Annotated in this window: 188 protein-coding genes and 7 pseudogenes (2 of these 195 running past the window's edge); 72 read left to right on the top strand and 123 right to left on the bottom strand. The window is 71.4% G+C overall.

Annotated features, from left to right (window positions below; genetic code table 11):
- The 7 genes from pheT to infC all read right to left on the bottom strand — a co-directional run.
- Positions 1-2,255, bottom strand: partial view of a phenylalanine--tRNA ligase subunit beta gene (gene pheT, locus CGL27_RS38295; RefSeq protein WP_119992232.1) — the 5' portion only. The gene continues 271 nt to the left of window position 1, outside the view; only the first 2,255 of its 2,526 coding nucleotides appear in the window; its start codon is at positions 2,253-2,255; the stop codon falls past the left edge of the window.
- Positions 2,255-3,376: a phenylalanine--tRNA ligase subunit alpha gene (gene pheS / locus CGL27_RS38290; protein WP_119992231.1), complete on the bottom strand. Its 1,122-nt coding sequence runs from the start codon at positions 3,374-3,376 to the stop codon at positions 2,255-2,257. The genes pheT and pheS overlap by 1 nt, the downstream gene beginning before the upstream one ends.
- A gap of 221 nt (positions 3,377-3,597) precedes the next feature.
- Entirely contained in the window at positions 3,598-4,824 is a 1,227-nt protein-coding gene (locus CGL27_RS38285; RefSeq protein WP_119992230.1) for an ATP-binding protein, read from the bottom strand.
- 32 nt (positions 4,825-4,856) lie between these two features.
- Complete coding sequence (locus tag CGL27_RS38280; protein ID WP_119992229.1) at positions 4,857-5,690, bottom strand: RNA methyltransferase; 834 nt, start codon at positions 5,688-5,690, stop codon at positions 4,857-4,859.
- A 501-nt stretch (positions 5,691-6,191) separates the two neighbouring features.
- On the bottom strand, positions 6,192-6,575 hold the full coding sequence (gene rplT / locus CGL27_RS38275; protein WP_078639975.1) for a 50S ribosomal protein L20: 384 nt from the start codon (positions 6,573-6,575) through the stop codon (positions 6,192-6,194).
- Positions 6,576-6,671: 96 nt separating this feature from the next.
- Entirely contained in the window at positions 6,672-6,866 is a 195-nt protein-coding gene (gene rpmI / locus CGL27_RS38270; protein ID WP_020867203.1) for a 50S ribosomal protein L35, read from the bottom strand.
- 120 nt (positions 6,867-6,986) lie between these two features.
- A complete protein-coding gene (gene infC, locus CGL27_RS38265) occupies positions 6,987-7,628 on the bottom strand; it encodes a translation initiation factor IF-3 (RefSeq protein WP_119994760.1) in 642 nt (213 codons plus the stop codon).
- Positions 7,629-8,083: 455 nt separating this feature from the next.
- Here infC and CGL27_RS38260 point away from each other — a divergent pair, with 455 nt between their 5' ends.
- The gene (locus tag CGL27_RS38260) at positions 8,084-8,449 is read left to right on the top strand and encodes a DUF1844 domain-containing protein (protein WP_014056105.1); all 366 of its coding nucleotides are present in this window, start codon (positions 8,084-8,086) and stop codon (positions 8,447-8,449) included.
- An 82-nt stretch (positions 8,450-8,531) separates the two neighbouring features.
- On the opposite strand, the gene CGL27_RS38255 is transcribed toward CGL27_RS38260, so the two are convergent.
- Positions 8,532-9,332 carry an MIP family channel protein gene (locus tag CGL27_RS38255; protein WP_119992228.1) on the bottom strand — a complete coding sequence of 267 codons (801 nt, stop codon included), beginning with the start codon at positions 9,330-9,332 and terminating at the stop codon, positions 8,532-8,534.
- A gap of 176 nt (positions 9,333-9,508) precedes the next feature.
- Positions 9,509-10,243 carry an SseB family protein gene (locus CGL27_RS38250; protein ID WP_078639977.1) on the bottom strand — a complete coding sequence of 245 codons (735 nt, stop codon included), beginning with the start codon at positions 10,241-10,243 and terminating at the stop codon, positions 9,509-9,511.
- 77 nt (positions 10,244-10,320) lie between these two features.
- Here CGL27_RS38250 and CGL27_RS38245 point away from each other — a divergent pair, with 77 nt between their 5' ends.
- The gene (locus CGL27_RS38245) at positions 10,321-11,076 is read left to right on the top strand and encodes a serine hydrolase (RefSeq protein WP_119994759.1); all 756 of its coding nucleotides are present in this window, start codon (positions 10,321-10,323) and stop codon (positions 11,074-11,076) included.
- A gap of 490 nt (positions 11,077-11,566) precedes the next feature.
- Here the strand turns inward: CGL27_RS38245 and mycP are convergent, their stop codons facing one another.
- Together mycP and CGL27_RS38235 are read right to left on the bottom strand one after the other, a co-directional pair.
- Positions 11,567-12,784, bottom strand: coding sequence for a type VII secretion-associated serine protease mycosin (gene mycP, locus CGL27_RS38240; RefSeq protein WP_119992227.1), 1,218 nt, complete (start codon positions 12,782-12,784; stop codon positions 11,567-11,569).
- Entirely contained in the window at positions 12,781-13,374 is a 594-nt protein-coding gene (locus CGL27_RS38235; protein WP_346345757.1) for a hypothetical protein, read from the bottom strand. Before CGL27_RS38235 ends, mycP begins: the two co-directional genes overlap by 4 nt.
- Positions 13,375-14,031: 657 nt before the next feature.
- On the opposite strand from CGL27_RS38235, the gene CGL27_RS38230 reads away from it, so the two are divergent.
- Entirely contained in the window at positions 14,032-15,228 is a 1,197-nt protein-coding gene (locus tag CGL27_RS38230) for an alanine racemase (RefSeq protein ID WP_078639979.1), read from the top strand.
- Positions 15,229-15,357: 129 nt separating this feature from the next.
- On the opposite strand, the gene CGL27_RS38225 is transcribed toward CGL27_RS38230, so the two are convergent.
- The 4 genes from CGL27_RS38225 to CGL27_RS38210 form a co-directional block, all read right to left on the bottom strand.
- Entirely contained in the window at positions 15,358-16,323 is a 966-nt protein-coding gene (locus CGL27_RS38225; RefSeq protein ID WP_119994758.1) for a DUF2510 domain-containing protein, read from the bottom strand.
- 68 nt (positions 16,324-16,391) lie between these two features.
- Entirely contained in the window at positions 16,392-17,174 is a 783-nt protein-coding gene (locus CGL27_RS38220; protein ID WP_119992225.1) for a 3-oxoacyl-ACP reductase, read from the bottom strand.
- A gap of 1 nt (position 17,175) precedes the next feature.
- Positions 17,176-18,564, bottom strand: coding sequence for an aldehyde dehydrogenase family protein (locus tag CGL27_RS38215; protein WP_119992224.1), 1,389 nt, complete (start codon positions 18,562-18,564; stop codon positions 17,176-17,178).
- 11 nt (positions 18,565-18,575) lie between these two features.
- Entirely contained in the window at positions 18,576-19,943 is a 1,368-nt protein-coding gene (locus tag CGL27_RS38210; protein WP_078639983.1) for a glutamine synthetase family protein, read from the bottom strand.
- Between the two features lie 183 nt (positions 19,944-20,126).
- Between CGL27_RS38210 and CGL27_RS38205 the strand changes: the two genes are divergently transcribed.
- The 3 genes from CGL27_RS38205 to CGL27_RS38195 all read left to right on the top strand — a co-directional run bounded on the left by CGL27_RS38205 (position 20,127) and on the right by CGL27_RS38195 (position 23,274).
- Positions 20,127-20,882, top strand: coding sequence for an FCD domain-containing protein (locus CGL27_RS38205; protein WP_078639984.1), 756 nt, complete (start codon positions 20,127-20,129; stop codon positions 20,880-20,882).
- 160 nt (positions 20,883-21,042) lie between these two features.
- Positions 21,043-22,539 (top strand): ethanolamine permease, encoded by a 1,497-nt coding sequence (eat, locus tag CGL27_RS38200; protein WP_078639985.1) that lies wholly within the window; start codon positions 21,043-21,045, stop codon positions 22,537-22,539.
- Positions 22,540-22,581: 42 nt separating this feature from the next.
- Positions 22,582-23,274: a gamma-glutamyl-gamma-aminobutyrate hydrolase family protein gene (locus CGL27_RS38195; protein WP_119992223.1), complete on the top strand. Its 693-nt coding sequence runs from the start codon at positions 22,582-22,584 to the stop codon at positions 23,272-23,274.
- Positions 23,275-23,360: 86 nt separating this feature from the next.
- Here CGL27_RS38195 and CGL27_RS38185 read toward each other — a convergent pair whose 3' ends face one another.
- From CGL27_RS38185 to CGL27_RS50415, 8 genes and pseudogenes are all read right to left on the bottom strand, one after another.
- Complete coding sequence (locus CGL27_RS38185; RefSeq protein ID WP_119992222.1) at positions 23,361-24,086, bottom strand: alpha/beta hydrolase; 726 nt, start codon at positions 24,084-24,086, stop codon at positions 23,361-23,363.
- A 96-nt stretch (positions 24,087-24,182) separates the two neighbouring features.
- Positions 24,183-25,049 (bottom strand): chitosanase, encoded by an 867-nt coding sequence (locus CGL27_RS38180; protein WP_119992221.1) that lies wholly within the window; start codon positions 25,047-25,049, stop codon positions 24,183-24,185.
- 205 nt (positions 25,050-25,254) lie between these two features.
- Entirely contained in the window at positions 25,255-26,514 is a 1,260-nt protein-coding gene (locus tag CGL27_RS38175; RefSeq protein WP_119992220.1) for an MBL fold metallo-hydrolase, read from the bottom strand.
- A gap of 69 nt (positions 26,515-26,583) precedes the next feature.
- The gene (locus CGL27_RS38170) at positions 26,584-27,468 is read right to left on the bottom strand and encodes a GNAT family N-acetyltransferase (protein WP_119992219.1); all 885 of its coding nucleotides are present in this window, start codon (positions 27,466-27,468) and stop codon (positions 26,584-26,586) included.
- A 92-nt stretch (positions 27,469-27,560) separates the two neighbouring features.
- Entirely contained in the window at positions 27,561-28,466 is a 906-nt protein-coding gene (locus CGL27_RS38165; RefSeq protein ID WP_014056086.1) for a glycoside hydrolase family 19 protein, read from the bottom strand.
- 160 nt (positions 28,467-28,626) lie between these two features.
- Positions 28,627-28,743: a cytochrome P450 gene (locus CGL27_RS52515; RefSeq protein ID WP_240450785.1), complete on the bottom strand. Its 117-nt coding sequence runs from the start codon at positions 28,741-28,743 to the stop codon at positions 28,627-28,629.
- A 41-nt stretch (positions 28,744-28,784) separates the two neighbouring features.
- Positions 28,785-29,009: pseudogene (locus tag CGL27_RS38160) on the bottom strand (hypothetical protein); the annotation flags it as partial.
- Between the two features lie 366 nt (positions 29,010-29,375).
- Entirely contained in the window at positions 29,376-29,624 is a 249-nt protein-coding gene (locus tag CGL27_RS50415) for a hypothetical protein (protein WP_162953158.1), read from the bottom strand.
- Positions 29,625-30,169: 545 nt separating this feature from the next.
- On the opposite strand from CGL27_RS50415, the pseudogene CGL27_RS38150 reads away from it, so the two are divergent.
- A pseudogene (locus tag CGL27_RS38150) lies at positions 30,170-30,787 on the top strand (STM4011 family radical SAM protein); the annotation flags it as partial.
- On the opposite strand, the gene CGL27_RS38145 reads toward CGL27_RS38150, so the two are convergent.
- Positions 30,741-30,992 carry a DUF397 domain-containing protein gene (locus CGL27_RS38145; protein ID WP_078639994.1) on the bottom strand — a complete coding sequence of 84 codons (252 nt, stop codon included), beginning with the start codon at positions 30,990-30,992 and terminating at the stop codon, positions 30,741-30,743. The pseudogene CGL27_RS38150 and the gene CGL27_RS38145 sit on opposite strands and share 47 nt — an antisense overlap.
- Positions 30,993-30,995: 3 nt before the next feature.
- A complete protein-coding gene (locus CGL27_RS38140) occupies positions 30,996-31,862 on the bottom strand; it encodes a helix-turn-helix transcriptional regulator (protein ID WP_078639995.1) in 867 nt (288 codons plus the stop codon).
- A gap of 136 nt (positions 31,863-31,998) precedes the next feature.
- On the opposite strand from CGL27_RS38140, the gene CGL27_RS38135 reads away from it, so the two are divergent.
- Positions 31,999-32,442, top strand: coding sequence for an ATP-binding protein (locus CGL27_RS38135; RefSeq protein WP_240450784.1), 444 nt, complete (start codon positions 31,999-32,001; stop codon positions 32,440-32,442).
- A 273-nt stretch (positions 32,443-32,715) separates the two neighbouring features.
- Here the strand turns inward: CGL27_RS38135 and CGL27_RS38130 are convergent, their stop codons facing one another.
- Together CGL27_RS38130 and CGL27_RS38125 are read right to left on the bottom strand one after the other, a co-directional pair.
- Positions 32,716-33,513 carry an SGNH/GDSL hydrolase family protein gene (locus CGL27_RS38130; RefSeq protein ID WP_078639997.1) on the bottom strand — a complete coding sequence of 266 codons (798 nt, stop codon included), beginning with the start codon at positions 33,511-33,513 and terminating at the stop codon, positions 32,716-32,718.
- Between the two features lie 79 nt (positions 33,514-33,592).
- A complete protein-coding gene (locus tag CGL27_RS38125) occupies positions 33,593-35,704 on the bottom strand; it encodes an alpha-galactosidase (RefSeq protein WP_119992216.1) in 2,112 nt (703 codons plus the stop codon).
- A 194-nt stretch (positions 35,705-35,898) separates the two neighbouring features.
- On the opposite strand from CGL27_RS38125, the gene CGL27_RS38120 reads away from it, so the two are divergent.
- Entirely contained in the window at positions 35,899-36,723 is an 825-nt protein-coding gene (locus tag CGL27_RS38120; RefSeq protein ID WP_119992215.1) for a tyrosine-protein phosphatase, read from the top strand.
- A 114-nt stretch (positions 36,724-36,837) separates the two neighbouring features.
- Here CGL27_RS38120 and CGL27_RS38115 read toward each other — a convergent pair whose 3' ends face one another.
- From CGL27_RS38115 to CGL27_RS37975, 29 genes are all read right to left on the bottom strand, one after another.
- The gene (locus tag CGL27_RS38115) at positions 36,838-38,031 is read right to left on the bottom strand and encodes a serpin family protein (protein WP_119992214.1); all 1,194 of its coding nucleotides are present in this window, start codon (positions 38,029-38,031) and stop codon (positions 36,838-36,840) included.
- 17 nt (positions 38,032-38,048) lie between these two features.
- Positions 38,049-39,455: an aspartate aminotransferase family protein gene (locus CGL27_RS38110; protein ID WP_119992213.1), complete on the bottom strand. Its 1,407-nt coding sequence runs from the start codon at positions 39,453-39,455 to the stop codon at positions 38,049-38,051.
- Complete coding sequence (gene dxs, locus CGL27_RS38105) at positions 39,452-41,401, bottom strand: 1-deoxy-D-xylulose-5-phosphate synthase (RefSeq protein ID WP_119992212.1); 1,950 nt, start codon at positions 41,399-41,401, stop codon at positions 39,452-39,454. The genes CGL27_RS38110 and dxs overlap by 4 nt, the downstream gene beginning before the upstream one ends.
- Positions 41,402-41,424: 23 nt before the next feature.
- Positions 41,425-42,591: a flavodoxin-dependent (E)-4-hydroxy-3-methylbut-2-enyl-diphosphate synthase gene (ispG, locus tag CGL27_RS38100; RefSeq protein ID WP_119994757.1), complete on the bottom strand. Its 1,167-nt coding sequence runs from the start codon at positions 42,589-42,591 to the stop codon at positions 41,425-41,427.
- Positions 42,592-42,595: 4 nt separating this feature from the next.
- Complete coding sequence (gene hpnH / locus CGL27_RS38095) at positions 42,596-43,621, bottom strand: adenosyl-hopene transferase HpnH (RefSeq protein ID WP_119992211.1); 1,026 nt, start codon at positions 43,619-43,621, stop codon at positions 42,596-42,598.
- Positions 43,572-44,369, bottom strand: coding sequence for a 1-hydroxy-2-methyl-2-butenyl 4-diphosphate reductase (locus tag CGL27_RS38090; protein WP_119992210.1), 798 nt, complete (start codon positions 44,367-44,369; stop codon positions 43,572-43,574). The genes hpnH and CGL27_RS38090 overlap by 50 nt, the downstream gene beginning before the upstream one ends.
- Entirely contained in the window at positions 44,369-46,315 is a 1,947-nt protein-coding gene (gene shc / locus CGL27_RS38085) for a squalene--hopene cyclase (RefSeq protein ID WP_078640006.1), read from the bottom strand. The genes CGL27_RS38090 and shc overlap by 1 nt, the downstream gene beginning before the upstream one ends.
- Before the next feature lie 104 nt (positions 46,316-46,419).
- The gene (locus CGL27_RS38080) at positions 46,420-47,517 is read right to left on the bottom strand and encodes a polyprenyl synthetase family protein (RefSeq protein WP_119992209.1); all 1,098 of its coding nucleotides are present in this window, start codon (positions 47,515-47,517) and stop codon (positions 46,420-46,422) included.
- Complete coding sequence (hpnE, locus tag CGL27_RS38075; RefSeq protein WP_240450783.1) at positions 47,514-48,998, bottom strand: hydroxysqualene dehydroxylase HpnE; 1,485 nt, start codon at positions 48,996-48,998, stop codon at positions 47,514-47,516. Before hpnE ends, CGL27_RS38080 begins: the two co-directional genes overlap by 4 nt.
- Positions 48,995-49,945: a presqualene diphosphate synthase HpnD gene (hpnD, locus tag CGL27_RS38070; protein ID WP_078647236.1), complete on the bottom strand. Its 951-nt coding sequence runs from the start codon at positions 49,943-49,945 to the stop codon at positions 48,995-48,997. Before hpnD ends, hpnE begins: the two co-directional genes overlap by 4 nt.
- An 8-nt stretch (positions 49,946-49,953) precedes the next feature.
- Positions 49,954-50,817: a squalene synthase HpnC gene (hpnC, locus tag CGL27_RS38065; protein WP_119992208.1), complete on the bottom strand. Its 864-nt coding sequence runs from the start codon at positions 50,815-50,817 to the stop codon at positions 49,954-49,956.
- Between the two features lie 439 nt (positions 50,818-51,256).
- Positions 51,257-51,997, bottom strand: a complete 741-nt coding sequence (locus CGL27_RS38060) for a TetR/AcrR family transcriptional regulator (RefSeq protein ID WP_078640009.1) — start codon at positions 51,995-51,997, stop codon at positions 51,257-51,259.
- Positions 51,998-53,272: 1,275 nt separating this feature from the next.
- Entirely contained in the window at positions 53,273-54,706 is a 1,434-nt protein-coding gene (locus CGL27_RS38055; RefSeq protein ID WP_119992207.1) for a cytochrome P450, read from the bottom strand.
- Positions 54,703-55,629, bottom strand: a complete 927-nt coding sequence (locus CGL27_RS38050) for an SDR family NAD(P)-dependent oxidoreductase (protein ID WP_078640011.1) — start codon at positions 55,627-55,629, stop codon at positions 54,703-54,705. Before CGL27_RS38050 ends, CGL27_RS38055 begins: the two co-directional genes overlap by 4 nt.
- A complete protein-coding gene (locus CGL27_RS38045; protein WP_014056060.1) occupies positions 55,626-56,063 on the bottom strand; it encodes an ester cyclase in 438 nt (145 codons plus the stop codon). The genes CGL27_RS38050 and CGL27_RS38045 overlap by 4 nt, the downstream gene beginning before the upstream one ends.
- A 12-nt stretch (positions 56,064-56,075) precedes the next feature.
- Positions 56,076-58,457, bottom strand: coding sequence for an SDR family NAD(P)-dependent oxidoreductase (locus CGL27_RS38040; RefSeq protein ID WP_119992206.1), 2,382 nt, complete (start codon positions 58,455-58,457; stop codon positions 56,076-56,078).
- The gene (locus tag CGL27_RS38035; RefSeq protein ID WP_119992205.1) at positions 58,454-64,459 is read right to left on the bottom strand and encodes an SDR family oxidoreductase; all 6,006 of its coding nucleotides are present in this window, start codon (positions 64,457-64,459) and stop codon (positions 58,454-58,456) included. Before CGL27_RS38035 ends, CGL27_RS38040 begins: the two co-directional genes overlap by 4 nt.
- 39 nt (positions 64,460-64,498) lie before the next feature.
- Positions 64,499-66,022 (bottom strand): acyltransferase domain-containing protein, encoded by a 1,524-nt coding sequence (locus CGL27_RS38030; protein ID WP_119992204.1) that lies wholly within the window; start codon positions 66,020-66,022, stop codon positions 64,499-64,501.
- 331 nt (positions 66,023-66,353) lie between these two features.
- Positions 66,354-67,727: an NAD(P)/FAD-dependent oxidoreductase gene (locus CGL27_RS38025; protein WP_162953157.1), complete on the bottom strand. Its 1,374-nt coding sequence runs from the start codon at positions 67,725-67,727 to the stop codon at positions 66,354-66,356.
- A gap of 81 nt (positions 67,728-67,808) precedes the next feature.
- On the bottom strand, positions 67,809-69,272 hold the full coding sequence (locus tag CGL27_RS38020) for an MFS transporter (protein ID WP_119992202.1): 1,464 nt from the start codon (positions 69,270-69,272) through the stop codon (positions 67,809-67,811).
- A 92-nt stretch (positions 69,273-69,364) separates the two neighbouring features.
- Positions 69,365-69,667, bottom strand: coding sequence for a helix-turn-helix transcriptional regulator (locus tag CGL27_RS38015; protein ID WP_237298686.1), 303 nt, complete (start codon positions 69,665-69,667; stop codon positions 69,365-69,367).
- A gap of 189 nt (positions 69,668-69,856) precedes the next feature.
- The gene (locus CGL27_RS38010; RefSeq protein WP_237298688.1) at positions 69,857-70,666 is read right to left on the bottom strand and encodes an IclR family transcriptional regulator C-terminal domain-containing protein; all 810 of its coding nucleotides are present in this window, start codon (positions 70,664-70,666) and stop codon (positions 69,857-69,859) included.
- A 179-nt stretch (positions 70,667-70,845) separates the two neighbouring features.
- On the bottom strand, positions 70,846-71,679 hold the full coding sequence (locus CGL27_RS38005; protein WP_078640020.1) for an ABC transporter ATP-binding protein: 834 nt from the start codon (positions 71,677-71,679) through the stop codon (positions 70,846-70,848).
- Positions 71,672-72,607 carry an ABC transporter permease gene (locus CGL27_RS38000; RefSeq protein ID WP_119992201.1) on the bottom strand — a complete coding sequence of 312 codons (936 nt, stop codon included), beginning with the start codon at positions 72,605-72,607 and terminating at the stop codon, positions 71,672-71,674. The genes CGL27_RS38005 and CGL27_RS38000 overlap by 8 nt, the downstream gene beginning before the upstream one ends.
- A gap of 79 nt (positions 72,608-72,686) precedes the next feature.
- On the bottom strand, positions 72,687-73,559 hold the full coding sequence (locus CGL27_RS37995; RefSeq protein WP_078647237.1) for a glycosyltransferase: 873 nt from the start codon (positions 73,557-73,559) through the stop codon (positions 72,687-72,689).
- A gap of 11 nt (positions 73,560-73,570) precedes the next feature.
- Entirely contained in the window at positions 73,571-74,362 is a 792-nt protein-coding gene (locus CGL27_RS37990) for a CDP-alcohol phosphatidyltransferase family protein (RefSeq protein ID WP_119992200.1), read from the bottom strand.
- A complete protein-coding gene (locus tag CGL27_RS37985; protein WP_078640025.1) occupies positions 74,328-75,401 on the bottom strand; it encodes an iron-containing alcohol dehydrogenase family protein in 1,074 nt (357 codons plus the stop codon). The genes CGL27_RS37990 and CGL27_RS37985 overlap by 35 nt, the downstream gene beginning before the upstream one ends.
- Complete coding sequence (locus tag CGL27_RS37980; RefSeq protein WP_119992199.1) at positions 75,389-76,141, bottom strand: phosphocholine cytidylyltransferase family protein; 753 nt, start codon at positions 76,139-76,141, stop codon at positions 75,389-75,391. Before CGL27_RS37980 ends, CGL27_RS37985 begins: the two co-directional genes overlap by 13 nt.
- Positions 76,138-78,069: a DUF5941 domain-containing protein gene (locus CGL27_RS37975; protein WP_119992198.1), complete on the bottom strand. Its 1,932-nt coding sequence runs from the start codon at positions 78,067-78,069 to the stop codon at positions 76,138-76,140. Before CGL27_RS37975 ends, CGL27_RS37980 begins: the two co-directional genes overlap by 4 nt.
- A gap of 346 nt (positions 78,070-78,415) precedes the next feature.
- Between CGL27_RS37975 and galE the strand changes: the two genes are divergently transcribed.
- The 3 genes from galE to idi all read left to right on the top strand — a co-directional run bounded on the left by galE (position 78,416) and on the right by idi (position 81,212).
- The gene (gene galE / locus CGL27_RS37970) at positions 78,416-79,402 is read left to right on the top strand and encodes a UDP-glucose 4-epimerase GalE (RefSeq protein ID WP_119992197.1); all 987 of its coding nucleotides are present in this window, start codon (positions 78,416-78,418) and stop codon (positions 79,400-79,402) included.
- A 210-nt stretch (positions 79,403-79,612) separates the two neighbouring features.
- Positions 79,613-80,536, top strand: a complete 924-nt coding sequence (locus CGL27_RS37965; protein WP_119992196.1) for a cation diffusion facilitator family transporter — start codon at positions 79,613-79,615, stop codon at positions 80,534-80,536.
- Between the two features lie 64 nt (positions 80,537-80,600).
- Positions 80,601-81,212 carry an isopentenyl-diphosphate Delta-isomerase gene (gene idi / locus CGL27_RS37960; protein WP_078640034.1) on the top strand — a complete coding sequence of 204 codons (612 nt, stop codon included), beginning with the start codon at positions 80,601-80,603 and terminating at the stop codon, positions 81,210-81,212.
- Here idi and CGL27_RS37955 read toward each other — a convergent pair.
- On the bottom strand, positions 81,187-81,699 hold the full coding sequence (locus CGL27_RS37955) for an ATP-binding protein (protein WP_078640035.1): 513 nt from the start codon (positions 81,697-81,699) through the stop codon (positions 81,187-81,189). The genes idi and CGL27_RS37955 overlap by 26 nt on opposite strands.
- A 285-nt stretch (positions 81,700-81,984) precedes the next feature.
- Here CGL27_RS37955 and CGL27_RS37950 point away from each other — a divergent pair, with 285 nt between their 5' ends.
- From CGL27_RS37950 to CGL27_RS37940, 4 genes are all read left to right on the top strand, one after another.
- Positions 81,985-82,743 (top strand): enoyl-CoA hydratase/isomerase family protein, encoded by a 759-nt coding sequence (locus CGL27_RS37950; RefSeq protein WP_119992195.1) that lies wholly within the window; start codon positions 81,985-81,987, stop codon positions 82,741-82,743.
- Positions 82,744-82,890: 147 nt separating this feature from the next.
- Positions 82,891-83,754: a hypothetical protein gene (locus CGL27_RS37945; protein WP_119992194.1), complete on the top strand. Its 864-nt coding sequence runs from the start codon at positions 82,891-82,893 to the stop codon at positions 83,752-83,754.
- A 306-nt stretch (positions 83,755-84,060) separates the two neighbouring features.
- Positions 84,061-84,201, top strand: coding sequence for an LPFR motif small protein (locus CGL27_RS50410; protein ID WP_162953156.1), 141 nt, complete (start codon positions 84,061-84,063; stop codon positions 84,199-84,201).
- Positions 84,202-84,342: 141 nt separating this feature from the next.
- Positions 84,343-86,757 carry a Tex family protein gene (locus CGL27_RS37940; protein ID WP_119994755.1) on the top strand — a complete coding sequence of 805 codons (2,415 nt, stop codon included), beginning with the start codon at positions 84,343-84,345 and terminating at the stop codon, positions 86,755-86,757.
- Positions 86,758-87,364: 607 nt separating this feature from the next.
- On the opposite strand, the gene CGL27_RS37935 is transcribed toward CGL27_RS37940, so the two are convergent.
- From CGL27_RS37935 to CGL27_RS37920, 4 genes are all read right to left on the bottom strand, one after another.
- Positions 87,365-88,408 carry an oxidoreductase gene (locus CGL27_RS37935; RefSeq protein WP_119992193.1) on the bottom strand — a complete coding sequence of 348 codons (1,044 nt, stop codon included), beginning with the start codon at positions 88,406-88,408 and terminating at the stop codon, positions 87,365-87,367.
- Positions 88,409-88,607: 199 nt separating this feature from the next.
- Positions 88,608-90,344 carry a BCCT family transporter gene (locus tag CGL27_RS37930; RefSeq protein WP_240450781.1) on the bottom strand — a complete coding sequence of 579 codons (1,737 nt, stop codon included), beginning with the start codon at positions 90,342-90,344 and terminating at the stop codon, positions 88,608-88,610.
- Positions 90,345-90,512: 168 nt separating this feature from the next.
- Positions 90,513-91,790 (bottom strand): M14 family metallocarboxypeptidase, encoded by a 1,278-nt coding sequence (locus tag CGL27_RS37925; protein ID WP_240451043.1) that lies wholly within the window; start codon positions 91,788-91,790, stop codon positions 90,513-90,515.
- Between the two features lie 170 nt (positions 91,791-91,960).
- Positions 91,961-93,988 (bottom strand): Xaa-Pro dipeptidyl-peptidase, encoded by a 2,028-nt coding sequence (locus tag CGL27_RS37920; RefSeq protein ID WP_240450780.1) that lies wholly within the window; start codon positions 93,986-93,988, stop codon positions 91,961-91,963.
- 184 nt (positions 93,989-94,172) lie between these two features.
- On the opposite strand from CGL27_RS37920, the gene CGL27_RS37915 reads away from it, so the two are divergent.
- The gene (locus CGL27_RS37915; protein WP_119992189.1) at positions 94,173-95,663 is read left to right on the top strand and encodes a M1 family metallopeptidase; all 1,491 of its coding nucleotides are present in this window, start codon (positions 94,173-94,175) and stop codon (positions 95,661-95,663) included.
- An 82-nt stretch (positions 95,664-95,745) separates the two neighbouring features.
- On the opposite strand, the gene CGL27_RS37910 is transcribed toward CGL27_RS37915, so the two are convergent.
- Both CGL27_RS37910 and CGL27_RS37905 read right to left on the bottom strand, forming a co-directional pair.
- Positions 95,746-96,606: an oxygenase MpaB family protein gene (locus tag CGL27_RS37910; protein WP_119992188.1), complete on the bottom strand. Its 861-nt coding sequence runs from the start codon at positions 96,604-96,606 to the stop codon at positions 95,746-95,748.
- Between the two features lie 19 nt (positions 96,607-96,625).
- Positions 96,626-100,366: a glycoside hydrolase family 2 TIM barrel-domain containing protein gene (locus CGL27_RS37905; RefSeq protein WP_119994754.1), complete on the bottom strand. Its 3,741-nt coding sequence runs from the start codon at positions 100,364-100,366 to the stop codon at positions 96,626-96,628.
- A gap of 274 nt (positions 100,367-100,640) precedes the next feature.
- On the opposite strand from CGL27_RS37905, the gene CGL27_RS37900 reads away from it, so the two are divergent.
- Complete coding sequence (locus CGL27_RS37900) at positions 100,641-101,384, top strand: MerR family transcriptional regulator (protein ID WP_119992187.1); 744 nt, start codon at positions 100,641-100,643, stop codon at positions 101,382-101,384.
- 274 nt (positions 101,385-101,658) lie between these two features.
- Here CGL27_RS37900 and CGL27_RS37895 read toward each other — a convergent pair whose 3' ends face one another.
- Positions 101,659-102,567, bottom strand: a complete 909-nt coding sequence (locus CGL27_RS37895; RefSeq protein WP_119992186.1) for an alpha/beta hydrolase — start codon at positions 102,565-102,567, stop codon at positions 101,659-101,661.
- Positions 102,568-102,676: 109 nt separating this feature from the next.
- Here CGL27_RS37895 and CGL27_RS37890 point away from each other — a divergent pair, with 109 nt between their 5' ends.
- A complete protein-coding gene (locus CGL27_RS37890; protein ID WP_119992185.1) occupies positions 102,677-103,615 on the top strand; it encodes a LysR family transcriptional regulator in 939 nt (312 codons plus the stop codon).
- A gap of 387 nt (positions 103,616-104,002) precedes the next feature.
- On the opposite strand, the gene CGL27_RS37885 is transcribed toward CGL27_RS37890, so the two are convergent.
- The 5 genes from CGL27_RS37885 to CGL27_RS37865 all read right to left on the bottom strand — a co-directional run bounded on the left by CGL27_RS37885 (position 104,003) and on the right by CGL27_RS37865 (position 111,494).
- The gene (locus tag CGL27_RS37885; protein WP_119992184.1) at positions 104,003-106,237 is read right to left on the bottom strand and encodes a 3-hydroxyacyl-CoA dehydrogenase NAD-binding domain-containing protein; all 2,235 of its coding nucleotides are present in this window, start codon (positions 106,235-106,237) and stop codon (positions 104,003-104,005) included.
- Positions 106,238-106,472: 235 nt separating this feature from the next.
- A complete protein-coding gene (locus CGL27_RS37880) occupies positions 106,473-107,687 on the bottom strand; it encodes an acetyl-CoA C-acetyltransferase (RefSeq protein ID WP_078640054.1) in 1,215 nt (404 codons plus the stop codon).
- A gap of 78 nt (positions 107,688-107,765) precedes the next feature.
- Positions 107,766-108,926: a CaiB/BaiF CoA-transferase family protein gene (locus CGL27_RS37875; protein WP_119992183.1), complete on the bottom strand. Its 1,161-nt coding sequence runs from the start codon at positions 108,924-108,926 to the stop codon at positions 107,766-107,768.
- A gap of 175 nt (positions 108,927-109,101) precedes the next feature.
- On the bottom strand, positions 109,102-110,559 hold the full coding sequence (locus CGL27_RS37870; RefSeq protein WP_119992182.1) for a sialate:H+ symport family MFS transporter: 1,458 nt from the start codon (positions 110,557-110,559) through the stop codon (positions 109,102-109,104).
- The gene (locus tag CGL27_RS37865; protein WP_119992181.1) at positions 110,556-111,494 is read right to left on the bottom strand and encodes a dihydrodipicolinate synthase family protein; all 939 of its coding nucleotides are present in this window, start codon (positions 111,492-111,494) and stop codon (positions 110,556-110,558) included. Before CGL27_RS37865 ends, CGL27_RS37870 begins: the two co-directional genes overlap by 4 nt.
- Positions 111,495-111,657: 163 nt before the next feature.
- Between CGL27_RS37865 and CGL27_RS37860 the strand changes: the two genes are divergently transcribed.
- On the top strand, positions 111,658-112,149 hold the full coding sequence (locus CGL27_RS37860; protein ID WP_162953155.1) for a DUF1203 domain-containing protein: 492 nt from the start codon (positions 111,658-111,660) through the stop codon (positions 112,147-112,149).
- 153 nt (positions 112,150-112,302) lie between these two features.
- Here CGL27_RS37860 and CGL27_RS37855 read toward each other — a convergent pair whose 3' ends face one another.
- Positions 112,303-113,043, bottom strand: coding sequence for an endonuclease V (locus CGL27_RS37855; protein WP_119992179.1), 741 nt, complete (start codon positions 113,041-113,043; stop codon positions 112,303-112,305).
- A gap of 30 nt (positions 113,044-113,073) precedes the next feature.
- On the opposite strand from CGL27_RS37855, the gene CGL27_RS37850 reads away from it, so the two are divergent.
- Positions 113,074-113,370 (top strand): YciI family protein, encoded by a 297-nt coding sequence (locus CGL27_RS37850; RefSeq protein ID WP_078640061.1) that lies wholly within the window; start codon positions 113,074-113,076, stop codon positions 113,368-113,370.
- Between the two features lie 27 nt (positions 113,371-113,397).
- Here CGL27_RS37850 and CGL27_RS37845 read toward each other — a convergent pair whose 3' ends face one another.
- The 4 genes from CGL27_RS37845 to CGL27_RS37830 form a co-directional block, all read right to left on the bottom strand.
- Entirely contained in the window at positions 113,398-114,480 is a 1,083-nt protein-coding gene (locus CGL27_RS37845; protein WP_078647241.1) for an oxidoreductase, read from the bottom strand.
- 504 nt (positions 114,481-114,984) lie between these two features.
- Positions 114,985-116,172 carry an IS701 family transposase gene (locus CGL27_RS37840; RefSeq protein WP_119994361.1) on the bottom strand — a complete coding sequence of 396 codons (1,188 nt, stop codon included), beginning with the start codon at positions 116,170-116,172 and terminating at the stop codon, positions 114,985-114,987.
- 211 nt (positions 116,173-116,383) lie between these two features.
- Positions 116,384-117,460, bottom strand: coding sequence for an IS630 family transposase (locus tag CGL27_RS37835; protein WP_162953282.1), 1,077 nt, complete (start codon positions 117,458-117,460; stop codon positions 116,384-116,386).
- Positions 117,461-117,539: 79 nt separating this feature from the next.
- Positions 117,540-119,033 carry a hypothetical protein gene (locus tag CGL27_RS37830; protein WP_119992178.1) on the bottom strand — a complete coding sequence of 498 codons (1,494 nt, stop codon included), beginning with the start codon at positions 119,031-119,033 and terminating at the stop codon, positions 117,540-117,542.
- A gap of 228 nt (positions 119,034-119,261) precedes the next feature.
- On the opposite strand from CGL27_RS37830, the gene CGL27_RS37825 reads away from it, so the two are divergent.
- Positions 119,262-119,675 (top strand): SsgA family sporulation/cell division regulator, encoded by a 414-nt coding sequence (locus CGL27_RS37825; protein ID WP_059144298.1) that lies wholly within the window; start codon positions 119,262-119,264, stop codon positions 119,673-119,675.
- Positions 119,676-119,898: 223 nt separating this feature from the next.
- Here CGL27_RS37825 and CGL27_RS37820 read toward each other — a convergent pair whose 3' ends face one another.
- Entirely contained in the window at positions 119,899-120,579 is a 681-nt protein-coding gene (locus CGL27_RS37820) for a GPP34 family phosphoprotein (RefSeq protein WP_119992177.1), read from the bottom strand.
- A 782-nt stretch (positions 120,580-121,361) separates the two neighbouring features.
- Positions 121,362-122,024, bottom strand: a complete 663-nt coding sequence (locus tag CGL27_RS37815) for a hypothetical protein (RefSeq protein ID WP_119992176.1) — start codon at positions 122,022-122,024, stop codon at positions 121,362-121,364.
- Positions 122,025-122,269: 245 nt separating this feature from the next.
- On the opposite strand from CGL27_RS37815, the gene CGL27_RS52510 reads away from it, so the two are divergent.
- Positions 122,270-124,276: a helix-turn-helix transcriptional regulator gene (locus CGL27_RS52510; RefSeq protein WP_240450779.1), complete on the top strand. Its 2,007-nt coding sequence runs from the start codon at positions 122,270-122,272 to the stop codon at positions 124,274-124,276.
- 96 nt (positions 124,277-124,372) lie between these two features.
- On the opposite strand, the gene CGL27_RS37800 is transcribed toward CGL27_RS52510, so the two are convergent.
- Positions 124,373-127,852, bottom strand: coding sequence for a hypothetical protein (locus tag CGL27_RS37800; protein ID WP_240450778.1), 3,480 nt, complete (start codon positions 127,850-127,852; stop codon positions 124,373-124,375).
- Between the two features lie 524 nt (positions 127,853-128,376).
- On the opposite strand from CGL27_RS37800, the gene CGL27_RS37790 reads away from it, so the two are divergent.
- The 5 genes and pseudogenes from CGL27_RS37790 (at position 128,377) to CGL27_RS37770 (ending at position 137,961) form a co-directional block, all read left to right on the top strand.
- Positions 128,377-129,846, top strand: coding sequence for an aldehyde dehydrogenase family protein (locus CGL27_RS37790; protein ID WP_119992174.1), 1,470 nt, complete (start codon positions 128,377-128,379; stop codon positions 129,844-129,846).
- Positions 129,843-131,394: pseudogene (locus CGL27_RS37785) on the top strand (amino acid permease). Before CGL27_RS37790 ends, CGL27_RS37785 begins: the two are co-directional and overlap by 4 nt.
- A 10-nt stretch (positions 131,395-131,404) precedes the next feature.
- Positions 131,405-132,948 (top strand): annotated as a pseudogene (locus CGL27_RS37780) (GMC family oxidoreductase N-terminal domain-containing protein).
- A 214-nt stretch (positions 132,949-133,162) separates the two neighbouring features.
- Positions 133,163-136,855 (top strand): S8 family serine peptidase, encoded by a 3,693-nt coding sequence (locus tag CGL27_RS37775; protein WP_162953154.1) that lies wholly within the window; start codon positions 133,163-133,165, stop codon positions 136,853-136,855.
- A gap of 86 nt (positions 136,856-136,941) precedes the next feature.
- Positions 136,942-137,961, top strand: a complete 1,020-nt coding sequence (locus CGL27_RS37770) for a helix-turn-helix transcriptional regulator (protein ID WP_119992172.1) — start codon at positions 136,942-136,944, stop codon at positions 137,959-137,961.
- 105 nt (positions 137,962-138,066) lie between these two features.
- Here the strand turns inward: CGL27_RS37770 and CGL27_RS37765 are convergent, their stop codons facing one another.
- A complete protein-coding gene (locus CGL27_RS37765) occupies positions 138,067-138,861 on the bottom strand; it encodes an IclR family transcriptional regulator (protein WP_119992171.1) in 795 nt (264 codons plus the stop codon).
- 165 nt (positions 138,862-139,026) lie between these two features.
- Between CGL27_RS37765 and CGL27_RS37760 the strand changes: the two genes are divergently transcribed.
- The 3 genes from CGL27_RS37760 to CGL27_RS37750 all read left to right on the top strand — a co-directional run bounded on the left by CGL27_RS37760 (position 139,027) and on the right by CGL27_RS37750 (position 142,462).
- On the top strand, positions 139,027-140,952 hold the full coding sequence (locus CGL27_RS37760; protein ID WP_240450777.1) for a GDSL-type esterase/lipase family protein: 1,926 nt from the start codon (positions 139,027-139,029) through the stop codon (positions 140,950-140,952).
- Positions 140,949-141,401: a cytidine deaminase gene (locus tag CGL27_RS37755; protein ID WP_119992169.1), complete on the top strand. Its 453-nt coding sequence runs from the start codon at positions 140,949-140,951 to the stop codon at positions 141,399-141,401. Before CGL27_RS37760 ends, CGL27_RS37755 begins: the two co-directional genes overlap by 4 nt.
- Positions 141,402-141,496: 95 nt before the next feature.
- On the top strand, positions 141,497-142,462 hold the full coding sequence (locus tag CGL27_RS37750; protein WP_119992168.1) for an LLM class F420-dependent oxidoreductase: 966 nt from the start codon (positions 141,497-141,499) through the stop codon (positions 142,460-142,462).
- Here the strand turns inward: CGL27_RS37750 and CGL27_RS37745 are convergent.
- The gene (locus tag CGL27_RS37745) at positions 142,449-143,363 is read right to left on the bottom strand and encodes a LysR family transcriptional regulator (RefSeq protein WP_119994752.1); all 915 of its coding nucleotides are present in this window, start codon (positions 143,361-143,363) and stop codon (positions 142,449-142,451) included. The two genes, CGL27_RS37750 and CGL27_RS37745, sit on opposite strands and share 14 nt — an antisense overlap.
- 520 nt (positions 143,364-143,883) lie before the next feature.
- On the opposite strand from CGL27_RS37745, the gene sfnG reads away from it, so the two are divergent.
- The 4 genes from sfnG to CGL27_RS37725 all read left to right on the top strand — a co-directional run bounded on the left by sfnG (position 143,884) and on the right by CGL27_RS37725 (position 148,028).
- Positions 143,884-144,993, top strand: coding sequence for a dimethylsulfone monooxygenase SfnG (sfnG, locus tag CGL27_RS37740; protein ID WP_119992167.1), 1,110 nt, complete (start codon positions 143,884-143,886; stop codon positions 144,991-144,993).
- Positions 144,994-145,080: 87 nt separating this feature from the next.
- A complete protein-coding gene (gene ssuE / locus CGL27_RS37735) occupies positions 145,081-145,635 on the top strand; it encodes an NADPH-dependent FMN reductase (RefSeq protein ID WP_059144288.1) in 555 nt (184 codons plus the stop codon).
- 2 nt (positions 145,636-145,637) lie between these two features.
- Complete coding sequence (locus CGL27_RS37730; RefSeq protein ID WP_119992166.1) at positions 145,638-146,837, top strand: SfnB family sulfur acquisition oxidoreductase; 1,200 nt, start codon at positions 145,638-145,640, stop codon at positions 146,835-146,837.
- Positions 146,838-146,867: 30 nt separating this feature from the next.
- A complete protein-coding gene (locus CGL27_RS37725; protein WP_119992165.1) occupies positions 146,868-148,028 on the top strand; it encodes an LLM class flavin-dependent oxidoreductase in 1,161 nt (386 codons plus the stop codon).
- Between the two features lie 57 nt (positions 148,029-148,085).
- Here the strand turns inward: CGL27_RS37725 and CGL27_RS37720 are convergent, their stop codons facing one another.
- Together CGL27_RS37720 and CGL27_RS37715 are read right to left on the bottom strand one after the other, a co-directional pair.
- Entirely contained in the window at positions 148,086-148,271 is a 186-nt protein-coding gene (locus tag CGL27_RS37720; protein WP_078640088.1) for a DUF397 domain-containing protein, read from the bottom strand.
- Entirely contained in the window at positions 148,268-149,125 is an 858-nt protein-coding gene (locus CGL27_RS37715; protein ID WP_119992164.1) for a helix-turn-helix transcriptional regulator, read from the bottom strand. The genes CGL27_RS37720 and CGL27_RS37715 overlap by 4 nt, the downstream gene beginning before the upstream one ends.
- A gap of 160 nt (positions 149,126-149,285) precedes the next feature.
- On the opposite strand from CGL27_RS37715, the gene CGL27_RS37710 reads away from it, so the two are divergent.
- Complete coding sequence (locus CGL27_RS37710) at positions 149,286-149,726, top strand: ATP-binding protein (RefSeq protein ID WP_119992163.1); 441 nt, start codon at positions 149,286-149,288, stop codon at positions 149,724-149,726.
- Between the two features lie 72 nt (positions 149,727-149,798).
- Here the strand turns inward: CGL27_RS37710 and CGL27_RS37705 are convergent, their stop codons facing one another.
- The 7 genes from CGL27_RS37705 to CGL27_RS37675 all read right to left on the bottom strand — a co-directional run bounded on the left by CGL27_RS37705 (position 149,799) and on the right by CGL27_RS37675 (position 158,883).
- Positions 149,799-152,123 carry a glycoside hydrolase family 95-like protein gene (locus tag CGL27_RS37705; RefSeq protein WP_240450776.1) on the bottom strand — a complete coding sequence of 775 codons (2,325 nt, stop codon included), beginning with the start codon at positions 152,121-152,123 and terminating at the stop codon, positions 149,799-149,801.
- 183 nt (positions 152,124-152,306) lie between these two features.
- Positions 152,307-153,164 carry an ATP-binding cassette domain-containing protein gene (locus CGL27_RS37700; protein WP_119992161.1) on the bottom strand — a complete coding sequence of 286 codons (858 nt, stop codon included), beginning with the start codon at positions 153,162-153,164 and terminating at the stop codon, positions 152,307-152,309.
- Positions 153,161-154,192: an ABC transporter ATP-binding protein gene (locus CGL27_RS37695; protein ID WP_119992160.1), complete on the bottom strand. Its 1,032-nt coding sequence runs from the start codon at positions 154,190-154,192 to the stop codon at positions 153,161-153,163. The genes CGL27_RS37700 and CGL27_RS37695 overlap by 4 nt, the downstream gene beginning before the upstream one ends.
- A 6-nt stretch (positions 154,193-154,198) precedes the next feature.
- The gene (locus CGL27_RS37690) at positions 154,199-155,050 is read right to left on the bottom strand and encodes an ABC transporter permease (protein WP_107439008.1); all 852 of its coding nucleotides are present in this window, start codon (positions 155,048-155,050) and stop codon (positions 154,199-154,201) included.
- Complete coding sequence (locus CGL27_RS37685; protein WP_078640097.1) at positions 155,047-156,021, bottom strand: ABC transporter permease; 975 nt, start codon at positions 156,019-156,021, stop codon at positions 155,047-155,049. The genes CGL27_RS37690 and CGL27_RS37685 overlap by 4 nt, the downstream gene beginning before the upstream one ends.
- 4 nt (positions 156,022-156,025) lie before the next feature.
- Positions 156,026-157,675, bottom strand: a complete 1,650-nt coding sequence (locus CGL27_RS37680) for an ABC transporter substrate-binding protein (RefSeq protein ID WP_119992159.1) — start codon at positions 157,673-157,675, stop codon at positions 156,026-156,028.
- Positions 157,676-157,710: 35 nt separating this feature from the next.
- Complete coding sequence (locus CGL27_RS37675) at positions 157,711-158,883, bottom strand: C45 family peptidase (RefSeq protein WP_119992158.1); 1,173 nt, start codon at positions 158,881-158,883, stop codon at positions 157,711-157,713.
- Between the two features lie 121 nt (positions 158,884-159,004).
- On the opposite strand from CGL27_RS37675, the gene CGL27_RS37670 reads away from it, so the two are divergent.
- From CGL27_RS37670 to CGL27_RS37610, 12 genes are all read left to right on the top strand, one after another.
- Entirely contained in the window at positions 159,005-159,910 is a 906-nt protein-coding gene (locus tag CGL27_RS37670; RefSeq protein ID WP_078640100.1) for a MurR/RpiR family transcriptional regulator, read from the top strand.
- Between the two features lie 48 nt (positions 159,911-159,958).
- Complete coding sequence (locus tag CGL27_RS37665; protein WP_119992157.1) at positions 159,959-160,894, top strand: polysaccharide deacetylase; 936 nt, start codon at positions 159,959-159,961, stop codon at positions 160,892-160,894.
- 190 nt (positions 160,895-161,084) lie between these two features.
- On the top strand, positions 161,085-161,498 hold the full coding sequence (locus CGL27_RS37660; RefSeq protein ID WP_119992156.1) for an SAV_915 family protein: 414 nt from the start codon (positions 161,085-161,087) through the stop codon (positions 161,496-161,498).
- Positions 161,499-161,509: 11 nt separating this feature from the next.
- A complete protein-coding gene (gene lysA, locus CGL27_RS37655; protein ID WP_119992155.1) occupies positions 161,510-162,865 on the top strand; it encodes a diaminopimelate decarboxylase in 1,356 nt (451 codons plus the stop codon).
- A gap of 531 nt (positions 162,866-163,396) precedes the next feature.
- Entirely contained in the window at positions 163,397-163,543 is a 147-nt protein-coding gene (locus CGL27_RS51140) for a hypothetical protein (protein WP_205587816.1), read from the top strand.
- Entirely contained in the window at positions 163,540-163,629 is a 90-nt protein-coding gene (kdpF, locus tag CGL27_RS37645; protein ID WP_119992153.1) for a K(+)-transporting ATPase subunit F, read from the top strand. Before CGL27_RS51140 ends, kdpF begins: the two co-directional genes overlap by 4 nt.
- Complete coding sequence (gene kdpA, locus CGL27_RS37640; RefSeq protein WP_119992152.1) at positions 163,629-165,293, top strand: potassium-transporting ATPase subunit KdpA; 1,665 nt, start codon at positions 163,629-163,631, stop codon at positions 165,291-165,293. The genes kdpF and kdpA overlap by 1 nt, the downstream gene beginning before the upstream one ends.
- A complete protein-coding gene (kdpB, locus tag CGL27_RS37635; protein WP_119992151.1) occupies positions 165,293-167,362 on the top strand; it encodes a potassium-transporting ATPase subunit KdpB in 2,070 nt (689 codons plus the stop codon). The genes kdpA and kdpB overlap by 1 nt, the downstream gene beginning before the upstream one ends.
- A gap of 39 nt (positions 167,363-167,401) precedes the next feature.
- Positions 167,402-168,031, top strand: a complete 630-nt coding sequence (gene kdpC, locus CGL27_RS37630; protein ID WP_119992150.1) for a potassium-transporting ATPase subunit KdpC — start codon at positions 167,402-167,404, stop codon at positions 168,029-168,031.
- 114 nt (positions 168,032-168,145) lie between these two features.
- Positions 168,146-168,745: a TetR/AcrR family transcriptional regulator gene (locus CGL27_RS37625; protein WP_078640112.1), complete on the top strand. Its 600-nt coding sequence runs from the start codon at positions 168,146-168,148 to the stop codon at positions 168,743-168,745.
- Positions 168,746-168,966: 221 nt separating this feature from the next.
- Positions 168,967-169,731, top strand: a complete 765-nt coding sequence (locus CGL27_RS37620; protein ID WP_078640113.1) for an SDR family oxidoreductase — start codon at positions 168,967-168,969, stop codon at positions 169,729-169,731.
- Positions 169,732-169,908: 177 nt separating this feature from the next.
- Entirely contained in the window at positions 169,909-170,250 is a 342-nt protein-coding gene (locus tag CGL27_RS37610) for a hypothetical protein (RefSeq protein ID WP_205587815.1), read from the top strand.
- On the opposite strand, the gene CGL27_RS37605 is transcribed toward CGL27_RS37610, so the two are convergent.
- From CGL27_RS37605 to CGL27_RS37590, 4 genes and pseudogenes are all read right to left on the bottom strand, one after another.
- A complete protein-coding gene (locus CGL27_RS37605) occupies positions 170,184-170,984 on the bottom strand; it encodes an HD domain-containing protein (RefSeq protein WP_119992149.1) in 801 nt (266 codons plus the stop codon). The two genes, CGL27_RS37610 and CGL27_RS37605, sit on opposite strands and share 67 nt — an antisense overlap.
- A 174-nt stretch (positions 170,985-171,158) precedes the next feature.
- Complete coding sequence (locus CGL27_RS53275) at positions 171,159-171,326, bottom strand: SDR family oxidoreductase (protein WP_276147892.1); 168 nt, start codon at positions 171,324-171,326, stop codon at positions 171,159-171,161.
- Positions 171,327-171,369: 43 nt separating this feature from the next.
- A pseudogene (locus tag CGL27_RS53270) lies at positions 171,370-171,417 on the bottom strand (hypothetical protein); the annotation flags it as partial.
- A gap of 262 nt (positions 171,418-171,679) precedes the next feature.
- On the bottom strand, positions 171,680-172,015 hold the full coding sequence (locus CGL27_RS37590; protein ID WP_240450775.1) for a zinc-binding dehydrogenase: 336 nt from the start codon (positions 172,013-172,015) through the stop codon (positions 171,680-171,682).
- A gap of 71 nt (positions 172,016-172,086) precedes the next feature.
- On the opposite strand from CGL27_RS37590, the gene CGL27_RS37585 reads away from it, so the two are divergent.
- Positions 172,087-172,986 (top strand): LysR family transcriptional regulator, encoded by a 900-nt coding sequence (locus tag CGL27_RS37585; RefSeq protein ID WP_107439011.1) that lies wholly within the window; start codon positions 172,087-172,089, stop codon positions 172,984-172,986.
- Here CGL27_RS37585 and CGL27_RS37580 read toward each other — a convergent pair.
- From CGL27_RS37580 to tkt, 5 genes are all read right to left on the bottom strand, one after another.
- Entirely contained in the window at positions 172,983-173,462 is a 480-nt protein-coding gene (locus tag CGL27_RS37580) for an SDR family NAD(P)-dependent oxidoreductase (protein WP_240450774.1), read from the bottom strand. The genes CGL27_RS37585 and CGL27_RS37580 overlap by 4 nt on opposite strands.
- A 96-nt stretch (positions 173,463-173,558) precedes the next feature.
- Entirely contained in the window at positions 173,559-174,173 is a 615-nt protein-coding gene (locus CGL27_RS37575) for a DNA-3-methyladenine glycosylase I (RefSeq protein ID WP_119992148.1), read from the bottom strand.
- Complete coding sequence (gene zwf, locus CGL27_RS37570; RefSeq protein WP_078640118.1) at positions 174,170-175,624, bottom strand: glucose-6-phosphate dehydrogenase; 1,455 nt, start codon at positions 175,622-175,624, stop codon at positions 174,170-174,172. The genes CGL27_RS37575 and zwf overlap by 4 nt, the downstream gene beginning before the upstream one ends.
- Complete coding sequence (gene gnd / locus CGL27_RS37565; RefSeq protein WP_119992147.1) at positions 175,621-176,655, bottom strand: phosphogluconate dehydrogenase (NAD(+)-dependent, decarboxylating); 1,035 nt, start codon at positions 176,653-176,655, stop codon at positions 175,621-175,623. The genes zwf and gnd overlap by 4 nt, the downstream gene beginning before the upstream one ends.
- Before the next feature lie 27 nt (positions 176,656-176,682).
- Positions 176,683-178,731 carry a transketolase gene (tkt, locus tag CGL27_RS37560; RefSeq protein WP_119992146.1) on the bottom strand — a complete coding sequence of 683 codons (2,049 nt, stop codon included), beginning with the start codon at positions 178,729-178,731 and terminating at the stop codon, positions 176,683-176,685.
- A 311-nt stretch (positions 178,732-179,042) separates the two neighbouring features.
- On the opposite strand from tkt, the gene CGL27_RS37555 reads away from it, so the two are divergent.
- Entirely contained in the window at positions 179,043-179,717 is a 675-nt protein-coding gene (locus CGL27_RS37555; protein WP_119992145.1) for an HAD hydrolase-like protein, read from the top strand.
- Between the two features lie 29 nt (positions 179,718-179,746).
- Here CGL27_RS37555 and CGL27_RS37550 read toward each other — a convergent pair whose 3' ends face one another.
- Positions 179,747-180,151, bottom strand: a complete 405-nt coding sequence (locus CGL27_RS37550; RefSeq protein WP_119992144.1) for a helix-turn-helix domain-containing protein — start codon at positions 180,149-180,151, stop codon at positions 179,747-179,749.
- Positions 180,152-180,455: 304 nt separating this feature from the next.
- Between CGL27_RS37550 and CGL27_RS37545 the strand changes: the two genes are divergently transcribed.
- Positions 180,456-181,316, top strand: coding sequence for an SDR family oxidoreductase (locus CGL27_RS37545; protein WP_119992143.1), 861 nt, complete (start codon positions 180,456-180,458; stop codon positions 181,314-181,316).
- Between the two features lie 378 nt (positions 181,317-181,694).
- Positions 181,695-183,197 carry a HAMP domain-containing sensor histidine kinase gene (locus CGL27_RS37540; RefSeq protein ID WP_119992142.1) on the top strand — a complete coding sequence of 501 codons (1,503 nt, stop codon included), beginning with the start codon at positions 181,695-181,697 and terminating at the stop codon, positions 183,195-183,197.
- 55 nt (positions 183,198-183,252) lie between these two features.
- Here the strand turns inward: CGL27_RS37540 and CGL27_RS37535 are convergent, their stop codons facing one another.
- The 3 genes from CGL27_RS37535 to CGL27_RS37525 are packed head-to-tail and all read right to left on the bottom strand — an operon-like array spanning position 183,253 to position 185,908.
- Positions 183,253-184,041, bottom strand: coding sequence for an alpha/beta fold hydrolase (locus CGL27_RS37535; RefSeq protein ID WP_119992141.1), 789 nt, complete (start codon positions 184,039-184,041; stop codon positions 183,253-183,255).
- A 59-nt stretch (positions 184,042-184,100) separates the two neighbouring features.
- On the bottom strand, positions 184,101-185,000 hold the full coding sequence (locus CGL27_RS37530) for an aldo/keto reductase (protein WP_078640127.1): 900 nt from the start codon (positions 184,998-185,000) through the stop codon (positions 184,101-184,103).
- Positions 184,997-185,908 carry a helix-turn-helix transcriptional regulator gene (locus tag CGL27_RS37525; protein WP_119992140.1) on the bottom strand — a complete coding sequence of 304 codons (912 nt, stop codon included), beginning with the start codon at positions 185,906-185,908 and terminating at the stop codon, positions 184,997-184,999. Before CGL27_RS37525 ends, CGL27_RS37530 begins: the two co-directional genes overlap by 4 nt.
- A 119-nt stretch (positions 185,909-186,027) precedes the next feature.
- Here CGL27_RS37525 and CGL27_RS37520 point away from each other — a divergent pair, with 119 nt between their 5' ends.
- Positions 186,028-187,023, top strand: a complete 996-nt coding sequence (locus tag CGL27_RS37520; protein WP_240450773.1) for a LacI family DNA-binding transcriptional regulator — start codon at positions 186,028-186,030, stop codon at positions 187,021-187,023.
- A 233-nt stretch (positions 187,024-187,256) separates the two neighbouring features.
- Here the strand turns inward: CGL27_RS37520 and CGL27_RS37515 are convergent, their stop codons facing one another.
- The 6 genes and pseudogenes from CGL27_RS37515 to CGL27_RS37490 form a co-directional block, all read right to left on the bottom strand.
- A complete protein-coding gene (locus tag CGL27_RS37515) occupies positions 187,257-189,149 on the bottom strand; it encodes an amidohydrolase (protein ID WP_078640132.1) in 1,893 nt (630 codons plus the stop codon).
- Between the two features lie 191 nt (positions 189,150-189,340).
- A pseudogene (locus CGL27_RS52495) lies at positions 189,341-189,445 on the bottom strand (short-chain dehydrogenase); the annotation flags it as partial.
- Between the two features lie 58 nt (positions 189,446-189,503).
- Complete coding sequence (locus tag CGL27_RS37505) at positions 189,504-190,064, bottom strand: GNAT family N-acetyltransferase (RefSeq protein WP_119994751.1); 561 nt, start codon at positions 190,062-190,064, stop codon at positions 189,504-189,506.
- A 13-nt stretch (positions 190,065-190,077) separates the two neighbouring features.
- Positions 190,078-190,914: a MerR family transcriptional regulator gene (locus tag CGL27_RS37500; protein WP_078640134.1), complete on the bottom strand. Its 837-nt coding sequence runs from the start codon at positions 190,912-190,914 to the stop codon at positions 190,078-190,080.
- Positions 190,915-190,946: 32 nt separating this feature from the next.
- On the bottom strand, positions 190,947-191,753 hold the full coding sequence (locus CGL27_RS37495; RefSeq protein ID WP_240450772.1) for an alpha/beta fold hydrolase: 807 nt from the start codon (positions 191,751-191,753) through the stop codon (positions 190,947-190,949).
- A 73-nt stretch (positions 191,754-191,826) separates the two neighbouring features.
- Positions 191,827-194,109 (bottom strand): serine/threonine-protein kinase, encoded by a 2,283-nt coding sequence (locus CGL27_RS37490; protein WP_119992137.1) that lies wholly within the window; start codon positions 194,107-194,109, stop codon positions 191,827-191,829.
- 234 nt (positions 194,110-194,343) lie between these two features.
- On the opposite strand from CGL27_RS37490, the gene CGL27_RS37485 reads away from it, so the two are divergent.
- The 6 genes from CGL27_RS37485 (at position 194,344) to CGL27_RS37460 (ending at position 200,952) form a co-directional block, all read left to right on the top strand.
- On the top strand, positions 194,344-195,006 hold the full coding sequence (locus tag CGL27_RS37485) for a HemK2/MTQ2 family protein methyltransferase (protein WP_119992136.1): 663 nt from the start codon (positions 194,344-194,346) through the stop codon (positions 195,004-195,006).
- A 37-nt stretch (positions 195,007-195,043) separates the two neighbouring features.
- Positions 195,044-195,214, top strand: a complete 171-nt coding sequence (locus CGL27_RS37480) for a CDGSH iron-sulfur domain-containing protein (RefSeq protein WP_203348705.1) — start codon at positions 195,044-195,046, stop codon at positions 195,212-195,214.
- 162 nt (positions 195,215-195,376) lie between these two features.
- Positions 195,377-196,399, top strand: a complete 1,023-nt coding sequence (locus CGL27_RS37475; RefSeq protein ID WP_119992135.1) for a hypothetical protein — start codon at positions 195,377-195,379, stop codon at positions 196,397-196,399.
- A 227-nt stretch (positions 196,400-196,626) separates the two neighbouring features.
- Complete coding sequence (locus CGL27_RS37470) at positions 196,627-197,379, top strand: SDR family oxidoreductase (protein ID WP_119992134.1); 753 nt, start codon at positions 196,627-196,629, stop codon at positions 197,377-197,379.
- Between the two features lie 207 nt (positions 197,380-197,586).
- Positions 197,587-198,510, top strand: coding sequence for a DMT family transporter (locus CGL27_RS37465; RefSeq protein ID WP_119992133.1), 924 nt, complete (start codon positions 197,587-197,589; stop codon positions 198,508-198,510).
- A 96-nt stretch (positions 198,511-198,606) separates the two neighbouring features.
- Positions 198,607-200,952, top strand: coding sequence for a glycosyl hydrolase family 65 protein (locus CGL27_RS37460; protein WP_119992132.1), 2,346 nt, complete (start codon positions 198,607-198,609; stop codon positions 200,950-200,952).
- A gap of 87 nt (positions 200,953-201,039) precedes the next feature.
- On the opposite strand, the gene CGL27_RS37455 is transcribed toward CGL27_RS37460, so the two are convergent.
- From CGL27_RS37455 to CGL27_RS50405, 5 genes are all read right to left on the bottom strand, one after another.
- Positions 201,040-201,888 (bottom strand): protein kinase, encoded by an 849-nt coding sequence (locus tag CGL27_RS37455; protein ID WP_119992131.1) that lies wholly within the window; start codon positions 201,886-201,888, stop codon positions 201,040-201,042.
- A gap of 82 nt (positions 201,889-201,970) precedes the next feature.
- A complete protein-coding gene (locus tag CGL27_RS37450; protein WP_119992130.1) occupies positions 201,971-202,426 on the bottom strand; it encodes a hypothetical protein in 456 nt (151 codons plus the stop codon).
- Positions 202,427-202,576: 150 nt separating this feature from the next.
- The gene (locus CGL27_RS37445) at positions 202,577-202,828 is read right to left on the bottom strand and encodes a hypothetical protein (RefSeq protein WP_119992129.1); all 252 of its coding nucleotides are present in this window, start codon (positions 202,826-202,828) and stop codon (positions 202,577-202,579) included.
- Positions 202,821-202,985 carry a hypothetical protein gene (locus tag CGL27_RS51130; protein ID WP_205587813.1) on the bottom strand — a complete coding sequence of 55 codons (165 nt, stop codon included), beginning with the start codon at positions 202,983-202,985 and terminating at the stop codon, positions 202,821-202,823. The genes CGL27_RS37445 and CGL27_RS51130 overlap by 8 nt, the downstream gene beginning before the upstream one ends.
- Positions 202,982-203,128 (bottom strand): hypothetical protein, encoded by a 147-nt coding sequence (locus CGL27_RS50405; RefSeq protein ID WP_162953153.1) that lies wholly within the window; start codon positions 203,126-203,128, stop codon positions 202,982-202,984. The genes CGL27_RS51130 and CGL27_RS50405 overlap by 4 nt, the downstream gene beginning before the upstream one ends.
- Before the next feature lie 445 nt (positions 203,129-203,573).
- Here CGL27_RS50405 and CGL27_RS37440 point away from each other — a divergent pair, with 445 nt between their 5' ends.
- Complete coding sequence (locus CGL27_RS37440) at positions 203,574-204,914, top strand: tetratricopeptide repeat protein (protein WP_119992128.1); 1,341 nt, start codon at positions 203,574-203,576, stop codon at positions 204,912-204,914.
- Between the two features lie 151 nt (positions 204,915-205,065).
- Positions 205,066-207,108 (top strand): glycoside hydrolase family 97 protein, encoded by a 2,043-nt coding sequence (locus tag CGL27_RS37435; RefSeq protein ID WP_162953152.1) that lies wholly within the window; start codon positions 205,066-205,068, stop codon positions 207,106-207,108.
- A 96-nt stretch (positions 207,109-207,204) separates the two neighbouring features.
- On the opposite strand, the gene CGL27_RS37430 is transcribed toward CGL27_RS37435, so the two are convergent.
- Together CGL27_RS37430 and CGL27_RS37425 are read right to left on the bottom strand one after the other, a co-directional pair.
- A complete protein-coding gene (locus CGL27_RS37430) occupies positions 207,205-208,188 on the bottom strand; it encodes a nitronate monooxygenase (protein WP_119992126.1) in 984 nt (327 codons plus the stop codon).
- A gap of 159 nt (positions 208,189-208,347) precedes the next feature.
- A pseudogene (locus tag CGL27_RS37425) lies at positions 208,348-208,503 on the bottom strand (SDR family NAD(P)-dependent oxidoreductase); the annotation flags it as partial.
- 158 nt (positions 208,504-208,661) lie between these two features.
- Here CGL27_RS37425 and CGL27_RS37420 point away from each other — a divergent pair.
- Complete coding sequence (locus CGL27_RS37420; protein ID WP_119992125.1) at positions 208,662-209,261, top strand: TetR/AcrR family transcriptional regulator; 600 nt, start codon at positions 208,662-208,664, stop codon at positions 209,259-209,261.
- A 235-nt stretch (positions 209,262-209,496) separates the two neighbouring features.
- On the opposite strand, the gene CGL27_RS37415 is transcribed toward CGL27_RS37420, so the two are convergent.
- The 5 genes from CGL27_RS37415 to gcvPA all read right to left on the bottom strand — a co-directional run bounded on the left by CGL27_RS37415 (position 209,497) and on the right by gcvPA (position 215,205).
- Positions 209,497-210,138, bottom strand: coding sequence for a GntR family transcriptional regulator (locus tag CGL27_RS37415; RefSeq protein ID WP_119992124.1), 642 nt, complete (start codon positions 210,136-210,138; stop codon positions 209,497-209,499).
- A gap of 49 nt (positions 210,139-210,187) precedes the next feature.
- Complete coding sequence (locus tag CGL27_RS37410) at positions 210,188-210,934, bottom strand: SDR family oxidoreductase (protein ID WP_078640150.1); 747 nt, start codon at positions 210,932-210,934, stop codon at positions 210,188-210,190.
- A gap of 91 nt (positions 210,935-211,025) precedes the next feature.
- Positions 211,026-212,240, bottom strand: coding sequence for an NAD(+)/NADH kinase (locus tag CGL27_RS37405; protein WP_240450771.1), 1,215 nt, complete (start codon positions 212,238-212,240; stop codon positions 211,026-211,028).
- Entirely contained in the window at positions 212,237-213,829 is a 1,593-nt protein-coding gene (gene gcvPB, locus CGL27_RS37400; RefSeq protein ID WP_119992123.1) for an aminomethyl-transferring glycine dehydrogenase subunit GcvPB, read from the bottom strand. Before gcvPB ends, CGL27_RS37405 begins: the two co-directional genes overlap by 4 nt.
- Positions 213,826-215,205, bottom strand: coding sequence for an aminomethyl-transferring glycine dehydrogenase subunit GcvPA (gcvPA, locus tag CGL27_RS37395; protein WP_119992122.1), 1,380 nt, complete (start codon positions 215,203-215,205; stop codon positions 213,826-213,828). Before gcvPA ends, gcvPB begins: the two co-directional genes overlap by 4 nt.
- A gap of 145 nt (positions 215,206-215,350) precedes the next feature.
- On the opposite strand from gcvPA, the gene CGL27_RS37390 reads away from it, so the two are divergent.
- The 6 genes from CGL27_RS37390 to CGL27_RS37365 are packed head-to-tail and all read left to right on the top strand — an operon-like array spanning position 215,351 to position 223,031.
- Positions 215,351-216,691: a sugar ABC transporter substrate-binding protein gene (locus tag CGL27_RS37390; RefSeq protein WP_119992121.1), complete on the top strand. Its 1,341-nt coding sequence runs from the start codon at positions 215,351-215,353 to the stop codon at positions 216,689-216,691.
- A 4-nt stretch (positions 216,692-216,695) separates the two neighbouring features.
- A complete protein-coding gene (locus CGL27_RS37385) occupies positions 216,696-217,637 on the top strand; it encodes a sugar ABC transporter permease (protein ID WP_119992120.1) in 942 nt (313 codons plus the stop codon).
- On the top strand, positions 217,634-218,491 hold the full coding sequence (locus CGL27_RS37380) for a carbohydrate ABC transporter permease (RefSeq protein ID WP_240450770.1): 858 nt from the start codon (positions 217,634-217,636) through the stop codon (positions 218,489-218,491). Before CGL27_RS37385 ends, CGL27_RS37380 begins: the two co-directional genes overlap by 4 nt.
- A complete protein-coding gene (locus CGL27_RS37375) occupies positions 218,488-220,566 on the top strand; it encodes a beta-galactosidase (protein WP_119992119.1) in 2,079 nt (692 codons plus the stop codon). Before CGL27_RS37380 ends, CGL27_RS37375 begins: the two co-directional genes overlap by 4 nt.
- On the top strand, positions 220,563-222,761 hold the full coding sequence (locus tag CGL27_RS37370) for a trehalase family glycosidase (protein WP_240450769.1): 2,199 nt from the start codon (positions 220,563-220,565) through the stop codon (positions 222,759-222,761). Before CGL27_RS37375 ends, CGL27_RS37370 begins: the two co-directional genes overlap by 4 nt.
- A 33-nt stretch (positions 222,762-222,794) precedes the next feature.
- Positions 222,795-223,031 carry a hypothetical protein gene (locus tag CGL27_RS37365; RefSeq protein ID WP_162953151.1) on the top strand — a complete coding sequence of 79 codons (237 nt, stop codon included), beginning with the start codon at positions 222,795-222,797 and terminating at the stop codon, positions 223,029-223,031.
- A 96-nt stretch (positions 223,032-223,127) separates the two neighbouring features.
- On the opposite strand, the gene CGL27_RS37360 is transcribed toward CGL27_RS37365, so the two are convergent.
- Together CGL27_RS37360 and CGL27_RS37355 are read right to left on the bottom strand one after the other, a co-directional pair.
- Positions 223,128-223,790: a hypothetical protein gene (locus CGL27_RS37360; RefSeq protein ID WP_119992117.1), complete on the bottom strand. Its 663-nt coding sequence runs from the start codon at positions 223,788-223,790 to the stop codon at positions 223,128-223,130.
- Between the two features lie 145 nt (positions 223,791-223,935).
- Entirely contained in the window at positions 223,936-224,469 is a 534-nt protein-coding gene (locus CGL27_RS37355) for a hypothetical protein (RefSeq protein WP_119992116.1), read from the bottom strand.
- A gap of 335 nt (positions 224,470-224,804) precedes the next feature.
- Between CGL27_RS37355 and CGL27_RS37350 the strand changes: the two genes are divergently transcribed.
- From CGL27_RS37350 to CGL27_RS37340, 3 genes are all read left to right on the top strand, one after another.
- Positions 224,805-226,052, top strand: a complete 1,248-nt coding sequence (locus CGL27_RS37350) for a hypothetical protein (RefSeq protein WP_119992115.1) — start codon at positions 224,805-224,807, stop codon at positions 226,050-226,052.
- 79 nt (positions 226,053-226,131) lie between these two features.
- Complete coding sequence (locus CGL27_RS37345) at positions 226,132-227,640, top strand: histidine kinase (RefSeq protein ID WP_119992114.1); 1,509 nt, start codon at positions 226,132-226,134, stop codon at positions 227,638-227,640.
- Between the two features lie 4 nt (positions 227,641-227,644).
- Positions 227,645-228,298 (top strand): response regulator transcription factor, encoded by a 654-nt coding sequence (locus CGL27_RS37340; protein ID WP_119994747.1) that lies wholly within the window; start codon positions 227,645-227,647, stop codon positions 228,296-228,298.
- 805 nt (positions 228,299-229,103) lie between these two features.
- Here the strand turns inward: CGL27_RS37340 and CGL27_RS37335 are convergent.
- On the bottom strand, positions 229,104-230,147 hold the full coding sequence (locus CGL27_RS37335; protein ID WP_119992113.1) for an alpha/beta hydrolase: 1,044 nt from the start codon (positions 230,145-230,147) through the stop codon (positions 229,104-229,106).
- A gap of 92 nt (positions 230,148-230,239) precedes the next feature.
- Between CGL27_RS37335 and CGL27_RS50400 the strand changes: the two genes are divergently transcribed.
- Positions 230,240-230,578 (top strand): hypothetical protein, encoded by a 339-nt coding sequence (locus CGL27_RS50400; protein ID WP_162952804.1) that lies wholly within the window; start codon positions 230,240-230,242, stop codon positions 230,576-230,578.
- Positions 230,579-230,600: 22 nt separating this feature from the next.
- Here the strand turns inward: CGL27_RS50400 and CGL27_RS37330 are convergent, their stop codons facing one another.
- Positions 230,601-230,686 carry the 3' portion of an aldo/keto reductase family oxidoreductase gene (locus tag CGL27_RS37330; protein ID WP_119992112.1) on the bottom strand. Its footprint extends 787 nt past the window's final position, so only the last 86 of its 873 coding nucleotides appear in the window; its start codon lies off the right edge, out of view — the gene reads right to left on this strand; it ends in the stop codon at positions 230,601-230,603.

The following is a 230,686-nucleotide window of genomic DNA, read 5'->3' as shown; positions in this document are numbered from 1 at the left end:
GTGGCCACCGGGAAGGTGGAGACATGGGGGGCCTCCACACCGCCGGTGCCGGCCTGCTCCAGGCGGTCGAGCTCGATCTCCATCGCGCAGGTGCGCTCGGCCAGACCCAGGGCCTTGGTGACCCGCGGGTGGAGCTCTCCGGCGTTGCCGACGAGGATCTCCTCGCCGTCGACGACGGCCAGCAGCGCGGCGCAGCGGCCCGGGTGCCAGGGGTCCTGCTGGTCCTGGCGGACGATCAGCTCGGCCCCCGCCTCACGGGCCACGATCCGGCCCGCCTCGACGGCGTCGGCCCAGCTCACCGGGGTGCCCTTGCCCCACCAGCCGGCCTGCTCACGGTCGCCCGCGAGGACGACGGCGACGCGGCGCGGCTGGTGCGGCAGCGCGGCGTTGAGCCCGGCGATCTCCTCGTCGGTGGGACGGCGGTCGACGGGGAGGGTGGCCGCGGCCGGCTCGTGACCGGTGGCGCGGAAGACCAGGCCCGTCTCGAAGAGCGCGAGGTCGTGCTCGCCGCGCCCGGCGTTGCGGCGCAGCGCGCCGAGCAGCCCGGGCAGCAGCGTCGTACGGAGCGCGGGCTCGGCGTCGGAGAGCGGGTTGACCAGCCGGACCAGATCGCGCCGCGGGTCGTCCGCGGCCAGCCCGAACTGGTCGAGGGCCTCCTCGCCGATGAACGGGTAGTTCAGCGCCTCGACGTAGCCGGCTCCGGCCAGCGCCCGGCCGACCCGCCGGTGCAGCCGCTGACGCTCGGTCAGCCCGCGCCCGGCGGGCGGCCGGGGCAGCGTCGAGGGGAGGTTCTCGTACCCCTCGAGCCGGATGACCTCCTCGGCCAGGTCGTTGGGGTCGGTGAGGTCGGGCCGCCAGCTCGGGACGGTGACCGTGAGGTCGTCGGCGCCGTAGACATCGCAGCCGATCTGCTGCAGCCGGCGCACCACGGTCTCGCGGCCGTAGGACACCCCCGCGACCTTGTCCGGGTGGTCGGCGGGCAGCGTGATGGTGTGCGGTGCGCTGGGCGCGATGATCTCGGTGACGCCCACCTCGGCGGTGCCGCCCGCGAGCAGCACCAGCAGGTCGACGGTGCGCTGCGCCGCCGCCGAGGTGGCCTCGGGGTCGACACCGCGCTCGAACCGCCGGGACGCCTCGGAGGACAGCTTGTGGCGGCGGGCGGTGCGGGCGACCGAGACGGGGGCGAAGTGGGCCGCCTCGATGACGACCTCGGTGGTGCCCGCCACCTGGCCGGTCTCCGCGTCGGCGGTGGCGTCCGCGATCTCGGTGTTGGCGCCGCCCATGACACCGGCGAGGCCGATGGGCCCGCTCTCGTCGGTGATGACGAGGTCCTCGGCGTCCAGAACGCGCTGGGTGCCGTCGAGGGTGGTGAGCTTCTCGCCCGGCTGAGCGCGGCGCACGCCGATCGTCCCGTTGATCCGGGAGCGGTCGTAGGCGTGCAGCGGCTGGCCCAGTTCGAGCATCACGTAGTTGGTGATGTCGACCGCGAGCGAGACCGGGCGCATCCCGGCCTTCTGCAGTCGGCGCTCGAGCCAGATCGGGGAGTGCGCCTCGGGGTCGAGCCCGGTGACGGTGCGGGCGGTGAAGCGGTCGCAGCCGATCGGGTCGGTGACCTGGACGGGGTAGCCGTGGCTGCTCGGCGCGGGCACGTCGATCAGGGCCGGGTCGCGCAGCGGCAGCTCGTAGGCGGTCGCGGTCTCACGGGCGACACCGCGCATCGACAGGCAGTAGCCCCGGTCCGGGGTGACGGCGATGTCGAGGACCTCGTCGACCAGCTCCAGCAGCTCGATGGCGTCGGTGCCGACCTCGTACTCCGGCGGCAGGACGATGATGCCGTCGTGATCGTCGGACATGCCCAGCTCGCTGGCGGAGCAGATCATGCCCTCGGAGGTCTTGCCGTAGGTCTTGCGCGCGGAGATCGCGAAGCCGCCGGGCAGTTCGGCGCCGGGCAGTACGACCACGACCTTGTCGCCGACGGCGAAGTTCCGGGCTCCGCAGACGATGTTCTGCGGCTCACCGGTGCCGTTGGCCCGGCCGACGTCCACGGTGCAGAAGCGGATCGGCTTCTTGAAGCCCTCCAGCTCCTCGATGGTCAGCACCTGCCCGACGACCAGGGGGCCCTTGAGGCCGGCGCCGAGCTGCTCGACCGTCTCGACCTCGAGCCCGGCCGAGACGAGTTTGGCCTGTACGTCACGGCCGGTCTCACCGGCGGGCAGGTCGACGTACTCCCGCAGCCAAGAAAGCGGGACCCGCATCAGATCTCCATCCCGAAGGGCCGGGTGAAGCGCACATCACCCTCGACCATGTCTCGCATGTCTTCCACGTTGTGCCGGAACATCAGCATCCGCTCGATGCCGAAGCCGAAGGCGAAGCCGCTGTACTTGTCCGGGTCGACACCGCAGGCGATGAGCACCCGCGGGTTGACCATCCCGCAGCCGCCCAGCTCGATCCAGCCCTCGCTGGAGCAGGTGCGGCAGGGCCGGTCCGGGTTGCCCACGGACTCGCCCCGGCACACGTAGCAGAGCATGTCCATCTCGGCGGACGGCTCGGTGAACGGGAAGAAGTTCGGCCGCAGCCGAGTGGTCATGCCCTCCCCGAACAGCGCCCGCACCATGTGGTCGAGCGTGCCCTTGAGATCGGCCATGGTCAGGCCCTCGTCGATGGCGAGCAGCTCGACCTGGTTGAAGACGGGGGTGTGGGTGGCGTCCAGCTCATCGGTGCGGAAGGTGCGGCCCGGGCAGATCACATAGATGGGCGGCTCGCGGTCGATCATCGACCGGATCTGCACCGGCGAGGTGTGGGTGCGCAGCACCACTCCGGAGGACTCGCCGTCCTTCGCGCCGCGCACGAAGAAGGTGTCCTGCATCTCGCGGGCGGGGTGGTCGGGCGGGAAGTTGAGCGCGTCGAAGTTGAACCACTCGGCCTCCACCTCGGGGCCCTCGGCGACCTCGTAGCCCATCGCGACGAAGACGTCCTCGATGCGCTCGGAGAGCGTGGTGATCGGGTGGCGGGCGCCGGCCGGGGTGCGGTCGTACGGCAGGGTGACATCCACCGCCTCCTCGACCAGCACCCGGGCGTCACGCTCCGCCTCGAGCTCCTCCTGCCGGGCCTTCAGCGCCTGGTTGACCTGGCCGCGGGCCTGGCCGACGCGCTTGCCCGCGTCCGCCTTGGCGTGCGGTGGCAGGGCGCCGATCTCGCGGTTGGCGAGCGCGAGCGGTGAGCGGTCGCCGGTGTGGGCGACCTTCACCTCGCGCAGCGCCTCGAGGTCCCCGGCGGCGGCGATGGCGGCGAGCGCCTCGTCCCGCCTGCGGGCGATCTCTTCCGGTTTCAGTGCCTCGACCTCGACAGGGTCGTACGACTTATTGGGTGCCGACATCTCTTCCCGTACTTCCGAATTGTCCCCCAGCTACCGCTGGGAGGTGCCACCCGGCTGCGCGACTCCGGCTCGACTGGCTGCGACCGCTGCGCCCCGTGCAAGGGACGCCAAAGGTGCCAAAGCCCGAGTCTAAGGGGCGCGGGAGGGGTGTTGTTCCGGGGGACACCGCTCGGCGGCCGCCGCGCGGGGTCCGCCCCGTGCCGGAGAAGCCCGCGGGCGGCTCAGGCCAGATAGGCCGGGGTGCCCACGGGCAGGATAAATCGGAACTCCGCGCCGCCGCCGCGGGCCCGGTCGACGGTGATCGTCCCGCCGTGCGCCTCGACGATGCCCTTGACGATGTAGAGCCCGAGGCCGGTGCCGCCGCGCTTGCTGCCCCGCCAGAAGCGGGTGAAGACGCGGCTCATCGACTCCTCCGGGATACCGGGGCCTTCGTCGCTCACGGTGACGGCGGTCCTTTCGACAGGGGGGCCCTCCACGACCGGCTTGGCCGGTGTCGCGGGCGCTATATCAATAGTGACCGTTCCCTCGCCGTGGCGCACCGCGTTTTCCAGCAGGTTGCCCAGCACCTGATCGATCTTGTCCGGATCGGCCCACAGCCTGGGCAGCGGCCCCCTGGCCCTGATCAGGAACCGCTCGGCGGTGTGCCCGGCCGCGGTGAGCGCCTGCACATGGCGGCGGACGGCGGCGGCGAGGTCGACCGGCTGGCGGCGCACCTCCAGGCGGCCGGAGTCGATCCGGGAGATGTCCAGCAGCTCGGCGATCAGCCGGGTGACCCGGTTGGCGTCGGCGTCGACGGTCTCCAGCATCAGCCGCTTCTGGTCGTCGGTGAACCGCTCCCATTTGGCCAGCAGGGTGGCCGTGAACCCCTTCACGGACGTCAGCGGCGAGCGCAGCTCGTGGGCGACGGTCGCGATCAGCTCGGCATGGCTGCGCTCGGTACGGCGGCGGGCCTCGGTGCCGCGCAGGCAGACCACCACCCGGCGCACCGGTCCGGTCGGCCGCTCGCGCACATAGCGGGCCGAGACCAGCACCTCACGCCCGCCCGGCAGCAGCAGATTCCGCTCGGGCTGACCGGCCCGGATGGCCAGCCCTCCATACGGATCGGTCAGCGCCCACCAGCGCCGGCCGTCCAGGTCCTCTAACGGCAGGGCCACCTCGAGCCGGCGGCCGATCGCGTCCGCGGGGTCGGTGGCGGTGATCCGGGCCGCCGCCGCGTTGAAGCACGTGACCAGGCCGGTCTCATCGGCCACCACCAGGCCGTCGGGCAGATCGTCGGGATGCGGCGCGAATCCGTCCGGCGCGCCGCCGGGCAGGCCGGGGCCCGCCCCGGTGGACGAGAGGTCGCGCCCCCCGCCGGGCGGCCCTGCTCCGGGCGGCCCTGCTCCGGGCGGCCCTGCTCCGGGCGCATGGGCGTCGGCCGCCCTGGCGCCGGAGGTCCTGACGTCCATCCCCACACCCCCTCCCAGAGGGGGCAACCCTACTAGGTCGATGTGACGGAGCGGCACCCTGCGGGAGCGCGCTGCGCACGAGCGGAGGCATAGAGGCACACGGCGGCGGCCGTGGCGAGATTGAGGCTCTCGGCCCTGCCGTGAATCGGAACGCGCACCACCTCGTCCGCGAGTGCGCGGGTAGCCTCCGGCAGGCCCCATGCCTCATTGCCGAAGATCCAGGCGGTGGGGGCGCCCAGAAGCCCGTCGTCCAGCTCGGAGTCCAGGTCCCGCTCCCCCGCCCCGTCCGCGGCCAGCACCCGCGCCCCGGCCTCCCGCAGCCCGCTCACCGCGCGCTCTACGGGCACCCCGACGGCGACGGGGAGATGGAAGAGGGAGCCGACGGATGCGCGTACGGCCTTGGGGTTGTAGGGGTCCACGGAGGCGTCCGTCAGCACCACGGCGTCCGCCCCGGCGGCATCGGCGCACCGCAGCACGGTCCCGGCGTTGCCGGGGTCGCGGACGTTCGCGAGGACGGCGACGAGCCTCGGCCGGGCGCGCAGGATCTCCTCGAACGGCGAGTCGAGGAAGCGGCACAGCCCGACGACGCCCTGGGGGGTGACGGTGTCGGACATCTCCGCGATGACCTCGTCGGACGCGGTGAGGACGGGAAGGTTCGCGGCGCGGGCGGCGGCGAGGATGTCCGCGTGGCGCTCGGCGGCCTCGGGGGTTGCGTACACCTCCACGAGGTGCGTGATGGCCTCCCGTACGGCCTGCGGCCCCTCGACGATGAACCGCCGCTCCTTCCCGCGGAAGCTGCGCTTGGCAAGCCGCCGGGCGGCGGTGACACGCGGCGATCGCAGGGACGTCAACTCGGGGGTCGCCATGGGGTGCGATGCGCTTTCTCGTGCGGTGTGTGGTGGTGGCGCGGGGCGGATTTCCCCCACCCCGCCCCTCCCCGAAACCGGGGACAGGCCCCCGGGCCCCGGGGAACGGCGGCAGCCGGGGCCGCCTTGGCCGCGCCGCCCGGCCGGGCGGCGCCGGGCGCCCCCGCGGACCGGGTCCGGCCCGTCCGGGCGGCGGCCACGCGCCGAGCCGGGCCGGACAGGTCCCGCCGGGCGGCCGACGCGGAGCCAGGTTGTGGGCAATCGTTCCGCAGGACGGAGACAGCCCGGTTGCGGGCAATCGCCCTGCGGGGCGGGGCACGCCCGGTTGTGGGTGATCGTTCCGCCGGGGGCACCTCCCAGCGGTGGCTGGGGGAGGAACGGGTGGGCACAACCCGGCCACCGGCCCGCGTCCGGCAACGAACCCCCCAGGGGCACCGACATACGCGGACCCGCAGGTACGCGTTCACCTGCGGGTCCGTGGCGTACAGCTCAGCGCAGCGGTTACGCGGCCTTCGGCGCGTTGACGTCGCTCGGCAGCGCCTTCTGCGCCGCCTCGACCAGCGCGGCGAACGCACCGGCGTCGTTGACCGCGAGGTCGGCCAGGATCTTGCGGTCCACCTCGATGTTGGCGGCCTTCAGACCCTGGATGAAGCGGTTGTACGTCATGCCGTTGGCGCGGGCAGCGGCGTTGATGCGCTGGATCCACAGCTGCCGGAAGTCGCCCTTGCGCTTCTTGCGGTCGTTGTAGTTGTAGACCAGAGAGTGGGTGACCTGCTCCTTGGCCTTGCGGTACAGGCGGGAGCGCTGGCCCCGGTAGCCGCTGGCCTGCTCGAGGATCGCCCGGCGCTTCTTGTGGGCGTTGACTGCCCGCTTGACGCGTGCCACTTGTTAACTCCTTGTACGGGGCCGCGGGTGACTCACGCGGCCCGGAAACGAATAGGTCCCGGTCTGGCGCTCGCCCCGCCGAAGCGGGGCGGGGCGTCACTTGCCGAGAAGCTTCTTGATCTTCTTGGCGTCGGCGGGGGCCATCTCGACCTTTCCGGCCAGGCGGCGCGTCAGCGTGGACGGCTTGTGCTCGAGAAGGTGGCGGCGACCGGCGCGCTGGCGCACCACCTTGCCGGAGCCGGTGAGCTTGAAGCGCTTGCTGGCACCGCTGTGCGTCTTGTTCTTCGGCATGTCGCCGTACTCTCCTCGTCGGGACGCTTCCGCGGTTCTGCACGCGGAAGCGTCATGTGTTTCGGTTGGTGTCCGGAGCCGTTCGGCCCCGGGTGGGCGGTCGAGGCTCGCGCCTCTCAATCACGCCTCGGCGGGCTCCTCGGCAGGCTCCTCGACGGACGCGTCCGGGGACTGGTCCAGGTGAGGAATTCCCTGGCGCTCCGCCTTGCGGGCGGCCTGCGCCTCGCGGGCTTCGGCCATCGCCTCGGTCTTCTTCTTGTGCGGACCGAGAACCATGATCATGTTTCGGCCGTCCTGCTTCGGATTGGACTCCACGAAGCCCAGCTCCTGGACGTCCTCGGCGAGCCGCTGCAACAGCCGGTAGCCGAGCTCGGGCCGGGACTGCTCACGGCCACGGAACATGATCGTGATCTTGACCTTGTCGCCCTGCTTGAGGAACCGGACGACGTGACCCTTCTTGGTGTCATAGTCGTGCGGGTCGATCTTCGGCCGGAGCTTCATCTCCTTGATGACCGTGTGCGCCTGGTTCTTGCGCGCTTCACGGGCCTTCATGGCCGACTCGTATTTGAACTTTCCGTAGTCCATGAGCTTGCAGACCGGCGGGCGAGCGGTCGCCGCCACCTCGACGAGGTCGAGGTCGTACTCCTGCGCAAGCTCCAGGGCCTTGGCAAGCGGCACGATGCCGACCTGCTCGCCACTGGGACCGACGAGTCGCACCTCGGGGACGCGAATCCGGTCGTTGATGCGGGGCTCGGCGCTGATGGATCCTCCTCGGTTGCACCACGCGACCGTCTGGCGGACTGCCGCGTAACGTCTGTTTCGGTTTGACCACCGCGCCGTAACGCACAAAACGCCCCGACGGGTACACAGGCGGGGCTCCTCATTGACCGGGAGCACCGCCGCGATATCACCGCGGGGCGCAGCCTGACCGATGACCTGCCGGCCCGGGGGGTCGGAAGGTGGGAGCTGGGGAGCCTCCACTTGTGGGCCGGACACACACGTGACCGGCCGGTCGTTTATCTACGATACCAGGACCGGGCCGGGATGCTCACCCGGTGCGCCCTCGGCGTCCGCCCCGTCCCCTGTTCCCCTGCGTTCCCCCACGTTCCCCTGGCGTTCCTCGGCGTTTCTGTGAACTCACCCGCCCCGTGCGTACGGCGCCGGGCGGCCGCCTAGGCTGGGGCCCACCATCCCTCAGGAAGTGAGCCCCGACCACCATGAGCGACGCCAACGCCGGGCAGCCGCCGGCCCCCGACTTCGACCGGATGACCCGGGACATCGCGGATGTGCCCGCGGTCGAGGTGATCACCACGGTCGCGGTGCACCTGATGAGCGCCGCCGCGGTCAACCTGGGCCTGGCCGAGGAGGGCCCCCAGCACAAGGATCTGGACGAGGCACGGAAGCTGATCAACGCCCTGGCGGGGCTGGTCACGGCCAGCGCCACGGAGATCAGCTCCTTCCACGCCGCTCCGCTGCGGGACGGCCTGAAGTCCCTGCAGCTCGCCTTCCGCGAGGCGTCGGTGGTGCCGGACGAGCCGGGACAGGGGCCCGGCGAGAAGTTCACCGGCCCGGTCTTCGGCTGACCCCCGGAGGGCACGAGCCCCTTGAGCCCGTACGCCCTCGGGAGCCCCTACGCCCTCCGGGCCCGGGCCCCGCGTGCGCGACTCAGGCCGCCTCCGGGCCCTTGGTCTCCTGGCCGCCCGCCTCGGGGCGGTGGCCGCCGCGCAGCCGCCCCCACGGTCCGGTCGCCGGGGGCGGATGGGCCTCCTCCTGGTCGGCCTGCCCCGCCGGACGGAGATGGGTGAACCGGTGCACCACGGCGGCGAGCACCCCGCCGACCAGCGGTGCCACGATGAACAGCCAGAGCTGGCCCAGCGCATCGCCGCCCGCGAAGATCGCGGGGCCGAAGCTGCGCGCCGGATTGACCGAGGCCCAGGTCAGCGGGATGCCGATCAGATTGACCGCGGCGAGGGCGAGGCCCACCGGGATCGGTTCGCCGCCGACCAGCGCCACCGAGTGGGTCACCGCCAGGTAGACGAAGACCAGCAGGAAGGTCAGCAGCACCTCGGCGAGGAAGGCCCCGCCCGCGCCCATGCCCATCGGTGAGCGGCCGCCGTAGCCGTTGCTGCCGAAGGCGTCGGCCGTCTGGAGCCTGGGCACCTGGTTGGCGAGCAGGAAGAGCACCGCCGCGCCCACGATCGCGCCGACGAACTGCGCGACCCAGTACTGGACGGCCGTACGGATGTCGATGCGCTTGGCCAGCAGCACGCCGAGGGTCACCGCCGGGTTGATGTGGCAGCCCGAGATGCGTCCGAACGCGTAGGCGATCGCGATCAGCGTGAAGCCAAAGGCGAGCGAGATCCCGAGGGCGTTGATGTAGTCGCCCGCCAGGACCAGCGAACCGACTCCGAAGAGGACCAGCATCGCGGTCCCGATGAACTCCGCTACGACCGTTCTCGTCTCCATGGCGCTCTCCTCACGCAGATTCCGACCGCCAGTCGCCTAAGCATTGTGGGGGGAATTGAGGCGATTCGCCTGTTGGTCCGAATGGGGAGGGCCGGGGCCCGCCCCCGCAGCGGGCCGGGCTCTGCCTCTGCGGCGGGCCGGGCTCTGCCTCTGTGGCGGGCCGGGCCCCCGACCCCTCAGCGGCTGAAGAGCGGTTCGCCGGGAACCTTCGCGTCCGGCGGCAGCAGCGCCAGGGTCAGTCCGCGCACCAGCCGTGCCCGCAGCACCTCGTCGGCGGCCAGGGCGCCCGCCACCCGGTGCGCCGTCTCCCGCGCGGGCGCCTGAGGCACCAGGGCGAGCGCGAGCATCCCGTCGGCGTCCGCCGCCGGGGCCAGATGGGCCCGGAGCACCTCCGGCTCGGCGGCCAGTACTGCACGCACGGCCTCGGTCACGGCCGGGTCGGCGAGCGGATCGGTGCTGGTCCGCCCCTCGGCGAGGGCCAGCAGCGCGGGGCCGGTCAGCTGGTACGGCACCGGGCCCGCGAGGTCCAGGACCAGCGTGTCCGCCTTCTCATGGGCGGCGGCCTCCAGCGCCTGGCGCAGCGGTACGGCCACGGGCCGGGCGTCCGGGCGCCAGCGGGCCAGCGTCTCCAGCGAGGTGAAGGCGGGCAGGGCGCGCCGGCCGCCGGGGGCCTGCAGCGTGGGCACCGCCATGTCGCTGCTCTTTTCGCGGCGCAGCCGGTCGGGCCCCTCCTCGACCTCGCCGAGGATCGCCACCACTGGGACGAGGAGGCGGGCGTCGGTGAGCGCGGCGAGCACCTCGGGCTCGGCCGAGCGGTCATCGGCCCAGGCGGCGAGCGCCGCGGTCAGCCGGGGGTCGGCGGAGCCGTCGTCGCCGGAGAAGCCAGGGTCGGGAATGTTCTTGAGCGCCACGCCATGAGGGTATCGAGGGCGGGGAGGGCCCGACGCGGCGGGCGGCGGGCGGCGGAGAGGGAGGCGGCGTGGAGCGGATGGCGGACGACGTGACGGGGCAGGGGCTGAGCGCGGCGCTCGCCGACGCGCTCGGCCCCGCGGCCCAGGGCTCCGGCGCGCACTTCTCCGTCGCCGTCCTGGACACCCGGTCGGGGACGAGCGGGGTCCACGGCGACGGCTCGTACGCCACGGCGAGCATCGTCAAAGTGGGCATCCTCGCGGCGCTGCTGCTCAGGGCGGAGGACGAGGGGCGGTCGCTGACCGCCCAGGAGCGATCGCATGCGGCCGTGATGATCGAGCGGAGCGACAACGACGCGGCGACCGCGCTGTGGCAGACGATCGGCGGCGCGGACGGGCTCGACACGGCGCACCAGCGGCTCGGCCTGACCGCGACCCGTGCCGGGAGCGGCGGGAACTGGGGCGTGACCCTGACCACCGCCGCCGACCAGCTGGCCCTGCTGGGCGCGGTCTTCTCGGACGACTCGTCGCTGGACGGCGCCGCGCGGACGTATCTACGGGCGCTGATGGGGCGCGTCGTCGACCGCCAGAGCTGGGGCGTCTCGGCCGCCGCCGACGGTGGCGGCCCCGGGACACGGCTGAAGAACGGCTGGATGCCCCGCGATGCCACCGGGCTGTGGGTCGTCAACAGCATCGGCGAGGTGACGGCGGACGGGCGCGCCTGTCTGGTCGCGGTGCTGTCCGAGGGCAGCGCGGACCTGGACAGCGGGGTGGCGCTGGTCGAGGAGGTGGCGCGTACGGCCGTGGCGACGGCCCGCACCTACCGATCCCGGTAAGGGGCCGCCGGAACGGCCCCCAGCCGACAGCGGCCGTGGGGCCCGGCCCGGCGCCGTACGGAACCCGGTGAGCGGCCCGCACAGCGCGCCCGGCCCAACGCCGCCGCCATGCCGCAGCGCGCGGCACGCCCGAGCCGACGACGCGGCGCCCGGGGCCCGCTCAGCGCGCGGAACCCCGTCGGCAGCGCCCGCAATGGGCCCCAACTGGCCGCTCACCCCGACGCGGCTCGGGCCAACGCCTCGCTCAGCGCGAACGAAAGGTCGGGAGCAGCGCTCACGGCGGTTCTCGGCCGACCAGCGTGCCCCGACGCGGCTCAGCGCGGGCGGTACCTCGCAGCGGCGCCCTCGGAGCGAGTCCCGGCCGACCACGCGCATCGCCGACACGCCCCAGGCCAACGCCCGGCCTCAGCGCGCACGGATCGCCAGGAGCACCGCGCGCAAGCGCGGTGCGCGCCGCGTCCGAGCCGACGACACGGCGGGCGACGTGGCCTCAGCGCGCGCGGATGCCCGTGAGCAGCGAGCGCAGCCTGGGTGGCACCCGTAGGGGGCCCGAGCCGCGCCATAGGGCGACCGCGGCGACCACCAGGGCCGCTCCGGCGATTCCGGCGAGCAGCGCCATCTCGTTGGGGCCGGAGTCGCCGTGCGCGCCCTGGGCGTGGCCCGGACCGTTGCCGAAGTAGCGCTGGGGGGAGGAGGCCACGGCGGGGCGCTGGGCCTCCGGCTTCATCTTGCCGCCCGCGGCGATCGCCGCCGCCGGGTCCACCAGGCCCGCGCCGAGGGCGTCGCTGCGGCCGCCCTCCGGGACGTCCTGGGCGGTCCGGGTGAGGAGCTCCCGGACCTGGCGCGGGCTCAGCTCGGGGTGGGCGGCGCGGACGAGGGCGACGGAGCCGGAGACGAAGGCGGCGGCAGCGCTGGTCCCCCAGCCCTCGTAGTAGCGCTTGTCGGGGTCGGCGATGACCACGTCGACGCCGGGTGCGCAGACGGTGGCGTACCAGCGGCGGGTGGAGAAGGCGGCGCGGGAGCCGTAGCGGTCCACGGCGGTCACGGCGATCACCCCGGGGTAGGCGGCCGGATAGGAGACCCGGTCGCCCTTCTGGCCGCCGTTGCCCGCGGAGGCGACCACGGCCACGCCCTTGCGCAGCGCGTACTGCACGGCGGCGTCCTCGGCGGCCTCGGGGTGGGCGGAGGCGCTGTCGTCGCCGAGCGAGAGGTTGATGACGTCGGCGCCGTGGTCGGCGGCCCAGCGGATACCGGCGGCCAGCGCGCCGCCACGGGACGAACGGGCCTTCTTACGGGCGGCGTCGGAGTCCTCGAGGATCACCCGCACCGGCAGGATCCGCGCCTTCGGCGCGACGCCCAGGACGCCCTCGCCGCCGGCCGCGCCGTGGCCGTGCCCGGCGATGATCCCGGCCATGGCGGTGCCGTGGCGGGCCCAGGCGCGTTCGCCGCGCCGGGCGCCGAAGCCGATGAGGTCCTTACCGGGCAGCACTTGGCCTTCGAGGTCGGGGTGGCCGTCGTCGACGCCGGTGTCGAGGACGGCGACGGTGACCCCGGAGCCCTTGGTCGTCTGCCATGCCTCTTGGACGTGGAGGGTGTCCAGCGCCCACTCCTGGGCCTGTATGCCGTCGGCGTTCGCGGGCGCGGCGAGCACCAGGGTCAGCCCCGCGGTGGTGAGAGCCACTGCCAGGCGCCGCCCGATCCCGGTCATGACGTGGTCTCCGTGAGCGTGGAGAGGGCCCGGCGGAATATGGGCTCGATCGCGTCGGCGATGCCTCGGGCGTCGTTGCCGAGGCCCGACTGCGCGGGGGCCGAGGTGGCGCCCCGCTGGGTCGCCTCGCCCGCCGACTGCGGATCGGTGACCTTACGGCCGTCGGCGAAGCCGCTGACGCTGTAGATGACGACGGGGGCGTCGGTGAGGATCCGGATCCGCCAGCTGGCGCGCTGGTCGTCGCCGAAGCCGGCCGCCGCGGTGCCCTTGGCGGCGTACGCGCGGGGCATCAGATCGGTGCGCTCGTCCAGCTTCTCGGTCACGAAGCGCTGGTGCAGCGTCCGCATCCCGGTGGGGCCGGAGGTGGTGATCAGCACCCCGACGGTGGTGACGCTGGTGCTGGTGGCATCGGTGTACGTGGCGCGCACCAGGCGCTTGCAGCCCACCGGGGCCAGTGCCTTGGCGAGCAGGGGGTCGAATCCGCCGCCGCAGCTGCTGTCCGGGGCGACGGCTATTCGGCTCCAGACGCGATCGGCGCCGCCCGGGCCCTCGCCTTTGCCGCGCAGGGTGCGCGGGAAGAGGCCGTCCACGGGGACGCTGTGCCAGGCGGAGCGGGCGTGGGCGTAGGTGTCGGCCGTGGACGGCGCGGCGGCGGGGTCCTCGCCCAGCCAGCTCCCGGCCGCCGCGCCGCCGAGCAGCCCGAGGCCGAGGACGAGACTCGCGGCGGCGGCCGCCGTACGGCTGGGCGGACGGCGCCGGCCGCCCCGCCCGCCGTCGGCGAAGAACGCGCCGGTGCGCGGCGGTGCGGAGGGGCGTGGGGGCAGCCGGGTGCCGGACGCCCCGGCGGTGCCCCTGGGGAACGGGACCTTCGCCCGTACGCCGAGGATGGGGGTGTCCGGGTCCGGGGTGAACCCGGGCGGGGCGGTGGGGCGCGGCGGGGGCGGGGAAGGCTGCGCGGGCGCCGTGCGCGGGGATGTGCGGGACGTGGTGGGGGCGTGCCGTGGGGTGAGTGCGCCTGTTCCGCGTCGGTGCTCACCTGCACCACCTCGCAGCCGTCGACACCTGTTTCACCTGGCTCCGTCCGGTTCGCCGCACCACCCACCGCCTTTCGGGCAGGTGGGCCCGTATACGGACAACACGCCGCTGACCTGCCGGTCGTGGCGTGCGCGACACTCTACGGGGAGCCGGGGCCCTGCGCACCGGCTGCCCTCTACCCAGTGGTAATGGCGGTCTGGCAAGCTGCGTCCATGTCCGCTGCCGCCGCTGACCGGGCCCGGTACGACCGGGCCACCGCCCATCTCGAAGCGCCCGTGGCGATTGTCGACCTGGGAGCCTTCGACGACAATGCCCGGGATCTGGTCCACCGGGCGGGAGGCAAACCGATCCGCGTCGCCAGCAAATCGGTGCGCTGCCGGGCGCTGTTGGAGCGGGTGCTGGCACGGGACGGCTTCGCGGGGATCATGAGCTTCACGCTGCCGGAGTCGCTGTGGCTGGCTCGTGAGGGGTTCGACGACGTCCTGCTCGCCTATCCCTCCACCGACCGGGACGGCTTCGCCACCCTGACCAGCGACCCCAAGCTGGCCGAGGCCGTGACGGTCATGGTGGACGACCTCTCCCAGCTCGATCTGATCGACAGCGTTCGCGCCGGGACCGAAGAGGTCCGGGTCTGCCTGGAATTGGACACCTCGCTGCGGATGCTCGGCGGGCGGGTGCGGGTCGGGGCGCTGCGCTCACCGCTGCGCGAACCGGAGCAACTGGCCGAGCTGGCACGGGCGATCGACCGCCGCCCCGGCTTCCGGCTGGTCGGGCTGATGGCGTACGAGGGTCATGTGGCGGGCGTGGGCGACGCGGTGCCGGGCAGTCCGCTGCGCTCGCGCGCCGTACGGCTGATGCAGTCCGTGGCACGCCGGGAACTCGCGGCCCGCCGGGCCGCGGTCGTGCGGGCGGTGCGGGCGGTGGCGGACCTGGAGTTCGTCAACGGCGGCGGTACGGGCAGTGTGCAGCACACCGCCGCGGAGGACGCGGTGACCGAGATCGCCGCCGGATCCGGGCTCTACCAGCCGCGCCTCTTCGACAACTACACCTCCTTCCACGGCCGCCCGGCCGCCCTGTTCGCCCAGCCGGTGGTGCGCCGGCCCGGGGTGGGCGTGGTGACGGTGCTCGGCGGCGGCTATCCGGCGTCGGGCGCACCGGGCCGGGACCGGCTACCGGTGCCGTATCTGCCGGAGGGGCTGGTGTACGACTCGATGGAGGGGCCGGGCGAGGTGCAGACCCCGCTGCTGGGCACGGCCGCCGACGATCTGCTGATCGGCGACAAGGTGTGGTTCCGGCATGCCAAGGCCGGTGAGCTGTGCGAGCGGTTCGACACGCTGCGGCTGATCGAGGGGGACCGGGTGGTGGCCGACGCGCCGACGTACCGGGGCGAGGGCAGAACGTTCCTCTGACCGGCACCCTCCTTCGGCCCGGACGGACCGGCGACTTCGGCCCGGACCGACCGACGACTTCGGCCTGAATGGACCGGCGACTTCGGCCTGAATGGACCTACGACGCGCCTGGACGGACCGGCGACGCGCCTAGATGGACCGGCCGTCGCCCGCCAGCGCCTCGATGCCCTTGACGATCTTGTCCATGTCGCTGAGCGGCGGCGCCTTGTCGCTCTCGTCGAATCCGAAGCGCACCACGACCATCGTGTCCGGCACGGTGGGCGACGGGAAGGCCAGCGACTGGACGACGCCGTCGTCACCCTTCTTCGTCACCACCTTCCAGCGGACCAGATAGCCCTTCCCGCCCGCGACCTCGACCGCCGACTCCTTCAGCTCCTTGTGGGAGGTGATCCCGCCGTACGCCTTACGGTCGTTGTCCTCGTCGGTGCCGTAGGACTCCTCGGCGTTCTGCGCGATGTCCTCCTTGGCTATGCCCTTGGCGGAGGTGGCCTTGTAGCCCTGGGCGGTCCGCGAGAAGGCGCCGCCGCGCACACATTCGGTGGACGGGTCGCCCGGGCAGGGGTAGCGGGAGGTGGTGACGCCCGCGCCGCCGGAGCTGCTGCGCCCCGCCTGCCAGCCGGTGAGCACCGGCAGGCTGATGCCGTTGCCGGGGTCCGGGGCGGTGTCCGGGTCGTAGCTGGGCGGTGCGCTGGGGGTGTCGGTGGGCCCGTCCGAGGGGCTGTCCGGGGTGGGGAGCTCCGGGGCCGGGTCGCCGCCGTCCGGCGGGGCGGAGTCGCTGGGGGCGGCGGGTCCGGTCTGGGCGTTGCCACCACCGCCGTCGCCGCCGTCGCCCAGCAGCACGATGCCACCGACGATCGCGGCGACCACGACGCCGGCGGCGACCGAGACCGCCGCGATCCTCGGGCCGCGGCCCCGGCCGTGGCCGCCCTGCCGCCCGGGCAGGTAGGGCGGCGGCGGTGGGCCGAAGGCCGGGTCCGCGGCGCCCGAGGCGTCACGGGTGTACTCGCTCCAGGCGGAACCGTCCCACCACCGTTCCATGGCGGGGCCGTTACCTGCGTAGCCGGGATCGGGGTACCAGCCGGGGGGCGTGTTCATGGTCACACGGTCAGCCTATGGCCAGGGGTGCGGTCCGTACACCGCGGATGGCGGGACTGCGCACAGGACTACAACGGAGTGACGTACGCCCCGGCGATCCCGCCGTCCACGAGGAACTCGGCGGCGTTGACGAAGGAGGCGTCATCGCTGGCCAGGAAGGCCACGGCGGAGGCGATCTCCTCCGGTTCGGCGAACCGGCCCACCGGCACATGGACCAGCCGGCGCTGGGCCCGCTCCGGGTCCTTGGCGAACAGCTCCTTCAGCAGCGGGGTGTTGACCGGCCCCGGGCACAGCGCGTTGACCCGGATGCCCTCGCGGGCGAACTGCACGCCCAGTTCGCGGGACATGGCCAGCACCCCGCCCTTGGAGGCGGTGTAGCTGATCTGCGAGGTGGCGGCGCCCATCACGGCCACGAAGGAGGCGGTGTTGATGATGGAGCCCCTGCCCTGCTGCCGCATATAGGGCAGTGCGGCCTTGCAGCACAGGTAGACGGAGGTGAGGTTGACCTCCTGGACCCGCTTCCAGGCGTCGAGTCCGGTGGTGAGGATCGAGTCGTCGTCGGGCGGCGAGATACCGGCGTTGTTGAAGGCGATGTCCACCGAACCGTAGGTGTCGAAGGCGGTCTTGAAGAGCGCCTCGACGTCCTCGGGGTCGGTCACGTCCACCCGGACGAAGAGCCCGCCGACCTCGTCGGCCGCGGCCTTGCCCGCGCTCTCGTCGATATCGGCGCAGACGACCTGCGCGCCCTCGGAGGCCAGGCGGCGGGCGGTGGCCAGGCCGATGCCGCTGCCCGCTCCGGTGACGACGGCGGTACGGCCCACCAGACGGCGGCACACGGGGGTCTCGGTCACGTCACTGCTCCTCGGTGCTGATGAAGACGTTCTTGGTCTCGGTGAAGGCGGTAAGGGCGTCGGGGCCCAGCTCCCGGCCCAGGCCGGACTGCTTGTAGCCGCCGAAGGGGGTGGCGTACCGCACGCTGCTGTGCGAGTTGACGGACAGGTTCCCGGCGGCGACGGCGCGCGAGACCCGGACCGCGCGGCCCACGTCGCGGGTCCAGATCGAGCCGGACAGGCCGTAGTCGGTGGCGTTGGCCAGCCGTACGGCGTCGGCCTCGTCCTCGAAGGGCAGGACGACGGCGACGGGGCCGAAGATCTCCTCCACGGCGGCGCGGTCCCCGGGGCCGGTGGCCTCCAGCACGGTGGCCGGGTACCAGAACCCCTTGCCCTTCGGGGCCTCGCCACGGATCGCGGCGGGCGCGTCCTCGGGTACGAAGGACCGTACGCGCTCCCGCTGGGCGGCCGAGATCAGCGGGCCCATGGCGGTGGCGGGGTCGGCCGGATCGCCGACCGCGAAGGAGGTCACGGCGGGCGCCAGCAGTTCCATGAACCGGTCGTAGACGCTGCGCTGGACCAGGATGCGGCTGCGGGCGCAGCAGTCCTGGCCGGTGTTGTCCAGGAAGGAGCCGGGGGCGGCGGCCGCGGCGCGCTCGATGTCGGCGTCGGCGAAGACGATGTTCGGGCTCTTGCCGCCGAGTTCGAGGGTCACCCGCTTCACGCCGGCCGCGCATTTGGCCATGATCCCCTTGCCGACGGCCGTGGAGCCGGTGAAGACGACCTTGGCGACGCCGGGGTGCTCGACCAGCGCGGCGCCCGCGACCGGCCCGGCCCCGGGCAGCACCTGGAAGAGCCCCTCGGGAAGGCCCGCCTCCAGGGCGAGTTCGGCCAGCCGGAGCGCGGTGAGCGGGGTGGTTTCGGCCGGTTTGAGGACCACGGCGTTCCCGGCGGCCAGGGCGGGCGCGGTGCCCCAGGCGGCGATCGGCATGGGGAAGTTCCACGGCGCGATCACCGCGACCACGCCGAGCGGCTCATGGAAGGTGACGTTCAGCCCGCCCGCCACCGGGATCTGGGCGCCGTTCAGCCGCTCCGCTCCCCCAGCCGCGTAGTCCAGCAGATCGCGCACATTGCCCGCCTCCCAGCGGGCGTTGCCGATCGGATGGCCCGCCTCGCGGACCTCCAGCGCCGCGAGCTCCTCGATGTGCCCGTCCACCACGGCGGCGAAGCGGCGCAGCAGCCGGGCGCGGTCGGCGGGTGCCAACGCGGCCCAGCCGCGCTGCGCCTCGGTGGCGCGGGCGACGGCGGCTGCCACGTCTTCCGGGGTGGCGGCGGGGACGGTGGCGATGACCTCCTCGGTGGCCGGATTGAGGACCTGGTGCTCGTCGGGGTGCGGGTGCTCGTTGCTCACTCGGTGGTTCCTCACATGCGCTCGAAGGACCGGAAGCGCTCCCAGTCCGTGACGGCGGTGTCGTAGGCGTCCTGCTCCACGCGCGCCATGTTGAGGTAGTGCTCGACCACCTCGTCGCCGAAGGCGGCCCGCGCTATGGGGCTGTTCCGCCACAGCTCGGCGGCGTCGCGCAGCGAGGTCGGGACGTGCTCGGCGTCGCCGGTGTAGGCGTTGCCGGTACAGACCTCGGGGAGCTCCAGCTCCTGCTCGACGCCGTGCAGCCCGGCGGCCACCATCCCGGCCACGGCCAGGTACGGGTTGACATCGCCGCCCGGGAGCCGGTTCTCCAGCCGGTGGGAGGGGCCGTGGCCGATGACGCGCAGCGCGCAGGTGCGGTTGTCCGGGCCCCAGGCGACGGCGGTGGGCGCGAAGGAGCCGGGGCGGAACCGCTTGTAGGAGTTGATGTTCGGGGCGTAGAGCAGGGTGAAGTCGCGCATCGCCGCGATCTGTCCGGCGAGGAAGTGGCGCATGGTCTTCGACATGCCGTACGGGCCGTCGTCGTCGGCGAGCACGGGGTGCCCGGCCTCGTCGCGCAGCGAGAGGTGGATATGGCAGGAGTTGCCCTCGCGCTCGTCGTACTTGGCCATGAAGGTGAGCGCCATGCCCTCCTGGGCCGCGATCTCCTTGGCGCCGGTCTTGTAGACGGCGTGCTGGTCGCAGGTGGTCAGGGCGTCGTCGTAGCGGAAGGCGATCTCGTGCTGGCCAAGGTTGCACTCCCCCTTGGCCGACTCGACGGTCATCCCGGCGGCGCCCATCTCGTTGCGGATGCGGCGCAGCAGGGGCTCGACCCGGCCGGTGCCGAGGACGGAGTAGTCGACGTTGTACTGGTTGGCGGGGGTCAGCCCGCGGTAGCCGGTGTTCCACGCCTGCTCGTAGCTGTCCCGGAAGACCATGAACTCCAGCTCGGTGCCGGTGTACGCGGTCCAGCCGCGCTCGGCGAGCCGGTCGAGCTGACGGCGCAGGATCTGGCGCGGGGAGGCGACCACGGGGCTGCCGTCGTGCCAGGCGAGGTCGGCGGTGAGGAGGGCGGTGCCGGGGTTCCAGGGCGTGCGGCGCAGGGTGGCGGTGTCGCCGTGCATGGCGAAGTCGCCGTAGCCGCGCTCCCAGGAGGACATGGCGTAGCCGTCGACGGTGTTCATCTCGGTGTCGACGGCGAGGAGGTAGTTGCAGCCCTCGGTGCCGTGCGCCAGGACGTCGTCGAGGAAGAAGCGGGCGGCGAACCGCTTGCCCTGAAGCCTTCCCTGCATATCGGTGAAGGCCAGGACGACGGTGTCGATCTCCCCGGCGGCGACCAGTCTGGTCAGCTCGTCGACCGAGAGCGGGGGCGTGCGGTCTGCCACGGTGGGGCCTCCTGCGTCGAGTGCGGGGCGTCTGGGAATTCGGGGAGTTCGGCGAGCTCGGGAAGCCCGGAGAGTTCCGAGAGTTTTCGGGGAGTTCAGGGAATCGGAGAGGGTCTGGGGGCGCGGGGTGGCCTTAAGGTAATACCGCAGACCATTGATTGGGAAGTAGGTGCGGACGGTTCGATGAGCGAGAGCGGGAGTGAGCACGGGAGCGCGGCGGCGGCAGACGACCGGCTGGCGCCGGTGCTGCGCCCGGTGCGAGCGGGGAACGGCTTCGAGGAGGCGCTGGAGCAAATACTCCAGGTGCTGCGGCTGGGGCTGGTCCCCGACGGCGGCCGGCTCCCGGCCGAGCGGGAGCTGGCCGACCGGCTGCGGATCAGCCGGGTGACCCTGCGCGAGGTGCTGAAGGTGCTGCAGGACCAGGGGCTGGTGGAGAGCCGCCGCGGTCGCTACGGCGGCACCTTCGTCCGGGCCAGGCCCGAGCCCGCCGGGGGCGGCGAGGACGAGCTGCGGCGCCGGGTGGCGGCGGTCGACGTCGAGGACACCCTTCGGTTCCGCGAGGTCCTGGAGGTGGGCGCGGCGGGGCTGTGCGCCGCGCACGGGCTCGGGGACGGGCAGGTACGGCGGCTGCGGGCGGCCCTGGACGCGACGCGCGACGCCCCGCTGGCCGACTACCGCCGCCTGGACACCATGCTCCATCTCACGCTCGCGGAGCTGGCGGGCTCACCGTCGCTGGCCGCCCAGTACGCGGCCGTCCGAGCGACCGTCAACGACCTGCTGGACTGCATCCCGCTGCTGGTGAAGAACCTCGAGCACTCCCAGGCCCAGCACGGGGCGCTGGTCGAGGCGGTGCTGGACGGGGACGCGGACGGGGCGCGCGAGGTGATGCGGGAGCACTGCGAGGGCACGGCGGCGCTGCTGCGCGGCTTCCTGGTCTGACCCACCCGCGCCTGGCCCGTCCGCCCGAGCGCGTGGCCCGGAAAGCACCGGCGCTTAACCACGGTTTTACGCAGAGGTCTTGCGCATCGCCGACCGGCAGACAAAGGTATGGCCCCACACCTTTGCCATCGCCCCCTCGTGTGGAGCAGGAGTCCCCCCCATGGCCGACGGAACCGAGTCCGCCCGCACCGAATCCGCCCGCGCCTCCGTCGGCGGCGCCCCGCCGGGCGGTGCTCCGGCGCCGTCCCCCGAGGACGCGTATCTGGAGCGCCGCACCCTGCGGCGCGGCAGTGCGGGCCCGCTGCTGCTGACCGGCCTCGGTGTCGCCTATGTCGTCTCCGGCGACTTCTCGGGGTGGAACTTCGGCCTGTCGGAGGGCGGCTTCGGCGGGCTCGCCATCGCCGCCCTGCTGATGGGCCTGATGTACGCCTGCATGGTGTTCGCCCTGGCCGAGCTGGCCGCGATCCTGCCCACGGCGGGCGGCGGCTACGGCTTCGCGCGGCGCGCCCTCGGCCCCTGGGGCGGCTTTCTCACCGGTACGGCGATCCTCATCGAGTACGTCCTGGCCCCCGCCGCCATCTCCATCTTCATCGGCGACTACGTCGAGTCGCTCGGGCTCTTCGGCCTGGAGTCGGGCTGGCCGGTCTATCTGGCCTGTTTCATCCTCTTCATCGGCATCCATCTGTGGGGCGTGGGCGAGGCCCTGCGGTTCAGCCTGGTCGTGACCGCCATCGCCGTCGCCGCGCTGCTGGTCTTCGCCGTCGGCGCCCTCACCGACTTCGACGCGGGCTCGCTCAACGACATCCCGGTGGACCATTCGGCCGCCGGTGCCACTTCCTGGCTGCCGTTCGGGCTGCTCGGCATCTGGTCGGCGTTCCCCTTCGGGATGTGGTTCTTCCTGGGGGTGGAGGGGGTGCCGCTCGCGGCGGAGGAGACCCGGGACCCGGCCCGTACGCTGCCGAAGGCCATGGCCTGGTCCATGGGCATCCTGCTGATCCTCGCCCTGCTCACCTTCCTCGCGGCCACGGGGGCGCGCGGCTCGGGCGCCGTACAGGAGGCGGGCAACCCGCTGGTCGAGGCGCTGCAGCCGGACGGCAAGGCGACCGTGCTGTCCCGCGTCGTCAACTACGCGGGCCTCGCCGGGCTCGTCGCCTCCTTCTTCTCCCTGATCTTCGCGGGTTCGCGCCAGCTCTTCGCCCTCTCCCGGGCCGGCTATCTGCCCCGCTTCCTCTCCCTGACCAGCAGGCGCAAGGCCCCGTTCCTGGGTCTGCTGGTCCCGGGCGCCATCGGCTTCGCCCTCGCCGCGTGGACCGGCGACGGCGCCCGGATGCTCAACACCGCGGTCTTCGGCGCCACCATCTCGTACGCCCTGATGTCGCTCTCCCACATCGTCCTGCGCCGCCGCGAGCCGGGCCTGGACCGCCCTTACCGCACCCCGGGCGGCACGGTAACGTCGTCCATCGCCTTCGTCCTGGCCTGCTCCGCGCTGGTGGCCACCTTCCTGGTGGACAAGGACGCGGCCTTCATCGCGCTCGGCGTCTACGCGGTGGCGCTGGCCTACTTCGCCTTCTACAGCCGCCATCGCCTGGTCGCGGCCGCGCCGGAGGAGGAGTTCGCGGCGCTGGCGGAGGCCGAGGCGGAACTGTCCCGCGATTGAGCGCACAGTGAGTGCACAGATCTTCGAAGATCGGAGTCCCCGGTGGCCAAGCCCCTGATCGGCGTCAGCACCTATCTCGAATCCTCGGCGAGCTGGGGTGTCTGGAACCTCCCCGCCGCGCTGCTGCCCGCGGGCTACCACCGGCTCGTCCAGCGCGCGGGCGGCCTGGCGGCGATGCTGCCGCCGGACGAGGACCCGGCCGCCGCCGCGCGGATCGTCTCCCGCCTCGACGGGCTCGTCATCTCCGGCGGCCCGGACGTGGAGCCCGTGCGGTACGGGGCCGAGGTGGACCCGCGCACCGGGCCGCCCGCACGGGAGCGGGACGCCTGGGAGCTGGCCCTGATCGACGCGGCCCTGGCGTCGGGCACTCCCCTGCTGGGCATCTGCCGCGGCCACCAGCTTCTGAACGTCTTCCTCGGCGGCACCCTCGTCCAGCACCTGGACGGCCACGCGGGCCGGTCCGGCGTCTTCGACCAGCACGAGGTGAAGCCGGTCCCGGACACGCTCCTGGCCGAGATCCTCCCGGACCCGGTGTCCGTCCCCACCTTCCACCACCAGGCCGTGGCCCACCTGGGCGAGGGCCTGGTCCCCTCGGCCCACTCCGCGGACGACGGAACGGTGGAGGCGGTGGAACTGCCGGACGTGGAGGGGTTCGTGCTGGGCGTCCAGTGGCACCCGGAGGCGGGCGACGACGTACGGATCATGCGCGCCCTGGTGGAGGCGGCGGGGGGCTGAGACGAGACCGGTGCCGAGACCGGCGCCGGCCCCGGCCGTCGCGGCCGGGCCGGGGCCGGGGCCGGGGCCGGGGCCGGGCGAGCGGATCAGCCGAGCTTGAGCAGCAGTTCGGTGAGTTCACCCGGCATAGTGATCATGCAGTCATGACCGGTCTCCAACTCCCACACCTGCGCCGGGGAGCCGTTGGGCTGGATCGCGGGGACGGGCCGCCGGGTCATGCCGGGCGGCACATTGGCGACGCAGTGGATATGCGTCCGCGGGATCGCGTTCACGGCCGGGTTGTCCAGTCGGACCGGTTGCTGCAGGCAGCGCACCGACTGATCCGACAAGATCGAGCGCAGCCACGCCACATCCGCCGGATCGGTGACCCCGAACAGACCCCAGGACGGGTCCATCCCGACGAGGGGCGGAATCCGCCAGCCGCTCTCGGACGCCAGGCCCTGGTCGATCATGGCCTGGGTGAAGGGCATGACATCGGCCGCGGTCTCGCCGTGCTCCGGGACCATCGCGTCGAGATAGACGAGATGCGAGATCCGGTCCGGGACCTGGTTGGCCGTGGACGAGATGACCAGCCCGGCATAGCTGTGCCCGACGAGCACCACATCGGTGAGGTCTTCCTCGGTGATCAGCCCGACGATGTCGTCGACATGTGTATCGAGCCCCACCTCGGGGCCGAGCAGATGTGCCGTGTCGCCGTAGCCGGTCAGCGTCGGCGCGACCACCCGGTGTCCGGCCGCCGCCAGCAACGGAACCACCCGCTCCCAGCACTCTCCACTGTGCCAAGCGCCGTGCACTAGTACATATGTCGACATATTTCCGCTCCATCCGCATCAAAAATAAACGGGACGCCGTCCCGGTTAAAAATATGGGACAGCGTCCCGCTTAGCAAGCGGGGACCAGTGCGGCGGTCAGGAGTTGATCTCGAACGGGTCGCCGTAGACCTTCCACTTCAGCGGAGGCGTCAGGTCGAAGTTCTTCTCGTTGAGGAACTTCCGCTGCTCGGTGTCGACTCGGCTGGTGTCGCTGTGCGCCTCCTCGCTCTTCATGGCCTCCTTACGGGCGTCGAGGAAGGCGTTGAGGTACGTGGTCTCGTTGCCGCCCTGCGCCGGGGGCTTGGCCTTGGACAGGGCGGTCTTACGGATGCCGCCGAAGCTGTACTTACTGTCGCCGGGGCCGTGCATCACGATCGCGTCGTAGTAGATGAACTGGCCGAGCGCGCCCAGGCCGTCGCTCTTGCCCTGGTTGACGGCCGGGTTGAAGTAGACGCGGTCGCGCTCGTGCTCCTGGGCGCCCTGGAACGCCTTGTCGGCGGCGGCCTTCTTCCAGTCCTTGGTGAAGTTCGGGTCCAGACCGTCGTGGGAGTCGGTGCCGTCGACGTCGCGCAGCGCGGGGAGGTACTTGGCCAGGACGTTGCCGGGCTTCTGCTGGGTGTAGTACTCGACGAGTTCCAGCATGTCGCCGGTGCCGGAGCAGAATCCGATGATGCCCGCGGTGTAGCCGCGGCCGTCGTCTATGTCCTCGATGTACTGGAACTGGGCGCGCCAGTCGAGCGAGGAGTTCTCGGCACTGGAGACCAGCTTCATGGCGATTTCCTTCTTCGCCGGGTCGTCCAGATTGCTCGCCGCGGCGGCCTTGTGCGCCGAGTGGCGGTGCACGTCCGCCGACGACGGCAGGTGGTCGGACGCCTGCCCGACTCCGACGCCGGTGAAGACGAGCGCGGCCGGTACGGCGACGGCCACCGCCGCGAGGCCGATCCTCCGGGGCATGGGGGACATGGGAACTCCGTTCCTTGTCGACTGTGGGGGAAGTGCGCGCGGCCGCCCCAGGACACACCGGGGCAGCCCGGGTCCTGGGACGATCCGTTAGGAACCTTTCCTAACCATTCAAGCGAGCGCGTCGTGTCCACCACAAGGGTTTCGACACCATTCGACAAAGAAGCCCTGTGCCGGTCCGCCTCCGAGGGCGGCGCCAACTCTCTTGCTACGACTGGGGTATGGGCATCGCGGGGTCCGCGCCGCCAGCCGCCCCGGACGCCCCGGACCCGCCGGTGGCCCCGGACAAGCCCGTCGCGCCGGTGAGGCCCGTCGGCTCGGCCGCGCCCTCGGCCCCGGCCGGCGTCCTCGTCACCGGCCGTGCCGCGATCGCCCGCCACCACGGCTCCAGCGGCAGCCCCTGCCCCGGCTCGAACGGCTGCCCCGGACGCGGAACGGCCACGTTCGCCCCGGCCTCCTCCGCCGCCGACACCGTTCCCTCGGCGGGCTCCTCCCACGGGTGCGGGGCGAGATTGAAGGTGCCCCAGTGGATCGGCAGCATGATCCCCTTCGCCGGGTCCCCGCCCTGCAGATCGAGGTGGGCCCGCATGCCCTCCTCGGGGGTCATATGGATGTCCGGCCAGTAGTCGGAGTACGCGCCGATCTGCACCATGGTCGCGTCGAACGGCCCGTACGCCGCGCCGATCTCCGCGAAACCGGGGAAGTAGCCGGTGTCCCCGCTGTGGTAGACCCGGTGCTCGGGACCGGCCACCACCCAGGAGGCCCACAGGGTGTGCTGGGTGTTGCGCAGCCCGCGCCCACAGAAGTGGCGGGCCGGAGTGGCGGTGAGCGTGAGCCCGGCGACCTCGGTGGACTCATGCCAGTCCAGCTCGGTCATCCGGTCGGCCGGGACGCCCCAGCGCTCCAGATGGGCGCCGACCCCAAGCGGGACGACGAACATGGCGTGGCTCCGCACCAGCGCCCGGATCGTGGGCATGTCCAGGTGGTCGTAGTGGTCGTGGGAGATGACCACCGCGTCCACCGGCGCCAGTTCCCGCAGCGGCACCGGCACCGGATGCAGCCGCTTGGGCCCCACCATCGAGAAGGGCGAACAGCGCTGGCCCCATACGGGGTCGAACAGCACCCGCCGCCCGTCGATCTCCGCGAGGACGCTGGAGTGCCCCATCCAGGTCAGCCGCAGCCCGGAGGCGGGCGGAGTGGCCAGATCGGCGACGGTGGTGGGGTGCACCGGCACGGTCCCGGCCGGGGCCCTGCGGACACGCTCCTCCTTGCGGAAGTAGGTGGACGCGAACTTCAGCATCGAGCCGGACGGGCCGGTGCGGGCGCCCACCGGGTTGACGAACACACCGTCCGCGAAGTTCGGCGACCGCCGGATGCGCTCCATCCGCTCCCCAGTGGGATCCGCCCCGAAGGCGGCGGGGCGCAGGGCGGCGGCGAGCCGGGAACGTGTCGGATGGGAGCCGGTCACGGATCCTCCAGGGGGAGAGGGCGGGGGCACTCCAACGCGCGGTGCCGTTGGGCTGCAATCACACAACTCTCACGAGGGGTGACCTTGTTCCGGAACGGTGCGCTCGGCCGAGGTGAACGACAACACCAGATGGTCCTCCAGCGGGCGGTAGCCGAGACGCTGGTAGAGGGCGTTGCTGGTGGGGTTGTCGAGATCCGTGAAGAGCAGGACCTCCTGCACCCCGGCGGCCCGCGCGGCCCGGCTCACGGCGGCCGTGGCGGCGCCCGCGTAACCGCGTCCGCGCAGCTCAGGCGGGGTGTAGACGAGGGCGACCCGGGCCATGCCCGCGACCGTACGGCTGATCCCGGCGCAGGCCACCGGCCGGCCGTCGAGCTCCCACAGCGTGATCCCGTCGTGGCTGAGCTTGTCGTCCACCTGGGCGGCGACATCGTCCATCAGCGCCCGGGTCTCGCGGGCGAACCTCTCGTACCAGGTGAGCAGCAGATCGCGGTCGGCGGCGGTGGCGGTCCGGGGGCGCCCGGGCGGGGCGGGATCGGGCGGGGTGAGGGTGGAGAGCCGGTAGAGCCGGTGGCTCTGCTCGACGCCGCTCACCGCGCCGGTGAGGCCCGCCCAGGCGGTGGCGAAGGTCTCGGCGGTCTCGCGCCCGGCGTTCACCCCGGTGATCCGCCGCTCGCCGTCCCCCGCGAGGGTGCGGGCGAGGGCCCGGGCCGCCCCGCCGGGCAGCGGGGAGAGCAGCGGAGGGTAGGGCGGGGTGCACAGAAACGCGCCCTCCACCGAGCCCTCCTCGGCCCACCATCCGTAGACCGGCGGCTGCTCGCCGTATCTGCCGCTGCCGCCCGCCACCAGGGAGGAGACCACTGTGAGCAAGGTGGTGTGCCGGGCCGGGCGGGCGCCCAGAAAGTCGCCCGCCGCGGCCCGGAACTCATCGAGGTCGTACGTCACCGTCCACGCCATGTGCTCCAGGCTGGCGCGGAGCGGCGGAGCGGCGCACCTCAATTTCCTCGCTTCCGACCGGATGACCGCTCGGCGGCCCGGTCAGCCGCCGCTCAGCAGCTCAGGTTGGAGCCGGGGGTGGTGCCGAGTATCTGGACGAACCGCTGGTAGGCGTCGATCCGGCTCTGCACCTGGCCGGGGTTGCCGCCGTTGCACTCCAGGCTGCCGTTGATGGCGCGGATGGTCTCACCGAAGCCCCGCTGGTTGACCATGGCGTCGTGCGGGGTCATCGAGCCGGCCCCGGTCTGGGTGTTCCAGAACCACAGGGCGGTCTTCCAGGACACCGCGGCGTCCTGCTCCACCAGCCAGGGGTTGCCGAGCAGATCGATGCCGAGTGCGTCGCCCGCGGCCTTGTAGTTGAAGTTCCAGCTGAGCTGGATCGGTCCACGGCCGTAGTACGCCGCCTGGCCCGCGGGGCAGCCGTAGGGCTGGCTCGAGTCGCAGTAGTGCGGGTAGTTGGAGGTGTTCTGCTCCACGATGTGGACCAGGCCGCCGGTCTCGTGGTTGACGTTGGCCAGGAAGGCGGCCGCCTCCTGCTTCTTGACGGTGTCGCTGCCGGTGTTGGCGAAGCCGGGGTAGGCGCTCAGGGCGGCGGTCAGGCCCTGGTAGGTGTAGAACGAGTTCCGGTTCGGGAACATCTGGTTGAACTGCGCCTCGCTCACCACGAAGCCGCTCGGGTTCTGGCCCTCGCCGCCGCAGTTGAAGGGCTCCCAGTACCAGGTGCTGATCACCGGGTCATAGCCCGGGTTGTCGTGCTCCGCGCGGTAGTACTTGCCGTCGGTGTACCGGACGATGTCGCCGGTGACGTACGCCCTGCCCGCGGCCCAGTTCGGGTAGTCGCAGGCCGCCTGGGCGGTCGTTCCCGCCGCCGAGGCGGACGAGGCCATGGGCATGACAAGCACACTCGCACACACCGCCGCGGTCGCCGCGAGCGGCGCCAGAACACGTCGTCTCCACATGAGGCCGATCTCCTTCGCGTGGGGGGCCCTGCAATGCTGAGGGACACTCAAGCGGCTTGGTCTATACCAGTCAAGGTATAGACCAAACCTTTGTGCCGGAATGAGCAAACGGACGGTCGTCGGAGCAAGTCCGGTAGCAGCGCGGGGATCTGACCTGGGATCAGGTCTCGCGTTCGGGGCGGTAGGTGTCGGCGTCCACCCCGAAGGTCCAGGCGACGCCCTCGCGGGCGGTCCGGACCCGGGGCGACGCCATCGCACTTGCCGCCGCAGTCGTCATTGCCGTTGCCGTTGCCGTCGTCACCGTCCGCTCCCCCGCTCTCAGTCCGCCACGACGCGCACGGCGCCCAGCATGTACTCCCGCTGGCGCACCAAGCGGTACCAGCCCCTGGGCAGCGGTATCGCCGCGTGCTCCTCGTGCACCACCCGCCCGCCGTCGGGGAGATGGCGTTACGAGACGCCGAACGGGCCCGACTCGCGCACCAGCGCGCCCGGCCCGACCACCGCATGGGCGTGCCCGGTCACCTCGCTGAGCGGGAGCACGACGAGGACTCCAGTGCCACCGGCACCGGAGTTCCTGTTCGATCCCCCAGCCGGACCGCCCCGGAAGCCGACCAGGCAGACGGGTAGTCCGATATCGCTTCTCCGGATGTTGCGCGTGACTTCGCCCGAACCGACCTCAGTACTTCTGTCGGCCACCCGGGTAACGGACCGGCTGACGGCACTCCGGCGCATCCGCAGGCGCAGGTTCGTCGCTGAGCGCATAACACAAGGCGGCGGCCGCAGTCTCACGTGTCTCTGATCGAGAACAGAAAGCGGAGAGTCACCAGCGCGGATGTCATCACCCGCATCGCGGGAGGGCTTCAAGTGCCAGACGAATTGCGCGGACTGCCAGAGCGCCGAAAATCCGTTTCAGCTTCTTGGGGTCCTGACCCTGAATTGAGCGATCGCATCGTGCATGTTCATCGGACCGGACATATTGACGTCCGATCTGCCGATTGGATCGCTCGTGTACTCGCCGAGCACCGCCGAGCCGAAGATGAGGTTGGCGGGAAGGATCTCTGGCCAGTTGTTCGGTCTCAGCTCAATGCTGTTACCGCGCTCTTGCCGGGCGCCTCCGGTGCCGTCGCCGACAAGTTGCTTGTGCTTGCCGCTGAACATGCACACTGGCTCTCGTGGGTCGCTGCTGGCGAGGGGCAGCGAGGGCCCTCGCCAGCATGGCTAGACCTGGCCTACGGTTGGGCACTCGACGCGGGATCAGCCGATATGACCTCATGGGTCACACGCGTGCGGTCGTACTACACGCTGAACCATGGCGACCCGGTACGAGCCCTACGGACGGCCGAAATCGCACAGCAGGCCCCCGGTGGGCTCTGCCCTGCCACAGCTTCCATCGCCGCACATGCAACTGCTGTGGCGGCGGCTGCAGTCGGGGAGCGGGATCGAGCACCCCGACTCGCTGAACGGGCCTATGGCCTCGCACTGCAAATCTCGACGGCCGAGGAACGGCCAAGCTGGTTGTACTGGCTCAGCCCAGTTCGGGCAAAGCTTCTGCTGGGCGAGGCCGCATACGCGGCACGTGACTGGTCAACCGCCGTCAGCGCCTTCAAGGAGAGCTTGGTGGAGCTTGAAGGCTATCCACGTGATCACGCGTACTACCGCGCCCAACTGGAAGACGCCCGCAGACGAGCCTGACCAGGACCGTTACCCCGTACGACCGGTTTCTCGCCAAGTGCGGGGAGCTGGCCGCGCGCGGGGGGCGCCACAGCGTCGGCATCGTGGGGCTGCCCGACCATCTGGACCGGGCCCGCCAACTGCGCGCCGATCTCCCCGGCCAGGTGTACCTGTGGGTGAACGCGGCCGAGGGCCATACCTACACGGACGCCGAGGCGGCCGAGTGGACCGCGCTGGATCCGCTCTTCCGCTACAGCCGCCATCCGCACCGAAGCGCCGGTCTGCCATGCCGGACCGGCGCCTCGGTGATCTCGGTGGACGGCGACGGCACGGTGCGCCGCTGCCATTTCGTCCCCACGGAACTGGGCAATCTCTACGACGGGTCGTACCGCGCGGCGCTACGGCCCCGTCCCTGTCCGCTTTCCGTCTGCGACTGCCATATCGGCTATGTGCACCTGGAGTCGCTTCCCCTGTACGACGTGTTCGCGGGCGGAGTGCTGGAACGCGTCCCGGCGCCGCCCCCGCCGGTCGGTTCGTGGTCGGTCGGTCACACTGTTTCCCCCTCGATCCCCCTGGTCACGACGAGCGTCACAGAACCGGACGTCACAGAAACAGAAAGTCCGCTTCCCCGGCCTTCGCCCCCTGGATGAAGCGTTTCATCTCCACCGGGGTGTAGATCAGTGCCGGTCCGTCCGGATCGGTCGACTGGCGCAGCGCCACCCGCCCGTCCTTCAGCCTCATCGCCTCGACGCAGCTTCCCCCGTTGCCGCCACTCCAAGGCTTGTGCCAGCCCTCGCTACCGAGGTCCCTTGCCGGCATGCCGCTGTAGACGCGGCTCCCGCATATGCGATCCATCGTTCAGATCTCCTTGCGAATGCGACTCAGAATGGCCTGAGTCGTCTGTGCAGGCGCGGCCTGCGCGCACATCCGGTCCAGGGCCTCCAGGAATGCCGATACGTCATCGCGCTGGTCGAAGTAGGAGCCGCTGACCAGCGACTCCGTATACGCGATATCCGGCAGCTCCGGGATCGGGAACCGGAAGATATGGAAGGGGCCGTACATCGCCGGGTGCGGGCCGGCGTCGAACGGCATGATCTGCAGCCGGATATGAGGGGCCTCCGCCTCCTCGATCAACCGCGCGATCTGGGCCCGCATCGTCTCGGAACCGCCGATGGGGCGACGCACCACCGTTTCGTCCATGACCACCCACAGCATCGGCGGGTTGTCCCGGGTGATCAGGGCCTGACGTTCCATACGGAGGGCGACGTTGCGCTCGATCTCCGACTCGGGCGCATGCGGCATGCCCGCGCGGAGCACCGCGCGGGCATAGTCCTCGGTCTGCAGCAGCCCGGGAATGTAATGCGGCTCGTAGGCCCGGATCAGATTGGCCTCGACCTCCAGGCTCACGAAGGTGTTGAACCACTCCGGCAGGACGTCGCGGAACCGGTGCCACCAGCCGGCCTTGTTGGCCTCGCGCGCGAGGGAGAGGAACCCCTCGACCTCCTCGGGGTCGGCGACACCGTACGTCCGCAGCAGCTTCTCGACGTACGGGAGCTTCAGGCCGACCTCGGCCTTCTCCATCCGGCGGATCGTGGCATGCGTGACGTCCAGGGCGCGCCCGGCCTGCTCGAACGACATCCCGGCCTTCTCCCGAAGGTCCTGGAGCCGCTTGCCGAGCACGACTCGCAGGACGGTCGGGGCTCCGCCCGCCCGCGCATCCGCCACTACCGTTCCCCTCCAAGTACCTTCACGACACAGCAGTCTGGCATGGGCTCAGCATTCCGAACAGCCTGCGCTTGCGATTCTGTAATTTACAGATTGAACCTTGCCATACGCGAGCGTGACAGAGCATAGTGTCGGCGTGGCTCCTTCCTATGAGGCTCTCCGGTTAGGGCGCGGCGGCACCGTGGTCGCTCCGCCCCGCCACGACGTGTTTCGTCTGCCGGCGCTGAGCACGTCCGTCGCCGAGGCGAGAAGGCATGTCGTCCGGCGGCTGCGCTCATGGGGCATCGACCAGGACACCCGGGACAGCGCGGAGTTGATCATCTCCGAGCTGTTCACCAACGCGGTGCGCCACACCTCCAGCGAGGAGGTTCGCTGCTCACTGCAGCTCATAGGGACCCGGCTGCGGCTCGAGGTGGCCGACCAGGGATGCGCCCGTACGGTGCCGGAGGCCAGGTCGGTGACCGCGGACCAGGAGGGCGGCCGCGGGCTGATGCTGGTGGAAGCACTCTCGGAGGCCTGGGGGGTCAGGCCGAACCAAGGGGGCGCGGGCCGCGCCGTCTGGGCCTATCTGGCGACGTAGTGGCTCCGCGACGCCACGACCGTACGGACGGGCACGGACGAGTACGACTCACCCACGACGCACGCACGATCCAGGCACGACGCACCCACGACCTACGTACGAGCAGGCACGGCGCGACGCGACGTTCGGCGGCCAAAGCGGCGCGAGCACAGGTGCTCGGAACGAGCGGTGCCGAGGGAATAGGGGCAGCGACAGCGCACGAGGCGGTCAGCCTCGGGGCGCCAACGGGGGTCTGCCCCTATTCCTCCGGGACCGCTTCCGGTCACGGAACGTTCAGGGCCGCAGCGGCAGCAGATCGGGCCGCTTGGGCTCCACATGGTCACCCGACGACTCACCGCGCAGTCGTCGGCCGATCCAGGGCACCAGATATTCGCGCGCCCAGTGGATGTTGTCCCGGCGCACCTCGGCGGCGGTGCGCTGCCCCTCCGGGGGCCAGGGCTGATCGGGGTCGGCGGGGACGTCGAGCCCGAGCACCTGACCGGCCCTCAGCGCGACCCGGGTGTGCCCGTCCGGCGACAGATGCAGCCGGTCGGCGTCCCAGGCCCGGCGGTCCTGCACCGAGCGCAGCGACCACAGGTCGAGCACCGGGCAGTCGTAGCGGTCGGCGATCGCCCGCACATGCGCCGTATACGTGGCGATCTTGCCCCGCAGATGACGCAGCACCGGCACCCCTCTGGTGTCGAAGCCCGTGCACACCAGCACCGTGCCCACCCGCGCCTTGAGGTCGGCGACGGCCGCCTCGTAGCGCTCGGCGACATCGTCGGGGTCGCTGCCGGGGCGCAGGATGTCATTGCCCCCCGCACAGAAGGTGACCAGATCGGGGCCGAGCTCGATGGCGCGCGCCACCTGCTCCGCGACAATCTGGTCAAGGAGTCGACCGCGTACGGCCAAATTGGCGTAGCGGAAATCGTCGTGAGGTCGTTGGTCGGACAGCAGGACCGCGAGCCGGTCGGCCCAGCCGACGAACACTCCATCAGGATCGGGGTCGCCGACGCCCTCGGTGAAGCTGTCGCCGACCGCTGCGTACGACCCGATGGAACCGTTGCTGAATCTCTCCTTATCGTCTGCCACGTCGGGACATCTTTCACCCGACGGCGTGACTTACGCCACCGTAACCAGGGCTTGACGTGGGGTGATCTATCCCACCTGGTCAGTTTTGGCGAAGGTGGAATACGGCGGCGTCCAGGTCGCCGCCCAGCCCGGTGCGCAGGCCCCGGTGCGCGAGCACCGCTCCCCGGTGCACCGCCCCGGTCTCCAGATCCCGGTAGGTGGCCGCCGGGTCGAGCCCGCGCAGCCGCAGCGGGGGCGGTCCGTCGCCGTAGTGCTGCGCCTGGATCCAGGCCAGCACCACGGTCTCCTCGCCCCGTACGTACTGCACCGCGCTGAGCCCGTCGCCCTCCGGCGGCCGCAGCCGGTACAGCTCACCGTGCTGGACGACCGGGCGCACCCGCTTGTAGAGCGCCACCCAGTCGCGGGCCTCGGCGAGTTCCGCCTCGCTCCAGCGGGTCAGATCGCCGCCGACGCCCAGCACCCCGGCCATCGCGCTGACGAAGCGGAAGCGCAGCGAGCTGACGCGTGCGTTGCCCATGGCGTTGGGGCTGTCGGTGACCCAGGCGGCCATCACCCGGGCCGGGTGGAGCTGGCTGAAGCCGTGCTGGATGGCCAGCCGGTCCAGCGGGTCGGTGTTGTCCGAGGTCCACACCTGGTCGGTGCGGCCCAGGACGCCCAGGTCGATCCGGCCGCCACCGCCCGAGCAGGACTCGAAGGCGACCCCGGGGTGTGCCGCGCGCAGCCGCTCCAGCAGCTCGTACAGCCCGCGTACGTGGTCGATCCACAGCCGCCGCGGATAGGCGTCGCCGGGCCAGCCGGCGTCCGAGAAGGAGCGGTTGAAGTCCCATTTCACGTAGTCGATGGGCGCGCCGCTCAGCAGGGTGTCCAGCCGCTCCCAGAGATACGCGCGCACCTCGGGGCGGGCGAGGTTGAGCACGAGCTGGTTGCGGAATTCGGCGCGGGCCCGGCCGGGGTGGTGCTGCACCCAGTCGGGGTGGGCGCGGTAGAGGTCGCTGTCGGGGTTGACCATCTCGGGCTCGACCCAGATGCCGAACCGCATCCCCAGGGCGTGCACCTCGTCGGCCAGCGGCTTCAGCCCGTGCGGAAAGCGGTCCGGGTTGACCGTCCAGTCGCCGAGCCCGGCCCGGTCGCTGGTGCGCGCCCCGAACCACCCGTCGTCGACGACGAACAGCTCGACGCCCAGGGTGGCGGCCAACCGCGCGAGCGAGCGCTGCTGCTCCTCGCTCACCTCGAACTCGGTGGCCTCCCAGGAGTTGTAGAGCACCGGCCGGGACCGGTCGGCGCCGGGGACCACCCGGGCGAGCTGCCAGGCGTGCCAGGCGCGGCTGGCGGCCCCGAAGCCGCCGTCGGTCCACAGCCCCGCGAAGACGGGGGTGGTGAACGACTCACCGGGCGCGAGGAGTAGCTGTCCCGCGTCGTCGTGGCCGACCCCGCCGACCGCCTGGACGGCGCCGTCGGCCAGCCGCTGGACGGCGATCCGCCAGGCCCCGGACCAGGCGAGCGCGCAGCTGTGCACCTCGCCGCTCTCCTCGGTGGCCTCCCCGCCGTCCAGGGCGATCCAGGGCAGATGATGGTGGCTGGTGTGGCCCCGGCGGCTGCCGATCACCTTCTCACCGGGGGTGAGCTCGGTGCGGGCCAGCCGGCTCTCGGCGGCCCAGCGGCCGTGCAGATGGGACAGCCGCCAGCGGTCGCGCGCCGGGAGCGACCAGGCGGCGGAGTCGGCGCGCAGCAGCTCCACGGGCTCCTGACCGGCGTTGCCGGTGTGGGTGAGGGTGGCCCAGCGCTCGATGACATCGCCGTCGTCCCGCATCCGGTAGTGGAGGGTGATGTCGAGGTGGTGCAGCGGATCGTGGAAGCGCAGCCGCAGCTCCTGGCCGGTGCCGGGGTCGAGGACGGTGCCGCTGCTGAAGCGCCACTCGGTGCCGCGTACGCCCCCGGCGTGTACGGACAGGGCGGGGCGGGCGAAGCGCGGGCCGCCCTCCACGGGGTACTCCTCGCGCCCGTCCAGCGGTGATTCGAACGGCCGCTCCGGCGGCCCGGGCTCGGCGGCGAGGGCCTCGGCGTCCTCGACCGCGATCCTCGGCCCCCAGTGGAGATGAAGCAGTTCATCACGGTCGGTGACATGCAGGGCATAGCTGCTGTGCCGCCCCGAGAGCACCCAGAGCCGACCGCTTCCACCGGGTTCGATCATCGCGCTCCCCCAATTCTCCACAGGTGTCAACATGATCGGGGAGGGCGGGTCGGTGCGGCAATGCCCTCGCACCGGCAGCGGCAATGCCCCCGCACCGGCAGGAGACCGATTGCCCGCTGCACCCATGTCGTATGGTCGGCTTCAGCCCGCCTCGTCGACGAGCCGCGTCGGCGGCCGATGGTGAAGGAGAGCCCGTGACGCAGCAGTCGCAGTCGCCGCAGGTCCCCCAGGCCGAAACTCAGCTGGTGGGGGTACGCAACTTCCGTGATCTCGGCGGACTGCCGGCTGCCGACGGCCGCCGTGTGCGGCCCGGCGTACTGTTCCGCAGCGGCCATCTCGCCCATGCCACCGAGACGGACACGGCCTTCCTCGACGCGCTCGGCCTGCACACCGTCTTCGACTTCCGCAACGCCGCCGACATCAAGCTGGAGGGTCCGGACGTCACGCTCAGCGGGGTCCGGAACGTCAATCTGCCGCTGTCCGACCCGGCCGACGGTGCCGGGTTCTGGACGATGGTGCGCGAGGGCGATCTGGACACCCTGCGCAAGCTGCTCGCCGAGGGCCGGGCCGAGAAGCGCATGATCGGCTCCTATCGCGGGATCATCACCACCCGGATCGTCGAGCACGGGCGGATCCTCAGCGATATGGCGGAGGACAGCTCACCGGTGCTGATGCACTGTTCGGCCGGCAAGGACCGGGCGGGACTGTCCATCGCGGTGACCCTGCTGGCCCTCGGCGTCGACCAGGAGGCCATCGAGGCCGACTACCTCGCGTCGGCCGCCGCCCACCGGCGCTACAAGATCTGGCGCAAGGGCGATCCGGCGGACGGCTCCGACCCGATGTCCCCCGAGGTCATGGCGCTGCTGCTGCCGCTCTTCGACGCGCGCGCCGAATATCTGGCGGCGGCCTTCGCGACCATCAAGGAGACCTGGGGCGGCACCGACCGCTATCTCACCGAGGGGCTCGGCCTCACCCCCGAGCGGCGCGAGCGGCTCCGCGAGCGGCTGCTCACCGGCTGACGGCACCGCCCCGGGGCCGACAGCGACAGCGCCGGCCCCGGGGCTCACGGCTCACGGCTCACGGCTCACGGCTCACGGCTCACGGCTCACGGCTCACGGCTCACGGCTCACGGCTCACCACATGGTGTCGGCCCCGGCCTCGGGTTCGGTGACCCAGCCCGCCGTCAGCACCAGACCGGTGGCGCGGTGCACGGCCAGGAAGCCGAACGGCCGGTCGTACCGCACGCTGATCAGCTTCACCTTCTGCCGCGGCGGCGCCGACCCGGGAGCCATGGAGAACGCGGTCACCGCCGCCGCCCAGAAGCCCTCGGCGCTGAACGAGGCGGTCATGGACTGCTCTCCGGAGGACAGCGCCAGCGCGGCCGGGCTGATCCCCGGGAAGTGGCCGCGCGCGGTGTCCTGGGCGGTACGCAGCCCGAACAGCTCGGCCCGGCGCAGCAGATCGTGCCGGGCCTTTACGGTGAACTGCGGGGTGGTCAGCATCACCCGGGGAGTGGGGTCCCAGCTCTCGACCTCCATGACCTGGACTCCGGGCCCGGCCGCGCCCGGCGGCAGCGCCGAACCGGGCCATCCCGCGTACCGCCCGGCCACCGCGCCGATTCCGGCCTCCAGCACCTCGCCGCCCGGTGCGTCCTCGGCGCCGAGGACCAGATGCACATCCAGCCCGCTGCCGCCCGCGATCCCGGAGAGGGTGAGCGGACCGGCGGGGGTGTCGGGGACGACCCGCAGCACCCCGTCGAGGTCGTCCGCGGACCGGCTGAGCCCGGCCAGCGACCGGCCCTGCCACGGTCCGTTCTTGGGCATCAGCCAACCCGGCTGGAACGGCTGCAGCCAGGCTGTCCGCACCGTGAGCGCTCCGGCCAGCACCAGCTGGGTGGCGGGGCTGAGCGGCACCGGCATCTCGGTGATCGCGCCCTGGGTGCACCGGGACGCCCAGGCGTCCAGCTCCTTGCGGTCGTGCTCGGTGTCCCCGGTGAGCGCACCCCGTACGCCCGGCGGCAGCGCGGCCTCCCACTCGGACCGGATCGGCAGGTCCTGACGGGTCCACAGGCCGGTGGCGGCGTCGACACCGGCCATGCCGTCCAGCGCCCCGAGCAGCTCGCCGCCGAGCGCCGTGGCCCGGTCGGCGCCGACGCCCAGCGCGTCCTCCAGCTCCTGGCGGGCCGGACCGCCGGCGCCGCCCGCGAGCAGGGCGAGCAGCGGCCAGACCCCGGTGGCCGCGAAGACCGTGCCCTCGTCCGCCACGGCGGCCCGCGCCCACCTCGCCGTCATCGTGTTGACGGCCTGTACGGCGGTCGCGTCGATCATGCCGGATCCCCCATCGGTCAGCGGTTGGCCACCGCCTGCTTGACGAGAGTCCGGCCGAACTCCCACATCAGGCCGCCGCCCTGGTGTGCGTCGTCCATGACCGCGGTGAACGCCTCGACGAATCGGTCCACTTCCCGCTCGCCGATGATCAGCGGCGGAATCAGCTTAATGACCTCCAGATGGTCCCCGGACACCTGGGTGAGGATGCGATGGCGCCGCAGCAGCGGGACGACGACCATCTGCGCGAACAGCCCCTTGCGCGCCGTCTGCAGCATCGCCCACCGGCCGCGCAGCCCCAGTGAGCTGGGTCTGCCGAACTCGATGCCGATCATCAGCCCCCGGCCGCGGACGTCGTGCAGCAGCTCGTAGCGGTCGACGAGCGCGGCGAGGCGCTCGCGCAGCAGGTCGCCGGTGCGGCGGGCGTTGGCCACGATCTGCTCGTCCTCCATGACGGCGAGGACGGCGAGCCCGGCCGCCATGGCCTGGGCGTTGGCGCCGAAGCTGGCCGAGTGGACCAGCACCCGGTCCATCGAGGAGTAGACCTTCCTGAAGATCCAGTCCTTGCCGAGGGTCGCGCCGACCGGCACATAGCCGCCGGAGAGGGCCTTGGCCACGCACACCAGATCCGGTTCGACGCCGTCCTCGTGGCTGTAGGCGAAGAAGTCCCCGGTGCGGCCGAGGCCGGTCTGCACCTCGTCCGCGATGAGCAGCGCCTTGTGGCGGTGGAGCAGCTCCTGCGCGGCGCGCAGAAAGCCGGGCGGGGTCTCGTGCACCCCCTTGCCCTGGATGGGCTCCACGACGAACGCCGCCACGTCTCCGCGCGCCAGCTCCCGCTCCAGCGCGTCGAGATCGCCCATCTCGATGGCGGTGTCGGGCAGCAGCGGGGCGAACCCCTTGCGGAAGCCGTCCTCGCCGTTGACCGACAGCGAGCCGGTGGTGAGCCCGTGGAAGGCGTGGGCGCAGTAGAGGATGCGTGGCTTACGGGTGGCGTAGCGGGCGAACTTCAGGGCCGTCTCCACGGCCTCGGTGCCGCTGTTGCCGAAGAAGACCCGGTCCAGATGCGGGGCGTGGACCAGCAGCCGCTCGGCCAGCAGACCGGGCAGCGGCTGGCAGTCGAAACGGGTCAGATCGGCCAGGTCGGCGTCCAGGACGTCATGCAGCGCCTTGCGGACGACGGGGTGATGGCGGCCCAGGCCCATCACCCCGAAGCCGGCGAGCATATCGAGGTAGTCCTGGCCCTCGTCGTCCCAGAAGTACGCGCCCTCGCCCCGTTCGTAGACCTTGTCGAATCCGATGGTCTGCAGCATCCGGGGCAACTGGTGGTTGAGATGCCGGGTGTGCAGGTCGTACCGCTCCGAGGCGCGCTCGGCCAGCAGCTTCCCGAGGTCGAAGCCCGAACCCCGCTGCTGCTCGGCTGCTGTCATGCCTGGCTCTCCTTGGCGGCGACGGTACGGGCCCGGGCGGCGGTACGGGCCTCGGCGGAAGTGCTCGCACGCTCCGGGCGGACCGCGATACGGGTCAGGGCCGCCCCGATCCGGCCCGCGATCTCGGCCGGGGTGAGCCCGATGTCGGCGAGCACCTCACCGCGCTTGGCATGGGCCAGGAACTCCTCGGGGATGCCGAACGTCCGCACCGGCAGGTCGACTTCGGCGTCCCGCAGCGTCTGGGCGACCGCCGCGCCCACTCCGCCGGTGCGCACATTGTCCTCGACGACGGCCACCAGCCGGTGGCGCGCCGCGAGTCCGGGCAGCTCGGGGTCGACGGGCTTGACCCAGCGCGGATCCACGACCGTGCAGCCGATGCCGCGCTCGGCCAGCAGCTCGGCGGCGCGCAGCGCGACGGTGGCCATGACCCCGGCCGCGACGAGGAGGACGTCCTCGCCCCGGCGCAGGACGTCCATGCCGCCGACGCGGTCGATCGCCGCGATGGGCTGCCCCACCGACTCCTTGGGGAAGCGGATGACGGTCGGCGCGTCGTCCACGTCGATCGCCTCGCGCAGCTGGGCGCGAAGCTGGTCGGCGTCGCGCGGGGCGGCGATCCGCAGCCCCGGCACCACCTGGAGGACGGACATGTCCCACATGCCGTTGTGGCTCGGCCCGTCGGTGCCGGTGACACCGGCCCGGTCCAGGACGAAGGTCACCCCGCAGCGGTGCAGGGCGATATCCATCAGCAGTTGGTCGAAGGCGCGGTTGAGGAAGGTGGCGTAGACGGCGAAGACCGGGTGGAGCCCGCCGGTGGCGAGCCCGGCCGCCGAGACCGCCCCGTGCTGCTCGGCGATGCCGACGTCCCACACCCGCTCGGGATACGCCTCGGCGAAGCCGGCGAGGCCCACGGGGTGCAGCATCGCGGCGGTGAGGGCGACCACATCGGGCCGCTCGGCGCCGATCCGCACCATCTCCTCCCCGAACACCGAGGTCCATGAGCGGCCGCCGGAGGGGATGAGGGGCGCGCAGGTGAGCGGGTCCATCGCGGCGACGGTGTGGAAACGATCCGCCTCGTCCTCCAGCGCGGGCCGGTAGCCCCGGCCCTTCTCGGTGAGGCAGTGGACGAGGACCGGGCCGTGGAACCGCTTGGCGCGGCGCAGGGCCGACTCGACCGCCTCGGTGTCATGGCCGTCGATGGGGCCGACGTACTTCAGCCCGAGGTCCTCGAACATGCCCTGCGGCGCGAAGGCGTCCTTGAACCCCTTCTTGGCGCCGTGCAGCGAGCCGTACAGCGGCTGGCCGACCACGGGGGTGCGCTGCAGCACCTCCTTGCCCCAGGCCAGGAAGCGCTCATAGCCGTCGGTGGTGCGGAGGGTGGCGAGGTGGTTGGCGAGCCCGCCGATGGTCGGCGCGTAGGAGCGCTCATTGTCGTTGACGACGATGACCAGCGGGCGGTCCCGGGCGGCGGCGATGTTGTTGAGCGCCTCCCAGGCCATCCCGCCGGTCAGCGCCCCGTCCCCGATGACGGCGACGACATGGTCGGTGGCGCCGCGCACCTCATTGGCCTTGGCGAGGCCGTCGGCCCAGCCCAGCACGGTGGAGGCGTGGCTGTTCTCGATGATGTCGTGCTCGGATTCGGCCCGTGACGGATAGCCGGACAGTCCGCCCTTGTGGCGGAGCTTGGAGAAGTCCTGGCGGCCGGTGAGCAGTTTGTGGACGTAGGACTGGTGGCCGGTGTCCCACAGGATGCGATCGGCGGGCGAGTCGAAGACGCGGTGCAGGGCTATGGACAGCTCGACCACGCCCAGATTCGGTCCCAGATGGCCTCCGGTCCTGGCCACCGCGTCGATCAGGAACTCCCTGATCTCCTGGGCGAGCACGTCCAGTTCCTCACCGGTCAGCGCCTTGAGGTCGTGCGGGCCCCGGATGTTCTCCAGCAACGGCATGGTCGGTTCCCCTCCTCGGTGTATCAGCTCACGGTGACGTCCGGGGTGCCCGACGGGACCCCCTCGTCCTCCATGCGCCGTGCGATGTTCATGGCCTCGTCGATCAAGGTCTCCACGATCTTCGACTCCGGCACGGTCTTGATGACCTCGCCCTTGACGAAGATCTGCCCCTTGCCATTACCCGAAGCGACACCCAGATCCGCCTCACGCGCCTCACCGGGGCCGTTCACCACACACCCCATGACCGCCACCCGCAGCGGAACCTCCATACCCTCCAGACCGGCCGTCACCTCATCCGCCAGCTTGTACACATCCACCTGCGCCCGCCCACACGACGGACACGAAACAATCTCCAACCGCCGCTGCCGCAGATTCAACGACTCCAGAATCTGGATCCCGACCTTGACCTCCTCCGCCGGAGGCGCCGACAGCGAGACCCGGATCGTGTCCCCGATCCCCTCACTCAGCAGCGCGCCGAACGCCACCGCCGACTTGATCGTCCCCTGGAACGCCGGACCCGCCTCCGTCACACCCAGATGCAACGGATAGTCGCACTGCGCCGCGAGCTGACGGTAGGCATTGACCATCACCACCGGATCGTTGTGCTTCACCGAGATCTTGATATCCCGGAAACCATGCTCCTCGAACAGCGAGCACTCCCACAACGCCGACTCCACCAACGCCTCCGGCGTGGCCTTGCCGTACTTCTCCAGCAGCCGCTTGTCCAGCGACCCCGCGTTCACCCCGATACGGATCGGCACACCCGCATCCGACGCCGCCCTCGCGATCTCCTTGACCTTGTCGTCGAACTGCCGGATGTTCCCCGGATTCACCCGCACCGCCGCACACCCGGCATCGATCGCCGCGAACACATACTTCGGCTGGAAATGAATGTCCGCGATCACCGGAATCTGCGACTTCCTCGCGATCACCGGCAACGCGTCCGCGTCATCCTGCGACGGACACGCCACCCGCACGATCTGACAGCCCGACGCCGTCAGCTCCGCGATCTGCTGCAGCGTCGCCCCGATATCCGCCGTCACCGTCGTCGTCATCGACTGAACCGAGATCGGAGCGTCGCCACCCACGGCCACCGGACCGACCTGGAGGCGGCGCGAGATCCGGCGTGGTGCGAGCGGCCTGCCCGGCATGGCGGGCAGGCCGAGCGCGACCGGTTGCGCTGAACTCATCCCGTCACCCATTGCTTCCCGCGGCGGTCTCCCGGGCGGCGCGCAGCGACTCCTTGAGGGAGCCCATGGTCGCCAGGACCGCGGTGGGCTCATAGCCGCAGTGGGCCATGCAGTTGTCGCAGCGCGGGTCCTTGCCGCGGCCGTACTTGTCCCAGTCGGTCTCCTCGACGAGCTGGCGGTAGGTCGGGACATAGCCGTCGCTCATCAGATAGCAGGGGCGCTGCCAGCCGAAGAGCGAGTAGTTCGGGATGCCCCACGCGGTGCACGGGAAGTCCGCCTTGCCCTCGAGGAAGTCGAGGAAGAGCGGGCTGTGGTTGAGCCGCCAGCGGCGCCGGTTGCCCCCGGCGAACGCCTTGCGGAACAGCTCGCGGGTCTGCTCGACGCCCAGGAAGTGCTCCTGGTCGGGCGCCTTCTCGTAGGCGTAGGCGGGCGAGATCATCATCTCGTCCACCTCGAGCTCGTCGTTGAGGAAGTCGAGCACGTCGACGACGGTCTGCGGGGTGTCGGTATTGAAGAACGTGGAATTGGTGGTGACCCGGAAGCCGCGCCGCTTGGCCTCCTTGATGGCCGCCACCGCCTCGTCGAACACCCCCTCCTTCGCCACCGATTCGTCGTGCCGCTCCCGCAGCCCGTCGATGTGCACCGCGAAGGCGAAGTACGGGGAGGGGGTGAACAGATGCATCTTCTTCCGCAGCAGCATCGCGTTGGTGCACAGGAAGACGTACTTCTTCCGCTGCACCAGCTGCCGTGCGATCTCGTCGATCTGCGGATGCATCAGGGGCTCACCGCCCGCGATGGACACCATCGGCGCACCCGACTCCAGCACCGCGCCCACCGCCTGGGCGACGGGCATGCGCTGCTTGAGAACCCCTGCCGGATGCTGGATCTTTCCGCAGCCCTCGCACTTGAGATTGCACGCGAACAGCGGCTCGAGCTCGACGATCAACGGGAACTTGTCCCGCCGCTTGATCATCTTCTGTTCAAAGAGATACGTCGCGACCCGGATGGTCTGGCGGAGAGGCATGGCCATCTAGCTCACCTCCTGGGAGCAGCGAAGAACGGTGCCAGTGAAAGAAAGCGGGAAGAACGGTCCGCAGTACCCGGAAAGCTGATATTCCACCGCGCAGCGTGCCGATACGGACCAGTTCATGTTCAGGAGCGTCCACGACCACCCGGACGGCCGCAACCGGACGGACGCCGTGGCATACCGCGGTGCGCAGGGTCGCGGCGGACTCCATGTCCACCGCGATGGCGCCGGTGCTGTGCAGTGCGGCCCGCTCCGCGCCGCGCACCACATGGCCGGAGCCCACGACCGGGCCGATGTGCACGGCCCGGCGGGGGCCGCCCGGGAGCGGACCGGGGATCAGATGTGACAGGGCGTCGGCGAGGATCCGGGTGCCGGTGCATACGGTGCGGCCCGTCGGATCGCGGGTCTCGTCGGCGACGACGAGGTCCCCGGGGTGCATCCCGGGGGCCAGTCCGGCGCAGAAGCCGGTGGCGATGACGGCGGTGCGCGGCTCTCCGGGCTCGCCGGACACCCCGCGCCGCTCCATGGGCTCGCCGGACACCCCACGCCGCTCTCCGGGCTCACCGGTCCTTCCGGTCAGCGCCCGGGTCACGGCGCGCTCGGCCGCCTGCGGCCCCATGCCCGTGCGCAGCACGGTCACGGGCCCGGCTGCGCCGGGCCCTGCGCCGCGCAGGGCGAACCGCTCGATGCCGAGCGCACAGGCGATCAGCAGCGGAGCACCGCCGGCCTCCGGGGCCGGGTCGGCGGACATCAGCCGCTCCGCGGTCGCGCCCCGGTGGGCTCGCCGTGGACATACCGGCCTAGTGCCGTGACCGGGAAGACCTGCCGGTACAGGTGGTAGTTGATGGAGAAGTCCCAGGGGAAGCCGGTGCCGGTGAAGTACGGCTCGTCCCAGGAGCCGTCCTCCCGCTGGGTCTCGGTCAGCCAGGTGACCCCGCGCTCGACGGCCGCGCCGTCCCGCTCCCCCGCCGCCAGCAGCGCGAGCAGCGCCCACGCCGTCTGCGAGGCGGTGGAGGCGCCCCGGCCCATCCACTCGGCGTCGAAGTAGGAGCGCTGGTCCTCGCCCCAGCCGCCGTCCTCGTTCTGGACGCTCTCCAGCCAGCGGACGGCCCGGCGGACCGCCGGATGGGAGGCCGGGACGCCCGCGGCGATCAGCGCGGGGACGACGGAGCCGGTGCCGTAGACGTAGTTGGTGCCCCAGCGGCCGAACCAGGCGCCGCTCGGCTCCTGCTCGGACAGCAGCCAGGCGATACCGCGCCGGGTGCGGGCGTCGTACGTCCTCCCTTCGTGGGCGAGCATCTCGACGACATGCGCGGTGACATCGGCCGACGGCGGGTCGACGACCTCACCGAAGTCGCAGAACGGCAGCTTGTTGGGGAGCGGGCTGGTGTTGTCGACGTCGAACGCGCCCCACGCACCGTTCTTGGACTGCATGCCCAGGGTCCAGCGCATGGCGCGCCGCACGGCCGCCTCGATCCGCTCGGGCTCGGGGTGGTCGACCCGGCGCAGCGCCAGGACGACCTCGGCGGTGTCGTCGATGTCGGGGTAGTTGTCGTTGTGGAATTCGAACGCCCAGCCGCCGGAGGGGAGGCCGGGCCGCCGTACCGACCAGTCGCCGGGCCGGTCGATCTGCTCGGCCAGCATCCAGTCGGCGGCCTTGACCAGCGCCGGGTGGTCAGCGGGAAGCCCGGCGTCGGCGAGCGCGATGGCGGCCAGGCAGGTGTCCCAGACCGGGGACTGACAGGCTTCGATCATCCGGCTGCCGTCCTCGCGCCACACCGCGAAGCGGTCGAGCGACTCCAGACCGGCGCGCATCACCGGGTGGTCGAGGTCGTAGCCGACCAGATGGAGGGCGATGACGGAGTAGACGGCGGGTGGCTGGATGCCGCCCCAGCAGCCGTCGTTCTCCTGCCGCTCCACGATCCAGCGGGCGCAGGAGCGCAGCGCGGCCCGGCGCAGCGGGCGGAAGGCCACCTTGTGGTAGGCGTGCAGGGCCCGGTCCAGCCGCTGGAAGGCGCCGTCCCAGGAGGCGATGGGGGCCGGCGGGCGGGGCGGGTTGGGTCTGCGGGGGTCGGTGTGGAGCTCGTCGAGGGGGAAGGGGGCCGGACGCACCGGGCGTCTGGCCGAGACGATGGTCAGCGGCACGATGGTCTGCCGGGCCCAGCAGCCGAAGTCGTAGATGTTGAGCGGCAGCCACTTCGGGAAGTAGATGATCTCCGGTGGCAGCTCGGGCAGGTCCTCCCAGCGCCACCAGCCGAAGAGGGCCAGCCAGATCCGGGTGAACACCCTGGCGGCCGCGATGCCGCCCCGGGACCGCACCCAGGCGGAGGCGGCGGCCATGTGGGGGGCGTCGGGCTCGTCCCCGGCCAGCCGCAGGGCGACATACGCCTCGATGGTGGTGGAGAGCTCGGGCGGACCGCCGTGGAAGGAGGCCCAGGTGCCGTCGGCGCCCTGCTGGGAGCGGAGGAAGCGGGCGGCGGCGTCGAGGGTGTCGGGGTCCTGGATGCCGAGGAACTGCCGGAGCATCAGATCCTCGGCGTCCATGGTGACGTTGGTCTCCAGGTCGCCCTTCCACCAGCCCCGCTCGTCCTGGCGGGACAGCAGGTGCTCCACCGCACGGGCCGTCGCCTCACGGGCGATACTTAAGGTCTTGGACTCGGATGACTCGGAGGGTTGGACGGTCGGTGTCGCTGTCATGGCTTCCCCTCTGCAGTGTGGTCATCTGCCGTCTTTGGGGCTTCCGTCGGCCGGCACCTCGGCTGGGTGCCGGCCGGCGACTGCGAACTAGCGGTCCATGGCGATCATCTCTCTCGTACGACGACGAAGTCGGCGAGCGCCACGAACCGCGCCCGGATCTCGGCGGGCATGTCCACCGAGTCCAGCGCCTCCACGGCGGTCGCATGCTGTCTGCGGGCCTCCTGGGAGGTCCAGTCCCGGCCACCTGCTTGCTCGATCAACGCGGCGCGGACGGCGAACTCCTCCTCCGAGAAGTCGGCGAACTCCTCTTCCGGCTTGTGCGCGTCGGCCGCGAGGATCTGGGCGAGGCTCTCGGAGTCGGGGCCGCCGGCGGCGAGCGCGGCGACCACGGGAAGGGACTTCTTGCGCTGGCGCAGATCGCTCCAGGTCCGCTTGCCGGTCGCCTCCGGGTCGCCCCAGATGCCGAGCAGATCGTCGACGGCCTGGAAGGCGAGGCCCAGGTGGTAGCCGTAGCGCTCCAGGGTGTCGGCGGTGTGGTCGTCGGCGCCGCCGAGCACGGCGCCGATGGAGGCGGCGCAGGCGAGCAGGGCGCCGGTCTTGTTGCCCTCCATCTCCAGGCACTCCTCGACGGTGACCCGCTCGCGGTGCTCGTAGGAGATGTCCTGGGCCTGGCCGTCGATGAGTTTGCGGGTGGCCGCGGTGAGCCGGCGGGTGGCCCGCCCGGCGTCCGCGGTGCCGAGCTCCAGCAGTATCTCGTTGGCCAGGGCGAACAGGGCGTCACCGACCAGGATGGCCTGGGCCGGGCCGTGCACCTTCCAGACGGTGTCGCGGTGGCGGCGCTGCTCGTCCCCGTCCATCAGGTCGTCGTGGAGCAGCGAGAAGTTGTGCACCAGCTCGACCGCGACCGCGCCGGGCACCCCGGCCCCGGGGGCGGCGCCCGCCGCCTCGGCCGACAGCAGGGCGAGCGCGGGGCGCACGGCCTTGCCGCCGTCGCCCTCCGCCGGGTTGCCCTCGGCGTCGATCCAGCCGAAGTGGTAGGCGGCGACGGTGTCCATGGGCGGGGCCAGCCGGTTCACGGCGGCGCGCAGCACCGGCGTGGCAAGCGTACGGCCGCGCTCCAGCAACGCCATGACTCCTGCGGTGTCGACAGCTGGGGTCGCCGGGGTCACGGTCTCTCCTCTGTTCTTGGTGGTGGTGCTCATGCCGCCTCCTTGGGCGTCTCCCCGCCCGGGGCGGGGAGCGGGTTCACATGCGAGCGGCCGAGGTGGCTGAGGGCCGCCCGGGCGGCGGAAAGACCGCTGCGCACGGCGCCCTCCATGGTCGCGGGCCAGCCGGTGGCGGTCCACGCGCCGGCCAGGTAGAGGCCGGGCGCGTCGGTCGGGGCGGAGGGCCGCAGAAGGCCGACGCCGGGGACGGGGGCGAAGGTGGCGGTGCGCTCCCGGGTGACGAAGAAGTCGCGCACCGCTGCCCCGCGGGCGACCGGAAGCAGCCGCTCCAGCTCGGGCAGATAGCGGTCGCGCAGCTCGGCCACCGGGCGGTCGATGTCGTCGTACGCGGCGGACTGCGACACCGCCAGGTACTGGCTGTCCCCGGCCCCGGGCGCGTCCCTGAGCCCCGAGGCGTCCGTACGGTCGAAGACCCACTGGACGGGGGAGCCGATCGCGGCGAAGAACGGGCGGCGCAGCACCGTGCGGTCGTAGATCACATGCAGATTGAGGATCGGCGCGGTGCCGATGCGCAGCAGCTTGCCGGGGTCCTTCAGGGCGCCGTCGGGCAGCAGGGCGTGCGCCTCGCGCTGCGGTACGGCCAGGACCAGCACGTCCGCCTCGGCCGGTGGCTCGTCCCCCGGCCGCCCGGCCATGGCCACGCTCCAGCGGCCCTCGGGGGTGCGGGCGACGGCGGTCACCCGGGTGCGCAGCTCGGTCGTCACGCCCGCCGCGTCCAGGGCGCGGTGGGCGTGGGTGTGGTGCAGCTCGCCGAGCGGGGCGCGGGCCCAGCCGATGTCGGCGGCGTCGGGCCGGGAGAGCAGCCCGGTCTTGAAGACCATCGCGGCAAGGCCCAGTGAGGCGTTCGGCGCGGTGGCGTTGAGCGTGGCCACGCCGACCAGGTCCCACAGCGCCTCGACGGCGCGGGGCGACTGGCCGTGGCGGCGCAGCCAGCCGGCGAAGTCCACCCCGTCCAGCGCCGGGTCCTGGGGGTCGAGCCGCCCGAGGGCGAGCGCGGCGCGGCCCACCTGGGCGCGCTCGGCGAGGGAGAGATGGGGGTAGGTGGCCAGGCTCCTGGACAGATGGAGCGGCACCGGCAGGGCGGTGCGGCGCAGCCGGCCGAGCCGCCGCCCGCTCCGCCCCTGGGCGTCGAGGACGGGGATGTCCAACCGGCCCTGGAGCGGGGCGAGTCGGGCGGCGCCGACCCGGTCCAGGAACCACTGGTAGGCGGTGCAGCAGCGCAGGTGGACATGCTGGCCGTTGTCGACGGTCAGCTCGCCCGCCGGGGAGGAGCGGTGGAAGGAGAAGGCAAGGCCGCCCAGCCGGGGGCGGCCCTCGACCAGGGTGACCCGCAGCCCGGCGTCGGCCAGCTCGAGCGCCGCCGCCGTACCGGCGAGCCCGCCGCCGATCACCAGCGCGCTCCGCCCGGCGGGGCTGTGTCTGGCGGCCGGGGCGGAGCCCAGGGTCGAATGGGTCACACCGGCCTCCCGGTGCCGCGGCGCTCGACCGCGCGGGCGTCAAGACCGGCCAGCCCGCGCACCGCCACATACGCCTTCTCGTGTCCCGGCAGCGAGACGCGGCCGCGCAGGACGGCCGCGGGATCCTTGGCGATCCGGTCCAGGAGTCTGCTGTAGATGCCCGCCATCGCGGATACACACGCCCCGCTGCGCCGGTCCAGCAGCGGCAGCAGCCTAAAGCCCTCGGCGAAGAGCGCCCTGGCCCGGCGCACCTCGAAGTGGACCAGGCCGGTGAAGTCGGCGTCGGGCGGTGCGGTGGAGCCGCGGAACGCGTCGGCGCAGCCGAATTTGGCGAGGTCGTCGGCGGGCAGATAGGTGCGCCCGGTGGCGGCGTCCTCGCGCACGTCCCGGAGGATGTTGGTGAGCTGCAGGGCGAGCCCGAGGGTGTCGGCGTAGTACGGGGCGCGCTCGAGCTCGTCCTCGCTGTGGCCGGTGCCGGGGGCGGTCCCGAAGACGCCGAGCGACAGCCGTCCGATGGCGCCCGCCACGCAGCGGCAGTAGACCTTGAGGTCGTCCCAGGTCTCGTAGGTCTGCCCGGCCACGTCCATCAGCACGCCGTCGATCAGCTCGTCCAGCGCGTCGAGCGGGATCGGGAAGCGGTGTGCGGCATGGGCGAGGGCGACGGCGACGGGGTCGGTGTCGTCCTCCTCGATCCCGCCGCCCCGCATCCGGTCCAGCAGGGCACGGGTGTCCGCCAGCCGGGCCCGCTTGGCCTCCGGGCCGAGGGGGCCGTCGCCGATGTCGTCGACCCGGCGGGAGAAGGCGTACAGAGCCGACATCGCATGGCGCTTCTCCGTCGGCAGCAGCCTGATGCCGTAGGCGAAGTTGCGGGCCTGGTGCCCGGTCACGGCCTCGCAATAGCGGTACGCCGCGAGCACTGGCGCGGACGCGTGCGGAGATCCCTTCACGGTCCGGCTCACCCCTCTCTTCGCAGTGTCGCCCCCACCTCGCGCAGCAGGCTGAGCTTGGTGGGCCTGGGCGGTCCAGGGAGTACGTCATGTCCCGCGGCCGCGACCGCCCGCAGGGCGGCCCGCCCCCCGGCCACGAATCCGGCGAGCAGCACCTTGAGCCTGCCGTGGACGCTACCCACCAGGGGGGTGCCTTCATTCAGCAGGGCAGCGGCGCGTTCCGCCTCCTTCGCGACCAGGGCGCGCAACCGTACGCCGCCCCTGGGGGCGGCGAGGTCGGCCTCGGTCACGCCGAAGCGTTTCATGTCCTCGGCGGGCAGATACACGCGGTCCCTGCGGAGGTCCTCGGCCACGTCCTGCAGATGCTCGACGATCTGCAGGGCGGTGCAGATGGCGTCCGAGTGGCGGATCCGCTCGGGGCTCGCGGTGCCGGTGATGCCGAGGACGAGCCGTCCGACCGGGTTGGCGGACAGCTCGCAGTAGTCGAGCAGCTCCTGGTAGGTGGCGTACCGCCGGATCCGCTGGTCCTGGCGGTTGGCCTCGATGAGGCCGCGGAAGGGCTCGGGGGTGAGCCCATGGCGGTGGACGGTGGGGCGCAGGGCCGCCAGCAGCGGATGGCGCGGCTCTCCGAAGGGCTGGAAGACCCGGTGGAGGTCGGCCTCGAACGCGTCCAGCATCGCGAACGCGTCGCCCGCCTGGTCGCGGTCCAGCCCGAGCAGTTCGGCGTCGGCGCCGCCGGGGGCCAGATCGCCGTCGCCGATGTCGTCGACCAGCCGGGCGTAGCCGTAGACGGCCATCAGATCGGTGCGCCAGGCTCGGGGAAGGAAGAAGGGGGCCACGGGGAAGTTCTCGTGGGCGGCCTTGTCGAGCACGGCACGAACGGCTTCCTGCCCGCCGCTTCGGCTGCTCGACGTGGTATGGGACCCGCTGCGCTCGTCCTCGACGGTCACCGTGGACAGCCAGGCGTACGGGCGAGACCCAGGACGCCACGTGGATCCCGGCGACCGGGCCCCGCGGGAGCGCTGGAGATGGGCCGTCTAGCCAATGCCGTCACATCCCCCGTTCTACACCGGTTACCAGGGTCGGCACGATCCGGACACGCCGCTCCGTCTTGTCAACGGGCTCCGGCGCCTAGCCCCCGAAAAGGGGACAACGACCCGGCTCCGGCATGATCCGGACGGTGATTGCCATAGCTTACGCCTCTCGGTGTACACGTGTACGGGGCGATACCCCGATGTGACCTCCGATGTGGCGCCGGGCGGGTGACCGGCGAACGCCCCCGGGCCGGTCTCCGGGGGCCTTCGGACGGCCTCAGACGACCTCTTCGTAGAACTCGGCGATGTCCAGCACACGGCACAGATCGCGGAGCTCGAACTCGAAGAAGTGCTGACCCTCGGAGAGCGCGAAGGACATATGGCCGAGCGCCTCCATGGAGATCACCCCGTACAACCGCACCCAGCAGCGGAGCATCACGGCGATGGCGCCGGGGGGCATGTCGACGTCCTGGTCCTCGCTGAGCGCGGTGAGGGTGGTCGCGAGCCCGGGGTCGAGCTCCTCGACCTCCGGGGCGGGGAAGCCGCGCACCCGCCACAGATCGGCGACCAGATCGGAGAAGACGGAGCCGAAGACCCAGCTCATATGGCGCTCGGGCTTGGTCTCCTCACGGCCGAGCCCCGGGGCCCACGGGCCGAGGATGAGCCCGAACTCATGGGGGTGCTTGATCGCCCAGACGCGCAGCGCGCGGGCGCCGCTGATCCACCGGCGGCCCGGCTCCTCCTCGGGGTGCTGACCGAGGACCCCGCGCATGAAGCGGGCCATCTCCTCGAAAATGTCCACACGCAGCTGAAGGATCAGCGCATCCCGACTACTGAAGTAGCGGTAGACGGCCGGCGCGGTCATGCCCATCTCACGCGCGATGGCGCGGATGGTCACATTTTCCGGGCCCTCCTGAACCAGGAGCGTCCGGGCGACGTCCTTGATTTCACGGATGGTCGCGATGCGCAGGCGCTCGCGCCGTGAGTACGGTGCGACGTGCGCTTCCCCTGGCGACACGCGTCCCCCTCCCTGATGCTGCGCCGCTCGACAACCCGGCGTACACGCACACGATACAGCGCCTCCGTTTAGTGAACAGCGGCGGTGACAGTGGCTCTGGTTCAACTGCTAGTCCCCCGACCCTGCCACAGATCCGTGGGGTTGCCCCGCCGGTTGGCTCAGCGACCACCGTCCGGGTCAGCGGACGACGCGGGGGAGCGTCCGTACATACGTCGGACATTCATTCGGGAAGAAAGCGCGGGAGTGCTCTCGCAACGGCCGGGGAATCGCCGATCACCGCACTCGGTGCCACCCATGCGGTAAACGCTCTTGGCGGAGGTGAGATTGCGTTCCCGCCCGCCTCGGCAGGTGCGGGGAAACGGCCCGCCCCACCCGTTCCACCAGGAGCGGAGAGAAAACCGACCGGTCGGCACCGTGGATTTCCACTTCGGCCCGCCGGGAGAGCCTCGAACACCGAGGGAAAACGGGTCACGGCATTCCGGTCGGCGGCGCCGGGGCGTTCGGCCGTCCCGGGGTTTCCGCGGCTCAGCCGGAAGACGTCGCGGTGACACGGGATCACTGCCGCGTGGTTCACCCGGGGCCGATCCACTCACACGTCCGGCCCATACGAATAGGATGCGGCGGAAGCACGGGTGGTTACCTCAAGAGTGATACCGCCCTTGTCTCCCATATGGGGCAGCCGGGCCGCGGGCTTTCGCGATGAGACCAGGTCGGCTCCGAGAAGCCCGGACCGGGCGGTTCCCACGGACCTCGCCCCCCGGGTCCTCCCGCACCGCGTCCGTTTTCTCGTCAACATCATGCCGAGACGCGCTTTCCCCGAAAAGCACCCGCGCCTCGTGGATAACGATCTCTCACCCCGGCTCCCCGACTCCGGTGCGGGCGCGTTCCTTACCACGCCAGTTCGGTTCGCATTCGATCAGCAGTTCACTCCGCGCGAGTTCCTGACGCGCTTTCCCGGGCGAGATCGTCCGCGCGACATCAGGGAAGGCGGCGGGGTCCCGCCCGGCCCGGAACTCAGCTTCCGCTTACGCCTTCGGACCGCGGTGGAAGGGGACGCTCACGTCCATGATCACCGCCTTGCGCGGGCCCGCCGCCTTCTCCGCGACGGCCGCGGCGCACAGGGCGGCCGATCGCCCATAGGGGCACGCTTCCCAACTCGCCCTCCCCCAAGGCGTTTACGGATTTTTTACCACCCGTACGGCCTTCCGGCGGACGGGAAAGGGCGGGTTCGGCCACCAACGGGTGGATCGGGCCGGATCCGGGTGACGGCGGGGCCTACGGGTGGTGGGGGCAGGCGGCGGGAGCGGCGGAGGCGGTCCGCCGGGACGGGCGGGGCTCGGCGGTGCTCCGCTCGCGCGGGGTCACCGTCACCATCACGTTCTGCAGCGGCCGCAGCGAGATCACCGGCGAGCCGTACCTCAGCTCGGTCCCCGGGATCCGGCTGATCCGGAAGCGCTGGTTCACCATGGCCACGATGATGCGCAGCTCCAGCAGCGCCATGAAGTTGCCGACGCACTGCCGGGGCCCCGTGCCGAACGGGAGGTACGCCATCCGCGGCCGCTCCTTGATGGCCTGCGGGGTGAACCGGTACGGGTCGAAGGCCAGCGGGTTGTCCCAGTGGCGCGGGTTGTGGTGGGAGACCAGCGGGGACAGCAGCACCGAGGAGCCCGGTTCGATGTCATAGCCGCCGAGGGTGTCCGCGTCCACCGCCGCCCTGGGGAAGATCCAGATGGGCGGGTGCATCCGCAGGCTCTCGTCGACGACCATCTTGGTGTACGTGAGCGACTCGGCGCTCGCCACGTCCGGCAGCCCGCCCCCGAGCACCGTGGCGATCTCGGCGTCCAGCTCCTCCTGGACCCCGGGGTGGCCGGCGATCGACAGCAGCGTCCAGCACAGGGAGACGGCCGTGGTCTCATGGCCGGCCAGATAGACGGTGAGCAGCTCGTCCTTGATCTGCTGATCGGTCCAGGGCTCACCGGTGGCCGGGTCGGTGGCCTGCTCCATCAGCGCGATCAGCGGCCCCTCCCCGGTCTCCGCGTAGCTCCGGCGCACATCGGCCACGATGCGGTCGAAGACCCGGTGGATCCTGAGGATCTTGCGCTGACGGTCCGTCGGCACCCACGAGGGCAGCATCTCGGTGGCGGTGCCGCGCCGGAACATCACCTCCACCACATCGTCCACGATCGTCTTGAGCATGGCCGAGTCCGGCTTGATGTCGTAGGCGAACAGCGAGCGGCTGAGGGTGACCAGGGTCAGCCGCAGCATGTCGGTCATCAGGTCGACCGGCTCACCGGCGGCGGCCTTGCGCTCCCAGGTCTCCAGCATCTCCTCGGTGGCCCGGATGATGTTGGGGATGATGTCGGTGATGGCGTTCTTGAGGAAGACCGGCTGCACCGCCCGCCGGTGGGCGCGCCAGAACTCGCCGTCGGTGGTGAGCAGTCCCTTGCCCATGACCACGCCGAACTGCTCGTAGAGCGGGCCGCGGACGTAGTTGCCGTTGTTCTCCACCAGCACCCGGCGCACCGCCTCGGGCTCGGTCACCTGGTGCACCAGGAAGGGGCCGAGCCGCATCCGGACGATCTCGCCGTGGTCGCGCTGCAGACCGAGGAGGAATTCGGCGGTGTTCCGCTTCCAGGGGCCCAGACTGCCCATCAGCGGGACACCCTTGGGGCCGGGTGCCAGGCGCGGTGCGGAGGTCGCTGTGCTCATCGGTGGTCTCCTTGCTTTCGCGGCCGCGGCCCGCGGGGCACCGGAAAGAGGCGGCGCACGAAGAGATGGTCGAAAAGGGCGTCGGGCGCGAGGCGCCGCAGGGCGATCGTGCTGTGGGCGAGGAGTCCGACGGGGTAGCGGGCGCGCGGCCGGGAGCCGCGGGCGCCCTTCGCCACCACCTTCGCCACCCGCCGGGCCACGTCGTCGGACTGGATCGCGAAGGTGCCCGCCAGGGTCCGGCGGCTGCCGGTGTAGATCGCCTCGAAGTACTCGGCGCTCTCCCGGCGGAAGGTCTCGTAGGTCCGGCTCACCGGCCGCAGATTGGCGACGTAGGTGGCACCGAAGCGGGTGGTGCGCACCGGGCCCGGCTCGACGAGGACGACCCGCACCCCGAAGTCGGCCACCTCGTTCCGCAGGGAGTCGCTGAGCGCCTCCACGGCGTGCTTGGTGGCGTTGTAGAAGCCCGAGCCGGGGACGGCGTAACGGCCGAAGATGGAGGAGATGTTGACGATGGTGCCGCCGCCGTGGGCGCGCATCGCGGGCAGCACGAGCTGGCTGAGCCGGACCAGTCCGTACACATTGGTCTCGAACTGCTCGCGCACCTCGGCCATGGAGGCTTCCTCGATACAGCCCGACATGGCGTAGCCGGCGCTGTTGACCAGCGCCCCCACCGCGCCGTGCGCCGCCTCGACCTTGGCGACCGCGGTGGCCATGGACTCCTCGTCGGTGACGTCGAGCGCCAGGGTGTGGATACCGAGCGCCGCGAGCTCATCCAGCGTCTCGGGCCGCCGTGCGGTGGCGTACACGGCATGCCCGGCCCGGTGCAGCCGCAGCGCGCACGCGCGGCCGATTCCGGAGGAGCAGCCGGTGATGAGGACCGGGAGGCCGGCCCCGGGTCCCGGGGCCGGCGAGCGGCCGGTCACGCGGGGGGCGCGTCGAACGCCCCGAGCTGGGTGGCGAGGTCGTAGCTGTCCATGGAGAACCAGCTCTCCACGATCTTGCCCTCGTCGTTGAACTCGTCGATGACGATGCCGGGGATCTCCAGCGCGCGGCCCTGCGCCGGGATGATGCCCGCGTAGGCGTCGCCGGTGTGGGTGCCGCGTGCGGTGAACCGGCTGACGACCTTGTTCCCGTCCAGGATCCAGTCGTTCACGGTGACCTGGAGGTCGGGGAAGGAGGCGCGCTGCAGCCGCACCCACTCCTTCAGGTGCTCCACGCCTTCCTTGCCGTTCTCGGCGGTGCCGTGGCTGATGTGGTCCTCGGTGGCGCCCTCGTAGATGACGTCCAGATTGCCCTTGTTGAGGCACTGCTCGTAGTAGCGCTCGAGGACGGCCTTGTTCTGTTCGGGAGTGGACATGGGGTTCCCTTTCTATTCCGTGGTGTTTCCCAGCGGGCCGGAGAGTCCCGAGACGGTCGCCACGGGGTCCCCGGAGTCTGCGTCGGTGATCCGCCAGACGCCGAGCGAGGGATCGCCCTCGACGCGGGTGGGTCCGCGCTCGGCGGAGTGCGGTGTGATGCGGCCGAGGATCAGTGGGTCGGCGGTGACCGAGAGCCCGTCGCCCTGGGTGGTGCACCGCCGCACCACGTTCTCCAGGGCGGCGACCGGAAGGGCCGTCCCGGGCACGAGGGGCGTCGCCCACAGGTCGGCCGGCAGGCAGCGCGGAACCTCGGCCACCAGCCGGCCCTCCGGCTCCACTCCCCATGCGCACAGCGGCACCACGGCGCCGCGCCAGTGCAGGAACGGCGGCCCGGAGCGGAGGGTGGTGGTCTGCCGGACGGTGGGGCCCGGTGGGGCGGGCGGCCGTGGCGCGCCGGTCTCGTGGACGATGCGCAGGCCGGCCTCGGGGCCGTCCCCGGCCCCCTCCCGGCGGTAGCGGACCTCCACGACCCAGTTGTGCCCCTCGTGGAAGCCGCGGGCCTCGCGGACCAGCCGGATCGCGGGGCCGTCCAGGCGCAGCAGCGACAGCGGCACCACGATCTCCTCCAGAACACCGGCCGTCAGCGCCGGGAAGTCCTCCGGGACGATCCATTCGGCGGCCCGCAGGGCGTTCTCCAGCAGGAGGGAGGGCGGCAGCGCGGGGGCGCCGTCGACGCGGAAGTCGCCGAGCGCGGGGGTGTGTTCGGGGTCGAGGACGACGCGTGCCGTCATCCGGGCGTGCGGCTGGTAGGCGGTCACCTCGCCGAGGTGGAAGATCTTCGGATAGGCGGTGGCGAAACCGGGCAGCGCGGGCACCACGGGATAGCCGATGGCCTGTCCCGGGTCGATGGCCTGGCCCAGCGGCCCGACGAAGGTGACCTCGCCCTCGGAGGCCCCCAGCAGTTCGGCCCGCCAGCGCTCCAGCCCGTCCGCCACGTCGATCGCGGCCATGTAGCGCAGGGTGGCGGCGAAGTTGGCGATCAGCCCGATGCGGTCCCAGGTGGGCCAGGCGAGGGTCATCACGGGGAACGCGGCCCGGCGGGCGGCCCACTGGCCGAGCCTGGCCAGCCCGTCGTTGGCGGCGGCGTATTCGAGCTGGCCGACCATGCCGCCGAGGCGTCCGGTGAGGGAGCCTACGCTGCAGAAGAACTTCAGGTCGCGGTCGCGCACCTCCTCGAAGACGTTGAGGAAGCCCTCGATCTTGACCTCGACGGTGCGCAGGATCTCCTCGTCGGTCTTCTTCGGCAGCCGGGCGGAGGTGTCCACTCCGGCGTTGTGCACCACTCCGGCGAGCCTGCCGCCCTCCAGCGCGTCCTCGCGCCGGATGAGCTCGCGCACCTGGGCTCGGTCGGTGAAGTCGCAGCGCGCGTACTCGACGCGCAGCCCCTCCCGCCGGGCGCGGGTCAGATGGGTGGCGAGCTCCCACAGGCGGTGGGTGCGGGCGAGCCGGGCCCGGGTCTTCGCGGGCGACTCGCCCTTCGTACGGCCCGCCCAGACCTCCTTCTCGTACCGCTTCCACCCGGCCTCGTCCACGCCGAACCAGGGCTCGTCCCCGCTCGGGAACGGCTCCCGGCCGGTGACCACGACCCGTACGCCGTGCCGGGCGGCCAGCGACCTGGCCAGCTCCCAGCCGATGCCCCGGCCGCCGCCGGAGATCAGCACGGTGTCCTCGGGGCCGAGGGTGAGGGCGGGCGCGGCCACGGGCCGGTCCTCGGGGGTGAGGGTGAACCGGCGGCCGTCCCGGTGGCCGACCTCGATCTCGCCGGTGCGGCCGAGCTCGGCGGCGACGATGCCGGGCAGGCCGGCGGAGGCGGCCAGGTCGATGTCCACGACGCGGGCGTTCACATTGGGGAACTCCCGGTGCAGGGTCTTGGCGAGCCCCGCCCAGATGCCGCCCAGGGGCTGCTCCAGACCGTCCCGCGGATGCTGGCCCATCCCGCCGCCGAGATAGCTGACGGCGAGATAGAACAGCCGGTCCGCGGTCGTCTCCGCCGCCCAGTCGTCGTAGACGCCGCGCAGCGCGGTCACGGTCCCGGTCAGCGCCTGACGCCAGGCCCCGGCGAAGGCGGCGGGGTCCGGGTCGTACGCCCGGCCCACGGTGAGGTCGACGATGGCGTCCACGGGGCCGGGGCCGTCCGGCTCCCGGCGCACCAGCGCGCCGTGTTCCTTCAGTTCGCGCTCCACACCGGCGGCGATGTCCTCCTCGCCGCCGATCAGCAGCACCCGTATCCCGGCGAGCCGGGGGTGCGGCCCGGCGGGGCGCGGCAGCTCGCTGAGCCGCCACACCATCCGGGTCACCGGCTGGACCGGCGCGCCTTCCTCGGCCACGGTCATGTCCGGTCCTCCCCCGCTGCCGCCTGTTCGACGGGGACGGCCTCGCCGGTCTCGGCGTCGATGTAGCCGATGAGAGTGGCCCGCATGTCCTTCATCTGCAGGAGCATCCGGCCGTCGGGCCGTACCGCCACGAAGCGGTTGCTGATGGCGTCGGCCGTCAGATCGAAGCCGGGCGGGGTGACGAAGAGGTCGACTGCCTCGCCGGAGGCGGCCAGATCGTGATCGCTGATCTCCTCGTACAGATCGATCCGGCGGATCGACAGCGGCGCGGCCACCGGCACCAGATGCCCGTCGACCAGATCCAGCACCCCCACCCGGGCCAGCCCGTCGAGCAGGATGGACGGCACGGTGAACCGGGACCACACCGGGTCGCCCGCCGGGATGTCGGGCGCGTAGCGGGCGCGCTTGCCGCGGGGATGGATCCGGGTGTCGGTGGTGGAGACGAACGGGCCGGTCAGCCGCACCGGGGAGCCGGGCTGGTGGTACGGGTCGGGGACCGGGGTCTCCTCCCCCGTCGGCCACTCCTCCCAGCGCGGCGCGGTGGGCGCCTCGGTGTCGAGCAGCACCCGGGCCAGGAAGTGGACCCGGTCCTTGACCAGGACCACTCCGCTGGGCGCGACCACGTCCTCGGTGATCCGCACCTGGACGACGGTCACCTCGCCGGGGCCGTCGACCAGTTCCGCGCGGATGCGCCTCGGACCGGCCGGGAGGTCGCGGTAGACCCGCAGGAAGTGCTCGAAGCGCAGGTCCTCGAAGGCGATCACCCGCTTGCCGGGGACCAGGGCGCGGGCGGCCTCGGCGGCCAGTTCGGTGACGAAGGTGCCGGGCAGGGTGGCCTCGCCGCGCACCGTGTGGTGCTCCAGATAGCCGTCGGTCTCCAGGTCGAAGGCGCACTCGTAGACCACCGACCGCTCATCGGACTCCAGCAGCCGGCGCAGGAAGAACCCGGGCCGCTCCGCCTCGCCCGTGGTGGCCAGATAGCCGGGGTAGAAGCGCTCGACGGTGGCGCGCTCGGCGTCGCCGAGGTGGACGACGGAGGGGCGCCGCACGGGGGCGTGCAGCTCCTGGACGAAGTGGTGGATGCCCTCGGCGATGGCCATGTTGCTGTACGACCCGGCGCGTTCGTAGTACGCCTTGGTCAGCTCGTTGGCGCCCATGCCGACGCCTTCCCACAGCGTCCAGCCGATGGTGAACTCGTCCGTGCGCGGATCGGTGGCCCGGGTGTGGGTCGCGGCGGCGGCCAGGAAGTCGTTGGCCGCGGCGTAGTCGGCCTCCCCGAGCTGTCCGAAGTAGCCCAGCAGCGAGCCGAAGTTGCACCACAGCCGGGGCGGCGCGGTGCGCAGGGCGCGCTTGAGGTGGAGGTAGGAGTCCAGCTTCAGATCGCGGATGGCGGTGAACTCGGCGAAGCTCTTGTCCTTGATCAGCCCCGAGCGCTGCAGCCCGGCGGCGTTGACCAGCAGGTCGATCCGCCCCTGCTCGGCCAGAACTTGGCCGATCGCCGCGTCCACCGCGCCGCCGTCGCGCATGTCGCAGGCGAGGTAGGTGACCCGGCCGGCCCCGCTGTGGGCGGCCATCTCGTCCAGGTTCCGGCGCGCCGAGCGGGCGTTGACCATGCGGTCGAACGCGCGGTTGATGTCGGCGACGGTGCGGCCGTCGCGCCGGGCGATCTCCGTCTTGATGTAGCCCGCGCGGCGGGCGGCGAACTCCTCGTCGGTGCCCTCATAGGTCTCCGGCGGCCAGTCGTCCAGGGAGTTGCTGCCGAGGACGTAGATCCGGGGCCGGAAGTGCTCGGCGACCGCCTTGACCACCTCGGCGGTGATGCCCCGGGCGCCCCCGGCGACCACCACGACGGAGTCCCGGCCGAGAACGGCCGGCGCCCCCTCGCCGGGGCCGCCCGGCTCGTCGGAGAGCAGATAGGTCTTCCGTACGCCGTCGATGTCGAACACCGCGGGGAAGACCCGATCGGCCGCGCTCTCCTCCTCGGCCCGGGCCATCGCCTCGCTGAGGTCGGTGGCGGAGGTGCAGAGCGTGAAGGCGAGGCAGGCGTCGCGCTCCAGGGCCGCGGTCTTCCACAGCCCGGTGAAGAGCCCGGTGTACGGATGCGGGGTGCCGTCGGGCGCGGCGCCCAGCAGCAGCGCCACGGCCGAGGAGCCGGGGTCGCCCAGGTCGTCGTAGGCGTGCTGGAGCGTCAGATAGGCGGCGTCGTGCAGGGCGGTGAGGCCGGGCGCGGGGCCGTCCGCGGGCGCCTGGCCGAGGTCGGCGACCACCCTGAGGTGGATGGCCCCGGGGCCCGCACCGGCCAGAGCCCGGCGCACCGACTCCTCGGTGACCTCGGGCAGATGGTGCCAGCCGGGGCGCGGGGCCCCGAGCGGCGCCGTGGACAGGACGGTGAGGTCCGCCTCCGGCGGAGCGGCACCGGCGAGCAGCTCGGGCGCGTCGGTGAGCACCACCGCGCCCGCGGGGAGGAACGGGGTGCGCTCGCGCACGGTGCGCGCGGGCAGCTCGGTCAGGACGGGCACCTGGCGGCGGACCCGTACGGGGGTGCCGTCCGCGAGCCGCCCGTCGGTGGCGAACGCGGCGGGCAGCGCGGCCGGGGCCGCCTCCGCGGGGCCGGGCCCGGCGTCCTCACCGGTCCCCGGGATGGTCAGCCGGAGCCGGGCCCCGGCGGCGCCCTCGCTCTCGTCGGTGGCGATCTCCACGCTCCCCGAGGGCCGGTGCAGCGCCTTGAGGACGGCGAGACCGCCGGCCGCGCCGAGATAGCGGGCGTGCTCGGGGGCGGGCGCGCCGCACATCAGGATCTCGTCCGGGGCGGCCTCGCCGCGGCCCGCCTCGACGGCACCGAGCGGTTCGTCCACGTACGCGAGCACCTCGAGCCCCGCGGCGCGGGCCCGCTCCTCGGTGGTCAGGGCGAACAGGAAGGCGCCCTCGGCGAGTTCCTCGGCCTCCGGCGGCAGCAGCTCGCCGATCAGCGTGCGGTACTCCGCGAGGCTGTTGCCGTTGATCCCGCCCGCGAGCGCGAAGTCGAGTTCCCCGGTGCGCAGATAGCGGCCCGCGGAGGTGATGGAGGAGACGGCGGAGGCGAAGCCGGAGTCCATCGTCATGTTCGGGCCGTTGAGGTCGAAGTAGTTCGCCACCCGGGCCGAGATGATGTTGGGCATCTGGCCGGGGAAGGAGTCCTCGTTGGAGGCCGGGATCATGTCGCGTACGCGGTCGCCGAGCCGCTCCAGAACACCGGGCAGGGCATCGGAGTCCAGCTCGCCGATCGCCTCGGCTATGTCGTCGAGATAGCAGCGGTTGGCGTAGAGCATCGCGGCGCGGGTCGGGCCCATATGGCCGACGAACACGCCGGTCTTGAGCGCCTGCTCCTGCCAGAAGTCCGGCATCTGGTCGCGGAGTTGATGGGCGCACTCCACGATCATCAGCTGGCAGCGGTCCAGAGCGCGGATGGTCTTGGGAGGCAGCCGCACCTTGTTGAACGGCGGCGCCGGGTACTCCTGGCCGAAGCTGTCGCGGGGGCGCGGACCGCCGCCCAGCCAGCGGGTGACCTCCTCGCGCCCCTCCAGCCCCGGCAGATGGGCCGACCAGCCGACGATCGCCACCCGGCTGCCGGGGTCGGGGACCTTGGTGACGGTCGCGGGGGCCCGGTCGGTGGCGGTGGCGCTCGCGGCGGCGGGGCGCGGCCGGTGCTCGGAGACGATCAGATGGGCGTTGGTGCCGCCGAAGCCGAACCCGGACACCGCGGCCAGCCGCGGGCCGTCCGGCTTCCCCGGCCACTCCTTGTGCTCGGGGGTGATCTCCAGTCCGGTCTCGGCGAGCCGGAAGTCCTCGCGGGGCCGGGAGAAGCGGAACTGACCGGGGATGGTGTGCTCGGCCAGGCCCAGCAGGTTCTCGATGAGCGAGACCACGCCCGCCGCCCAGCCGGTGTGGCCGATCAGGGACTTGTTGGAGGTGACCGCGGCCGGTCCCGCGGTGCCGTAGTACTCCCGCAGCGTGGTGAACTCGGCGAGGTCACCGGCCGGGGTGCCGGTGGCGTGGGCGTTGACCCAGCTCACCGCACCGCCCTCGACCTCGCCCGCCTCCAGGGCGCGCCGTACCGCCAGGCTCTGACCCGCGGCGTTGGGCGCGTAGATGGCCTTGCCCTTGCCGTCGGAGGACGAGCCGAACGCCCGGAGCACCCCGAGCACCTCGTCCCCGTCGGCCCGCGCCCGGCTCAGCCGCTTGAGGACGACCAGCGCGGCGCCGTCGGCGAAGATCACCCCGTCGGCGTCCTCGTCCAGCGCGTGCACCTCACCGCGCTTGGAGAGCCCCTGGAGCTTGGAGAAGAGCACGGTGCCGCGCGGCGCGAGCGCGAAGGCGCCACCGCAGACCGCGATGTCCTGCTTGCCCATGAGCAAGCCCTTGGCGGCGATGTCGATCGCGTACAGGGAGGAGGAGCAGGCGGTGTCCACCATGTGCAGCTCGGTGGAGGGCGGCAGCAGCCCGCGCATCGCCAGCTCGCCGACGCGGTGCGGCAGAAAGCGCGAGCGGTCCTGTCCGGCGCGCCAGTAGCGGCGGGCCAGGGCCGCTTCGATGTCGCCGCCGAGGGTGGTGCGCTCGCCGTCCTCCAGCGGCAGGTCCCGGAGGATGTCCTGCGTCATCCGGGTGACGCTGTCCAGCACCCCGGCCTCTTCGAGGTGCTGGCTGCCGTCGGGGGTGTAGCCGACGACGAAGGAGCAGCGGTCGGTGTCCTGGTGGCGCACCCCGTCCAGGGCCTGGACCAGGCTGTGGCGCAGCCACATGGTGGTCAGCTCGTGGTCGTCCGTGCCGTCGGCCATGCTGTCGACGGAGCCGGGGGCCGCCTCGAAGTCCGTGATGAAGACGCAGCGGTCGGCGTACGCCTTGTCCTCGGCGGCGGTGTCGACGGCGTGGAAGTTCTCATGCCGCCAGCGGTCCCGGGGGATCTTGACGAACAGCTCGTCACCGGTCGTACGGAGCTTCCAGAACTCCTCGGGGCTGTTCGCCCCGGCGACCGCCAGGCCCATGCCGACGACGGCGATCGCGTCGTCGGGGACATCGGGGGGCAGGTCGGGGCCGGGCGCGTCCACGGCCTCGGCGACGGCCGCCTCCGTGACGGCGGCGGCCCGGTGGCGTACGGGCTCGGGGGCCACGACGGGTTCGGCCTCGGGCGCCGGGGCCACGACGGACTCGGGCGCCGGTGCGGCCTCTTCCCGTACGGGGGCGGCGGCGGGCGGGGACAGGAGCGCGGCGCCCAGCGTCAGTCCCCCGTCCGCGAGCACCACCTGTCCGGTGATCCACCGCGAGGCGTCGGAGGCCAGGAAGGCGACGACGTCGGCGAACTCCTCAGCGGTGCCCAACCGTCCGAAGGGCGTCGCCCTGGCGATCACCTCCTGCATCTCCCGGGCCCGGGGGAACTTGTCGGCGACATCGCTTTCGAGCATCGCGGCCGAGGCGGTGTTCACCCGGATGCCGAGCGGGGCGAACTCCACGGCGAGATAGCGGGTCGCCGCCTCGGCGGCCGCCTTGGCGGGGGCGCAGGCCGAGTAGTTGGCCATCACCATCTGCGAGCCGCCGAGCGCCGAGACGGTGACGATCGACCCGCCGCCGGTGCGCGCCATCAGCGGGGCCGCGCCGCGGGCGCAGCGCAGTCCCCCCTTGTAGTTGGTGTCGATGGCCTTGGCGATGTCCTCGTCGGTCACCTCGGCCAGGGGCAGCAGGGCCCCGTTGGCGGCGCTGTTGACCAGGATGTCCAGCCGCCCGTGGCGCTCCTCGATCTCGGCGAACATCCGGTCGACCTGCTCCTGCCGGGCCACCGAGGCCCGTGCGAGTTCGACCCGGGCGCCGGTTGCCACCAGTTCGTCCCTGGTGCGCTTGGCCTGGTCGTGCGAGTGGAAATAGTTGAGGACGATGTCGGCGCCGCGGGCCGCGAGGGTGCGCGCGATCGCCTTTCCCACGCCCTTGGAACCTCCGGTGACCAGGGCCACCTTCCCCGTGAGGTCTTTCATGGAACGACTGACTCCTTCTGCGACGAGGGGGTGGGCGCTTCAGCCCGTGGCGGAGGCCGGCGCATGGGCCCCCTGGTCGTTCATCTGCTGCAGCACAAAGTCGGTGATCTTGCCCATGGTGTTGTAGGTGGCCAGCCGGAAGCCGGACTCGCGCGGCGGCAGCCCGTACCGACTGGAGACCCGCGACAGGAGTTCGACCTGCTTGACGGAGTCGACTCCCAGCTCGGCCTCGAGCTGCACCTCGTCCTCGAAGACGTCCTCGGGGTATTCGAGCGCCTCGGCGTAGAGGGTCCGCAGCTCGTCGAAGAGCCGCTCGCGGTCGTACTCCTCCGGCCGCGGCTCGGACGCCGACGGGGCCGACGGGGCCGCGGGGGCGGTCTCGGGAGCGGCCTCGACGGCGGGCTCGGGCTCGGCGCGCTCGGCCTCGGCGGACTTGCGGAAGGCGTCCAGTTCGGTGCGGACCAGCTCCAGCACCATGTGGCCGCGCTCGCTCCAGTACGCCGCGAAGACGTCGGAGGGCACCGAGGGGGCCAGCAGCTCGGCCAGCCCGCCGCGCTCGGGCGCGGCCAGACCGGCCTCGCGCAGCGCCTCGAGGGTTCCGTCGAGGGCGAGCCGTCCCCCGGTCAGGGCCAGCGTGGGCAGCGACCGCACCTCGGAGCCATCGGTCACCTTGGCGACCAGCTTGGAGAGCGCGGCGCGCCCGCCCGCCTCCACGAACACCTCGGCGCCGCTCTCCCGCAGATGCCGTACGGCCGCGGCGAACCGCACCGGCCGGGTGAAGTGCTCGGCCAGCAGATCGGCGAGCACATCGCCCGGCTCGTAGTAGCGCTGCAGGATCGGCGAGTAGACCGGGCGGTTCAGCGGATGCTGGTCCAGCTTCCGTACGTAGGCGGCGAACTCGGGGGCGGCGGGGGCGAGCGCCGGGGTGTGGAAGGGGAAGGGGGTGTCGATCTCGATGGCGCCCACGTCCAGCTGTCCGGCGATCGCCACGACCCGGTCCAGGATTTTTGCGGGGCCGCTGACCACGGTCTGCTCGTCGTGGTTCTCGGTGGCGACGGCCAGCAGCGGCTCGTCCACCAGCTCCAGCAGCTTGCGGGTGCGCTCGGCGCTCGCGGCCAGGGCCACCATGCGGCCGTCGACACCGCCCTGCCGCTCGATCACGGCGACGCGCTGGGCGACGATCCGGACCCCGTCCTCGACCGAGAACGCCCCGGCCGCCACCAGGGCGGTGATCTCACCGAGGCTGTGCCCGGCCAGAACGTCGGGGGTGGCGCCCTGGGCGGCGAGGATCTCATAGGCGGCCAGGCCCGCGCCGTAGATGGCGACCTGGGAGGCCCAGGGGTCGTTGTCGAGCAGATCGCGCAGATCGGCCTTGCGCTCGCCGAAGAGCACCTCGGAGATGCGGCTGGCGTAGAGCTCCTCGGTCACGGCGTCGAGCCGCTCGAAGACCCGGCCGATCTGGGGATGGCGCTCCTTGGCCCGGCGGAGCGCCTCGCCGTCGAAGCCGCCTTGTCCGGGGAAGAGGAAGGCCGTCGTGACGCCTGTGGACGGATTGCTGGACATGCCGATGCCTCCATGAGTGGGGTGGTGACGGTGAGTGAGGTGCGTCACCCGCGCGGGTGACGCGGCGCTGTGGGCGGCCGATGGCCGTTGTGAGGTCGCGGCCGTGCCGTGTGGGCGGGCCGCGGGAGAGCCGGGCTGGGGGGTGTCCGGCGGACCACGCGGCGGAGCCGCATATCGGTGCTTTCCCCCTCCCCGTTACCAGGGGCTTCGCCCCAGGCCCCGGGGTCTGGGGCGAAGCCCCACCACGCGGCGGAGCCGCAAATCGATGCCGCGGGAAGGGGCGGGGCGGGGAGCAGCCCGCCGCAGGCGTCACGATCCGTCGGACACCCCCCTAGGCGGCGCCGGCGACCGGGGAGTCGAGCAGGAAGGTGCCCATGCTCCCGAGGTTGGCGGCGATCAGCCGGTCGGCGAGCCGGGTCGCCGGGGGCAGATGTCTGGGGGCGCCGCGGACGAGCCAGCGCACCATCCGGATCTTCCAGCCCGGATCGGGGCCCGGCGGGATGTGCTCGAAGAGGGCGTGGATATTGGCCGGGGAGTAGAACTCGGCGGGCGGGACGATCGTGGCGAACATCCCGACCATGCCGCTGCCGTGGTGCGGGCTGCGCGCCATCGCCCGGATGAACTCCAGCTCCTCGCGGTTGTAGTCGGCGAGTGCGGCATGGTCGCGGGTGTACCGGAAGTGGCCGCCCACCAGGGCGTCGCGGCGCCGGGCGTAGTCGGCGAGCGCGGCGGCGAGGTCACGGTCGCCGGACAGGGCGGGCTCCACGGCCTCCACGAGCAGTTCGGCACCGCGCAGGGAGTCGGTGATACCGGCGGCGGTGATGGGGTCGCGGGTGTAGCCCGCGTCGCCGACGAGGGCCCAGCCGGGGCCGTGGCAGTGGCGCAGGAAGTTGGGGACCGCGCCGGTCATCCACTTGTCGACGCGCCGGGTCTCCCGCAGCCGCGCCGCGAACTCGGGGTCGACGTCCTCGAAGGCGGCGATGACCGTGGCGTCGCGCCCCTGGTCGGGGGACGCCTTGAAGTCCTCGACCGGCAGGGCCACTCCGACGATGGTGAGGCCGTCGTGGGTGGGCCAGGTGAAGGCGTGTTGATGGCGGTGGCGGTAGGTGCGCACCTTGCCGTCGTGCGGCAGATCGGCCCAGTACGACCAGTGGCTCTTGTTGAGCACCGGGTGGGAGTCGTACTTCTCGGCCCCCACCAGCCGGGCGACGGTGGAGTTCGAGCCGTCGGCGCCCACCACCAGCCGGGCGTGCTCGACGAGGGGAGTGCGGTCCTCGGTTTCGGCCCGGACGCCGATGACGGTGCCCTGGCTGTCGGTCAGCAGTTCGCGCAGCGCGACCTGTTCCCGCAGCTCCGCCCCGGCCTTGACGGCGGCCTCGAGCAGGATCTCGTCCAGCTTGGCGCGCTCCGGGGAGTACGCCTCGGCCACGCCCTCGACGGCGGGCAGCTTGGCCATCAGCTGGACGGGGCCGCTCTGCAGACCGTAGGAGTGAATGGGCGGGCAGCCGGTGGCCGCCACCTCGTCCAGCAGTCCCCAGCGCTTCAGCCGGAGAATTCCCGGGGGGTGAACCAGATTTGTGGCGGCCCCCTTGCCGCCGGGGAATTTGGCCCGGTCCAGGAGAAGGACCCGGTATCCCGCTCTTGCCAGGAGCATCGCCGTCGATGCCCCACTGATGCGCGCTCCTACCACAATGACGTCGTACATAGCGACCCCCATACCCAACGGTCACCCGGGGTCCGGGGACCGGTGGATCATCTTTTTCGCTCTGTCTTCGCTCTGTCGAATTTAGTTGCGCGACCGACTCGGGAGGTTTCCCGTGCATGAATCCTCGGCGGCACCCGAAGAAATCACCTTCGTTTCGCCGGGTACGGTACGGCCGCGCGGTGCCGTGAGAATGGCCAGACAGCCAAGGGCGGCGATTCCGGCGCCGATCCAGGCGGCGGGCCGCAGCCCGTCCACGAATTCCTGGGGCGAGCCGTATCCGCCCAGCGTGGTGAATACGGAGGTGAGCACCGCGACGCCGAGTGCGCCGCCGAGCTCCCGGAAGGTGTTGTTGGCGCCCGAGGCGATGCCCTGGTCGCGGGGTGCGACGATACTCATCGCCATTTCCGCGACGGGCGAGAAGAACAGCCCGAGGCCGATTCCGCCGAGCACCAGACCGGGCACCTGGTCGGCGTAGGCGGTGTCCGCGCTGACCACGGACGCCAGCCAGCCAAGACCCACGGCCTCGAACAGCAGACCCGCGGCGACCACCAGACGGTTGCCGAGCCGGGCGGTCAGCAGCGCCGCCAGCGGGGCGACGAGGACCGGCATCGCCGTCCACGGCAGCATCTTCACGCCCGCCTCCAGCGGCGAGAAGCCCTGGATGTTCTGCATGAACTGGGTGAGCAGGAAGACCAGTCCGAACATGGCCGCGAACATCAGCAGGCTGGCCGCGTTGACCGCGCTGAACGCGCGGTTGCGGAACAGCCGCATCGGCAGCATGGGTTCGGCGGTGCGCAGCTCCCAGGCCACGAAAAGCGCGAGGACCACGAGGCCGCCGGCCAGGAAGCCGATCACCCGGCCGCTGGACCAGCCGTGTTCGGTGGTGGACACCAGCGCGTAGACCACACCGAAGACCCCGAGGCTGACCAGGACGGTGCCCACCGGATCGAGCGAGGTGTCCGGGCGGGTGGACTCGGCCAGCTTCCAGAGGCCGAGCACCAGCACCAGCACGCCGATCGGCACATTGACCCAGAAGATCCACTCCCAGGAGATCTTCTCCACCACGGCCCCGCCGATCAGCGGGCCGAGCGCGACCGCGAGCCCGCTGAGCGCGCCCCAGACGCCCAGCGCGAGACCGCGCCGGCGCTCGGGGACGGCGACGGTCAGCAGCGTCAGCGTCAGCGGCATCACCACGGCCGCCCCGAGGCCCTGTACGGCCCGGGCGGCGATCAGGGCGTCCGCGCTGCCGGACAGCGCCGCGGCGGCGGAGGCCCCGGTGAAGACGACGAGGCCGGCCAGGAAGACCCGGCGGCGCCCGAACCGGTCCCCGGCGGCCGCACCGGCCATCAGGAAGACCGAGAAGGTGAGGGTGTAGCCGTTCACCGTCCACTCCAGGTCCTGGAGGCTGGTGCCCAGGTCCTTCTGGATGGCGGGCAGCGCGGTGATGACGACGAGGTTGTCCAAGGCGGCCATGAAGACGGTGAGTCCGGACACCACCAGCGTCCACACGGGGTTCATTCCGCTCGGGCCGGAACGGTCAGACATGAATACCTTTCCTATGACGGCGCGTTTGCTGTGCGACGGGTGCGTTCAAGTCGATATCCGGCCGAGGGATAAACGGGCAGACACAGGCAACGCTATCCGGCCACGATCCTCCCGGGAACTGTACTTTGGTACAGGTGCCGGTAGCTGAGGGCGACGAGACCGGCCTGCAGCCGCGATTCCACCTGCAGTTTCGCGAGTATTGACGCCACATGCGCCTTCACCGTGCGCTCGGTCACCTGGAGCCGCAGCGCGATACGGCGGTTGGACCACCCCGCGCCGAGCAGCGCAAACGCCTGGGCCTCTCTGGCCGATAACAACGGCACACGCTCAAGCTCCCGCGTCCAGTTCGGTGCGGGAATATCGGGCACGACGGCAAGACCGCCCCTGTCGGACACGGTGACATTTCCCCCTAGTGTGCGGCGCGTAGAGCCGCCGCTCATGCAAGAATCAGACTGGATTGCCCTCTTGATTATTGCGGCCGTACACCCGTACGAGTCAAGGATTTCCGGCCCTTTCTCGCCTCGCGAGAAAGGGCTGGTGAAGCGCGGGGAATGCGCTTCACGTTTACCCGTGTTACCGTAAATTTACTTCAGTCTCGCATCATTTTCATCCGGCTCGGCCGGATGGCCACGCCCCAGATCGGCCAGCGCCGCCGCCGTCTGCTCCACCGCCCCGATGACGGTCACCGGACACCGCGTCATGACCTGTTTGGGCTTCATCACCAGCACCGAGCCCATGACCAGCCCGTCCCAAGTGACCGGCGCCGCGCACTCGTTCCACCCCGCCGCGCACTCCTCATGGCCCAGCGCGTACCCCCGCGCCCTGATCCGGTCCAGCGAGGCGAGAAGCCGCACATCGTCCCGGAAGGCCCCGGGGCCGGCCTCGGCGGGCACCGGCCGGTCCAGCACCTCCGACTGGATCGTCTCCGGCAGATACGCCAGGATCGCCCGCCCCGCGGCGCCCACCCGCAGCGAGTGCTCGACCGTCTGCACCGCACGGGGCGTCATCCCCAGCTCCGTCAGATCGGAGTCGCCCACGGCCATATCGGCGCACTGCCGGTGGGCGCCGCCGAACGGCGCCAGCAGATAGAGGAAGGCCAGCCCCCCGGTGGCCCGGCGCAGCGCCTCCAGCAGGGCATGGGCGGCGTCCGGCGCGGGCGAGTGGGCCAGCGCCTTCAGACCGAGTTGCGGGGCCGCCGAGCCCAGCCGGTACAGCCCCCGGCCCTCGCGGACGAAGATGCCCTGGTGCACCCCGGACTGCAGAATCCGGTAGACGGTCGAATCATCCAGCTCCGCCGCTCTGGCCAGCGCCCCGGGCCCATGGGCCCGTCCGCCGAGCTGGGTGAAGGCCCGCTGCACGCGGAACACCCTCTCGGCATGGCTGCTTCCGCCCACGGCCCCATTCTTGGCCACCCCGTCAGCCCCCCGTGCAGATTCCCCCGTTGCCCTGCCCAACGTGCCATGCTTCCCTACCCATTCCCCATCCGGGCACCTGGTCCGCTAGTGGACAACAAGGCCCCGCCGGGTTGCCCGGCGGGGCCTGATGGTTTATGGAGTCGCTGTTCCCGGAGCGGCTACTTGCCGGTCTCCTTCTCGTACGCCTTGATGACCTCGTCGGTCGGGCCGTCCATCAGCAGCTCGCCCTTCTCCAGCCACAGCACCCGGTCACAGGTGTCCCGGATCGACTTGTTGTTGTGGCTGACGAGGAAGACCGTGCCGGCCTCCTGGCGGAGCTCGCGGATACGGGCCTCGGAGCGCTTCTGGAACTTCCTGTCGCCGGTGGCCAGCGCCTCGTCGATCATCAGCACGTCGTGGTCCTTGGCCGCGGCGATGGAGAAGCGCAGCCGGGCCGCCATACCGGAGGAGTACGTGCGCATCGGGAGGGTGATGAAGTCGCCCTTCTCGTTGATGCCCGAGAAGTCCACGATGCCCTGGTAGCGCTCCCGGACCTGCTCACGCGACATGCCCATGGCCAGACCACCGAGGATCACGTTCCGCTCACCGGTGAGGTCGTTCATCAGCGCCGCGTTCACCCCGAGCAGCGACGGCTGGCCGTTGGTGTAGACCTTGCCGCGCTCGGTGGGCAGCAGCCCCGCGACGGCCTTGAGCAGGGTCGACTTACCGGAACCGTTGGATCCGATCAGGCCGATCGACTCGCCCTTGTACGCCACGAAGGTGACCCCGCGCACGGCGTGCACCTCACGCATGCCCGGGGCGTGCTTACGGCCCAGCAAACGGCTGAGGGCCGCGGTGGCGCTGCCCTTCCCCTTGGGGCCGCCGTTGACCCGGTAGACGATGTGGACGTCGTCGGCGATGACGGTGGGCACCCGCGACGGTACGGGAGCCGCCTGGGCGGTCTGCTCCGCCTTGGCAGCCTCGGCAGTCTTGTCCAGGATTTGCTCAGCCACGGCCGTACTGCTCCTCTGCCTTCCAGAAGTACACGAATCCCCCGGCACCGAAGAGGACCGCCCAGCCCACGGCCAGAGCCCAGACGTGCGGCGGCAGGTTCGCTCCGGTGTAGTCGTCGATCAGCGCGTACCGCATCAGATCCATGTACACGGCCGCCGGGTTCCCCAGCATGGCGTCCGAGATCCACTTGCTCGCCCCAGCGTGTTCAAGCGTACGGGCCAGCGGGAACATCACGCCGGACGCGTACATCCAGGTACGGAGGATGAACGGCAACAGCTGAGCGAGGTCCGGCGTCCTGGCCCCCATCCGGGCCATGATCAGCGAAAGCCCGGTGTTGAAGACGAACTGGAGCGCCAGCGTGGGAAGGATCAGCAGCCAGGCGAAGGACGGGTAGTGGCCGAAGCCCACCAGCACGATGACCAGCACGATCATCGAGAACAGCAGCTGCTGGAGCTGCTGGAGCGCGAAGGAGATAGGGAGCGAGGCCCGAGGGAAGTGCAGGGCCCGCACCAGCCCCAGGTTCCCGGAGATCGCCCGTACGCCGGCCATGGCGGACGCCTGGGTGAAGGTGAAGACGAACACACCCGTCACCAGGAACGGGATGTACATGTCGTTCGCCATACCGCGACTGCTCTTCAGCAGCATGCCGAAGATGAAGAAGTACACCGCCGCGTTGAGCAGCGGGGTCGCCACCTGCCACACCTGGCCCAGCTTGGCCTGGCTGTACTGGGCGGTGAGCTTGGCCGACGAGAAGGCCAAGATGAAGTGACGCCTGCCCCACATCTGGCGGATGTAATCGCCGAGGCCCACCCGGGCGCCGCTCACCGACAGCTCGTACTTCGCTGCCAGCTCGCCCGGGGACAGGCCGTCGTCGGCTGACGGCGGGGCACTCACGGCTACCGCACCGTCGTGCGTAGTCTCGCTCACAGTTGACACTTTCGTCTTCAGGGTGCGCTGAGCGGGGCCGCGCCCCGGGTCGCGCCCGATGCTCTTCGATACGAGCTTGTCAGATGACAGGAGGTCGGCCCAGTCGGGTCAGGCGCCATACCGTACGCCACTTCATGGGTCGGCGTGGACCACACGGTGTCTTCCAGCCCTCCCTGAAGCCCCCGAACCAGGCCCGAAGTGCGGTTTTCGACGGACGCCTGGCCAGCGTGAGCAGCAGCCAGACGCCCAGATAGACGGGCACGAGCAGCGCAGGAAGGTTACGCCGGGCCAGCCAGACCCGGTTGCGGGCCACCATCCGGTGGTAGACCGCGTGCCTGCTCGGCGCGGTGGTCGGATGGTGCAGCACCATGTCCGACCGGTAATCGATCATCCAGCCGGCGTCCAGCGCCCGCCAGGCCAGATCGGTCTCCTCATGCGCGTAGAAGAAGTCGTCCGGCAACCCTCCGACCTGCTGGAACACCGTGGTACGGACCGCGTTGGCTCCGCCCAGGAAGGTGGTCACCCGGGAGGACCGCAGCGGATCGGAGGCGCGCAGCCGGGGCACATGGCGACGCTGGGTGACGCCGGTGTCGGGGTCGGCGATGCGGAACGAGATGATGCCCAGCTCCGGGTCGTCGGCGAACGCCTGGCGGCACAGCTCGGCCGTGTCGGTGCCCGGCAGCAGCCCGTCGTCGTCGAGGAAGAGCAGTACGTCGACGTCCGAGCCGCCGGGTCCGAACGCCTCGATGCCGACATTGCGGCCCGCCGGGATGCCCACGTTCTCGGGCAGCTCGATGGTCCGTACGCCCTCGGGGAGCGCGGGCAGCGGCGAACCGTTGCCCACGACGACCACCTCGACCGGGTCGCCGTCCTGCTTGGCGACCGAGTCGAGGAGTTCGCGCAGCTCCTCGGGGCGATTGCCCATCGTGAGGACGACCGCTCCGACCTTCATGGCGCTCATGCTCACTTGAGCCTGCTCGACGCGAGGATGGACACGAGGTGAAGAAGGGTTTGCAGCAGGGCGATACCGGCCAGTACGGCAACGCCCAGCCGGGTGAAGAACAGGTCCCCGCGCACCTGGTCCACGACCGCCACCACGAGGATGAGCAGCGACGCCTCGACCCCGAGGACCAGCCGGTGGAACTGCAGCGCCGAGGCCGCCCTGCGGGCCAGCGCCACACCGGACGAGCGCGGCTCGGCGGCCGCCTCCTTGACCGGCGGCAGACCGCCCTGGTGCCGGGCGACCCCGACGAGGTCGGTCTCGGCCTTGATCAGAATGGCACCGAGCGCGGCGAGGGTGCCGAGGAACGCCCACAGCCAGTCGATCCGCCCGGAGCCCCACAGGTCGGCGGCGCGCAGCCCGAAGCCGACGAGCACCGCGGCGTCGCACAGGTAGGCGCCGACCCGGTCCAGATACACACCGCTCAGCGAGAACTGCTTCTTCCAGCGGGCTATCTCGCCGTCGACGCAGTCCAGCAGCAGGTAGAGCTGGACCATCAGCACCCCGAGCACGGCGCCCGCGATCCCCGGCACCAGCAGGGCCGGGGCGGCGAGGACGCCGAAGACGGTCATCAGATACGTCAGCTGGTTGGGCGTGACCCGGGTGTTCACCAGGTGCCGGTCGCAGCGCAGCGAGATTTCCCGCATGTAGAGGCGCCCGGCCCAGTGCTCACCGCTCCGCCGGTCCTTGACCCCTGCGGGGTGGACGACCGGGCGGAGTTCAGCCACTGATGGCTTGACTGACTGCTTTGGCATAGTCGGCGTATGCGTCCCTGATCGCGTCGGTTGAGAGGTCGAGGTGCTCGAGGATCGTGTAACGGCCGGGGCGCGTCTTCGGAGCGAACTCCACGACCTGGACGAACTCGTCCACGGTGAAGCCGATCTCCTCGGGCAGCACGGGCAGACCGTGCCGGTGCAGCACCTCGGCCATGTGCGCCGACTCCTCGTGCGCCCCGCGCAGCCGCATCGCGAAGGCGGCGGCCAGGCCGCACTGCTCGCCATGGCTGGCGGCGCGCTTGGGGAAGAGGAGGTCGAAGGCGTGGTTGATCTCGTGGCAGGCACCGGAGGCCGGGCGGGAGTCCCCCGCGACCGACATGGAGATGCCGGTGAGCACCAGTCCCTCGGCCAGCACCTGGAGGAAGCCGTCGTCGCCGACCCCGCCGGGGTGGCGCAGCACGGCCTCGCCCGCCTGGCGCGCGATCGCGGCCGCGAGGCCGTCGATCTGCTCGCCGGTCTCGCGGTGGGACAGCTCCCAGTCGGCGACCGCGGAGATATTGGACAGGGCGTCGCCGATACCGGAGCGGACGAAGCGCACCGGCGCCTCACGGATCACATCGAGGTCGATGACCACCGCGATCGGGTTGGGCACCCCGTACGAGCCGCGTCCGGCGTCGTTGTCGAGGGTCGCCACCGGGGAGCACAGACCGTCGTGCGAGAGGTTGGTGGCGACGGCGACCAGCGGAAGGCCGATGCGCGCGGCGGCGAACTTCGCACAGTCGATGATCTTTCCGCCGCCCAGCCCCACGACCGCGTCGTAGTGCCCCGACTTCATGGCGTCGGCGAGCTTGATCGCGTCATCCAGCGTGCCGCCGCCGACCTCGTACCAGCTCGCGCCCGGCAGCGCCGGTGACAGCCGCTCGCGCAGCAGGGCGCCGGAGCCGCCGCTGATGGCGATGGCCAGCTTGCCGGAGGCGGAGATCCGCTGGTCGGCGAGGACCCCCGCGAGATCGTCCAGGGCGCCCGCGCGGATGTCGACGACGAGCGGCGAGGGGATGAGCCTCGTCAGTACTGGCACGCGATGTCACGGCCCTTCGCCAGATCGTCGTGGTTGTCGATCTCGACCCACTTGACGTCGCCGATCGGGGCCACGTCGACCTTGAAGCCGCGGTTGACCAGCTCCTGGTAGCCGTCCTCGTAGTAGAGGTCGGGGTCGCGCTCGAAGGTGGTCTTCAGCGCGTCCGCGAGATCGGCGGCGGCCTCGCCCTCGATGAGGGTGACGCCGATGTACTCACCGGTCGCCTCGGCCGGGTCCATCAGCTTGGTGATCTTCTGGACGCCCTTGTCGGGGTCGGCGACGACCTTCATCTCCTCGTCGGCGAGCTGCTTGACCGTGTCCAGGGCCAGGATGATCTTCTGGCCGTTGCCGCGCGCGGCCAGCAGGGTCTGCTCGACGGAGACCGGGTGCACGGTGTCGCCGTTGGCGAGGATCACGGTGTGCTGGATCGCGTCACGGGCGCACCAGAGGGAGTAGGCGTTGTTCCACTCCTCGGCCTTGTCGTTGTCGATCAGCGTGAGCTTGAGGCCGTACTTCTGCTCCAGGGCCTCCTTGCGCTCGTACACGGCCTCCTTGCGGTAGCCGACGACGATGGCGACCTCGGTCAGACCGATCTCCGCGAAGTTGCCGAGGGTCAGGTCCAGGACGGTGGGCTCGCCTTCCTTCCCCTCGGGTCCCACTGGCACCAGGGCCTTGGGAAGCGTGTCGGTGTAGGGACGCAGACGCCGTCCGGCGCCGGCCGCGAGCACGAGGCCGATCATGCGGGTTCTCCTGTTTCGTCGTGTACAGCGGGTGCTCCTGAGGACACCCAGAAGCGGATGCTCTCGATGAGCACCGCCAGCGCGAGGACCGCCGCCAAAGCGGTCAACGCGATGGTGAAACCTTGGTTCTGGTGGTGCAGCAGGGCAGCGGCGGCCGTGACCGCCACCGTCCGCCCCTCGTGCCCGCCGATCGCCCGCACCAGCCGGCGCGGGGGCGCCCCCGTGCCGCCGCGGATGCGGTACACCGTGTCGTAGTGATGGTAGGCGACCGCCGCAACCAGCCCGAAAGCAGCGGGCAAGGCGCCGTTCACCTCCGCGTAAGCCGCCAGGACCAGGATGGTCCCGTATTCGGCGGCGCGGAAGAGCGGCGGCACCAGCCAGTCGAGGGGGCCCTTGAGGGGCGCGGCGACGGCGACGCCCGCGAGGACCGCGTAGAGCACGGCGCATCCGACGGGCACCCAGGAGCCGAAACCGGCGGCGGCGGTGCCGGCCAGGACGGCCGCGGCACCGAGGGCGGCAGAGAGCGGGGCGAGGTACGAACTCGCCTTGCGGGGGGCGGCCTTGGCGACCAGCTCGGCCAGCGGACCGGAGTCCGCGAGCTCGGCGAGGGCGTGGGCGGCCCGGTCCGTGCGCTTCGCGCGGCGGGTCAGCGAGCGCAGCACCCGGCCGGCGGTGGTGTAGCAGGCGGCCAGCGCACAGCCGATGAGCAGCACATAGAAGGTGATACGGGGCGTGGTGACCGCCGTCAGCACGGCGATCATCGCCCAGCGCTCACCGATCGGCAGCACGATCATGCGGCGCACCCAGACCGTCCAGCCGACGCTGTCGAGGCGGCCGGAGAGGGCGGCGGTGGGGCTGGTGTTGGCGGTGGCGTCGTGGTTGGCCTCGTTGAAGGCGAAGTCCACGACATGGCGGCAGGTCTGGAGCACCATCGCGCCGAGCGCGAGCGCCCATACGTCATCACCGCCGCCGGCGCGGGCGGCGCCGAGGGCGAGGCCCGCGTAGTAGGCGTACTCCTTGGCCCGGTCGAAGGTGGCGTCCAGCCAGGCGCCGAGCGTGGAGTACTGCAGCGAGTAGCGGGCGAGCTGTCCGTCGGTGCAGTCGAGCACGAACGAGGCGATCAGCAGCACACCGGCCGAGACGAACCCGGGCCGGGTGCCGGTGGCGGCGCAGGCCGCCGCGATGAGGGCGGTGAGGAGGGAGGCGGTGGTGACCTGATTGGGGGTCAGCCCGCGCCGGGCGCACCAGCGGGCGATGTAGCGCGAGTACGGGCTGATGCAGTAGGTCGTGAAGAAGCCGTCCCGCGCCTTCACGGCGGACCGCAGCCGCACCCGCTCGTCGTCCACCGCGGCCACGGCGTCGCGCGCCGCGGCCCGCGCCTCGGCGTCCGCGGGTACGTCGGCCACGAGCACACCGAGTTCGGGGCGGTGGACGGTGACGCCTTCGGCGTCGAGGGCGGCGGCGAGGTCGTCCACACGGGAGTGGGCGGCGGTGACACCGTCGGCGGTGGGCGCGTCGGCGGCGCGGTCCGGCGCGGCCGTGCCGACAGCACCGGCCCCGGCGGCGCCGCGCGCGCTTGCGTCCGTCTCGGCCGCCTCCATGGCGCCGACGCGGACCGCCCGGCCCGGGTTGCCGACGGCGGGTACGGCGCCCGTGCCCGGCGCGGCGGCGGGCGTCCCACTGCCATGCCCCAGGGTCCGCGCCGTGGCGGCCGTAGCCGTCACCGCGCGGACCAGCGCCGTACGAGCCTCCGGCTGGACGCTGAGCGCGCCGCGCACCGCGGCCGCGGGGAAGCGGGGGTCGGCGAGGGCCAGCCGCAGGGCATGGACATGGCCGACGAAGCGGGGGTCCACGAGGGCCACCCGCTCATGCGCCGGGACGGTGGTGAGCTCCGCCGTGACCGCGGCGGCGTCGGTCGCCGTACGCACGTCGAAGCCCAGCGATCGCAGGCCGTCCTCGAGGGACGAGCCGGCGACCGGCGCACCGGTGAGAATCGCGGTCGACAGACGAACTCACTCCTTGGCAGCTGACATGGTGGCCGCGCCGCTGATGGCACTGGCCTGGGCCCTCCGGGCCATGGGCATCGCACGCCCTCACCCCGTGGGGCCGGCGGCACGTCCGGCAGAGGCTATCGGATTGATGGAAGCCGCCGTTCACCGCGCATTCACCACACGATCGGGGGAACGACCGCTTCCGCGTGCCGCGGATCATCATGGTGGATGGCCGCTGTCCTCCACAAACGGCGACCGCCCCGCCACGGATAGGGTGCGGGGCATGACATGGCTGATCACAGGTGGTGCCGGATATATCGGGTCGCATGTCGTGCGGGCCATGGCCGAGGCGGGCGAGTCCGTGGCCGTGCTCGACGACCTGTCCAGCGGGGTCCGGGCGCGGCTGCCCGAGGACGTACCGCTGGTGAGCGGCTCCATCCTGGACCGTGAGCTGCTGGACCGCACCCTCGCCGACCTGCGGGTGACCGGTGTGGTGCATCTCGCGGCGAAGAAGCAGGTCGGGGAGTCCGTGGAGCAGCCGCTGCGCTACTACCGCGAGAATGTGCACGGGCTCACGGTGCTGCTGGAGGCGGCGGTCGCGGCCGGGGTCAGCCGCTTCCTCTTCTCCTCCTCCGCGGCCGTCTACGGCATGCCCGATGTGGAACTCGTCACCGAGGACACCCCGTGCCTGCCGATCAATCCGTACGGGGAGACCAAGCTGGCCGGAGAATGGCTGGTCAGAGCAGCGGGCGTGGCTCACTCGCTCTCCACGGCCTGTCTGCGCTACTTCAATGTGGCGGGTGCCACGCGCCCCGAGCTGGCCGACACCGGAGTGTTCAACATCATCCCGATGATGTTCGAGCGGATCACCGAGGGAGAGCCGCCCCGGATCTTCGGTGAGGACTATGACACCCCCGACGGCACCTGTGTCCGCGACTACATCCATGTCGAGGATCTGGCCTCGGCCCATCTGGCCGTGGCCCGCCGGCTGGCCACGCAGCGGGCGCCGGGCGATCTCACGGTGAACATCGGCACCGGTCAGGGCGTCTCGGTGCGTGAGATGTCCGATCTGATCGGGGAGGTCACCGGCCGCCCGGAGCTCACTCCCGTGGTCGGGCCGCGCCGGGCGGGCGATCCGGCCCGGGTCGTCGGATCCACCGAACTGATCGCCAAGGAGCTGGGCTGGAGCGCCCGGCACGATGTGCGCGCGATGGTGGAGTCGGCCTGGGAGGGCTGGTGCCTGCACCGCCCCGGGGCCCGACGCGGCTGACGGGGCACCGGCGGCGCTGACCGGACTCTGGAGCGGCCGCCCGGGCACCGCCTCGGCCGACCGCACCGGCGGCGCCGGCCGGGCACTGGTGCCGCTGCCCGGGTGTCCGCCCGGCCGACCTGGCACCGGCGCGGCTGATCCGGCCGCGCCCGGCGCCGTTGTTCACTGGTGAGCAGGGGACCTCGGCGCCGGGAGGAGGGCCGTACGCACATGGGCGCAGGTCATGACCACGCGCGCGGCCACACCACCGCCGGCGCCGCCCACCGGTGGCGGCTGCGGATCGCCCTGGCCATCACGCTCACGGTGATGACCGTGGAGATCATCGGCGGCCTGCTCGCCGGCTCCCTCGCCCTGCTCGCGGACGCCGGTCATATGGCGACGGACGCACTCGGGCTCGCGATGGCGCTGCTGGCGATTCACTTCGCGGGCCGTCCCCCGAGCCCGCACCGCACCTACGGCTATGCCCGCGCCGAGATCCTGGCGGCCCTCGGCAACTGTCTGCTGCTGTTCGGCGTCGGCGGCTACATCCTCTCCGAGGCGGTACTGCGGCTCCTCACCCCGGCCGCCACCGAGGGCGGGCTGACCATCGTCTTCGGCGCCGTCGGCCTGGCGGCGAACCTGGTGTCGCTGGCCCTGCTCAGGGGCGGCCAGCACACGAGTCTGAACGTCCGGGGCGCCTTCCTGGAGGTCGCGGCGGACGCGCTGGGCTCGGTCGCGGTGCTGGTGTCCGCCGGGATCATCCTCGCGACCGGCTGGCAGGCGGCCGACCCCGTGGCCTCCCTGGTGATCGGCCTCATGATCGTCCCGCGGACGTACAAGCTGCTGCGCGAGACGCTGAACGTCCTCCTGGAGGCGGCACCGCGGAATGTCGACATGGCGGCCGTACGCGCCCACATCCTGGGCCTGCCCGGGGTGGAGGGGCTGCACGATCTGCACGTGTGGACCATCACCTCGGGAATGCCGGTGCTCTCCGCGCATGTGGTGGTCGCCCCGGGGGCTCTGGACGCGATGGGCCACGAGCGGATGCTGCACGCCTTGCAGGGATGTCTGGGGGAGCACTTCGACGTCGGGCACTGCACGTTCCAGCTCGAACCGGGTGGGCATGCTGATCACGAAGCCAAGCTGTGCCACTGACACAGACAGGGGGCACATGTGCGGCAGACTTGGATGTTCACGAGTCGGAACTATGAGGATGGTCATGCCGATCACACCTGCCAACGGCGCCTCCGCCGAGACCGCCGCGCCCTCCGCGCCGAGCGGTTCCGCAGACCCGATCATGCTCGAGCTGGTCGACGAGGACGGTACGACGATCGGCACCGCGGAGAAGCTCTCCGCGCATCTCGCGCCCGGCAGGCTGCACCGGGCGTTCTCCGTCTTCCTCTTCGACGACCGCGGGCGGCTGCTGCTGCAGCGCCGTGCGCTGGGCAAATACCACTCCCCCGGGGTCTGGTCCAACACCTGCTGCGGCCACCCCTACCCCGGTGAGCCGCCGTTCGTGGCCGCCGCCCGGCGCACCGGTGAGGAGCTGGGCGTGGCGCCCGCGCTGCTGCGGGAGGCGGGCACCGTCCGCTACAACCACCCCGACCCCGCCTCGGGCCTGGTGGAGCAGGAGTACAACCACCTCTTCGCCGGGCTGGTGCGGGCGGCCCCGCGCCCGGATCCCGAGGAGATCGGCGAGATCGCCTTCGTCACCCCGGATGAGCTGGCGAAGCTGCGTGACGAGGGACCGTTCTCGGCGTGGTTCATGACCGTGCTGGACGCGGCCCGTCCGGCGGTCCGGGAGCTCACCGGGACGGCGGCCGGCTGGTAGCCGCGCCGGGCAGCGGAAGGGCGGCCCAGACGATCTTGCCGCCGCTCGCCGTGTGGTCGACGTCGTAGACCCCGCCCGCCGCCTCCGTGATCGCCGTCACCAGCAGCAGTCCACGCCCGCCGGTCCCGCCCTGGTCCGCCATCAGCGCGACGGGCCGGTAGGGGTGGTTGTCCTCGACGGCGATCCGGACCCAGTCCCGGCTCAGGGAGACCTCGACGGCGAGCTCGGGGGAGAGCAGCGCGGCGTGCCGTACGGCGTTGGTGACCAGCTCGGAGACGATCAGAAGCAGACTCTCCACCAGTTCGTCATCGACCGGCACGCGCTGATGGGCCAGCAGATCGCGCACCGCGTGCCGGGCCTGGGGCACCGAGGAGTCCAGGGCCGGTGCGGTGAACCGCCACGTCCCCTCGTAGGCGACCGGTGGCGGGGGCGGGGCCGGGGGCGGGGCCTGTCCCGCTCCGGAGGGGACTCTCCCGAGGATCTCCATGTCCGATACCCACCCCTCGCCGCGCCCGACCACTCATACCGAGTGTTGAGAAGCTCTGGTACGGACCGATGGAGTACGCACAACTTGACGCTTATCGAGCGTTTTTGATCGTTGGCGTATGCCAGCGTCACACGCTCGACTGCTCCTGCTCACCAGGGTTCCGACCATGGTGACTCGGCCGTGACCGGCCCGAATGCCCCGGCCCCGCTCCTGTCCCGCCCCGGCCCCGCTCCTGTCCGGATGCCGTCGAAGGCGCCCCCGCGCGGCCCGGATACGATCCGGCACATGGAGCCCTGTCTCGAGCACGAGGTCGCCGACGGCATAGCGACCGTCGTCATCCGCCATCCCGCCAAGCGCAATGCGATGACCCCCGGGATGTGGCGCGCGCTGCCCCCGCTGCTGACCCGGCTCGCCGCCGACCCCGCCGTCCGGGCGCTGGTGCTCACCGGCGAGGGCGACACCTTCTGCGCGGGCGCCGACATCGGCTCGCTGAGCGCCACGTACGAGGAGTCCACCGGGCTCGCGCTGCCCGCCGAGGAGGCGCTGGCCGCCTTCCCCAAGCCGACCCTGGCCGCGGTGCGCGGCTACTGCGTGGGCGGCGGCTGCCAGCTCGCGGCCGCCTGCGATCTGCGGTTCGCCGAGGAGGGCGCCCGCTTCGGGATCACCCCGGCCAAGCTGGGCATCGTCTACGCCCCCAGTTCGACCCGCCGGCTGGTCGAGCTGGTGGGACCGGCCACCGCCAAGTTCCTGCTGTTCTCGGGCGAGCTGATCGACGCCGAACGGGCGCTGCGCACCGGGCTGGTGGACGAGGTGCTGCCGACGGGCGCACTCGACAAGCGGGTGGCGGAGTTCACGCGGTCGCTGGTCTCCCGCTCACAGTTCACCCAGGCGGCGGCCAAGGAGTTCGCGGCCGGGCCCGTCGAGCCGGACCGGGCGGCGTACTGGCGGGAACAGGCGCGGCACAGCGAGGAGGCCGGCGAGGGCATCGCCGCCTTCCTCGAACGCCGCACCCCGCGCTTCCGCTGGACCCCACCGGCCGGATGACCGCGGCCGGAAAATGGCCGGATCGAGCGGGCTGATGGGGTTTGGAGGGGATCGCGACGGCGTAAGGGTGGCCGGATCCCGCGGGCCCGATGGATCTTGGGGATACCCGGGCTGTCGGGGCTCACTACCTGTCGGTAGCGTGCGGCCATGACCACACTTCCCGAGCTTGCCGCCCGGCGCTGTTACAGCGTCGTCAACCCGCTCCACTCCGCCATCTACTTCGCCCCCGACTTCGGCCAGGAGCTGGCCAAGCTGGGCCTCGAGGACAGCCCGGCCGCCTACTTCGTCGGGCGGGCGGCGCCGATGGGCCGGGCGGGCGCGGGCACCATCACCGCGACCTTCTTCAATTTCAGCCATGACCTGATCGCCCGCCACATTCCGGCCGCGTGGGACGTGGTCTCCCCCGAGGCCGCCCTTGAGGCCCGGCTGCGGGCCGCCGACTCGGTGCTGCGGCGGGTGCTGGGCGAGGACGTCATCGCCTCCAAGGAAATGGCCGAGGCCGCGGAGCTGGCGCTGCGCGCCACGGAGGCGTGTTCACGCCCGGCGCGCCCCCTGTACTCCGCCCACGCCGACCTGCCCGTCCCGGACGCCCCGCATCTGGCGCTGTGGCACGCCGCCTCGCTGCTGCGCGAACACCGCGGCGACGGCCATCTGATGACCCTGGTCAGCGCCGAGCTCGACGCGGTCGAGGCGCTGGCCTCCCACACCGCGACCGGGCAGGGCATGTCCACCAAGTGGATCCTGCGGACCCGCGGCTGGAGCGCCGACGAGTGGGAGGCGGCCCGGCAGCGGCTGCGCGACCGAGGGGTGCTCACCGCCGACAACGAGCTGACGGAGGCCGGTGAGCAGCTGCGCCAGCACCTCGAGAAGGAGACCGACCGCCTGGACGCGGCGCCGTACGAGCACCTGGGCGCCGAGGGCGTGGCCCGGCTGACCGAGCTGGCCACCGCCTTCTCCACCACCGCCCGCGAGAACGGCGCCTTCCCGGCGGACCTCCGCGGCAAGAGCTGACGGTCGGCCGACGGGCCGCCGACGGGCCCGTGCCGCGCCCCGGGGGAGCCTTCCAGGAAGGGCTTCCAGGGGAGACGCGGCACGGGCGCGCCCCGTCCGGCCATCGGCCCGGCACGGGACCGCCCGTGCCGGGCGGAGTTTGGCGGGAGTACATCGGGATACCCGCTTGTCGTGCGCGATCGGCCGTCTGACAACCGGGCGCCCACACCGCGCGCCGCGTACGCCGGCACCAGCCCGTGCGCCGCGTAGCGAACGGTGCCCGGCGGCCGCCGCCGAGCCGCCACCGACCGACAGGAGGTATCCACCGTGTTCCGTGCCATCGCCGACGTGCTCCGTGCCATCGGTGCCGCCATCGCGACCGTGGTGACGCTCCCCTTCCGCGCCCTGGCCCGCCTCTTCGGCGGAGCCTCCGACGTGGCGAGCGGGCCGCGCCGCAGGCGGGTGTGATGACCGTTTCCGGCTGATACCGGTGTCCGCCCGCTCCGTATCCCGACCCTCCCGGCCCGCCGAAAGCGTCGGCCGCGACCGCTTCGTCAGTGCCACCTGCCACAATGCAGGAGCAGTGCATACCGAAAGCGGAGCGTGATCGTGACGACGTCCATCGAAGGCAGGATCGCCGAGGAACTCGGCGTACGGGAACGGCAGGTCAAGGCCGCCGTCGAGCTGCTCGACGGCGGCTCCACCGTGCCGTTCATCGCGCGCTACCGCAAGGAAGCGACGGAAATGCTCGACGACGCGCAGCTTCGCTCCCTGGAGGAGCGGCTGCGCTATCTGCGGGAGCTGGAGGAGCGGCGCGCCGCGATCCTCGAGTCGATCCGCTCCCAGGGCAAGCTGGACGAGGCGCTGGAGGCGCAGATCCTCGCCGCGGACTCCAAGGCCCGGCTGGAGGACATCTACCTCCCCTACAAGCCCAAGCGGCGTACGAAGGCGCAGATCGCCCGCGAGGCCGGGCTGGAGCCGCTCGCGGACGGGCTGCTGAGCGACCCGACCGTGGAGCCCACGGCCGCCGCGGCGGCCTTCGTGGACGCCGAGAAGGGCGTCGCGGACGCCGCCGCCGCGCTGGACGGGGCGCGCGCCATCCTCACCGAGCGGTTCAGCGAGGACGCGGACCTCATCGGCGAGCTGCGTGAGCGGATGTGGGAGCGCGGCCGGGCGGCCACCAAGGTGCGCGAGGGCAAGGAGGAGGCGGGCGCCAAGTTCGCCGACTACTTCGACTTCGCCGAGCCGTTCACCGAGCTGCCCTCGCACCGGGTGCTGGCGATGTTCCGCGGGGAGAAGGAGGAGGTCCTCGACCTCACCCTGGAGCCGGAGGAGCCCTCCGAGGAGACCGGCCCCACCTCCTACGAGCGCTCCATCGCCCACCGCTTCGACATCGCGGACCGTGGCCGCCCCGCCGACAAGTGGCTGGCCGACACGGTGCGCTGGGCCTGGCGCACCCGCGTCCTGGTCCACCTCGGCATCGATCTGCGGCTGCGGCTGCGGCAGGCCGCCGAGGACGAGGCCGTCCGGGTCTTCGCCGCCAACCTCCGTGATCTGCTGCTCGCCGCCCCGGCGGGGACGCGCGCCACGATGGGCCTCGACCCCGGCTTCCGTACGGGGGTGAAGGTGGCCGTGGTCGACGCGACCGGCAAGGTGGCTGCCACGGACACGATCTACCCGCATGTCCCCCGCAACCAGTGGGACCAGGCCCTCGACAAGCTGGCCGGGCTGGCGCGTGAGCACAATGTGGAGCTCATCGCGATCGGCAACGGCACGGCGTCCCGCGAGACCGACAAGCTGGCGGGCGAGCTGTGCGGCAGGCATCCCGAGCTGAAGCTCACCAAGGTGATGGTGTCGGAGGCGGGCGCCTCGGTGTACTCGGCCTCCGCCTTCGCCTCACAGGAGCTGCCGGAGCTCGATGTCTCGCTGCGCGGCGCCGTCTCCATCGCGCGCCGGCTCCAGGATCCGCTGGCCGAGCTGGTCAAGATCGATCCGAAGTCGATCGGCGTCGGCCAGTACCAGCACGACCTGTCCGAGGTGAAGCTCTCCCGTTCCCTCGACGCGGTCGTCGAGGACTGTGTGAACGGTGTCGGGGTGGACGTCAACACGGCCTCCGCCCCGCTGCTCAGCCGGGTCTCGGGCATCGGCACCGGCCTCGCGGAGAACATCGTCTCCCACCGCGACGCCAACGGCCCGTTCGTCAACCGTAAGGCGCTCAAGGACGTGGCCCGGCTCGGCCCCAAGGCGTATGAGCAGTGCGCGGGCTTCCTGCGCATCCGGGGCGGCGACGACCCGCTGGACGGGTCGAGCGTGCACCCCGAGGCGTATCCGGTGGTGCGCCGGATGGTCACCAAGGCGGGCGGTGACGTGTCCACCCTCATGGGGAACACGGCGGTGCTGCGGGACCTGCGGCCGGACGAGTTCGTGGACGACGCCTTCGGCCTGCCGACGGTCACCGACATCCTCAAGGAGCTGGAGAAGCCGGGCCGCGACCCGCGTCCCGCCTTCAAGACCGCGACCTTCAAGGAAGGCGTCGAGAAGATCGGCGACCTGTCGGCCGGGATGATCCTGGAAGGCGTCGTCACCAATGTCGCGGCGTTCGGGGCGTTCGTCGACGTCGGTGTGCACCAGGACGGCCTGGTGCACGTCTCCGCGATGTCCAAGACGTTCGTCAAGGACCCGCGGGACGTGGTCAAGCCCGGCGACATCGTCCGGGTGAAGGTCCTCGACATCGACATCCCGCGCAAGCGGGTCTCGCTGACGCTCCGGCTCGACGACGAGGCGGGCGCCGCGTCCGGCGGCGGCCGGGACCGCAACCGCTCCGAGGACACCCGCGGCCAGCGCGGCGGGGGCCGTCGCGGCGCACCCCAGCAGCGCCAGGGCGGTGCGCCTCAGCAGCGTCAGGGCGGCGGCGGTGGGCGCGGCCAGCGCGGCGGAGGCGGAGGCCGCGACGCGGCCCCGGTGAACGGCGCGATGGCCGACGCCCTCCGGCGGGCGGGCCTGCTCGACCCGAAGAAGCGCTAGCCCTCCGGGCAACACCCGGTTCGCCTCGCCCGGCCTCGCCATGACGGCGAGGCCGGGCGGCGGCTGCTTTCCCCTACCCGCCCCTTCCCGGCTCCTGTCGATATGCGGCTCCGCCGCGCGTGGGGTCCGCCCCGGGCCCCGGTCCGCAATCGCCGGACGGGCTGAATATCAGCCCGTCCGGCGATTGCGGACCCGCCCGAAGGGCGTCCGGCCAGGCCAGGGGGCGGTGGGCTGCCGATCGGGCTCCCTGGGGCCCGTGGAGGTGCCCAAAGCGATCGCCCGAGTGCGGACGCGGGCTGCCGCGTCAGGGGCCCGGCGCGCCTGCGCGGTCAGCCGGGTGGCGGCGGGGCGCGGGCCGTGCCAGGGACCGGAGCACCCACGCGGTCAACTGGATGGGAGCGGGCGAGAGCGGGGCGCGGGCCCGCTCACGGGCCGGAAGGCAGGCACTGGTCGGGTCGGGCAGGGCGGGAGTGGCCCGCTCGCGGCCTATGGCAGGCGTAGGACGCGGCCGGGCGAGCCCCTGGTGAGTGATTCTTCGGCGGCGCGGCGCCCGGCCGGGCCCAGCATCGGGGCACCCGGCGAGAGCACATCGGCTCGGCGCGCGCTCCTACCGTTCCACGGGGGTGACCCGTACCGCGTCGCTTGTGCGGGCCGTCAGGAAGGACCGGCCGCGGATGGCGCGGGGGTCCAGGGGGATGTGGTGGGTGCCCGGGTCCAGGACGGCGTCGAAGAGCTCGCGCGCATGGGGCCGGGACAGCCGGTCGAGGCGGTGGGCCATCAGCCTCACCCGGCAGGCGGACCCGACCTCGACCGCCGCCTCGGCGCCGCCCGCCACCGCCGTCAGGCCGAGGAGGCGGCGGCGGTCGTGCGGGGTGCGGTCCAGGGCCTGTTCGACCTGGGCCACGAGCAGGGGGACGATCGGGGCGAGCGCGGTGACGCACACCGCGTCGGAGCGCGCCGCCGCGAAGGCGTCCCGGACCGCGTCACGCTCGCCCGGGCCCACCGTCGGGCCGAAGACCACCGCACCGTATTTGCGCAGCTCATCCGTGTGGGCGCCCACCGCGTCCAGCGTGATCTCGGCGCCGATGCCGATGTTGCGCAGCGCGGCGGCCAGCTTGGCGAGGACGGCGGCGCGCTGTCCGATCAGCAGCGCCCTCGGGCCCGTCGGGACCTCCGGCGCGGGCGCGCCGTCGGCGGTCAGCAGCCGCTTCAGCGCGGTCCGGTACTGCTCGCCGTGGAAGCGGTAGGGGCCGATGTCGTGGTAGCCGTCGCGCTCGGCGTCCGGGGTCTCGCCGGTCTGCCAGACGAAGTCACGCCAGACGACGTCCGGGCCGTCCCGCTCGACGACGGCGGTGACGGCCCCGCACTCCAGCCCCTCGCACTCCGGGCAGCCGTAGATGACGCACCGGCTTCCCGCCAGCGGCGCCTCCGCCTCCAGCAGCAGCCTGCGCACCTGCTCGGCGAGGGCGGAGGGCCCGATGTCGGCGGCGAGCGACGAGACCGCGTCGAGGTCGGCGAGGCGCGCCAGCAGGGGCCTGCCGTCCACCACGAAGTCCAGGAAGTCGCGGTGGGTTTGGTACGCGCCATCGGCCAGCACACCGCCCGCGCGCATCGCCGGCGCCAGCCCGAACGTCACGTACTCGGAGGTCATGCCCCAAGTATTCCCGTTACGGGGCGGTATCAGGGGGAAACCGGTGGTGCGCCGGGCGGCCCGGGTCGCCGCTTACGCCGTGGCGGACGCCATGACCCCTTGCCGGACCGACACAACGTGCGGATACGACGTGCCGCCCGGACCGATCGGGTCCGGGCGGCAGGTGTCACAGCCGCGCCCTGCGGGGCGGCCGGAGCGGCTAGCGGCTCTTGGCGACGGAGACCCGATCGCCCGATCCGTCCGCGCCATCCCCGTCCCCGTCCTCGGACGAGGCGTCGGAGTCGGAGTCGGACGAGGTCGCCGGGCCGATGCGGATCTCGAACTCGCCGTCGTACTTCTCATGACCGGCGATGACCGCCATCTCGACGGCCTCCTCGCCCCGCTCCCCCCGCACGATCAGCGGGTCGCGGCGCAGATCCTTCAGCAGCGCCCAGCACAACCCCACCATCACCAGCGTGAACGGCGCGGCCACCAGGATCGTCAGGTTCTGCAACCCGGTGAGGGCATCGTCCCCGCCACCGCCGATCAGCAGCATCACGGCCGCCACCGCGCCCGTGATCACGCCCCAGAAGATGACGACGAAGCGGGTCGGCTCGAAGGCGCCCTTCTGCGAGAGCGTGCCCATCACGATGGACGCCGCGTCGGCGCCGGAGACGAAGAAGATGCCGACCAGGACCATCACCAGCACGCTCATCACGCCGGCGATCGGGTACTGGTCCAGCACTCCGAACAGCTGCCCCTCGGGGGTCGATTCCTTCCCCAGCCGGCCCGCGGCCTGGAGCTTCATCGACGAGCCGCCGAAGATGGCGAACCAGAGCAGGCTGACGGTGCTCGGCACCAGGATCACGCCGCCCACGAACTGCCGGATGGTGCGGCCGCGGCTGATCCGGGCGATGAACATGCCCACGAACGGCGTCCAGGAGATCCACCAGGCCCAGTAGAAGACCGTCCAGCTGCTCAGCCAGTCCGCGACCGACTTGCCGCCGGTGGCCTCGGTACGGCCCACCAGCTGCGGCAGATCGCCGACGTACGAGCCGATCGAGGTCGGCAGCAGGTCGAGGATGATGATCGTCGGACCGGCCACGAAGACGAAGACCGCGAGGAAGAGCGCCAGCACCATATTGATGTTGGACAGCCACTGGATGCCCTTGGCGACACCCGAGACGGCGGACGCGATGAAGGCGACCGTCAGGATCGCGATGACGGCGACCAGCAGCCCGGTGCCCACGTCGCTCTTCCAGCCCAGCACCTCGATACCACTGCCGATCTGCAGCGCGCCGAGGCCGAGCGATGCGGCGGAGCCGAAGAGCGTGGCGAAGATGGCCAGGATGTCGATGGCCCGGCCCGCCCAGCCGTTGGCGTTCTTCGAGCCGATGAGCGGTGTGAAGACCGCGCTGATCGTCTGCCGGCGGCCACGGCGGAAGGTGCTGTAGGCGATGGCCAGGCCGACGACCGCGTAGATGGCCCAGGGGTGCAGTGTCCAGTGGAAGAGCGTGGTGGACATCGCGGTCTGCATCTTCTCGGCCGCGCTGCTGGGGTCGGTCCCGGGCGGCGGGGAGACGAAGTGCGACAGCGGCTCACTCACGCCGTAGAACATCAGACCGATGCCCATGCCCGCGCTGAACATCATCGCGACCCATGAGACGGTGCGGAACTCGGGTTCCTCGCCCTCCTGTCCGAGGGTGATCTTGCCGTAGCGGCTCATGGCCAGCCAGAGGGCGAAGATCACAAATCCCGACGCGGCCAGGACGAAGGCCCATCCGCCGTTGTGTATGAGCCCGGAGAGCATGCTGTCCGAGACTCTCTCCAGGGTGTCGCTGGCAACGGACCCCCAGATGACGAAGGCCAGCGTGAGCGCGGCGGATACGCCGAACACCACGCGGTCCGTCCGGGGGGCCGCATGGGGCCCGGTGGAGCCGGCTCCGGGAGTATCCACGGTGGCCGGGGGATCGCCGCCGACGTCCCCCGCGCTTGTACCTGTCTGCGGCACGCAAAAAGCCTTTCACTGGGGGTTTGGCTGACGGATTTCCGGCTACCCAGGACTCTGAGATGCATGCCAACCGGCCACGGGGGCGGCGTTTTAGTATGCCATCAATACGTCATGTCAGCATTTGTCCACCGGCTGCCCGGCGGTGAGGTGGTACGCGGCGCGGCCGTCCAGCAGCAGCGGCACGAGCGCGCGGGCCGACTGGCGCAGCGGTACGAAGGCACCTGCGTCGCCCTTGGCGGGCTTGACCGTCACCCCGTGCAGGGCCAGTTCGTCCCGCACCTCGCCGTATTGGGCGGCGTCCAGCCGGTAGCCGCACGGCGGATCCTGCAAGACCGTGCCCTCCTCCGGCGGTTCGTTGTCCGCGCCGCCGAGGTAGACCGGGCCCCGGTCCGCGTAGCCGGCCAGCCGCGCCGCCGTCGTGGCCGCCTCGATCCGGCCGCGCCGCTCGGTGATGAAGTCGAAGGCGCCGTTCAGGGCGGCCAGATGGGAGCCCACCCGGCGGCGGTTGTTGACCGCGGGATCGGCCTTCTCGGCATCGGTGAGCGGGTCGACCCGGGTCTCGACCAGCAGCCCTACGGAGTGCTTGACGCCCGCGGTGTTCCGCAGGATCCGCTCCTGTCCGTCGCCCGCCACCTGCTTGACCGGCTCCCCGGTCTCGGGGTCGGTCCAGATGCCGTAGACGCCGGTGGTGTGGCCCGCGGCCTCGACGCCGGGGCGCACATAGGTGTCCGACAGGGTCCGCGCCTCGTGGTGCACCGGGTCCTGGGTGTTGAGGTTGCGCGGCCACAGCGCCAGCAGGTCCTTGACGTAGTACGGGACGTTCGCGCCGTACTCATGCAGGTCGTAGACGGTGTCCGGGCGCCAGTCGCGGATGACGCCCGCCATCGCGCGGGACTCGGCGGTGGTGAGGGCGACATGGTCGCGGTTGATGTCCACACCGTCGGAGTTGCCGCGGGTGTCGGCGGCGCGGCCGTCGGGGTTGGCGGTCGGGACGACGAGGACCTGAGTGCGCTCCAGGAAGCGTCGCGTCCGGCGGTCCTCGGCGTAGGCGAGGTCGCGGACGGTGGACAGACACGCCTCCCGGCCGGAGGGCTCGTCGCCGTGCTGGGAGCAGATCAGCAGCAGGACGTTGCCGCGTGCCGCTCTGCCCGGGTCGGCGGGTGCGGCCGGGGCGCCGATCCGCACCAGCCGCAGCGGGCGCCCCTGCGCGGTGGCGCCGATCCGGTCGACGGCCACGCGCGGGGCGGACTTGTCGACGGCCGCGAGGAAGTCCGCCTCCTCGGCCTGGGTGGTCCACCGTGCGCCATGGCTGATCTCGAACCCCGTACGCGGCGGACGCTGTTCGGCTCGCGCGGGCGCGCTGAGGAACGACCCGGTCAGCAGCGCACCGATCGCGCCGCAGGCGGCGCTGCGGATGAGGGGTGACCGCGAGAACACGAAGGACCTCCTGGGGGGAGAGGGATACGAGGGTGATGTCGGTGCCGGCGTCCTGCCACGGCCCGCCGCCGGTGGGTGCCGCGCCGCCACTGGCTGTGGCGGCGCGGCACCCACCGGCGCGACGCTCAGTCGAGGGTGGAGTGGGTGAACGTCGACGTGGACGTGAACGGGAGCGGGGTGCGGTGCTGCGGGGCCCGTACGCCCTTCAGGGGCGGTGTGGCCGCCGTGCGCGAGGGAGCGGCCGCGGCCTTGGGGGCGCCGCCGACCAGCGGCAGACGGGCCGAGGTGCGGGGCAGGTCAAGGGTCAGCCGCGGGGTGGTGGACGGCGGTTCGAGAAGGCCCGCGTCGGTGCCTGCGATGATGAGGCCGAGGCGGTGACCGGCCGGGACGACATGGTCGGTGGCCGCGAGGTCCAGGGTGATGGTGTACGCCTTGCCCGGGGTCAGCGGGCGGCCCTTGCCGTCGTCCGCGAAGTTGCCGAGGTCGGCCCAGCCCCGGCTGAAGACCGTGTAATCCACGTCCTCCTTGTCGGCGGCGGTCTCCTTGAAGCAGGCGCTGTCGCCCGCCGTGCTGCTGCCCCAGCAGGTGCGCCGGTCGAGGGTGGTGATGCCCTCACCGCTCGCCGTGTAGTTCCGGATGGTGGCCGGGCCGAGGTCGACCAGGACCGCGGAGAGATGGGCGCTCGCGGTGGAGGGCGTGGCGGTGACGGTGACCGTGCCGGAGCCGGACAGCCGCAGGTCCTTCGTCAGCGCACCGGTGGTGAAGCCCGCCTTGCCGGGCGTCGAGGTGTCGATGGCCGCGGACCAGTCGGCCTCGCTCAGCGCGGGGTCGTCGGTGAAGGTCTCCGTCGCGCCGGGCTCGGCCCGCTCGGTGCCGAGCACGCCCACTCCGGCCGTGGCGCCGCCGCGCGGACGCAACGTGGTCTGCCGGGTGCCGGACGGGGGCCAGACCCGGTCGGTGGACCACTGGTCGGGGGCGCGCTCAACATCGGCCATCGGCTCGCGCTCGATGCCGTTGTCTATACCGAGCAGGTAGTGGTCGAACCAGCGGTGCAGAGTGCGCACCCACTCTCCGCGCCGGAAGTCGAACGGGTCGACATGCCCGGTCTGCGAGAGCCAGATCTTGCGCTCGACGCCCGCGTCGGCGAGCGCGTTCCACCACTGTCCGAGGTGCTTGGTGCGGACGTTGAGGTCCTGCGCGCCGTGGACGGCGAAGACGCTGGCCCGCACCTTGTCCGCGGCCGGCACATAGTCGCGCTCGCTCCACAGGCCGGTCCAGTCGCCGCTGCGCGGGGCGCCCTCGACGAGACGTTTCTGTACGGCGGCGCAGCGGGCGTGGGCGTCATCGCTCTCGACGGCGTCCGAGAGTCCGTCGGGGCCGGAGTCGTAGAGCGCGGCGCCCTTGGCGAAGTAGTAGTCGTACCAGGAGGAGATGGCGCCGATGGGCACGATGGTCTTGAGCCCCTTGACGCCGGTGGCGGCGACGCCGTTGGCGACGGTGCCGTCGTAGCTCTTGCCGATCATGCCGGTGGCGCCGTTGGACCAGCTCGCCTTGACCGGCTGCCCGCCGGTGCGGGTGGAGTACGCGGTCGCGCGGCCGTTCAGCCAGTCGACCACGGCCTTGGCGGACAGGACGTCGGAGCGGCCGCCGACGTCCACACAGCCATCGGAGCGGTTGGTTCCGGCGAGGTCGACCAGGACGGTGGCGTAGCCGCGCGGTACGAAGTAGTTGTCGTAGAAGAGCGGGAAGAGGACCGGATTCCCGGCGGCGTCATAGGTCTTGGTCTGGCTCTCGTTGCCGCGTCCGCAGCAGGAGTAGTACGGGCTGGCGTCCATGACGACGGGGATGCGGCGGCCCTGCGCGGCGGGTTCGCGTGGCCGCACGATGTCGACGGCGACCCGGTCGGTGGCTCCGTCCGCGTCGCCGTCGATCGTGGTGTCCACCCATACCGATTCCCGGATGGCGTTCTCGTAGGAGTAGACGGGTCTGCTGTCGGATCTGCTGTCCGGTGCGCTCGGCGCGGCGGAAGCGGCGTGGGCGGCCGGGGCGCCGAGCGGTGGCAGCAGGGATATGGCGGCCGCGACCAGCGCGGTGACCGCCGACAGCACGAGCGTGGTCCAGGGGATGCGGGGTGTCCGCGTCTGTAGCAACACGGCCGGACGGTAGCGCGAGTCAACTCCCGTACAGAAGAGGGCGATACGTGTCGCGATCGTGTCCGAGTCGATTCGCGTTGCGGCCGGATGTCGATTGGATGTCGGAGGCGTGATGGACGTGAGGTGCGTGTGAGGAGTACATAAGGTCACGAGTGATCGTTCTCCCCTACGAGTTGGAGGACTCGTGCGTCACCACAGACTTCTCGTCCCGGGCGCGGCCGCGGCCTGCCTGCTGCTGGCGATCCCGGCGTCGGCGGCCGATGCCACGCCGGGCGCCCCGGGCATCGGGGACTCCTACTACCCCTCGTACGGAAACGGCGGGTACGACGTATCCCATTACGACCTTCGGCTGAAGTACCAGCCGACGACGGACCGGCTGGAGGGCACGGCGACGATCGTGGCCGACGCCCGGCAGGATCTGTCCCGGTTCAACCTGGACTTCGCGCTCGATGTGAGCGAGGTGCTGGTGGGCGGGAAGAAGGCCGCCTTCACCAAGACCGGCGACCACGAGCTGGAGATCACCCCGGCCGCGCCGCTGACCTCCGACCGCCCCTTCACCGTGGTCGTGCGCTACAGCGGCACCCCCTCGAAGGTGGTGGCGAGCGGGTTCACCTCATGGCTGCGCACCCCGGACGGCGGGATCGCGGCCAACGAGCCGGAGTCGGCGTGGTGGTGGTTCCCGAGCAATGACCATCCGCTCGACAAGGCCACCTACGACGTGTCGGTGGCGGTGCCGGACGGAACGCAGGCGATCAGCAACGGCACCCTGCAGTCGACCAGCTCCCAGCTCGGCTGGACCCGCTACAACTGGCGCTCCAGCAAGCCGCAGGCCACGTATCTGACCACGCTGGCGGTCGGCAAGTTCGACATCACGACGGACACGACCGCGAACGGTCTGCCGGTGATCAACGCCTACAGCAAGGACCTCGGGGACAACGCCGGGGCGGCGCGGGCGAGCGTGGAGCGGTCGGCGGAGATCGTGGACTGGGAGTCCACCGTCTTCGGCCCGTACCCCTTCGACGCGCTGGGCGGCTATGTGCCCAATGTGCCCACGGGCTACGCGCTGGAGACCCAGACCCGGCCGTTCTACAGCCCGAAGGGGTTCGCCAAGGGCGCGAACACCTCGCTGATCGTGCATGAGCTGGCCCATCAGTGGTTCGGCGACAGCGTCTCGCTGAAGGACTGGCGCGACATCTGGGTCAACGAGGGCTTCGCCAGCTACGCCCAGTGGCTGTGGTCGGAGAAGGAGGGCGAGGGCACCGCGCAGGAGCTGGCGGACTACACCTACGCCTCCTACCCGGCCGACGACCCCTTCTGGAAGGTCGAGCCGGGCAACCCGGGGCCGGAGAACCAGTTCCATGACGCGGTGTACGACCGGGGCGCGCTGGCTCTCCAGGCGCTGCGGAACCACATCGGCGACAAGGACTTCTTCGCGATCCTGAAGGGCTGGACGACGGAGAACCGGTACGGAAACGCCTCGGTCAAGGACTTCGTGACCTACGCGGAGAAGGTGTCCGGCAAGCCGCTGGCCGCGCTCTTCGACACCTGGCTGTTCACCCCGTCGAAGCCTGCCGCGACGCAGGCGCGGGCGGCCGAGCTGAGCCCGGCCAAGGCGCCGGCGCGGCCGAAGTCGTGGCAGCGGATCCAGGACACGCACAGCACCCACGGCCGCTGAGCCCCGAAACCCCGGCCGGGTCGCCCACCCCGGCCGGGGCCTGGCGCCGCCGTGATGCGATGGCGCTCGGCATATCCCCTGGTCACGGCCGTCCGGCGCGGGCGCGGCGCCGGGCCTCACGCGCGATGGGCAGATAGCGCAGCCGCTCGGGCAGCAGCGGGACCACGACCCGGACGACCCTCCCGAACCACCACAGCCGCCGCTCCTGCCCGCGCGTCCACCCCAGCCCGATCGCCTCCCGGGCGTCCGGCGGCATCAGCCCGACGGTGAGGAACGCGCGGAAGCGGGTGAACAGCGGGCGCAGCAGCGGCCACAGCAGCCGCGGCGGCAGCGGGCCCGGCGGAGGGACGGACGCGTCGGGCGCGGCCAGTTCACGGGCGACGACGGTCGGCTCCAGCCGTTCTCGCACCATCGCGCGATAGTAGGGCCAGAACTCCTCGACGGATCCCGGCATCTCACGGTCGTCGATGCCCAGCACCCGTCCGATCCGCAGCCATTCCCCGTACAACTGGCGCTCCTCGGCGGCGGTGAAGGGGCGGGTGCCCAGATAGCGCTGGGCGCGCAGATAGACCGGATAGCCGGTGGCGTGCACCCAGGCGTAGACGGGCGGGTCCAACGCGCGGTACGGGCGGCCGTGCGCGTCGACGCCCTGGATGGACGCGTGGAGCCTGCGCAGCCGGCGGCCCTCCGCCTGGGCCTCGACCCCGCCGTACACCCATAGCTGCACCGACCGCAGGGAGCGCTCGCCGCGCCCCCAGGGGTCGGTGCGGAAGACGGAGTACTGGTCCACGCCCGCCCCGACGGCCGGATGCGCCACCTGCATGGTCATCGCGGCCGGCAGGGCGAGCAGGCTGCGCAGTTCCCCCGCCACGGCCCACAGGATGCCGCCGGTGGGCGGCGGGTCGTGGCCTTCGGTGGGATGGCGGGGGCGCTGCGTGCTCATGGGACCATCGGTGGTGCGGTTACTTCCCTCCTGTTCCAGTGTGCGCCTCCGCGCCGCCGCTGAGCGGGCGCAGGGTGAGCGTGTAGTCGTAGGCGCTGTCGGCCTTCACCCGGTACTGGTCGCGCACCGGGTTGGGGGTGTCGCCCGCGCCGGTGACCGCGTGGTCGGCGTGCAGGGTGTTCCAGCCGTCGTTGCGCTTGAGGAAGTGCGGATAGGCGGCGCGGTCGAGTTCGTCGTACGCGCTGGCGCCCGCCTCCAGATCGCCGGAGACCAGCAGTCCGGCACCGCCGCGGTCGGTGAGGGACGCCCAGCGCACATCGTCGTGGTTGCCGTGGTCCTGGGGCTTCAGATACTCGACGTACTGGTCCTCGACCGAGGAGGACCAGACGCCCATGGGCGTGCCGTCCTTACGGTCGTTGAAGTTCTCCACCGGTCCGCGCCCGTACCACCGGAAGGTGCCGTACCGCTCGGGCACCTTGAGCTGGAGACCGATCCTGGGCAGATAGGACAGGGAGCGGAAGTCGCCGCGCGCCTCGACCTGATGCCGGATCCGGACCTGGCCCGCGCCATCGACCCGGTAGGCCACGGTCTGGCCGAAGGACGCGCCGGTCACATCGGGCGCGGCGGCCGTGGAGCGGACGGTGACGGTGACCGTGCCGTCGTCACCGGGGGTCACCTCGACCCCGTCGACGGTGGTGCGCAGCCGGTCAAGGCCCAGGGTCCGCCAGCGCTTGCCCTCGGCGGTGCCCCAGTCGGAGCGCTCATTGCTGATCGGGGCGCGCCAGGCGTCCAGTTCGGGGCCGGAGCGGAGCAGTTCGCGGCCCGCCACGCGCATCGAGGTGAGCGTGCCCTCCTTCTTGCCGAAGGTGTACTGGAAGTCCTCGCCGCCGACCCGCACGGTGTCGCCGCGCTCGACGGCCTTGGCTCGCCCGCCTGCGGCCGGGGCGGGGGCGGGCTCGGGCACCTTGTCGCCGCCGACCGCGAACTGGCCGAAGGACACCACATGACCGGCCTTGGCCCAGTCGGTGGAGTGCGCCGTGACGGCCCGCACGGTCAGATGGCGCTCATAGCCCCCGGGGTTGGCGGGCGGGGCCGGGAGCTGGACCGTGGCGCTCTCACCGGGCCCGACGTCCAGGGCGCGGGTGCCGCTCGCGACGGTCCGCGCGCCCTCGGTCACCGTCCAGCGCAGGGCGAGATCATCGGTGCCGGTGAAGGCTCGCTCATTGGTGACCTTCACCTTGCCGGTGCGGGCGCCCTCGCCGCCCGGGTCGGTGATCCGGATCGGGGCCTGCACCCAGGCGAGCTGGGCGGTCTCCGGCTCCGGGTCGCGGTCGGCGGTGACCAGGCCGTCCACACCGGATTCATAGAGCCCGTAGGAGAGGTAGCTGCCCTTACGGGTGAAGTCGTCGAAGTCGAGCGCGATCAGGGCGTCGCTCCGGGGGTCCTGGTCCTGGGCGAGCCGCTCCGCGCCGAGCGCCGTGTCATAGACCCGGACCTGGTCGATGGTGCCCTTGGCGGTGCGGCCGGTCCAGCCGTCCTCCATGGTGTCGTTGTTCCGGCCGACGCCGAGGTCGAAGCCGGTGTAGTCGATACGGCCGCTCCACGCGGTCTCGGCGAGCTCCTTACCGTCGGCATAGAGGCGCAGCGCGGTGCCGTCGTAGGTGCCGGTGACCCGGTGCCAGGCGCCGGTCCAGCCGTCGGGCACGGGGGCGGTCACGGTGCGGGGCTTGCCGCCGCTGGTGATCGTGAATTCGAGGGTGTCCTTGTCCTTCATCCGCAGGACGTACTGGTCGCCCTTGCTGACGATGGTGAAGTCCCCGGTCCACGGCTCGGCCGGTTTGACGCGGGCGTCGAGGGTGACGGCGGTGCCGGTGAGGTCGAGCTTCGGGTCGCGGTAGATCTCGACGAAGTCGTCAAGACCGGACAGATACAGCGCCTTGCCCTTCCCGCCGTACCCGTCGACCGCCTTGGGCTTGCCGGAGAGGGAGGCGGCGATGTCGTTGCCGGAGGAGTCGGGGGTGGTGATCAGCGGACGGCGGATGTTCTGCTCGGCCCAGTCCCAGATGAAGCCGCCCTGGGCGTTCGGGTAGGCGCGCATCACCTCCCAGAACTCGCGGAAGTTGCCGAGGCTGTTGCCCATGGCGTGGGCGTACTCGCCCATCACGATGGGCTTGGTGAAGGTCTTGGCCTTGGCTTCGAGGGAGGCCGGGGTCGGATAGCGGGGTCCGGCGATGTCCGCGTAGGGCGCGTCGCCGTCGGGGCTGTTGGACTGGTGGTAGAGCGGGCGGGTGGGCTCGTTCTCCCGGGTCCACTTCGCCATCGCGTAGTGCGCCTTGCCCAGCCCGGCCTCGTTTCCGGTGTCCCACATGATGACGCTGGGGTGGTTCTTGTCGCGCTCCACCATGCCCTGGTGGCGCTCCAGGAACGCCTTCTGCCATTCGGGGCGCTCGGCCAGGCAGTCGTCCGGGCAGTTCTCGTGGCTGTGGGTCTCGACCTCCATCTCGTCGTCGATCAGGATGCCCTCGCGGTCGGCGAGTTCATAGAGATACGGGTCCGAGGGGTAGTGGGAGGTGCGGATCGCGTTGACGTTCAGCCGCTTCATCAGCCGGACGTCCTGTTCCATCCGGGCGCGGGTGGCATGGCGTCCGGTGGTGGGGTCGGTCTCCGCGCGGTTGACGCCACGGATCAGGATGCGCTTGCCGTTGAGCGTGAGCTGCTTGTCCTTGACCTCGATCTCGCGGAATCCGACGCTCTGGCGCACGGTCTGGATCGCCTTGCCGTCCGGATCGCGCAGGGTGAGCACCAGCGCATAGAGGTTCGGCGTCTCGTCGGACCATTTGGCCGGGTTGGCGATCTGCCCGGTCAGCTCGGCCTTCCCGGCCTTCTCCTCGGCCGTCAGCCGCCGTACCTCACGCCCCTTGGGGTCGTAGAGCACACCGGTGACCTGATGGGGTCCGCTCGTGTCGCTTCCGGTACGCGCGATGTCCACTTCGGTGCGCAGCGTGGCGTCCCGGTAGGAGGCGTCGAGATCGGTGGTGACGTACGCGTCCTCCATGCGGGTCGTGGGCGTGGAGTACAGCGATACGGAGCGGAAGATGCCCGCGTAGCGCCACTGGTCGTAGTCCTCCAGATACGATCCCGCGCTCCAGCGGTGCACCTGGACGGCGATCCGGTTGGTGGCGCCGGGACGCAGATAGTCGGTCACATCGAACTCGGCGGGGACATAGCCGCCCTGGTCGTAGCCGACGTAGTGGCCGTTGATCCACAGGAACCAGCCGGAGGTGACCCCGTCGAAGCGGATCACCTGCCGGCGCCCGTCCCAGTTCCGGGGCACCGTGACGTCCCGGACATACGCCCCGGTCGGATTGGTGTCACGGGGCACCTTGGGCGGATCGTCCGGCGCCACCTCGCTCTGGACGTTGCGGAAGACCGGATGGTCGAGATCGTCGGTCTGCCAGGTGTGCGGGACCTGGACGCGCTGCCACGCCGAGGCGTCGTAGCCGTCCTTCCAGAAGCCGCTCGGGGCGTCCTCCGGCCGGTCGGCCATCGCGAACCGCCAGGATCCGTCCAGGCTGCGCTCCCAAGCCTTGCGGTCGGGCCCGTCCGGCCGCAGCCGGGTGTGCGGGGGGTCCTGGCCCTCGCCGGTCCGCTCCGGGTCCTCGAGGTACGTATGCACATCGGCGGGGAACTTGCCCGCGTCCGACGGCCTCCCGACGGCCGTGTCCGCGGCCGTGAGACCGAGGCCGACAGCGGTGGTCATGGCGAGCACCGCCCCGATCAGTCGCCGTATCCCATATCTGCCGCGTTCCGAGCTCAATCCGACCTCACCTCACAGATTCGGAAGAAAACCAACACAGCTGAACAGCGAGGCACGCTATTCATCGGTAAAGAGATCGTCAACAGGTCGTGCTGATCCCGGTGTTGAGCCAGTGGCGGGGAGAGGTTTCACAGCGGTGCTGCGACAGCAATACTGATGAACCCGATCGGGCAGCGGCCCGGCGGAGCAGGACGACGCGGAGAGCGAGGCACGGCCGATGACCACCCCCGACACCGAGGAACCCACTCTCACCGTCGATGAACTGGCGGCCCGCGCCGGGGTGACCGTGCGCACCGTGCGCTTCTACAGCACCCGCGGGCTGCTTCCGCCGCCGGTGATCGGTCCGCGCCGAGTCGGCCATTACGGCCCCGAGCACCTCTCCCGGCTCGCGCTGATCGAACAGTTGCAGCGCCACGGCATGACCCTGTCCGCCATCGAGCGCTATCTGAGCCAATTGCCACCGGATCTGAGCGAGGACGATCTGGCGCTCCACCGGGCCCTGGTCGCCACCTGGGGCCCGGACGCCCCCGAGGAGACGACCCGCGAGCAATTGGACCGGCGGGCCGGGCGGGAGCTCACAGACGAGGACATCGACCGGCTGACCGCACTGGACGCCTTGGAGCGCACCGACGACCCGGATCGCTTCCGGATCGACCCCAAGGTGCTCCATCTGGGGCTGCGGCTGCTGGACGTGCCGATCGAGATGGAGACGATACGCACGGCCCATACGGTCGTCCTGGAACACACCCGCTCCGCGGCGCGCGAGCTCGGCCGGCTGTTCCGGGACGAGGTGTGGGGGCCCGAGCGCGATCACGAGTCCGGGAGCGGACCGGAACGGGTGCGGGCGAAGAAGTCGCTGTCGGCCGATATGCAGCCGCTGGTGGTGGAGGCGCTGGTGATCGCCTTCCAGCGATCGATGAAGCACGAGCTGCGGGCCTGGTACGGGCAGGACGCGGACTGAGCAGCTGAGTGTGAAGCGGGCTGAGCCGCGGACTGCGGGCGCGGGCGGCGGTCGCGGACTGCGGACGCGAGCAGCGGGCTGCGGACGCGAGCTTCGGTCGCGGGCTGCGGGCGCGGGCAGCGCGCTGCGGGCAGCGGACTCGGGCTACGGGCTACGGGCAGCGGACTCGGGCTCCGGGCAGCGGACGCGGGCTACGGGCTCCGGGCGACTGTGAAGCGGGCTGAGCGGGCCCGGGGCGGCGCGGCGACCGGCCGCCCCGGGGCACCGGCGGTGGTCATTCGCCGCCGGTGAGTGCGAGTGCCGCGGCGAGCTCGTCGGGGCGGGCGGCGAACGGCGAATGGCTGCCCGGCAGCGACCGCACGGTGAAGGGCTGGTCCGGCATGGCCGCGTCGGCCTCCGCGATCATCAGATCCTGCATCGCGGGGGTGCACGCCCAGTCCTCAGCGCACCGGATGAAGGTGCGCGGAATCCGGCCCCACCGCTCCCGGGTCAGGGCGATCGGGGTGGTCGGCACCGCGAAGGGCAGATCGGGGCTCAGGGCGTGGTACCAGCGGGCGAAGGACCCGGCCGGGACGTCGTGGTAGTAGGTCAGCCGCAGCTCCTCCACGTACGCCGGATCGACGGAGAACGGATTGATCCGGAACGCGCCGATGGCCTCCGGGTCGCCCAGCATCAGCCCCTGCCCCCGTACAGTCGCGGTCTGCTCGGGAGCCGCCAGATAGTCGGCGAACCGGGGGCGCCCGGCGGGAACGAAGGACGACAGATGGATCAGCTCGTCGACGAGCTCGGGAGCCCGCTCGGCGGCCAGGGACGCCGAGGCGCCACCGGCGCTGTGCGAGACCAGGGCGACCTTCGGATACCGGCGCACCGATCGCAGCGCGGCGACGACGGCCCCGGCACACTCCTCCAGGGTCAGCCCGGCCAGCGCCGACTTCTCGGTCGCGAAACCCGGCTGGCCGGGGAGGTGGCGGCCCGAGGGCAGCGGTGCCTCGAAGCCGTGCCCCGGCAGGTCGACGGCGAGGCTCGCCGCGCCGAGCCGGGCCAGGGCGCGCTGGGTGGGCGCCCACTGCCAGGAGGCGTGCCAGGCGCCGTGGACCAGCACGAACACGGTGCCGGAGGGCGCGGGGGCAGGGTGGATCTCGCTCACGGGGTGGGCATCGCTCAAGGGCGTTCTGGGGCTCATGGCACTCATGGAGGACAGTCCACCGCCACGGCTCGGCGTTATCCACCGCCATATCTGACAACCCCGCCATCGATATCTCCTGGATATCGGCTCGGATATCCTCGGTCCGATGGAGTCACGACATCTGCGGTACGCCCTGGCGGTGGCCGAGCATCAGCACTTCGGACGGGCGGCCGCCGCCCTCGGGATCGCCCAGCCCCCGCTGTCCCAGCAGATCGCGGCGCTGGAGCGGGAGCTGGGTGCGCGGCTCTTCGACCGTACGGCGCGTGGGGTGTTCCCGACCGCCGCGGGCGAGGCGTTCCTGGCCAGGGCGCGCCGGGCGCTGGCCGAGATGTCGGCCGCCGTATCGGACGCGGGCCGGGCCGCCCGGGGCGAGACGGGGCGGCTGCGGCTCGGCTTCATCGGCTCGGCGCTGCTGGAGCTGCTGCCATCCGTGCTGGGCCAGTTCATCCGGGACCGCCCCGAAGTGCGGCTGGGGCTGCAGGAGATGTCGACGCGCCGGTCCACCGCGGCGCTGCTCGCGGGCGAGCTGGACATCGCCATCGGGCGCGGTGCGCCCCGGGGCGCGGGTGCCGAGGATCTGGTGTCGGTCACGGTCGGCCGGGACCATCTGGTGGCGGTCGTCGGCGCCGCCCATCCGTTCGCCGGGCAGTCCAAGGTGAGCGTCGAGCAGCTCAGGGGGCAGCATCTGATCGTGGCGCCCGCGGACGAGGAACCGGCGGTCGCGGCCTGGCTGAGCGCGCTGCTGGGCGAGGGCACCGAGGCGTCCGCGCGGGCCGGTGGGCTCACCGAGGCGTGGGATGCGCACACCATCATCGGGCTGGCCTCGTGCGGGGTCGGGGTGGGGCTCGGCCCGACGTGTCTGCGAGTGGCGGCGCGGCCGGACGTCCGGGTGTGCGAGGTGAGCCCGCGGGTGGAACTGCCGGAGCTGGTGATGTCGTTCCGCGCCCAGGACCGCTCCCCCGTGCTGGCGGCCTTCCTGGACATCACCCGGGAGCGGTGCCCAGGGGTGGCCGAGCGGCTCGAACGCCGTCTGGGCACACGCTGACGGAGGAAGCCGCAGGGCCCCTGGCGGATGTCCAGGCGGATCGTGACACCTGCGGCAGGCCGCTCCCCTCCCCGCCCCCGCGGCATCGATACGCGGCTCCGCCCACAGCATCGATATGCGGCTCCGCCGCGTGGCAGGACTCCGCCCCTGGCAACGCAGTCCAGCCCCTCCGGCGCTTGAGGAGCCCCGGCAGGGGCCGGAGCAAAGCCCCTGACAACCCGATCCAGCCCCTCCGGCGATTGAAGAGCGGGGCCCAGGGGCGGAGCCCCGGCGGGGGCCGGGGCCGGGCCCCCACGCGGCGGAGCCGCATATCGTCAGGTGTCGGGAAGGGGCGGGGAGGGGAAAGCGTCGACATGCGGCTCCGCCGCGTGGCCCGCCGTACGCCCCCTAGTCCGTGAAGCGCTCCCCGCGCTCGGCCTTCTCCACCAGCAGCGCGGTCGGGGCGAACCGCTCCCCGTACGCCGCCTCCAGCTCCCGGGCACGGGCCACGAAACCGGCCACGCCGCCCTCGTATCCGTTGATGTACTGCAGCACCCCGCCCGTCCAGCCGGGGAAGCCGATGCCGAGGATGGAGCCGATGTTGGCGTCGGCGACGGAGGTCAGCACGCCCTCCTCCAGCAGCCGCACCGTGTCGATGGCCTCGCAGAAGAGCATCCGCTCGATCATGTCCTCGAAGGGGATACGGGTGCCCTCGCCACCGGACCCACCGGACCCACCGGAACCGCCGGAACCGCCGGACCCGCCCCGCCCGAAGTGCTCCCGCAGTCCCGGCCACAGCCGGGTCCGCTTGCCGGTGGTCTCGTCGTAGTCGTAGAAGCCCGCGCCGCCGCTGCGGCCGGGGCGCCCGAACTCCTCCACCATGCGGTTGATCACCGCGTCGGCCGGATGCGGCCGCCACTGGCCGCCCGCCTCCTCGGTCGCCCGGCGCGTCTCCTCGCGAATCTTGCGCGGCAGGGTCAGGGTCAGCTCGTCCATCAGGGAGAGCGCCTTGGCCGGATATCCGGCCTGGGCCGCGGCCTGTTCCACGGAGGCCGGGTCGACGCCCTCCCCCACCATCGCCACGCCCTCGTTGAGGAAGTGGCCGATGACGCGGGAGGTGAAGAAGCCGCGGGAGTCATTGACCACGATCGGGGTCTTGTTGATCTGCCGCACCAGATCGAAGGCGCGGGCCAGCGCCTTGTCGCCGGTGCGCTCGCCCTTGATGATCTCGACCAGCGGCATCTTGTCGACGGGCGAGAAGAAGTGCAGTCCGATGAAGTCGTCGGCGCGCTGCACTCCCTCGGCGAGCAGGGTGATGGGGAGGGTGGAGGTGTTGGAGCACAACAGGGCGTCCGGGGCGACGACACCCTCGATCTCCTGGAACACCTTGTGCTTGAGCGCCGGGTCCTCGAAGACCGCCTCGATGACCGCGTCACACCCCTCGAGGTCGCTGAGATCACCGGTCGGGGTGATCCGGGCCAGCAGCTCGTCCCGCTTGGCCTCGGTGGTCCGGCCCTTGGTGAGCGCCTTGGCCAGCAGTCCCTCGGCGTACGCCTTGCCCTTGGCGGCGGCCTCCGCGGACACGTCCTTGAGGACGACCTCGATGCCCGCCTTGGCGCACGCGTACGCGATGCCCGCGCCCATCATCCCGGCGCCCAGCACCGCGACCTTACGGACCTGACCGGGCTCGATCCCCTGGGGCCGGTTGGCCCCGGAGTTGACCGCCTGCAGATCGAAGAAGAACGCCTGGATCATGTTCTTGGCGGTCTGGCCGACGACCAGCTCGGTGAAGTACCGGGCCTCGATGGTCTGCGCGGTCTCGAAGTCCACCTGGGCCCCCTCGACGGCGGCGGCCAGGATATTGCGCTGTGCCGGGTAGGGCGCGCCGCCCAGCTGCTTGCGCAGATTGGCGGGGAAGGCGGGCAGATTGGCGGCGAACTTCGGCTGCGCCGGGGTACCGCCCGGGATCCGGTAGTTCTTGTCGTCCCAGGGCTGTGCCGACTCGGGGTGGGCGTCGATGAAGGCCCGAGCCTGGGCCAGCAACTCCTCAGGGGTGGCCACGACCTCGTGCACCAGCCCCGCCTCCTGGGCGCGCCGGGGGCTGTACCGCGCCCCCTGGAGCAGCCACTTGAGCAGCGCGTCGGTCACGCCGAGCAGCCGTACGGTACGGGCGACGCCCCCGCTGCCCGGGAGCAGGCCCAGGGTGACCTCGGGGAAGCCGATACGGGACCCGGGGGCGTCGAGGGCGATGCGGTGGTGGCAGGAGAGCGCGATCTCCAGCCCGCCGCCGAGCGCCGCGCCGTTGATCGCGGCGACCACGGGTTTGCCGAGGGTCTCGATCCGGCGCAGCCCGCGCTTGATGCGGAGGTTCTTCTCATAGACCTCCTGGGCCTGGTCGGGCCCGATCTGGAGGAGGTCGTTGAGGTCGCCGCCGGCGAAGAAGGTCTTCTTGGCGGAGGTGACGATGATGCCGCGGATGGCGTCCCGCTCGGTCTCGACGCGGTCGGCGATCGCGTCGAGGGAGTCGATGAACGCGGCGTTCATGGTGTTGGCGGACTGGTCGGGGTCGTCGAGCACCAGGGTGACGACGCCCTCGTCGTCCTGCTCCCAGCGGATGGTCGAGGCGGTGGTGGGGTGGTTCATCTGAGGTCTCCAGGGCGAAGGGGAGGGGGCGGGAAGGAGGGGGAACGGCGGCGTCCTGAGAGCCGCTCGGCTCTACGGGGGCGTCCGGCGGACCACGCGGCGGAGCCGCATATCGACGCTTTCCCCTCCCCGCCCCTGAACCCCGGGGCCTGGGGCCTGGGGCGGAGCCCCAGTTGAGGGAAGGGGCGGGGAGGGGAGCGGCCCGCCGCAGGCGTCACGATCCGTCGGTCACCCCCTAGAGCCGCTCGACCACCGTCGCGATGCCCATTCCGCCTCCCACGCACAGCGTCACCAGCCCGAACCGCCCGTCCCGCCGCTCCAGCTCGTCGATCACCGTGCCGAGGATCATCGCGCCGGTCGCGCCCAGCGGATGGCCCATCGCGATCGCTCCGCCGTTGACGTTGACCTTGTCCATGCTCAGCCCCATGTCGTCCACGAAGCGCAGCACCACCGCCGCGAACGCCTCGTTGATCTCGACCAGATCGATGTCGTCGATGGTCAGCCCGGCCTTGGTGAGCGCCTTACGGGTGGCGGGAGCCGGGCCGGTGAGCATGATGGTGGGGTCGGCGCCGGAGACGGCGGCGGACACGATCCGGGCGCGCGGGGTCAGCCCGAAGCGCTCACCGACCTCGCGGTTGCCGATGGCGACCAGGGCGGCGCCGTCCACCATGCCCGAGGAGTTGCCGGCGTGGTGGACATGGTCGATCGCCTCGATCCAGTGGTACTTCTGCAGCGCCACCGCGTCGAAGCCGCCCGCCTCGCCGATGGTGGCGAACGACGGCTTCAGGCCCGCCAGGGTCTCGGCGGTGGTACCGGGGCGGATGTGCTCGTCCCGGTCGAGGACGGTCAGCCCGCTGCGGTCGCGGACCGGGACCACGGAGCGGTCGAAGTACCCCTCCTTCCAGGCCCGCGCGGCCCGCTCCTGGGAGAGCGCGGCGAAGCTGTCCACGTCATGGCGGCTGTAGCCGCCGGTGGTGGCGATGAGGTCGGCCCCGATGCCCTGCGGTACGAAACCGGTCTCGTAGTTGGTCATCGGGTCCGCGAACCAGGCGCCGCCGTCGGAGCCCATCTTCACCCGTGACATCGACTCCACGCCGCCCGCGAGCACCAGGTCCTCCCAGCCGGAACGGACCTTGGCCGCCGCCAGGTTGACGGCCTCCAGGCCCGAGGCACAGAAGCGGTTCTCCTGGACGCCCGCGACCGTGTCCGGGAGCCCGGCCGCGATGGCCGCGATCTTGGCGATGTCGGAGCCCTGGTCGCCGAGCGGACTGACGACGCCGAGGACCACGTCGTCGATCGCCGCCGGGTCCAGCTCGGGGAACCGCCGCCGCATCTCATGGATCAGGCCCACCACCAGGTCGACGGGCTTGGTGCCGTGCAGGGCACCGTCGGCCTTGCCGCGCCCGCGCGGGGTGCGGATGGCGTCGTACACATACGCTTCGGTGCTCACGTCAGCGGCCTTTCAGGGGAGGGCTCGGGCGGGGACGGCTCAGGGGACCGGCGGGAAGCGGACGGGGGTTCATGGCGTTCAAGACGTTCCTGACGGGTTTCCCTCGACGAGCGAGGTGACTCCCCAGTCGCGGGCCACCTCGGCGGTGTCCGCCCCGGGCCGGACGGGCGCGCGGCGCACCGCGCCCGGGGTGGCGGAGAAGCGCGGGGCGGGCGCGGGCTGGGTGATCCCTCCGTGGTCGACGAAGGTGGAGCGGGCGGCGAGGTGCGGATGGGCTGGAGCCTCCCGGAGCGACAGCACGGGGGCGACGCAGGCGTCCGAGGCGCTGAAGACGGCGGTCCACTCCTCGCGGTCGCGCTGCTTGAAGCGGTCGGCGATGGCGGTGCGCAGCGCGGCCCAGCTGTCGAAGTCATCGCGGGCCGGGGCCTGCTCTGCGATACCCAGCAGCTCGATGAACTCCGAGTAGAACTTCCGCTCCAGGGGCCCGACCGCCATATAGCCGCCATCGGCGGTCTCATAGGTGCCGTAGAAGGGGCAGCCGCCGTCGAGGAGATTGGTGCCGCGCTGGTCCCGCCAGCCCCCGGCGGCCATCATGCCGTGGATGGCGGAGGTCAGATGGGCGGTGCCGTCGACGATCGCGGCGTCCACGACCTGGCCGGGGCCGCCCGCGCGGGCGTGCTGCAGGGCGGCCAGGACGCCGATGACGAGATAGAGCGAGCCTCCCGCGTAGTCCCCCAGGAGGTTGGCGGGGGCGATGGGCGGGCCGTCGGCGGCGCCGATCATGCTGAGGGCGCCGGTGACGGCGATATAGCCGATGTCATGGCCGGCGGTCCGGGCGAGCGGGCCCTCCTGTCCCCAGCCGGTCATCCGGCCGTAGACCAGCCGGGGATTGCGGGCCAGGCAGTCCTCCGGGCCGAGACCCAGCTTCTCGGTGACCCCCGGGCGGTAGCCCTCGATGAGGATGTCGGCGCGCTCCACGAGGTCGAGCACGGCGGCCACGCTCCCCTCGGCCTTCAGGTCGAGGAGCACCGAGCGCTTGTTGCGGTTGGTGAGGTCGTAGTCCGGGTCGATCCGCAGGCCGCCGGCGCCTCCGGGGCGGTCGACGCGGACGACATCGGCGCCGAGGTCGGCGAGGACCATGGCGGCGAACGGACCCGGCCCGATCCCCGCGAGCTCCACCACCCGCACCCCGGCCAGCGGACCGGCCGCCGTCGCCCCGTCCTCCGCCGCCACCGTCATGCCGTCCCCCAATCGTGTGACACCACTGCTGTAACACCGCCGATGCTAAGAACGCGTCCCGCATTCCACAAGCCCTCTCATGGGCCTGTGGACAACCAAGCCCCTTGCCCGGCAAGCGGGTTTGGCCCCTGCGGCAGCACGGCGGGCCGGGTGTGGCGCCGACCGGCCTTCCGGGTCAGGTCTTCTCCATACCCGGCCCCGCCATCGACAGCGGCTGTTCGGGCACCAGATGGTCCTCGTCGCCCGCCGGATCGGTCAGCCGGCCCAGCCGGCGTGGCAGATCGGAGCCGACCAGCACGATCACCACCAGCGTCAGCCCGAAGGTGAGCACCGCCAGCGCCCGCCCGAGGGACATGCCCTCGGCCAGATGGGCGCCGAGCACCGGCGCCACCGCCCCGCCGAGCGCCCCGGTGTTGTAGACGAAGCCGAGCGAGGCCGCCCGGGTCCGGGTCGGGAAGTGACCCGCGATGTACTTCGGCAGGATGCCGGAGATCCCCTGGCTCAGCGCGAGCAGGAAGAACAGCAGCACTCCCAGTCCGACCAGGGTGTCCTGCACCGCGAACACCGGGAAGACGAAGGCCAGCGAGGCGAGCAGGGTGTAGACGTAGGCACGCCGGGTGCCGAGCCAGTCGCCCGCGAACCCCGCCAGCCAGCAGCCGGCCATAGTCCCGAACCCGGCGTAGAACATCACATCGGTGACCTCGGACGGGGTGTACCCGAGCTGCTCCTTCAGATAGGTGGGCAGCAGCGCCTGGATCGGCCAGCTGTAGAGGAACGCGCAGAAGACCGTGCACGTCAGGGCCACATACAGCGGCCAGCGGCGCCGTCCGCCGAGCTGGGCCGCGAAGGCGACCAGACACCCCGCCGCCAGGAGCGACAGCGGCCAGCGCCAGCCCGCGCCCATCGGGGTGAAGACCAGGAACAGCGCGACGCTCGCGGCGACGGCCAGCGCCGTGTTGACGCTCGCTCGGAAGCGTCCGGCGAACAGCGGCCGGAAGGGGTTCGGCCGTGCCTTCGCCGTCGCCACCTCCTCGTGCCAGTCCCCGGCCTCCGGAAGCGCGCGCCGCACCCACAGCGCGACCAGCACCGGCAGCACGCCGATCCAGAACATCCAGCGCCAGCCCCAGTGGGGCACCACCCACTTGTAGAGCTCGGAGGCGATGATGGTGCCGCCCGAGTAGCCCGAGATGAGGAAGCCGGAGGCGCGGTTGCGCAGCCGCGCGGGCCAGCTCTCCAGGACATAGGTGGCGCTGGCGCTGTACTCACCAGCCATGCCCATGCCAATCACTAGGCGGGCCGTGAACATGCTGATGTAGTTCCAGGCGAACCCGCAGGCGAAGGTGCCGAGCGAGTAGAGCAGAATGCTGACGATCATGGCGGCCTTACGGCCGTAGCGGTCGCCCAGGGCGCCCAGCACCGCCCCGCCGAGCCAGCGGGTGATGAAGGCGCCCGAGACCAGGCTCGCCGCCGACGCCGTGCTCAGGTCGAATTCGTCGGCTATCTCGGTCAGGACGAGCGTGATCAGTACGAAGTCGAAACCATCGAGCAGATAGCCGATCCAGGCGGCGAACATGGACTTCCACTGGCCCCGCGAGACCTCTCGGTACCAGGGCACCGTGGTGGCTCCGGTCACGGCAACAGCCCTCCCTCCTCAAGAAGTTGACGTACGGTCTTGACGGCCGCCTCGCCCAGCGGCACCTGGGGCGCGGCGGTGTCCGCGCAGTCGATCACGCCCAGCAGCCGCAGCGCGGCCTTGAAGCCGCCCAGCCCCGCCGAACTGCCGCCCATCAGCGCCGGGTCCCCGGCGTCGGTGATGGCGAAGAGCGCGGCCAGCCGGTCCTGTTCGGCGGCGGCCTGCTCCCAGCGCCCCGCACGCGCGTGCCCGTACAGCCGGACGAACCCGGCCGGATCGACGTTGGCCAGCCCCGGAACGACGCCATGGGCCCCCGCCAGCAGGGCGCCGTCCACCGACAGTTCGGAGCCGGTGAGCACGGTGAAGGAGTCGTTGAGGCCGCGCCGGCGGACCTCGACGAGCATCCGCCGCAGTGCCCCGTCGTCCCCGCTGCTGTCCTTGACCCCCGCCAGCGTGGCGTCGGCGGCCAGCGGAAGCAGGATCGAGGGCGTCAGCTTGGAGTGGACGGAGACCGGGATGTCGTACGCGAACAGCGGCACGTCCACACCGTCACGCAGCCGCCGGAAGTGGTCGGCGATCTCCAGGGGATGGGTGCGGGTGTAGAAGGGCGCGGTGGCCACGACCGCGTCCGCGCCCAGCTCCGCCGCCGTACGGGCATGGTCGAGGACCCGCGCGGTCGTCATGTCGATCGCCCCCGCGAGGACAGGCACCCGGCCGCCTGCGGCCTCGATAACCGCCTTAAGGGCCGTACGGCGGCTTCGGTCGTTCAGATAGGCGGCCTCTCCGCTGGATCCGAGCGCGAACAGCGCGCTCACCCCCGCGTCGATCAGCCGCTCGGCGAGCGCGGCGAGGGAAGAGGTGTCGACCTCGCCCGCGGGCGTGAGCGGGGTGCACAGGGGCGGAACGACACCGGTAAGGGGAACCGGAAGACTCATCGACACCCAGCCTTCTGGATAGCAGGGCAATTAGGACGTGGGACGTCCTATGTTCGGGGCCGAATCTGACGGAGTGCCATCGCGCTGTCAAGTACCTTCCCGCGTCAGCGCCTCGTCCGAATCCCGCCAGCACTCCAGGAGCCCACCGGCCAGCCTGGAACGCATGAGCGAGAACTACGAGATGCGGGCCATCGCGCCCGAGGTGCTGAAGCAGCTACGGATCACCGACGACGCGGGAAACCCGCCGCGCGTGGTGGTGGAGGACGAGGAGGGCGGCAGCCCGATGCGCTGCTGCCTGGGCCGGAGCCGGCCGCACGAGACCATCGTGCTCGTCTCCTACGCCCCGCTGCGCCGCTGGGCCCAGGAGACGGGTGCCACACCCGGCCCGTACAACGAGGTCGGCCCGGTCTTCATCCACCCCGAGGAGTGCGACGGCTGGACCGGCCCCGGGATCGCGGAAGGCATCCCGGGCGAGCGGCGGGTGCTGCGGGCGTACTCCGCCGAGGGCAACATCCTCGGCGGCCGACTGCTGAACGACGGCGAACCGACGATCGAGGAGGGGCTGGCCGAGCTGTACGCGGACCCGCAGGTGGCGGCGGTGCATGTGCGCGCCGTCGAGTTCGGCTGCTTCCTGGCCGAGACGCGGCGGGTCTGACGGCGCTCTGGGGGGCGCTCTGGCGGCGCTCTGGCGGCGAGGCCGACCGGGCCCCTTCAGGCCCGGCGGCTCATTTCACGCCCCCCGGGCTGCTTCAGGCCCCGGCCGCTGCATCACGCCCCCCCGGGGGGCTGCTTCGGCCCGGGGGCCGCTTCACATCTCCGCGGCGGCTTCGGCCCCGGCGGCTTTCAGGGCCCGGCGGCACAACGCGTCCGCGCGCCGTGTCGTCTCGGGCTGCCGGAAGTCGCGGGCCAGATGCAGGGTGTACGCGCAGGCGTCGGCGATGGTCACCCGGTGGCCGACGGAGACGAAAAGCGGCTTCACCCCGTCGCGGGTGCGCAGTGCCCGGCCGACCTCCTCGTCCCCGTCGAGCAGGGGCGACCAGTCGCCGCGGCGCGGCCCCGGGTCGGCATGGCGGAAGCCGAAGGGGTTCTTGGCGACGCCGATGGTGGGCAGTCCGGTGAGCACCCCGAGATGGCTGGCCAGCCCGAACCGGCGGGGGTGGGCGAGGCCGTAGCCGTCGCACACCACCAGGTCGGGGCGGCGGCCGAGCCGCCGGTCGAGGTCGCCGAGCGCGTCGAGGACGGCCGGGATCTCACGGAAGGCCAGCAGCCCGGGGACGTACGGGAAGGTGACCCGGCCGACCGCGGTGGCCTCCGCGACGACGGCGAGGCCACCGGCGTCCAGGGCCACGGCGGCGGCCGCGACCAGGTCGCGCTCGTCGTCGTACGCCACGTCCACCCCGACGAGCGCGCCGGTGCCGGTGCCCGGCTCGGGCAGCTCCCCGCCGACGACCACGGACGCCCGCGTCCGCTCCTGGACGGCGATCGCCTCGGCCTCGGTGGTGGGCCAGTCGCGGGGCAGCTCATATCGTGGATCGACAGCGCTGGTCATCGTGTGGCTCACGTTACTAGCCTGCACGTCATGTTCGTACTGGAGATCACATACACCGCCTCGGCCGACCGCGTCGAGGCCGCCCTCCCCGAACACCTCGTCTGGGTGGACGACCACTTCGCGAACGGAACCTTCCTCGCCTCCGGCCCCAAGAACCCCCGCGACGGCGGGGTCATCCTGGCGCTCGGCGACGACCGGGCGAGGATCGAGGAGATGGTGGCGAGCGACCCCTTCATCGTCGCGGGGGTCGGCGAGTACACCATCACCGAGTTCCTGGCCACCCGCACGGCACCGGCCCTGGCCGAACACCGTCAGCAGCGGCCGTAAGGACCGCGCGGGACGGCGGCAGGGTCCTTACGGAGCGCCGGTCGGCTCCATCCGGGCGATGCGGCCCTGTTCGCCCGCCGCCCAGCAGGCGAGGTCCGGGGTGCAGTCGACCGTGTCGTAGGAACCCTGGTCGACGGGGCGCCAGGTGCGGCCCGCGTCGAGGGTGAGGTCGGTGCCCGTCGGGCCGACCGCGAGGGCCGCGTGGGCGCTGTACGGGAGCCAGGTGACGCCCGAGCGGTACGCGGGCGGCGGCTGGGCGGACGAGGTCCAGTGGGTGCCGCCGTCCCCGGTGACGGCCGCGGCCCGTGGGGACGGCTCGCCTGGACGGTAGTCGCCGCCGACGGCGATGCCCTTACGGTCGTCACGGAAGGCCAGCCCGAAGACTCCGCGCGCGGGGTCGCCCGCCGGGATCGGCGCATCGGTCACCGTCCAGGTGCGACCCCGGTCGGTGGAGTGGAACACCCGGGATGTGGCCGAGCCACCGGTGGCGAACCAGGCACTGCGGCTCCCGGCGGCGACCAGGCACTGCCCGCTCGCCGCGAACGACGCCTCGCCCGGCTGCGCCGCGGGCATCCCGTCCGACGGCAGGACGCGCCAGCTCCGGCCGCCGTCGCCGGTGGCCAGTATGCGGTACCGGCCGTCCACCGGGTCGCTCAGCGCGATCCCATGGCGGGCGTTGAAGAACGTCAGGCAGTCGTAGAAGGCGCGCGGATCGGTGTTCCGGAAGCTCTCGCTCCAGGTGGCGCCGCCGTCATCCGTACGGAAGACCCGTGACGCCTCGCCCTCGCCGATGGCCAGCACCACCGCCCGGCGCGCGTCGAACGCCTCCACATCGCGGAACTCCAGCCCCTCCGCACCGGGCGGCGAGACATTCGCCCAACTGCGCCCGCCGTCGTGCGTCCGCAGCACCGTGCCCTTGGTGCCCGCGACCCACGCCGTCGTGCGGCTGATCGCGGCCAGCCCGCGGAACCGGGCGTCGGTACCGCTCTCCTTGAGCCGCCAGCCCAGCCCCAACCGGCCTTCTCCGCCCGCCGGTTGCGCATGGGCGGGCACGGCCACCACGGCGGCGAGCGCCGCCCCGCAGAGCCCGGCCGCCACCACACGTCTCATCATGCCCACGATCCCCATGCCCCTCATGGGCCTGGAAGCTAGCCCATGCGCGTGATCGACGTCCATGGACGCGTGAGCGGACGATCGGGAAGATGGCGGACGTCGCCGGCCGTAAGGCGCTCAGGGCGACCCTCCCCTAGGCCCTGTCCGGCGGATCTTCGCGGGCCCGCGACGCCTGGCACGGCGCCCCCAGCTACCGCTGGGAGGTGCCCCCGGCCGCGTTGTCGGGATCGTCCGAGTACGACCCGGTACGAGGACGACCCTCCGCCTTGCGATGCACCGCACCAGACGCCGCGGGCTGATCCGCGAAGATCCACCGGACAGGGCCTAGTACTCCAGCAGCGTTTCGCTATCTGGCCTGGTCAGGGGTGTCGTCCGGAGTGTAGTGGGCTGGTGGTGTGTCAGGGGCGGTCTTGCCGGAGTGCCCCTCCAACGAGTGGAGTCGTCGCCGGTAGTGGCAGTGGCGGGCGACGAGCTGGCGCCTGCGGCGCCAGCGTGACCAGTTCAGCATGTGCGCGCGAAGCGACCGGTCGGGTCGGCGGTTCCCGGTGAGGCGAGGCGCCAGGAGCCGCCGGACTTCTGCCACGGTGAGCGGAGCCAGGGGGCCGGAAGCGTTTCTGCACCCCCCTTTGCTCCCGCGTCGGCCGCCATGACCGCGAGGTAGGCATGGGCAAGCATGGCCAGGGTGATGTGCCGGTACCAGCCGATGTAACGGCGGACCTCGTACTGGTCCAGGCCGCACTCGTTCTTCGCGGCCTGGAAGCACTCCTCGATCTGCCAGCGCATCCCGGCGATCCGCACCAGGTCGGCCACCGCGGCCTCCCGTGGGGCGTAGGCGAGGAAATACGCGATCTGCTCGGGCTTGCTGGGACTGCGGCGGGCCAGTGCCCACCGCCGACGGACGGGAACATCGCCCTGGTAGTCGAACTCGGCCACCGTGGGCAATTCCAGTGCCGCCCAGTGGTAGAGCCGCGGCCCCTTGGCCCCGTCGCCGCACGAGATCGGCTCCCATGCCTCCACGGGGGCCTGAGCGAAGAGGTGGTCGATGCGCGGGCCGAAGACCTGCTGGGACTTGGGCACTGCGAGCACATAGCCGAGACCGGACTGCTCCAGCAGACGGCGGAAGCGTCCCTCTTGCCCGTAGGCGGCGTCCGCGGCCACCCAGGCGAGGGGGAGATCGGAGGCCAGGGCACGCAGTACGAGGCGCTTGGCCAGCTCTCCCTTGGTGGCGAAGCCGCGTTCGTCGGGGACTTTCGCCGCCCGGCAGCGCTCGCGGTCGTCCGTCCACGACCTGGGCAAGTACAGCTCCCGGTCCACCAACGCCCGTCCGGTGCTGGTGGCGTAGGCGGCGAAGACACCGATCTGGCAGTTCTCGGTGCGGCCGGCGGTGCCGGAGTATTGGCGCTGCACTCCGGCCGAGGTGGTGCCCTTCTTGATGAAGCCGGTGTCATCGATGACGAGCACCCCGCCGTCATCGCCGAGGTGCCTGGCGACATATGACTGCAGGTCGTCGCGGACGTCGGCGGCGTTCCAGGTTGCTCCATTCAGCAACCGCTGGAGGCCATCGGGGGTGCGATGCCCGGCGAACTCGGCCAGTTGCCAGCCGTTCTTGCGGCCGACAGGGGCGAGCAGGCCCCGCACATAGTCCCGCATCCGGCGCCGCAGGTCGGCACGGCCAAACCGGTGGCCGATGCAGAGGAAGAGGTCGTCGAGTTCTCGTTCCCAGGCCGCGTCCGCATGTTCGTCGATCACGTTGGGAGGCTGTCCGTATCACAGCCCGGCCATTTCCCCGATCCACTCGTTGGAGGGGCACTCCGGCAAGACCGCCCCTGACACACCACCAGCCCACTACACTCCGGACGACACCCCTGACCAGGCCAGATAGCGAAACGCTGCTGGAGTACTAGTGTCCTGCGCCGGAGATCCGTCGGCAGAATTGGGCGAGGGATTCGAGGATCTCCTCGGCGGTCTTGGTCCAGATGAACGGCTTGGGGTCTGCGTTCCAGTCCTTGACCCAGGTGCGGATGTCGGCTTCAAGGGTCTGGACGTTCTTGTGTGCGCCGCGGCGGATCTTCTGGTCGGCCAGGAAGCCGAACCACCGCTCGACCTGGTTGATCCAGGAGGAGCCCGTCGGGGTGAAGTGCATGTGGAAGCGGGGGTGTTTGGCCAGCCACGTCCTGATCGCTGGGGTCTTGTGGGTGCCGTAGTTGTCACAGATCAGATGGACCTGGAGATGCGCGGGCACCTCCTTGTCGATCCTGATCAGGAACTTCTTGAATTCCGCTGCCCGGTGCCGACGGTGCAGAGCACTGATGACCTCGCCGGTGGCGACGTCGAACGCGGCGAACAAGGTGGTCAGGCCGTTGCGCACGTAATCATGGGTCCGGCGCTCGGGCATGCCCGGCATTATCGGCAGCACCGGCTGGGACCGGTCCAGAGCCTGGATCTGCGATTTCTCATCCACCGACAGCACCACGGCGCCCTCGGGCGGGTTGAAGTACAGGCCGACGACGTCGTAGACCTTCTCCACGAACAACGGGTCCGTCGACAGCTTGAAGGTGTCTGTCTGGTGCGGCTTGAGCTGGAACTTCCGCCAGATCCGGCCAACGGTCGACTTCGACAGGCCACTGTGCTCGGCCATCGACCTACGGGACCAGTGGGTGGCGTTCTTCGGGATCTCCTCCAGCGTGGTGACCACGACCGCCTCCACCTGATCGATGCTGATGGTGGGCGGCCGGCCCGGCCGCGGCTCGTCGGCCAGGCCATCCAGCCGCTCAGCGAGGAACCGGCGCCGCCACTTGCGGACCGTGTCCGCACTCACCCGCAGATCCCGAGCAACCGCCACAATCGGCGGCACCTCCGGCCCCGCACACGCCAGCACAATCCGCGCGCGCAGGGCCAGAGCCTGGGCCGATGTCGCCCGACGCGTCCACCGCTCCAACACCGCCCGCTCCTCATCACAGAGCAGCAACGGCTCCAGCTTCGGGCCCCGACGAGGAACTGATGCACCAGCAGCAGAAGTCACACCACTACTAACGATCAACTACCGGCGCAGGACACTAGCGGGATACGCAGAGCCGGACCACCAGCGAGACGCAGCCCCGGGAGTCGCCGGAGCCGGGGTCGGTCGGCTTGGCCGTGGGCCGCTGCGTGGGCTGCCGCGTCGGCTCGTCCGTGGGCTGTCCGCTCGGGGTGCCCTCCGGGTCCTTGGTCCCGCCATCCGTGGGCTTCCCGGTCGGTTCGTCGGTCGGCTGGTGGGACGGGCTGCCCGACGGGGAGGAAGAAGCAGACGAAGAGGGCGAGCCGGGCGAAGACGGCCGGGATGAGGGCGAAGCGGAGGAAGAGGACGACGGCGCCTTCCGCGAGGGCGAGACGGCGCTGGACGGCACATCCGCCGGGGAATGCCCCGTGGGCACGCTCGACGTGGACGGCCGGTTCCGGGACGCCTCCCCCGGAGCGCCCACCCGCGACCCGCCCGAGTGCCGCGCGGCCCCGGACGTGGCGGACGTACCCGAAGCCGACGACGAGCCGGACGAAGCGGAAGAGCCAGACGAATCAGAGGAGTCGGATGTGTCCGATATAGACGGCGCCGACACCCCGGCCGGCTGCTGAGCCTCCGCCGAGCCGCCGTCCGTCAGCGCGAGCCCCGTCATGACCGCCGCCCCCGCGACCAGCAGCACCCCGCCCGCAGCCGCCGCGACCGCCACCGGCCCCGCCTGGCGCACCTGCCCGCGGACGAGGTGGTGCATGGAACGGCGGGACGAGACCAGCGGCCCGTTCGAGGGAGCCGCATGCGAACCGCCGGATGCCATGGCGCCCACTCCGGCGGCCCCTACGGCGCCCACCGCGGCGGCGGCCGCCAGGGGTGCCAGGAAGCGCGCCATGCCCCGGTCGTACAGCGCCAGCAGCGCCGGGCCGGTCAGCGCGGACAGCCGGTCGTCGGCCGCCACGAGCTGCTCCATCCGGCCCCGGCAGTCCCGGCAGCCGTCGATGTGCACGGCGATCCGCTCGGCCTGGTCCGGGGAGTCCACGCCCTGCACATGGCCGGGCAGCCGCTCCCAGTGCTCACCGCACGCGGCGCTCGCCGGATAACCGGGCTGGGCGCGCAGGAACTCCTGGCGCACACTGCCACGGACCCGCTCCACCAGGGCCGCCGCGCCGTCCGGGCTCACTCCGGTCCGCCACGCCACCTCCTCCGGCGGCAGCCCGTCCACTTCGGCGAGCCACAGCACCTTCACCCAGCGCTGCGGCAGCTCATGGAGGACCTGCACAAGCGGTTCGAGGTACGACGCCTGCTGCGCCGGGCCCCAGCCCCCCGCCCCGGCCGAGAGCCCCCTTGCGGCGCTCGTCAGCTCGGCGGGGACGGCGTCGGCACCGAGCGGGTGCCCGGCACGCAGCCGGCGCCACACGCTGTAGTGCGCCTCGGCCACCAGGTCCCCGGCAACCCAGGGGTTACCGGTAAGAGTTCGGGCATATCCGCACAGACGCGAATATTCGGCTTCGTAGATACGGGTGTAGGCGGCCGCGTCGAGCGGTGCGTGACCTTCGGTCATGGTGGAACAACCCCTGGGGTGGGTGCCTCGTCATTGCCGCCGTTCTGTAACAGCTCCGCACGGCGCCCCGAGACCTTGCATGGTTTGGCAAGCCTAAATGCCCTATGTCCCCTCGAAAAAACACTCGTGACGCACGTCACGTCGAAAGCGGGTGCACTGCCCTGATCGCCCAAACGTCTTAACTCTCGAAAGGGCGACGCGCCCCGCACCTGTCGCAAGGGAGCCGACGTGACCACTGTCATCGATCAAGCCGTCCAGGCACAGCTCATCGCGTCGACGCCCGAGTCACGCGCGATTCCGGCGTGCCTGCGCTATGAGCGGGACGACCCGTTCGCCGTCCGCGTCTCCTTCCCGCCCTCCGCGTCCCTCGACGGCTCCACCGTGGAGTGGACGTTCGGGCGGGAGCTGCTGTCGGCCGGGCTGCGCGGCCCGGCGGGGAGCGGGGATGTGCAGATGTGGCCGTGCGGGCCGCGGCGGACGGTCCTGGAATTCCATGCCCCCGAGGGCATGGCCATGGTCCAGTTCGACACCGCGGATCTCCGCAGATTCCTCGGCCGCTCGTACGCCATCGTCCCCGAGGGCAGCGAGGCCGGGGAGCTCGACCTGGACCAGGGGCTGGCGTCACTGCTGAGAGACGCCTGAGCCGGTACGGACACCTGTGAGCCCGCCCGTACGGACCAAGTGAGCCTGTCCGTGCGGACACCCGTGAGACCGCCCGTACGGACACCTGGAGCCCGTCCGTACGGACACCTGTGAGCCGCCCTTACGGACCTCGTGAGCCCGTACGGCGGACACCCGTGAAGCCCGTACGGCGGACACCCGTGAGCCCGTACAGGCGCTCGAGCCCGCCCTTACGGTGAGGGGGTCAGGTGGCGGTCGCGGCCGTGGTCGCCGCCAGCATGGCCGTGGCGACGGCGGCGGCGAGTGCCGTCCGCACCTGGGCGATCACCTTCTCCAGTACCGGCCCCATGCCCCCGCAGCGCTCCCCCAGTTCGAGGATCCGGTGCTTGCGGACCTTGGCGTCCGTGGCCGTCACCACGGCCCGCAGCTCGCCCGCCGCCGCCAGGGTGACCAACGCCGCTTCCCGTTCGGACACTTCGGCCGCCGGCTGCTCGCCGTGCAGTACGCGCACCGCGTCATCCCGCATCCCGGCCACCTGATCGGGCCGTTCCAGCGTGTACTCCTTGGCCGGGAAGAGCCCCAGCACCCGCCTCCCCTTCGCCCGCACATAACCGGCCGCCACCATCTGGTCGCGGACCGCGTGCTCGGTCAGCCGCGGCTGATGTCCCACCCAGATCTGCCAACTGCGCGGCCGGGATTCGCCGATCAGCTCCAGCAGCCCGTCGAGCGCCCGGTCTCCCGTGGCGGCGTCGGCCACCGGACAGGGGCTGCCGTCGGTGTCGGTGAGCATGCCCCGCTGAACGAGTTCGGTAAGGGCGGCGGCGCGGACGAGGAGGGCGGTATGAGCACCGGTGGGCCGACCGGTCTCGGGATCGTAGGAGAGCAGGTAGAGGGAGGCGGCGAGGGAGAGCGAGCCGTTCGGCATGGGAACCTCCGACGGTCGGGCGTCCGGTGGGGCGGCGTACCTCGACCATATCGGCCACGCGCCCCCATGATCGACCCTCCGCCCCGAGGTTCCGGCGGGGCCGGACACGTCATCCTCCCGGGGGCTCGGCCGCCCCAGGCCCCCGCGCCTCCGTACGGGACACGGCAGACCCGGCCCCGGGTCTCGGCCGCCCCGAGGCTCTTCGACTCCGCCCGAGATACGCCTCCGCCCGAGATACGGCAGGCCCGGCCCCGGGTCTCGGCCGCTCCAGGGCTCTTCGCCTCCGTACGGGATACGGCAGGCCCGCCACTGGGTCCCGGCCACTCCAGGGCCCGTCGCCTCCGTACGGGACTGGGCAGGGCCCGGGACACGCGGAGATGGCGGCCACGCGTACCCCCGTGTGTACGCGTAGCCGCCATCGGCCCCATTCCCCCGTTGGCCCGCTCGGACCTGACACCCCCGTCGGCCCGTCGGGCCATGTGACCCCCTGTCGGCCCTCCTCGGGCCGCGTCCTCCGTCAGCCCCCTCGGGCCGTCTCACCCCCGTCAGCCCCTCGGGCCGTGTCCCCCGTCGACCCCCCGTCTGGCCGTGCCCCCCGTCGGCTCCCTAGTGCGTGTAACCCCCGTCGCCCCCTCAGGCCGCGTCGCCCCCCGTTGCCCCTCAGGCCGCATCGCCCCCGTCCGGCCCCTCGGGCCCGTCACCCCCGTCGGCCCTCGGCTCCTCGGCCCCTCGGCCCCCGCGCCGCCCCCGTCGGGCTCCGTCAGAGCTCCGTCAGGCCCTGCTCACGGGTGGTACAGCTTGACCACGGCCGTCGTGGTGGTCCGCTTGAAGTCGGCCACCGGGGCCTGGTCGTAGCCGCCCATCTCGCCCCACGACACGACGGTGACGGTCCGGCCGTCGCGCCCCACCCCGAAGAGGTGGATGCCGGGCTCCGAGTCCGGGTACGAGGTGTGGACGCCGTAGACATGGGCGCCGTCCTCGGCCGTCAGCGCGCCGTAGTCCCGCCCTGAGGCGGTGCCCTGCGGGTAGTCGCGCACCCAGTCCGCGGCGCAGTTCTGGATCTTCTTCTCGGCCGCGGCGGCGAGCTTGCGGGCCGCCTCCACCGTGCCGGTCCTGACCACGATCTGGGTGGCGCTGGTGTCGTACTCGGTCCAGAAGGTGCGATGGGTCGCCCCGGCCGACGGCAGGGTCTTCTCCACGCAGAACGGAGCGGTCTCGGGCAGGCCCCGAGTGACATCACTCGCGTACCAGTCCGAACTCGGGTGCGGCGGGAGCTCCCTCGGCACGAGGTGGCCGGGGGTGCCCTGCGGTACGGCCGCCTGCGCCTCCGCCCGGGCCGACGGTGCGTGGGCCTGGGCCGGCCCGGTCCCGGCCACGGCCACGACGGCGGCCGCGGCCACGACGCCGAGCGCGGCGCCGCGGAATGTGTGCGTGGGCTTGCGCATGAAGTGTTTCCTCGTCTCTTCCCGATCTAAGGATCTGTGCAGGTCCGCCGCCGCACCGGGAGGTCGCGACGGCAGGACAAGCGTGTGCGCCAGCTGGCCGTGGCCGCTACGACCGGCGGGGCATGCGGGACGCTGGAATGCCTGCACGTACGCTGACTTGGGGGTATGACAACACCCTGGAACGCGCCCGTGGAACGCTCACGGGACGAAGTCGCGGTGCCGGGGACGATATGGGGGGTGGTGGCGTGGGGAACGCCAAAGAGGTTGAGGACTTCGCCGAGAGGCTGCGGGTGCTGAAGGAGCGCTCGGGCCGCAGCTACGGCTCGCTGGCCACACGACTGCACGTCAGCACGTCCACGCTGCACCGCTACTGCAACGGCGACGCGGTCCCGGCGGAGTACGCCTCCGTCGAGCGCTTCGCCCGGCTGTGCGGCGCCACCCCGGAGGAACTGCTCGCGCTCCACCGCCGCTGGATCCTCGCGGACGCCTCCAGACGCCGCGCACGCGAGGCCGATCGCGAGAGCGCGACCGGCCGACCGGTGACCGACGGCACGGCGTCGGCCCCGCGCGGGGGCGTGGCCGACCGCCCGGCAGCGGACGGCACCGCGCCCGGACCCGAGGCGGACGCGCGGTGCGGTGACGGTGAGCCGCGCCCGTCAGCCGACGCACGAGAAGGCGACGACGACCCGTCGGACAACTCTGGGACCGCCGCCACTCCCGGCGCCCGCCCGGACGCCGGCCGCCACCGGGGGCACGTCGCCGCCTCCGGCCCGGGCCCGGGCCCGGTGACAGACACTCCCCGGGGCGCGCCCGCTCCGACCGGCCCGGCCGGAGACGGCACCGGGCCGGAAGCGGGTGGGCGCTCCCGCGACGCTCAGCCGTACGCGGCAGCCGATGCGCGCCAAGACACCGCCGATGAACGGCAGGGCACCGCCACCCCGGCCGACGCTTCGAGGGCCACGCCGACGTCCGGCGTCCCGGCCGCGCACCGCACTGCCTCCGCGACCGACCCCTCATCGGGCGGCCAAGGCTCCGCACGCCGTGGCGGGGCCGCACACCAGGACGGAAACCCGAGGAACCCGCGCCAACGCGGCGACACCAGGGACACCGGCGACACCGGGGACACCACCAAGCGCGCCGTCGGTGCCCGGGCACCGTCCGCAGCCGCCGGGCAGGCCCAGCCCCACGCCGCGCCCACGGACAAGACCGCGCCCACGGACGACGCCGGATCCGCCGCCACCGCGCGGAGGCGGTTGCGGGCGGTGTCGGGGAGCGACGGTGGCACCGCCGTCGTGTCACGGGCTCGGCGGCCGTGGGCGTTATTGGCCGGGGCCGCCGCCGTCGTCGTGCTCGCCGTCACCGCGGTCGAGGTACGGCCGCCCGGCGAGGACGGCCGTAAGGACGCCGCGGCCTCACCCCGCTCCGCCGCCCCCTCGTCCAGGCCGCACGCCGGGCCGACCGCCCGCGGGCATCTGGACCGTCAGAAGACGGACGGCGACGAGGCATCCGGCGCACCGCATGGCGACAAGAAGGACGGTAAGGGCGAGCGCGGCAAGGAGCAGAGGGCCAATGGGGGCGCCTCCGGCTCCCCCGCGCCCGGCACCTCCAAGGGCCCGGACGGCGGCGGCTCCACCCAGGTCCCGCTCACCCTCTCCACCCGTTCCCATGTCTGGGAGAACGGCTGCGGCCACCGCTATCTCATCGACCGGTCCCCCTCCGAGGTCGCCCCGCCGCCCACCGAACAGGACGCCCCGACCTGGGCCGCCGCCCATGACGCGGTGCACGGCGGGACCACCAACGTGGAGGTCACGGTGCAGGGCCGGGCCTCGTCGGCCGTCGTCCTGCAGGCCCTGCACGTACGGGTAGTGGGCCGCCGCACCCCGCTCGCGTGGTCGTCGTTCGCCATGGACAACGGCTGCGGCGGCTCCCTCACCCCGCGCGCCTTCTCGCTGAACCTGGACGCCGCCCGTCCGCTGGCCCGCCCCACCGAGGGCAACGACGCGGGCAAGCCGATCCCCGCCGTCCGCTTCCCCTACCGCGTCTCGGCCTCCGACCCGGAGGTGCTGCTCGTCAACGCCCGGACGGCCGGCTGCGACTGCAGTTGGTACCTGGAGCTGGACTGGACGAGCGGCGGCCGCTCGGGGACGCTGCGGATCGACGACCACGGCTCGCCGTTCCGCACCAGCAGCATCAAGGGACGCCCGCAGTACGCCTACGACTACACCGACGGCTCCTGGCACCCGAGCGACTGAGCGACTGAGCACCCGGCGGCGGCGCCGTCCCGCCCAACCGGCGACGCCATCTCACTCCACCGGCGGCGCCGTCCCGCCCCACCGGCGACAGCGTCTTCACTCCACCGTCGTCGTCAGCCGCAGCGCCGCGTCCCGGACATCCGCGTGCGGATGGCCGCGCAGCGAGCGCACCCGTTCCCGCCAGGGCTCCGCCCATTCCGTACGCGCCCCGCCCACCTCGGTAAGGGTCGCGGCGAACAGCCCGGAGGCGTGGCCTCCGTCCTCGTCGAGCTGTCCCGCGGCACGCAGCAGACCGGCGTCGGAGCCCGGCCGCAGCGCGGTGTTCAGCCGTCGGCGCAGGGCGTCGGCGGTGCGGACGGCGAGCGCGGGGCGGGTGGTGTGCAGCCGGGCGAGGCGGGCGAGCCCGGCGGACAGCGGGCCGGGTCGGGCGTCCAGGTCGAGGGCGTTCACCAGCACATGGGCGGCCTCCTGGACGAACGTCTCGTATCCGGCGAGGAGTTCACCCGCGGCCCGCGCGGTGCGCCGAGTCACGCGGGGCCGCATCCGGGCCCGGGTGGCGAGCCGGTCGACGAGGTGCTGGATACGGCGGCGGGCGGGGCGGTCGCGGTCCGGTTCGGCGTCGGGGCCGCCGGGCCGGGCGTCGGCGGTGACCAGCGCGGCGAGCGCCCAGGCCAGCGGGTTGTCGCCGGGCGACCCGTCAGGGGCCGCGGCCATCAGGTCCAGCAGAGCGTCGGCGGCGGGCCGCCAGCTCGCCCGGTTGCCCAGGTCGGTGACGGCCGCGACCAGCACGGCCGCGGCGTCCGGCGCCCACGGTGACCACCCGGCCAGCGCCCCGTATCCGGCCGCCGCCACCTCGGGGTCGTCGGTGTCGCAGACGACGCGTATGAGCTGGGCGTAGCGGCCGCGGTGCGCCTCGGGGAGGTCCAGCGGGCGGGTGCGCAGCACGGCGTGGCGCAGTTCGCGCCGTCCGCTCGCGGCGGCGGTCAGCAGCTCCCAGGAGCGTTCGGCGTCGAGCGGCCGGGTGGCGAAGGCGACGCAGGCGGCCTGCACATCGGGGTGTTGGCCGGGCAGTTCGAACGCGTCGGCGAGCAGCGCGGCGGCGTCGGTCACCGGGAGCAGGGTGGCGGCGAGCCGGACGGCCTCCTTACGGCTGGTGACCTTCGCGGGGACGGGCGGTACGGCCGTGGCGACCCCGTCCGGCGCGAGCACCCCGCGGACCAGTCGCCCCAGCCGTGACGGCTCGGCGTACCGGGCCGCTCTGGTGGCCGCGTACACCGCCACCCGGGCCCGGTCGCCGCCCGCGTGGGCCAGCAGGGCGGGCAGCGCGTCCCCGGGGCGGTCGGTCCGGGCGAGGGCGGCGAGCGCGGCCTCGGCCAGGACCACATCCGGGGCGGCGGCCCAGGTCCGGACGGTGGCCGCGCCGGTGCCGGGGATCAGCGCGGCGTCGGCGATGGCTGCCGCCCGCTGCTGTGGCCGTAGGGAGGTGTCGGCGGCGGCGCGGTCCAGGAGGCGGGCGGCGGCGGCCTGTTGGCGGGACAGCAGGCGGCCGGTGTCCCGGCCGGTGGGCGGGGTCCAGTGGGTGCCGGGGGTGAGGAAGCGCCCGTACGGCGGGGTGTCGTCGAGGACGAGGTCGAGCAGGTCGGTGCGACGGCGGGTCAGCACGGCCAGGACGGGCGGCAGCACGGCCGCCGAGGGCTCGTGGGCCAGCAGCTCGGCCACGCGGGCGTCCCGCTCCGCCGGTGGTTCCAGCCATAGCCCGATGGCGGTGCGGACCGTCGCGTCGCTGCCGAACGAGATGGCCTGCCATAGGAGTTCCTGCAGCTCGGGCAGGGTGTGGGCGCGCTGTCCGAGGGAGCGGGCGAGGGCGAAGGTCAGCTCGTGGTCGACCCGTTCGGCGCCCGCCTCCAGCCAGGGCCGCAGCGCCTCGAACACCGCCTGCTCCTGGCCGCGCGGCAGTTGGTGGTCGAGGCGGCCCAGGTCGGCGGCGCCGACGCTGCCCGCGAGCCGGGTGAGGGTGCGCAGCGCCCAGCCCAGCAACTGCCGCCGCCCGGTGACGGCGTGTTCGCGCAGCAGCGCCACGGCGAGGTGGCGCAGCGCCTGGCGGGTGGCGGAGGACGAGTCGCGGGCGGAGATCGCCTCGGCCGCGATGCGGTCCAGATGCTCGGCGGCGCCGTCGGTGAACAGCGCGGGGTGAGTGCGGGCGAGCGCGCCGAGCGCCGCGGAGCGCACCGGGTCCTGCTCATTGCGCAGCCGCTCCAGCAGGTGCAGCAGGTCGGTGACGGCGTCCGGGTCGCCGGAGCGGGCGACGCACTGGATCAGCAGCGGATAGGCCAGGGCGCGGTCCTCGGCCGAGGAGCGGCGCACGGCGGCCAGCAGCTCCTCGCGCGCCTCGTCGACCGGCAGATGGGCCACCGACTCCAGGACGGTGGTCCAGGGCGCGCCGCGCTCGCGCGCCTGGGCGGCCATCCGGCGGGCCTCGGCCTGGCGGCGGGGGCGCGGCAGGACCTCCAGCACGGCCGGTTCGATGACGGCGTGGGCGGGGTCGCGTCCGTCCGTGGCCGCGTCGTAGAACGCGGCGCGGCGGGCAGGCGGCAGCGCGGCCAGCAGCCGGGCGAGGGCGTCGGCGTCGTGCCGCAGGGCCCGGCCCAGCTCGGCGAGCTCGGGCGGGTCGGCGCGGACGATCCGGCGCAGCACGGCCCGGTCCAGCCGGCGCCGGGTGCCGCTGTGCTCGGGGGCGAGCAGCAGCCGCAGCGTGCCGCCGGGCTCGGCGGCCACCAGCGCGGACAGCCGGGCCCGTACGGAGGCGGGCAGCGGGCCCTGGCAGTGGTCCTCCAGCAGCTCCAGCACTCGCTGAGGCCGGGCGGGCGCGGCGAGCGCGACACAGGACGCGTAACGGGTCCACCAGTCGGCGCGCAGCGGTGCGGGCAGCGCGGTGAGTTGGCGCGCCGCCTCGTCCAGGACGGCCACCGGATGGCGGGAGACGAGAGGCCGCCAGGCGCGGACGGCGTGGAACAGCCCGGGCAGCAGCCGCGCCACGGTCTCCGCCCCGCATCCGGGGAGCAGGCGGGCGGCCTCGCTGTCGCCCCAGCGCTCCCGGAACGGCTCGATCAGCCGGTCCGCGAGCGCGGTGCGCCGCCCGGCCACGACGGTGCGCACCAGTTCGCGCCGTACGGTGGCGGGCGCGTCCTCGAAGGCCGCCTCCAGCGCGTCGTCCGCGATCGCGCCGGGGCCGCCGCGGCGGGCGGTGTCGAGGGCGCGGTGCCGCACCACGGGGTCCGGGTCCGCGAGCCGCGCAGCGAGATGGGCGGTCCGCCCACCGGCGGCCGCGGCCACGGCCGCCAGCCGCCGCTCGTACGTCCCGCGCCGCTCCAGCGCCTCGATCAGCACACCCAGCCGCCCCTCGGCACTGGCCGCCCTCGCCCGCCTGGCCAGCTCCCGCATCCGGCGCGGGAAGGGCAGCGGATCGAGGACGGCGAGCAGCTCGTCGGCGAGGGCGCCGTGGGATTCGGAACCGCGGTGGGCTTCGAGCCCACGGCTGGGCTCGGAGCGAAGGTGGGCTTCGGACGCGTTGACCATGCCAGCGATTGTGCCGCTCACACGTCCGATCGCACGTCCCGCGGGAAGATGGATTCCCGGAGCACCCGTCGCCCCGGCCCCTCGCGCCCGGCCCCGCCCCCTCGCGTGCCCGGCCGTGGTCGCTCGCGTCCCGCCCGCGCGTGCCGCAGTCCGGGCCGCGGTGCACACGGCCTCGGCGACCCGCAGCCCGGCGGCGACCCCGGGCGCGCCCCGGCCGGGCTCGCCCGACCTCGCCCGACCCCACCGATCCCGCCAATCCCGCCAATCCCGCCAATCCCACCGATCCCGCCGGGGCCACCGGGACCAGCGGGACCAGCGGGACCGGCCGGGACCACCGGGGACCACCGGGGACCCCCGGGGCATCCGCTCACATCCCCGCCGCGCCCGCGGCTTCCGCGGCTTCCGCGGCTTCCCTACGCCGTGCGAGGGTGACCGGTGCCGCTTACGCTCGGTGTGTGGGCTGGCCGGGTGCGTCGACGGATCCACCTCGGGACCTGCCCCGTCGTCCGAGCCCGGAGGAGCCCATGCCGGAGCTGTTCATCGGCGGCCATTGGACGACCGCCCTCGACGGACACAGTCGCGAGATCCGCTGTCCGGCGGACGGCTCGCTGGTAGCCGTGGTCGACGAGGCGGGGCCGGGCGATGCCGCCGCCGCGGTGGCGGCCGCCCGGGACGCCTTCGACCGCGGATCGTGGCCCGGCACCCCGGCCGCCGACCGGGGCGCGCTGCTGCTGCGGGTGGCCGATCTGCTGGAGCGCGAGAAGCCGACGCTCGCCCGCGCCGAGTCCCTGGACACCGGGAAGCGGATGGTCGAGAGCGAGTACGACCTCGACGACATCGCGAACTGCTTCCGCTACTTCGGCAACCTCGCCTCCTCCGCCAGTGCAGGCCGTGTGATGGAGGTGGGCAGCACGGAGATCGACAGCAGGGTGGTGCACGAACCGGTCGGGGTCTGTGTGCTGATCACGCCGTGGAACTACCCGCTGCTGCAGACGGCCTGGAAGGTGGCGCCCGCGCTGGCCGCCGGGAACACCTTCGTCCTCAAGCCGAGCGAGCTGACCCCGCACACCGCGATCCATCTGATGCGGCTGCTGACGGAGGCCGGGCTGCCCGGTGGCGCCGCCAATCTGATCCTTGGTTCGGGGGCCACCGCGGGCGCGCCGCTGGTCACGGACGAACGGGTGGACATGGTGTCGTTCACCGGCGGGGTGGTCACCGGGCGCTGGATCATGTCGGCCGTCGCGCCCACGGTGAAGAAGCTGGCCCTGGAGCTGGGCGGAAAGAACCCCAATATCGTCTTCACCGACTGCGATTTCGACACCGCGGTCGACTACGCGCTCACGGCGGTGTTCCTGCACTCCGGGCAGGTCTGCTCGGCCGGCGCCCGGTTGCTGGTCCAGGAGCAGCTCCATGACGCGTTCGTCGACGAGATCGTCCATCGCGCCCGGAACATCCGGCTGGGCGGGCCGTTCGACGAGCACGCCCGCACCGGGCCGCTGATCTCCGCCGAGCACCGCCAGAAGATCGCCGACTATGTGGCGGCGGGGATCGACGAGGGCGCGGTACTGCGCTGCGGCGGAACCCCGCCCGACGATCCGGACCTGGAGAAGGGCTACTACTTCCTGCCGACCGTCCTGGACGACTGCACCCCGGACATGTCCGTGGTGCAGGACGAGTCCTTCGGCCCGGTGCTCACCGTGGAGCGGTTCCGGGACGAGGACGAGGCGGTGGCCCTCGGCAATGACACGGTGTACGGCCTGGCGGGCGGGGTGTGGACGCAGGACGCGGAGAAGGCGCAGCGGGTGGCGTCCCGGCTGCGGGCCGGGACCGTATGGATCAACGACTTCCATCCGTATGTCCCGCAGGCCGAGTGGGGCGGGATGAAGCAGTCCGGTATCGGCCGTGAGCTGGGCCCGTCGGGTCTGCACGAGTACCAGGAGCTCAAGCACATCTGGCGCAACACCGCACCCCGTCCGCAACGGTGGTTCGAATGACGGCGAGCGAGTCGGCAGGACCGCCGCCCAAGCCCAAGCCGGGCGGTTCGCATGACGACGACTCGCTCGCCGAACTCGGCTACCGTCCGGAACTCAAGCGCACCCTGGGCAACTTCCACACCTTCGCCGCCGGGATCAGCTACATCTCCATCCTGACCGGCACCTTCCAGCTCTTCTACTTCGGTGTCGCGCACGGCGGCCCGGCGTACTGGTGGTCATGGCCGATGGTGTTCAGCGGGCAGCTCATGGTGGCGCTGAGCTTCGCCGAGCTGGCCGGCCGCTATCCGGTGGCCGGTTCGGTCTACAACTGGTCCAAGCTGCTGGGCGGTCCGCATGTGGGCTGGCTGGGCGGCTGGGCGGCTGGGCGGCTGGATGATGATGACGGCCTCGATGGTGTCGCTGGCGGCAGTGGCGCTCGCGTACCAGGTGACGCTGCCGCAGATCTCCTCGTTGTTCCAGTTCATCGGTGACGGCTCCACCGGGACCGAGCGCGCGGCCAACGCGGTGCTGCTCGGCAGTGTGCTGATCCTGTTCACCATGATGATCAACGGCTTCGGGGTGAAGCTGATGGCCCGTATCAACTCCGCGGGCGTGGCCATCGAGCTGATCGCCACGGTCGTGCTGATCCTGCTGCTGGCCGCGAACATCGCCCGCGGCCCGTCCGTGGTGCTGGACACCTTCGGCCATGGCCAGGGTCAATCGCTGGGCTATCTCGGCGCGTTCCTCACCGCTTCGCTCGCCTCGGCGTATGTGATGTACGGCTTCGACACGGCGTCCTCGCTGGGCGAGGAGTCCGTGGACCCGGGCCGTAACGCGCCACACGCCATCCTGCGGGCGCTGGTGGCGTCGTTCGCCCTCGGCGGGCTCATCCTGCTCTTCGCGCTCATGGCGGTGCCGAATCCGCACGACAAACGGCTGGCGGCGGACGGTCTGCAGTTCGTGGTGCTCTCCTCGCTCGGCCACGGCGTGGGCCTGATGGTGCTGTGGTGCGTGGTCATCGCGATCACCGTATGCGCGCTGGCCGTGCACACCGCCGCCATCCGGCTGATGTTCGCCAACAACCTGCCCGGCGGCTCCCGGCTGGCCCGGGTCCATCCGCGGTTCCAGACCCCGCTGCTGCCGGCGATCCTGATCGGGCTGGTGGCCATCGCGATCCTGGTCCTCAACATCAACCAGCCGCAGATCTTCTCCGTGGTCACCAGCATCGCGATCATCATGATCTATTTCGCGTATCTGATGGTCACCCTGCCCATGCTGGTACGGCGGCTGAAGGGCGAATGGCGCCCGGCCGAGGGCCGCTTCTCGCTGGGGCGGCTGGGGCTGCCGGTCAATGTGCTGGCCGTGCTGTGGGGCACCGCGATGACCGTCAACCTCGCCTGGCCACGGGCCCAGGTCTACAACGCCACCGGACCGCAGCACTGGTATCTGCGCTGGGGGGCGGTCCTGTTCGTCGGCGTGGTCGCACTGGGCGGCTTCACCTACTACTGGTTCGTCCAGCGGACCCGTACGGGTGTGCTCGCCGAACACGCGGCCGCCACCACCCCGTGAGGAGAGGCCCGTGGACCAGTTCGACTACGTGGTGGTCGGTGGCGGTACGGCCGGATCGGTCGTCGCGTCGCGGCTGTCCGAGGACCCCTCGGTGAGCGTCTGCCTGCTGGAGGCGGGCCCCTCCGACGTCGGGGACGACAACATCCTGCGGCTGAACCGCTGGATGGGGCTGCTGGGGTCCGGCTACGACTGGGACTACCCGGTCGAACCGCAGGAGAAGGGCAACAGCTTTCTGCGCCACGCCCGCGCCAAGGTGCTCGGCGGCTGCTCCTCGCACAACTCCTGCATCGCCTTCTGGGCCCCCGCCGAGGACCTCGACGGATGGGCCGCCATGGGCCTGGACGGCTGGTCGGCCGCCGACTGCTTCCTGCTCTACCGGCGCCTGGAGGACAACGACGCGCCCGGCGACCACCACGGCCGCGGCGGCCCGGTCCGGATCCGCACCGTGCCGCCCGAGGACCCGTGCGGCCGGGCGGTGCTGGCGGCCTGCGAGGAGGCGGGCATCCCGATCACCCCGTTCAACACCGGGACGACGGTGGTGCGCGGCGCCAACTGGTTCCAGATCAACGCCCGCGAGGACGGCACCCGCTGCTCCGCCTCGGTCGCCTATCTCCACCCCGTCATGGACTCCCGGCCCAATCTGGAGGTGCGCACCGGACTGCAGGCCAAACGGCTGATCCTGGACGAGAACCTGCGCTGCACCGGCGTCGAGTACCTCTCCCTCGATCTGATCCACACCCTGCGGGTGCACGCCCGCCGTGAGGTCATCGTCTCCTGCGGCGCCATCGACACCCCGAAGCTGCTGATGCTCTCCGGTATCGGCCCCGCCGGGCATCTGCGGGAGACGGGGGTGGACGTGCTCGTGGACTCCCCCGGGGTCGGTGGCAACCTCCAGGACCACCCCGAGGGCGTCATCATGTGGAACGCCGAGCAACCCATGATCAACACGTCCACCCAGTGGTGGGAGATCGGCATCTTCGCCGCCACGGAACCCGACCTGGACCGCCCGGATCTGATGTTCCACTACGGCGCGACGCCCTTCGACATGAACACCTACCGGCGTGGCTACCCCACTTCGGAGAACGCCTTCTGCCTCACCCCGAACGTCACCCGCGCCCGCTCCCGGGGCACCGTACGGCTGGCCACCCGCGACTTCCGCGACAAGGCGCGCGTCGACCCCCGCTACTTCACCGACCCCTACGACATCGACATCATGACCCGCGGTCTGCTGCTCGCCCGCAAGATCGCCGCCCGGCCCGCGCTGGCCCTGTGGGCGGGCGCCGAACTGGCCCCGGGCCCGATGTGCACAGCGAGGACGAGCTGGCCGCCTACATCCGCGAGACCCACAACACCGTCTACCACCCGGCGTGCACGGTGCGGATGGGCGCGCCCGAGGACCTGGACGCCCCGCTCGATCCGCGGCTGAGGGTCAAGGGCGTGACGGGGCTGCGGGTCGCGGACAGCTCGGCGATGCCGCATCTCATCGCCGTCAATCCGTGCGTCACGACGACGATGATCGGCGAGAAGTGCGCGGACATGATCAAGCAGACGTGATCAAGCAAATGTGATCGAGCGGCGCCATCCGTAACACGCCCCCGCGCTCCTGTGCTGTTCCCTGACTCCTCCGCTGTTCCCTGACTCCGGTGGCCGATCAGGGCGTTGGCACGCCCCGGCCACAGGATTCCCTTGAGCACATCCGCTGACGGCCACCACTCTGATCGCACCTTCCGACAGGAGAGTCGGATGCGATGAGGGAGGAAGCCAGCCGATGCGAAGATTGCGTCGCTTCTTGGCTGTGGTGGGCGCCGCCGGTGTGATGGGCGCCATGGCCGCCCCGGTGGCCAGCGGCCGGCCGTCCCAGGCCGCCGCGGAGGCCCCACCGGTCCGTACGCAGCAGCACACGGTCACCCTGATCACCGGCGACACGGTCAGCGTCACCACCGGCGCCGACGGAAAGTACGCCGTGGAGGTGAAACGAGGCGCGGGCCGCGAGTCGGTGGATTTCGTGGCCAACCAGAAGGGCAAGGAGATCAGCGTCGTCCCGGTCGACGCTCTCCGGCTACTCTCCGCGAACAAGCTCGACGCGGGCCTGTTCAACATCACACAGCTCGTCAAACAGGGCTACGACGACAAGAAGACCGGCTCGATCCCGGTCATCGCCACCTATCGCGCCAAGGCCGCGCATCCGGCCCCCGAGGGCGCGCGCAAGACCCTGAGCCTGCCCAGCGTGGACGGCGCGGCGTTCAGCGCCAGGAAGGCCGACGCGGCGGGCTTCTGGGCCGACATCAGCCATGACAAGGGGTTACGGAAGATCTGGCTGGACCGGAAGGTCAAGGCGTCGCTCGACGTCAGCGTCCCGCAGATCGGCGCCCCGGAGATGTGGAAGGCCGGATACGACGGCAAGGGCGTGAAGGTCGCCGTGCTGGACACCGGCATCGACACCACGCATCCGGACGTCAAGGACGCCATCGAGGACTCCAAGAGCTTCGTCCCGGACCAGACCGTAACGGACGGCCACGGCCACGGCACCCATGTGGCGGACACCATCGCGGGCGGCGGCGCCGGATCCGGCGGGAAGTACAAGGGCGTGGCGCCGGGCGCGAAGCTGCTGGTCGGCAAGGTGCTGAACGACGCGGGCGAGGGCTACTCGTCGTGGATCATCGAGGGCATGGAGTGGGCCGCGTCGTCCGGCGCGAAGATCATCTCCATGTCGCTCGGCGGACGGGCGTCCGGCCCCTCGGACCCGCTGAGCGAGGCGGTCGACCAGTTGTCGGCGTCCTCCGGGGCGCTGTTCGTGATCGCGGCGGGCAACTCCGGACCGTTCGAAGGGACCGTGGAGACTCCCGGCATCGCCGACTCGGCCCTCACCGTCGGCGCCGTCGACAAGTCCGACAAGTGGGCCACCTTCTCCAGCCGTGGGCCGCGCTCCGGCGACTACGCGGTCAAGCCCGAGATCACCGCGCCGGGTGTGGACATCACGGCGGCCCGCGCGGCCGGTACGTCCATGGGCACGCCGGTCGACGACCTCTACACCACGGCGAGCGGCACCTCCATGGCGACGCCGCATGTCGCGGGCGCGGCGGCGATCGTCGCGCAGGCCCACCCCGACTGGACCGGCTCGCAGCTCAAGGAGGCCCTGGCCAGCACCGCCAAGACCAGCGCGGCGGACGGCCCCTTCACCCAGGGCGACGGCCGGGTCGACGTACCGCGCGCGGCCACCCAGGGCGTCTTCGGGACCCCGACCCTCAGCTACGGCCAGTACGCGTACGACGCCGACCAGCCCGACGCCAGGACCATCAGGTACACCAACGCCACCGCGAAGCCGGTGACGCTGAAGCTGGCGTCCTCGGTCGGCGGCGACTCCCTCTCGCTCGGCTCCGACACCGTGACCGTGCCCGCGAACGGCGCCGTCAAGGTCCCGGTCACCGTCGACCCGGTCAAGGCGGACAAGGGCCGCCACGCCGGGTTCATCACGGCGACCGGCGACGACGGCGCGGGCGGCGCGGTCAAGGTGACCACGGCCGTCGGCTACGAGAAGGGGGAGAAGCTGTACAACCTCAACGTCAATCTGCTGGACCGCGGAGGAAAGCCGGCTCCGGCCATGTTCACCCTCCAGCAGCTCGGCGACGGGCAGCAGAACCAATACGGCTTCCTGGCCAGCTCCGACACCTTCCAGCTTCCGGCCGGCAACTACTCGCTCGCCACCTGGATCCCGGTGTACGACAGCGGTCGGCAGGAGACCGGGACGAGCATCGTCGGCGACCCGCAGATCGAGGTCAAGGACGACACCTCGATCACTCTCGACGCGCGCAAGGCCGTCGAGATCAAGCCACAGGTCGAGGAGAAGGACACCGAGCCCCAAGGTGTGACGACATCCTGGCACCGGGAGGACAAGGACGGTAACGCCTTCGGCCTGACCTACAGCATGGGCAAGTGGAAGAAGCGAATCTACGCGGCGCCGACCGAGAAGGTCACCGACGGCACCCTGGAGTTCTACAGCAAGTGGCGGTTGGAGAAGACGGAGCTGACCGCGAGCGTCACCGACCCCGAGCGGGTGACACTCACCCCGACCTACGCGAATACGTACACCGGCCGGCCTGTCAAGATCACCGGCAAGCGCAACGTGGAGCTGATCTCCGCCGGGGGCGGCACGCCCGCGGACTTCGAGGGCCTGGATGTGAGGGGCAAGGCCGTGCTGGTGGGCCTGGAGCCCGACGGATGGCCGAACGACGCCGTCGTCAACGCCACCAAGGCGGGCGCGGCCTACGTCATCGTGTACCGCAAGACGACGCGCGGCTTCTGGCTCACCGCGGTCGACAGCGCCACGATCCCGGTCATGTCCGTGCCCGGGGAGGAGGGCGACAAGCTGCTGTCACTGCTCACCGCGGAGGGCCGGGGGCAGAGCAAGGTGACCGTGGAACTCGGCGGCACGGCGAACAGCCCTTACGTGTACAACCTGGTCCTGCCGGAATCCGGCGGCATCGGCGACGACCTCACCTACCCCGTCAACAGCGGCAACACCACCAAGGTCACAGCCCGCTACCACGGCACCGCGCAGGGGCGGATCGGCGCCGAGGCCACGCACACCTTCCGCCCGCACGAGCTCTTCTCGCTGGAGTCGGCGTTCGACGTCCCGCTCGGCACCCAGCGCACCGAGTACTACACCGCCGACCCCGGCACCCGCGTCTGGCGCACCGTCCAGCAGGACTACGACAGCGGCGGCGGACGGCAGTGGTCGCCACTGGTGACGTATCGGCCCGGGACGAAGCAGACGGTGGACTGGCTGGCGCCCGTGATCCGTCCGACGACCGCCGCCGAGTTCGGTGTCTCGCAGCGCGAGGGCGATGAACTCACCCTCGCCATCCCGGAGTTCGCCGACTCCGGCCCCGGCCACTACGGCTCCTCGGGCGGGGTCGCCCAGGGGTTCGACACGGTGAAGACGAACCTGTACGCGGACGGCAAGCCGGTCGGCGAGGCCCCGTACGGCTCCGGCACCTTCCAGGTGCCCGCCGGAAAGGCCGCGTACCGGCTGACGATCGACGCCCGGCGAAAGGCCGACTGGTCGGCGTACTCGACCAGGACCACCACGCGATGGGACTTCGCCTCCGCGCACACCGCCCAGGCGACGGCCCTCCCCCTGCTCTCCATCGACTACGACCTCGGCGTTGACCTGCTCGGCCAGGCCAGGGCGGGGCGAAAGTTCGGCTTCGGCGTGACCCCCCGCCACCAGGAGGGCGCTGACGCCGCGAAGCTCACCGTCGCGAAGGCGTGGGCGTCCTACGACGACGGCACGACCTGGAAGAAGGTCGAGCTCACCCGCTCCGGCACGGGCTACCGGGCCACGGTCGGCCATCCCCGGCTCGGCGCCACCAACGGCTTCGTCAGCCTGCGCCTCCAGGCCGCCGACGCCGACGGCAATCGAATCGATCAAACGGTCATTCGTGCATATGGCCTGAAGTAGGCCGAAACCATTCCTTCGGCGGTAACAAACAACGTCTAGCGTGCCGTTGATCGAATCGATTCATCGACGCGCTGGAGCCGCCGCCAGTGGACAGCAGAGCATCCGTATCCGCGTCCGACGAGACCCCTGCCACGAGCCCGAGTCCCTGGGCCGCGGCAGGGGTCTCCGACTTCGACGAAGCGCTGTACCACGCGATCCTCCACCAGCCCGAGGCGGGCATCACGGGCTGGTCACGACTGCTCGGCGCCTCCCCGCCGCGCGTCCGCCGCGCCTGCGTCCGGCTGCTCCGCCTCGGCCTGATCCAGGCCCCCGACTCCACCGGGGGACTGCGGCCCGTCGACCCCCGTATCGCCGTACGGGCCCTCATCCGCAAGCGCGAGAGCGAATCCGACCTGCTCGCCGCCACCGCCGACGACATGGCCAAGATCTACGCCGCCGGGCTGCTGCGCGCCGAGCCGGCCTCGCTCGTCGAGGCCGTACGCGGCGAGAGCGCCAACGCCGCCCGGCTGGAGGAGCTGTACGCCCGCGCCGAACACGAGGTCTGCCTCTTCGACTCCCCGCCCTACCTCGCCCCGCTCACCCCGCAACTGGACCTCCAGAGCGAGGTGCTGCGCCGTGGGGTCGCCTACCGGACCCTGTACTCCGTCACCTCGCTGGAGTCCCCCGACCTGCTGGCGTACGCGGAGGGCATGGTCGCGCTCGGCGAACAGGCCCGCGTGCTGCCGACCGTCCCCATGAAGCTGCTGGTGATCGACGGCCGCACCGCGATGCTGCCGCTGACCAGCGCGGACGCCGGTCCGGTCTACTCCGCGGTGATCGTGCGGCACTCCGCCCTCACCGACGCCCTCCAGACGCTCTTCGAGATCTTCTGGCAGCAGGGGACTCCGCTGGGCAGTACGCCGGACGACGGTGACGAGGAGCTCAGCGCGGCGGACCGCCGGCTGATCGGCCTGCTGGCGGCGGGCATGAAGGACGAGGCCATCGCCCGCCACCTCGGGGTGAGTCTGCGCACCCTGCGCCGCCGGGTCAGCGACCTCCAACTCCGACTGGCCGCCACCGGCCGCTTCCAGGCCGGTGTGCGCGCCGCCCACCGGGGCTGGGCCTGAAAACCCACCAGGGCTGGGCCTGAAAGCCCACCGGGGCGGCCGGATCTGAAGCCCACCGGGGCGGCTGGGCCCCGAGCCCACCGGGGCCGGGCCTGAACGAGCCGGCTACGGGCGCCACTGCGGGCCCGTGCCGGCACCCCTCGGCACGACCGCCTCGATCTTCGCCCGGATCTCCCGCATCACCTCGACGATCCGCTCCTCCCGCCCCTCCGTCAGCCGGGCCGTCGGCACCGAGCAGCTGATCGCGTCCACCGCCGGGACGTCGTACCGCAGGGCGAAACCGAAGCCCACGATGCCCACCACCCCCTCCTCCCGGTCGACCGCGTGGCCCCGCTCCCGCACCCGCGCCAGATCGGCGACGAGCGCGGCGCGGGTGCGGTGGGTGTTGGGTGTCATCGGCGCCAACTCCTCGCCCTTTAGCGGGAGTTCGCCGTTGGTCCGCTCGGCGAGCAGCGCCTTCCCCAGGGCCCCCACATGGGCCGGGAGGCGCCGCCCGACGCGGCTGAAGGGGCGGAGGTACTCATGCGACTCACGCGTGGCGAGGTAGACGACATCGCCGCCGTCCAGCCGGGCGAGGTGAATGGTCTCGCCCAGCGCGTCGGACGCCTCGTCCAGATACGGCCGCGCCGCCCGCACCCGTGGATCGCTGTCCAGATAGCTGGTGCCGGTGAGCAGCGCGCGGATGCCGATGCCGTACAGCGAGCCGGTGATGTCGGTGCGCACCCAGCCGCGGTCGATCAGGGTCTTGAGGAGGGCGTACATACTGCTGCGCGGGACGCCGAGCTCCTCGGCGAGTTCGCGCAGCCGGGCCGGCTGCTCGCCGCGCGCGGCGAGCAGCTCCAGCAGTTCCACGGTGCGGCCCGCGGACTTCACCTCGCGCACCCCACCGGTTTCCGCCATGGCGCACATCGTAACCGTGGCCGCACACCTTGACGTTGAACCGATTCATGGCTTCCATCGTGGGGCGACTGAAGCCTGGGAGCGCTCCCAGACCCCACGCCCTCCCCCGAGAGGACCCCCATGCCATCGATCCCGCACGCCTTGCGCAGACTCTTACTTATTGTCATGACCGCGACGCTTTGCGCGCTGGGGCTGAGCCTCGGCACCGCCGCACGGGCAGCGACCCCGGGGAACGGCTCGGTGACCGACCCCAACATCGTCTACACCGGCCGCTGGGACCTCGGCTCCGCCACCGCCGCCGTCCCCAACTGGACCGGTGGCTACCTCCAGACGGCGTTCACCGGGACCACGGTGAAGATCAAGGCCCGGGACGCGGTGAACTTCTACGCCAGCGTCGACGGCGGCGCCGATGTCTTCTACGCGGGCGTCAGAGGCACCGTCAACCTCACCCCGACGCCGCTCCCCCAGGGCAACCACACCCTCCGCGTCTCCTACCGCTCCGGTGACACCGTCTTCCAGGGCCTGGTCCTCGACTCGGGCGCGGGCACGGTCGCCCCCCGCGTCCCGTCCGGGCTCATCGAGTTCGTGGGCGACTCCATCACCGCCGGTGCCCTCACCGACCGGCTCGCGCTGGACTCCTACGGCTGGAAGACCGGCGAACAACTCGGCATGCGGCACACCCAGATCGCCCGCTCGGGCTACTGCCTGGTCGGCAAGGACGGCTGTGTGGGCCTCGCCGCCCAGTTCTTCAAGACGGCCTCGACCGGCGACCAGAACTGGGACTTCTCCCGCTACCAGGCGAGCGCGGTGGTCATCAACCTCGGCACCAACGACATCGGGCACGGCGTCACCGGGGCCGAGTTCCAGTCGGCGTACACCGCCCTCCTCCGCGACATCCGCGCGAAATACCCGAACGCGGCGCTCTTCGCCGTCCAGACCCTCAAGAAGCGCTACCTGACGGAGACCAGGGCAGCGGTGAGCGCGCGCAACGGCGCGGGGGACGCGAAGGTGTACTACGTCGACACCAGCGGCTGGCTCACCGACGGCACGGACTACGAGGACGGCAACGGCCACCCCAACGAGGCGGGCCACACCAAGTTCGCGAACCGCCTGGCCCCGGTCATCAGCGCCAAACTGGGCGCGGCCGGTGTGCGGGCCGCCGCCCCCGGCCAGCCGGGCGACCCCAACATCAAATTCAGCGGCCGCTGGGACACCAAGACCTCCACCACCGCCTACACCCCCTACTGGGCGGGCGCGTACTTCCGCACCGGCTTCACCGGCCGCACGGTCAAGCTCAAGCAGCGCAATGCGATCGACCTGTGGGCCAGCATCGACGGCGGCCCCGCCACCTTCTACGACGAGGCCAAGGGCACGGTGAACCTCACCCCCACCCCGCTCGCCGCCGGAAACCACACCCTTCAGGTCAACTACCAGGTGATCGCGGGCAGTTATCACGGTGACGCGGTCTTCCAGGGCCTGACCCTCGACAGCGGCGCCACCACCTTCACCCCGCCGACCCCGAAGAAGCTGATCGAATTCGTCGGCGACTCCATCACCGTCGGCACCACCACCTCGCAGAACGCCCGCACCGCCTACGGCTGGCTCATCGGCGAACGCCTCGGCGCCGACCACACCCAGATCGCCCAGGGCGGCGCCGCGCTCGTCGACACCGCCGACGACCGGATGAGCCTGGAGCAGCAGTTCACCAAGCTGAACCCGAACGCCGCCACGCCCGACTGGGACTTCTCCCGCTACCAGGCGAACGCGGTGGTCATCAACCTCGGCACCAACGACGTGGGGCGCGGCGTGTCCTCGGCGCAGTTCCAGGCGTCGTACACCAGCCTGCTGCGCAAGGTCCGCACCGCCTACCCGAACGCCTGGATCTTCGCCCTGCGCACCTTCAGCGGCCGGTTCGGCACCGAGACCAAGGCCGCCGTCACCACCTCCGGCGACGCCAAGGTCTCCTATGTCGACACCACCGGCTGGCTCGCCGCCGACGACCTCTCGGACTCGGTCCACCCCAACGACAAGGGCCACCGCACCATCACCGACCGCCTGGCCCCGGTCATCTCCGCCAAGCTCGGGACATGACCACGCCTCATTCCCTCGACCATGACCTCATCCAGGCCGCGATCCAGGTGGCGGCCACCCGCAGCCGGGGCGACAACCACACCGTGGCGGCGGCGGCCCGCGACCGGGACGGGCGGATCATCACCGCGATGAACGCCTACCACTTCACCGGCGGCCCCTGCGCCGAACTCGTCGTCATCGGCGCGGCGGCCGCCCAGGGCGCGTATGACCTGGTGACCATGGTCGCCGTGGGCGACCATGGCCGCGGGGTGATCCCTCCCTGCGGCCGCTGCCGCCAGATGATGCTCGACTATTTCCCGGACCTCCACGTCATCGTGGGCGCGGGCGAGCGCCTGCGCGCCGTGCCCGTCGCCGAGCTGCTCCCCGAGAGCTACCGCTGGGCCGACCACCAGGAGGACAACGGCCAGGAGGACGACCAGCAGGAGCACGACGACCCGCCCACGCCGTGACCGCGTCCCGCGTCTACCGCACGTGAGCCGCCACGACCCACAGTGACCAGCCGTTCGTCTCGTTTGGACGCCGGAGGGAGCGGTACTCGGGGGTCATGGTTCGATGGGGATACACGATGATGACCGAGCAGGCCGGACCACGTCAGCTCGTCGACGACGTGGTCCGGGCCGAGCAGGTCGGGTTCGACTTTTCGGTGACCTCCGACCACTACTTCCCGTGGCTGGACTCCCAGGGGCACGCCCCGTACGCCTGGAGCGTGCTGGGCGCCGCCGCGCAGGCCACCTCCTCGATCCCGCTGACGACGTATGTCACCTGCCCTACCGTGCGCTATCACCCGGCGGTGGTCGCGCAGAAGGCGGCGACGCTCCAGCTGCTGTCCGAGGGGCGGTTCCGGCTGGGGCTCGGGTCCGGTGAGAATCTGAACGAGCATGTGGTCGGGCAGGGCTGGCCGTCGGCCGATGTGCGCCACGAGATGCTGGAAGAGGCGATCGAGATCATCCGGGCGCTGTTCGGCGGTGGCTATGTCACGCACCACGGCACCCACTACGACGTCGACTCGGCGAAGCTGTGGGATCTGCCGGACCAGCCGCCGCCCATCGGCGTGGCCGTCTCCGGGCCGCGGTCCTGCCGGCTGGCCGGGCGGCTGGCCGACATCCTGATCGCCACGGAGCCCAAGCCCGAGCTGGTGGGGGACTTCGAGCGCAACGGCGGCGGCGGGAAGCCTCGGATCGGCCAGATCCCGGTCTGTTACGACCCCGACCGGGACGCGGCGATCGCCCGCGCCCATGACCAGTTCCGCTGGTTCGGGAGCGGCTGGAAGGTCAACTCGGAGCTGCCCGGGCCCGCCTCCTTCGCGGGCGCCACCCAGTTCGTCCGGCCCGAGGACGTGGCCGCCTCCATTCCGTGCGGCGATGACGTCCAGGAGTTCACGGAGCTGATCCGGCCCTTCGTCGACGCGGGCTTCACGGACGTCGCCCTCGTCCAGATTGGCGGTGACCATCAGCGGCCGTTCCTGGACTGGGCCGAGAAGCGGCTGCTGCCCGTGCTCAGGGAGCTGTAGGGGTCCCCGCGCGCCGTACGAAGAGCTGATGCAGATCGCGTACGGCGCGCGGGACGGAGCCCGAGCGGCGGCGCTGGATCACCAGCAGCACCTCGGTGGCCTCGCCGTCCGCGAGCGGCCGGTGGGTGATCGCGCCACCGCGCTCCAGGGGGTCGCCGATGACGCTGAAGTCGGGGAGCACGGTGACGCCGAGCCCCTCGGCCACCATCAGCTTGCCCATCTCGGCGCCGTCGGTGGAGTACGAGAAGGACGGGGTGCGCCCGGCCAGCAGCCGGTGGATGAAGCGGTGCATGAGATAGCCGGAACGCATCACGATCAGCGGCTCGCGCCCGTCCAGCAGATCCACCGCGCTCACCACCGGCCGGGCGGCCAGCGGGCTGTCGGGGCGCAGACAGACCACCGGGCGGCCGCGCAACAGCTCGGTGGTCTCGAGGTCCGGCGGGATGTCGTCCCCCCGGAGGTAGTTGACCAGGCCCAGGTCGACACTGCCCTCCAGCAGCGCCCGGTGGATCTCGGTCTGCTGCGCGCCCACCACCTCGACCTGGGTCACCGGGTGGGTCGCGCGGAACTCCCGGACGGCCGGGATCAGCAGCGGGACCGTCGCGGTGTTGACCGTGCCCAGCCGGATCATCCGGCTGACGCGGTGCTGGTCACCGGCGGCGCCGCGCAGCCGGTCGACGGCCTCGATGACGGTGACGATATGCGGCAGCAACTCCCGTCCCTCCGCGCTGATCGTGGCGCCGGAGCGCTTGCGCTCCAGCAGATCCACGCCGAGTTCGCGTTCGAGATTGCGCACGGTCTCGCTGAGCGCCGGCTGGGACAGATGCAGTTCCTCGGCGGCGCGGCGGAGTGAGCCGAGGCGGGTGACCGCGGCGATGTATTCGAGCTGTTCAATTCGCACACGGCGCACCATGCCCGCCAGGTCCGCCCACTTCAAGGGGATCCCTATCACGGTCTCATGAATACCGACTCACTCCCCGGCCCGCCTCCCGGGTAATCTCGAAGCGGGCGCCGCGGAATTCCGCGGCCCGGCCCCATGCGTCCGGGATATGGAATGGACCCCGGGCCTTCTTGACCGGCAGGACTTCCCCCTGGTTGGATCGGTGACATGAAGCGACAGGACCTCACGCGGCGACGCCACGTCGACCTCGCGCGTGTCTCCAGCGCGTCCTGTTGCTGTCGGGCTTGACCTGACGCCGGGTCCGAGCGAGCCCTGAGGGACCGCCTCCGCTTCGCTCCCCGTCGCCTCCCATGATCGGGAAAGGCTTTTAGCCGCCGCCACCGAGAAAATGCGGCCGCGCTGTCCCGCCTTTGCGCTCACTCGCGCTGCCCGGTCTTTCCGCGCCCCGCCCCGGATGAATTCCACTCGACGCCGGGGCGCCGATTCGCCATGCCCGTATTCGCTCCACCGGGAGTTCCCCATGCCCGCAGAACCCCTCCGTTTCGCCTATTGGGTGCCCAATGTCAGCGGCGGACTGGTCACCAGCACCATCGAGCAGCGCACCGACTGGGGCTACGACTACAACCGCGACCTGGCCGTGCTCGCCGAGAACAACGGCTTCGACTACGCCCTCAGCCAGGTCCGCTACATGGCCAGCTACGGCGCCGAGTACCAGCACGAGTCCACCAGTTTCAGCCTCGCGCTGCTGCTGGCCACCCAGCGGCTGAAGGTCATCGCCGCCGTCCACCCCGGGCTGTGGCACCCCGGCGTCCTGGCCAAGCTGGGCGCCACCGCCGATCATCTCTCGGACGGGCGGTTCGCGGTGAACGTCGTCAGCGGCTGGTTCAAGGGCGAGTTCACCGCGCTGGGCGAGCCCTGGCTGGAGCACGACGAGCGCTACCGCCGCTCCGAGGAGTTCATCCGGGCGCTGCGCGCCATCTGGACCGAGGACCACGCCGAACTGGCCGGGGACTTCTACCGGATCCGGGACTTCTCCCTCAAGCCCAAGCCGCTGAGCAGCCCCGGGCGCCCGCATCCGGAGATCTTCCAGGGCGGCAACTCCACCGCCGCCCGCGCCATGGCGGGCCGGGTCTCGGACTGGTACTTCAGCAACGGCAAGGACTTCGACGGCGTCACCGAGCAGATCGGGGACGTCCGCGCCGCCGCCGCCACCGTCGGTCGCCCCGCGCCCGGCTTCGCCCTCAACGCCTTCCTCATCGCCCGCGACACCGAGGCCGAGGCCCGCGAGACCCTCCGCGAGATCGTCGCCAAGGCCGACACCGAGGCCGTGGACGGCTTCCGCGGCGCCGTCCAGCAGGCGGGCCGGTCCACCGCCGACGGCAAGGGCATGTGGCAGGACTCCTCCTTCGAGGACCTGGTCCAGTACAACGACGGCTTCCGTACGGGGCTGATCGGCACCCCCGAGCAGATCGCCGAGCGCATCGTCGCCTACAAGCGGCTCGGCGTGGATCTCTTCCTCCTGGGCTTCCTGCACTACCTGGAGGAGGTCGAGTACTTCGGCAAGCGGGTGCTGCCGCTGGTCCGCGAGCTGGAGGCGGAGCTGCCGGAACCCGTGCCCGCGCTTTCCTGACGCCGCCGCCGTTCGCGCCGCCGCTCCCGCCGCCGTTCCCACCGGCGCCCGATCCCACCGCCTCGACCGCATCACGAAGGGTTGCTCATGGCCACCGTCCTGTCCCTCTCCGGCTCCCCCTCCGCCACCTCCCGCACCGCCCGGCTGCTGCGCCATCTGGACGCCCGGCTGACCGCCCAGGGCCATCAGGTGGTCCCGCTCGATGTCCGTACCCTCCCCGCCGCGGCGCTGCTCGGCGCGGACTTCTCGCACCCGGCCATCGTCCGGGCCAAGGCGCTGGTCGAGCAGGCGGACGGGCTCGTCGTGGGAACACCGGTCTACAAGGCCGCCTACTCCGGGCTGCTGAAGTCCCTGCTGGATCTGCTGCCGCAGTACGCGCTCGCGGGCAAGACCGTGCTGCCGCTGGCCACCGGTGGCACCACCGCCCATGTGCTGGCCATCGACTACGCGCTGCGGCCGGTGCTCTCCTCCATGGGCGCGGCCCATATCGTCCAGGGCTGGTTCACCCTGGACAAGGACATCACGGTGGAGCCGGACGGCGGGGTGAGCGTGGCGGCCGGGGCCGCCGAAGCGCTGGAGCAGGTCGTCGACCAGTTCTCGGCGGCGCTCGGCCACACCACCGTACTGGCCGCGGCGAGCTGACCATGTCGTCCCTGCCCGAGCCCGCCCATGTCATCGCCGATGACACCGAGGCGCTGAAGGTGGCCGCGGCGCTGGCCGAGGAGTTCCGTACCGGCGCCGCCGAGCGCGACGCACGGCGCCGGCTGCCGCGTGCCGAACTGGACCGGCTGTCCGCGTCCGGGCTGCCGGCGATCACCGTCCCGGCGGAGTACGGCGGCGCGGACGTGTCCGCCGTGACCCTCGCCGAGGTGTTCCGGCTGCTCGCCGCCGCGGACGCCAGCCTCGCCCAGATCCCGCAGAGCCACTTCGTGTACGTCAATGTGCTGCGCCGTCAGGGCACGAAGGCGCAGCAGGCGTTCTTCTTCGGCGAAGTGCTGGCGGGGAAGCGGTTCGGCAATGCCCAGTCGGAGGCGGGCACCCGGCATATCCAGGACATCCGCACCCGCCTCGCCCCGGCCGCCGACGGCTCGTACACCCTGACCGGTGTCAAGCACTACTCCACCGGCGCGCTGTTCGCCGACTGGATCCCGGTGCTGGCCCGGGCGGAGGACGACGACCTGCACGTGGCGTATGTGCCGCGGGACGCGCCCGGTGTGACCGTCGTGGACGACTGGGACGGCATGGGCCAGCGCACGACCGCGAGCGGCACCGTCCGGCTGGACGCCGTGCCCGTCCCGGCCGACCGGGTCGTACCGCACCATCTCACCTTTCGCGGGCCCCAACTGCACGGCGCCATCGCACAGTTGCTGCATGCGGCCATCGACGCGGGGATCGCCTCGGGGGCGCTGGCGGAGGCGGTGACCTTCGTCCGCACCAAGAGCCGCCCCTGGTTCGAGAGCGGCTTCGAAACCGCCACCGAGGATCCGCTGCTCATCCAGCGCTTCGGCGAGCTGGCCCTCCAGGTCCGGGGCGCCGAGGCCCTGCTGTCCGCCGCCGCCCGGGCCGTGGACACCGCCCGTGGCCACCTCGACGAGGACACCGCCGCCGAGGCGTCGATCGCGGTGGCCGCGGCGAAGGTGGCGGCGGCCAACGCGGCCGTGGAGACGGGCAGTTCGCTGTTCGAGGTCTCCGGCACCCGGTCGGCCCTGGACGCCCTGGGCCTGCACCGCCACTGGCGGGACGCCCGTACACACACCCTGCACGACCCGGCCCGCTGGAAGGTCCAGCACATCGGCCGCTATGTGCTGAACGGCACGAAACCACCCCGCCACGGCCTCCTCTAGCCCCCGCTCCCCCCTGAACGGAGTCGCACCATGTCCCTCACCTTCCACTGGTTCCTGCCCACCAACGGCGACAGCCGCCATGTCGTCGGCGGTGGCCATGGCACCCCCGTCACCTCGGCCGGTGGGGACCGCCCGCCGTCCGTCGGCTACCTCTCCCAGATCGCCCGCGCCGCCGAACACCTCGGCTTCGAAGGCGCTCTCACCCCGACCGGCGCCTGGTGCGAGGACGCCTGGCTGACCACCGCGATGGTCAGCCAGCACACCGAGCGGCTGAAGTTCCTGGTGGCCTTCCGGCCCGGCTTCCTCTCGCCCACCTTCGCCGCCCAGATGGCCTCCACCTACCAGCGGCAGACCGGCGGGCGGCTGATGCTCAACGTGGTCACCGGCGGCGAGAGCCATGAGCAGCGCGCCTACGGCGACTTCCTCGACAAGGACGCCCGCTACGCCCGCACCGGCGAGTTCCTGGGCATCGTCCGCGACCTGTGGGACGGCAAGACCGTCGATGCCACCGGCGAACACCTCCACGTCGAGGGCGCCAAGCTGGCCCGGCTCCCCGACCCGCTCCCGCAGGTCTACTTCGGCGGCTCCTCCCCCGCCGCGGGCCAGGTCGCCGCCCGCCATTCCGACGTCTACCTCACCTGGGGCGAACCCCCCGCCGAGGTCGCCAAGAAGATCGCCTGGATCCGCTCCCTCGCCGCCGAACAGGGCCGGACGATCCGCTTCGGCATCCGGCTGCACGTCATCACCCGCGACACCGCCGAACAGGCATGGGCCGAGGCCCGCCGACTGCTCGACGGCTTCGACCCGGAGACCGTGCGCTCCATCCAGACCGGCCTCGGCCGCAGCGAGTCCGAGGGCCAGCAGCGCATGCTCGCCCTGCACGGCGGCAGCCTGGACAACCTCGAGATCTACCCCAACCTCTGGGCCGGTGTGGGCCTGGTCCGCGGCGGCGCGGGCACGGCCCTGGTGGGCAGCCACGCCGAGGTCGCCGAGCGGATCGCCGAATACCACCGCCTCGGGATCGACGAGTTCATCCTGTCCGGCTATCCGCACCTGGAGGAGGCGTACTGGTTCGGAGAGGGCGTCCTGCCCGTGCTGCGGCGGCAGGGCCTGTGGTCCCACCCGTTCCAGCCCGCCGCTTCCGAACAGCCCACCGCGCAGGTCCCGTTCGCGGCAGCCGGGAGTTCCTGACGGCCCGGTGACGTCGGGTGGCGTGCCCGCGGTTGAGTCCGCGGGCGCGCCTCCGGCTCAGCCGTGTGCGGCGAACCGGACGAACTGCGCCCAGCCGTCACGGCTGACGGCAAGACCGGGGCGCGCCGTGTCCTTGGAGTCCCGTACGTGGACGGCCCCTTCGGTGACGGCGACCTCCACGCAGCTGTCACCCTGACTACCGCTGTAGCTGGACTTGAACCAGGTGAGTTCCGCCCTACTCATAGGTCTCCTCGCAGTCGCTCCAGCAGGCCACGGGAGTCTTGGGGTGTCAGGGCCTGCGAGCGCAGTGTGTCATAGCGCTGGTGGAGGAGGCGTACCTCTTTCGAGTCGGCAATCAGCCGTCCGTTCTGCTGCCCTTCGGAGTACGCGAGGCGCCGCCCCTCCGGCGTTTCCAACAGCTGTACCGGACCGTCCAGGCATGCATGCAACTCAGCTTCCAGCGGGACCACTTGCAGCTTCACGTTACGCAGCGCGCTGCGCTCCAGCACGTGGTCGAGCAAGGCCCGCCGCTGCTCCCCGTCGCCGAACCTCCTCCGGAAGACGGCCTCATCCACGATGAAGCTGAACGGGACGTGCGGCCGCTCGTGCAGCATCTTCTGCCGCTCGGTCCGCGCTACAAGCTGGGCCTCCAACTGCTCATCCGTCAGCAGAGGGATGGTGCCCTCGAACACCGCCCGCGCGTAGTGCTCAGACTGCAACAACCCCGGCACCAGCCGACACTCATACGTGCACAGACTCACCGCCACCCGCTCCAGCCGCGCCCATCGCCGGAACCACGCCGCGAGCCCCGGCTCGCCGCGCGACAGATGCCGGGCCGCCTTCCGCAGCGCGCCCGTATTGCCCAGGACCTCCTCCGCCCGCTCCACGAACGACTCGTCCGGCATGCGCCGCCCCAGCTCCACCGACGCCACGGTGTGCTTCGAGAACCGGACCAGTTCCCCGAACTGAGCCCGGCTCAGGCCCGCGTGCTCGCGCAGGGCCTGGACGACGGCGCCGAACGTCCGCAGACTGTCCGAGGGATCGGGTTCCCGCTCCCAGTCGCCGTCGCCTCCCGCACAGGCGTCGTCAGTCGTCATACGCGGCCACCTCCAAGTGCGTACGTGCGAGGCCCCCGCGCTCGACTCACCCAGGGTGACGGAACGCCGGGGTACTGTCCACTGACGGTGCCCGTACGCTGACGCCGCGTACGTGGCGCGCCACTCGCGCCAGCCACCGGACACCCGCCACCGTGGCGCCATGAACGCAAGCACACCCCAACTCCCCGCCACGAACTGGACCTTTACTCAACGCCTGTCCGCCACGCGGCGCGGGGCCCGGCTGGCCCGGCTGCTCGCCGTGGAGCAGCTCCGCGTCTGGCCCGTGTCACCCGGCGTCGCCGACCGCGCCATGGCGATCATCGCCGAGCTGAGCGCCAACGCGGCACTCCACGGGCGCGTACCGGGCCGCGACTTCCGGCTCGGCCTCGTCCTCGACGGCGCCACGGAAACCCTCCGCATCGAGGTCACCGACACACGGGGCGAGCGGCAGCCCACCCTCCAGCCGACCGCTCCTCCCCCGGACCGTGAAACCGGGCGCGGCCTGCTGCTGGTGGACGCGCTCGCCGACCGATGGGGCACCGAGCCGCACCATCCGGTGGGCAAGACGGTGTGGGCGGAGTTGGATTCCCGCACCGGCTGACGCGCGGGTCACAGGCACGGCGCACCCCTGCTCGGCAGGGGTGCGCTCATCGCCTGTTCGGGCGGCCACGGTTCAGTCCGGCAGCCCCCACGGCTTGGCGTCGCCGACGGCCGGGACGTCGCGCGGGGCCGGGTCCGGGCGGTGGCCCCGGGGGGTGATGAGGGCCGTCGCGTCGCGGGCCAGGGGGATCTCGATGCGGCCGGGGCCGGTCGTGCGGTAGCGGAGGGGGCGGCCGCGGTGGTCGCGGACGTCGATCGGGCCGGGGATGCCGTGGTGCAGGACGAGCGGGGCACCGGCCTCGCTGTGGACGCGGATCCAGCGGGTACGCCCGGCCGAGCGGTCGGCGTCCACGAGGAAGGCGCCCTGGGTGCGCAGGGACTGGACCGAGAGGTCGGGCCAGCGACGGGAGACGGACGGGAATACCCGCACCACGCCGTTGTGGCTCTGGACGGCCATCTCGAGGATCGACTGGGCTGCCGTCAGGGGGCTTTCGGTGGCGAGGTTGCCGCCCTCGACGTACATGGTGTTCGGGGTGATCCAGGCGTTCTTGATCAGGTTGCCGTCGGTGAGGAAGGTGAGGAAGTCCAGGGCCTCCTCGGGCCGTTCCATGCGCGAGGCCATGGAGGAGGCGACGGCGTAGCTGTAACCGGCCCACAGGCTGCGGTCCTTGACCCAGTGGTCGAAGGTGGTCCGCATGATGTCCCGGTCGGCCGGACGGTCCCAGTCCAGCTCGTGCAGCGGGTAGAGCCAGAGCATATGGGAGAAGTGGCGGTGGGACTCGGTGAGCGGCTTCTCGGCGCCGATCATGATGCCGGTGGCATCGCGGGGGTAGGCCACGAGGCGGTCGAGGATCTCGCGCCAGCGCCGGGCGCGGGGGTGGTCGGTGCGGAGGATGCGCAGGCATTCCAGGAGGGTGGCGCAGCCCCAGCGGAGCAGGGAGAGGTCGTAGGTGCAGTCCTCGGCGTCCGCCCACTCCGGTGAGCGGGTCAGCGGCAGATGCAGTTTCCCGTCGCCGCCCTCGTAGAGGAAGTGGTCGTAGAAGTTCACCGCCTTGGCCAGGATCGGGTAGAGGACGTCGCGCACGATGCGGATGTCCATGGTGTGGCGGTAGCTGAGCCAGACGTTGTGCATGGCCCAGATGAGATTGCCGTTGTTGTCGGTCTTGGTGGCGGTGCCGGGGATGCCGACGGTCTTGTCGCCGGGGCGCAGCAGCCAGTCGGAGGGGTGAGCGAGTGCGTAGGTGTCGCCGTCCCGGTACTCCGGCGGGACGGACAGCGGCAGATTCTTCTCGAACTCCTCGAAGGTGGAGGTGACGGAGTCGAGTTCGAGGTGGTTGGAGCCCTGGACCAGCCAGGTGGCGATCTGGACGTTGAGGTTCCACCAGACCGCGGTCCAACTCCCGCCGGTCTCCGGGTACCAGGGTCCCCATTCGGACATCGAGGGCCCGTCGGCGCGGGTGGCGCAGGCGACCTTGTAGAGCTGGATCCAGTAGAAGCTCTGCAGCCGCTTGTCGGGTACGGAGACCAGGCTGTGCTGGTAGAAGCGGTGCCACCAGGCGCGGTGGGAGCGCACCAGGTCGTCGGGGTCGGTGGCCAGGGTACGGGCCACCTCGGCGACGGCCAGTTGGGTGGTGTGCGACAGGTCCTCGGGGTGGCGGTAGACGATATGGGCGGCCAGCAGCCTGCCGGTGCCCACGCGCCGTTCCCGCCAGGCGGTGGTCCAGCCGCCGCCCGCGATCAGCGGCTGCTCCACATAGTGGGTGTCGCCCGCGGAGCCGGTGCGGGGGTCGGGGTTGCCCGTGTAGTCGGCGGGCTTGTCCTTGGTCCGGGGTGAGGCCGCGGGCATCCAGGTGAACGACCAGGCCGCGGCCTCCTCACCGGCGCTCGGCCGGGTGGAGATCAGCAGCGCGCTACGGGCGTTGTGCACCAGCATCGTGAAGCGGACGCTGCCCCGGGTGGTGGTGACGGTGCCGCGCAGCTCGGCGTCCCAGAGGTCGAGCGTCCAGTCGACACCGGTCACCTCTCCGGCGAGGGTGAGGTCGAAGTGGCCGATGGGCAGCCGGGAGAAGCCGTACGGGGCGCGCCACTGGGGGCGCTGGTCCTGCACCTGGGTGTGGCTGAGCATGACCTTCACGGAGTTGGGTGTCTCGCCCTTGTACACCACCGCGCCGAGCAGGCCGTTGGCCAGGAAGGGGCCGTCCTTCCAGTCGCCCGGCATCCGCCGCCACCGCGGGGCGGCGGCCCTGACCATGCGTTCTGGCAGGGCCGCCGCTCCGCCGGACACCTGGGGAGCGGCCCAGGCGGTGCCCGATCCGGCCAGCCAGCCTCCGGCGCCGACCACGGCGGCCGTGCCGATCACACCTCTGCGAGAGATCCCGTCCCCTGTTGGCGCGGTCACGTATGTGCCTCCCATATCCGGTGGTGAACTACCGGAATGGTGCAGGGCACATGAGCACCTGGGAATACCTCCGACGTATGGAAATTCGGCAGGCCACGTATTCGCAGGTGAGGCGGGATAAGCTCCTCACATTGAGCCGCCGATGGCCAGAGTGAGCCGATGTCTCGTCATCGGCGGTCGCGGTCACAGCTCGGCGAGTTCCGCCCGCAGCCGTACCGTCTCCGCCGGATCCCAGCCGTCGTGCGGCACCGACGACAGCAGGAGCCGGGTGTACGGATCCGCCGGGGTGTCCAGCACCCGGGCCGTCGGGCCCGTCTCGACCGCACGGCCGCGCCGCATCACCAGCGTGTCGTCCGTGATGTGGCGTACGACGGCCAGGTCATGGCTGACGAACACCAGGGCCACGCCGGTCTCCCGGCGGATGTCGGCGAGCAGCCGGAGGATCTGCGCCTGGATGGACACGTCCAGCGCCGCCACCGCCTCGTCCAGGACCAGCACCTCCGGCTCCACGGCGAGCGCGCGGGCGATGGCCAGCCGCTGGCGCTGCCCGCCCGACAGGCCCCGCGGGCGGGCGTCGCCCTCCCGCTTGCCCAGGCCCACCTGGTCGAGCAGCTCGGCGATCCGGTCGGTGGCGGCCCGCCCCTCGTACCGGCCGTGCAGCCGCAGGGCGGTGCGCAGGCACTGACGCGCGGTCAGGCGCGGGTCGAGCGATACGTACGGGTCCTGGAAGACGATCTGGATCTCGCGGGCGCGGCCCAGCCGGGCCGCCCTGCGCGCGCCCGGTCCGAGCGGCATCCGGCCGCTTCGCCGCCCGGGCGTGCGCTCCCGCCCGTTCACCGTGATCGTCCCCGCGTCGGGGCGCACCAGGTCGACCAGGATCCGGGCCACCGTGGTCTTGCCGGAGCCGGACTCCCCGACGATGCCCAGCGAGCCGCCGGCCGGCACGGAGAACGACACATCGTCCACGGCCGTCGTCCGGCCACCGCCCGGGAGCGCATAGCTCTTGCGCAGCCCCTGTACGACGAGTGCGGGCTCGGTCATGTGCTGCTCCTCGATACGAGTTCCAGTCGGCGGCAGGCCGCGGAGACGCCGTCCGCGGAGCCGCCCTCCTCCGGTCCGTCGCCGCCGCCGCCACCGCCGCCGAACGGGACCGGCACCGGCGCCCAGGTCTCGCACTCCGCCTCGGCCCGTGCGCAGCGCGGGAGGAAGGGGCAGCCGGTGAAGGCGTCGGACAGGGACGGCGGGCGGCCGGGGATGGGGCGCGGTTCGCGGTCGTCCTCCAGGGTGGGCGAGCATTCCAGCAGGCCGCGGGTGTAGGGATGCCTGGGGTCGGCGAACAGCCCGTGGGCGGGCTGGTGTTCCACCACGCGGCCCGCGTACATCACGTACACGCGGTCGCAGTAGGCCGCCGCGAGCGGCAGATCGTGGGTGATGAAGAGCGTGCCGAGACCGCTGCCGTCCTGCCGCCGCTCCTCCTGGATGCCCCGCAGCAGGGCCAGGACCTCCGCCTGGGTGGTCGCGTCCAGCGCGCTCGTCGCCTCGTCGGCGAGGAGGAGGTCGGGGCCGGTGGACAGGGCGGCGGCGATCACGACCCGTTGCAGCATGCCGCCGGACAGCTCATGCGGGCGCTGGCGCATCCGGCGCTCCGGGTCGGGCAGGCCCACCGAGGCCAGCAGCTCGGTCGCCTTCGCCACCGCGGCGCGGCGGGTCAGGCCCAGGACCCGGGTGAGCGGGTCGGTGAGGAAGTCGCCGATCCGGCGGACCGGGTTCATCGCCGAGCGCGGGTCCTGGAAGATCATGGAGACGGTGCGGGAGCGGTGCCGGCGCAGCCGGGCCGGGTCCATGGCGAGCACGTCCTCGCCGTCCACCCGTACGGAGCCGGAGGTCCGCGCCCCGTCGGGGAGCATGCGCAGCACCGCACGGGCCGTCGTGGACTTGCCGGAGCCGGACTCGCCGACCAGGCCGACCACTTCACCCCTGCCGACCCTCAGCGACACCTCGGCGAGCATGGGCCGGGCGGCGGCGCCTTCCGGCAGCCGGATGGTGAGATCCTCGATGTCCAGCAGCATGGCCGCCTACCTCCCCTTGCCCAGCCGGTCCGAGACCCAGACCCCGACGATGTTGAAGGCCACCACGACGGCGGCGATGGCCGCGCCCGGTACGAGGGCCGGCAGCAGCGCCTCCTGCACCACGGCGTCCTGCCCCTCCTGCACCATCAGCCCCCAGTCGATCGAGGGCGATCCGGCGCCGAAGCCCAGATAGCTGAGGGTGGCCAGGCTCATCAGCCCCTCGCCGAAGAGCACCACGAGATAGCCGACGAGCGCACCGGCCAGATTGGGCACGAGGTGGCGTACGCAGATCCGGGTCCCGCTCATGCCCTGGACCCGGTAGGCGTCGACATACGGCTGAGACCGCTCGGCGAGGGCGAGACTGCGGGTGTACCGCGCGATCGTCGGTGCGTAGGCGAGACCCAGGGCGACGATCGACGTGGTGAGGCCGTCGCCGAAGACCGCGATCACCAGGACGACGAAGAGCAGGCCCGGGAAGGCGTACATCACATCGGTCACCCGCGAGAGCAGGGTGTCCACCCAGCCGCCGCGCCACGCCGCCACCGTGCCTATGGTGACGCCGAGCAGCGCGGCCAGCGCGAGCAGGGCCAGGGGTGCCAGCAGGCTGGACCGGGCGCCGTACAGGACCCGGGAGAGCAGGTCCTGTCCCGAGGCGTCGGTGCCCAGCGGATGCTCGGAGGTGGTCCCCGCGAGCGAGGCGGACAGGTCGACCGCGTCGGGCGCGTGCGGGGCGATCAGGGGAGCGCACACCGCCGCCAGCACGACCAGGGCGAGGAAGCCGCCCGCGATCATCACTTGTATCGGCCGTCGGGTCCGTACCCGCACCGGGATCAGGGCCCCGGCAGTCACCGTCGTCATGCGGTCTTTCCTTCCGGCTTGCGTCCCGGCGTCCCGCCCGGCGCGACCCGGGGGTCGATCAGCGGATGGACCAGGTCGACCAGGGTGGTCACCACGACATAGCCGATGACCATCAGCAGCAGCACCGCCTGGGTGACCGGGAAGTCGTGGGTGGTGATGGCGCTCACCAGCAGTGAGCCGACGCCGCTGAGGCCGAAGGCGGTCTCGACCACCACCGTTCCGGCGAGCATGCCCGCCATGACGAGCCCGCACATGGTGACGATCGGGCCGAGCGCGTTGCGCAGCACATGGCGGACGACGATCTGGCGCTCCGTCTGTCCGGAGGCGCGGGCGGCCTCCACATGGTCGGAGGCGTACGCCTCGGCCATCGCCTGCCGGGTGACCCGGCTGATCACGGCGAGCGCGCTCAGGGCCAGTGCGAAGGCGGGCAGCGTCAGATGGTGCAGCCGGCCGGTGAGCCCCTCGCCCTGGCCGGTCACCGGGAACCAGCCCAGCCGCACCCCGAACAGGGAGACCAGCGCGATGGCCGCGACGAAGGCCGGGACCGAGGCGGCGAGCGTGGTGCCGCCGACGACGGCCGAGTCCACCCAGCCGCGACGCAGCGCCGCCAGCACCCCGGAGCCGACACCCAGCACCACGAAGAACACCGTGGCGTAGGCGACGAGTTCCAGGGTGGTCGGCAGCCGGGCGCCGATCAGGTCGGCCACATGGTCGCGGTACTGGAACGACCGGCCCAGGTCACCCTGGAGACCGTCCCACAGCCAGCGGCCGTACTGGACGACGAGCGGATCGTCGAGGTGGTGCTCCGCGCGGACCGCCGCGAGCTTCTCCGGGGTGAGTTCCTGTCGGCTGCCGGAGAGGAGGACGGCGGGGTCCCCGGGGGCCGCGTAGACGGCGGCGAAGATGACGAACGAGGCGGCGAGCAGCGTGGCGAGCAGGCCGGCGATCCGCCGCGGCAGTCCGCGGATCATGGTGTCAGCCCTTCTTCGTGCCGAGGTCGGCGGCCCACGGGTAGTACATCGACACCATGGACGCCGGGGGGCCGGTGTACTTGTCGCCGAGCACCATCACCGAGGGCACCTGCACCAGCGGGATCCACACCGCGTCGTCGGCGAACTTCTTCTGCGCGTCGATGACGAGCTCCGCGCGCTCACGGTCGTCGATGGTCTGCTGGGCCTTGCCGACGAGGGCGTCATAGCCCTTGTCCGAGTAGCCGAGCCAGTTGTTGGAGTTGCCGGTTATGCCGTTGTCGTAGAAGCCCGCCGGGTCGGCCTTGGAGATGTACCAGTCGACCGGGATCAGGTCGAAGCCGTCCCGGGACTTCGGGTCGGAGAAGAACTCGTCGTAGCGGCTCGAGGCGATCGTCTTGACGGTCACCTTCAGCCCGATCTTCTGGGCCGCGCCGCGCACCGCGTTGGTGATGACGGTCTGGCTCTCGCTGCCGTCGCTGGAGACGATGATCGGCTCGCCGGGCGCCCCGGCCTGCTCGACCAGCTTCTTCGCCCGCGCGATGTCGTCCGACGACGGCGAGGCGGTGTAGGCGCCGTTGTGCTCCAGGTCCTTCTGGGCCTTCTGGAAGGCGGCCTTCTCATAGCCCCACGCCCCGGGGCCCACGGGGGTCGCCCAGGGCTCCGCGAGGCCGTTGAAGCCGGACTTGGCGATGCCCTTACGGTCCATGGCCAGCGACAGCGCCTTGCGCAGCCGGGCGTCCTTCAGCGCACCGCTCTTGGTGGGGCTGAGCGACCAGGCGGTGGTGCTCTGGCCGTAGTAGGCGCGGATGCCCTTCTTCTTGGACAGGACGGCGGCCGGGCCGGTGGCCGTCAGATAGGCGCCGTCCGCCGCGCCCGTGGAGACGGAGTTGACCAGTGCGCTGCCGGAGGCCCAGCGGAAGACGACCTCCTTCGTCAGCGGGCGGACGCTCTTGTCCCAGTAGTCCGCGTAACGCTCGATGGTGAGGGAGGAGCCGGAGTTCCAGCTCTTCAGCCGGTACGGTCCGGTGCAGGCGTCGGGGTGGCCGGGGGTGCCGAAGTCGTCGCCCTGCTTCTCGACCGCCTTGCGTTCCATGATGATCCCGGCGTCACCGGCCAGGGCCTTGGTGAACAGGGCGCTCGGCTTCTTGAAGGTGACGGTGACCTCGGACGGGCCGGTCTTGGCGATCGTGTCGACGTCCTCGTACTCGTCCGACTCGTTCATCTCCGGCCGGGCGTGCCGCTTGAGGCTCCACACCACGTCGTCGGCGGTCATCTTGGCGCCGTCGTGGAAGGTGACGTCGTCGCGGAGGGTGAGGACGAGCTTCTTGTCGCCCGTGTACTCGGCCTTCTTCGCCAGCCGCGGTGTGGTGGTCATGTCGGGCCGGAGCAGGAGCAGCCGTTCGCAGATGTTGGCCATCACGGTGCGGGTGCTGCTGCCGCCCTGGGCGTCCATGTCCAGGGAGGCGGGTTCCTGTTCCACGATCCAGTTCACCGTGGTGGCCGCGCCGGTGGCCTCGGGGGTGGTGTCGGTGAGCTTGAGCTTGGCGGGATCCACGGTCGCGCCGCCGGACCCGGAGGTCGCCCCGGAGCACCCGGCGGTGAGCAGCAGGGCTCCCGCGAGGCCGACTGCGGTGGTACAGAGCTTGGTTCTCATGGCAGGCTCTCTGGTCGTTCGGACGTGAAGACGCGTCAGTTGGGGGCGTGCGGACCGTCGTAGAGGTTCCAGGGCAGGTGCTGGTATTCGTGGTCGCAGGGAGTGCCCGGGGTCACGTGGTAGTCGCCGGTGGTCAGGTCCACGCAGGAGGACAGCAGCGTCGCCCACCACTTGACCTCGGGCTGCCGGGTGTCGGGGTGGGTGCACAGCCCCTCGGGGTGGCCGAGGTGGTCGGACATGGCCTGGTGGATCAGCTTGCGGGACTCGTCCGGCTCGGTGGCCTCGCGGAGCCGGCGCAGACCGGCCTCGGCCCGGGGCACCCGGATCAGCGAATCGGAGGACTCGGGGCGGTAGCGGGCCGCGAGCTGGACGGGGACGGTGGTCTGGTAGTGGTTGCCGTGGACGAGCAGACCCTCGGTGGGATACATCCAGCCGTGTGCGCCCGGAGTGGTCTCCAGGTCGAGGGCGAAGCCTTCGCGGCAGGTCAGCAGGGCGTTGCTGGCGATGTGTCCGCGGGTGCGGCACAGCACGTCGACCGCCTCGCTGATCGACTCGCTGTCCAGGACGCGGCGGCGGATCACGGTCTGGGGCAGCCCGACGGCGTCGTCGAAACGGCCGCCGAGACCGTTGGCGTTGAGGGCGACGCCCGCGGAGTTGGCGCCCTGGCGGCCGATCTGCCCGGCCTCCACCTGCATGATCACGGTGGGGTGCGGGGGCTGGACGATCCGGAGCATCATGACGGTGTCCGCGACGCCCGCCCGCCAGTCCCAGTTCTGGCCGCAGTAGACATGGCCGTCACCGCTCGCCTCCCCCAGCACGGCGAAGGACGTGCAGCCGTCGGTCACCTCCCGGTCCTCGGTGACGTCCGCCGGGGCGTCCGTCCGGGCGCGCATCCGGGCGAAGGTCTGGTCGTAGATGATCTCGCCGCGGGCGTTCAGCGCGAGCACGTCCAGGAGCCCGACCCCCGCCCCGTCGGCGATCCCGCTCATCTCCTCGACGAGTTCGGGGGCGTACGCGCGCACCGGCTCCAGCCAGCGCTCGGCGCGTGCGGTGACCTGGTCCCAGGTCAGCCCCGACGATTCGCCGAACGCCTGCTCGTAGTAGGCGAGCGCCGCGCCGATTCTTCCGCGCGCCGCCTCGCCGTACTGGCGGCCGCGCTCGGCCGGCGGGCCGGAGATCTCGACGATGGGGAGGGTGGCGGCTGTCATGGCACTCCTGTGTTCTGAGGCCCGGACCCACGAGGGGCTGTAATGTTTGTTTCAGAAATCAGCGCTCTTGGAACGATGAGCCCAGATAGTAATGTCCGTCACAGGGAAGTCAATAGCTGTAATGAGCGAACCGAAAAACGTTACCGGGGCGACACGGCTGGCCTCCGCGGTCCGGGACATGTGGGGTGAGCTGTCCGCTTCCGAGCGGGTGGTGGCCCAGTACCTGGTGAGCGCCCCACCGGAGAATCTGCTCTTCGCGAGCGCACAGGAGCTGGGCGCGGCCAGCGGCACCAGCAACGCCACCGTCGTCCGCGCCCTGCAGCGCCTCGGCTACGCCGGCCTGCCCGCGCTCAAGCGGGAGCTGGCCGCCGGCTTCACCTCCGCGACCGCCCCCGAGGAGCGGCTCAAGCAGCGCATCGCCCGCGTCGGCCGCCACGACCTGGACCAGGTCAAGGACCGGGTCTTCGACGAGGCCGCGGAGCGTCTCGACCAGTGCCGCCGCCTGCTGGAGACGGATGTGCTCAAGCAAGCGGTGCAAATGCTGGCGGACGCGCGCGAGGTGGTCGCCTACGGCGTCGGCGCCTCGGAACTCGCCGCCCGGCATCTGGTGCTGAAGCTGCGCCGGGCCGGCCGCCGAGCGCGCTTCATCGGCGCCACCGGCTTCACCATGGCCGACGAACTGCTGAGCCTCGGCCGCGGCGACGCCGTGGTGATCCTCCATCCCGGCCGCCGGCTGCGGGAGTTCACCGTGCTCACCGACCGGGCCCGGGCCGTCGGCGCGGGCGTCGTACTGGTCACCGACGTCCCCACCGGCCCCCTGGCCACCCACGCCGATGTGGTGATCAGCGCCCCGCACACGCCCACCGGCATCACCGCCGAATCGCTGGCGGGCATCGTCGTCATGGACACCCTCGTACTGGCCCTCGCCTCACTTGACGAGCCCCGGGCCGTCGAAGCCTCCCATCAACTCACCGTGCTGCGCGGCCAGTTGATCGACCAGGCCGAGCCCCGGCCACGCAAGAGCTGACTGACCGCCCGGGCCGGACCCCGCGACCGTCGAGGATCGGAAGACGCCATGCACCGCGAACCGCCGCCCGGCTGGCCGGACGGGGCCCGCTGCGCCGTCATGCTCGGCTTCGACGTGGACGGCCCCACCCTGTGGCTCGACGACCGCGCCACCGGGCGATGCGACGACGCGCGGGCCTTCTCCATCGGTGCCTACGGCCCCTGGAGGGGCACCCCGCGCCTGCTGGATCTGCTGGAGGACCGCGGGCTGCCGGCCACCTTCTTCGTCCCGGGCAAGATCGTCGAACAGCGGCCCGCCCAGGTGAAGGACATCGCCGCCTCCGGTCATGAGATCGGCCATCACGGCTGGCTGCACGAGACCTTCTTCGACCACCCCCGCGCGGCCCAGCGCGACATCATCGAGCGCGGCCAGGACCAACTGGAACGCACGGCCGGGGTACGCGCGGTGGGGTTCCGCAGCCCCAGCGGCGACATCGCCGCCGACACCCCGTCGCTCCTGGAGGAGCTGGGCTTCTCCTACTCCAGCTCCATGCGCGGCGACGACCGGCCCTACCGCTGGGAGATCGACGGCCGCACCACGGACCTGATCGAGATCCCCGCCCACTGGGAGCTGGACGACTACCAGCAGTTCGTCTACAACGAATCCCCGCCCGAGCCACCCGGCCTGGACCGGATCGCCGGCACCCTCGCCACCTTCGACAACTGGCGCCGCGAGTTCGACGGCTACCACCGCTGGGGCCTGTGCTACGTCCTGATGCCGCACCCCCAGGTCATCGGCAAACCCCAGCGGGTACGCGCCCTGGAGCGCCTGCTGAACCACATCGGGCGCTTGGGCGACGTGTGGTTCGCCACGGGAACGCAGGTGGCCGAGCACTGGCGGCGGACCGCCGGTATGGAAAGGGGGCCGGGGCCGGAACCGGAAGGCCACCCGCAGCGGGTGAGGGCCGCCTGGCGCTCCTCCTCGCCGCCGCCAATGGGGCCATGACGATGAGGAGGGGGCGGTCACGGCCGCGTCGCGGGTGGCCGCCGCCAGCATCGCGTCAAGACTTCCCGTCCTCGCGTCAGCGTCGCGTCAGGGACGGCCTCCCTCCGCAAGGCGCGGGACTTACCGTCCTGTCCGGGCCCCGGTCCGCTGTCCGGTCCGGTGCCTTCCCCGCTCCCCCTGGAGGCACGTCATGACCAACCGTCTGTACGGAGACGACCCCGAGCCCGACGAACCCGTCCCGGCCGGACGCGTCCTGTACGTCCCCGTCCGGCCGGGACCCGCCGGCTGCGCCGTGCGCATCTTCCGTACCCCCCATGGCGGCCGTACCGCTGTCGGCTTCTCCACCCGGCGCAAGCTGACCGCCGTCCTCGGCGCCCGGCAGCCGTGGATCCGGCTCGGCGAACCGGCGCTGCGCGCCCTCACCGAACCGCTCGGCGCCACCTCGCTCACCGTGGACCCGCGCCTCGCGGTCCGCGATGTCGCACCGCCGGCGCCGGAGCGCCGCGACGACACCAGGCTCGCACGGCGCCCGCGGACCGTCGGCGCCCTGCGGGTGGCGGGGGCCGCGGCCCTCGTCGGGTTCCTCGGCGTATGGCTCGGTTGAGGGAGGACGCCATGGTCACGCCACTGATCACCAGCACCGGGCCCCGCCCGCCGCACACTCCGCCCCTCGACGGCGCGCTGTCCGTCTGGCCCGCCTCGACCGCCCCGCTCGCCCACGGGGACCTGGCCGTCGGCGGAGTGTCGCTCACTGAGGTCGCGGACCGCTTCGGCACCCCCGTGTACCTCCTCGACGAGGGCGAGGTCCGGGCCCGCTGCCGCGCCTACCACGACGCCTTCCCGGAGGCCGCCGTCCTCTACGCCGCCAAGGCGTTCCTGTGCCGCGCCATGGCGCACTGGGTGGCGGAAGAGGGCATGGGCCTGGACGTGTGCTCGGCCGGCGAGCTGGAGCTCGCGGTCACCACCGGTTTCCCGCCCGAGCACATCGTGCTGCACGGCAACGCCAAGAGCCCGCAGGACCTCCAGGCCGCCCTGCGCCTCGGCGTCGGGCGCATCGTCATCGACAGCCCCTCGGAGATCGCCCGGCTGGCCGTCGCGGTGCCCGAGGGCGGCCGCCAGAAGGTGATGGTCCGGGTCGCCCCGGGCATCGCCGCGGGCGGCCACGCCAAGATCCGTACCGGCACCGACGACCAGAAGTTCGGCCTGTCGCTGGCCGATGGCTCGGCACACCACGCCATCGCCCGCATCCTCGACCAGCCACATCTGGAACTGGTCGGCCTCCACTGCCATCTGGGCTCCCAGATCACCTCCGCCAAGCCCTATCTGGCGGCCGTACGGCGCATGGTCGGCCTGCTGGCCCGGGTCCGGGACCAGCACGGGACCACCCTCCCCGAGCTGGATCTGGGCGGCGGGTACGGCATCGCCTACCGCCCCGGCGAGCCCGCCCTGGACATCGCCGCGCTCGGGCCCCGGGTGCGCGCCGAACTGGCCGACAGTTGCGCGGCGGCCGGGCTGCCCGTGCCCCGGCTGATCATCGAACCGGGCCGCGCCGTCGTGGGACCGGCCGGGATCGCGCTGTACCGGGTCCTGGCCGTCAAGCTCACCGGGCACCGTACCTTCGTCGCGGTGGACGGCGGGATGAGCGACAACCCCCGCCCGGCGCTGTACGGAGTGCGCTACGCGCCCCGGCTCGTGGGCCGCGCCACCACGGCGCCGCTCGCCACCGCCACCGTGGCCGGACGCCACTGCGAGGCCGGGGACGTGCTGGCCGGCGAGGCGGAGCTGCCCGGCGACATCCGCCCCGGCGACCTGCTCGCGGTGCCGGTGGCGGGCGCGTACCACCTGTCCATGGCCTCCGGCTACAACCTGGTCGGCCGCCCGCCGGTGGTCGCCGTGGCCGACGGCAGGGCGCGGCTGCTGGTACGGCGCGAGTCGCTGGACGACATCCGCAGCCGCGACGTCGGGCTGTAGCGGCGTCGGTCGGTAACGACGGGGGCGGTGACCGCGTGGAGCGGCCACCGCCCCCACACCAAGGGCCCCGCGGGGGCGGCGTGCAGGCCGCCCCCCGCGGGGCCTTGGCATGCGGCGGAGAGAGCGGGGAGGGCGGAAGGCGGTGCCCCCACGGGAACCGACGCGCACTCAGGTAACGGTGCCGTGCACCGTGTACGCGCCGGCCCGCGGTGTCAGCGGCGACAGTGCTGGTCATCGCGCTGATACCCACACACCGCTGAGCGGCCGTTCCGCGGCTCTCTCCGCCGCGAGACTCAACCTCGCACGGCGCGGATGGGCGATCCATGGGCCTTGTCGCCACCCTGACGCCATGCCCTCGGGGATTGACGCGGCCCTGATGGACCCGTGTGGCCGACGTCAGGCGAACGTCAGGACCGCGGCGCCCGATGACCGGGATCCGATACCACCGTTCACTCCATCGGCTCGATTTGCGCCAAAACACCGTCGACGTCGTCGGACAGGACATCGAGGTCGCGCTAACAAGGGTCGTCGGTGACCGAGGTGGTACGCGGTCACGGCGGCCCTTACGACCCGACCCGCCGGGGAGTTGTCCGCATGTCAGATGTGGTGTTCATCGTCCTGACCATCGCCGTGTTCGCCGTCATCGGCGCGGTCGCGAAGGGAGTCGGCCGACTGTGAGCGCCGACAACCTCGTGGGACTGACCGTGGCCGCGGCCCTGCTCGGCTATCTGGTGCTGGCCCTGATCTTCCCGGAGAGGTTCTAGTGAGCGGCACCCTCGCGGGCTGGCTCCAGGTGCTGGCGCTGGTGGCGGCGCTGGCCCTCTCCTACCGGCCGCTGGGCGACTACATCGCCCGCGTCCTCACCACGCCCCGGCAACTGCGCGCCGAGCGGCTGGTCTACCGGCTGGCGGGGGTGGACGGGGACGCCGATCAGCGGTGGAGCGCCTATCTGCGCGGGGTACTCGCGTTCTCCGCGGTGTCGGTGCTCTTCCTGTACGGATTCCTGCGGCTGCAGAACCATCTGCTGCTGTCGCTCGGCAGGCAGCCGATGCCTCCGGCCCAGTCCTTCAACACGGCCGCGTCCTTCGTCACCAACACCAACTGGCAGTCGTACTCCGGCGAGGCGGCCCTGGGGCATCTGGTGCAGATGGCCGGGCTCGCGGTGCAGAACTTCGTCTCGGCGGCGGTGGGCATCGCCGTCGTCGCCGCCCTGATCCGCGGCTTCACCCGCAAGGAGACCGACCGGGTCGGCAACTTCTGGGTGGACCTGACGCGGATCGTGCTGCGGGTCCTCCTCCCCCTCGCGTTCGTCTTCGCGATCGTGCTGGCGGCGGGCGGTGTGATCCAGAACTTCCACGGCGTCGACTCGATCCCGGCCATCGCCGGGGGCCACCAGAGCGTCACCGGAGGCCCGGTGGCCTCCCAGGAGGCCATCAAGGAGCTGGGCACCAACGGCGGCGGCTTCTACAACGCCAACTCCGCCCACCCCTTCGAGAACCCCAACGCCTTCACCAACTGGCTGGAGATCTACCTCCTGCTGGTGATCTCCTCCGCGCTGCCGCGCACCTTTGGCCGGATGGCCGGGGACAACCGCCAGGGCTACGCGATCGTGGCGGTCATGGCGCTGATCTGGGCCGCCTCGGTCGCCGTCGTCACCGTCAACGAGCTGCACAGTGTCAGCAGCCAGGCGGGCCATGCGGCGGGCGGCATGATGGAGGGCAAGGAACAGCGGTTCGGCATCTGGGCCTCGGCCCTCTTCGCCGCCTCCACCACGCTCACTTCCTGCGGAGCCGTCAACTCCTTCCACGACTCGTACTCGCCGTTCGGCGGCGGGATGACGATCTTCAACATGATGCTGGGCGAGATCGCGCCCGGCGGTACCGGCTCCGGTCTCTACGGCATCCTCATCCTGGCGGTCATCGCGGTCTTCGTGGCCGGGCTGATGGTCGGGCGCACCCCCGAGTACCTGGGCAAGAAGCTCGGCAGCCGGGAGATCAAGTTCGCCTCCCTGTACATCCTGACCACCCCCGCGATCGTGCTGGTCGGCGCGGGCCTGGCGATGGCACTGCCCGGCGAGCGCGCCGGGATGCTCAACCCCGGACCGCACGGCTTCTCCGAGGTGCTGTACGCCTTCACCTCGGCCGCCAACAACAACGGCTCCGCCTTCGCCGGGCTCGGCGTCGACACCGCCTGGTACAACACCGCGCTCGGCCTCGTCATGCTCTTCGGCCGTTTCCTGCCGATGGTGTTCGTCCTGGCGCTGGCCGGGTCGCTCGCCGGGCAGACCCCGGTGCCGGTCACGGCCGGGACGCTGCCCACCCACCGGCCGCAGTTCGTCGGTCTGCTGACCGCCGTGGTCCTCATCGTCGTCGGCCTCACCTACTTCCCCGCTCTCTCGCTGGGACCGCTCGCGGAAGGGCTCCAGTAGTGTCCTCACCATCCCGCCCCGTCTCCGGCGGTCTGCTCGACCCGAAACAGCTCATCGCCTCCCTGCCCGACGCCGCCAGGAAGCTGGACCCGCGGGGCATGGTCAGAAACCCGGTGATGTTCGTGGTGGAGGTCGGCGCGCTGCTCACCACCGCGCTGGCCTGCCGGAGTCCCAGCGTCTTCGCCTGGGTCATCACCGTCTGGCTCTGGCTGACCGTCCTCTTCGCCACGCTGTCGGAAGCCGTCGCCGAGGGACGGGGCAAGGCCCAGGCGGAGACGCTGCGGCGGACGAAGACCGCCACGGTCGCCCGCCGGCTCGTGGACTGGCGGCCGGGGGCGACGGGGGCGCCGGAGGAGGAGGTACCGGCCGCGGAACTGCGGCTGGGCGACCATGTGCTGGTCGAGGCGGGGCAGCTCATCCCCGGGGACGGGGATGTGGTCGAGGGCGTCGCCTCGGTCGACGAGTCGGCGATCACCGGCGAGTCGGCGCCGGTCATCCGCGAGTCCGGCGGCGACCGTTCGGCGGTCACCGGCGGTACGAAGGTGCTGTCGGACCGGATCGTCGTGAAGATCACCTCCAGGCCCGGGGAGACCTTCATCGACCGGATGATCGCGCTGGTGGAGGGCGCGGCGCGGCAGAAGACGCCGAACGAGATCGCGCTGAACATCCTGCTCGCCTCGCTCACCATCATCTTCCTGCTCGCCGTGGTCACCCTGCAGCCGTTCGCGATCTACGCCCGGGCCGAGCAGTCCATCGTGGTCCTGGTCGCGCTGGTGGTCGCGCTCATCCCCACCACCATCGGCGCACTGCTGTCCGCGATCGGCATCGCCGGTATGGACCGCCTCGTCCAGCGCAATGTCCTCGCCCTGTCCGGCCGCGCCGTGGAGGCCGCCGGGGACGTCAACACCCTGCTGCTGGACAAGACCGGCACCGTCACCTTCGGCAACCGCCAGGCCGCCGAGTTCCTGCCGGTGGGCGGGACGGCGGTCGAAGAGCTCGCGGACGCCGCGCAGTTGTCGTCGCTGGCCGATGAGACGCCGGAGGGCCGTTCGGTCGTGGTCCTGGCGAAGGAGACGTCCGGGCTGCGGGCGCGGGACGAGGGTGAGCTGGGCGAGGCCCGGTTCGTGCCCTTCACCGCGCAGACCCGGATGAGCGGGGTGGACATCGGCGGCCGTCAGGTGCGCAAGGGCGCCGCCTCGGCCGTCGCCGGCTGGGTGGCCGGTCACGGTGGCCGGTCCGGCGCCGATGTCCAGGCGGTCGTGGACCGGATCTCGCAGGAGGGCGGCACCCCGCTGGTGGTCGCCGAACGCGCCGACGGCGCGGCCGCCCGGGTGCTCGGCGTGATCCACCTCAAGGACGTGGTCAAGCACGGGATGCGGGAGCGGTTCGATGAGCTGCGGCGGATGGGCATCCGCACGATCATGATCACCGGCGACAATCCGCTGACCGCGCGGGCCATCGCCGAGGAGGCCGGGGTGGACGACTTCCTGGCGGAGGCCGCGCCCGAGGACAAGATGGCGCTCATCCGGCGGGAGCAGGCGGGCGGCAAGCTGGTGGCGATGACCGGCGACGGCACCAACGACGCCCCGGCACTGGCCCAGGCGGACGTCGGGGTGGCGATGAACACCGGTACGTCGGCCGCCAAGGAGGCCGGCAACATGGTCGACCTCGACTCCGACCCCACCAAACTCATCGAGATCGTGGAGATCGGCAAGCAACTGCTCATCACGCGCGGTGCGTTGACCACCTTCTCCATCGCCAACGACGTGGCGAAGTACTTCGCCATCATCCCCGCGATGTTCACCGTGGTCTATCCGGGCCTGGAGAAGCTCAACGTCATGCGGCTGCACAGCCCGACCTCGGCCATCGCCTCCGCGATCATCTTCAACGCCCTGATCATCGTCGCGCTGATCCCGCTCGCCCTGCGCGGTGTCCGCTACCGGCCCTCCTCGGCGGCGGACCTGCTCGGTCGCAATATCGGGGTCTACGGCCTCGGCGGGCTCGTGCTGCCCTTCCTCGGCATCAAACTCATCGACCTGGTCGTCCAGTTCATCCCCGGACTCCGCTGACCGACGCCCCGCCAGGACGCCCCGGAAGAAGGCATCGCCGTGACCCGCTCGCTTCCCACCGTGGTCCGCACCCACCTGTCCGCCCTGCGGATCCTGCTCGTGCTCACCGTCGTCACCGGCGTCCTCTACCCGCTCGCCGTCACCGGAGTGGCCCAGGGCGCCTTCCCGCACGAGGCCAACGGCTCACGGATCACCCGGCACGGCACGGTCCTGGGCTCCAGTCTGATCGGCCAGAACTTCGCCCTCCCCAAGACCCACCCGGGGAATCCCAACGAGACACTCAGACCCGATCCCGCGTGGTTCCAGCCCCGCCCGTCCGCCGGCGGCTACGACCCCCTGGCCACCGGGGCCTCCAACCTCGGCCCCAACAACCCGGTCCTGGTCCGGTCGGTCGAGGCGCGGCGTGCCGCGGTCGCGAGGTTCGACGGCGTCGCCCCCAGGGACGTCCCGGCCGACGCGGTCACCGCCTCCGGCTCCGGCCTCGATCCGCATATCTCCCCGGCGTACGCCTATGAGCAGGTGAACCGGGTCGCCAGGACCCGAGGGCTGCGGCCGGCGACCGTGCACGCGCTGGTCACCGCCCACGTCGAGGACCGCGTCCTCGGCTTCCTGGGCGAGCGGCGGGTGAACGTCGTCCAGCTCAATGCCGCACTGGCCGACCACCGATGAGGCGCCCGGCGCGCACGGCTGCCACCGGGCCGAACGCCGTTCGCACCACCGCGGCCCTGACCCGGAACCTCGCTCAGTAGACTGGACCAGCCAGTCCAGTCGAGAGGGGACGTCATGCGCAAGGAGCTGACGGCAAAGGGGAAGGCCACCCGGAACCGGATCATCGAGGGCGCGGCCGCGGTGCTGCGCGAGAAGGACGTGTCGATCGCCACGCTCGATGACGTCATGGCGCGCACCCACACCAGCAAGAGCCAGCTGTTCCACTACTTCCCCGCCGGGAAGGACGAACTGCTGCTGGCCGTCGCACACCACGAGGCCGACCAGGTCCTGGAGGACCAGCAGCCTTACCTCGGGTGTCTGGACTCCTGGGAGGCGTGGCAGCGGTGGCGCGATGTGGTGGTCGAGCGCTACGAGGAGCAGGGTGAGGAGTGTCCGCTGGGCTCACTGGTCCTCCATCTGGGCCGCTCCACCCCGGGCGCCCGGGAGGTGGTGGTGGCGCTGATGCGCCAGTGGCAGGGGAGCCTGGCCACCGGTATCCGGGCCCTGCAGACGGCCGGACACCTGCCCGCCGACCTGGACGTCGAGCACCGCGCGGCCGCCCTGCTGGCGGGCATCCAGGGTGGCGTGGCGATTCTCCAGTCGACCGGCCGAGCCGAGCATCTGCGGGCCGCGCTCGATCAGGGCATCGGGGATCTGCGACGCGCCGCCGCCTGATCGGGGTGACGGCGGACGGGCAGGTCGACCCGGCGGCGACGGGCAGTCCGCGGCGCGGCGCGGCGGCGGCGAATGGACTTGCAAGTCCATTTTTTTCTTCGCACAGTGGCATGACCCCCGGGCGGATCCGGGCGGTGCCCGCGCGCCTGGCCTGATCGAGATCGAGGTCGCGTCCCGCGGGACATCGATGGCGCGGATGACGAGCGTGGCAGGAGCGCGTGATGAGTGGACGGCTGCAGGACAAGAGGGCTCTGGTAACCGGTGCGACCAGCAACATCGGACGGGCGATCGCGGAGATGTTCGCCGCCGAGGGCGCGCACGTGATCGTGTCCGGGCGCAGCGCCGAGCGGGGCGCCGAGGTCGTCGGCGCCATCCGCGCGCGGGGCGGCCGGGCCGACTTCGTGACGGCGGATCTGGACGGAAGCGCCGAGGCGTCCCGCGCCCTGGCCGAGGCGGCGACGTCCGCCCTGGGCGGGGGCATCGACATCCTGGTCAACAACGCCGGCGTCTACCCCGGTGACAGCACCGCGGACACCGATGAGCAGACCTTCGACCGCGTCTACGCGGTGAACGTGAAGGCGCCGTTCTTCCTGACCGCCGCGATCGCTCCGGCCATGGCCGAGGCCGGTGGCGGAGCGGTCATCAATCTGGGGTCCTGGATCGCGCGGCTGGGCATCCCCATCGGCGCGCTCTACAGCTCCACCAAGGGCGCGATGGAGACCCTGACGCGAGCCTGGGCGGCCGAGTTCGGCCCGCGCGGCGTGCGGGTGAACGCGATCTCTCCCGGAGTGGTCCACACCCCCGTACCCGGAGAGGTGCACCCGGGCGACGTCATGATGAACGGCACCCCGGCCGGGGGCGTCGGAAGTCCGCGGGCCATCGCACACGCCGCGGTCTACCTCGCCGGTGACGAGGCCGCGTTCGTCCACGGCATCGTGCTGGACGTCGACGGCGGCCGCACCACGGCGGCCGTCATCGCGGCGTAGCGGCCGAGCGGTCGCGGCACGGCGTACGCGTACGTGTACGCCGACGACCCGGCCCTGATCCGGCGGGTGTGCCCAGGCCCACGGGGCGCCGCGCCAACCTCGCGCGGCGCCCTCGCCTGTCGTGCGGGCGAGGGTGTCCGCCACCGTCGTGCACGCACACCGGACCACGGAGCGCAGTTGCGCGTCCGATGCACCGGCGCGGCTCAGCACGGCCAGCGACTGGTTGACGGCGACGACCAGCAGCGCAGGACCCGGCGGCTGACCCTCCCCGTTCCGACCCTAGCGGGCGCGGAGAACCTGGGCGAGGCGGTCGGCAACACGATGCGGCTCGCCGCGGACGACGTGGAGAGTCATGTCCTGCCCGGCTGTGGCCACTACCCCGCCGAGGAGGTCCCGGAGGCGATGCCGGCCGCGCTGACCGCCCTTCCCGGCGCCGTACCGGGACGGCTCCATCACTCCGTGAAGGGCGCGGCGAGCACCAGATCCTCCACGGTGGGCACGGAGAAGTCGGGGATATGACGGCGGCCGACCTCGGCGAAGGGGTGCATGAGCTCCGCCATCGGCTTGGTGCGGCACAGCGACATCATCGTGTCGATCGCGTCCTTCTTGAACCCCTTCCTGGGGAAGGCGGTGAGCACGTCATCAAGTGCGTCGGACGGGATCCGCTGGAGGTCGTTTCCGGCGAAATCCATACCGGAGCCGACGGAGATCATGGCGATCTCCGGCCTCTTCCGCGTCGCGATGCCGACGCTGGTGTGCAGGGCGATGGCGTCCCAGACCACTTCCGCCCGTTCGGCCGACATATGCCGTTCCGTCAGGAACTTCCGTGCGGCGTCGGCGCCGTCGACCTCGAAGCGCTCGGTCGGGGTCTGGAACGCCTCGATCAGTCCGAGGTCGTGCAAAACCGCGGCGACGAAAACGAGTTCCCGGTCGTAGGTGACGCCGCGTCGGTCGAATATCAGCGTGCCGAAGAGATACGTCCGCAGGGAATGGTTGAAGAGCGTCTCGGAGCACACGCGTTGTGCGTACGTCACGGCTTCCCGGGCCAGTCCGCTGCCGGGGATGCGGACTCCGGCAACGGTCGAGGGCAGGGTGCCCGCTGTCGGCTTCGCCCCGGTGGTACGTGCGGCGGCAGGCACGGCGGATGCCGCGGTGGTGAGCGCGGATATCGCTCCCACCGCGGCGATACCGGCGCTGTGTTGCAGCATCGTGCGCCGGGCGAATTTCTTTGTGCTTTTGTTCTCGTCGGTCATGAGAGGAGCTTTCTCGTCAGCGGTTGATGCCGAGAGCCTACGAATATGCCGTCGAGTCAAACAGCGGCGAGAATGCCAATCAGCTCCCGATTCTCGCCACCTGGCACTCGTCTCGGCGACGTGGGCCCCGGTCTTCCGGCTGCCGAGAACCGCTACCCGGAAGGGGACCGCCGCTCAGAACATGCGGGGCTGCCCCGAGGAGGCGCTGAGCCCGCCGTCGACCGGGATCTGGACGCCGTTGACGAACCGGGCATCGGCACTGGCCAGGAAGGCGATGACGTCGGCGACTTCCTCGGGCTCGGCCGCGCGCTGCATGGGGATGCGCTGACGGAACGCGGCCATGGCGTCCGACCACGATCACGGTGGCGCCATCGCGTGCGAAACGGTGCGCCGCGGCGGCACCGATGCCGGATCCGGCGCCGGTGATGAGCACAACCTTGCCCGCGAAGCGGTCCTCGCTCACGTCTTCTCCTCCTGGGTGGTGTGATCCAACTCAGTCGACCTCACGGCAGTTGATCCTCGGGCCGGTCCTGGCCGGACGATCCGGACGGCATCACCGGGAAGCGACCACGACGCGGCTCTGCTTATGACCGCTAAAAGTACTCGCGCCCGAATCCGGGAATTCCCTGATCAGGCCGGGAAAGGAAATTCTCGATACCTCTGGGGGTCGCCTTGCCTGAAATGAGGAAAGCGCCTCACGGTGGGCGGTCAGTCGAGGACGACCACCATCCTGGAGCGGCACATCGGAGAGCGGGCAGCGGGTTGAAGTCCCTGATCGGGTCGAGTCCGCCGAGCCGGCCCGCCAGGCAGGCGCGGCCGCCTCGGCGCAGCATGGCCAGGGAGTCGAGGATGGTGGTGTTGCCCACCAGGTCGAGCACCGCGTCGAGCCGCGTGGCTTCGGGGATCCGCTCGGAGAGGTGCGGTTCCTCCAACTCGGCCCGTTCCACGTCGAGTTCCTCCAGCAGGGCGAAGCGCTCGCGGTTGCGCGAGGTGCCGCTCGCTATCGGGCGAAACCCGGCGCGGTGGCGCACCTTTTGAGGGCCATCAGGGCAGGCTGTGGCCGGTCGTGGATCGAGCCTTCCGGCCGTGGTGCGATAGGCCCATGGACCTGCGGGAGTTGCATTCCTTTGTGGCAGTGGTCGAAGAGGGCGGTTTCTCGGCCGCGGCCCGGCGGCTGCACGTCAGCCAGCCGGCGCTGTCCCAGACGGTCAGCGCTCTGGAGCGGGAGCTCAGGGTGAAGCTGCTGGTGCGCAGCAGCACCGGGGTGCGGCCCACGGATGCGGGGTCCGCGCTGCTCGGGGAGGCGCGGGCGATGCTCGCCCGGCGTGATCAGGCGCTGCGGACGATGGCCCGGTACACCGGCGGGGGCGGCGGGGTGCTGCGGATCGGCATTCCGCTGGAGTTCCCCTCGCGCCTGCTCAGTCCCGCGCTCACCGAGCTGGCCGAGGCATGCCCCCACACCAGGGTCCGGGCCCGGCATCTGTCCACCTCCGAGCAGCTGGCCGCGCTGCACGCCGGCGAGCTCGAGCTGGGACTGCTGCGGGAGCGCCCCACCGGGCAGGAATTCGACGCGATGGTGGTCAACAAGGAACGGCTGGGCGTGCTGGTGGCCGCGGAGCAGGCGGCGGAGCTGGCCGGGCCGGAGGGCATCCCCCTGGAGGCGCTGGCCGGGCTGGAGTGGGTGTCCTTCCCGCGTGCGGACAGCCCCGCCTGGTACGACGAGCTGACGGCGATCCTGCGCAGCCACGGCCTCGATCCCGGAGCGCAGGCGCCCAAGGGACAGCGGCTGATCGCGGAGGTGAAACTGGCGGCCGTCAGCGCCGGGCGGGCCTTCGCGATGGCTCCACCGGACTGGTCGCAGCCCATTCCCGCGGGAGTGGTGTGGTCGCCGCTGGTCGGCCACCCGCTCCTGCGCCGGACGTGGGCGGTGTGGTCGGCCGATTCTCGGCGCCAGGATCTGGGGCGGCTCATCGCCGCGTTCGAGCAGCCGGCCGCCGGTTAGTCGATCCCACACGCGCCGACAGGGGCCGCGGCGGCCGCGGTCGTGCTCACGTTGACGATCGCTCCGCCGCCCCGGTCGGCCATCCCCGGGGCGAGTTCGGCCACCAGATAGAACGGGGCCTTGACGTTGAGCACGTACACCGTGTCGTAGAGGCGTTCCTCCGTCTCCGCCGTCGGCCCGAAGGGGTAGATGCCCGCGTTGTTGACCAGGATGTCGACCCGGCCGCCGCCCCGCCCCAGGGCGTCCCGCGCGAAGCGTCGCACCGACTGGGCGTCGCGTAGATCCGCGCCCACGAAGTCGGCTCTCCCGCCGCGCTCCCGGATCGTCCCGACAACGGCCTCGCCGCGGGCCGCGTCGCGGCCGGCGACCAGCGTGTGCGCGCCGCGCTCGGCCACCGCCTCCGCCACGGCCGCGCCGATGCCGCTGGTGGCCCCGGTCACCAGCGCGACCTTCCCCCGCATGGACGCGGATGTCATGGCCGGATCCCTTCGCGACGGGCCAGTTGCCGCACTTCCACAGCAGCACCCGCGACCGGGGACCGCAACCGGTGCGGGTCAGGGCAGGGCGGGGGCTCATGTCGTCAACCGATGGCTGTGGCGATGTGTGCGGTGCGCGGACGGACGGCTCTGGCGTGATTTCGCGGGGCAGCCGTCGACATGGTCGTCGACGACTCCCACCGCCTGCAGATAGGCGTAGACGATCGTGGTGCCGACGAAGGTGAAACCGCGGCGCTTGAGGTCCTTGGCGATACGGTCGGACAGGTCGGTACTGCCCGGCAGCGGATCGCCGGGCGCCGGGTGATTCACGATGGGGGTGCCCTTCACCCAGTCCCACAGGTAGGTGTCGAAAGAGCCGAAGGCTTCCCGGATGCCGAGGAAGGCGCGGGCGTTTTTCACCGTCGAAGCGATCTTCAGTCGGTTGCGGATGATTCCGTCGTTCGCGAGCAGGTCGGCCAGCCGTGACTGGTCGTAGGAGGCGATGATCTCGGGGTCGAACCCGTCGAGGGCGCGGCGGTAGTTCTCCCGCTTGTTCAGCACGGTCGACCAGGACAGCCCCGCCTGGGCTCCTTCCAGGAGCAGCATTTCGAACAAGTGCTGATCGTCGTGCGCGGGACGGCCCCACTCCGTGTCGTGGTAGGCCGCCATCACCTCAGAGCTCAGCGCCCACGCGCAGCGGCGGTCGGTCATGTGCCGGTTCCGGGGAACATCTGGACGGCTTCCGGCAGATGCCACGGGTGTGGTGCGATCAGGTCGCTGATGGCCGGTTCGGGGCCCCATGAGCCGGGGGCGTACGGCTGGACCGGCGGTGGGTTCTCGAGGAGGGGCGTGGACGCCCTCCAGATGTGTTCTATGCCGTCGGACCGGGTGAACAGCGACTGGTCGCCCAGCATGGCGTCCAGAATCAGGCGTTCGTAGCCTTCGAGTCCGTTTTCCTCGCAGAAGGAGCCGGCGTAGCCGAAGGTCATCGTCGCCGGTTCGAGCCGCATGGCCGGGCCGGGCTCCTTGGCGAGGAAGGCGGCGGCGATCCACCCGGGGTCCCCGAAGTCGATCACGATCTTGTTGCCGCGGTCCTGCCGCTGATCGGCGAGGTCGGTGGCGAACATCCGCAGGGGCGGTTCGCGCAGCCCGAGGGTGATCACCTGGCGGCGCTGGGCGAGGCTCTTGCCGGAGCGCAGGTGGAACGGGACTCCGGCCCACCGCCAGTTGTCCACCTCCATCCGCAGCGCGGTGAAGGTCTCGGTCGACGAATCGGGGGCCACACCCGGTTCGTCGCGGTAGCCCTCGTACTGGCCGCGCACGGCATGCGCGGGGTCGATGGGGCGCAACGCCTCGAAGACCTTGTCCTTCTCGTCGCGCAACGGCTGGGCGGCGAGCGAGACCGGTGGGTCCATCGCCACGATGCCGAGCACCTGGATCAGATGCGTGACGATCATGTCGCGGAAGGCCCCGGTGCCTTCGTAGAAGTGGGCACGGCCTTCGAGGCCGAGCGTCTCGGGAACGTCGACCTGCACATAGCTGATGTGGTCCCGGTTCCAGATGGGTTCGAACATCCCGTTGGCGAATCGGAGAGCGAGGATGTTGTCCACCGACTCCTTGCCGAGGAAGTGGTCGATGCGGAAGACCCGGGTTTCGTCGAACACGGTGTGGATCGTCTCGTTGAGCGCTTGTGCCGACGCGAGGTCGGTGCCGAAGGGCTTCTCCACGATCACCTTCGCGTTCTCCGCCAGGTCCGTGTCGCCGAGCATGCCGATGACGGACGCGAACGCCGAGGGCGGAATGGCCAGGTGGAACAGTCTGCGTGACGGCCCGCCGAGCGAGTCCTCGGCGGCTCGTACGGCGGCGAGCAGCGGGCCCGGGTCCTGAGGGTCGGCGGCGCCGAAGGACAGCGACTCCTCGAAGGACTTCCACACCGGCCCGGTCGGCTTGGACCGTCCGAAGGTGGCGACCGCGTCGTGCGCCAGGGTGCGGAACGCGTCGTCGCTCATGGCCGAGCGAGCCGGTGTCGAGCCCACGATGCGGTAGCCGTCGGGGAGGAGGCCCGCCGTGGCGAGGTGGAACAGCCCGGGCAGGAGTTTGCGCTTGGCGAGGTCCCCCGTGGCGCCGAAGAGCACGATCACATGGTCGTCCGGCCCGCTCATCGCCCACTCCGCTTCTCGGCGTGTCCGCCGAACTCACTGCGCATGGCGGACAGCACCCGGTCGGCGAACTCGCCGAGGCCCCGGGACTCGAACCGGTCGCTGAGCGCCGTGGTGATCACGGCGGCGGGTACGCCCTCGTCGACCGCGGCCAGTACCGTCCACCGCCCTTCGCCGGAGTCCGAGACGCGCCCGGTGAACTCGTCCAGCTTCGGTGACCTGGCCAGTGCGTCCGCGGTGAGGTCGACGAGCCAGGAGCCCACGACCGAGCCGCGGCGCCACACCTCGGCGACCTCACCGACGTCGATCTCGTACTGGTACGCCTCCGGCTCGCGCAGCGGGGTGGTCTCCGCGTCCGCGGAGCGCTTGCGAAGCCCGGCGTCCGCGTGCTCGATGATGCTGAGCCCCTCGGCGATCGCGGCCATCATTCCGTACTCGACCCCGTTGTGGACCATCTTCACGAAGTGGCCGGCCCCGCTCGGACCGCAGTGCAGATAGCCCTCCGGCGCCGACCCGTTGGCCTGCCTGCTCGGTGTGGGCTCGGCGGAGCCGGTGCCGGGCGCGATGGTGCGGAAGATGGGGTCGAGCCGGGAGACGGGCTCCTGCTCGCCGCCGATCATGAGGCAGTAGCCGCGTTCAAGTCCCCAGACACCGCCCGAGGTTCCGCAGTCCAGATAGTGCAGGCGGTGCGGAGCGAGCTGTGCCGCGCGGGTGATGTCGTCGCGGTAGTAGGAGTTGCCACCGTCGATGACCGCGTCGTCCGGGTCGAGGAGGTCGGTGAGCTGATCGAGGGTGGACTGTACGACGGCGGCGGGCAGCATCAGCCAGACGGCCCGTGGCCGCTCCAGCTTCGCCACCAGGTCGCCGAGTGAGCGGGCGGCGACGGCGCCCTCGCCTTCCAGCTCCCGCACCGCGCTCTCGTTGACGTCATAGACCACACAGTGGTGTCCGTCGCGCGTCAGCCGGCGCACGAGGTTCGCGCCCATCCGGCCGAGCCCGATCATGCCGAGCTGCATGGGGGTGTCGGTAGCCATGTGCTCTCCTGTCACGTCATCGCCCGCTCAGCCCGAAGCCACCAGCTCGCGCGCCACCTGCGCGACGCGCTCGGGGGTGAATCCGAACTTCGTGAGCAGTTGTTTGAGGGGTGCGGAGGCGCCGAAGGTGTGCATTCCGACGATGGCCCCGCCGTGGCCGACATACCGGTCCCAGCCGAAGGTGGAGCCCTCTTCCACCGCGACCCTTCGGGTCACCGCGGGTGGCAGGACCTGGTCGCGGTACTCCCGCGGCTGACGGTCGAACAGCTCCCAGCACGGCATGCTCACCACCCGGGAGGCGATGCCCTCGGCGGTGAGCTCCTCGTGCGCGGCCAGGGCCAGGGCCACCTCGGAGCCGGTGGCGAGCAGGATCACCTCGGGCTCGCCCCGGTCCGCGTCCGCCAGCACATAGGCACCCCATGCGACACCACTGGCCGCCGCGAGCCGATCGCGGTCCAGGGTGGGAAGGGGCTGGCGGGAGAGGACCAGCGCGGCCGGCTCCCGGCGGAGGGCGGCGACCACCCGCCAGGTCTCGACGACCTCGTTCGCGTCGGCGGGGCGGAAGACCAGCAGCCCGGGCGTCGCGCGCAGCCCCGCGAGCTGCTCGACGGGCTGGTGGGTGGGGCCGTCCTCGCCGACCCCGATGGAGTCGTGGGTGAAGATGTGCACGGTGGGGATCTCCATCAGCGCGGAGAGGCGGATGGCCGCCTTGGCGTAGTCGGAGAAGATCAGGAACCCGGACCAGTACGGGCGGAGCTTCGTCAGCGCCATTCCGTTGGCGACGGCGGCGGACGCGTGTTCCCGGACGCCGAAGTGCAGATTGCGCCCGGACCGTGCCCCGGGCTGGAAGTCGCCCGCTCCCCCGAACGTCAGCCGGGTCTTGGTCGACGGCGTCAGGTCGGCGGACCCGCCGAGGACCCAGGGCACCGCCTTGGCCACGGCGTTCAGTACCTGACCCGACGAGTCGCGGCTGGCCAGGCCCTTCGGATCGGCCGGGAAGGTGGGCAGCGCGGTGTCCCAGCCGTCCGGGAGCTCACGGCGCTGGATGCGCTCCAACTCGTCGGCGAAATCGGGGTACGCACCGCGGTAGGCGTCGAACATCTTCTCCCAGCCGGTGCGCAATTCGGCGCCCCGGGCGCCGATGCCCCGTGCGAACCAGTCCGGCACACCGTCGGGTACGTGGAAGTCGGCGTCCGGCGGCATGCCGAGGACGCGCTTGGTGGCTCTGACCCCCTCCGGCCCGAACGGCGCCCCGTGTGCCTTCGGCGAGTCCTCGACCGGTGAGCCGTAACCGATGTGGCTGTGGACGAGAATCAGGGTCGGGCGCGCGGCCTCGGCCCGGAAGGTGTGGAAGGCACGGCTGATCCGGTCGAGGTCGTTGGCGTCGGCGACGGTGGTCACGTTCCAGCCGTAGGCCAGGAAGCGGGCGGCGACGTCCTCGGTGAAGGTGATGTCGGTGTGGCCCTCGATGGTGACCCGGTTGGAGTCGTAGATCCAGCACAGGTTGGACAGCCGCAAGTGTCCGGCCAGCGACGCCGCCTCGGAGGAGACGCCCTCCATCATGCAGCCGTCCCCGGCGAGCGCGTACACATCGAAGTCGAAGAGCGCGAAGTCCGGGCGGTTGAACCTCGCCGCCAGCCACCGGCCTGCGATCGCCATGCCGACAGAGGTGGCGACCCCCTGTCCGAGCGGGCCGGTGGTGGTCTCGACGCCGCTCGTCCACCGGTACTCGGGGTGGCCGGGGCAGCGCGAGTCGAGCTGCCGGAAGGACTTGAGATCGTCGAGGGTCACCGCCGGACGGCCCAGCACCTCGTACTCGGGGTCGACCGTGCGGACGCCGGTCAGGTAGAGGAGCGACCAGAGCAGGGCGGAGGCATGGCCCTCGGAGAGCACGAAACGGTCGCGGTTCGGCCAGATCGGATCGGCGGGGTCGAAGCGCAGAAACCGCTGCCACAGTGTGTACGCGACGGGCGCCATCCCCATCGGCGTGCCGGGGTGCCCCGAATTCGCCTTTTGCACCGCGTCCATGCACAGTCCGCGGATCGTGTTCACCGACAGCGTGTCCAGGTCGGTCATGGCTACGCCGCCCTCCGTGCGCTCGATGGATGTCCGCGCTTGTGCACTGCGTCCACGGGCCGGGCCGTAAGGGCCGGAGCTGAGCGGCGGCCGTGCGATGGTGCGGGTCCGGTTCGGAAGGGACCGCCGTGCCAGACACGATGGTGGGGCGTTCGGCCGAGTGTGGGCCATCTCGTTTGCCCACTTCCACCAGCCTAGGCTCGCCCGTATCCACCCTCAACTTCGGCCGCGGGGGACACCGCGGCGACGCGACTGGCCGCCCCCGGCCCCATCGCGCACCCTGGAAGCAGGCGGAGCCGGAGGAGAGTGCCATGGCCGGACCGATAGCGGCGCCCTTCGATATCGACGAAACGCTGGTGCACACCGGAGGCTCGGGAAAACGGAGTTGGGCCTGGGCATTCGACCGGTTGCACGGTGTGGCCGCCGATATCGGAGACCACACCTCGGCCGGGGAGACGGATCCGCAGGTCGGCCGGAAGACCTTCCGGGCCGTGCTCGGCCGCGAACCCAGTCACGATGAGATGGCCCGCCTCTACGCCGCGTATCTGTGGCATCTGTCGGAGGACATCCGGGCGTCGGAGGGGTACCGCGTCCTGGACGGCGTCGAGGACACCCTGCGGCGGATCACGGACGCGGGCATCATCCTCGGGCTGATCTCCGGCGCGATGGAGGGTGCGGCCAGGATCAAGATGGAGCCGGGCCGGCTCGGCCGCTATTTCGTCTTCGGCGCCTACGGCTCGGACTCCCCGGACCGGGCTGAGATCACCTGTCTGGCGATGGCCAAGGCCACCCGGCTGCACGGACACGATCTGGCCCGCTCCGACGTCTACGTGGTCGGGGACACCCCTCGCGACATCGAGGCCGCGCGCGCGGCGAACGCGACCGCGGTCGGGGTCGCCAGCGGCCACTACACCGCCGAGGAGCTGCGGGCCGCCGAGGCCGACCACGTGCTCACCTCGCTGACCGAACCGTTCCCGCACGTCTGAGCCGGGGAACGGGCGGGCCGATCCCCGGTTCAGCCCGTCGACTCGTGTGAGGCGGCGTCCTTGCCCTGGTCGTAGGCGGCCCGCGCCTCCAGAACCTCGTTCATGTGACGCATCGACCAGTCCGTCAGCGCCAGCAGCGGCCCGCGCAGGGTCACGCCCAGTTCGGTGAGCTCGTACTCGACCCGGGGCGGGATCTCGGGATGGATGGTCCGACGGACCAGACCGTCCCGCTCCAGGGCGCGCAGCGTCTGCGTGAGCATCTTCTCGCTCACCCCGTCCAGCCTTCTGCGCAGCGCCGTGTACCGCTTGGCGCCGGAATTCGCCAGTTCACCGAGGACGAGCACGGTCCACTTGTCGCCGATGCGGTCGAGGACGTCGCGGGACGGACAGCCTCCGGCGTACGGGTCCCAGTCGGTGCGCGGTGCTTTCGCCATGCCCGTGTTCTCCTCAGCCCTCAGCCTCGTTCACTGGCCTCGTCTCGCTTCCCTCTGACCCGCCAGCCTACTCAGAGCGGGAAACCCGCCCGAGCGATGGCGACTCTCCACCGGAGAGTTGCCCGACCAAAAGGTGCCTACTTCGAAGTGGTTGCCGGTCCACCCGGCATTCGGCGGCGCGCCGACACTCTCTTTTAGAGAGTCACCTAACTAAAAAGTGGTCACTTCCCCATGGGGAGTCTCTCCGGTGTACTTCTGAGGGGCGCTCGAAGCCCTCTCGGAACTACGTACCAGGAGCAGAGACATGTCCATCGCCGTTACCGGAGCCACCGGCCAGCTCGGCCGACTCGTCGTGGAGGACCTGCTGCGCCGCGGAGTGGCGCCACACGACATCATCGCCACCGGGCGGAACACCGACCGGCTGGCCGATCTGGCCGAGCGGGGCGTCCAGGTGCGGCAGGCCGACTTCGCCGACTCCGCCGGGCTCACCGAGGCGTTCAAGGGTGCGCAGAAGGTCCTGCTCGTGTCGACGACCACCGTCGGCGAGCGGTTCGACAACCACACCCGTGCCATCGACGCGGCCAAGCGGGCCGGTGCCGAACTGATCGCCTACACCAGCACGCTCAACGCACACTCCGCGAACATGATCCTCGCCGACGCCCACACGAAGACCGAGCGGTACCTGCGCGACAGCGGCGTGTCCTGGGTCGTGCTGCGCAACGGCTGGTACCTGGAGAACTACACGTCCCAGGTCCCGCTCTATCTGCAGACCGGAGCCGTGTCCGGCAGTGCCGGTACCGGCCGGGTCAGCGCCGCCTCGCGACGCGACTGCGCGGAGGCCGCGGCCACCGTCCTGACCTCCGAAGGCCACGCCGGCTCCGTGTACGAACTGGGCGGGGACACCGCCTTCACCCTCGCGGAGCTGGCCGCCGCGCTGTCCACCGCCGCGGGCCAGGGGGTCGTCTACAACGACCTCCCCGTCGAGCAGTACCGCAGTGCGCTGCTCGACGCCGGACTGCCCGCCGAACTGGCCGAGGTCCTCTCCGACTCGGATCTCGGGCTGGGGCGCGGCGAGCTCTTCACCGTCTCCTCGGACCTGCGCCGCCTGATCGGTCGGCCCACGACCACTCTGGCCGACGCGCTCACCGAGGCTCTCGGCTCCTGACGTCGCGGCTCCGGTACGACGGCCGGCCGCACGTCGTACCGGACCCCGGCCCAGGGCGACATGGCCCCGAGGCCGCTGCTCCGTCGTTCGGGCGGGGATGGCCGCGCCCCGGTGAGGGCGTGGCGTGGTGAGGCGCGGCGTGGTGGTCGCGCGGGCGGGTGCTCCGCTTACGCCGCTCCGGGCGGTCCGCTCGGTGTGGAGACCCGGGTCATGACGGTGATTTGATCGGTCTCCTCGGACGGACTCGTTCGGACGCCGCGAGACAGGGGTGAGCATGGCCGGCAGGGACGGACGAGTGCCCAGGGTCGACGACGACGCGGCCATACGGCGGTGGCCGCGGCGCACGGACGGCGAGCGACTGCCTGCCGGGGAGGCGCCGTGAAGCTGACCACCCGCATCGCCCTCGCGGTCGGCCTCAGCGTGCCCCTGCTGGTGCTGGCCTCCGGCTGGCTGCTGCTGCATCTGGTCACCGATGACCTGCGTGCGCGCCAGGACTCCCAGTTGCGCGCCCGCGCGACGGTCCTCGCCAAGAACGCCAAGGCGTTCCTGGAGGTGGCCGGGGCCGACCGCCCGGTCATGGAGCAGGCCCGGCAGCGGCGGCTGGTCAACTCCGCGCGGGACGTGGGCGTCCGGCTGACCGCGCCCGGGGCCCCCGGGGGCACGATCACGGCCGGCCCGCAGCCCGATCCGTTCCCCTCGCTGCCCCGCAGTGCGCCGAAGCCGGTCACCGTGACCTCCGGTGACACGGACTGGCTGGCCCTGTCGCTGCGGGTCGGCGCCGCCAAGAAGGGCGACACACCGCCGAATCTGTGGCTGTTCTCGCCGGACACCGCCGAGGAGGAGCTGGCGCTGGTGCGCCGGCGGGTGGTGCTCGGGGCGCTGCTGGCCGCGCCCCTGGCCGGGGCCACCGCCTGGGCCATCGCCACCCGGGCGGTCCTGCCGCTGCGGCGGCTGCAGCGGCGTACCAGCGGTCTGGACCCCAGGACCAGCGCCACGCGCCTGGAGCACACCCCGACCCGTATCGCCGAGGTCGACGACCTGGCGTACACGGTGCAGACGGTGCTCGCCCGCTACGACGAGCAGGTCGAACGCACCGGGGAGGCGCTGGCCACCGCCCGCGCGTTCGCCGCGACCGCGTCCCACGAGCTGCGCACCCCGCTGATGAGCATGCGCACCAACATCGACATCCTCACCGACCACCCCGGTCTGGATCCCGGCGACCGGGCGGAGGTGCTCGAGGACCTGGGGCGCGAGCACGCCCGGCTGCTCGGGTTGCTGGTGATGCTCAGGGCACTCGCGCAGGGCGACCTGGTCGGGGCGGACGCGTTCGCCTCGCTGGACCTGGCTGAGCTGGTGGACGCGTCGGTCTCCGGCCTGCGGCGCACCCACCCGGGCGCCGAGGTGTCCGTGCACACCACCACGGGGCTGCTGGTGCACGGCTGGGAAGAGGGGCTGCGCTCGGCGGTGGACAACCTGCTGACCAATGCCTGGACCCATGGCCGCGCCGCCGACGGTACCGCCCGCATCGAGGTCACCCTGCGCGCCTCCCGCGACCCGCGTGACCCGGCCGCCGTGCTCACCGTGGACGACCACGGCCCCGGCATCCCTCCCGAGCGCCGCGAGGAGGTCTTCCAGCGGTTCCGGCGGGGCCCGGACAGCCCCGGCTCCGGCCTCGGCCTGACCCTGGTCGCCCAGCAGATCGACCTGCACCGGGGCCGGATCGCCGTGCTGGACCGGCCCGACGGGCGGCCCGGCACACGCTTCGAGGTGCGGCTGCCGGCCACCGACGTCCGGGACGTGGAGAGCACCCTGCTGCTCCTGCGCCGGGACTGGCTGACCGGCCGCCACCAGCTCGCACCGGCCTCCGAAACCCAGGTGTGAGCCGCCGGACACCGAGCGCGGTCCCGATCAGGGCCGGACGGCCGCCATCTGCGCCTCATGGCATGGAGCTTCCCGGCCGCTCACCCTTCATGAAGTTCACGAGCAGGTCGCAGAACGCCGCGGGCTGCTCCAGCGGTGCCAGATGTCCCGCGCCCGGGATGACCACCACGCCACCCGCGCCCAGCTCATCCGCCAGCCCCTCGCCCCCGCGGAAGAAGTCGGGCATGTCGCGCTCGCCGACGCCCACCACGGCCGGGACGCCGAGTGTGCGCAACGCGGCCGGGTCCTCGTCCAGCGGATCCGCCGCCCGGGCCGGTTCGCCATGGGTGAGCTGGGACCGCAACTGGTCGCGCAGCATGCGGGTCGCGTGCGCCCGCGCTTCGCGGGGTGCGTCCGCCGCCGTCCAGGCGTCGACCCCGGCCCGTACGGCGGCGTCGATGTCACCGGCGTCCAGTGCCGTTCGCTCGCTGTCCCAGGCCCGCCGCAGGCGAGGGGAAGGTGGTTGGTCATGGGGGCGGTAGCCCACCAGGACCAGGCCCGCCACCCGGCCGGGTGCCGTGACGGCCACCTGGAGCGCTACCAGCGCGCCGAGCGAGTTCCCGGCCAGCACGAAGCGGTCGACCCCGAGGTGGTCGAGCGTGGCGAGGACGTCCGCCCAGGGTGCCACCACGCGCTCGTCGGGCACGAGCGCCGCACCGTGGCCGGGCAGGTCCAGGGCGATGGCCCGGACACCGGCCTCGGCGAGCAGCGGTAGGTGCGCCCGCCACATGGTGCGGTCCGTGGGCCGGGCGTGGAGCAGGACGACGGCGTGCCCGTGGCCCGCCTCGTCAAAGGGCAGCAGCATGGATCGGTCTTTCGTCGGTGAAGGTGCGCAGAGGGAGGCCGACTTGGCGGGTGTGGCCGTCATACGGCGTCGGTGAGCTCGTCGATCTCTTCGCCGCTCAGGCGCAGTCGCGCCGTGGCCACGTTGTCCTCCAGGTGGGCCACCTTGGAGGTGCCGGGGATGGGCAGCATGGCCTCGGAGCGGGCCAGCAGCCAGGCGAGTGCGACCTGGGAGGGGGTGGCGCCGTGTGCGGAGGCGATGCGGTCGACCGGGCCGCCGGGCCGGGTGAGTCGGCCGGCGCCCACCGGGGCCCAGGGGATGAAGCCGATGCCGTGGCGGGTGCAGTGGTCGAGAACGTCGGCGGAGCCGCGGTCGGTGAGGTTGTAGCGGTTCTGGACGGTGGCGATGTCGGCGATCCGCCGGGCCTGCTCGATCTGGTCGACGGTCACCTGGGACAGGCCGATCGCGACGATCTTGCCTTCGTCCTGGAGCGCCCTCAATTCACCGACCTGGTCCTCCAGCGGGACCTTCGGGTCGACGCGGTGGAGCTGGAACAGGTCGATGTGGTCCCGGCCGAGGCGCCGCAGGCTCATCTCGGCCTGCTGGCGCAGGTATTCGGGGCGCCCGACCGGCGGCCATGCCGCGGGGCCCAGGCGCACCGGTCCCTGATCGGTTTCGATCACGTCGGGGCCGTTGCGGGTGAGACCGGCCTTGGTGGCGATGAGGACGTCGTCCGGGTAGGGGTGGATGGCCTCCCGGATGATCTCCTCGCTGACGTGCGGCCCGTAGGAGTCGGCGGTGTCGATGAGCTGGACGCCGAGTTCGACGGCGCGGCGGACCACGCGGAGGCACTCCTCGCGGTCGTCGGGTTCGCCCCATACGCCGAGTCCGGTGAGTCGCATGGCGCCGAAACCCAGCCGGGCCACCTTCTTCCCGGCGATCTCGAAACTGCCGGTGGCGTGGGCGAGGGATGCGGTCACGAGCGGGGGTTTCCTTCCTCTGTGGTGGTGCTCCGTTCCGCGGAGGCGGTGCTCTGCTGGGAGGAGGCGGTGCTCTGCTCGGCGGAAGCGGTGCTCTGCTCGGCGAGCCGGCGCAGCAGGATCAGGCCATCGCCGCTGGTGCTGCCCGGTTCCGCGCTGTAGACGGACAGGTGCTGTCCCGGGGCGCTGGTGACGGCCAGCGCTTCGAAGTGCAGATGGAGTTCACCGACCCGCGGGTGCCGGAAGTGCTTGTCCTCGTGGGTGCGCGGGCGGACCTCGTAGCGGGCCCACAAGGTGGCGAACGCGGGGCTGCGCACGCTCAGCTCGCCGACGACGCGTTCGATGCGCTCATCGCCCGGGAATCGCGACGACGCCGCCCGCAGATTGCTCACCGCGGTCCCCGCCGCCTTCTCCCAGTCGCCGTAGAACTCCTGGGCGAAGGCATCAAGGAAGATCATCCGGAGCAGGTTGTCGTACCGGGCGAAACCGCGGTAGAGCTCCCGCGCCATCGCGTTCGCGGCGAGGATGTCCTGGGCCGCGCCGACGACGAAGGCGGGCACGTCGTGCATGCCGTCCATCAGCCGCCGCAGCTCGGGGCCGACGGTCGCCGTCGAGGACACGGACGGCCCGAGGACGGGCAGGCCGAGCCGGAACAGATGCGCCGCCGCGGCGTCGTCGAGCCTCAGCGCCCGCGCGATCGCCTGGAGCACCTGCTCGGACGGGTGCCGCTCACGGCCCTGCTCGAGCCGGATGTAGTAGTCCGTGCTCACCCCGGCGAGCAGCGCCACCTCATCCCGCCGGAGACCGGGAACCCGGCGGGAAGGGTCGTCGGGGAATCCGACGTCGGGCGGCGCGGTCATCGCGCGGCGGGCGCGCAGATAGTCACCGAGCTTGTTCTCACTTTCCACGCCGGCCAGGCTAATCAGGACAAGGGAGCCGCGGGTGGGTGCGATGCACCCACCCGGAGGTCAGCGGCTCCCTGCGCCGAGGTCGGTCGAGGGCCGCGCGGGAGCGTATTCTGCCGGGCGTGTCCAAGGTGACGATCGCGGACGTGGCACGGGCGGCGGAGGTGTCGACCGCGACGGTGTCCAACGTGCTCAACGGCACGGGCCGGGTCTCGCAGCCGACGCGGGCCCGGGTGAAGGCGGTGGCCGGTGCGCTCGGCTACGGCCCGGCGGGCGGCGGCGGGCGCACCCTGGGGCTCGCGGTGACCGCTCATGGTGAGAGTGCGTGGGACTTCGCGAGCGTGCCGTACTTCGCCCAGGCCATCAGCGCGGCCACCATCGCCGCCCATCGGCGTGGCTACGCGCTGATGGCGATGCCCTCGGGGCCCGCCGAACACATGTGGCGCACCCTGCCGGCCGCCGGGGTGGTGCTGGTGGACAGCCCGCCCAGCGACCCCGTGGTGCGGCTGCTGCGCGCACGCGGCCTGCCGTTGGTGTTCGACGGCCGTCCCGGCGAGCTGCGGGCGCGGGAGACCTGGGTCGACACCGATCACGAGGCCATGACCCGCCGCGTCCTGGAACATCTGGCCGGGCAGGGCGCGGAGCGGATCGCGCTGATCGCCGGGCCCACCCAGGAGTACTACACCCGCGCGAGCGTGACGGCCTACCGGCGGTGGTGCTCGGGCACCGGTGTGCGGCCGTGTGTTGTCCCGTTCGCCGAGGACGGCTCCGAGGAACCGCGGCTGGACGCCCTGCTGACCGGGGACGGCGGGCCGGACGCGGTGTTCGGCCTGTACGACCCCTGCGGCCGTCAGGTCCTGGAGGCGGCCACGCGGTGCGGTCTTTCGGTGCCGGACGACCTGATGGTGGTGTGCAGTAGCGAGGATCCGGCCTACGGGCGCACCACCCCGCCCGTGTCGACGGTGTCACTGGCCCCGGAGCAGGCCGGTGCGGCGGCCGTCGACGCACTGGTGAGCCTGGTGGAGAACCCGCCGCACACACCGCCGCCCGTGGTGATCGAGACCCGTCTGGAGGTTCGGTCCTCCTCGATGCGCCGATCCCGCCGGCACACGTCATGACGGAGGCGCCGGGCCACGAAGGTCAGGCATCCATTGCTGTGATGTCGAGCGCGGCCAGGAAGGCGGTCGCCGCCGGAGTGCGGCTCAAACGGCTCCAGATGACGGGCGCCGTGGCCGTCCTCGACGAGCTCGAGAACCCGAACGAGGACGAACACTGCACCGTCGGCTACCAGGCGCGGCGAGCTACCGGGCCCGGCGGCGAGGCAGCGCGGTACGACAGGTGGACAGGCCGGTCAGCCCTGGCAGCCGCAGGCGGCATGGCGGCCGTGCACGGAGGCGAGGGAGGCGGGCCGGGCCGCGAACGAGGTGGCGGAGGCCGGCGCGCCCGGCTGATCCGCGTCCCAGACGCGCCTGCCGCCCGCGAGTGTCAGGCGCACCTTCGTGCCGGTGATGTCCCCGACCGGCACCCGGGTCACATCCCGGTCGAGCACGATCACATCGGCGGCCCGGCCCGGGGTGAGCACACCGGTCTCACCGTCGATACGGAGCTGATGGGCCGAGCCCGCCGTGTGCATGCGCAGGCTGGTGGTCCGGCTGATGCTCTCCCGCTCCGGGTACAGCGCCCCGTCGTCGCCCTTCCGGTCGATGGCGGTGCGGATCTGGTTGAAGGAGTCGAGCGGGTCCACCGGCCAGTCCGATCCCCCGGACAGCGCCGCGCCATGCCGCTCCAGGCTGCGCGCCGGATACATCAGCCGGTGGCGCTCCGGGCCGATGTAGGGCAGGAGGGAATCCACCGTCCACACATCGCGAATCGCCCACTGCAACTGCATGCAGGCGACCACGCCCAGCGGCGCGAAGCGCCGGAAGTCGTCCGGGTGCACGAGCTGGAGATGGGCGATGGTGTGCCGGTTGCCACGGCGGCCGTTGGCCCGTATCGCCGCCTCGTAGCCGTCCAGCGCGGTGCGCACCGCGCGGTCACCGATGGCATGCGCGTGCATCTGCCAGCCGGCCCGGTCCAGTACGGCCGACAGGCGCCCGTACTCGGTGGAGCTGACGTACAAGTCGCCACGGTTGTCGGTGGGCTTGCCGTGGCCGTCGAGGTACGGCTCCAGCAGCGCGGCGGACTGCGCGGGGTACTCGATCACTCCGTCGAGGAAGACCTTCGCGGTCCCGAAGCGCAGGCCCGGCACCTCCGCGTACTTCTTTCGCTGCTCCTCGACGTAGGCCAGCGCGGCCTTCGGGTCGCGGATGAGGTCGAGGTCAAGGCGCAGCGCCGGGATGACCCGCTGGAGCAGTCGGCCCGAGTCGGCCAGGTCCGCATAGGTGCCGAGTCCTTCGGCCTGGGTGGCCGCGTCCATGTACGTGGTGATGCCGCTGGACGCCGCGTGGCGGAGGGCCTTCGCCTCGGCGGCGAGCAGCTTGCCCTTGTCCGGCGGCGGAATCACCCCCTCGACGATGTCCTGCGCGGTGTCCTTCAGCAGTCCGGACGGCGCTCCGGCCGAGTCGTGGACGATGCGGCCACCGGCCGGGTCCGGGGTACTCGACGTGATCTTCGCCAGTTCCAGGGCGCGCTTGTTGACCCAGGTGTTGTGGGCGTCCGAGCCCCTGAGCGCGATCGGCCGGTGGGTCGGCAGCGCGTCCAGGATGCGGTGGTGGGTCTCGGTCCCGGCGGGCAGGCCGACCGGGTTCCAGTCCTCCACCACCAGCCAGCCGTCCGGCTCCTGGTCCTTGCTCGCGTTCAGGAACTCGGTGAGCTTCGCCTGGAGTGCGGCAACGGTGTACGTCTCATCGCCGAGGGAGGGGTTGAGGGAGCGCGACCCGGCGTCCAGGCAGTGTGCGTGCGCATCGATGATCCCCGCCATGACGGTGCCACCGCGGGCGTCGACGAAGTCCGTGTCCCTCCCGGCCAGCCGTCGCACCAGGGCCGCCGGGCCGACCGCAAGGATCTTCCCGTCCCTCCCCACGGCGATGGCCTCCTGCTGCGGCACATACGGCAGACCGGTCAGCACCCGCCCACCGTGGATGATCGTCGCGGCCGAACGACGGGATCCCGACGAGCCCCGGGATCCGGACGAGCCACGGCCGGAGGCCGCGAACGCGTCAGAGCCGCCCAGTCCGAGGGCACCCGCGACACCCGCTGCGCCCACGGCCGACAGAAGACGACGGCGCGCCAGGTCAAAGCCCATGCTCACTCCCTGAGTGTGATGAGGTAATGACGCGTCAGCCTCGGTGATTAAGCACGTAAGCACCAGCCGCCCGACACTGCGGATATGGCCCGCGAATGGGGCCGTCAACAACGAATTCCGTCGTTGCCCGACCGGTCAGACATGCGGTTATGGCTGTCAGGACCAGGCGACCTCGCCATGGCGGGAGACGAAGCAGCGTTGACCCGGATGCCCTTGAGCCCCTTGGCGTACTGCGTGGTCAACATCGTCAGCGCCGCCTTGGAAGAGGTGTACAGCGGCGCGACGACGCGCGACTCGGTCGACCGGCCGCATGTGCGCGGCCGACCGGCCGCTTGTGCGCGGCGAGGCTGACGGCTATCGGCGTTGATCCCAGGCGGTCCGGGTGAGTTCGTACTCGACTTCGCCGTGCTCGGATCCTTCGATCGCGTCCGGCCAGTCCCCGGTGAAGTTCCGGAGGAACGACAGGCCCGCCTTCTCCATCACCCGTCGCGAGCGGGTGTTCACCGCCATGGTGTCCGCGGTGACCCGTTCGACGCCGAGATCCGTGAAGCCCTTGCGGATCAGGGCCCGCGCTCCTTCCGCGGCGTAGCCCTTGCCCCAGGCGGCCTTGTTCAGCCGGTAGCCGAGTTCCACCACGGCGGGGCTGTGGTCGTCCAGGGGGCGGAACTCGAACCAGCCCAGGAAGGTTTCGGTGGCCTTCTCCTCGGCGGCCCAGTAGCCGCGGGTGCCGAAGCACGGGTGGTCGTGGAGAAGGCGTGGCAGGGTCCGCGTGTGGAGCGTCTCGCGGCTCGTCGGCTTGCCGCCGTTGATGAAGCGCATGACGTCGGGGTCGTTGTCCAGCGCGAAGAGATGGTCGGCGTCGGCCTCGGTGAGCGGGCGCAGCACGAGCCGTTCGGTCTCCAGGAAGACATGCATGACGCGATCCTCATCACCGGTGGCCGGGCCCGCCACCGGATATTCGGGGCAGGCCGTCCGCTGCCCGACCGCGGTCGCGTGGCGCGTCCACGCGACCGAGCTTGGTCCAGCCGGTCCAGCCCCGCCGCTTCAGCAGCTCGATCAGTCGGCGGGCCGATGGCATGGTGTCGAAGGCGAGGGTGTCCATCACCTTGGTGAGCGGTGGCTCGATGTCGGCATCGTCGATGTAGTCCGCGCCCCGCTCCTCGGCCATCTGCGCGAGGTAGGCGGCCAGTTGGTCGGCCAGTTCGACCAGCCGTGGGTCGTCGTCGGTGCGGTCGAGTGCCTGGCCCAGGGTGCGATAGAAGGCGATGAAACGGGGGTCGGCGATCTGTTCCCGCTTGCGTGCCATCCACTCCGGGACTCGCTCGGGTGCGTGCGCGGCCAGCGGGATCCAGCCGTCGCGTTCGACCTGGACGATCCGCTCGTCGACCCCGAGCGCCCGCAGTCGGTCGAGAAACTCGACCACCTCCGGGGGCAGCGCCAGGCGGTCCCCGGCGGCGAGGCGGGCGATGCGCTCGCGATGCCGCTGCCGCTCCCGGATCTCCGCCCGTAGCCGTTCGTCGATGTCCGCGATCGCCGTGGCGAACTCCTCCTCGTCGGCCCGCAGCAAGTCCCGTACGCGCGCCAGCGGTACCCCGGCCTCGGCGAGGGTCCGGATTCTGATCAGCTCGACGACGGCGTCGGCGCCGTACCTCCGATAGCCGGAGTGATCCCGCTCCGGCTCCGGCAGCAGCCCCTTGGCGTGATAGTGCCGCACCGCGCGCACCGTCACTCCGGCGTACGACGCCAGCTCGCCGATGGTCAGCATCGGTCCCAGTCTCCTCGGAGTCGTTCGCGAAGTCAGCCTGTCGGCCGAGGGTGTGTGCTTCGGATGATCTCCGCGATCTGCGGGGCGTGGGTGAAGACCAGGCGGTGGTCGGCATCGAGCCAGGACGTGGAGATGTGCGGACGCTCGCGGACGAGGCGATCGATACCGGCACGCCAGAGCCGGTTGTGCCGCGGCGCACGCCCTTCGGTGCTGTCGCCGGCGATCGACGTCGACATGATCATGTGGATGGGGCAGTCGATCCTCCGGTATCGGTCGAGGATTCCGGACCGCACCACATCCATCTCGAGCTGCAGGTCGAGGACGTCCTGGGCGGTGAGCAGCACCTGCCGGGCCGTGCCCTTGGCCTGCTCGATCTCCCGCCGCGTCGCCGGATCCTCCGCCATCGCGCGGAACTGCGCCAGGTCGGCGTCGGTGATGAACGGTTCGGGCAGCGGGTTCGCCCCGTCGATGAGGACGAGCCCGGCCACGGCGTCAGGGCGCTCGGCGGCGTAGTGCACGGCCAGGTCCGCGCCCAGCGAGTAGCCGACGAGCACGGGCGGCGAGGGCAGGTCGAGGCGTTCCAGCTCGGCCAGCACGGCGAAGAGATCGCTCAGGAACGCGTCGAAGGAATACCGGTCGGCGGCCGAGGCGAGGCCATGCCCCCTGAGGTCGAAGGTCACCACGTCGTGGTCGCGTCGAAGCGGCTCGGCCAGCCCGTGCAGCTCGGCCTGAGTGGAGTTCAGGCCGGGGCACAGGACCAGCGGCCGTCCCCGGCCGCCGCGGGACACCGGGATGGTGACGCCTTCGTGGTGGACCGTGAAGCGCTGAATCGTCGTCATGCCGACCATGCTGAAAGGTTGTCCCTGCGTCAGGGTCAACCGTCGCGACGGCCCTCACCACGGAGGGCGCGCTCTAGCGCTCCCGGTACGGGTTCTTCCACAGGTACACCCTGCGGTGCTTGCTGTCATTGCCCGCGATGAGCCGGCCGTCCCGGCTGAAGGCCACGTCCTGGATCACCTTGGCTTCCCCCTCCGCGCTGGTCGACAGGATGGCGCGTGGTTTGCGGGTGGCCACGTTCCACAGCAACAGTCCGTATTCGGAGGGGGTGGCGAGCGTCTTGCCGTCCGGGCTGAACGCCAGGTGGTTGACGTCCGATGCGACAAGGTAGTGGCTGAGGGTGGCTCGCTGATGGCCGGTGGCCGCGTCCCACAGCCGCACCTTGCCGTCGTAGCTGCCGGTGGCGAGCGTCTTGCCGTCCGGACTGAACGCCAGGCTCAGGACTCCTTGCGCGGGGGAGATGGTGACCCGTGGATCGTCTTGGCCGTAGGGTTCCGGATCGCGGTGTGCCACGTCCCACAGCCGCACCGAGTGTTTCGGGGTGAGGTTGCTGTCGGAGTCGTCGCTCGCGGAGGCCAACGTCCGGCCGTCCGGGCTGAAGGCCACGCCCGTGACTTTGGCCTCCTGGTCGTAGTAGGCGAGTATCTTGTCCTTGCGGCTGTTGGTGTCGAACAGGAACACCGAGCCGGACTGGCTGCCGGTGGCGAACAGCTTGCCATCCGGGCTGAAGGCCACCTTTTCGCCGCCGTCGACCGTGGTGCCGAGAAAGCGAATCTGCCGACGCTTGGCCACGTCCCACATGGTCACCCAGCCGGTCATATTGGTGGCCGCGAGGAGCTTGCCGTTGGGGCTGAACGTCACTTCGCGGTTCGGGAACCCGTCATTGCCGACACTGTCGCGTTGGGTGAAGGTGGCTCGTGGCTTGCGGTCGGCGACATTCCACAGCCGCACCTTGCCCTCGTTGTTGCCGGTGGCGAGCGTCTTGCCGTCCGGGCTGAACGCCAAGCCCTCGGCCGTCTTGGACTGGCCGGTGGGGCCGAGGGAGGCCGTGGGCCCGAACGAGCGATAGGGAAGGTTCGGGCCGCGGTCGGGGGAAGAGCCGGGGAGGTAGACGGCGATCAGGACGACGGCGAGGACGAGGATCCCGACTCCGCTGAGCAGCACGGGCAGCCCCGGGGCGGGCGTGGTGAGCGGGTCCGGGACCGGCGGGTTCGGCAGGTCGTCCGTGACCGATGGGATCGCCGGAGCGCCGGGGGCGGCGCCCCGTGCCGGGTCATGTGCGGCCGGAGCGGACGGCGGCGGTACGGGGGCGGCGGGCCCGGACCCGCGCGGCGACAGTGATGTGCGTGTCTCGGCGTCGGGCAAGCCGGGGGCGCTCAGCGAACCAGGGGCGCCCAGCGGGCCGGGTGTCCCGCGCTCGGGCCCTGACGGGGACACCACGGTGCGTGGGTGGGCGTCGGCGATGCCCGTCGTGTCGACCCGGCGGCACCGCTCGATGACCTCGGCGAGGGTCGGCCGCCGCTCCGGGTCCTTCTCCAGGCATCCGGCGGCGATGGCACGGAGGGGCTCGGGGCAGCCGTCGAGGTCGGGAGCCTGTTCCAGGATGCGGTAGACCACGCCGTGGTCGGTGCCGCCACCGAAGGCGAGCCGTCCGGTGGCGGCGAAGTGGGCGACGACTCCGAGGGCGAACACATCACCGGCTTCGGTGACGCTCTGCCCCCTGATGTATTCGGGCGCCATGTAGGCGGGCGTTCCGGTGCGCATTCCGGTAGCGGTCACCGTGGTGACGTCCGCGGCGCGGGCGATACCGAAGTCGATGACCTTGGGGCCCTCGGCGGTGAGGATGATGTTGGAGGGTTTCAGGTCACGGTGGATCACATCGGCGGCGTGGATGGACTGCAGGGCTTCCGCCACCCTGGCGATCAGCCCCAGCGCCGCATCGGCCGCCAACGGCCCGCTGTCGGCGACCGCGTGCCGCAGGGACGGCCCGGGCACGTAGGCCGTGGCCAGCCAGGGCTCATCGGCCCGCAGATCCGCGTCCACGACCGGCACGGTGTACAGCCCCTGGACCCGCCGGGCCGCCGCCACCTCCTGCTCGAAGCGCTTGCGGAACGTCGCGTCGCCCGCGTATTCGCGGTGTACGACCTTGACCGCCACCGCGCTGCCGGCCGGCGTACGCCCCAGGTAGACCCGCCCCATCCCGCCCGCGCCCAGAATCGCCTCCAGCCGGTACGGACCGGCCTGGGGAGGATCCGCATGCCCCAGTGGGATGTGTGGTGGCGGAGCTGTCGGCCACCCCGGTTGTCCCCCCGCATCAACAGGCGGTATCGCCGGTCGACCGTGCTCCGATCGGGACATTCTCCCCGTCACCCCGTCTCTCACCGTTCGAGCGAGCGACAGCGTAAACGAACCCACCACCCCGTAACAGCTCTCCCCCTTGAGACGGCAGGTGAGACGGCAGGTGAGACGGCAGGAAGTCACTCCGGACCGCCGCTCCGGAACGAGACGCCGCCCCACGACTGTCCGTGACCGTCCTCGCGCCGCACCGCACAGCACGCGCACACCACGGCCCTGTGCGGGTACTCGCCGCTGATGGTGTTCAAGACGCCGCCAGGTGTGTACGCGCCGCAGGACGACACATGGCTGCTGGCCGAGGCGTTGCTGCGGGAGAACATCACCGCCGCGGCCGTCCTGGACGTGGGGACCGGCAGCGGGGCCCTGGCCCTCGTCGCGGCCGGGCGCGGTGCGGCCCAGGTGACCGCGGTCGATGTCTCGCCGCTCGCCGTGGCCGCCACCTGGCTGCGGGCCCGCCTCAAAGGGCTGCCGGTGCGTGTCCTCCACGGTGACTTGCTGACACCGGTGGCCGGCCGCGGGTTCGATCTCATCGTCGCCAACCCGCCCTATGTGCCGGTGGCGGGGCAGCGGGCCCGCCGGGGCCGCGGTCTGGCCTGGCAGGCCGGGGCCGACGGGCGGGCGCTGCTCGACCGGATCTGCCGGGACGCACCACCGTTGCTGCGCCCCGGCGGCGTGCTGCTGCTGGTGCACTCGGCGCTGAGCGGGGTGGAGCGAACCGTGGCGCAGTTGACGGGGAGCGGGCTGCGGGCGGCCGTGGCCGACCGCCGCACGATCCCCTTCGGGCCGGTGCTGCGCGCGCAGGCGCCCTGGCTGGAGGCCCGTGGGCTGATCGCCCCGGGCGAGACGAAGGAAGAGCTGGTGGTGATCCGTGCCGAACGACGTGCCGAACGACGAACGTGACCGCGCGGTGCGGGTGCGGCTGGGGACCGACGGCCCGATGCTGATCGAGGGGCCGGTCGAGGTCACCCTGCCCGATGGCAGCGTGGTGCGCTCCGACCGTTTCACGGTGGCCGTATGCCTGTGCGGCCGCAGCGCGCGCTACCCGTGGTGCGATACCAGCCACCGCCGCAGGCCGCCGAGGTCGCAGCGCGGATCGGGCGCGAAGTAGAAGAGCACCGCCCGCGCTCACCCCCGCCCCGCCGTCCCGGCATACAGCCGTCGCCGCCCCCTCTCCCCGGCGGAGCACCGCGCGCCCCCTGCGCAGGTGTTCTCCAGGTGAAGCGCGATCAACGGAGGTCTGAACTTGTGGTGGGTGGGGCACTCAGGGCATATGCGCTGTGGAGTGATCGACATCGGATCCCGTACGGTCCACCTCATGATCGCCGACCTGGCTCCGGACAGACCCCCGGAGCCGGTGGCATCGTGGAAACAGCCGGTCCGCGTGGCCGAGGCGACCGATCGCCAGGGGGTGATCCGGCCTGAGGCGATCCGGTCCCTGGTCGGCGCCGTTACCGCGAGTGCCGCGGCCGCCCTCGCCCACCATGTCGACCGCCTGATCCCCTTCGCCACATCGGCGGTGCGGGACGCGACCAACCGGGACGCCGTGCTCGGCGAGATCGAGGCCGCCACCGGGATCCGGGTGGGTTTCATGACCGGCGAAGAGGAGGCACGGCTGACGTTCAGGGCGGCACGCGGCTGGCTCGGCTGGTCGGCGGGGCGGATCCTGCTCCTCGACATCGGCGGTGGCTCGCTGGAAATCGCCTGTGGCAGCGGCAGATACCCCGATCTCGCCGTCTCCCTGCCACTGGGCGCCGACCGGCTCACCCGTCACCATCTGCCCGATGCCACGCCGGTGAAGAAGCGGGACGTCCAGGCGTTGCGCCGGCACGTACGCTCCGTGCTCGGCCAGTGCACCGCCGAACTCCGCGCCCAGCCGGCGCCCCTCTCCTGCGTCGCCACGTCCAGGACCTTCACGCAACTGGCCCGCCTCGCCGGAAGGCCACAGCCCCGCAACGGCCTGCCCGCGCTCCACAGTCTCAGCCGGAAGGACCTGGGGCCCTGGGTGCCACAACTCGCGGCCAAAACGGACGAGCAGCGAGCGAGGCTGCGCGGCATCTCCGCCTCCAGGGCGCATCAGTCCCTGGCCGGTGCGATCGTCGCGGAGGCCGTCATGGAGGTCATGGCGGTGGAACGACTCACCACCTGCCCATGGGGCCTGCGCGAGGGCGTCCTGCTCGACTACGTCTCCGGCCTCGAAGACGAGCCGCCCGCTCCCCCGGCACTCACCGCGCTCCCGGCCCTCGCGGGCCACCGGCGGCTCAACGGCATCGACGCGGTGGGCGCCGACGCATGAGAACGGGAAGCCGCGGCATCGCCCGGACCGGCTGACTCGAGCACGGATTCCGGACCGGCTGAGCCACGGGTTATGGCCGCCATTGGCTTCTCCTATGGCCGAACGAAATCATCTGCAGGCAGCTCGCGCTTTAACGGACATCGCCACGGCAATGAGTCGGCGATCAGCGGGAGAAAGCGACATCGCCCTCCCGTGGAATACCCGTGATAAGAGCGAAGGATTGACTGATGAGTTCTGCATATCTTGCCGGGAGCGTCGCGTTGGTGACCGGGGCGACCAGCGGTATCGGTGCGGCCACCGCGGCGAAGCTGGCCGAACGGGGCGCGCATGTGCTGGTGGCGGGCCGGGACGGGGCGCGGGGTCAGGCAGTGGTCGGCGCCATCCGCGGCCGTGACGGCAAGGCGGACTTCGTCGCCGCCGATCTGCGGGACGCCGAGTCCGTGCGCAAGCTGGCCCGCGAGGCCCGGGAACTGGGCGGCGGCCGGGTGGACGTCCTGGTCAACAATGCCGGGGTCTTCCCGTTCGGGCCGACGGACCAAACGCCGCAGAGCGATGTCGACACCGTCTACGCGCTGAATGTGAAGGCGCCGTTCTACCTGGTGGCGGAGCTCGCCCCGGCGATGGCGGAGCGCGGCTACGGGGCGGTCGTCAACGTGAGCACCATGGTCGCCGAGTACGGGGCGCCGGGGATGGCGCTGTACGGATCGAGCAAGGCGGCGCTGAACCTGCTCACCAAGTCGTGGGCCGCCGAGTACGGCCCGCGCGGGGTCCGGTTCAACGCCGTCGAGCCGGGGCCGACCCGCACGGAGGGCACGGCCGGTATGGGTGAGGATCTGACGGCTCTCGCCGCGCAGGCGCCCGCCGGGCGGCCCGCCGCGCCCGAGGAGATCGCCGAGGCCATCACCTTCCTGGCGAGCGAGGCGGCGAGCTTCGTCCAGGGCGCGGTGCTGCCGGTCGACGGCGGCCGCGTGGCCGTCTGACCCGGCGCGGACGGCGCCTTCACGGCCCTGGGCCCCGCCCACCAGGCGGATCCAGGGCCGCCCACCAGCAGGATCCAGGGCCGGTATCCATCTGCTGGCCTCCGCCGGCAATCGGCGGAGGCCATCGCCGCGCGCAATCTGTGTAGCCTGGCGGAAGGGCCCAGGGAGCGCACCAGGAGAGAAGTACGCGGCCCAGGAGTGGTGCCCATGGTGACGACGACGATCATGCTGTCCATCGTGTTCGCCCTGCTCGCGGCCGGCAGCAATGCGCTCGGGACGGTGCTGCAGCGCCGCGCCGCGCTCACTGTTCCCGCGTCACGATCATTGCGCCTCGGGCTGATCCGCGACCTTCTGCGCACGCCGGTCTGGTTCGGCGGGATGCTCGGCGTTGTCTTCTCCGCCCTTTTTCAGGCCCTCGCGCTGGCCACCGGATCGCTCGCCACCGTACAGCCCATCTTCATTCTCGAACTTCCGCTGGCTCTGGTGATCGGGGGGATGGTCTTCCGCGTCGGTGTGTCGCGCAAGGCATGGATCTGCGTGGCCTGCATCGTCGGTGGACTGGCTCTGGTCCTCTTCTCGCTGGCCCCCACCGGAGGGCGCGACCAGGTGCCCGGGATCTGGTGGGTGCCGGGGCTCGCGGTCACCGGAGGGATCGGTGCCGCCCTCGTTCTCGCCGGTCTGCGGCGCCCCACCGGTCTGATGCGAGCGGCCACCCTCGCGGCAGCGGCGGCCATCGGAAACGCCGTCACCGCGGCGCTGGTCAAGTCGGCCATGAACATTCTTTCCGATCAGGGCGCCGTCGCCTTTTTCACCGCGTGGCAGACGTACAGCTTCGCTGCTGTCGGCGCCTTTTCCCTGTTCCTGCTCGGGGTCGCCATGCAAGGGGGCCCGCTGATCGGCTCGCAACCCGCTTTGACGCTCGGCGATGCCACGGTGAGCTTCTGTCTCGGCGTGACGCTCTACGGCGAGCAGCCGCGCGCCGGATTCTGGCTCGTACCGGCGCTGCTGGGACTGAGTGTGCTCCTGTACGGAATTTTCGCGCTGTCCCATACGCGTTGCCTCGCCCAGTGTGTCGACCGGAGCAGGGATGAACTCGGTGGCCTCGGGGAGCCTGCGGCGGCGCGCGGGTGAAGTCGCCCGTAGAATCGTGAATAAGGCGAAGTTGGGCCTCCCGGACAAAGTGAGCGTCGTGGCGTCGGACCTCTACGAGCTGTTGGAGGGTCGAAAGTGATCAGCCACCATGCCTACGCCGTCGAACCGTGGTGCTTGCGCGAGACCGAGCTCAACCTGGACGTCCTCGCGCAGAGTGAATCCGTATTCTCCGTGTCCAACGGGCATGTCGGCTGGCGCGGCAACCTCGATGAGGGCGAGCCGCACGCCCTGCCCGGCAGCTATCTCAACGGTGTGCACGAGCAGCATCCGCTGCCGTACGCGGAATCCGTCTACGGATTCCCCGAGTCCGGCCAGACGGTGATCAACGTGACCAACGGCAAGCTCATCCGGCTGCTGGTCGACGACGAACCGTTCGACTTGCGCTACGGGCGGTTGCGTTCGCATGAGCGCGTGCTCGACCTGCGCACCGGCCTGCTCCACCGCGTCTGCGAGTGGACGTCGCCGGTCGGCAGGACGGTGCGCGTGCGCTCCACCCGACTGGTCTCCTTCACCCAGCGCGCCATCGCCGCGGTCGCCTATGAAGTGGAGCCGGTGGACGCCCGGACGCACGTGGTCGTCCAGTCGGAGCTCGTCGCCAATGAGCAACTCCCCGCGCTCAGCGGCGATCCCCGGGTCGGCGCCGCCCTGAAGTCGTGCCTTCGGCCCGAGGAGCACGCCGCGGTCGATACGCGGTTGCGCCTGGTGCACCACACGGCGGTGAGCAATCAGCGGATCGGGGCCGCGGCCGACCATGTGGTGCGGGGCCCCGGATCCACCCGGAGCTCCAGTGAGAGCGCTGACGACGTGGGCCGCCTCACCGTCACCGCGGTCCTGGACCCCGGTGAGACGCTTCGCATCGAGAAGTTCGTCTCCTACGGCTGGTCCGGGATTCGCTCGCTGCCGGCCGTCCGGGACCAGGTCGAGGCCGCCCTCACCGGTGCGCGCAACACCGGCTGGCAGGGCCTGGTCGACCAGCAGCGCGAGTATCTCGACGGCTTCTGGCGCCATGCCGATATCGAGGTCGACGGCGACGCGGAAATCCAGCAGGCCGTCCGCTTCGCCCTCTTCCATGTGCTGCAGGCGGGCAGCCGGGCCGAACAGCGGTCGATCCCGGCCAAGGGCCTGACCGGCTCCGGATACGACGGACACGCCTTCTGGGACACCGAGACGTTCGTTCTGCCACTGCTCACCTACGCCTCGCCGAACTGCGTCGCCGAGGCCCTGCACTGGCGGCAGAACACCCTGCCGGCGGCGCGGGCGCGCGCCCAGCAGCTCGGACTGCGCGGTGCGGTCTTCCCCTGGCGCACGATCGACGGTGCGGAATGCTCCGGATACTGGCCCGCCGGAACCGCGGCCTTCCACATCAACGCGGATATCGCCGCCGCCGCCGTGCGCTACGTCTGGGCCACCGGCGACACCGACTTCGAACGGCGCACCGGTGTGGAACTGCTGGTGGAGACGGCCCGGCTGTGGCATTCCCTCGGCCATCACGACTCCGGGGGCCGCTTTCACATCGATGGCGTCACCGGCCCCGACGAGTACAGCGCGCTCGCGAACGACAACACCTACACCAACCTCATGGCCCGGGCGAATCTGCTGGCCGCCGCCGATGTGGCCGAGCGCCACACGGAGCAGGCCGCGGCGCTCGGTGTCGACAAGGAAGAGGCCGCCGCATGGCGTGACGCCGCCAAGGCGATGTCCGTGCCGTACGTCAGTGCGCTGGGCCTCCACGAACAGTCGGCGGGCTACACCTGCCTCGAAGTATGGGATTTCCGGGGCACACCACCCGAGCTGTACCCGCTGATGCTGCATTTCCCGTATTTCGACTTGTACCGGAAGCAGGTGGTCAAACAGGCGGACCTGGTGCTGGCGATGTATCTGTGCGGCGATGCCTTCGAAGCCGACCAGAAGGCGCGCAACTTCGCCTACTACGAGCCGCTGACGGTCCGGGACTCCTCGCTGTCGGCCTGTGTCCAGTGTGTGATGGCCGCCGAAGTGGGCCATGTGCGGCTCGCCTTCGACTACCTGGGCGAGGCAGCGCTGATGGACCTCGCGGATCTGGAGAAGAACACCCGCGACGGCCTGCACATCGCCTCCCTGGCAGGCACCTGGGTAGGACTGGTCGCCGGCTTCGGCGGCATGCGCGACCACGGGGACGTCCTGTACTTCGCGCCCAGGCTCCCCGAGAGCCTCAGCCGGCTGGCCTTCTCCATGCTGATCCGGCAGCGCTGCCTGCGGGTCGACATCACGGGCTCGCAGGTCACCTACACGCTGCGGGATGGCGAGCCGCTCCGGATCAGCCACGGCGGCGAGGTCATCACCCTGTCCAAGGGCTCGCCCGAGACCCGCCCCCTCGAGCGCCCAACGGCCCTGCCCGAGCCCGTCCAACCGCCGGGCAGACGACCCGAACCACGCCGCTGACCGCATCAGGGACCTACTGCCACACAAACGGTTTCCGCCCGTTCCTGGCCGCTGTCGGTCACCAGATGGCGGGGCCATCAAGGGGACTCAGCGCCCACTGCTCAGTTCCTTACAGACTTCGGCACTGGTCGGCCGATCGGCAGGATCGGGGCTGAGCATGGCTTCGATGAGCTTGCCGAGCACCCCGTGCACGTTCACCGGTCGGTGTGGTCCGTCCACGATGGCTTGCCGTTGGTCCTTGCGGCCGGCGTCGTCGGGATACGCGACATGGCGCAGCCCGGTTGCGCTGATGAAGAGCGAGGCGCCGAGGGCGTAGACGTCCGCTGCCAGGGTCGGGGTGGCCGTACCGGTCTCCAGTACGCTCCGGGAGATCTCCGGGCTCTCGTAGTGGACGAGACAGCCCCGATAGCTGAAGTCGTACGCGGCGGGGATGGCTCCGCCTTGGGCCAGTGCGAGATCAATGAGCGCCGTTCCCCCATGGCTGATGATCAGATGCGCGGGTTGAATGTCCCCGTGCGCCCACCCTGTGGCGTGCAGCGCGGCTACGGCTTCCGCACACGACAGCGCTTCACCCAGGTCGGGCTCTGGCGAGGCCCCTTCGGCGCGGTGCGGCTGCCAAAGGTCGTACAGGCTGTTGCCCCGGTGCCAGGGCTGGACGTTCCAGGTGCCGTGTTCCCAGTCGCCATAACTGACGTGTTTCCGGTTGAGGTGCTGCAAGATTGCGCCCTCACGGCCGGGGGCCAGGGCAGTCCATTCCTGGGCCTCCCATTCACTTGTTGCTTTGATGGGATAGCCGAGCTTGACGGCAAACCGGCCGTGCCGCGTCTCGACATCCCAGACCGTTGATCCGCGCCGGTTCAGTACGAGCCGCCTCGCTGAGGGCGCCAGCGTCTCCAAGACGCTGGTGGGGATCTCGTACGGCGCTGCGTCGGCCATGAATTCCGGTCCTCTCCAAGAGCGCGGGCCGACCCTCAGCCTGTGCCGGGGGTCGGCCCTGTCTCACATCACCGGCGGGAGACTACTCCGACTGTCCGTACGGCCGTCCGCAGTCCGCATCGCACTGCGCGGCGTTCTCACCGTTCACGGTCCACAGGTCATCGAAGACCATGAAGCCCGCTGCCTTCATGGCGTGCGCGCTGGCTGTGACTGCCTCCAGGGTGCGCCCGCCACCACCGGGGGCGGGGTTGTGATGCAGGAAGCGCCCGGCGTGCTGGTGGCAGAACTCCCTGTACTCCTTGGTGTGCAGGATGAAGGCGTGTAAGCCCAGGTCCACGTCATCCGACGGCATCATGGCCACACTCGCCGTCGCCGCCGTCGCCGCCGTCGCGACGAACGCAAGGGCCTGATCGGCGATGCGCTCGGCCCGCTCCGGGGTCTGCCCGTTGTGGGTGACGACGAAGTGAGCGAGGCTGCTGAACAGCTCTTCGCCGATCAATGACCGGCCGGTCTTCTGGTCGTTCAGTACTGCTGTCATTGCTGTGTTCCCTCCCTGGTCGGAGTGTGCTCGGCACTTGCTGACCCGCCCCGATCGCTAGCCCTTCCTGTTGCGAACGATCGGGGCGGGGCCTCACCCACCCACCAGACGGGAACCAACACCGTCCGGCGGGTGGAGCTATAGAACGTGTCAGGGCAGATCGTCGACGGAGTTGGGATGCGGCCGCACTTCCTCCGGGAACTTGACGTTCTTGGAGTCAGTCATCCACTCCTGTCCGCCCTTCTCGGGGCGGAGGAACGCGACGAGCGGGCCCGGCAGCTGGTGGTCGAAGGTGAGTTCCTTGACATCACAGATGGCTTGGAGAATGCCCACATGCCCCGTGGCAGCGTCGTAAGCCTCCTCGCCCGGCTGAGGCCCGTTGTACGGCGTCGGCTCATTCACCCGATCCCCCCCAGCGAGCACCGGACGGGGGCATCTTGTGGCCGTCCGGATGGTGCCGGATCTTCAGTTCGAGATCGGCGGCCAGCCGATAGTCACCGGCTTCCATGGCCTTCGCCTTGTTGTGCTTCAGGCGGGTGCACGTGGCACACAAGGTCATCGGGTCCGCCCTTCGCGCCCAAGGTGCTTGTCGATCTTCTTCTTGAGGGTCTCCGCACGCTGGTCCAGCTCCTTCTGAGTTGGGGGCTTGGGCGCGCCTTGCTGCGCCTCCTGCGATTGCGCCGGAGGCTCGATCGCGCTCACCGCGAGACTCTCAGCGCTCGCTGCCGCTCGTACCGGAGCACGTACAACGGCACGGGATCGGTGTCCCAAGCGATCGGGAAGCGGTCACCGGCCGGGATACGCGGTAGCTGAAGCGTGGGTGAATCCGCGTCACCGACAGGCACACAGGTCGGAACGGATACGGGCACGGCGACGCGGGCCGGGGTGTGCTGTGACGCATTGGTTGTCCGATGGCGCCCAGGGACGGGGAATAACCTTCGCCCCCACCGTTCCATGGATCGGGCGATACGCTCTCTCACGTTGACGCTCCCTACGCAGCGTTGACCATGCCCCCGGGCCGGTCGCACGGTCGCGGGGGTCCTGCTCGCTCTAGGCAACCGCGCCACTACGCATCGCGGTACCGTGACAAGAGCGGCAGCTTTTAAATGCTTTAAGCGCCTGCCTTTGCTGAGGAGATGAGCGCAGAGTGAGCCAGCGGGAGCCGAACGAGGGCCTGGAGCGGCTGTTCCGAGAGACCGGGTGGACACTGCGGCAGTTCGTCCAGGAGGTCAACCGCATCGGCACCGAACGCGGAACGCCCCAGAAGTACCGGGAACCATCCGCTCACCAGTGGTTTAGGGGGCACATGCCGAAAGAGGCTGTTCGGCCGCTGATCTTGGAGGCATTCGCCCGGAAACTGGGCCGCCCGATCACCCATGCTCAGGCGGAGTTCGCGTTGCCCGCAGACGAGTCGAACGCACGCCCGGGTACCGTGGAGGCGTTGATCGACTTGGGGAGGCAGGACATGGACCCCTCACGGCGCAGCGTCCTTGGCGCGAGCCTCTTCTCTGTCGCGCTAACGGTGCCTAATTGGCCGGACGTTGTGGGTCGCATGGAAGCGGTTCAGACAGGGCGGGTGCAGCGTATAGGGATGCCTGATGTCCATACGGTCGTGGCCATGACCGAACGGATCTCAGAGCTTGATGATCAGTTCGGCGGCCGACATGCGCGCCCCATGGCCGCAGCATTCCTCGTCAATACGGTGACTCCATACCTCCGGGCCGACGCCACGGAAGCGGTCCGTAAAGCGATGATGTCCGCAGCGTCGGACCTGTGCTATCTCACCGGATACATGGCCGTGGACGAGGGAATTCACGGGCTGGCTCAGCAGTATTATTTGAAAGCCTTGAAATTAGCTGGAGCCTCGGAGGATCACCTAACTTACTGCACCACGCTGCGAGGAATGAGCGTTCAGGCAGTCGACCTAGGGCATGGCAGGGCCGCCATGCGGCTTGCCGATGCCGCCGCTGCCGCGTCCCCCAAGGCCGGCCCCAGAATGCGGGCATTTCTTGCCGGTCAACAGGCGCACGCTTCGGCACAGATCGGCGAGAAGACCAAGGCCCTCACGTACCTTCGGGAAGCCGAATCCGCTATGGACAAGGCCGAGTCTCAGCAGAAAGCATTTGGATCGTACGATCCGGCGGCCTTGAATTATCACACCAGCCAGGTTCGTTACGAACTTGGTGACGTGACTGGTGCGATCGAAGCAATGAAGCAGTCAGACCGATTGAGGTATGACGTTTATCGGCGCGCTCGCGTCCGGCAGCGCGCCATGCTGGCCGAGCGGCAAATCGCAGTAGGGCATGTGGAGGCAGCATGCGCTACATGGCACAGCGCACTCGACGATTACCCGCTGGTCCAATCAGGGAGGGCTGATCAGCGAATGCAGAGCATGCTGCAACTGATCAAACCGCATCTGAAGAACCATGCCGCCCGCGACCTGAACGACCGCGCACGAATGGTCATGCCTGGCTCGCTGCCGGCCTGAGGAGTGCGCACGCCCCGGTCGGATCGTGCTGGCGCTGGCGGGGCTCAGAGCCGGATACCTGAGGCACGCGCATCCGGTTCGAGGCGGTGGCTCGGGGAAAGGGGACGACGGCACTGTCGTCACGACCCGGCCAGCCTTGATGGAGGGTGAAGTGGTCAGCAAGCCAGACCGTCGTACGGTTCTCGGCGCCACCGCCGGCGCCGCGCTCACCGGGGCGTTCAGCGCCCCCGCCACCGCCGCCTCGTTCGCCGAGACGTCCGGCCGCGTCACGGTGCATTCGCCGAATGGCCGGTTGCGGGTAACCGTTCTCACGGCGGACGGGTCTCTCCGGTATCAGGTCGTGCGTGATGGCCGGGTCCTGGTCGCGCCCTCCGGGCTCGGGCTCGACCTGGCCGGCCGGCCATCGCTCACCAGCGGGCTGGTGGTGGAATCCGTCAAGCGCAGGACGGTCAAGGAGTCGTGGCGTCCGGTGTGGGGCCCCGACGCGCTCGTCCGCAACCATGCCAGGGAGTGCGTGCTGCGGACCGTGCAGCCGGCGAGTGGGATACGGCTGGACCTGGTCATCCGGGTCTTCGACGACGGCGTCGGATTCCGCTACCACCTGCCGGCGCAGACCGGGCTCGACGCCTACACGGTCACCGCCGAGCGCACCGAGTTCGCGCTGCCGCCGACGGCCACGAGCTGGTCGCTGGAGGCGGGTACCGACTGGAGGGCCGACGAACGGCACTACCGGCGGGCCCCATTGTCCGACGTGGATACCGCGCAGACCCCGCTGACGTTGGCCACGACGGACGGTCAGTACGTCGTCGTGCACGAGGCGGCACTGATCGACTATCCGAGTATGACCCTCGCCGCCGACCCCACCCGGCCGGGCACGTTCACCAGTGAACTGATCAGCCTTCCCGACGGCACCAAGGCCCGGCTGTCGGGCGAGTTCTCCACCCCGTGGCGCACGCTGACCATCGGCGACCGTCCCGGTGATCTCGCCGAATCGCACCTGATCGAGAACCTGAACGAGCCGTGTGCGCTCGCCGATACGTCATGGATCTCGCCCGGCACATACGTCGGCGTGTGGTGGGAACTGCAGCGGCGCCACACGACCTGGACGGCGGGGCCACACCATGGGGCGACGACCGAGCGTGTCAAGCAGTACATCGACTTCGCCAGGGAGGCGGGCGCGAGCAGCGTTCTCGCGGAGGGCTGGAACACCAATGCCGGCGGCCAGTGGACCGGCCAGGATTTCCTGACGCCCCAGCCGGACTTCGACCTGCCCGAGGTGCTGCGCTACGCACGGGCCAACGGCATCGGGTTCACCGCTCATAACGAGACCCGCGGCTTCGTCGACTACTACGAGCAGCACCTGGACACGGTCTTCGCACGGTACGCCGAGCTCGGCATCCACTCGGTCAAGACCGGCTATGCCACCAGGTTCGAGCTGGGCGGGGTGAACCGCGGCCACTTCGACCAGGAAGCCGTGCGCCACTATCAGCGGGTCGTCGACACCGCGGCCCGCTACAAGATCATGGTCATCGCGCACGAGGCCATCAAGCCGACCGGACTGGCACGCACGTACCCGAACATGATGACCGGTGAGGGGGTGGCCGGGATGGAGCAGCAGAACTACATGGGGAAGCTCGGGAATCCGCCGGAGCAGGCCACCATCCTGCCGTTCACCCGGTTCATGGGCGGGCCGGCCGACTACACCCCGGGCGTGCTCAACGTGACCTGGGACCCGGCTGGGCTCGGTACCCGCGTCCAGACGACATCGGCCACGCAACTCGCGCTGTACTCACTGTTCTTCAGCCCGCTGCAGATGCTGGCCGACACCCCGGAGAACTACCGCTCCCACCCGGGTTTCGCCTATCTGAAGGACATCCCGGCCAGTTGGGACGAGACTCGGTTCCTGGACTGCGTGATCGGCGACTACACGGTCGCCGCCCGCAGGAAGGGCCACACCTGGTATCTCGGCGCGATCACCGACGAGCAGGACCGGACGCTGCGGGTGCCGCTGCGGTTCCTGGGACCGGGTCGGTACAGAGCCGAGATCTACCGCGATGCCGCTGACACGAGCTGGCACGACAACCCGCTGCCGATCGACGTCCGGACCACAACGGTGCGATCGTCCACTGTGCTCACCCTGCGACTCGTCGCCGGCGGCGGCACCGCGATCCGGTTGCGCCCCGCGCGCTCCTGACCGGCACAGGCGAACGGGCGGAGAGCACGGACAGGTACCGCGACCCGACCATGGACACGTAACACTCTCCGTCCAGGCGCAGCATCAACCGTGAGTTCAAGAGCGGTCGTTCGGACGGAGCCTGCCGGCCCGGAGCAGTGCGTCTTCGGCTCGGGCCGCCAGCTCGGTGACGAGGTCGGCCGCGGAAGGCACATCGGTGATGAGGTCGACGGCCTCGCCCGCCCAGACCGGCAGGGGCGGAATCACCCCTCGTGCCACGTCGTCCTGGTAGTCCTGACGCGCCCGGGAGTCGTCGGCCAGCTCGGCCTCCCGGCCGCGCCATCGGTCGAGATAGGGGTGGCTGAGCGTACGGGCGCTGTACTTCTCGAGGGGCCAGCTCGCGCCACGAGCGATGTCCAGCACGCTGTTGCGTTCAGTGTCCTGTCCGCGTCCTTCGACCAGGGCCTTGCTGATGGAGCGGTCGACCAGGGCCTCGGTCGTGGCCTGGAAGCGGGTGCCGATGAGAGCGCCCGCGGCGCCCAGGGCCAGGGCGGCGGCGACGCCGCGGCCATCGGCGATACCGCCGGCCGCCAGGACCGGTACCGGTGCCGCGAGGTCCGCCACGAGCGGCACGAACGGCAGCGTGGACCGGCCGCGACGGGCACCGTGGCCACCGCTCTCGGTTCCCTGCGCCACGATGACGTCGGCGCCCACGTCCAGGGCCCGCTCGGCCTCGTCCAGATCGGTGACCTGAACGATCAGAACCGCGCCCGACCGGCGGATCCTGTCGACGAATGGGCTCGGGTCTCCGAAGGACAACATCACCGCCGCGGGATGGAACTCCAGCGCCTGCTCCACCGCGCCGACATCGATCGCCCAGCTCAGAAACCCGACACCCCACGGCTGGTCGGTGCCCTCCGCGACGATCGGCAACTCCCGCTCCAGCCAAGCCCGGTCCCCGTACGCACCGCCCAGCAGACCGAGCCCGCCCGCCCGGGAGACGGCCGTGGCCAGTGCGCCCCCGGCCGCACCGCCCATCGGTGCCAGCACGATCGGGTGCCGCAGGCCCAACAACTCCGTCAACTCCGTCGACAACGCCATGCCCCATCATCGCTCCTGTGCCGACGGGCAGGGCACGGGCCGAGGCAACGCGCCCGCCCGCCGATTCAGCACCGTGGGGGATCTCCGCATGAGACATCGCCGAGGAGGCGGCACAGGCGCTCAGTACGCAAGCTCCCCGATGCCGCCATCAACGCGCAGACCGTCCAGTCGTAGGGCGGCCTCGTCCAGCCGTTCCTGCGAGCGACCGGTGATCGCGACAGTCGCTCCCTCGGCGAGGAACTCACGGGCGGTCTCGAAGCCGATGCCGCTCGTACCGCCGGTGATCAGTGCGCGTTTTCCCGCAAGACGACCCATTGAACTCACTCTCCTCACTTGCGCCAAGGGGCGTGGTTTTGGCAGCACGACGGCGCCGACCCGCACCCCTCGACTTCCATGCCATCGTTCAAGAACCCCCTCGGCCGTCACCGTACGGCACTTTTGTGTGAGCGGTCAAAAATTCATAACATGGGGATATGGCACGGACAGGACGCCCCCGCGAGTTCGACAAAGAGCAGGCCCTGGAGCGCGCGCTCCTGCTGTTCTGGTCCCGGGGCTACGGAGCGACCTCCGTCCAGGACCTAGTCGACGCGCTGGCCCTGGAGCGGGGCAGCCTGTATGGCGCCTTCGGCGACAAGCGGCGCTTCTACCTGGCGGCGGTCCAGCTCTACTGGGACACCTACGAGCGCCGGCTGGTCACGGCGCTGGAGGCCGGGCCGGTGCTGCCGGCGCTGCGCGAGGTGCTCGCCACCCCGACCCGGGTCCAGGAGTACGCCTCCGACCTCAGCGTTCCGCTCGGGTGCCTGCTCGGCAACGCCACCGCCGAGCTGGTCCCGCACGATGCCGAGTCGAGCGAGATCGTGGCCCGCTCGCACGCCCGCTTCACCCAGATCGTCGCCGACGCCCTGCGGCGCGCACAGGCCGACGGCGAGGTCACCCGGGATGCCGCCCCCGAGGCCCAGGCGCAGCTACTGCTCTTCACCGTCCAGGGCCTTTCCCTGGTCTCCCGCGCCGGACTCGACACGGCCACCGCATTCGCCGCCATCGACGCCCTGATCGACGCCCTCCGGGCTTGATCCGCGGGCTCGGGGCCCGAATCCCTGGCGGCGCACCCGTGGACGACCTGGGGGGGTGCACCGACTGGGGAGTGCCCATGGCCGACCGCGAACGGTGCTGGCCGAGACTCGGCCAGCACCGTCGATGTACGTAGTGCATGTGGGTTGTTCTTACAACTCGCTCGCCGGCCTGTGCCGATGGCCTGGCCCGGGAGGGGGCCGCACAGGCTGACGACAGGCCGCCCCGGTGCAGCCCTCAGTCCTTGAAATGCTCCAGGATCCGGTGCATCCCGCTGTTCCAGTTCTCCTTGAGCGCCGCCACCGCCGCGTCGATGTCGCCGCGCTGCAGACACTCCGCGATCCGCTCGTGCTCCACGGCGGAGCGCTCCAGGATGTCCGTGTCGCCGAGGGCCACCCGCTCGTAGCGGTGCATCGTCACCTTCATCGAGGTGATCAGCTTCATCAGCCGGTCGTTGGTGCAGCCCGACAGGAGCAGGTCGTGCCACGCGTCGTCGTAACGCTCTATGACGTCGTGCGGCGCCTGTGGCGCGGAGAAGGCCCGTGCCTCCTCGAGGAGACGAGGAGCCGTCGCCCGCAGACGCTCCGGGTCGCTGGACTCCAGGGCCAGTGCCTCCAGCGCCGCCACGATCGCGGTCAGATCACGGAATTCCTGCGCGCTCAGCGGCGTGAACCGGAAGCCCTTGCCACGGTCGCTGGTGATGACGCCCTCGCGCTCGAGCGTGATCAGTGCCTCGCGCAGCGGAGTGCGGCTGACTCCGAGTTCGGTGGCGAGCTGTCCCTCGTTGATCGGCTCGTTGGTCGCGATGGTGCCGCGCCCGAGGCGCTTGATCAGTTCCTCCTTGACCTGTTCGCGCAGCGGGCGGTTTTCGATTGGCATGTGGGGGAGCCCTCCTCTTCCGTCCGGTCGATTATCCGTTACCGGCGAGTCACGCGGTACCGGCTCCGTCGACCGGGATGATCGCCCCGCTCATGAACGACGACGCGTCGGACGCGAGGAAGGCCACGGTCTGTGCGATGTCCCTCGGCTGCCCGATCCGGCCGAGGGGCCGGTCGGCGGCGTCGGCGTAGAACGCGTCGGAGCTCTCGCCGAGCTGCCGGGCCTCCTCGGCGAGCATGCCGGTGGCCGTGTCGCCGGGGCAGACGCAGTTGACGCGGATGTTGTCGGGGCCGTGGTCGATGGCCATGGCGCGGGTCATATTGACGACGGCGCTTTTGGAGGCGCAGTACGAGACGGCGCGGCGGCCACCCGAAATGCCCCACCCGGAGCCGGTGTTGATGATCGAGCCGCCGCCCTGCGCGGCCATGCCCGGTATCACCAGGCGGCTCATCAGCATGATGGAGCGGACGTTCACGGCCATCACCAGGTCCCAGTCGTCCTCGGTGATCTCGCAGACGGTGGAGCGGCGGATGATGCCGGCGTTGTTGAACAGCACGTCGACGTCGCCGAAGTACTCCCGCGCGGCGGCGGCCACGGCCTCGCAGTCCTCGCGTCGCGAGACGTCGCAGCGGACGAAGACGCCGCCGGTGTCCTTGGCGGTCTGCTCGCCGCCGTCCGTGTCGATGTCGGCGATGACGACGCGGGCGCCGAGTTCGGCGAGGACATGAGCGGTGGCCCGGCCGATACCGGTGGCTCCGCCGGTGACGATGGCACGTTTGCCGTTGAGAGTGATCATGAGGGGTTCCTTTACCGGGGATGGGGCGCGGTTCAGGCGCTCGGACGGTCAGGCGGTTCAGGCGGTCAGGTCGTCAGCCGGTTCAGACGGTTCAGGTGGTCAGGCGGTACAGCGATGTGCGGCGGCGGCCGGTGATGACGGGCAGATGGCCCGCCAGTTCGGCATCCAGCGCCTCGTCGCCCGTGTCGAGGAGGAGAGGGCGGCCGCCCAAAGACGCCAGCTTCTGTTCGGTGCACACCACGAGCAGCCGCTCCCGGCCGCCCGCCGCGCGCAGGACACGCGGCGAGATCTGCTGGTTGCCGCGGCCGAGGAGAAAGCCCTGGCCGCCGATGGGGGAAAGGGCGATCCAGCACGGCCCCGCCGCGAGGAGGGCGTCCTCCCCCGCGTCGCGCAGAACGACCTCCGCGGGGTGACCGGGCCGCAACGCGAGCACGTCGACGCCGGTGAGGGAGACATCGGCCCCCAGCGCGGCGGCAACGGCGCGGGTGGTACTGCCCGGGCCGAGTGCCAGCAGTCCGTCGCCGACACGCTCGGCGACCTCGGCGGCGATGCCGCCGACCGCCTCCGGCGCACCGGCCGTGCTGCCGGTCTTGCGCTGCTGGACGCGCACGGGCACGTCGGGGACGGGGAGCCAGCCGTAGAGGCGGGAGGCGACGCGTCCTGCGCGCAGTTCATCCTCGTCCCGGTCCATCACTTCGGCGTCGCGCAGGCGTACCGAGCCGGAGCGGGCGAGCCACGCGGCGGCGACCTCGCCCGCCGCGCGCGGGCTGACGCCGAACACGGCCGAGTGCATCTTGACGCCGGTCGGCACCCCGAGTACCGGGCAGTGCGCCCCGCCGAGCGCGGTGAGCACGTCCCTGGCGGTACCGTCGCCGCCGGCGAGGAGCAGCAGATCGACTCCCTCGGCGACGACGGCGCGTACGGCGGCGAGGGTGTCCTCGGCCGAGGTCTCGTCCTCGGCCCCCGGGGCGTACACGACCCGCGCTGTCAGCCCGGCCGCGGCGACGGAGTCGGCCCCCATGGCTCCGGCGGCGGTGACGACTTCCGGTTCCGCGCCGGGGCGCCCACCGCCCGGCCCCGCGACCGCGCCACCCAGCGCACCCGCACCGGCACCGGCACCCGGTCCTGCCCGCAGTTCACGCAGTTCACGCAGTTCACGCAGTGCCGCGGCCGCCCGTTCCCCCGCCAGGGGCCTCGCGCCCAGGGCGAGGGCACGGTGGCGGCGCTCCTGGCCGTCGGTGCCGCCCAGGCCCACCCGGCCGCCGAGTCCGGCGACCGGGTTGACCACCAGGCCGATCCTGGTCAACGGGCCGCCCCACCAAGGATCTTGCGGCGGTAGGCGCGCCAGGAGACGGCCCAGGTGGCCGGGTCGTCCAGGGTCTCCGGGCGGACCCGGTGGATGGTCGAGCGGTGCGGGGCCGTGCGGACCGTGTCCGGGGACTCGTACGCCTCGCGGGCGATCTCGGCGAGGATCGCCGCGTACTCGTCCAGGTCGTCGCGCGTGTACGACTCGGTCGGTTCGAGTGTCATCGGCTCGGGGACGAGGTACGGGTGGTGGCTCGTCCAGTAGTGCGTGCCGAAGTCCGCGGCGCGCAGCCCGATGTCCTCGGAGTGCAGCCCGGTGTCCTCGTGCAGCTTCTGCCAGCTGTAGCGGACCTGTTCGACGCGCGGCCGCCCCTGGGCGTACGGCACCGAGACACCCGGGATCTGCCGGACCTTGTGGAGCAGGTAGTTGTTGTTGAGGACGGCTGTCTCCGCGGCGGAGCGCAGCCCCTCCGCGCCGAGCGACATGATCCATGCGTACGCGCGCACGAGGTTCGGCACCACCCCGTAGAACGGCCGCATCTTTCCGATGGACTCGGGCCGGTCGTCGTCCAGACGGTAGCGCTCGCCGTCGAACTCGACGGTGGGGCGCGGCAGATACGGTGCCAGCTCCTCCCGCACCGCGCACGCGCCGGCCGCCGGCCCGCCGCAGGCGTGCGGCGTCGAGAACGTCTTGTGCAGATTGAAGTGGCACAGGTCGAACCCGGCCTCGCGGGCGCGCGTGATGCCGAGGATGCCGTTCGCGTTGGCCTGGTCGTACGAGCACAGGCCACCCGCCTCGTGCACGATCCGTACGAACTCCTCGATGCGCGGGTTGTAGATGCCCGTGTCCTCGGGGTTGGTGATCAGCAGCGCGGCCGTGCGCGGTCCGACCGCGGCCTTGAGCGCCTCGATGTCCGGGTAGCCGTCCGCGTCCGGGTGGAGGGTGATGACCTTGAAGCCGGCCGTCTTCGCACAGGCCGCGTTCGACGGGTGGGAGAAGATCGTCGTGATGACTTCGTCGCGCTGCTCCAGCTCGCCGCGTGCGGCGAAGTACGCCCGGATCATGGCTACGTTCGTGTAGATCGCGGCCGAGCCGGCCGCCGGCTGGAGGGAGACCCGGTCCATGCCGGAGATCTCCTTGAGGAGCAGTTCCAGGCTGTGGATGATGCCGAGGACGCCCTGGACGGTGTCCTCGTCCTGGAGCGGATGCAGCGCGGCGATGCGCGGGTCACGGACGAACTGGTCGTTGACCTTGGGGCTGTACTTCATGGTGCAGGTGCCCTGGCCGACGTCGATGTTGAGGTCGGCGCCCAGGTTCTCCTGCGACAGACGCAAGTAGTGGCGCAGGACCTGCTGCTGTGACATCTCGGGCAGGGCGGGCGGCGCGGCGCGGCGCAGCGTCGGGGGAATCTCCACCGGGGCGATGGAGGGGTCCGGCGCCGGGACAAGGACACCGCGTTCGCCCGGCGAACCGAGCTCGAAGATCAGCTTCTCGTCCCAGGATGCCTGCTGGAAGCGGCGCAGGCGCGGCTTGGGCGCGATCCGCGCGTCCTCGGGGGAGACGGGTGCGGGTGCGGTGTGGGCGGTCACTTGACGATCTCCTCGAGGGCGGCGGCGAGCCGGTCGATGTCGGCCTTGGAGTGGACTTCGGTGACGCAGAAGGCGGCCTCGTGCTCGCCGGTGGGCACGGAGCCGTAGATGCCGCGCTCCTTGAGGTCGGCTCGGATCTCGGCGGCGGTCCTGCCGCCGGTGTAGCGCACGGTGAAGTCGGCGAAGTGCAGGGCATCGCCGTACGGGACCTCGATGCCGGGCACCTGGGCGAGGCACTGCCGGGCGTACGCGGTGTGGGCGAGGATCGTGTCGCCGATCTCGCGCATGCCCCGCGGTCCCATCAGGGCGAGATAGACACCGGCACCGATGCCGTGCAGCGCGGCCGCCGTGCCCACCCACTCCTTGCCCTCCTCGCGCAGGGCGAAGGAGGTCCGCTCGTGTGCGACGTCGCCGAAGCCGTACTCGCCCTCGACCGAGGTGGGCGCGAGCCCGAACAGGCGCGAGGGGTACTCGGCGACCAGCCGCTCCTCGTCGCGGGTGGCGATGAAGCCGGCGTTGCCGCCGCCGAAGCTCTGGTGGATGCCGAGCGGCTGGATGTCGCCACAGGCGATGTCCGCGCCGTACGCGGAGGGGGGTGCGAGCACGCCGAGGGTGAGCGGATTGCAACCGACGACGTACAAGGCGCCCGCGCCGTGCGCGAGTTCCGCGAGCCGCGGCAGTGACGAGTCGACGATGCCGAGGGCCGACGGGGCGTCCGCGTAGACGGCCGCGGTGTCACCGGCGGCCAGCTCCTGGTGCAGTGCGTCGAGGTCGGCGCGGCCCGTCTGGGGGTCGACCGGGACCACGGTGACGTCATGGTCGGGACGGACGTAGTCCCGTATGCGTGACAGCTTGTCCGCGTCGATCGCGGTGGCGACGAGCACGCGGCGGCGCCCGGTGACGCGGCCCGCCATGCGCAGGGCGGTCCCGGCGGCCTGGAAGCCGTCGTACACCGGGACGTTGACGACCTCGACGTCGAGGAGCTCGGCCATCATCGACTGGTACTCCCACAGCGCCTGGAAGCGGCCGTGGTCCTCGTAAGGCTCGCCCGCGTACGCCGTGAGGAACTCGCTGCGGTTGACCACCTCGTCCACGACCGCGGGCACATGGTGCTGGTAGCAGCCCGAGCCGAGGAAGCTGAGGACCTGCCGCGTTGAGGTGTTGCGGGCGAGCAGTTCCTCCATATGCCGGGTGAGTTCGGCTTCTGAACGCAGCGGAGCCGGCAGGTCGAGGGGGCGGTGCAGCCGGATCCCGGCCGGGATGTCGGCGTAGAAGTCCTCGATGCTCGCCGCACCGATCTCTTCGAGCATCGCCTGCCGCACTGACGGCACGGAGTTCGGGATGTAGGGGTGGACAAAGTTCTCGGACGACGTCATGCCGTGCCTTTCGCGTAGGCAAGCAGCTTGGCCCGGCCGGGGGCGGCCGGCCTCAAAAGTCTTTGCTTGTACACCTCTTGACGGCGGACTCCGTCATTCAGTGTTCTGAATACAGCATTATGCATTCAGGCACCAGGAGGCAAGAGTGTCAACGAGACCCACCCGGCGGGCCGTTCTGGCCACGGGCCTCGCGGCCACGGCGTCATCCCTGCTCAGCGGCTGTGCCATGGGTGGCGTGGGCGGCGGCGGACGGGCTCCCGAGATCGACGGGAAAGCGGACGACAAGGGAGGAAAGGCCGGCGGCAGGATCACCGTCTGGTCGTGGGACGTGGCCGCCAAGGCCATGAAGCGCCTCGCCGGCGACTTCGAGAAGCGCCACCCCGGCACCACCGTCGACGTCGTCGACATCGGCTACGACAACGCCTACGACAAGATCACCATCGGGCTGCGCGGGGGCACGGGCCTCGCGGACGTCCTCACCGTCGAGGGCGACCACATGCCGCGCTACATAGGCAACTTCCCGGGCGGCTTCTACGATCTGATGAGCCTCGGCGGTCGCTACGGCGGCGACTTCGAGCGCGCGGCATGGCACACGGTCACCGGCCCCGGCGGCAAGCTGTACGCCCTGCCCTGGGACATCGGCCCATGCGCTCTCTACTACCGCACCGACCACTTCCGCGCCGCGGGTGTCGACCCCCGCTCCCTGCTCACCTGGGACGACTACGTCAAGGCCGGTATCCGCATCAAGAAGGCGACCGGCCACAAGCTGATCATCCAGGACCCCACGGACCCCGGGATCCTCCCGATGCTGCTGCAACAGCAGGGCCAGTACTACTTCGAGGACGGCCGCGTCGCCGTCGACACCCCGGCCGCTGTCAAGGCCCTGACCTTGATGAAGACCCTCAGCGACGAGGGCCTGGTGGCCTACGAGAAGGGCTGGGACGGACTGGTCACCGGCACCAAGGAGGGCAAGGCCGCAACGACGCCCACCGCCGCCTGGTGGACGGGCACCCTCACCTCCGAAATGCCCGAACTGAAGGGCAGGTTCGAGGTGGTGCCGCTGCCCGGCTTCACCGCCGACGGCATCCGCACCTCCAACATCGGCGGATCCACCTTCGCTGTGCCCGCACAGAGCAAGAATCCGCGGCTGGCCTGGGCCTTCATCGAGTTCCTGCTCACCGGCAAGAACAACCAGGTCTCCATGCTCGGGCGCGAAGGTCTCTTCCCCGCCTATCTGCCCGCGCTCGACGACCCCTATCTGGGCGAACGGCAGGACTACTTCGGCGGGCAGCGCACCCTCGACGTCTTCGCCCGCCTCGCCCGCAATATCCCTCCGGTCGAGTACGACAAGGACGACGCCAAGGCCACGGACATCATGATCTCCGCTGTCACCGGCGTGATGCTGCACGGCCGCGACCCGCGCCGCGCCCTGGGCTCGGCCGCCGGGCAACTCGCCAGGGCCACCGGCCGCAAGAGGGTGGCGTAGCGCGATGGCCGCCCCCACCGCCCCCACCGCCCTCGACCGGGGCCCCGCCCCGGTGCGCAAGCCCTCCGCGGCACACGGCAGACGACGGCGCCCTCGCCTGGCTGCCTGGATCTTCGCGGGCCCCGCGGCCGCCCTCTTCGCGCTCTTCTTCGCCTATCCGCTGGGTGCCAGCCTGCTCCAGAGCTTCACCTCCGAGGACGCGGGCACCACCCGCTGGGTCGGGCTCGACCAGTACCAGCGGATGTTCGACGACCCGGCGTTCCTGGAGTCGCTGTTCAACACCGGCGTCATCCTCGCCGTACAGGTCCCGGTGATGATCGGCCTCGGACTGGCCCTCGCCGTCCTGCTCAACCAGTCATGGCTCCGCTTCCGCGGCACCTGGCGCGTGGTCTACTTCCTGCCCGCCGTCACCACCCTCGTCGCGTACGCCGTCGTCTTCCAGGTCCTGCTCAAGACGGACGGCGGCCTCGTGAACCAGATCCTCGGCGCGATCGGCGTCGGCCCGGTCGACTGGCTCAACAGCCCCACCTGGGCCCGCGTTTCGCTCATCGTGTCCCTCACCTGGCGCTGGACCGGATACAACGCCGTCATCCTGCTCGCCGGACTGCAGGCGATCGGCAAGGAACAGTACGAGGCCGCCTCGATCGACGGCGCCGGGACCCTGACCACCTACACTCGCGTGATCCTGCCGCAGCTGCGGCCCGTGGTCCTCTTCTGCGTCATCACCTCCACCATCGGCACCCTCCAGCTCTTCGACGAGAACTACGTCCTCACCCGCGGCGGCCCCGACGACGCGACCCTCACCCCCGTCGTCTACCTCTACAAAGTCGGCTTCCAGCAGCTCGACTTCGGCTACGCCGCCGCGATCGCCTGGGTCGTCGTCGCGCTCATCGCCGCGATCTCCGCCCTCCAGTACCTCGCGTTCGGAAGGGAGCGCCGCCGGTGACCCCCCTCTCCCCGGCCCCGGCACGGGTCCACCCGGCCCGCCGCGCCGGCCGCTGTCTCGTACGGCTGCTGCTCGCCCTCGGGGCCGTGGTCAGCCTGGTGCCGTTCTTGTGGATGGCGATCGCCGCCACGCACTCCACACCGGAACTGTTCCGCTCGCCGCCGCCGTTCCTGCCCGGCGGGCGGCTGCTCGACAATCTCGTGCGCCTCCAGGACACCATCGGATTCGGCCGCGTGCTCCTCAACAGCGTCGGGATCGCCGTCGTGCACACGGCGCTCAGCTCGCTGATCTCCGCGATGTGCGGCTACGGGCTCGCCAAGTACCGCTTCCGCGGCCGCGGTCTGCTGCTCGGCGTGGTGCTCACGACGATGATGATCCCATTCCAGGTGCTCCTGGTGCCGCTGTTCCAGATGATGGCGAGCGTCGGCTGGATCGACTCCTACCAGGCCGTGATCCTGCCGTTCCTCGCGAACTCCTTCGGCATCCTCCTGATGCGACAGGGCTTCGTCGACTTCCCCGACGAACTCCTCGAATCGGCCCGCGTCGACGGCTCCGGGGAACTGCGCACCTTCTACCAGGTCGTGCTTCCCTGCGTGCGCCCCCAACTGGGGGCCCTGGTGATCTTCACCTTCATGACCCAGTGGAACAGCTTCATCTGGCCTCTGCTCATGCTCAACACCGAGGACAAATACACCGTGCCCGTCGCACTCAACACCCTCACGGGTCTCTCCCGGGTCGACTACTCAGGACTGATGCTCGGCTCGCTACTCGCGACTCTGCCACTCATGGCGCTCTTCCTGCTCTTCCAGCGGCAGTTCGTGGCCGGACTGCTCGGCGGGGCGGTGAAGGGATGAGCCGCCCCGGCCGGACCCGTCTCACCCGGGTCCCCGGCCTCCTGTACGGCGGCGACTACAACCCCGAGCAGTGGCCCGAGGAGGTCTGGGCCGAGGACGCCAGGCTGATGCGGGAGGCCGGGGTCACCATGGTGACCGTCGGCGTGTTCTCCTGGGCCCGGCTCCAGCCGGGCCCGCACACCTGGGACTTCGCCTGGTTCGACCGGCTCCTGGACCTGCTGCACGCCCACGGCGTCGCCGTCGACCTGGCCACCGCCACCGCCTCACCACCCGCGTGGCTGGTGCGCGCCCACCCGGAGATCCTGCCCGTCACCGCGGACGGCGTACGCCTCGAATTCGGCTCGCGCCAGCACTACTGTCCGTCCTCGCCCCAGTACCTGGCCGCCGCACTGCGGCTGACACGCGCCCTCGCCGGGCGGTACGCGAACCATCCCGCGCTCGCCCTGTGGCATATCCACAACGAGTACGGCGACCACGTCACGGAGTGTTTCTGCCCCCGCTCTGCCACCCACTTCAGGGCCTGGCTCAGCGAGCGCTACGGCACGATCGACGCCCTCAACCACGCCTGGGGAACAGCCTTCTGGTCGCAGCGCTACGCCACGTACGACGAGATCGAACCGCCGCGCACCGCGCCCGGACCGGTCAACCCGACCCAACTCCTCGACTGGCGGCGCTTTTGCTCCGACGCGCTCCTCGCCCTGCACCGCGCCGAACGCGACGTTCTGACGGAACTCAGCCCGGACACTCCCGCGACGACCAACTTCATGTCGATGTTCAAGGCGCTCGACTACTGGAAGTGGGCTCAAGCCGAGGACTTCGTCTCCGACGACGCCTACCCGGACCCCGCCGACCCGCGCGCCCACATCACCGCGTCCCTCAACTACGACCTGATGCGCTCCCTCAACGGCGGCACACCCTGGCTGCTCCTCGAACAGGCCCCCTCGGCGGTGAGCTGGCGCCCCGTGAACGTCCCCAAAAAACCGGGCCTGCACCGTCTGTGGTCGCTCCAGGCCCTGGCCCGCGGCGCCGACGGCATCATGTACTTCCAGTGGCGGGCCTCCCGCGCCGGAGCGGAGAAGTACCACAGCGCCCTGCTGCCGCACCGCGGCACCGCCTCGCGCGGCTGGCACGAGACGGTGCGCTTCGGCGCCGAACTCGCCCGCCTCGGCGACGTCGCGGGCAGCCGTCTCACCGCCGACGTCGCGATCGTCCTGGACTGGGACTCCTGGTGGGCCCTGGAGGCCGACGACCACCCCTCGGCCCGGATGCGCTGGCCCGATCTGCTGCGCCCCTGGTACACGGCTCTCCACGCCCGCTCCATCACGATCACCTTCGTCCCGCCGCACGCCGCCCTCGACGGCTACCGGGCCGTCCTCGCACCCAACCTGCACCTCCTGCGCCCGGAGCACGCCCGCCGGATCGCCGACTACGTGCGCGGCGGCGGCCACCTCGTATGCGGACCGTTCAGTGGCGTCGTCGACGGACACGACCACATGCACGACGGAGGAGCGCCCGGCCCGCTGCGGGACGTACTGGGCCTGTCGGTGGACGAGTTCTGGCCGGTCCCCGACGGGGAGACGGTCACCCTGGCCTCCGGAGCCGAGGCCACGCTGTGGACCGAGTGGATCGTGACCGAGGGCGCCGAGACCGCCGACGCGTACACCTCGGGCCCGCTCGCCGACCGGCCCGCCGTCACTCGGCACCCGTACGGCTCCGGAACCGCCTGGTACGTGAGCTGCCACCTCGGCGAAGACATCGGCGACGTACTCGACCGGGCCCTGACCGCGGCGGGCGTACAGCCCGTTCTGGACGCCCCCGAAGGCGTCGAGGTGACGGTCCGCGCCGGCGCGCGGGACACCTATCTCTTCCTCCTCAACCACGGCGACCGGCCGGCGCGGACCCCGCTGGCCGGTGCGTACGCCGCAGGTGGCACCGATCTGCTCACCGGAGGGGCCGTTCACGGCCACGTAGCTCTCGAACCGCTCGGCGCCGCGGTCATCCGCGTCGCCCCTGCCCCCGACTCCCCTGCCCTCGACTCCCCTGCCCCCGACTCTCCCGAAGGAACTGACCAGTGACCGGACACCGGCCCCTGCACGCCCTGACGGCGCTCCTGCTCGCCGCGGGCGCGCTCGCCGCTCCGCAAGCCGCCTCCGCCGCGGACCGTCCGCGGCCGCCGTCCCGCTACGCGGACGTCCTCGATCTGCACGGCACCCCGACCGCCGCCCTGCCCGGCGACGCCAAGGACAACAACCCCGTCACCGTCTTCGCCGACCGCGGCGCCTGGCATGCCTACGCCCTGCCCGAGAAGGGCGACCGCGCCGCGTACGGAGGCTTCACCGGGCCGCTCTACATAGCCCAGGAATACCCGTGGTGGCTCAGCACCTCCTTCAGCCGCATCCGCCTCAGTGAGGGCGGGCACACCCTGGACCTGGCCGCGGGCGGCACGCCCCGGTTCACGTCGCTGCCCGGGCTGCTGCGCCAGTCCTACGACCTCGGACGCGGCTTGAGCCTCACGCTGGAGCTGCGGTTCGCCACCAACCGCAGCGCACTCGTACGAGCCGAGGTGCGCAACACCGGTACCGCGACGCGCACCCTGCACGCCGGCTGGACCGGCAGCCTGCTGCGCCCCGAGGACGCGCCGATGCGCGACGCGCCCTCGCTCACCGCCACACCCACCGGCGTCGGCGTCGACTTCGCCAAGGTCCGCAAGGAGTGGGACTACCTCACGGACGGCACCGAACGCTTCGAGGTCACCCACAAGGAACCCGTCCGCACCACCCTCGACGGCGACACCTACCGGACAGCGGCCACGGCCCCGGTGACCCTCGCCCCCGGGCGCTCCCACCGCTTCGACTGGACCGAGTCCTACACCTTCACCGCCGCCGAACGCACCCGCGAGGCGCACCGGGCGCGGCATATCCTCGCCTCCCCCTCGGCCGAGGCCGCCGCCGCCGCCGAGCGCTGGCGCCGCTATGTCCGCGACGTGACCCGCGGCGTGCCGGCGGACCGGCGACGTATGGCCGTGAAGTCGCTGGAGACACTCGTCACCAACCGGCGCAGTGCGGCAGGGGAGATCAAACACGACGGCATCACACCATCGATCTCGTACAAGTGGTTCACCGGCGGCATCTGGGCCTGGGACACCTGGAAGCAGGCAGTCGGCACCGCCCGCTTCGACCCCCGGCTCGCCCAGTCCCAGATCCGCTCCATGTTCGACTGGCAGATCCGGCCGGACTCCCGGACCCGGCCGCAGGACGCCGGAATGATCCCGGACGCCATCTTCTACAACGACCCCTCGCGCGGCGGCGGCAATTGGAACGAGCGCAACTCCAAGCCACCGCTCGCCGCCTGGGCCGTGTGGGAGGTCTACCGCAGGAGCGGCGACACGGCGTTCCTGCGCGAGATGTACCCGAAACTCGCCGCCTACCAGGACTGGTGGTACCGCAACCGGGACCACGACCACAACGGCCTCGCCGAGTACGGCGCCACCGTCGACCCCGCCAACGACTCGCCCGAACAGCGGCGCCTGGCCGCGGCCTGGGAGAGCGGCATGGACAACGCGCCCCGCTACGACGCCGCGCTCGGCACGTCCATCGTCGCCAACCGGGCCGCGGACGGCACCCTCCTGGGCTACTCCCTCAACCAGGAGTCCGTCGACCTGAACGCGTATCTCGCCGCCGACCAGGGCTACGTGGCGCGCATCGCGGCCGTCGTGGGGCACGACCGCGACGCCCGGCGGTGGAAGGAGAAGTCGGCCGCCACCCACGCCCTGGTGCGGAAGACGATGTACGACCCGGCCGACGGCTGGTTCCACGACACCACGCTCGGCACCGGGAAGCCGCTCACCGCGCGCGGGCGCGGCATCGAGGGCGCCATCCCGCTGTGGACCGGCACGGCGTCCGCCGCGCAGGCCCGGACGGTGCGCGCCCAGCTGACGGACCCCGGCGAGTTCGCGACCGGGGTGCCGTTCCCCACGGTCGCGAAGAGCTCCCCGTACTTCTCGCCGACCGCCTACTGGCGCGGCCCCGTCTGGCTCGACCAGGCGTACTTCGCCCTCGGCGGCCTGCGCCGCTACGGCTACGGCAAGGACGCCGATGCCCTCACCGACCGGCTCCTCGCGCATGCGTCCGGGCTCACGGGCAACGGCCCGATCATGGAGAACTACGACCCGGTCACCGGGGCGCCGCTCAACTCGCCCCACTTCAGCTGGTCGGCGGCGTTGCTGCTGCCGATGCTGACCGGAGACGAGACCCCGACCGGGGACAAGTAACCCGCCGCCAACGCGGTTTTCACCGTCAGCGGGGTGCCGTTCGGCTCAGGGGCGCGCTGTTCCTCGCGCGCCCCTGAGCACGGGTTGTCCCGCACCGTCGGCGACTCCATCGCCTACGGCCGCAACTCGTTCGGCGGCGGCCCGGCGGCGTCCACGTCCGCGGCCTTTCCCAGTGCGACGAGGCCGGTCACCCATCGCGCCGTACGGGCCGTGCGCGACGCCCCGCATCAGGAGATCGCCGACCGCGCCGCGGAACTGCTTCCCGAGTAGCCCAGCCACCCAGACCTCGTCGACGCACCTTCGCCGGACAAGATCCCCAGCACAAAGAAACTCCCAGTCCGGACGAGTCCGTGCTGGTGCTGTCCGTTATCGGAGGTTGTGGGTGTTCAGGCGGTGGATGAGGCCGGGGCGGCGCTGGTACGTCTCACGCAGGTGCGTGATGCGCTGCCGGAAGTCCGCTCCACTGCCCACGTGGTCGCAGGCGTCGCGCAGGTCTCGCAGGAGAGCGACGGCCCGGTCGTAGGCGTTGGTCTGTTTGGTGGCGATGTGCGCCTCGACCTGTCGCCACACGGACTCCGCGTCGTGGGCCAGGGCCGTCAGGTGCTGGGCGCGGACTTCGGCCTTTCGGCGTTGTTCGCGCCGACGGCGTTCTGTGCGGCGGGTGTGGGCGGCGTCGAGCAGGTGGGCGGCGGTTCGGCTGCCCGGATTGGTGGCCGGGGCGGTGGTGCCGCGCAGGCGGTGCAGCAGTTCGGTGTGCAAATGGAGTTCGGGCCCAAGGGCCAGCCGGAGCAGGAACCCGTCCTTTTCCTTTGCCGACAGGGCGGCGATCAGGCGTTGGAGTTCTTTCTTCGTGGGCTTGGCCGTGGGTTCGGGGGCGGCGGAGCTGGACTGTGCGGCGATGGAGAGCAGGTCGGCATCGACCCGCAGGTAGTCCGCCAGCGCGCGCTGCGGGGCGGTGAGATCGGCGAGACCGGCCGGGACGGGAGGTTCGGTGGCGGTCCGGTACTCCTCTTCATCGTCGTCCTGCAATTCCCACGCGGCGAGGGCGGACAGCCAGGCGAGATACAGGGGCCGCAGGTCGCCCGCGGCGAGTTCGTCGCGTACGCCGATGAGCGCGGTCAGGGAGTCGTCGGCGCCCTCCGCCCAGTCGCCGCCTTCATCCTCGCTGGTCAGGTCAAGGACGATATGCGTGCGAGTGTTCCATGCCTCGACGTGGCCGTCGAGACAGTACGGCTGGACGGTGCGCAGCGGCAGGCGCTGCTTGGGCAGTCGCAGCGGGGTCGTACTCCTGGGCCAGCACGCCCAGCAGTCCCGCGGCGGGTGCGTGGGTGAGCTCGCCCACCAGCGGTGCGCTACGGCCCTGGGCGATCAGCCGCTGCCGTACGCAGCGGGTGCCCAGATCGGTGAGGCGGATCAACTCCACGGGAGCCGAGGCCAGTTCCGCGCGCAGCTCCCTCGCGCGGGCTGCGGCCTCCGGGTCCGGGGCGGACGGGACAGAGCCCAGCAACTGGGCTAGTTCGGCAGGCATCCCCGTGGGCGGTTGCGGGCCGGCCAGGGGCTCATCGAGTGCGGCTTCCAGGAAGACGGGGTCGGCCATGCCCTCCTCGTGCCCCGTCAGGAGGTCCGCTTGGCGCACCTGTGCGTCGCTCCGGAGTGGAACGGCCATGAGGTGGCCCAGCGGCTCGTCGAAGAGATCACGCGTCGGCACCCCGACCGGCGGGGCATCAAGCTCAACTGCCGTCGCGATTACGGTCTCAACGGCAGGTGGGAGAAGCTCGGGTTCGTCCCGCTGAGGGACCGGCCGGGCCGGGGCTCGGATCGCGCCGTGCTCACAACATGGTGGAAGGATCACGGGCCTCCGGATCTTTCCCACCAGACGGCCGTCACCCTCGCATCCCCGCTGACGTGGATGACATTCGACGACAACATCGGGGCCGGTGTGCCGATCGGACCGGGAGTGTGGCCGGTCGGCCGACGCGATGTCGCCAGGAGTGCGCCTAGCGTCGCACTGACCAGGCCACCACGCTGTGAGGGGAACGTTCGATGGATCAGCGAGCAACGACCGGAGTACACGCCGACGGCACGGCCGTGATCGGAGCGACCACGGAGTTCGAGCCGGACGTCATGGACCTGCTCGTGGAGACACTGCGCCGTGCGGTCAGGCGGGAGCTGCCGGTCGTGGGGACGGACACCCTGCTCGGGGAGCTGGTGTTGGGGGACACGGACGCCGGTGCGGCGATCGCCCCGGGGATGCGGAAAGCCGGTTCCCTCAGCGGCTCGATCGCCGGCAGAGCGGGCCTGGGCTGGGCGAGCGACGATGAGGTGCGCGGTGCGCCGGGCGCGGTCGGCGCCGCTGAGGAAGCCAACCAGGAGGCTGACGAGGGGGAGGTCGACGCCGCATGGCGTGAGGCACGGTGGCGCTTCGGCCTCGGAACGCGCGGATCGGCCCGGGAGAGTGGTCAGGCGCTGCCCGGGATGACCGGGGCGCTGCGCGCGTGCCTGCTGCGCGCGTTCCGTTCGGCCCGCGCCGAGGGGACGATCTCGGTGCGCTGCCGCCATGTGGCCCGTGCCCTGCTGGAACTGCCGGACAGCAGGGCACGGGAAGCCCTGCTGCTGCAGAGGCTGGATTCGGCGGCCGCGGGGGCCGCCCTCGACCGCTTGGACGCGAGCGCCGCGGCGGAGACGGAGGGACCGGAATCCCACGGCGTCACCCTGCTCCGCCGGGCCGGAACGCTGGGGAAGAGCGGCAACCCCCTGACGCGCGCCCTGACTTCGTGGACCTCCGGGAGTTCCGTGAACGGCTCACCGGTACTGTTCGCGGTGTCCGTGGAGGCCACGCGGCAGGCGGCACGATGCGGGCGCGCCGCGGCGGAGCCGGTGGATCTTCTGCTGGGGATCCTGGCCCTGGACCGGGGACTGTCCGTTGCCGGGCGCTCGCTTCCCGCGAGTCTGGCCGAGGCCAACGCCGCTCCGGCCTTGCTGCGCCGACATGGCGTACGGCAGGTTTCCCTGGTCTCCGCGGCGTCGGTGAACCCGGTCGCCGCGCTTCCCGACGATGGCATGGTGCGGCCGTCTGCCGCCTCCGACCGGGCCATGGCGGTGGCGCGGCTGTCCGCCGCCGAGCACGGTTCGCCCACGACCGGTACGGTCCATCTGTTGTCCGCGCTGCTCGACGAGTCGCGGACGGACGCGGATGCCGAGTCCGGTGCCGCGACCGTACGGCTGCTGGCTGCCGACCGGGTCAATGTGGCCGCGTTGCGGGCGGAGCTGGGCCTCCGGCTGGGCACATGACACCCGGGCGCGCGGTGCGGGACCGGCGGCGCGGCTACCGTTCCTCCGGGCAGATCCACAGTGGCGGGCAGGGGTGTTCATGAGGCAGGTGTCCGACGGCACACAGCGGTCGCGCCCGTCCGTACGGCTGACCGGTGTGCCACGGTGGGTGCGCCGTGAGGTGGCCGAGAGCTGGTGCGCGGTACGTGCCGCTGAGCGGCGCACGGTCGTCGTCGAGACCCTGGTCTGTGCTCTGGCGGCGGCCTTCGGCCTGGTGCCGCTGCTGCTGGCGCCTCCGGAACGGCCGGTGTGGGCGGTTCTGGAGGCGTTGTGGGCGGCGTTGCTCGTCCCCGCTCGGCGCGTTCGGCCGGTCGCCGCGGTCCTGGGGACCTCTCTGCTGGTCGTGGGTGACAACGTGTGGACGCTGGCGGTGGCGCCGCTGGTCGTGCTGTCCGCCACCCGTCGTATCGCACCGCCGCGGCGGGCGTGGCGGGTCGTCGGGGTGACCTGCGCCGCCGTCGGTGTCCTGGCCGTTGCCCGTGCCCTGGTCCGGCCCGAAGGGCTGCCGTCGGAACTGGCCGGGAACGCGGTCTCGGCGGTGCTGCTTGTTCTGCTTCCCGCCCTGGCCGGGACCGTGCTGGGGCGGCGACGGCCTCTGGTGAGTCTGCTACGGGAACGCAACACCTATCTGGAACAGGCCCGCACGCTGACCGCCGTGGCGGCCCGGATGGAAGAACGGACCCGGATCGCGGGAGAGATGCACGATCTCCTGGGCCACCGGCTGAGCCTGATCTCGGTGCACGCCGGGGCGCTCGAACTCGCTGCCGCGCGACAGGCACCCGCCCTCGCCGGCCAGGCCGAGCTGCTGCGCACAACCGCCGGTACGGCCATGGAGGAACTGCGCGAAGTCCTCGGTGTACTGCGGCACGAGGATCTGACGGATCCGATGGACAGGGCCGGGGACGAGCGGGGAACGCGTGAGGACATCACCGCTCTGGTGAAGGAATCCCGGCAGACGGGCAGCACCGTCGAGCTGGACTGGTCCGTGCCCGACACGGCCGAGGTGGGGCTCCGTACACGTCAGGCGATCCACCGGGTGGTCCGCGAAGGGCTGACGAACGTGCTGAAACACGCATCCGGCGCGCCCACCAGGGTGGCGGTCAGGGGCACGGACAGCGGTATCGAGGTGTCCGTGACCAACGAGGCACCGCGCGCGGGGACCCGATCCCGCGGGGGAAACCGCAGCGGGCTGGCCGGCTGCCAGGAGCGGATCGCGTTGCTCGGCGGCATGTTCGAGGCGGGCGCCGCGGCGAACGGCGGTTTCCGCGTGGCGGCTTGGTTTCCCGCCCACGGGAAGCACGGGAACTACGCCGGTCATGGGAACGGGCCCCCGGAATCCACCGCGCTCCCGGGCGGCTTCGCCGACACCCTTCCGGCTACGGCCCGCCTTCAGCCCGACGGCATCGGACAGCGGGGGGCGCGTCCTCCGCTGCCGGACGAGATCCTGACCTGGCCGCGCGTGCTGGGATCGGGCTGTCTGGCGCTGCTCGTGGTCCTGCCGACGACCGTCTTCCTCAGCGTACTGCTGGCCCACGCGGCCCTAAGATGAGGTGATGATCCGAGTCCTGATCGCCGACGACGAGGCGCTGATGCGTACGGGAATCCGGCTGATCCTGGAGAACGCCGAGGACATCGAGGTGGCCGCCGAGGCGGGCGACGGCCGGGAGGCGGCCGAGGCATGCCGGACCCAGCAGATCGATGTCGCCCTGCTCGACATCCAGATGCCGATCCGGGACGGGATCGCCGCCGCCGAGGACATCGCTCGCCTCTCGCCCCGCACCTGCGTCGTGATGCTGACGGCCTTCGGCGAGGAAGCGCACGTGACCCGCGCCCTGCGGGCCGCGGCGAGCGGGTTCATCCTCAAGGACACCGGTCCCGCCGATTTGATCCGCGCCGTGCAACTCGCCGCGAAGGGCGAACCGGTACTGGCACCCCGGATCACCCGGCGACTGCTGGAACGGCATGTGCAGTCCGGCCGGGACACTGAGGCCGCTCTGCGCAGGATCGAAGAACTGACCCCGGCCGAACGGGATGTCCTGCGGCTGCTCGGCACGGGCCTGTCCAACGCGGAGATCGCCGATCAGCTGTATCTGAGCGCCGGCACGGTCAAGGCGCACATCAGCCGGATCCTCACCCGCACCGGCTGCGCCAACCGCGTACAGGCCGCCATCCTCGCACACGACGCCGAGCTGCTCACCGGCCGTTGAGCCGTGCCGGACGGTCCAGCGGCACCCACGGGCCGGGCGGCGGCCTTACCACCAGCCGCCCGTAAGGTGATCGCCGACTGCGACACCGAGCTCGCCACCCACCGCGCCGCCCTCGAAGCGGGCGCGGACCCCACCGCCGTCACCCAGTGGATCATCGAAACCCGGGCCCGCCGGGCCAGGGCCAAAACCCTACGACTCCGGGAAACACAAAGTGCCGGCCGGGCGTGGGGGCCAACGGCGTGTGCTACCTCACTAGACGTCAGCTCTCCGCCACCGGCATCGCTCGCCAACTGTTCCCGGGCCTTGAAAGCCTTCCGGTAGACGGTGTCCAGTTCCCGCTCTCTGAGGTCTGGCCCCTGGCGGGGGCAAGCCTTCAGCGAGCGTGTCGTTACCGAGGCACCCAAGGCGCGCATGCGGGTGACGGCGTAGGAGTAGCGGCGAGTGACCTGCCCCCGTCCTCCGGCGATCGGGTTGCCGTCGTCATAGGAAGAGGTGAAGTCCAGGTTCGCGGTCCGCGAGACCTGCCACAGCGTGAAGTGAACTTGGGCGGACGAGGGGAACGGTGTGTTTCCACTCTGCCGGATGGCGCGGCCGAAGGCATGGGCCGGGTCGGTGGACGCCTTCATGGCCGCCTGCTTGTTGTGGTGGGCCGTCCTTTTCTGCCCGATGTACACGCTGATGATGCCGACGAGTGCGAGGACGCACACCGCACCGAGGGCCTTGGCCCACGGTGCGGTGCGTCCCATTCTGAGATCACGCCTCAAGGGCGTTGCCTCCTGCTGTCCGGGGGCCGGGTTGCGTGTTCCTAGAGCTTGCGGGACAGCCACTTGTCGATGGTGTTGGTGGTGCTGTCGGCGTTGCGCTGGAGGGCCAGGTCGTGACCGGCTCCGGGAATGGACTTCACGTCGACGGCAGGGCTGGCCGGGTAGGCGGCGGTCTCCGCTGTGAGGGTCTTGCTCAGGTCGGCGGGGTCGAAGAACAGGCCATCGTGCTCGCCCACGAGCGACAGGACGGGAACGTTGACCTTCTTGCCGTACGTGTCGTTGCTCTGCTCGTCCACGAAGGAGGTGGACTCCCCCACGGTGGCGATCTGCTTGACCGCATCGTCGGCCTTCACGGTGCTCAGGTCGGCGTTGAACGGCCAGTAGAGCAGATGGCGCATGCCCTCCCGGGTGGTCAGGGAGCCGTCCGGTATCGCGCGGCCGGCGAGGGCGGGGTCTTCGGCGGCGGGGTGCATCGCGGCGTTGAACAGCAGCCGGCCGGAGCCGGCATGGTGCATGAATCCGGTGACGACGACAGCGTTGACGTCCTTGTAGGACGCGGCTTCCTGGAGGGCGACCGCGCTTCCCATGGAGTGGCCGACCAGTGCGACCGGCAGCCCTTTGTGGGCGGTCCTCAGCTTGGTGATCAGTTGATGGATGGTGGCGGAGTGGGTCGTGCCGTTCAGCTTGTCCGCGGCCGGGCTGCTGGAGTTGCCGGTTCCGAGGCGGTCCACGGCGACGGTGATCCAGCCGTCCTCGGCCGCCTCGCGTGCTTGCGAGATCCAGCCGCGGTCTGTCTTGAGATCGAAGTACCGGTGGTCGTAGGTGACGCCCGGGATCATCACCTGAATGCCCTTCACGCGGGCGTGGGTCGGTTGGTATTCCACGGCGCTCAGTGTCTGGTCGGCCGGTCCGCTGCCGGTGAGTGAGACCTTCTGGGTGATCGTGTGGCGAGTGAAGCCCGATACGCGCTCGGGGGCGGCGGACGCGCTTGGGGACGTGATCGCGCCGGCGGTGACGAGCAACGCGGCGGACGCCGCGCCCACGGTGAAGCGGGCCGCGCGGTTTCGGGGCTTGGTCGAGGGCATGAGGGAGGTCCTTGCTGTCTTGGCCGAGGCGCAGCCTCGGGTGAAGCCCGAGCAGGCGTCACGACGGATGGCGAATGGGCGTTGATCGAGCCGTGACTGCCGGTGATCTAGGCGTCTTCGGCTCGCCGATGGGCGGCGTGATGTCGAGGCCGCAGCGCGCGGACAGGTCGGCCTCAGCCCTGGTCAGCGTGGACTCCGCCGTGGCCCGGGCCCGCCACGACGCCGTCGACATGCTCGTGGACGCCGGTGTCCTCACCCCGCTGGAGAAGGCGGTTGAGGAGGAGAGGGCACGCGCGAAAAGGGCCGGGCGGTGGCGGCTGCCGAACCTCTCGGCCCGGCTCGCGCAACAGCCTCAGCGGAAAGGGGTCACCACTACGACCACCACCGTTGCCACACCGCACTCGGCGGCCACCCACCGATCAACCGCGTGAACAACGCTTCAGGTCAATACGCCTAGCGGCCGATCTTGTCCAACTCGGCGAGTTCCTCGTCGGAGAGCGAGAGTCCCGTACCGGCGGCGTTCTCGCGCAGGTGTACCA

Origin of the sequence: Streptomyces sp. 11-1-2 (genome assembly GCF_003595545.1) — a bacterium.
GTDB classification, from domain to species: Bacteria; Actinomycetota; Actinomycetes; order Streptomycetales; family Streptomycetaceae; genus Streptomyces; species Streptomyces hygroscopicus_B.
The sequence above is the reverse complement of the archived record's forward strand: the minus strand, read 5'-3'. Positions and strand labels throughout refer to the sequence as shown.

What these genes read in the sequence shown, in the direction of transcription:
- CGL27_RS37720 (WP_078640088.1), bottom strand. Translation starts at nt 148,271, where the DNA reads ATGAGTAGGGCGGAACTCACCTGGTTCAAGTCCAGCTACAGCGGTAGT.
- CGL27_RS37500 (WP_078640134.1), bottom strand. Translation starts at nt 190,914, where the DNA reads ATGCTGACCATCGGCGAGCTGGCGTCGTACGCCGGAGTGACGGTGCGC.
- CGL27_RS37465 (WP_119992133.1), top strand. Translation starts at nt 197,587, where the DNA reads ATGGTGACGACGACGATCATGCTGTCCATCGTGTTCGCCCTGCTCGCG.
- CGL27_RS37865 (WP_119992181.1), bottom strand. Translation starts at nt 111,494, where the DNA reads ATGAGTCTTCCGGTTCCCCTTACCGGTGTCGTTCCGCCCCTGTGCACC.
- CGL27_RS37490 (WP_119992137.1), bottom strand. Translation starts at nt 194,109, where the DNA reads ATGTCCCGATCGGAGCACGGTCGACCGGCGATACCGCCTGTTGATGCG.
- CGL27_RS37715 (WP_119992164.1), bottom strand. Translation starts at nt 149,125, where the DNA reads ATGACGACTGACGACGCCTGTGCGGGAGGCGACGGCGACTGGGAGCGG.
- CGL27_RS38180 (WP_119992221.1), bottom strand. Translation starts at nt 25,049, where the DNA reads ATGTCCCCCATGCCCCGGAGGATCGGCCTCGCGGCGGTGGCCGTCGCC.
- CGL27_RS50415 (WP_162953158.1), bottom strand. Translation starts at nt 29,624, where the DNA reads ATGTTCAGCGGCAAGCACAAGCAACTTGTCGGCGACGGCACCGGAGGC.
- CGL27_RS38280 (WP_119992229.1), bottom strand. Translation starts at nt 5,690, where the DNA reads ATGGCGACCCCCGAGTTGACGTCCCTGCGATCGCCGCGTGTCACCGCC.
- CGL27_RS37765 (WP_119992171.1), bottom strand. Translation starts at nt 138,861, where the DNA reads ATGGCGGAAACCGGTGGGGTGCGCGAGGTGAAGTCCGCGGGCCGCACC.
- zwf (WP_078640118.1), bottom strand. Translation starts at nt 175,624, where the DNA reads ATGAGCGGGCCGGACGACCATGTGATCGTGCTCTTCGGCGCCACGGGG.
- CGL27_RS37755 (WP_119992169.1), top strand. Translation starts at nt 140,949, where the DNA reads ATGACCACGCCTCATTCCCTCGACCATGACCTCATCCAGGCCGCGATC.
- CGL27_RS53275 (WP_276147892.1), bottom strand. Translation starts at nt 171,326, where the DNA reads ATGGCCGCGTTCCGTCAGCGCATCCCCATGCAGCGCGCGGCCGAGCCC.
- CGL27_RS37350 (WP_119992115.1), top strand. Translation starts at nt 224,805, where the DNA reads ATGGATCAGCGAGCAACGACCGGAGTACACGCCGACGGCACGGCCGTG.
- CGL27_RS37455 (WP_119992131.1), bottom strand. Translation starts at nt 201,888, where the DNA reads ATGGCCGACGCAGCGCCGTACGAGATCCCCACCAGCGTCTTGGAGACG.
- CGL27_RS37335 (WP_119992113.1), bottom strand. Translation starts at nt 230,147, where the DNA reads ATGCCCTCGACCAAGCCCCGAAACCGCGCGGCCCGCTTCACCGTGGGC.
- CGL27_RS37710 (WP_119992163.1), top strand. Translation starts at nt 149,286, where the DNA reads ATGAACGCAAGCACACCCCAACTCCCCGCCACGAACTGGACCTTTACT.
- CGL27_RS38055 (WP_119992207.1), bottom strand. Translation starts at nt 54,706, where the DNA reads ATGAGCACAGCGACCTCCGCACCGCGCCTGGCACCCGGCCCCAAGGGT.
- CGL27_RS37760 (WP_240450777.1), top strand. Translation starts at nt 139,027, where the DNA reads ATGACCGCGACGCTTTGCGCGCTGGGGCTGAGCCTCGGCACCGCCGCA.
- CGL27_RS37680 (WP_119992159.1), bottom strand. Translation starts at nt 157,675, where the DNA reads ATGAGAACCAAGCTCTGTACCACCGCAGTCGGCCTCGCGGGAGCCCTG.
- CGL27_RS38040 (WP_119992206.1), bottom strand. Translation starts at nt 58,457, where the DNA reads ATGACCGTGGCCGAGGAAGGCGCGCCGGTCCAGCCGGTGACCCGGATG.
- CGL27_RS37505 (WP_119994751.1), bottom strand. Translation starts at nt 190,064, where the DNA reads ATGCATGTCTTCCTGGAGACCGAACGGCTCGTGCTGCGCCCGCTCACC.
- CGL27_RS37905 (WP_119994754.1), bottom strand. Translation starts at nt 100,366, where the DNA reads ATGACCACCGCTGTCGGCCTCGGTCTCACGGCCGCGGACACGGCCGTC.
- CGL27_RS38185 (WP_119992222.1), bottom strand. Translation starts at nt 24,086, where the DNA reads ATGTCGACATATGTACTAGTGCACGGCGCTTGGCACAGTGGAGAGTGC.
- CGL27_RS38245 (WP_119994759.1), top strand. Translation starts at nt 10,321, where the DNA reads ATGGCGGACGACGTGACGGGGCAGGGGCTGAGCGCGGCGCTCGCCGAC.
- CGL27_RS38260 (WP_014056105.1), top strand. Translation starts at nt 8,084, where the DNA reads ATGAGCGACGCCAACGCCGGGCAGCCGCCGGCCCCCGACTTCGACCGG.
- CGL27_RS37850 (WP_078640061.1), top strand. Translation starts at nt 113,074, where the DNA reads ATGTTCGTACTGGAGATCACATACACCGCCTCGGCCGACCGCGTCGAG.
- CGL27_RS37480 (WP_203348705.1), top strand. Translation starts at nt 195,044, where the DNA reads ATGCTGATCGAGGGGCCGGTCGAGGTCACCCTGCCCGATGGCAGCGTG.
- CGL27_RS38025 (WP_162953157.1), bottom strand. Translation starts at nt 67,727, where the DNA reads ATGTACGACGTCATTGTGGTAGGAGCGCGCATCAGTGGGGCATCGACG.
- CGL27_RS38035 (WP_119992205.1), bottom strand. Translation starts at nt 64,459, where the DNA reads ATGAAAGACCTCACGGGGAAGGTGGCCCTGGTCACCGGAGGTTCCAAG.
- pheS (WP_119992231.1), bottom strand. Translation starts at nt 3,376, where the DNA reads ATGTCGGCACCCAATAAGTCGTACGACCCTGTCGAGGTCGAGGCACTG.
- CGL27_RS37585 (WP_107439011.1), top strand. Translation starts at nt 172,087, where the DNA reads ATGGACCTGCGGGAGTTGCATTCCTTTGTGGCAGTGGTCGAAGAGGGC.
- CGL27_RS37700 (WP_119992161.1), bottom strand. Translation starts at nt 153,164, where the DNA reads ATGACCGAGCCCGCACTCGTCGTACAGGGGCTGCGCAAGAGCTATGCG.
- CGL27_RS38230 (WP_078639979.1), top strand. Translation starts at nt 14,032, where the DNA reads ATGTCCGCTGCCGCCGCTGACCGGGCCCGGTACGACCGGGCCACCGCC.
- CGL27_RS38090 (WP_119992210.1), bottom strand. Translation starts at nt 44,369, where the DNA reads ATGTCCGCCGACCCGGCCCCGGAGGCCGGCGGTGCTCCGCTGCTGATC.
- CGL27_RS37385 (WP_119992120.1), top strand. Translation starts at nt 216,696, where the DNA reads ATGGCCGCCCCCACCGCCCCCACCGCCCTCGACCGGGGCCCCGCCCCG.
- CGL27_RS37845 (WP_078647241.1), bottom strand. Translation starts at nt 114,480, where the DNA reads ATGAGACGTGTGGTGGCGGCCGGGCTCTGCGGGGCGGCGCTCGCCGCC.
- CGL27_RS37535 (WP_119992141.1), bottom strand. Translation starts at nt 184,041, where the DNA reads ATGCTGCTGCCCTTTGACGAGGCGGGCCACGGGCACGCCGTCGTCCTG.
- mycP (WP_119992227.1), bottom strand. Translation starts at nt 12,784, where the DNA reads ATGACCGGGATCGGGCGGCGCCTGGCAGTGGCTCTCACCACCGCGGGG.
- CGL27_RS37875 (WP_119992183.1), bottom strand. Translation starts at nt 108,926, where the DNA reads ATGACGGTGGCGGCGGAGGACGGGGCGACGGCGGCCGGTCCGCTGGCC.
- CGL27_RS37815 (WP_119992176.1), bottom strand. Translation starts at nt 122,024, where the DNA reads ATGCGCAAGCCCACGCACACATTCCGCGGCGCCGCGCTCGGCGTCGTG.
- CGL27_RS51130 (WP_205587813.1), bottom strand. Translation starts at nt 202,985, where the DNA reads ATGACCTTGTGTGCCACGTGCACCCGCCTGAAGCACAACAAGGCGAAG.
- CGL27_RS37485 (WP_119992136.1), top strand. Translation starts at nt 194,344, where the DNA reads ATGGTGTTCAAGACGCCGCCAGGTGTGTACGCGCCGCAGGACGACACA.
- CGL27_RS37345 (WP_119992114.1), top strand. Translation starts at nt 226,132, where the DNA reads ATGAGGCAGGTGTCCGACGGCACACAGCGGTCGCGCCCGTCCGTACGG.
- CGL27_RS37910 (WP_119992188.1), bottom strand. Translation starts at nt 96,606, where the DNA reads ATGAGCACGCAGCGCCCCCGCCATCCCACCGAAGGCCACGACCCGCCG.
- CGL27_RS37420 (WP_119992125.1), top strand. Translation starts at nt 208,662, where the DNA reads ATGGCACGGACAGGACGCCCCCGCGAGTTCGACAAAGAGCAGGCCCTG.
- CGL27_RS37790 (WP_119992174.1), top strand. Translation starts at nt 128,377, where the DNA reads ATGCCGGAGCTGTTCATCGGCGGCCATTGGACGACCGCCCTCGACGGA.
- CGL27_RS37935 (WP_119992193.1), bottom strand. Translation starts at nt 88,408, where the DNA reads ATGACCTCCGAGTACGTGACGTTCGGGCTGGCGCCGGCGATGCGCGCG.
- CGL27_RS37775 (WP_162953154.1), top strand. Translation starts at nt 133,163, where the DNA reads ATGCGAAGATTGCGTCGCTTCTTGGCTGTGGTGGGCGCCGCCGGTGTG.
- CGL27_RS37900 (WP_119992187.1), top strand. Translation starts at nt 100,641, where the DNA reads ATGACCACCCCCGACACCGAGGAACCCACTCTCACCGTCGATGAACTG.
- gcvPA (WP_119992122.1), bottom strand. Translation starts at nt 215,205, where the DNA reads ATGACGTCGTCCGAGAACTTTGTCCACCCCTACATCCCGAACTCCGTG.
- tkt (WP_119992146.1), bottom strand. Translation starts at nt 178,731, where the DNA reads ATGACCGACCTGGACACGCTGTCGGTGAACACGATCCGCGGACTGTGC.
- CGL27_RS37415 (WP_119992124.1), bottom strand. Translation starts at nt 210,138, where the DNA reads ATGCCAATCGAAAACCGCCCGCTGCGCGAACAGGTCAAGGAGGAACTG.
- CGL27_RS37955 (WP_078640035.1), bottom strand. Translation starts at nt 81,699, where the DNA reads ATGGAGATCCTCGGGAGAGTCCCCTCCGGAGCGGGACAGGCCCCGCCC.
- CGL27_RS37890 (WP_119992185.1), top strand. Translation starts at nt 102,677, where the DNA reads ATGGAGTCACGACATCTGCGGTACGCCCTGGCGGTGGCCGAGCATCAG.
- CGL27_RS37725 (WP_119992165.1), top strand. Translation starts at nt 146,868, where the DNA reads ATGTCCCTCACCTTCCACTGGTTCCTGCCCACCAACGGCGACAGCCGC.
- CGL27_RS38115 (WP_119992214.1), bottom strand. Translation starts at nt 38,031, where the DNA reads ATGATCGACGCGACCGCCGTACAGGCCGTCAACACGATGACGGCGAGG.
- CGL27_RS37945 (WP_119992194.1), top strand. Translation starts at nt 82,891, where the DNA reads ATGACCACACTTCCCGAGCTTGCCGCCCGGCGCTGTTACAGCGTCGTC.
- CGL27_RS37895 (WP_119992186.1), bottom strand. Translation starts at nt 102,567, where the DNA reads ATGAGCCCCAGAACGCCCTTGAGCGATGCCCACCCCGTGAGCGAGATC.
- CGL27_RS38205 (WP_078639984.1), top strand. Translation starts at nt 20,127, where the DNA reads ATGAGCGAGAGCGGGAGTGAGCACGGGAGCGCGGCGGCGGCAGACGAC.
- rpmI (WP_020867203.1), bottom strand. Translation starts at nt 6,866, where the DNA reads ATGCCGAAGAACAAGACGCACAGCGGTGCCAGCAAGCGCTTCAAGCTC.
- CGL27_RS37515 (WP_078640132.1), bottom strand. Translation starts at nt 189,149, where the DNA reads ATGGGCTTTGACCTGGCGCGCCGTCGTCTTCTGTCGGCCGTGGGCGCA.
- CGL27_RS37670 (WP_078640100.1), top strand. Translation starts at nt 159,005, where the DNA reads ATGAGCGAACCGAAAAACGTTACCGGGGCGACACGGCTGGCCTCCGCG.
- shc (WP_078640006.1), bottom strand. Translation starts at nt 46,315, where the DNA reads ATGACAGCGACACCGACCGTCCAACCCTCCGAGTCATCCGAGTCCAAG.
- CGL27_RS37410 (WP_078640150.1), bottom strand. Translation starts at nt 210,934, where the DNA reads ATGATCACTCTCAACGGCAAACGTGCCATCGTCACCGGCGGAGCCACC.
- CGL27_RS37685 (WP_078640097.1), bottom strand. Translation starts at nt 156,021, where the DNA reads ATGATCCGCGGACTGCCGCGGCGGATCGCCGGCCTGCTCGCCACGCTG.
- CGL27_RS37690 (WP_107439008.1), bottom strand. Translation starts at nt 155,050, where the DNA reads ATGACGACGGTGACTGCCGGGGCCCTGATCCCGGTGCGGGTACGGACC.
- idi (WP_078640034.1), top strand. Translation starts at nt 80,601, where the DNA reads ATGCCGATCACACCTGCCAACGGCGCCTCCGCCGAGACCGCCGCGCCC.
- CGL27_RS37980 (WP_119992199.1), bottom strand. Translation starts at nt 76,141, where the DNA reads ATGATCGGCCTCGTGCTCGCGGCCGGCGCCGGACGGCGTCTGCGTCCC.
- CGL27_RS37965 (WP_119992196.1), top strand. Translation starts at nt 79,613, where the DNA reads ATGGGCGCAGGTCATGACCACGCGCGCGGCCACACCACCGCCGGCGCC.
- CGL27_RS37625 (WP_078640112.1), top strand. Translation starts at nt 168,146, where the DNA reads ATGCGCAAGGAGCTGACGGCAAAGGGGAAGGCCACCCGGAACCGGATC.
- CGL27_RS37750 (WP_119992168.1), top strand. Translation starts at nt 141,497, where the DNA reads ATGGTTCGATGGGGATACACGATGATGACCGAGCAGGCCGGACCACGT.
- CGL27_RS38170 (WP_119992219.1), bottom strand. Translation starts at nt 27,468, where the DNA reads ATGGCGTGGACGGTGACGTACGACCTCGATGAGTTCCGGGCCGCGGCG.
- CGL27_RS37495 (WP_240450772.1), bottom strand. Translation starts at nt 191,753, where the DNA reads ATGACGACGATTCAGCGCTTCACGGTCCACCACGAAGGCGTCACCATC.
- dxs (WP_119992212.1), bottom strand. Translation starts at nt 41,401, where the DNA reads ATGCCGTTGCTGGAGAACATCCGGGGCCCGCACGACCTCAAGGCGCTG.
- CGL27_RS37580 (WP_240450774.1), bottom strand. Translation starts at nt 173,462, where the DNA reads ATGACATCCGCGTCCATGCGGGGGAAGGTCGCGCTGGTGACCGGGGCC.
- CGL27_RS37990 (WP_119992200.1), bottom strand. Translation starts at nt 74,362, where the DNA reads ATGCCAAAGCAGTCAGTCAAGCCATCAGTGGCTGAACTCCGCCCGGTC.
- CGL27_RS37675 (WP_119992158.1), bottom strand. Translation starts at nt 158,883, where the DNA reads ATGACAGCCGCCACCCTCCCCATCGTCGAGATCTCCGGCCCGCCGGCC.
- CGL27_RS38080 (WP_119992209.1), bottom strand. Translation starts at nt 47,517, where the DNA reads ATGAGCACCACCACCAAGAACAGAGGAGAGACCGTGACCCCGGCGACC.
- CGL27_RS37820 (WP_119992177.1), bottom strand. Translation starts at nt 120,579, where the DNA reads ATGCCGAACGGCTCGCTCTCCCTCGCCGCCTCCCTCTACCTGCTCTCC.
- CGL27_RS37545 (WP_119992143.1), top strand. Translation starts at nt 180,456, where the DNA reads ATGTCCATCGCCGTTACCGGAGCCACCGGCCAGCTCGGCCGACTCGTC.
- CGL27_RS37475 (WP_119992135.1), top strand. Translation starts at nt 195,377, where the DNA reads ATGCGCTGTGGAGTGATCGACATCGGATCCCGTACGGTCCACCTCATG.
- CGL27_RS38110 (WP_119992213.1), bottom strand. Translation starts at nt 39,455, where the DNA reads ATGACAGCAGCCGAGCAGCAGCGGGGTTCGGGCTTCGACCTCGGGAAG.
- CGL27_RS38125 (WP_119992216.1), bottom strand. Translation starts at nt 35,704, where the DNA reads ATGATCGAACCCGGTGGAAGCGGTCGGCTCTGGGTGCTCTCGGGGCGG.
- CGL27_RS38285 (WP_119992230.1), bottom strand. Translation starts at nt 4,824, where the DNA reads ATGGACGTCAGGACCTCCGGCGCCAGGGCGGCCGACGCCCATGCGCCC.
- CGL27_RS37730 (WP_119992166.1), top strand. Translation starts at nt 145,638, where the DNA reads ATGTCGTCCCTGCCCGAGCCCGCCCATGTCATCGCCGATGACACCGAG.
- galE (WP_119992197.1), top strand. Translation starts at nt 78,416, where the DNA reads ATGACATGGCTGATCACAGGTGGTGCCGGATATATCGGGTCGCATGTC.
- CGL27_RS37550 (WP_119992144.1), bottom strand. Translation starts at nt 180,151, where the DNA reads ATGGCGAAAGCACCGCGCACCGACTGGGACCCGTACGCCGGAGGCTGT.
- CGL27_RS37860 (WP_162953155.1), top strand. Translation starts at nt 111,658, where the DNA reads ATGAGCGAGAACTACGAGATGCGGGCCATCGCGCCCGAGGTGCTGAAG.
- CGL27_RS37575 (WP_119992148.1), bottom strand. Translation starts at nt 174,173, where the DNA reads ATGACCGACCGCCGCTGCGCGTGGGCGCTGAGCTCTGAGGTGATGGCG.
- CGL27_RS37830 (WP_119992178.1), bottom strand. Translation starts at nt 119,033, where the DNA reads ATGACCGAAGGTCACGCACCGCTCGACGCGGCCGCCTACACCCGTATC.
- CGL27_RS37800 (WP_240450778.1), bottom strand. Translation starts at nt 127,852, where the DNA reads ATGGTCAACGCGTCCGAAGCCCACCTTCGCTCCGAGCCCAGCCGTGGG.
- CGL27_RS37665 (WP_119992157.1), top strand. Translation starts at nt 159,959, where the DNA reads ATGCACCGCGAACCGCCGCCCGGCTGGCCGGACGGGGCCCGCTGCGCC.
- gnd (WP_119992147.1), bottom strand. Translation starts at nt 176,655, where the DNA reads ATGGCTACCGACACCCCCATGCAGCTCGGCATGATCGGGCTCGGCCGG.
- CGL27_RS37695 (WP_119992160.1), bottom strand. Translation starts at nt 154,192, where the DNA reads ATGCTGCTGGACATCGAGGATCTCACCATCCGGCTGCCGGAAGGCGCC.
- CGL27_RS38255 (WP_119992228.1), bottom strand. Translation starts at nt 9,332, where the DNA reads ATGGAGACGAGAACGGTCGTAGCGGAGTTCATCGGGACCGCGATGCTG.
- lysA (WP_119992155.1), top strand. Translation starts at nt 161,510, where the DNA reads ATGGTCACGCCACTGATCACCAGCACCGGGCCCCGCCCGCCGCACACT.
- CGL27_RS38165 (WP_014056086.1), bottom strand. Translation starts at nt 28,466, where the DNA reads ATGTGGAGACGACGTGTTCTGGCGCCGCTCGCGGCGACCGCGGCGGTG.
- CGL27_RS37430 (WP_119992126.1), bottom strand. Translation starts at nt 208,188, where the DNA reads ATGGCGTTGTCGACGGAGTTGACGGAGTTGTTGGGCCTGCGGCACCCG.
- CGL27_RS38225 (WP_119994758.1), bottom strand. Translation starts at nt 16,323, where the DNA reads ATGAACACGCCCCCCGGCTGGTACCCCGATCCCGGCTACGCAGGTAAC.
- CGL27_RS38030 (WP_119992204.1), bottom strand. Translation starts at nt 66,022, where the DNA reads ATGTCCAGCAATCCGTCCACAGGCGTCACGACGGCCTTCCTCTTCCCC.
- hpnH (WP_119992211.1), bottom strand. Translation starts at nt 43,621, where the DNA reads ATGGCCATGCCTCTCCGCCAGACCATCCGGGTCGCGACGTATCTCTTT.
- CGL27_RS37340 (WP_119994747.1), top strand. Translation starts at nt 227,645, where the DNA reads ATGATCCGAGTCCTGATCGCCGACGACGAGGCGCTGATGCGTACGGGA.
- CGL27_RS37555 (WP_119992145.1), top strand. Translation starts at nt 179,043, where the DNA reads ATGGCCGGACCGATAGCGGCGCCCTTCGATATCGACGAAACGCTGGTG.
- sfnG (WP_119992167.1), top strand. Translation starts at nt 143,884, where the DNA reads ATGCCCGCAGAACCCCTCCGTTTCGCCTATTGGGTGCCCAATGTCAGC.
- CGL27_RS37995 (WP_078647237.1), bottom strand. Translation starts at nt 73,559, where the DNA reads ATGAAGGTCGGAGCGGTCGTCCTCACGATGGGCAATCGCCCCGAGGAG.
- CGL27_RS38045 (WP_014056060.1), bottom strand. Translation starts at nt 56,063, where the DNA reads ATGTCCACTCCCGAACAGAACAAGGCCGTCCTCGAGCGCTACTACGAG.
- ispG (WP_119994757.1), bottom strand. Translation starts at nt 42,591, where the DNA reads ATGAGTTCAGCGCAACCGGTCGCGCTCGGCCTGCCCGCCATGCCGGGC.
- CGL27_RS37470 (WP_119992134.1), top strand. Translation starts at nt 196,627, where the DNA reads ATGAGTTCTGCATATCTTGCCGGGAGCGTCGCGTTGGTGACCGGGGCG.
- CGL27_RS52515 (WP_240450785.1), bottom strand. Translation starts at nt 28,743, where the DNA reads ATGACGACTGCGGCGGCAAGTGCGATGGCGTCGCCCCGGGTCCGGACC.
- CGL27_RS37855 (WP_119992179.1), bottom strand. Translation starts at nt 113,043, where the DNA reads ATGACCAGCGCTGTCGATCCACGATATGAGCTGCCCCGCGACTGGCCC.
- eat (WP_078639985.1), top strand. Translation starts at nt 21,043, where the DNA reads ATGGCCGACGGAACCGAGTCCGCCCGCACCGAATCCGCCCGCGCCTCC.
- CGL27_RS37885 (WP_119992184.1), bottom strand. Translation starts at nt 106,237, where the DNA reads ATGAACCACCCCACCACCGCCTCGACCATCCGCTGGGAGCAGGACGAC.
- CGL27_RS38020 (WP_119992202.1), bottom strand. Translation starts at nt 69,272, where the DNA reads ATGTCTGACCGTTCCGGCCCGAGCGGAATGAACCCCGTGTGGACGCTG.
- CGL27_RS37605 (WP_119992149.1), bottom strand. Translation starts at nt 170,984, where the DNA reads ATGACCGACGAGAACAAAAGCACAAAGAAATTCGCCCGGCGCACGATG.
- CGL27_RS37620 (WP_078640113.1), top strand. Translation starts at nt 168,967, where the DNA reads ATGAGTGGACGGCTGCAGGACAAGAGGGCTCTGGTAACCGGTGCGACC.
- CGL27_RS37375 (WP_119992119.1), top strand. Translation starts at nt 218,488, where the DNA reads ATGAGCCGCCCCGGCCGGACCCGTCTCACCCGGGTCCCCGGCCTCCTG.
- CGL27_RS37450 (WP_119992130.1), bottom strand. Translation starts at nt 202,426, where the DNA reads ATGACAGCAGTACTGAACGACCAGAAGACCGGCCGGTCATTGATCGGC.
- CGL27_RS37660 (WP_119992156.1), top strand. Translation starts at nt 161,085, where the DNA reads ATGACCAACCGTCTGTACGGAGACGACCCCGAGCCCGACGAACCCGTC.
- CGL27_RS38145 (WP_078639994.1), bottom strand. Translation starts at nt 30,992, where the DNA reads ATGGATCGCATATGCGGGAGCCGCGTCTACAGCGGCATGCCGGCAAGG.
- ssuE (WP_059144288.1), top strand. Translation starts at nt 145,081, where the DNA reads ATGGCCACCGTCCTGTCCCTCTCCGGCTCCCCCTCCGCCACCTCCCGC.
- CGL27_RS37950 (WP_119992195.1), top strand. Translation starts at nt 81,985, where the DNA reads ATGGAGCCCTGTCTCGAGCACGAGGTCGCCGACGGCATAGCGACCGTC.